Annotated in this window: 210 protein-coding genes, 3 tRNA genes, 3 rRNA genes and 1 pseudogene (2 of these 217 running past the window's edge); 125 read left to right on the top strand and 92 right to left on the bottom strand. The window is 59.7% G+C overall.

What is annotated here, in order from left to right:
• The 4 genes from HF955_RS12985 to HF955_RS12970 form a co-directional block, all read right to left on the bottom strand.
• A protein-coding gene (locus tag HF955_RS12985; protein WP_291075571.1) for a LacI family DNA-binding transcriptional regulator crosses the window boundary here: on the bottom strand, positions 1-274 show its beginning. Its footprint begins 743 nt before the window's first position; only the first 274 of its 1,017 coding nucleotides appear in the window; its start codon is at positions 272-274; the stop codon falls past the left edge of the window.
• A gap of 168 nt (positions 275-442) precedes the next feature.
• Entirely contained in the window at positions 443-2,785 is a 2,343-nt protein-coding gene (locus HF955_RS12980; protein WP_291075569.1) for a TonB-dependent receptor, read from the bottom strand.
• Between the two features lie 368 nt (positions 2,786-3,153).
• Positions 3,154-4,095, bottom strand: coding sequence for a nucleotidyl transferase AbiEii/AbiGii toxin family protein (locus HF955_RS12975; RefSeq protein ID WP_013301472.1), 942 nt, complete (start codon positions 4,093-4,095; stop codon positions 3,154-3,156).
• Positions 4,092-4,685 (bottom strand): hypothetical protein, encoded by a 594-nt coding sequence (locus HF955_RS12970; protein ID WP_291075567.1) that lies wholly within the window; start codon positions 4,683-4,685, stop codon positions 4,092-4,094. Before HF955_RS12970 ends, HF955_RS12975 begins: the two co-directional genes overlap by 4 nt.
• Before the next feature lie 617 nt (positions 4,686-5,302).
• Between HF955_RS12970 and HF955_RS12965 the strand changes: the two genes are divergently transcribed.
• From HF955_RS12965 to HF955_RS12875, 19 genes are all read left to right on the top strand, one after another.
• Positions 5,303-5,689 carry a hypothetical protein gene (locus HF955_RS12965; RefSeq protein ID WP_034813575.1) on the top strand — a complete coding sequence of 129 codons (387 nt, stop codon included), beginning with the start codon at positions 5,303-5,305 and terminating at the stop codon, positions 5,687-5,689.
• Positions 5,690-5,747: 58 nt separating this feature from the next.
• Positions 5,748-7,589: a copper resistance system multicopper oxidase gene (locus tag HF955_RS12960; RefSeq protein ID WP_272987647.1), complete on the top strand. Its 1,842-nt coding sequence runs from the start codon at positions 5,748-5,750 to the stop codon at positions 7,587-7,589.
• Positions 7,586-8,389, top strand: a complete 804-nt coding sequence (locus HF955_RS12955; protein ID WP_034813580.1) for a copper resistance protein B — start codon at positions 7,586-7,588, stop codon at positions 8,387-8,389. The genes HF955_RS12960 and HF955_RS12955 overlap by 4 nt, the downstream gene beginning before the upstream one ends.
• A gap of 9 nt (positions 8,390-8,398) precedes the next feature.
• Positions 8,399-9,493 (top strand): DUF2231 domain-containing protein, encoded by a 1,095-nt coding sequence (locus HF955_RS12950; protein ID WP_291075565.1) that lies wholly within the window; start codon positions 8,399-8,401, stop codon positions 9,491-9,493.
• 135 nt (positions 9,494-9,628) lie between these two features.
• On the top strand, positions 9,629-9,883 hold the full coding sequence (locus HF955_RS12945) for a hypothetical protein (protein WP_034798659.1): 255 nt from the start codon (positions 9,629-9,631) through the stop codon (positions 9,881-9,883).
• A 53-nt stretch (positions 9,884-9,936) separates the two neighbouring features.
• Positions 9,937-12,162 (top strand): copper-translocating P-type ATPase, encoded by a 2,226-nt coding sequence (locus HF955_RS12940; RefSeq protein WP_084419937.1) that lies wholly within the window; start codon positions 9,937-9,939, stop codon positions 12,160-12,162.
• Positions 12,163-12,179: 17 nt separating this feature from the next.
• Complete coding sequence (locus HF955_RS12935) at positions 12,180-12,680, top strand: DUF411 domain-containing protein (RefSeq protein ID WP_034827461.1); 501 nt, start codon at positions 12,180-12,182, stop codon at positions 12,678-12,680.
• The gene (locus HF955_RS12930; RefSeq protein WP_291075563.1) at positions 12,677-14,020 is read left to right on the top strand and encodes an APC family permease; all 1,344 of its coding nucleotides are present in this window, start codon (positions 12,677-12,679) and stop codon (positions 14,018-14,020) included. The genes HF955_RS12935 and HF955_RS12930 overlap by 4 nt, the downstream gene beginning before the upstream one ends.
• Positions 14,017-14,466 carry an ion channel gene (locus HF955_RS12925; protein WP_034827464.1) on the top strand — a complete coding sequence of 150 codons (450 nt, stop codon included), beginning with the start codon at positions 14,017-14,019 and terminating at the stop codon, positions 14,464-14,466. The genes HF955_RS12930 and HF955_RS12925 overlap by 4 nt, the downstream gene beginning before the upstream one ends.
• Positions 14,467-14,529: 63 nt before the next feature.
• Complete coding sequence (locus tag HF955_RS12920; RefSeq protein WP_081815021.1) at positions 14,530-15,099, top strand: DUF305 domain-containing protein; 570 nt, start codon at positions 14,530-14,532, stop codon at positions 15,097-15,099.
• Between the two features lie 54 nt (positions 15,100-15,153).
• A complete protein-coding gene (locus tag HF955_RS12915; RefSeq protein WP_034827466.1) occupies positions 15,154-16,509 on the top strand; it encodes a rhodanese-like domain-containing protein in 1,356 nt (451 codons plus the stop codon).
• Between the two features lie 106 nt (positions 16,510-16,615).
• A complete protein-coding gene (locus tag HF955_RS12910) occupies positions 16,616-16,891 on the top strand; it encodes a metal-sensitive transcriptional regulator (protein ID WP_034798806.1) in 276 nt (91 codons plus the stop codon).
• A gap of 53 nt (positions 16,892-16,944) precedes the next feature.
• Complete coding sequence (locus HF955_RS12905) at positions 16,945-17,364, top strand: hypothetical protein (RefSeq protein WP_291075560.1); 420 nt, start codon at positions 16,945-16,947, stop codon at positions 17,362-17,364.
• Positions 17,365-17,454: 90 nt separating this feature from the next.
• Positions 17,455-18,651, top strand: a complete 1,197-nt coding sequence (locus tag HF955_RS12900) for a TolC family protein (protein WP_081815022.1) — start codon at positions 17,455-17,457, stop codon at positions 18,649-18,651.
• Positions 18,648-20,510 carry an efflux RND transporter periplasmic adaptor subunit gene (locus tag HF955_RS12895; protein ID WP_034827472.1) on the top strand — a complete coding sequence of 621 codons (1,863 nt, stop codon included), beginning with the start codon at positions 18,648-18,650 and terminating at the stop codon, positions 20,508-20,510. Before HF955_RS12900 ends, HF955_RS12895 begins: the two co-directional genes overlap by 4 nt.
• On the top strand, positions 20,503-23,718 hold the full coding sequence (locus HF955_RS12890) for an efflux RND transporter permease subunit (RefSeq protein WP_367279737.1): 3,216 nt from the start codon (positions 20,503-20,505) through the stop codon (positions 23,716-23,718). Before HF955_RS12895 ends, HF955_RS12890 begins: the two co-directional genes overlap by 8 nt.
• The gene (locus HF955_RS12885) at positions 23,715-23,930 is read left to right on the top strand and encodes a hypothetical protein (protein WP_013301490.1); all 216 of its coding nucleotides are present in this window, start codon (positions 23,715-23,717) and stop codon (positions 23,928-23,930) included. Before HF955_RS12890 ends, HF955_RS12885 begins: the two co-directional genes overlap by 4 nt.
• Before the next feature lie 94 nt (positions 23,931-24,024).
• Positions 24,025-24,525 (top strand): copper-binding protein, encoded by a 501-nt coding sequence (locus HF955_RS12880; RefSeq protein ID WP_013301491.1) that lies wholly within the window; start codon positions 24,025-24,027, stop codon positions 24,523-24,525.
• Complete coding sequence (locus tag HF955_RS12875) at positions 24,506-25,069, top strand: copper-binding protein (protein WP_112063341.1); 564 nt, start codon at positions 24,506-24,508, stop codon at positions 25,067-25,069. The genes HF955_RS12880 and HF955_RS12875 overlap by 20 nt, the downstream gene beginning before the upstream one ends.
• A gap of 70 nt (positions 25,070-25,139) precedes the next feature.
• Here HF955_RS12875 and HF955_RS12870 read toward each other — a convergent pair whose 3' ends face one another.
• The 5 genes from HF955_RS12870 to HF955_RS12850 form a co-directional block, all read right to left on the bottom strand.
• Positions 25,140-25,460, bottom strand: a complete 321-nt coding sequence (locus HF955_RS12870; RefSeq protein WP_291075554.1) for a YnfA family protein — start codon at positions 25,458-25,460, stop codon at positions 25,140-25,142.
• A 78-nt stretch (positions 25,461-25,538) separates the two neighbouring features.
• Positions 25,539-26,990: a mercury(II) reductase gene (merA, locus tag HF955_RS12865; RefSeq protein ID WP_084391407.1), complete on the bottom strand. Its 1,452-nt coding sequence runs from the start codon at positions 26,988-26,990 to the stop codon at positions 25,539-25,541.
• Positions 26,947-27,249: an FAD-dependent oxidoreductase gene (locus HF955_RS12860; protein ID WP_291079308.1), complete on the bottom strand. Its 303-nt coding sequence runs from the start codon at positions 27,247-27,249 to the stop codon at positions 26,947-26,949. Before HF955_RS12860 ends, merA begins: the two co-directional genes overlap by 44 nt.
• A 175-nt stretch (positions 27,250-27,424) precedes the next feature.
• Positions 27,425-27,748, bottom strand: coding sequence for a heavy-metal-associated domain-containing protein (locus HF955_RS12855; protein WP_034798642.1), 324 nt, complete (start codon positions 27,746-27,748; stop codon positions 27,425-27,427).
• Positions 27,749-27,762: 14 nt separating this feature from the next.
• Positions 27,763-28,137 carry a mercuric transporter MerT family protein gene (locus HF955_RS12850; RefSeq protein WP_034813607.1) on the bottom strand — a complete coding sequence of 125 codons (375 nt, stop codon included), beginning with the start codon at positions 28,135-28,137 and terminating at the stop codon, positions 27,763-27,765.
• 80 nt (positions 28,138-28,217) lie between these two features.
• Between HF955_RS12850 and HF955_RS12845 the strand changes: the two genes are divergently transcribed.
• The gene (locus HF955_RS12845; RefSeq protein WP_034798637.1) at positions 28,218-28,634 is read left to right on the top strand and encodes a helix-turn-helix domain-containing protein; all 417 of its coding nucleotides are present in this window, start codon (positions 28,218-28,220) and stop codon (positions 28,632-28,634) included.
• A gap of 9 nt (positions 28,635-28,643) precedes the next feature.
• Here the strand turns inward: HF955_RS12845 and HF955_RS18465 are convergent.
• The 7 genes and pseudogenes from HF955_RS18465 to HF955_RS12815 form a co-directional block, all read right to left on the bottom strand.
• A pseudogene (locus HF955_RS18465) lies at positions 28,644-29,050 on the bottom strand (cation transporter); the annotation flags it as partial.
• A 72-nt stretch (positions 29,051-29,122) separates the two neighbouring features.
• Positions 29,123-29,371 carry a hypothetical protein gene (locus HF955_RS12840; protein WP_034813609.1) on the bottom strand — a complete coding sequence of 83 codons (249 nt, stop codon included), beginning with the start codon at positions 29,369-29,371 and terminating at the stop codon, positions 29,123-29,125.
• Entirely contained in the window at positions 29,355-32,468 is a 3,114-nt protein-coding gene (locus HF955_RS12835) for a CusA/CzcA family heavy metal efflux RND transporter (RefSeq protein WP_119405127.1), read from the bottom strand. Before HF955_RS12835 ends, HF955_RS12840 begins: the two co-directional genes overlap by 17 nt.
• Before the next feature lie 12 nt (positions 32,469-32,480).
• Positions 32,481-33,785, bottom strand: a complete 1,305-nt coding sequence (locus HF955_RS12830) for an efflux RND transporter periplasmic adaptor subunit (RefSeq protein ID WP_291075552.1) — start codon at positions 33,783-33,785, stop codon at positions 32,481-32,483.
• On the bottom strand, positions 33,782-35,077 hold the full coding sequence (locus HF955_RS12825) for a TolC family protein (RefSeq protein WP_291075550.1): 1,296 nt from the start codon (positions 35,075-35,077) through the stop codon (positions 33,782-33,784). Before HF955_RS12825 ends, HF955_RS12830 begins: the two co-directional genes overlap by 4 nt.
• Before the next feature lie 73 nt (positions 35,078-35,150).
• Positions 35,151-35,459, bottom strand: a complete 309-nt coding sequence (locus HF955_RS12820) for a hypothetical protein (protein WP_034798616.1) — start codon at positions 35,457-35,459, stop codon at positions 35,151-35,153.
• Between the two features lie 124 nt (positions 35,460-35,583).
• Positions 35,584-36,048, bottom strand: a complete 465-nt coding sequence (locus tag HF955_RS12815; RefSeq protein ID WP_367279736.1) for a helix-turn-helix domain-containing protein — start codon at positions 36,046-36,048, stop codon at positions 35,584-35,586.
• Between the two features lie 81 nt (positions 36,049-36,129).
• On the opposite strand from HF955_RS12815, the gene HF955_RS12810 reads away from it, so the two are divergent.
• From HF955_RS12810 to HF955_RS12795, 4 genes are all read left to right on the top strand, one after another.
• Complete coding sequence (locus HF955_RS12810; protein WP_084419949.1) at positions 36,130-36,591, top strand: hypothetical protein; 462 nt, start codon at positions 36,130-36,132, stop codon at positions 36,589-36,591.
• A gap of 1 nt (position 36,592) precedes the next feature.
• Positions 36,593-37,192, top strand: coding sequence for a cation transporter (locus HF955_RS12805; protein ID WP_013301506.1), 600 nt, complete (start codon positions 36,593-36,595; stop codon positions 37,190-37,192).
• 185 nt (positions 37,193-37,377) lie between these two features.
• Positions 37,378-38,205 carry a DUF2285 domain-containing protein gene (locus HF955_RS12800; protein ID WP_084419950.1) on the top strand — a complete coding sequence of 276 codons (828 nt, stop codon included), beginning with the start codon at positions 37,378-37,380 and terminating at the stop codon, positions 38,203-38,205.
• 52 nt (positions 38,206-38,257) lie between these two features.
• Positions 38,258-39,082 carry a DUF2285 domain-containing protein gene (locus HF955_RS12795; protein ID WP_013301508.1) on the top strand — a complete coding sequence of 275 codons (825 nt, stop codon included), beginning with the start codon at positions 38,258-38,260 and terminating at the stop codon, positions 39,080-39,082.
• Between the two features lie 36 nt (positions 39,083-39,118).
• Here HF955_RS12795 and HF955_RS12790 read toward each other — a convergent pair whose 3' ends face one another.
• Complete coding sequence (locus tag HF955_RS12790; protein ID WP_291075546.1) at positions 39,119-39,391, bottom strand: hypothetical protein; 273 nt, start codon at positions 39,389-39,391, stop codon at positions 39,119-39,121.
• A 217-nt stretch (positions 39,392-39,608) separates the two neighbouring features.
• Here HF955_RS12790 and HF955_RS12785 point away from each other — a divergent pair, with 217 nt between their 5' ends.
• The 8 genes from HF955_RS12785 to HF955_RS12750 all read left to right on the top strand — a co-directional run bounded on the left by HF955_RS12785 (position 39,609) and on the right by HF955_RS12750 (position 46,475).
• Positions 39,609-40,172 carry an antirestriction protein ArdA gene (locus HF955_RS12785; RefSeq protein ID WP_291075544.1) on the top strand — a complete coding sequence of 188 codons (564 nt, stop codon included), beginning with the start codon at positions 39,609-39,611 and terminating at the stop codon, positions 40,170-40,172.
• A gap of 5 nt (positions 40,173-40,177) precedes the next feature.
• Positions 40,178-40,372 carry a hypothetical protein gene (locus tag HF955_RS12780; protein ID WP_273012815.1) on the top strand — a complete coding sequence of 65 codons (195 nt, stop codon included), beginning with the start codon at positions 40,178-40,180 and terminating at the stop codon, positions 40,370-40,372.
• Positions 40,369-40,842, top strand: a complete 474-nt coding sequence (locus HF955_RS12775) for a hypothetical protein (RefSeq protein ID WP_273012817.1) — start codon at positions 40,369-40,371, stop codon at positions 40,840-40,842. Before HF955_RS12780 ends, HF955_RS12775 begins: the two co-directional genes overlap by 4 nt.
• Entirely contained in the window at positions 40,839-42,860 is a 2,022-nt protein-coding gene (locus HF955_RS12770; RefSeq protein ID WP_291075542.1) for a ParB/RepB/Spo0J family partition protein, read from the top strand. The genes HF955_RS12775 and HF955_RS12770 overlap by 4 nt, the downstream gene beginning before the upstream one ends.
• Before the next feature lie 456 nt (positions 42,861-43,316).
• Entirely contained in the window at positions 43,317-43,640 is a 324-nt protein-coding gene (locus HF955_RS12765) for a DUF736 domain-containing protein (RefSeq protein WP_013301513.1), read from the top strand.
• Between the two features lie 240 nt (positions 43,641-43,880).
• A complete protein-coding gene (locus tag HF955_RS12760) occupies positions 43,881-44,135 on the top strand; it encodes a helix-turn-helix domain-containing protein (protein WP_013301514.1) in 255 nt (84 codons plus the stop codon).
• Positions 44,125-44,820: a S26 family signal peptidase gene (locus HF955_RS12755; RefSeq protein ID WP_291075540.1), complete on the top strand. Its 696-nt coding sequence runs from the start codon at positions 44,125-44,127 to the stop codon at positions 44,818-44,820. The genes HF955_RS12760 and HF955_RS12755 overlap by 11 nt, the downstream gene beginning before the upstream one ends.
• On the top strand, positions 44,817-46,475 hold the full coding sequence (locus HF955_RS12750; protein ID WP_291075539.1) for a DUF3363 domain-containing protein: 1,659 nt from the start codon (positions 44,817-44,819) through the stop codon (positions 46,473-46,475). Before HF955_RS12755 ends, HF955_RS12750 begins: the two co-directional genes overlap by 4 nt.
• A 31-nt stretch (positions 46,476-46,506) precedes the next feature.
• Here the strand turns inward: HF955_RS12750 and HF955_RS12745 are convergent.
• A protein-coding gene (locus HF955_RS12745) for an IS3 family transposase (protein ID WP_095380815.1) occupies positions 46,507-47,855 on the bottom strand; the annotation gives its coding sequence in 2 pieces (ribosomal slippage) (positions 46,507-47,522 and positions 47,522-47,855; 1,350 coding nt in all).
• A 66-nt stretch (positions 47,856-47,921) separates the two neighbouring features.
• Here HF955_RS12745 and HF955_RS18460 point away from each other — a divergent pair.
• Positions 47,922-48,239, top strand: coding sequence for a DUF3363 domain-containing protein (locus HF955_RS18460; protein WP_367279735.1), 318 nt, complete (start codon positions 47,922-47,924; stop codon positions 48,237-48,239).
• 187 nt (positions 48,240-48,426) lie between these two features.
• Here the strand turns inward: HF955_RS18460 and HF955_RS12740 are convergent, their stop codons facing one another.
• Positions 48,427-50,934, bottom strand: coding sequence for a DEAD/DEAH box helicase (locus HF955_RS12740; RefSeq protein WP_291075535.1), 2,508 nt, complete (start codon positions 50,932-50,934; stop codon positions 48,427-48,429).
• 1 nt (position 50,935) lies between these two features.
• Positions 50,936-51,928, bottom strand: a complete 993-nt coding sequence (locus HF955_RS12735; protein WP_291075534.1) for a DUF1837 domain-containing protein — start codon at positions 51,926-51,928, stop codon at positions 50,936-50,938.
• 158 nt (positions 51,929-52,086) lie between these two features.
• Here HF955_RS12735 and HF955_RS12730 point away from each other — a divergent pair, with 158 nt between their 5' ends.
• The 3 genes from HF955_RS12730 (at position 52,087) to HF955_RS12720 (ending at position 54,959) form a co-directional block, all read left to right on the top strand.
• Positions 52,087-52,533 carry a hypothetical protein gene (locus HF955_RS12730; protein WP_291075532.1) on the top strand — a complete coding sequence of 149 codons (447 nt, stop codon included), beginning with the start codon at positions 52,087-52,089 and terminating at the stop codon, positions 52,531-52,533.
• A 122-nt stretch (positions 52,534-52,655) separates the two neighbouring features.
• The gene (gene traG / locus HF955_RS12725; protein ID WP_291075530.1) at positions 52,656-54,578 is read left to right on the top strand and encodes an IncP-type conjugal transfer protein TraG; all 1,923 of its coding nucleotides are present in this window, start codon (positions 52,656-52,658) and stop codon (positions 54,576-54,578) included.
• Positions 54,579-54,581: 3 nt separating this feature from the next.
• Positions 54,582-54,959 (top strand): hypothetical protein, encoded by a 378-nt coding sequence (locus HF955_RS12720; RefSeq protein WP_291075528.1) that lies wholly within the window; start codon positions 54,582-54,584, stop codon positions 54,957-54,959.
• 43 nt (positions 54,960-55,002) lie between these two features.
• On the opposite strand, the gene HF955_RS12715 is transcribed toward HF955_RS12720, so the two are convergent.
• Positions 55,003-56,559: a vWA domain-containing protein gene (locus HF955_RS12715; protein WP_291075526.1), complete on the bottom strand. Its 1,557-nt coding sequence runs from the start codon at positions 56,557-56,559 to the stop codon at positions 55,003-55,005.
• Positions 56,560-56,715: 156 nt separating this feature from the next.
• Positions 56,716-56,982 (bottom strand): hypothetical protein, encoded by a 267-nt coding sequence (locus HF955_RS12710; protein WP_291075524.1) that lies wholly within the window; start codon positions 56,980-56,982, stop codon positions 56,716-56,718.
• A 201-nt stretch (positions 56,983-57,183) separates the two neighbouring features.
• Between HF955_RS12710 and trbB (HF955_RS12705) the strand changes: the two genes are divergently transcribed.
• The 13 genes from trbB (HF955_RS12705) (at position 57,184) to HF955_RS12645 (ending at position 69,987) form a co-directional block, all read left to right on the top strand.
• Positions 57,184-58,164, top strand: coding sequence for a P-type conjugative transfer ATPase TrbB (trbB, locus tag HF955_RS12705; protein WP_291075523.1), 981 nt, complete (start codon positions 57,184-57,186; stop codon positions 58,162-58,164).
• A 12-nt stretch (positions 58,165-58,176) separates the two neighbouring features.
• Positions 58,177-58,509 carry a TrbC/VirB2 family protein gene (locus HF955_RS12700; RefSeq protein ID WP_291075521.1) on the top strand — a complete coding sequence of 111 codons (333 nt, stop codon included), beginning with the start codon at positions 58,177-58,179 and terminating at the stop codon, positions 58,507-58,509.
• A complete protein-coding gene (locus HF955_RS12695; protein ID WP_291075519.1) occupies positions 58,509-58,763 on the top strand; it encodes a VirB3 family type IV secretion system protein in 255 nt (84 codons plus the stop codon). Before HF955_RS12700 ends, HF955_RS12695 begins: the two co-directional genes overlap by 1 nt.
• Positions 58,757-61,195: a conjugal transfer protein TrbE gene (gene trbE / locus HF955_RS12690; RefSeq protein WP_291075517.1), complete on the top strand. Its 2,439-nt coding sequence runs from the start codon at positions 58,757-58,759 to the stop codon at positions 61,193-61,195. The genes HF955_RS12695 and trbE (HF955_RS12690) overlap by 7 nt, the downstream gene beginning before the upstream one ends.
• Positions 61,196-61,206: 11 nt before the next feature.
• Positions 61,207-61,920: a P-type conjugative transfer protein TrbJ gene (gene trbJ, locus HF955_RS12685; RefSeq protein WP_291075515.1), complete on the top strand. Its 714-nt coding sequence runs from the start codon at positions 61,207-61,209 to the stop codon at positions 61,918-61,920.
• A 5-nt stretch (positions 61,921-61,925) separates the two neighbouring features.
• Positions 61,926-63,245, top strand: a complete 1,320-nt coding sequence (gene trbL, locus HF955_RS12680; protein WP_084397277.1) for a P-type conjugative transfer protein TrbL — start codon at positions 61,926-61,928, stop codon at positions 63,243-63,245.
• Between the two features lie 5 nt (positions 63,246-63,250).
• The gene (trbF, locus tag HF955_RS12675) at positions 63,251-63,949 is read left to right on the top strand and encodes a conjugal transfer protein TrbF (RefSeq protein ID WP_291079306.1); all 699 of its coding nucleotides are present in this window, start codon (positions 63,251-63,253) and stop codon (positions 63,947-63,949) included.
• Complete coding sequence (gene trbG / locus HF955_RS12670; protein WP_291075513.1) at positions 63,946-64,953, top strand: P-type conjugative transfer protein TrbG; 1,008 nt, start codon at positions 63,946-63,948, stop codon at positions 64,951-64,953. Before trbF (HF955_RS12675) ends, trbG (HF955_RS12670) begins: the two co-directional genes overlap by 4 nt.
• Complete coding sequence (locus tag HF955_RS12665) at positions 64,950-66,206, top strand: TrbI/VirB10 family protein (RefSeq protein WP_291075511.1); 1,257 nt, start codon at positions 64,950-64,952, stop codon at positions 66,204-66,206. The genes trbG (HF955_RS12670) and HF955_RS12665 overlap by 4 nt, the downstream gene beginning before the upstream one ends.
• Entirely contained in the window at positions 66,206-66,442 is a 237-nt protein-coding gene (locus tag HF955_RS12660; RefSeq protein WP_034768653.1) for a DUF2274 domain-containing protein, read from the top strand. The genes HF955_RS12665 and HF955_RS12660 overlap by 1 nt, the downstream gene beginning before the upstream one ends.
• Positions 66,443-66,444: 2 nt before the next feature.
• Positions 66,445-66,756 carry a DUF736 domain-containing protein gene (locus tag HF955_RS12655; RefSeq protein WP_084397285.1) on the top strand — a complete coding sequence of 104 codons (312 nt, stop codon included), beginning with the start codon at positions 66,445-66,447 and terminating at the stop codon, positions 66,754-66,756.
• Between the two features lie 195 nt (positions 66,757-66,951).
• Entirely contained in the window at positions 66,952-68,538 is a 1,587-nt protein-coding gene (locus HF955_RS12650; protein ID WP_291075509.1) for a recombinase family protein, read from the top strand.
• Positions 68,539-68,829: 291 nt separating this feature from the next.
• The gene (locus tag HF955_RS12645; RefSeq protein ID WP_291075507.1) at positions 68,830-69,987 is read left to right on the top strand and encodes a site-specific integrase; all 1,158 of its coding nucleotides are present in this window, start codon (positions 68,830-68,832) and stop codon (positions 69,985-69,987) included.
• 288 nt (positions 69,988-70,275) lie between these two features.
• Here HF955_RS12645 and HF955_RS12640 read toward each other — a convergent pair whose 3' ends face one another.
• The 9 genes from HF955_RS12640 to styA all read right to left on the bottom strand — a co-directional run bounded on the left by HF955_RS12640 (position 70,276) and on the right by styA (position 81,713).
• Complete coding sequence (locus tag HF955_RS12640; protein WP_291075505.1) at positions 70,276-71,703, bottom strand: aldehyde dehydrogenase family protein; 1,428 nt, start codon at positions 71,701-71,703, stop codon at positions 70,276-70,278.
• A gap of 32 nt (positions 71,704-71,735) precedes the next feature.
• Positions 71,736-72,053: a hypothetical protein gene (locus HF955_RS12635; protein WP_291075503.1), complete on the bottom strand. Its 318-nt coding sequence runs from the start codon at positions 72,051-72,053 to the stop codon at positions 71,736-71,738.
• Positions 72,054-72,154: 101 nt separating this feature from the next.
• The gene (locus HF955_RS12630) at positions 72,155-73,558 is read right to left on the bottom strand and encodes a DUF1329 domain-containing protein (protein WP_291075501.1); all 1,404 of its coding nucleotides are present in this window, start codon (positions 73,556-73,558) and stop codon (positions 72,155-72,157) included.
• Between the two features lie 46 nt (positions 73,559-73,604).
• Entirely contained in the window at positions 73,605-75,524 is a 1,920-nt protein-coding gene (locus tag HF955_RS12625; protein ID WP_291075499.1) for a hypothetical protein, read from the bottom strand.
• The gene (locus tag HF955_RS12620; RefSeq protein ID WP_291075497.1) at positions 75,497-77,926 is read right to left on the bottom strand and encodes an efflux RND transporter permease subunit; all 2,430 of its coding nucleotides are present in this window, start codon (positions 77,924-77,926) and stop codon (positions 75,497-75,499) included. Before HF955_RS12620 ends, HF955_RS12625 begins: the two co-directional genes overlap by 28 nt.
• A 48-nt stretch (positions 77,927-77,974) precedes the next feature.
• Positions 77,975-79,123, bottom strand: coding sequence for a YCF48-related protein (locus HF955_RS12615; RefSeq protein ID WP_291075495.1), 1,149 nt, complete (start codon positions 79,121-79,123; stop codon positions 77,975-77,977).
• A 114-nt stretch (positions 79,124-79,237) separates the two neighbouring features.
• Positions 79,238-79,792, bottom strand: a complete 555-nt coding sequence (styC, locus tag HF955_RS12610; RefSeq protein ID WP_291075493.1) for a styrene-oxide isomerase StyC — start codon at positions 79,790-79,792, stop codon at positions 79,238-79,240.
• A gap of 59 nt (positions 79,793-79,851) precedes the next feature.
• Entirely contained in the window at positions 79,852-80,394 is a 543-nt protein-coding gene (locus HF955_RS12605; RefSeq protein WP_291075491.1) for a flavin reductase family protein, read from the bottom strand.
• A 50-nt stretch (positions 80,395-80,444) separates the two neighbouring features.
• Positions 80,445-81,713 (bottom strand): styrene monooxygenase subunit StyA, encoded by a 1,269-nt coding sequence (gene styA / locus HF955_RS12600; RefSeq protein ID WP_291075490.1) that lies wholly within the window; start codon positions 81,711-81,713, stop codon positions 80,445-80,447.
• A 121-nt stretch (positions 81,714-81,834) separates the two neighbouring features.
• Here styA and HF955_RS12595 point away from each other — a divergent pair, with 121 nt between their 5' ends.
• Together HF955_RS12595 and HF955_RS12590 are read left to right on the top strand one after the other, a co-directional pair.
• Positions 81,835-82,719 (top strand): LysR family transcriptional regulator, encoded by an 885-nt coding sequence (locus HF955_RS12595; RefSeq protein ID WP_291075488.1) that lies wholly within the window; start codon positions 81,835-81,837, stop codon positions 82,717-82,719.
• A gap of 207 nt (positions 82,720-82,926) precedes the next feature.
• Entirely contained in the window at positions 82,927-83,529 is a 603-nt protein-coding gene (locus HF955_RS12590; protein ID WP_291075486.1) for a TetR/AcrR family transcriptional regulator, read from the top strand.
• 21 nt (positions 83,530-83,550) lie between these two features.
• On the opposite strand, the gene HF955_RS12585 is transcribed toward HF955_RS12590, so the two are convergent.
• From HF955_RS12585 to paaI, 9 genes are all read right to left on the bottom strand, one after another.
• Positions 83,551-84,624, bottom strand: coding sequence for a 2Fe-2S iron-sulfur cluster-binding protein (locus tag HF955_RS12585; protein WP_291075484.1), 1,074 nt, complete (start codon positions 84,622-84,624; stop codon positions 83,551-83,553).
• Between the two features lie 9 nt (positions 84,625-84,633).
• Positions 84,634-85,146: a 1,2-phenylacetyl-CoA epoxidase subunit PaaD gene (gene paaD / locus HF955_RS12580; RefSeq protein WP_291075482.1), complete on the bottom strand. Its 513-nt coding sequence runs from the start codon at positions 85,144-85,146 to the stop codon at positions 84,634-84,636.
• The gene (gene paaC / locus HF955_RS12575) at positions 85,140-85,892 is read right to left on the bottom strand and encodes a 1,2-phenylacetyl-CoA epoxidase subunit PaaC (protein ID WP_291075480.1); all 753 of its coding nucleotides are present in this window, start codon (positions 85,890-85,892) and stop codon (positions 85,140-85,142) included. The genes paaD and paaC overlap by 7 nt, the downstream gene beginning before the upstream one ends.
• Positions 85,892-86,173, bottom strand: a complete 282-nt coding sequence (gene paaB, locus HF955_RS12570) for a 1,2-phenylacetyl-CoA epoxidase subunit PaaB (RefSeq protein WP_291075478.1) — start codon at positions 86,171-86,173, stop codon at positions 85,892-85,894. Before paaB ends, paaC begins: the two co-directional genes overlap by 1 nt.
• Before the next feature lie 9 nt (positions 86,174-86,182).
• The gene (paaA, locus tag HF955_RS12565) at positions 86,183-87,175 is read right to left on the bottom strand and encodes a 1,2-phenylacetyl-CoA epoxidase subunit PaaA (protein WP_367279796.1); all 993 of its coding nucleotides are present in this window, start codon (positions 87,173-87,175) and stop codon (positions 86,183-86,185) included.
• Positions 87,176-87,251: 76 nt separating this feature from the next.
• Positions 87,252-88,037, bottom strand: a complete 786-nt coding sequence (locus HF955_RS12560) for an enoyl-CoA hydratase-related protein (RefSeq protein WP_291075474.1) — start codon at positions 88,035-88,037, stop codon at positions 87,252-87,254.
• Entirely contained in the window at positions 88,034-89,479 is a 1,446-nt protein-coding gene (locus tag HF955_RS12555; protein WP_291075472.1) for a 3-hydroxyacyl-CoA dehydrogenase NAD-binding domain-containing protein, read from the bottom strand. The genes HF955_RS12560 and HF955_RS12555 overlap by 4 nt, the downstream gene beginning before the upstream one ends.
• Positions 89,476-90,681, bottom strand: a complete 1,206-nt coding sequence (pcaF, locus tag HF955_RS12550) for a 3-oxoadipyl-CoA thiolase (RefSeq protein WP_291075470.1) — start codon at positions 90,679-90,681, stop codon at positions 89,476-89,478. The genes HF955_RS12555 and pcaF overlap by 4 nt, the downstream gene beginning before the upstream one ends.
• A gap of 5 nt (positions 90,682-90,686) precedes the next feature.
• The gene (gene paaI, locus HF955_RS12545; RefSeq protein ID WP_291075469.1) at positions 90,687-91,118 is read right to left on the bottom strand and encodes a hydroxyphenylacetyl-CoA thioesterase PaaI; all 432 of its coding nucleotides are present in this window, start codon (positions 91,116-91,118) and stop codon (positions 90,687-90,689) included.
• Between the two features lie 117 nt (positions 91,119-91,235).
• On the opposite strand from paaI, the gene paaG reads away from it, so the two are divergent.
• The 30 genes from paaG to HF955_RS12395 all read left to right on the top strand — a co-directional run bounded on the left by paaG (position 91,236) and on the right by HF955_RS12395 (position 128,663).
• Positions 91,236-92,027, top strand: coding sequence for a 2-(1,2-epoxy-1,2-dihydrophenyl)acetyl-CoA isomerase PaaG (gene paaG, locus HF955_RS12540; protein WP_291075467.1), 792 nt, complete (start codon positions 91,236-91,238; stop codon positions 92,025-92,027).
• Between the two features lie 19 nt (positions 92,028-92,046).
• Entirely contained in the window at positions 92,047-94,077 is a 2,031-nt protein-coding gene (paaZ, locus tag HF955_RS12535; RefSeq protein WP_367279734.1) for a phenylacetic acid degradation bifunctional protein PaaZ, read from the top strand.
• A 9-nt stretch (positions 94,078-94,086) separates the two neighbouring features.
• Positions 94,087-95,394, top strand: a complete 1,308-nt coding sequence (gene paaK / locus HF955_RS12530) for a phenylacetate--CoA ligase PaaK (protein WP_291075464.1) — start codon at positions 94,087-94,089, stop codon at positions 95,392-95,394.
• Positions 95,395-95,697, top strand: a complete 303-nt coding sequence (locus HF955_RS12525) for an EthD family reductase (RefSeq protein ID WP_291075462.1) — start codon at positions 95,395-95,397, stop codon at positions 95,695-95,697. It abuts the gene before it with no gap.
• 399 nt (positions 95,698-96,096) lie between these two features.
• Positions 96,097-96,555: an isochorismatase family protein gene (locus tag HF955_RS12520; protein WP_291075460.1), complete on the top strand. Its 459-nt coding sequence runs from the start codon at positions 96,097-96,099 to the stop codon at positions 96,553-96,555.
• 344 nt (positions 96,556-96,899) lie between these two features.
• The gene (locus HF955_RS12515) at positions 96,900-97,841 is read left to right on the top strand and encodes a zincin-like metallopeptidase domain-containing protein (RefSeq protein WP_291075458.1); all 942 of its coding nucleotides are present in this window, start codon (positions 96,900-96,902) and stop codon (positions 97,839-97,841) included.
• Positions 97,838-98,014: a hypothetical protein gene (locus tag HF955_RS12510; RefSeq protein ID WP_291075456.1), complete on the top strand. Its 177-nt coding sequence runs from the start codon at positions 97,838-97,840 to the stop codon at positions 98,012-98,014. The genes HF955_RS12515 and HF955_RS12510 overlap by 4 nt, the downstream gene beginning before the upstream one ends.
• Positions 98,015-98,059: 45 nt before the next feature.
• Positions 98,060-99,835: a ParB/RepB/Spo0J family partition protein gene (locus tag HF955_RS12505; protein WP_291075454.1), complete on the top strand. Its 1,776-nt coding sequence runs from the start codon at positions 98,060-98,062 to the stop codon at positions 99,833-99,835.
• Between the two features lie 435 nt (positions 99,836-100,270).
• Positions 100,271-100,594 carry a DUF736 domain-containing protein gene (locus HF955_RS12500; protein WP_291075452.1) on the top strand — a complete coding sequence of 108 codons (324 nt, stop codon included), beginning with the start codon at positions 100,271-100,273 and terminating at the stop codon, positions 100,592-100,594.
• A gap of 179 nt (positions 100,595-100,773) precedes the next feature.
• Entirely contained in the window at positions 100,774-101,583 is an 810-nt protein-coding gene (locus HF955_RS12495) for a DUF2285 domain-containing protein (protein WP_291075450.1), read from the top strand.
• A gap of 103 nt (positions 101,584-101,686) precedes the next feature.
• The gene (locus HF955_RS12490) at positions 101,687-101,926 is read left to right on the top strand and encodes a helix-turn-helix domain-containing protein (RefSeq protein WP_291075448.1); all 240 of its coding nucleotides are present in this window, start codon (positions 101,687-101,689) and stop codon (positions 101,924-101,926) included.
• Positions 101,926-102,426 carry a S26 family signal peptidase gene (locus HF955_RS12485; protein ID WP_291075446.1) on the top strand — a complete coding sequence of 167 codons (501 nt, stop codon included), beginning with the start codon at positions 101,926-101,928 and terminating at the stop codon, positions 102,424-102,426. Before HF955_RS12490 ends, HF955_RS12485 begins: the two co-directional genes overlap by 1 nt.
• Before the next feature lie 238 nt (positions 102,427-102,664).
• Positions 102,665-104,605 (top strand): DUF3363 domain-containing protein, encoded by a 1,941-nt coding sequence (locus HF955_RS12480; protein WP_291075445.1) that lies wholly within the window; start codon positions 102,665-102,667, stop codon positions 104,603-104,605.
• 96 nt (positions 104,606-104,701) lie between these two features.
• The gene (locus HF955_RS12475) at positions 104,702-106,699 is read left to right on the top strand and encodes a conjugal transfer protein TraG (RefSeq protein WP_291075443.1); all 1,998 of its coding nucleotides are present in this window, start codon (positions 104,702-104,704) and stop codon (positions 106,697-106,699) included.
• Between the two features lie 5 nt (positions 106,700-106,704).
• Positions 106,705-107,076, top strand: a complete 372-nt coding sequence (locus HF955_RS12470; RefSeq protein ID WP_291075441.1) for a toxin-antitoxin system HicB family antitoxin — start codon at positions 106,705-106,707, stop codon at positions 107,074-107,076.
• A gap of 116 nt (positions 107,077-107,192) precedes the next feature.
• Positions 107,193-112,340, top strand: a complete 5,148-nt coding sequence (locus tag HF955_RS12465; protein ID WP_291075439.1) for a hypothetical protein — start codon at positions 107,193-107,195, stop codon at positions 112,338-112,340.
• 127 nt (positions 112,341-112,467) lie between these two features.
• Positions 112,468-116,199, top strand: coding sequence for a hypothetical protein (locus HF955_RS12460; protein ID WP_291075437.1), 3,732 nt, complete (start codon positions 112,468-112,470; stop codon positions 116,197-116,199).
• Between the two features lie 195 nt (positions 116,200-116,394).
• Positions 116,395-117,393 carry a P-type conjugative transfer ATPase TrbB gene (trbB, locus tag HF955_RS12455; protein WP_291075436.1) on the top strand — a complete coding sequence of 333 codons (999 nt, stop codon included), beginning with the start codon at positions 116,395-116,397 and terminating at the stop codon, positions 117,391-117,393.
• On the top strand, positions 117,390-117,725 hold the full coding sequence (locus HF955_RS12450; RefSeq protein WP_291075434.1) for a TrbC/VirB2 family protein: 336 nt from the start codon (positions 117,390-117,392) through the stop codon (positions 117,723-117,725). The genes trbB (HF955_RS12455) and HF955_RS12450 overlap by 4 nt, the downstream gene beginning before the upstream one ends.
• On the top strand, positions 117,725-117,979 hold the full coding sequence (locus HF955_RS12445) for a VirB3 family type IV secretion system protein (RefSeq protein ID WP_291075432.1): 255 nt from the start codon (positions 117,725-117,727) through the stop codon (positions 117,977-117,979). Before HF955_RS12450 ends, HF955_RS12445 begins: the two co-directional genes overlap by 1 nt.
• Entirely contained in the window at positions 117,973-120,438 is a 2,466-nt protein-coding gene (gene trbE / locus HF955_RS12440) for a conjugal transfer protein TrbE (protein ID WP_291075430.1), read from the top strand. The genes HF955_RS12445 and trbE (HF955_RS12440) overlap by 7 nt, the downstream gene beginning before the upstream one ends.
• Before the next feature lie 9 nt (positions 120,439-120,447).
• Positions 120,448-121,149, top strand: a complete 702-nt coding sequence (gene trbJ / locus HF955_RS12435) for a P-type conjugative transfer protein TrbJ (RefSeq protein ID WP_291075429.1) — start codon at positions 120,448-120,450, stop codon at positions 121,147-121,149.
• Positions 121,150-121,157: 8 nt separating this feature from the next.
• Complete coding sequence (trbL, locus tag HF955_RS12430) at positions 121,158-122,450, top strand: P-type conjugative transfer protein TrbL (RefSeq protein ID WP_291075428.1); 1,293 nt, start codon at positions 121,158-121,160, stop codon at positions 122,448-122,450.
• Positions 122,451-123,143, top strand: coding sequence for a conjugal transfer protein TrbF (gene trbF / locus HF955_RS12425; RefSeq protein WP_291075427.1), 693 nt, complete (start codon positions 122,451-122,453; stop codon positions 123,141-123,143). It begins immediately after the preceding gene.
• Positions 123,143-124,135, top strand: coding sequence for a P-type conjugative transfer protein TrbG (gene trbG / locus HF955_RS12420; RefSeq protein ID WP_291075426.1), 993 nt, complete (start codon positions 123,143-123,145; stop codon positions 124,133-124,135). The genes trbF (HF955_RS12425) and trbG (HF955_RS12420) overlap by 1 nt, the downstream gene beginning before the upstream one ends.
• Positions 124,136-124,137: 2 nt before the next feature.
• Entirely contained in the window at positions 124,138-125,406 is a 1,269-nt protein-coding gene (locus HF955_RS12415; protein WP_291075425.1) for a TrbI/VirB10 family protein, read from the top strand.
• The gene (locus tag HF955_RS12410) at positions 125,406-125,642 is read left to right on the top strand and encodes a DUF2274 domain-containing protein (RefSeq protein WP_291075424.1); all 237 of its coding nucleotides are present in this window, start codon (positions 125,406-125,408) and stop codon (positions 125,640-125,642) included. The genes HF955_RS12415 and HF955_RS12410 overlap by 1 nt, the downstream gene beginning before the upstream one ends.
• Entirely contained in the window at positions 125,643-125,948 is a 306-nt protein-coding gene (locus HF955_RS12405) for a DUF736 domain-containing protein (protein ID WP_291075423.1), read from the top strand. It abuts the gene before it with no gap.
• Positions 125,949-126,030: 82 nt separating this feature from the next.
• A complete protein-coding gene (locus tag HF955_RS12400; RefSeq protein WP_291075422.1) occupies positions 126,031-127,206 on the top strand; it encodes an AAA family ATPase in 1,176 nt (391 codons plus the stop codon).
• Positions 127,185-128,663: an ATP-binding protein gene (locus tag HF955_RS12395; protein WP_291075421.1), complete on the top strand. Its 1,479-nt coding sequence runs from the start codon at positions 127,185-127,187 to the stop codon at positions 128,661-128,663. Before HF955_RS12400 ends, HF955_RS12395 begins: the two co-directional genes overlap by 22 nt.
• Before the next feature lie 152 nt (positions 128,664-128,815).
• On the opposite strand, the gene HF955_RS12390 is transcribed toward HF955_RS12395, so the two are convergent.
• From HF955_RS12390 to HF955_RS12355, 8 genes are all read right to left on the bottom strand, one after another.
• A tRNA-Met gene (locus HF955_RS12390) sits at positions 128,816-128,892 on the bottom strand.
• A gap of 162 nt (positions 128,893-129,054) precedes the next feature.
• Positions 129,055-129,169, bottom strand: a 5S ribosomal RNA gene (rrf, locus tag HF955_RS12385).
• 93 nt (positions 129,170-129,262) lie between these two features.
• Positions 129,263-132,034: ribosomal RNA gene (locus HF955_RS12380) — 23S ribosomal RNA — on the bottom strand.
• Between the two features lie 274 nt (positions 132,035-132,308).
• Positions 132,309-132,384 (bottom strand) — tRNA-Ala (locus tag HF955_RS12375).
• 56 nt (positions 132,385-132,440) lie between these two features.
• A tRNA-Ile gene (locus HF955_RS12370) sits at positions 132,441-132,517 on the bottom strand.
• A 226-nt stretch (positions 132,518-132,743) separates the two neighbouring features.
• A 16S ribosomal RNA gene (locus HF955_RS12365) occupies positions 132,744-134,198 on the bottom strand.
• The 16S, 23S and 5S rRNA genes sit together here with 3 tRNA genes alongside, the layout of an rRNA operon.
• A gap of 1,174 nt (positions 134,199-135,372) precedes the next feature.
• Complete coding sequence (locus HF955_RS12360; protein ID WP_291075420.1) at positions 135,373-135,807, bottom strand: CBS domain-containing protein; 435 nt, start codon at positions 135,805-135,807, stop codon at positions 135,373-135,375.
• A 78-nt stretch (positions 135,808-135,885) separates the two neighbouring features.
• Positions 135,886-136,596, bottom strand: coding sequence for a rhomboid family intramembrane serine protease (locus tag HF955_RS12355; RefSeq protein WP_291075419.1), 711 nt, complete (start codon positions 136,594-136,596; stop codon positions 135,886-135,888).
• 143 nt (positions 136,597-136,739) lie between these two features.
• Between HF955_RS12355 and HF955_RS12350 the strand changes: the two genes are divergently transcribed.
• Positions 136,740-137,120: a DUF4345 family protein gene (locus HF955_RS12350; RefSeq protein ID WP_291075418.1), complete on the top strand. Its 381-nt coding sequence runs from the start codon at positions 136,740-136,742 to the stop codon at positions 137,118-137,120.
• Between the two features lie 69 nt (positions 137,121-137,189).
• On the opposite strand, the gene HF955_RS12345 is transcribed toward HF955_RS12350, so the two are convergent.
• The gene (locus HF955_RS12345) at positions 137,190-139,730 is read right to left on the bottom strand and encodes a TonB-dependent receptor (protein WP_291075417.1); all 2,541 of its coding nucleotides are present in this window, start codon (positions 139,728-139,730) and stop codon (positions 137,190-137,192) included.
• A gap of 465 nt (positions 139,731-140,195) precedes the next feature.
• Here HF955_RS12345 and HF955_RS12340 point away from each other — a divergent pair, with 465 nt between their 5' ends.
• On the top strand, positions 140,196-140,768 hold the full coding sequence (locus HF955_RS12340) for a PAS domain-containing protein (RefSeq protein ID WP_291075416.1): 573 nt from the start codon (positions 140,196-140,198) through the stop codon (positions 140,766-140,768).
• Positions 140,769-140,777: 9 nt separating this feature from the next.
• Here HF955_RS12340 and HF955_RS12335 read toward each other — a convergent pair whose 3' ends face one another.
• The gene (locus HF955_RS12335; protein ID WP_291075415.1) at positions 140,778-142,418 is read right to left on the bottom strand and encodes a choline dehydrogenase; all 1,641 of its coding nucleotides are present in this window, start codon (positions 142,416-142,418) and stop codon (positions 140,778-140,780) included.
• 145 nt (positions 142,419-142,563) lie between these two features.
• Here HF955_RS12335 and HF955_RS12330 point away from each other — a divergent pair, with 145 nt between their 5' ends.
• The gene (locus tag HF955_RS12330) at positions 142,564-143,172 is read left to right on the top strand and encodes a PilZ domain-containing protein (RefSeq protein ID WP_291075414.1); all 609 of its coding nucleotides are present in this window, start codon (positions 142,564-142,566) and stop codon (positions 143,170-143,172) included.
• Here HF955_RS12330 and HF955_RS12325 read toward each other — a convergent pair.
• The gene (locus tag HF955_RS12325; protein ID WP_027838432.1) at positions 143,169-143,699 is read right to left on the bottom strand and encodes a gamma carbonic anhydrase family protein; all 531 of its coding nucleotides are present in this window, start codon (positions 143,697-143,699) and stop codon (positions 143,169-143,171) included. The two genes, HF955_RS12330 and HF955_RS12325, sit on opposite strands and share 4 nt — an antisense overlap.
• Positions 143,700-143,962: 263 nt before the next feature.
• Here HF955_RS12325 and HF955_RS12320 point away from each other — a divergent pair, with 263 nt between their 5' ends.
• Positions 143,963-144,772 carry a PhoH family protein gene (locus tag HF955_RS12320; protein ID WP_027838433.1) on the top strand — a complete coding sequence of 270 codons (810 nt, stop codon included), beginning with the start codon at positions 143,963-143,965 and terminating at the stop codon, positions 144,770-144,772.
• A 75-nt stretch (positions 144,773-144,847) separates the two neighbouring features.
• Here HF955_RS12320 and HF955_RS12315 read toward each other — a convergent pair whose 3' ends face one another.
• Entirely contained in the window at positions 144,848-145,600 is a 753-nt protein-coding gene (locus HF955_RS12315) for a hypothetical protein (protein WP_291075413.1), read from the bottom strand.
• 179 nt (positions 145,601-145,779) lie between these two features.
• On the opposite strand from HF955_RS12315, the gene HF955_RS12310 reads away from it, so the two are divergent.
• On the top strand, positions 145,780-146,235 hold the full coding sequence (locus HF955_RS12310; protein ID WP_291075412.1) for a DUF3429 domain-containing protein: 456 nt from the start codon (positions 145,780-145,782) through the stop codon (positions 146,233-146,235).
• 807 nt (positions 146,236-147,042) lie between these two features.
• On the opposite strand, the gene prfB is transcribed toward HF955_RS12310, so the two are convergent.
• The 4 genes from prfB to HF955_RS12290 all read right to left on the bottom strand — a co-directional run bounded on the left by prfB (position 147,043) and on the right by HF955_RS12290 (position 154,783).
• Positions 147,043-148,156 (bottom strand): peptide chain release factor 2 gene (gene prfB / locus HF955_RS12305; RefSeq protein WP_291075411.1). Its coding sequence is split into 2 segments (ribosomal slippage): positions 147,043-148,086 and positions 148,088-148,156, totalling 1,113 coding nucleotides; the frame shifts between segments, so codons are not numbered across the junction.
• Positions 148,157-148,242: 86 nt separating this feature from the next.
• Positions 148,243-150,930: a penicillin-binding protein 1A gene (locus HF955_RS12300; RefSeq protein WP_291075410.1), complete on the bottom strand. Its 2,688-nt coding sequence runs from the start codon at positions 150,928-150,930 to the stop codon at positions 148,243-148,245.
• A gap of 101 nt (positions 150,931-151,031) precedes the next feature.
• The gene (locus tag HF955_RS12295) at positions 151,032-152,963 is read right to left on the bottom strand and encodes a tetratricopeptide repeat protein (protein ID WP_291075409.1); all 1,932 of its coding nucleotides are present in this window, start codon (positions 152,961-152,963) and stop codon (positions 151,032-151,034) included.
• Positions 152,964-153,100: 137 nt separating this feature from the next.
• On the bottom strand, positions 153,101-154,783 hold the full coding sequence (locus HF955_RS12290) for an electron transfer flavoprotein-ubiquinone oxidoreductase (RefSeq protein ID WP_291075408.1): 1,683 nt from the start codon (positions 154,781-154,783) through the stop codon (positions 153,101-153,103).
• Between the two features lie 94 nt (positions 154,784-154,877).
• On the opposite strand from HF955_RS12290, the gene HF955_RS12285 reads away from it, so the two are divergent.
• Positions 154,878-155,666 carry a uracil-DNA glycosylase gene (locus tag HF955_RS12285; protein ID WP_291075407.1) on the top strand — a complete coding sequence of 263 codons (789 nt, stop codon included), beginning with the start codon at positions 154,878-154,880 and terminating at the stop codon, positions 155,664-155,666.
• Here HF955_RS12285 and HF955_RS12280 read toward each other — a convergent pair whose 3' ends face one another.
• Positions 155,667-156,143: a hemerythrin domain-containing protein gene (locus HF955_RS12280; RefSeq protein WP_291075406.1), complete on the bottom strand. Its 477-nt coding sequence runs from the start codon at positions 156,141-156,143 to the stop codon at positions 155,667-155,669. It abuts the gene before it with no gap.
• Positions 156,144-156,232: 89 nt separating this feature from the next.
• Between HF955_RS12280 and HF955_RS12275 the strand changes: the two genes are divergently transcribed.
• Positions 156,233-156,916, top strand: coding sequence for a TIGR04283 family arsenosugar biosynthesis glycosyltransferase (locus HF955_RS12275; protein WP_291075405.1), 684 nt, complete (start codon positions 156,233-156,235; stop codon positions 156,914-156,916).
• On the opposite strand, the gene HF955_RS12270 is transcribed toward HF955_RS12275, so the two are convergent.
• Positions 156,913-157,461, bottom strand: a complete 549-nt coding sequence (locus tag HF955_RS12270; RefSeq protein ID WP_291075404.1) for a hypothetical protein — start codon at positions 157,459-157,461, stop codon at positions 156,913-156,915. The two genes, HF955_RS12275 and HF955_RS12270, sit on opposite strands and share 4 nt — an antisense overlap.
• A 68-nt stretch (positions 157,462-157,529) precedes the next feature.
• Between HF955_RS12270 and HF955_RS12265 the strand changes: the two genes are divergently transcribed.
• The 4 genes from HF955_RS12265 to HF955_RS12250 all read left to right on the top strand — a co-directional run bounded on the left by HF955_RS12265 (position 157,530) and on the right by HF955_RS12250 (position 161,115).
• Positions 157,530-158,135, top strand: coding sequence for a DUF2064 domain-containing protein (locus HF955_RS12265; RefSeq protein WP_291075403.1), 606 nt, complete (start codon positions 157,530-157,532; stop codon positions 158,133-158,135).
• A 74-nt stretch (positions 158,136-158,209) separates the two neighbouring features.
• Positions 158,210-158,620 carry a BLUF domain-containing protein gene (locus tag HF955_RS12260; RefSeq protein ID WP_291075402.1) on the top strand — a complete coding sequence of 137 codons (411 nt, stop codon included), beginning with the start codon at positions 158,210-158,212 and terminating at the stop codon, positions 158,618-158,620.
• Between the two features lie 72 nt (positions 158,621-158,692).
• Positions 158,693-159,826, top strand: coding sequence for a PA0069 family radical SAM protein (locus HF955_RS12255; protein ID WP_291075401.1), 1,134 nt, complete (start codon positions 158,693-158,695; stop codon positions 159,824-159,826).
• Between the two features lie 206 nt (positions 159,827-160,032).
• The gene (locus tag HF955_RS12250; RefSeq protein ID WP_027838446.1) at positions 160,033-161,115 is read left to right on the top strand and encodes a DNA methyltransferase; all 1,083 of its coding nucleotides are present in this window, start codon (positions 160,033-160,035) and stop codon (positions 161,113-161,115) included.
• Between the two features lie 40 nt (positions 161,116-161,155).
• Here HF955_RS12250 and HF955_RS12245 read toward each other — a convergent pair whose 3' ends face one another.
• Positions 161,156-161,995, bottom strand: coding sequence for a hypothetical protein (locus HF955_RS12245; protein ID WP_291075400.1), 840 nt, complete (start codon positions 161,993-161,995; stop codon positions 161,156-161,158).
• A 50-nt stretch (positions 161,996-162,045) separates the two neighbouring features.
• On the opposite strand from HF955_RS12245, the gene HF955_RS12240 reads away from it, so the two are divergent.
• Positions 162,046-162,963 (top strand): fatty acid desaturase family protein, encoded by a 918-nt coding sequence (locus tag HF955_RS12240; RefSeq protein ID WP_291075399.1) that lies wholly within the window; start codon positions 162,046-162,048, stop codon positions 162,961-162,963.
• Between the two features lie 9 nt (positions 162,964-162,972).
• Here HF955_RS12240 and HF955_RS12235 read toward each other — a convergent pair whose 3' ends face one another.
• Complete coding sequence (locus HF955_RS12235) at positions 162,973-164,916, bottom strand: sialate O-acetylesterase (protein ID WP_291075398.1); 1,944 nt, start codon at positions 164,914-164,916, stop codon at positions 162,973-162,975.
• Positions 164,917-164,997: 81 nt separating this feature from the next.
• Entirely contained in the window at positions 164,998-166,047 is a 1,050-nt protein-coding gene (locus HF955_RS12230) for an A/G-specific adenine glycosylase (RefSeq protein WP_291075397.1), read from the bottom strand.
• A gap of 38 nt (positions 166,048-166,085) precedes the next feature.
• Here HF955_RS12230 and HF955_RS12225 point away from each other — a divergent pair, with 38 nt between their 5' ends.
• From HF955_RS12225 to HF955_RS12180, 10 genes are all read left to right on the top strand, one after another.
• Positions 166,086-166,667: a DUF721 domain-containing protein gene (locus tag HF955_RS12225; RefSeq protein WP_291075396.1), complete on the top strand. Its 582-nt coding sequence runs from the start codon at positions 166,086-166,088 to the stop codon at positions 166,665-166,667.
• A 29-nt stretch (positions 166,668-166,696) separates the two neighbouring features.
• On the top strand, positions 166,697-167,332 hold the full coding sequence (locus tag HF955_RS12220; protein ID WP_291075395.1) for a thioredoxin domain-containing protein: 636 nt from the start codon (positions 166,697-166,699) through the stop codon (positions 167,330-167,332).
• Between the two features lie 74 nt (positions 167,333-167,406).
• Positions 167,407-168,078 carry a thioredoxin domain-containing protein gene (locus HF955_RS12215; protein ID WP_291075394.1) on the top strand — a complete coding sequence of 224 codons (672 nt, stop codon included), beginning with the start codon at positions 167,407-167,409 and terminating at the stop codon, positions 168,076-168,078.
• A gap of 18 nt (positions 168,079-168,096) precedes the next feature.
• The gene (gene smc, locus HF955_RS12210; protein WP_291075393.1) at positions 168,097-171,558 is read left to right on the top strand and encodes a chromosome segregation protein SMC; all 3,462 of its coding nucleotides are present in this window, start codon (positions 168,097-168,099) and stop codon (positions 171,556-171,558) included.
• A gap of 149 nt (positions 171,559-171,707) precedes the next feature.
• The gene (locus HF955_RS12205; protein ID WP_291075392.1) at positions 171,708-172,064 is read left to right on the top strand and encodes an AtpZ/AtpI family protein; all 357 of its coding nucleotides are present in this window, start codon (positions 171,708-171,710) and stop codon (positions 172,062-172,064) included.
• The gene (locus tag HF955_RS12200) at positions 172,061-172,843 is read left to right on the top strand and encodes a F0F1 ATP synthase subunit A (RefSeq protein WP_291075391.1); all 783 of its coding nucleotides are present in this window, start codon (positions 172,061-172,063) and stop codon (positions 172,841-172,843) included. The genes HF955_RS12205 and HF955_RS12200 overlap by 4 nt, the downstream gene beginning before the upstream one ends.
• A 118-nt stretch (positions 172,844-172,961) precedes the next feature.
• Positions 172,962-173,198, top strand: coding sequence for a F0F1 ATP synthase subunit C (locus HF955_RS12195; protein WP_027838455.1), 237 nt, complete (start codon positions 172,962-172,964; stop codon positions 173,196-173,198).
• Positions 173,199-173,281: 83 nt separating this feature from the next.
• On the top strand, positions 173,282-173,821 hold the full coding sequence (locus tag HF955_RS12190) for an ATP synthase F0 subunit B (protein WP_027838456.1): 540 nt from the start codon (positions 173,282-173,284) through the stop codon (positions 173,819-173,821).
• A gap of 11 nt (positions 173,822-173,832) precedes the next feature.
• Positions 173,833-174,417 carry an ATP F0F1 synthase subunit B gene (locus tag HF955_RS12185; protein WP_291075390.1) on the top strand — a complete coding sequence of 195 codons (585 nt, stop codon included), beginning with the start codon at positions 173,833-173,835 and terminating at the stop codon, positions 174,415-174,417.
• A 126-nt stretch (positions 174,418-174,543) separates the two neighbouring features.
• The gene (locus HF955_RS12180) at positions 174,544-174,918 is read left to right on the top strand and encodes a hypothetical protein (protein WP_291075389.1); all 375 of its coding nucleotides are present in this window, start codon (positions 174,544-174,546) and stop codon (positions 174,916-174,918) included.
• A 159-nt stretch (positions 174,919-175,077) separates the two neighbouring features.
• On the opposite strand, the gene HF955_RS12175 is transcribed toward HF955_RS12180, so the two are convergent.
• The 7 genes from HF955_RS12175 to HF955_RS12145 form a co-directional block, all read right to left on the bottom strand.
• A complete protein-coding gene (locus HF955_RS12175; protein WP_291075388.1) occupies positions 175,078-176,904 on the bottom strand; it encodes an ABC transporter ATP-binding protein in 1,827 nt (608 codons plus the stop codon).
• Positions 176,855-177,979, bottom strand: coding sequence for an inositol monophosphatase family protein (locus HF955_RS12170; protein WP_291075387.1), 1,125 nt, complete (start codon positions 177,977-177,979; stop codon positions 176,855-176,857). Before HF955_RS12170 ends, HF955_RS12175 begins: the two co-directional genes overlap by 50 nt.
• On the bottom strand, positions 177,966-179,312 hold the full coding sequence (locus HF955_RS12165) for a TldD/PmbA family protein (protein ID WP_027838461.1): 1,347 nt from the start codon (positions 179,310-179,312) through the stop codon (positions 177,966-177,968). Before HF955_RS12165 ends, HF955_RS12170 begins: the two co-directional genes overlap by 14 nt.
• Positions 179,313-179,356: 44 nt before the next feature.
• Positions 179,357-179,743 (bottom strand): MAPEG family protein, encoded by a 387-nt coding sequence (locus HF955_RS12160; protein ID WP_291075386.1) that lies wholly within the window; start codon positions 179,741-179,743, stop codon positions 179,357-179,359.
• 84 nt (positions 179,744-179,827) lie between these two features.
• Positions 179,828-180,103 carry a hypothetical protein gene (locus tag HF955_RS12155; protein ID WP_027838463.1) on the bottom strand — a complete coding sequence of 92 codons (276 nt, stop codon included), beginning with the start codon at positions 180,101-180,103 and terminating at the stop codon, positions 179,828-179,830.
• A 120-nt stretch (positions 180,104-180,223) separates the two neighbouring features.
• On the bottom strand, positions 180,224-180,535 hold the full coding sequence (locus HF955_RS12150) for a hypothetical protein (protein ID WP_291075385.1): 312 nt from the start codon (positions 180,533-180,535) through the stop codon (positions 180,224-180,226).
• A gap of 62 nt (positions 180,536-180,597) precedes the next feature.
• Complete coding sequence (locus HF955_RS12145) at positions 180,598-181,311, bottom strand: tyrosine-protein phosphatase (RefSeq protein WP_291075384.1); 714 nt, start codon at positions 181,309-181,311, stop codon at positions 180,598-180,600.
• A 152-nt stretch (positions 181,312-181,463) separates the two neighbouring features.
• Between HF955_RS12145 and HF955_RS12140 the strand changes: the two genes are divergently transcribed.
• The 3 genes from HF955_RS12140 to HF955_RS12130 are packed head-to-tail and all read left to right on the top strand — an operon-like array spanning position 181,464 to position 182,757.
• Positions 181,464-181,838: a DUF6249 domain-containing protein gene (locus tag HF955_RS12140; protein WP_291075383.1), complete on the top strand. Its 375-nt coding sequence runs from the start codon at positions 181,464-181,466 to the stop codon at positions 181,836-181,838.
• Positions 181,822-182,397 (top strand): RNA polymerase sigma factor, encoded by a 576-nt coding sequence (locus HF955_RS12135; protein WP_291075382.1) that lies wholly within the window; start codon positions 181,822-181,824, stop codon positions 182,395-182,397. Before HF955_RS12140 ends, HF955_RS12135 begins: the two co-directional genes overlap by 17 nt.
• Before the next feature lie 12 nt (positions 182,398-182,409).
• Positions 182,410-182,757 (top strand): hypothetical protein, encoded by a 348-nt coding sequence (locus tag HF955_RS12130; protein WP_291075381.1) that lies wholly within the window; start codon positions 182,410-182,412, stop codon positions 182,755-182,757.
• Between the two features lie 12 nt (positions 182,758-182,769).
• Here HF955_RS12130 and HF955_RS12125 read toward each other — a convergent pair whose 3' ends face one another.
• Entirely contained in the window at positions 182,770-183,351 is a 582-nt protein-coding gene (locus tag HF955_RS12125; RefSeq protein WP_291075380.1) for a nucleoside triphosphate pyrophosphatase, read from the bottom strand.
• A 5-nt stretch (positions 183,352-183,356) separates the two neighbouring features.
• Positions 183,357-183,575 carry a translation initiation factor IF-1 gene (infA, locus tag HF955_RS12120; RefSeq protein WP_011646371.1) on the bottom strand — a complete coding sequence of 73 codons (219 nt, stop codon included), beginning with the start codon at positions 183,573-183,575 and terminating at the stop codon, positions 183,357-183,359.
• Between the two features lie 235 nt (positions 183,576-183,810).
• Between infA and HF955_RS12115 the strand changes: the two genes are divergently transcribed.
• From HF955_RS12115 to HF955_RS12095, 5 genes are all read left to right on the top strand, one after another.
• Complete coding sequence (locus HF955_RS12115) at positions 183,811-184,131, top strand: helix-turn-helix transcriptional regulator (RefSeq protein WP_291075379.1); 321 nt, start codon at positions 183,811-183,813, stop codon at positions 184,129-184,131.
• Positions 184,132-184,214: 83 nt separating this feature from the next.
• Positions 184,215-185,273, top strand: a complete 1,059-nt coding sequence (locus tag HF955_RS12110) for an AraC family transcriptional regulator (RefSeq protein WP_291075378.1) — start codon at positions 184,215-184,217, stop codon at positions 185,271-185,273.
• A gap of 107 nt (positions 185,274-185,380) precedes the next feature.
• Positions 185,381-187,675, top strand: a complete 2,295-nt coding sequence (locus tag HF955_RS12105) for a TonB-dependent receptor (RefSeq protein WP_291075377.1) — start codon at positions 185,381-185,383, stop codon at positions 187,673-187,675.
• Positions 187,676-187,781: 106 nt separating this feature from the next.
• Entirely contained in the window at positions 187,782-189,077 is a 1,296-nt protein-coding gene (locus HF955_RS12100; protein ID WP_291075376.1) for an MFS transporter, read from the top strand.
• Positions 189,078-189,085: 8 nt separating this feature from the next.
• Complete coding sequence (locus tag HF955_RS12095; protein WP_291075375.1) at positions 189,086-189,952, top strand: alpha/beta hydrolase; 867 nt, start codon at positions 189,086-189,088, stop codon at positions 189,950-189,952.
• Here the strand turns inward: HF955_RS12095 and mmsB are convergent.
• Genes mmsB through HF955_RS12075 form a run of 4 tightly spaced genes read right to left on the bottom strand, consistent with a single transcriptional unit; the run spans position 189,944 to position 193,642 of the window.
• Positions 189,944-190,879: a 3-hydroxyisobutyrate dehydrogenase gene (mmsB, locus tag HF955_RS12090; protein ID WP_367279795.1), complete on the bottom strand. Its 936-nt coding sequence runs from the start codon at positions 190,877-190,879 to the stop codon at positions 189,944-189,946. The genes HF955_RS12095 and mmsB overlap by 9 nt on opposite strands.
• Positions 190,880-190,897: 18 nt before the next feature.
• Positions 190,898-191,671 (bottom strand): enoyl-CoA hydratase-related protein, encoded by a 774-nt coding sequence (locus HF955_RS12085; protein WP_291075373.1) that lies wholly within the window; start codon positions 191,669-191,671, stop codon positions 190,898-190,900.
• Positions 191,672-191,692: 21 nt separating this feature from the next.
• On the bottom strand, positions 191,693-192,142 hold the full coding sequence (locus tag HF955_RS12080) for a hypothetical protein (RefSeq protein ID WP_291075372.1): 450 nt from the start codon (positions 192,140-192,142) through the stop codon (positions 191,693-191,695).
• A gap of 3 nt (positions 192,143-192,145) precedes the next feature.
• Positions 192,146-193,642 (bottom strand): CoA-acylating methylmalonate-semialdehyde dehydrogenase, encoded by a 1,497-nt coding sequence (locus HF955_RS12075; protein ID WP_291075371.1) that lies wholly within the window; start codon positions 193,640-193,642, stop codon positions 192,146-192,148.
• A gap of 101 nt (positions 193,643-193,743) precedes the next feature.
• Here HF955_RS12075 and HF955_RS12070 point away from each other — a divergent pair, with 101 nt between their 5' ends.
• A complete protein-coding gene (locus HF955_RS12070; RefSeq protein ID WP_291075370.1) occupies positions 193,744-194,637 on the top strand; it encodes a LysR family transcriptional regulator in 894 nt (297 codons plus the stop codon).
• Between the two features lies 1 nt (position 194,638).
• On the opposite strand, the gene HF955_RS12065 is transcribed toward HF955_RS12070, so the two are convergent.
• The 4 genes from HF955_RS12065 to proC form a co-directional block, all read right to left on the bottom strand.
• Positions 194,639-196,759 carry an alpha-glucuronidase family glycosyl hydrolase gene (locus tag HF955_RS12065; protein ID WP_367279794.1) on the bottom strand — a complete coding sequence of 707 codons (2,121 nt, stop codon included), beginning with the start codon at positions 196,757-196,759 and terminating at the stop codon, positions 194,639-194,641.
• Positions 196,760-196,932: 173 nt separating this feature from the next.
• Complete coding sequence (putP, locus tag HF955_RS12060) at positions 196,933-198,495, bottom strand: sodium/proline symporter PutP (protein ID WP_291075368.1); 1,563 nt, start codon at positions 198,493-198,495, stop codon at positions 196,933-196,935.
• A 71-nt stretch (positions 198,496-198,566) separates the two neighbouring features.
• Positions 198,567-199,820 (bottom strand): glutamate-5-semialdehyde dehydrogenase, encoded by a 1,254-nt coding sequence (locus tag HF955_RS12055; RefSeq protein WP_367279793.1) that lies wholly within the window; start codon positions 199,818-199,820, stop codon positions 198,567-198,569.
• Positions 199,821-199,859: 39 nt separating this feature from the next.
• Positions 199,860-200,639 carry a pyrroline-5-carboxylate reductase gene (proC, locus tag HF955_RS12050; RefSeq protein WP_291075366.1) on the bottom strand — a complete coding sequence of 260 codons (780 nt, stop codon included), beginning with the start codon at positions 200,637-200,639 and terminating at the stop codon, positions 199,860-199,862.
• Between the two features lie 245 nt (positions 200,640-200,884).
• Between proC and proB the strand changes: the two genes are divergently transcribed.
• Positions 200,885-202,048: a glutamate 5-kinase gene (gene proB / locus HF955_RS12045; RefSeq protein ID WP_027838483.1), complete on the top strand. Its 1,164-nt coding sequence runs from the start codon at positions 200,885-200,887 to the stop codon at positions 202,046-202,048.
• Here the strand turns inward: proB and HF955_RS12040 are convergent, their stop codons facing one another.
• The gene (locus tag HF955_RS12040; RefSeq protein ID WP_291075365.1) at positions 202,049-202,525 is read right to left on the bottom strand and encodes a MarR family winged helix-turn-helix transcriptional regulator; all 477 of its coding nucleotides are present in this window, start codon (positions 202,523-202,525) and stop codon (positions 202,049-202,051) included. It lies immediately after the preceding gene.
• Positions 202,526-202,593: 68 nt separating this feature from the next.
• A complete protein-coding gene (locus HF955_RS12035) occupies positions 202,594-204,141 on the bottom strand; it encodes an MFS transporter (RefSeq protein WP_291075364.1) in 1,548 nt (515 codons plus the stop codon).
• A gap of 185 nt (positions 204,142-204,326) precedes the next feature.
• On the opposite strand from HF955_RS12035, the gene HF955_RS12030 reads away from it, so the two are divergent.
• Positions 204,327-204,833, top strand: coding sequence for a DUF3598 domain-containing protein (locus HF955_RS12030; protein WP_291075363.1), 507 nt, complete (start codon positions 204,327-204,329; stop codon positions 204,831-204,833).
• On the opposite strand, the gene HF955_RS12025 is transcribed toward HF955_RS12030, so the two are convergent.
• The gene (locus HF955_RS12025) at positions 204,830-206,269 is read right to left on the bottom strand and encodes a sodium/proline symporter (RefSeq protein WP_291075362.1); all 1,440 of its coding nucleotides are present in this window, start codon (positions 206,267-206,269) and stop codon (positions 204,830-204,832) included. The two genes, HF955_RS12030 and HF955_RS12025, sit on opposite strands and share 4 nt — an antisense overlap.
• 17 nt (positions 206,270-206,286) lie before the next feature.
• Entirely contained in the window at positions 206,287-207,234 is a 948-nt protein-coding gene (locus HF955_RS12020; protein ID WP_291075361.1) for a hydroxymethylglutaryl-CoA lyase, read from the bottom strand.
• A gap of 110 nt (positions 207,235-207,344) precedes the next feature.
• Here HF955_RS12020 and HF955_RS12015 point away from each other — a divergent pair, with 110 nt between their 5' ends.
• Entirely contained in the window at positions 207,345-208,532 is a 1,188-nt protein-coding gene (locus HF955_RS12015) for a CaiB/BaiF CoA-transferase family protein (RefSeq protein WP_291075360.1), read from the top strand.
• 61 nt (positions 208,533-208,593) lie between these two features.
• Here HF955_RS12015 and leuD read toward each other — a convergent pair whose 3' ends face one another.
• From leuD to HF955_RS12000, 3 genes are all read right to left on the bottom strand, one after another.
• Positions 208,594-209,205 carry a 3-isopropylmalate dehydratase small subunit gene (gene leuD, locus HF955_RS12010; RefSeq protein ID WP_291075359.1) on the bottom strand — a complete coding sequence of 204 codons (612 nt, stop codon included), beginning with the start codon at positions 209,203-209,205 and terminating at the stop codon, positions 208,594-208,596.
• The gene (locus HF955_RS12005) at positions 209,202-210,599 is read right to left on the bottom strand and encodes a 3-isopropylmalate dehydratase large subunit (protein WP_291075358.1); all 1,398 of its coding nucleotides are present in this window, start codon (positions 210,597-210,599) and stop codon (positions 209,202-209,204) included. Before HF955_RS12005 ends, leuD begins: the two co-directional genes overlap by 4 nt.
• Positions 210,600-210,706: 107 nt before the next feature.
• Entirely contained in the window at positions 210,707-212,872 is a 2,166-nt protein-coding gene (locus HF955_RS12000) for a TonB-dependent receptor (protein WP_291075357.1), read from the bottom strand.
• A 398-nt stretch (positions 212,873-213,270) separates the two neighbouring features.
• Between HF955_RS12000 and HF955_RS11995 the strand changes: the two genes are divergently transcribed.
• The 5 genes from HF955_RS11995 to HF955_RS11975 are packed head-to-tail and all read left to right on the top strand — an operon-like array spanning position 213,271 to position 216,921.
• A complete protein-coding gene (locus HF955_RS11995) occupies positions 213,271-213,942 on the top strand; it encodes an isochorismatase family protein (RefSeq protein WP_027838493.1) in 672 nt (223 codons plus the stop codon).
• Positions 213,942-214,886, top strand: a complete 945-nt coding sequence (locus tag HF955_RS11990; RefSeq protein WP_291075355.1) for a polysaccharide deacetylase family protein — start codon at positions 213,942-213,944, stop codon at positions 214,884-214,886. Before HF955_RS11995 ends, HF955_RS11990 begins: the two co-directional genes overlap by 1 nt.
• Complete coding sequence (locus tag HF955_RS11985) at positions 214,870-215,781, top strand: polysaccharide deacetylase family protein (RefSeq protein ID WP_291075354.1); 912 nt, start codon at positions 214,870-214,872, stop codon at positions 215,779-215,781. Before HF955_RS11990 ends, HF955_RS11985 begins: the two co-directional genes overlap by 17 nt.
• Positions 215,778-216,179: a YciI family protein gene (locus HF955_RS11980; protein WP_291075353.1), complete on the top strand. Its 402-nt coding sequence runs from the start codon at positions 215,778-215,780 to the stop codon at positions 216,177-216,179. Before HF955_RS11985 ends, HF955_RS11980 begins: the two co-directional genes overlap by 4 nt.
• Before the next feature lie 4 nt (positions 216,180-216,183).
• Positions 216,184-216,921 (top strand): hypothetical protein, encoded by a 738-nt coding sequence (locus HF955_RS11975; protein ID WP_291075352.1) that lies wholly within the window; start codon positions 216,184-216,186, stop codon positions 216,919-216,921.
• A gap of 8 nt (positions 216,922-216,929) precedes the next feature.
• On the opposite strand, the gene HF955_RS11970 is transcribed toward HF955_RS11975, so the two are convergent.
• Positions 216,930-217,880: a nitrilase-related carbon-nitrogen hydrolase gene (locus HF955_RS11970; protein WP_291075351.1), complete on the bottom strand. Its 951-nt coding sequence runs from the start codon at positions 217,878-217,880 to the stop codon at positions 216,930-216,932.
• Positions 217,881-218,048: 168 nt separating this feature from the next.
• Between HF955_RS11970 and HF955_RS11965 the strand changes: the two genes are divergently transcribed.
• The 4 genes from HF955_RS11965 to HF955_RS11950 all read left to right on the top strand — a co-directional run bounded on the left by HF955_RS11965 (position 218,049) and on the right by HF955_RS11950 (position 222,849).
• On the top strand, positions 218,049-218,837 hold the full coding sequence (locus tag HF955_RS11965) for a GntR family transcriptional regulator (RefSeq protein ID WP_027838498.1): 789 nt from the start codon (positions 218,049-218,051) through the stop codon (positions 218,835-218,837).
• 207 nt (positions 218,838-219,044) lie between these two features.
• Positions 219,045-220,637 carry an FAD-binding oxidoreductase gene (locus tag HF955_RS11960; protein ID WP_291075350.1) on the top strand — a complete coding sequence of 531 codons (1,593 nt, stop codon included), beginning with the start codon at positions 219,045-219,047 and terminating at the stop codon, positions 220,635-220,637.
• Between the two features lie 5 nt (positions 220,638-220,642).
• Positions 220,643-222,067 carry an aldehyde dehydrogenase family protein gene (locus HF955_RS11955; protein ID WP_291075349.1) on the top strand — a complete coding sequence of 475 codons (1,425 nt, stop codon included), beginning with the start codon at positions 220,643-220,645 and terminating at the stop codon, positions 222,065-222,067.
• Positions 222,064-222,849 (top strand): enoyl-CoA hydratase-related protein, encoded by a 786-nt coding sequence (locus tag HF955_RS11950; protein ID WP_027838501.1) that lies wholly within the window; start codon positions 222,064-222,066, stop codon positions 222,847-222,849. Before HF955_RS11955 ends, HF955_RS11950 begins: the two co-directional genes overlap by 4 nt.
• 3 nt (positions 222,850-222,852) lie before the next feature.
• On the opposite strand, the gene HF955_RS11945 is transcribed toward HF955_RS11950, so the two are convergent.
• Genes HF955_RS11945 through HF955_RS11930 form a run of 4 tightly spaced genes read right to left on the bottom strand, consistent with a single transcriptional unit; the run spans position 222,853 to position 228,150 of the window.
• A complete protein-coding gene (locus HF955_RS11945; RefSeq protein ID WP_291075348.1) occupies positions 222,853-224,082 on the bottom strand; it encodes an amidase in 1,230 nt (409 codons plus the stop codon).
• Complete coding sequence (locus HF955_RS11940) at positions 224,079-225,467, bottom strand: phenylacetate--CoA ligase family protein (protein WP_291075347.1); 1,389 nt, start codon at positions 225,465-225,467, stop codon at positions 224,079-224,081. Before HF955_RS11940 ends, HF955_RS11945 begins: the two co-directional genes overlap by 4 nt.
• Positions 225,464-226,840, bottom strand: a complete 1,377-nt coding sequence (locus HF955_RS11935) for an MmgE/PrpD family protein (protein ID WP_291075346.1) — start codon at positions 226,838-226,840, stop codon at positions 225,464-225,466. The genes HF955_RS11940 and HF955_RS11935 overlap by 4 nt, the downstream gene beginning before the upstream one ends.
• The gene (locus HF955_RS11930) at positions 226,837-228,150 is read right to left on the bottom strand and encodes an MmgE/PrpD family protein (protein ID WP_291075345.1); all 1,314 of its coding nucleotides are present in this window, start codon (positions 228,148-228,150) and stop codon (positions 226,837-226,839) included. The genes HF955_RS11935 and HF955_RS11930 overlap by 4 nt, the downstream gene beginning before the upstream one ends.
• 177 nt (positions 228,151-228,327) lie before the next feature.
• On the opposite strand from HF955_RS11930, the gene HF955_RS11925 reads away from it, so the two are divergent.
• Positions 228,328-229,053, top strand: coding sequence for a GntR family transcriptional regulator (locus HF955_RS11925; protein ID WP_291075344.1), 726 nt, complete (start codon positions 228,328-228,330; stop codon positions 229,051-229,053).
• 4 nt (positions 229,054-229,057) lie between these two features.
• On the opposite strand, the gene HF955_RS11920 is transcribed toward HF955_RS11925, so the two are convergent.
• Positions 229,058-230,224: a CaiB/BaiF CoA-transferase family protein gene (locus HF955_RS11920; protein ID WP_291075343.1), complete on the bottom strand. Its 1,167-nt coding sequence runs from the start codon at positions 230,222-230,224 to the stop codon at positions 229,058-229,060.
• Positions 230,221-230,686: the 3' end of a CaiB/BaiF CoA-transferase family protein gene (locus HF955_RS11915; RefSeq protein ID WP_291075342.1), read on the bottom strand. It continues 674 nt past the right edge of the window; the window shows 466 of its 1,140 coding nt (coding positions 675-1,140); the start codon falls outside the window, past its right edge — the gene reads right to left on this strand; it ends in the stop codon at positions 230,221-230,223. The genes HF955_RS11920 and HF955_RS11915 overlap by 4 nt, the downstream gene beginning before the upstream one ends.

The following is a 230,686-nucleotide window of genomic DNA, read 5'->3' as shown; positions in this document are numbered from 1 at the left end:
CGGCACCGACCATTTCCAGATAGAAGGGATCGGAGATGGTCTGGCCGGATTCCGGACGCACCGGAACCACCATACCGATCACCTCCGTGGATTGCCGGCGGAGATTGCGGGCCGAGGCGTTGACGGCATAGCCGGTTTCTTCGGCAATCCTGAGGATTTCGGCCTTGGTGTTCTCCTTGACGAGCGGACTGTTGTTCAGGGCACGCGATACGGTCGACACGTCAACATTTGCCAGCCGCGCCAATTCGGCCATGGTGATTTTCCGGGGCTTCATAATTCTCTGTTTCCTGCGCTCATGCGGCCTTTGTGGACATGTTAAACATGAACCGGCGCGATCCTACCCCATATTTGCAATTCGATTGCAAAATGACTTACGGGATTCCCTGAAACGAAAACAGCCCGCCAACGGGCGGGCTGTCAGCTTGTGGCAGGGAGGCGGCACTCAGAATGCGTAGCGCACTGTGGCCGAGATCGTCCGGCCGTTGATCGGACGGTAGCGGACGAAATCACCAATCGCCGGATTGCCCTCCTCGCCTTCGGTAAACCCGACCTCGTCCAGAAGGTTGTTGGCTGCGAGGCTGAGGGTGAGATTGTCCCGAAGCGCATAGTTGAGATACCCGCCCACGGTCGTATAGCCCGGCAGGTCGAACTGGTTGCTGTCCTGGACCGGGGCATCCCCGGTGCTGAAGATGTTCAGGCCGACATCGAACCGGTCACCCTCGAAATGGGGATTGATGTTGAACGTGTAGGGCGCCTGCCGCCGCGGACGATTGCCGAGATTGGCATTGGTGGACGGCCCGGCAATCTCGGAATCCGTCAGCGTGGCGTTGCCGGAAATGCCGAACCCGTTGCCGAAGTCGAAATCCCCCTCGATTTCGAGGCCGTTCGTGTCGAACTCGGTCTGGATCACGCTCTGGGTGGAGGCTTCGAACTGGGCGGCTTCGGCAACCTGCGCATCGAAATAGACAATGCTGACATCCCCGGCATCGAACCGGAAGCGCATGCCGATTTCGACCTGTTCCACGAAGTTCAGGAACAGATCGTCATTCGGCGAGGTCCCGATGCCGTTCACGACGACCAGATTGCCCGTCGACCGGTCCGGCGCCGTCAGCGAGGCCCCTTCGGAATAGTTGGCAAAGATCGCGAGATCGTCATTCACCCGGTAGTTCGCCCCGAGCGAATAAGAATCGAAGTCTGCGTCATAATTGGTACGGACGGTGGCGGAAGGGTCGAAGCGCTGCGCACCCTGTTCATTGGTATCAATCGTGCCGTCGCCGTCCACATCGAAAGGACCGGTGATGGCCGTTCCGAACCCGATATATTGACCGGAGACGGAATTGTCAGTCCGGCGATAGGAGGCTTCGATGGTGAGATCGTCGAGATCGAAGTTCGCTGAAATGTACGGCGCGACCTGCTCGATGTCGAAATCCCAGTACACGGTACAGCAATTGCCGAAATTGGGGTTACCGAAACTCTGGCCATTGATGAAGGATCCATCCAGCGGATTGAGGAAGGCGCTGTTCGGATCATCGGTGATGAAGCGCCCGCCCCGCAGGACAGCGCGCGCATCATTGAAGCTCCATTGCTGCTCGCTGGCCTGGTCAGCGTAGAAGATGCCGGCCTTCAGGGTCACGAAATCGAATGCACCCGTGATCGCCACATCGCCGAACAAGTTGCCGACATCTGGCACGGAAGTGTTGAACAGGACGAAATTGATGTTGGACGAGCCGTCGGCATTGGTGCTGTCGAGGCTGGCCGGGAATGGCGAGTAGAAATTGCCGGAAATATCGGCCCAGCGTCCTTTTGCGTCGAGGGTGAACAGGTCTGTCAGATCATAGGAGCCCTCAAAGCCGAGCGACGTCATTTCGGCCTTGAAGCCCTCTTCCACCCGGTCGCGGGAATCCCCGAGGCGCAGGGCAATGTCGTTGATGCCCAGCGACGTGGTACCGGAACCGAGGTCCAGGCCGTTCAGCGCGCCGATGGAACCATCATTCTGTACAATGCCCGGAAGCGGCAGGAAGGTCGGCACCCGGTCATCCAGATGCTTGAAGCGGACAACGAAATCCCCCTTCTCGAAATCCTTCCCGACGGATGCCTTGATCTGGAAACCTTCTTCCTGATCGCTTGCCGTTTCGCGCACGCCTTCGCCGGTCCGGGCGAAACCGCCAATATGGTAGTAGATGCCATTGTCCAGCACGTCGCCAAATTCGGCGTCGAGGCGCAGGGCATCATAGTCAATGCCGCTCGTGAGCGCCACGGAGCCGGCCCGTTCGGTCGGTTTGCGGGACATAAGATTGATGATGCCGCCGGCCGCATTGGGCGCCTGAGTCGACGCGGAGCCGCCCCGAATGGACTGAACCGAACCAATGGTTGTGTCGACGCGCAGATAGCTGTCGGCCGTGCTGAACGCGACATCGCCAACAAGCAGGGTCGGGAATCCGTCTTCCTGCAGAGAAAGATACCGGGATCCGCCCGACGCGATCGGCATGCCGCGCACCTTGATGTTCGCATTCGCGTCACCGCCAGTGTCCTCCGACTTGACGCCAGGCAGCGCGCGGAACAATTCATTCACGGAACGGGGCGCCAGATCACGAATGGCCTGCTCCGGCAGCGCCGAGACAGACGCAGAGGAATCAAAGATCGTGGTATCCTTGGCAACGCCGGTCACGATGACGGTCTGCTGGCGGGCTTCGGCCTCTTCGGGAACTTCCTGCGCCGCCGCGCCGAATGACCAAAGGGCGAGCGCGCTAACGCCCAAAAACAGTCCCTGCGTGGTAACAGACATTCGTTCTTCCTCCCTGTCGAATGCTCCAGCCGGTTGACCCGGCTTGTCGAGCATCAGCTGGCCACAAAATACAATCGATTGCAATAACAAATTACAATCGATTGTATTTTATCCGAGCACGCCAGTCATCGTCCCGATCCGCTTGCGTGTGTCTTGTTGTTGTCTCCATGGGCGACCTCGGCCGGCTTCATGCAGGAGAAGTCTAGCGGATTCTCGCGCTGGTTTCGCCCCGGCAAACACGAGAAACCCCTGGAACCATGAAGATTCCAGGGGCTTTTTGGGTGCGGGAGGGCGCACCCAACAAAAGAGTAAGCTAGTAATTCCTTTTATTTCAGAGGGTTAGAGGTTTCCCTGCGAGCAACGATCATTCAAAGTTCCGGCAGGCGCCGGCTGATGCGTGCCAGAATATCGTCAAAGAGTGCAGGCTCCCTGTAGTAAAGCGCTCGTGACTTCGCATAAGCGTCCGCGTACGCCTTTCGCGTTTCTGCGTCGCTCAACAGAAAGGCTTCGTTCCTGGTGAGGTCCGGTTCATCTGCCTTGCGGAACCTTTTGGCCTTGTGGTCCTTGTACGCGTCTGTTCCGATGAACTCTTTCACTGAGGCGTCAGCGAGCAGGCAGTACACGTCATAATAGTGGCGCATGAAATTGACAGGCATGTCGCCGTCCGCCTGCTGCTTTCGGAATTTCGTTGAGATGGTCTGGAGCTTTTCGACAAAAGTATAGCCCGGCTCATAGCAAGGCACATCGACCGCGCGGGTGTCGGTCAGGTCTGCAATCCCACTCTCGACTGCAAGTTCGTAAGCCCAGGACGAAATCGTACATGGCCGGTTCGGCGCCACCTGGTCGAACCCGACTTCGAGCAGGATGCCTGCCTTCAGCCCTTCTGGCAGTGGATTCACCGACTCATACTTCAATCGAATGCCTGCGCCGCGATAGTGGCGTGTGTCGTCGAACTCTTCGTCGCGGACCACTTCGATAATGCCAGGAATTTTGATGGCTTCGGCCAGACCGTTGAAGAATTCGAGACGCGCCTTTACCTGCGCAGGCTTGTTGTGGTTTGGGCCATACTGGAGGTCGGTCTCTGGGTGGATCAGGATGTCGATGTCTTCCGAAAAACGGTCGATGAGGCCGTATCCCTTTGACAGCGAAGTTCCGCCTTTCAGCTCAAACTTATAGTCAAGCTGCTGCAGTCCCCAGAGGCAGTGCATCAACCAGTAGTCTTTTTCGATGAGGCCCGGATCGATAGTGTTGTTTCGCGCAGCAACAGCGATGAGGTCGGCAAAATCAGGCAGTGCGTGCAGGAGGGTCACGCGGCGGTTGCCTGATCAGGGTTCAATACAGGCTTTAGGAGCCTTGCAGCCCGCGCCGATCCGAAATCCTTCACCGCACGTGACAGTCGCGCGCGGTCCATACGTCGCGCACGCCTAAGTGCCTTGGGAAGCACTGCTGCCTTTTCCTCGGGAAGCCGATCGAGGTTGTGCAACAGATCCACCAGGAGGAATTCTTCGCTGAGGTTTGAAGGAACAGAGGTCCGCATGCGGAAGTCATAGCGTCGGCCATCCAGCTCGAAATGGCCGTGCCGTTTGCGATTATAAACTACCGGCTCATTGTAGAGCTGCGTCATTCCCAATTCGAGGCTGTTATAGGCGTTTGGCGAAACCATAAGAAACCGGTCATCCCCTAGGAATGACTCAACCAGCTTCTCCGGCTTGGCGGGTGCCTGCCCGAACCGAGTTTTCTTCGGAGCCATATAGAGCCCTGCCCCAACCTTTTCGAGGCGTCCTTCGTCAAGCAGCTGTCCAACATGTCGATCGACAGCGTTTGACCAGGTCGCAAGCTCCTTGCGCCGGTACACCTGTCCGGGGCGCAATTTCCTTTTTAGTTTTGCAAGCGCGGTCATGTTCTGTCTCCATCACCCACAATATAGGGGTCATGCTCCATATTATGCAACATTTCTTATTAAAAAGTCATGCACAACAAAGACAATAAATACTCTCGACACAGGTGCAAGATATTGATTTTACGATGTTTTATAGAATGAGGAAGCAGGTCTCTTAATCACCGGAATGGCACAATCTGTACTAAACAAAAGGGTCTGGGGTCCAATTTATTTATGAATTGAAGCTCGTACGCAGCGAAACCAGGTTGCCCTTTCGCCAAGAGCCGACAATGGATTCCGAACCGCGAGTGACGCGCCCGGTAATCGTGCTTGAAATTAAATTAATTCAACGCACTATGGCGCTCGAAACTTCGCTTGTTGTGCAGATTGTTTGCAATTTGTAGTGCAAACTGTGGTGCAGCCCTTTCGTGTTGTCAAAGTTCGACGCTGCCTATCAGCGACATTCGCATCGCTAACATGATTTGCTGGCCGTTCAAATTCGCGCTGGAGCGTAGCCATGCAACTTTTCGCTCGGGACTGACCCGCGGGTCTGGGTTGATCCTGCTCCGTTACGACAAACCTTGAGTGCTCAGAGGTTCTTTCTTGATTTAAACCCCTATGGGGTATAAGTGGTAGTCATGAACTTTGTTGTCGCAACTCTCGTGACGGTATTTTTCAGCCTGTCGCAGGTGCTCTGCGCGTGTCCCGTCGATATGTCGGCGACGAACAGCATGGCAACCGAGTTCACCGCTCATTCTCACCAGGCGCCCGCCGATGGGCCTGAGGCGCCCTGCGATGATGAGACTGATCACTGCAAGCTTCAGACAGCAACGGTCGCCCAAGCCGACAAGACGGCGAACCCGGTCCAGCACGTATTAGGCGATACGACGCCCATCGGGCTTGCTACACCCTCATGGCAACACGCATGGAAGCGCGTCGTCAATGTCCGCACGCCCTGGCCTGAGGTCCGAAGTTACCTGCTGCAACAAACGCCAGTCACATTAAAGGTGCGTTCCCTGAGCTGATTTCGTGCGTCGCTGCATTAGCAGCCCGATTGCATAAATTCACCTCACGGAGACGATTATGTTGAACAGACGACATATGCTGCAGACGGTGCTCGGCACCGGCGCAGCCTGGGGGGCAAGCAGCCTCCTGCCCGCTTGGGCAAAATCTTCCAGCAACGGAAACCTTGGTGTGCCCTCACTTTCGGGCACGCGCTTCGACCTCGAAATCGGGCAGTTCCCGGTCAGGCTCAACGGCAAAGTCGGTATGGCAACCGGAATCAATGGCACACTTCCCGGTCCGCTCTTGCGGTTGCGCGAGGGCGATGACGTTACAATGAACGTCACCAACCGGCTTGCCGAAGACACTTCGATCCATTGGCACGGACTGCTTGTCCCCTTCCATATGGACGGCGTGCCGGGCGTCAGCTTCCCGGGCATCAAACCGGGCGAAACGTTCAAATATCAGTTCAAGGTGCCGCAAAATGGCACTTACTGGTATCACTCCCATTCTGGTCTGCAGGAACAACTCGGCCATTACGGTCCGATCGTCATAGATCCGGCAGGTACAGACCCAGTGGCTTATGACCGGGAATATGTTCTCGTCCTCAGCGACTGGAGTTTCACGCATCCGCACCGGATCTTCGACAAGCTCAAGAAGAATGCCGAGAGCCTGAATTTCAACCGCCCGACCCTGTCGAACCCAACCGGACTTGGCGGCATGTGGGGGCAGATGCGAATGAGCCCGCGCGATCTCGCAGACGTGACCGGCGAAACCTACACCTACCTGATCAATGGCCATTCGACGGCCGATAATTTCAATATGGTCTTCCAGCCGGGCGAGCGGGTTCGCCTGCGCATTATCAACGCCTCCGCCATGACCCTCTTCAATGTCCGCCTCCCGGGCTTGCCGATGACGGTGGTCCAGGCCGACGGTCTGAATGTCCAGCCGGTTGAGACCGACGAGTTCCAGATGGGCGTGGCCGAGACGTATGATGTCATCATCGCGCCGACCGAAGCGCGCGCCTACGCCTTTGTTGCCGAATCGATCGACCGCTCCGGCCAGGCCGTCGCCACGCTCGGCCCGCGTGCCGGTATGCGGGTCGATGCGCCTGCGCTTCGAGCTGTGCCGATGCTGACCATGCGGGACATGGGAATGGCCCATGGAGACATGGCGGGCATGTCAGGCATGGGGAGAATGGATCATGGTCCGGACACCGCGACGGCCGGGGACGACATGAAAGGCCACGACATGGGTGCCATGTCGATGATGCCCGATCCTCATGGTCCGGCGGTCCAGCCCGTCAAGATTGAAGCAGATATAGAGCGCGGCCCCGGTGTCGCAAAAGTATCAGGCATGACGATGAGCCGCTTGGGCGAACCCGGTCTCGGGCTTGATGATGTCCCCCACCGCACGCTCACCTATAACCAGCTTCGCGCGCTCGACATGAATGAGGACCATCGCCCGCCTGGCCGCGAAATTGTCATTCATCTGACGTCGAACATGGAACGCTACATGTGGTCGTTCGACGGTGTAAAATTCTCCGAGGTAACCGAGTCAATCAAGTTCTACGAGGGTGAACGTGTTCGCCTGACGCTCGTAAACGATACAATGATGCCACACCCGATCCATTTGCACGGCATGTTTTTCGATCTCGTGAATGGCGGTGGTCATCACATGCCTCGAAAGCACACAGTAACGGTCAAGCCTGCAGACAGGGTCAGCGTCGACATCACCGCAGAACATGTCGGTGACTGGGCGTTCCACTGCCATCTGCTTTACCACATGCACGCTGGCATGATGCAGGTCGTCAGCGTCATTCCGCCAGCAGACGATACGACACCAGCTGAAAAAATGCCGGCAGGTCAGATGAATATGCCGATGGACCATCACGGCATGAACCATGGGGAGGGAAAATCATGATGAAACCGAATTTGGCAGCCCCTCTCCTCCTCGGCTTCGCGCTCTACGCGACCGGCAGCGCGTTCGCGGAAGACACAAATCAAACCCCGCCCTGGGATCAGGCCGACGCCATCTACGGCGAGGATGCAATGGCGGACGCTCGCCGGGACGTTCTTGCGGAAGGCGGAGACCAGAAGAGCTTCTACATCCTCTTCAACCAGCTCGAGGCTCAGATGTCTGACGAGGGCGACAGTTTGTACTGGAACGGACAGGCTTGGTATGGGGGCGATATCAACAAGCTCTGGTTCAAGAGCGAGGGCCGCGCCTCTCTGAATGGAGAGGGCGTGGATGATGCCGAGATCCAGGCGCTCTATTCCCGCGCGGTTGCGCCTTTCTGGAATGTTCAGGCGGGCGTTCGCTACGACATCGAACCGGATAGTCTCGCGCATGGGGTCGTCGCACTGAATGGTCTGGCGCCCTACTGGTTCGAAGTCGACGCTTCCGCCTTTCTCAGTGAAAAAGGCGATGTAACGGCCCGCATCGAGGCTGAATATGAGTTGCTCCTGACCCAGCGGTTGATCTTGCAGCCTCGGATCGAAGCAAATCTTTCCGCGCAGGACATACCGGAAAGGGAAACGGGCGCGGGACTTAGCACACTCGATGCCGGCTTGCGGCTTCGTTATGAAATCAGGAGGGAGTTTGCGCCTTATGTCGGCGTCGAATGGCAAAGCGCCTTCGGTGAGACACGCGACATGATCAAAGCCGCAGGCGGTGAAGGCGACGATATCGTCTTTCTCGTGGGCCTGCGGACCTGGTATTAGGAGAACAAAATGGGCGGTTTCATAGAACCCAATATTCACCCCGTGCTGGTGCATTTTACCTATGCCCTCGGCACATCTGCAGCCTTGGCATATGTGGCTGGCCTCCTCGTACCTGCAGGCCGCTGGCGCGACAGCCTTCGACCGGCCGCCGACTGGATGCTGGCATTGGCTGCCTTGGCGGTTCTGGCCACCATCGCGGCCGGGTTTCAGGCCTATTACAGCGTTGCTCACGATGCGCCGTCCCATGAAGCGATGACAACCCATCGCAACTGGGCTGTTCCCACGGGCCTCGCATTACTGGCCCTCGCCGGTTGGCGCTGGCTGAGAAGGGCCTCGTCGCCCGACCCGGTATTTGCGATCAGTGCCCTGGCGGTGGCAGGTCTTTTGACGGTTACAGCGTGGTGGGGAGGCACAATTGTCTACAAGTACGGACTTGGCGTGCAGACCCTTCCTGAAGCCAGCGGGCCAGGCCACGATCATGATCATGGCGGCGGAGCCGGTCATGGCGACCAAGGCACCGTAAATTCAACAGACGATCATCAAGACGCTCACGGAGCGCCTCCATCCGACACGATGGATGGATCATCGGCGAGCGGCGATGGACATGATCACGACCATACCGACGGCGCAGCTGATCGAGAAATGTCAGGCACGGTCCCCGCCGGACACGACAACTCCGACGGCCATCACGACACCAAACCGGTCTCGACTGATGAACAGGCGATCCTGGATATCATGGCCGCGATCGAAACCGGTTGGGAGACCGGCGATGGCGAACTGTTCCGACAGAACTTTCTCGACTGGTCAGGCGCCCGGTACTTTGAGTCAGGCGGCGAGAATACTGGCCTGCTCGACCTTGTCGAAAATCATGTCGAGCCCGAAAAAGATACCATTCCGGATCTCGAACTCGACTTCTCGAATATAGACGTGCAATTCGAGGGAAGTGACTTTGCATGGGCTGTCGCGGACACAGCGATCAGTGGAACGTTCAGCTCCAATGGCGAACGCCTGGAGCGTATCGGGAAACAAACGGTGCTGTTCCGCAAGGTCGCCGGCACCTGGCAGGTCATTCACACGCACTCGTCCTCCCGTGCGCCTCGATAAGGAGGAAATCCAAACTGCCGCTTGCCGGCCAAGTTGAAAAGCAACCGGCAAGCGGCGATGATATTGAATATACCCCCTAGGGGTATTATACTATGACTGTCCTACTTGCTCTTGCCTGGACCGCTGGAGGTCAGAATGAAAATTATCCCCGTCGGACACTCGCTGTCTCTGTTCCTGCTCGTCAGTTATTTGCTGTGCGTCGGCTGGGGGAGTGTGACGCCGTCCAGCCTTCACATGCATCCAGCATGGCAGGATCTACTGCCCGGATTTGAGTTTGGAACGCTGACTGGTTTCCTGATCGGCCTTGTCGAGAGCTATCTCTATGGCTGGTACATCGCCCTTCTGTTCGTTCCCTTGTTCAACTTCTTCAACCGAAACAGCAGCGCATAAAAGTGATGCATACCCTCATCCTGTGAAGCACTCCTGCTGAAAGAGTCAGAGCCATGACCAACGACACTTCTCACGCCCATTCCGGACATGCGTGCCATCACAACGATCAGGCCGCTCCAGAGAAGCCCGATGATGCCTATGACAAGGTTCCGATCGGCTATGCCGGCACCGTCTGGACCTGTCCCATGCATCCGCAGGTACGCGAAACTGCCAATACAGGCTGCCCGATCTGCGGCATGGCGCTCGAACCGGAAACGGTGACGGCCGAGCAGGATACCAGCGAACTGGATGACATGACGCGGCGCTTCTGGGTCGCCCTTGTCTTCTCGGCGCCACTGCTCGCCTTTGTCATGGGCGAAATGATTCCCGGCAGCCCGCTCAGGCACTGGATTGATCCGACATGGAGTGTCTGGCTTCAGGCCCTGATCGCGACTCCCGTTGTCGTTTGGGCCGGCTGGCCTTTCTTCGTGCGCGGCTGGCAATCCGTGAAGCGACGCAACCTCAACATGTTCACCCTGATCGCGATGGGCGTCGGCGTGGCCTATATTTATTCCCTGGTCGCAACATTCGCGCCCGGCATATTTCCCGATTCATTCCGTGGGCATGGCGGCGCGGTAGCAGTCTACTACGAGGCGGCCGCCGTCATCGTTACGCTGGTTTTACTTGGCCAGGTGCTCGAACTGCGCGCGCGCAACGCCACCTCAGGAGCCATTCGTGCACTGCTGGAGCTTGCCCCTGCTACTGCGCGCAGGATTGCTGACGATGGCAGCGAACAGGATGTCGATCTCGCGGATGTAAAGTCTGGCGACAAGCTGCGGGTCCGGCCAGGTGAGAAGATCCCGGTCGATGGCGAGGTCGTCGACGGCCATGGGTCGGTTGACGAGTCCATGGTCACCGGCGAACCCCTGCCCGTCGAAAAAGCCGCTGGCGCCCGTGTGACCGGCGGCACGGTCAACGGAACCGGGTCGCTCGTTATGAAGGCGACACATGTGGGCGAAGACACGCTCTTGTCCCAGATTGTCCGAATGGTTGCCGCCGCTCAGCGGTCCCGAGCTCCAATCCAGCGGCTCGCTGATCTCGTCGCTGCCTGGTTCGTTCCGGCTGTTATTGGAATTGCAATCCTGACCTTTGTCGTGTGGGCCGTGTTCGGACCCGACCCGGCGATGGCTTTTGCGATCGTGAATGCCGTTGCCGTCCTGATCATCGCATGTCCCTGTGCGCTAGGTCTGGCAACCCCGATGTCGATCATGGTCGGCACGGGCAAGGGCGCGTCCAACGGCATCCTGATCAAGAATGCTGAAGCGTTGGAGACGCTTGAGAAGGTCGATACGATCGTGGTCGACAAGACCGGGACGTTGACGCTCGGACGCCCCGAACTGGTACGCGTCCAGCCAGGCGAAGGCTTCGACGAAGCCTCGTTGCTTAGTCTCGTAGCCGCGGTGGAACGTTTGAGCGAGCACCCACTTGCCGACGCGATCGTGCGTGGCGCAAAAGGCAAGGGCGCGCCTCACAAGGATGCGCACGGATTTGAATCCGTCACTGGCGAAGGTGCGCAGGCAAGCGTCGACGGCCAAACCGTCGCCATCGGCAACAGAAAGATGATGCAGCGGATCGGGGGCTGGTCTGACGACCTCGGGACACGCGCTGACCAGTACCGCACCGAAGGCCAGACGGTTATGTTCGCCGCCGTCGACGGAAAACCGGCAGGCCTTGTCTCTGTGGCGGACCCGATCAAGGAGACGACACCGGAAGCCATCAGACGTCTTCATGCCGAAGGGTTGAAGATTGTGATGTTGACAGGTGACAATGAGACGACAGCACGCGCGGTCGCCGACAAGGTCGGCATCGATGAGGTTCACGCCGACGTCTCGCCTGAAGACAAGCATCGGATCGTGTCCGAACTCCAGAAGAACGGTGCCCGCGTGGCCATGTGCGGTGACGGCATAAATGATGCGCCCGCGCTCGCTCAGGCGGATGTCGGAATCGCCATGGGAACCGGAACCGATGTGGCCATGGAGAGTGCCGGTGTAACGCTTGTGAAAGGCGATCTGATCGGGGTCGCAAAGGCCCGGGAGCTCAGCCACGCCACGATGCGCAACATCCGCCAGAACCTGTTCTTCGCGTTCTTCTACAATACGCTTGGCGTGCCGGTTGCCGCTGGCATTCTGTATCCCTTCTTCGGCTTGTTACTGAGCCCGATGATCGCGGCGGCCGCCATGAGTTTCAGCTCCGTATCTGTTATCGGCAACGCCTTGCGGCTGAGAACCCTTAAACTCTAATTTTCCGGAGCACAGACATGTCCAGACCACTTGCTATGAGCGCGCTCGGTGCGCTGATGATTGCAGCCCTGATAGCGGGCGTGATGCTCTTCTCCGCGTCACCCGCAGCCAACGCGCAAACAGTCACTGTACACAAGACGCCATGGTGCGGTTGCTGCGCCGCCTGGGTGGACCACCTGCATGACGAGGGTTTCTACGTCATCGTGAAAGAGGAAGAGGACCTGACACCCATTCGGTCACGGCTTGGTGTTCGGGATGAACTGATGAGTTGCCATACCGCAGAAGTCGACGGATATGTCGTTGAAGGTCACGTTCCCGCTCGGGAAATACGACGCTTGCTCGAAGAAAAGCCTGACGTCAACGGCGTCTCGGTGCCCGGCATGCCGCAAGGCTCTCCCGGCATGGAAACACCGAACGCGCCAGATCGGTATGATGTCATCATCTTCTCTGGAGAGGATGCCAGGACATATGCCTCCTATCGGGGAACGCAATTGGTCTCCGAACAGGCAAGACCATGAGTGAGGATGACTACAAGCAAGGGTCACTGACGCTGGCGGGCACCGTCGCCATGGGGACGGGCGTGATGATCGGTGCCGGCATCTTTGCCCTGACCGGTCAGGTCGCTGAATTTGCCGGCGACCTGTTTCCGCTCGCCTTCCTCACGGCAGCCATCATCAGCGGCTTCAGCGCCTATTCCTATATCAAGGTCTCCAACAAGTATCCTAGCGCCGGCGGCATCGCGATGATACTCCGCCGCGCTTACGGCCCGTCTACCGTGACCGGAAGCGCCGCCCTGCTGATGGCGTTCTCGATGATCATCAATGAAAGCCTGGTCGCCCGCACGTTCGGTACGTACACGCTGCAGCTGTTTGGCGTCGAGGGCGGCATATTCGTCCCCTTGCTGGCAATCGGACTGATTATCCTGGCTTTCGTGATAAATATTGCCGGTAATCAGGTGATCGGCGGCGTATCGAAGGTCACGGCTATTCTCAAGATTGGTGGCATACTGATTTTCGCGCTTATTGCGATCTGGGCTGCCGGATTCAGCTTCCAGCCAGCAGCAGATGGTTTCGCTGACAGCACATCTGCCGGTGGATTCCTGGCCGGCGTCGCGCTCGCCATCCTGGCCTATAAGGGATTCACCACCATCACGAACAGTGGCGACGAGGTGAAGCAACCGACCCGCAATGTCGGGCGGGCCATCATGATCTCACTTGCGATCTGCACTTTCATCTATCTCCTTGTCTGTTTCGCTGTCGGATCAACCCTCACTGTCTCGGAGATTGTTGCGGCGAAGGACTATGCCCTCGCCGAAGCGGCCCGGCCAGCACTTGGAAACTATGGATTGTGGTTCACAGTAACGATTGCGATCATCGCGACAGCTTCAGGCCTGCTTGCCAGCTTGTTTGCCGTCTCCCGCATGCTCGCCATGCTGACCGACATGAACCTGATTCCGCATAGACATTTCGGCATGCCCGGAACGGTACAGCGTCATACGCTCGTCTATACGGTTGTGGCTGCCGGATTGCTCGCGGCTTTCTTCGATCTCAGTCGCATCGCTTCGCTTGGCGCAATCTTCTATCTGGTCATGGATATCATCATCCATTGGGGCGTCTTCCGGCATTTGAGAAAGGATGTCGGCGCCGCACCTGCAATCCTTATCTGTGCGATAGCGCTCGATGCCGTCGTCCTGATCGCCTTCCTCCTCCTGAAGTGGCAAGCCGATCCAGTCATCATCCTGATCGCGGCTTTCGGCATGGTTGTAGTCTTTTCATTCGAGCATTTCTTTCTGAAACGTCTCCGCGACAATCCTCCCGGAGAGGAGTCCGGAAACAACCAGCACAAAGCCCATTCATGATCATTGCAACCTTGATCGGACTGCTCACTTTTGTGCTGGCAAGCACGGTGCATTATCTCGCACTGGCGCATCTGCACCGACGCCTGAACCATGAAGCGCGTTCAGGTCTCCCGATCGTTGTTTCGGGTATCGTAGGTGCAGGCCTGGCGCACCTCGCTGAGGCAGCGCTCTATGCAACCAGCTTTACGCTACTGGATGCCTTTGACTTGGGTGGTTTCAAGGGCGGCGAAGCGGACGGGTTCATGGACATATTCTATTTCTCCCTCGTCAACTACACATCGCTTGGGCTGGGCGATATCTATCCAACCGGACATTCGCGGTTCCTGGCGGGACTGGAATCACTCAATGGTTTCCTGCTGATTTCGTGCTCGGCATCCTTCATTTTCCTCCTGATGCGAAACCAAATGGATGGTCCAACTTCAGGCGGAATTCAAGCATCGGATTAACTCGGAACCTGTTCACACACTTCTCCGTTAGTCGTGGAAATACCCCACCACTGTATAAGGAGGATGTTGAAAGTGGATATGAAGAACAGTTATTGGCGGTTTGGCGCAATGATCATCACATCGATGATCGTGATGTTTGGGCTGATGTACCTCAACACCTATGCGTGGGAGCATGTTCGCTGGAGCGAAACGCGCTTCTACATGGCCTTCATCATGGGCGCCGCGATGGCCGTCGTGATGCTGAGCTTCATGCTCAACATGTACAAGGACAGCCGGATCAATTTCGGCATTTTCATTGGCGCTGCGGTCGTGTTCGTCCTGGCCCTCTGGCTGGTGCGCAGCCAGAGCACTGTCGACGACCGGTCCTACATGAAAGCGATGATCCCCCACCACTCCATTGCCATCATGACAAGTGAACGCGCCGGCATCGAGGATGTCCGTGTGCGCGAGCTTGCCGACGAGATCATCACGGCGCAGCGCCGCGAGATCAAGGAAATGGAATGGCTGATTTCCGACATCGCGGAGAATGGCCCGGCATCGACGGAAAGGGAGGCGGCGAGCCGCCCCGTTCCCCCCTTTGAAGGCACGCTCAATCCAGACGACGCTGCCGGGGCAGCCATCGCGGAGGACTAACGCGCCTTCCACGTCCAGTCAGACCCATTCGATCCCGAAAAGGAGCGAAACAGAATGAGACTTGAAAAGATCAAGACACAGGGCCTTGCCCACCTTTCCTACTTCCTGAGCGCCGATGGCGAAGCTGCGGTCATCGATCCGCGGCGTGACATCGACATCTATCTGGACCTCGCCCGTGAGGAAGGCTCTGTCATCAAGCACGTCTTCGAAACCCACCGGAACGAGGACCTGCTCTCAGGCGCCCCTGTCCTGAAGGAAGAGACTGGCGCAAAGGTCTGGCACGGGCCGAACCCTGAAAAGCCGATCCAGTATGCAGCCGAGACGCGGGAAGGCGACACGTTCGAGATTGGCGGCGCGCTCCTGAAGGTGCTTGAAACGCCCGGGCACACCGACGACAGCCTGTCCTACGTGCTTTATGACAAGAGCTTTGAGGAAGGCCCGGTTGGCGTGTTCACGGGCGATGCCCTGTTCATTGGCGATGTCGGGCGCACGGACTTCTATCCCGACCGCAAACGCGAAGTCGCCGGCCTGCTCTATGACAGCCTGGAGAAACTGATGAGGCTCGGCGACCAGTGCCTCGTCTATCCCGCGCATGGCGCCGGTTCGGTTTGTGGCTCGGGCATGGCCGACCGGGAGTTTTCCTCCATCGGCCATGAAAAGCTCAACAATCCGAGCCTGCAGATCGATGACCGGGAGGCTTTCATCGACGCCAAGGTAGCCGAGAACCACTACATCCCGCCATACTTCCGGCGCATGGAAGAGGGCAATATGGAAGGCACCGAAGCTGCGCCGCCGGCGCCCCTGCCCGCTTCCCCGGCCAGGTTGCTCGATCCGGGCGATGCGGTCTGCCTCGATGTCCGTGGCATATTCGACTTTGCCGGCGGACACCGCACGGGCTCGCTCTGCATCCCGGATGACATGCTTGCCGCCTTCGCGGGCTGGTTGCTGCCAGGCGACAAACCGGTGCTGCTGGTAGCGCGCGATGACGACCAGGCGGTCGATGCGGCCACCACGCTTCAGCGGATCGGCTTCGACAATGTGAGCGGATTTGTCAGCGGCGCCATGCCCGTGGCGGTCCAGAACGGCCCGCTCGACACACTCGACTTCGTCGATACCGAAACCGTCGCCGCGCGCGTAGACAACCCGCCGGCTGGCTGGACCCTGCTCGATGTCCGGGCCATCGACGAATATGAGAGCGGCCATATCAAGGACAGCAAGCACGCTTATGTCGGCAAGCTGCCTGATGCGGCCAGTGACCTCGACCCGGACAAGCCCGTCACCGTCATGTGCGGAAGCGGCGCCCGGGCCACCATTGCCGCCTCGCAGCTCATGCGGAAGGGGTTCTCCGAGGTCGATGTCTATATCGGCTCGATGAAGGCGTGGACCGCAGCTGGAAATGCCATTGAGTGATGACTGTCAGTCCATCTTGGGCTGAACCTTTCGTTTCTGACGCATGAAGAGACTGGAAATTGCTTCACGAGGTCCCCATATGGATACCCTGTATGGGGTATTTGCCATGAAGACTGAAACCAAAGAGGCCGCGACCCGAAGGCTTGCCCGCATCGAGGGACAAGTGCGCGGCATCACGAAGATGGTGTCCGACGATCGGTATTGTATTGATGTCATTCGTCAGGTGCAGGCTGTGAAGGCCGCGCTTGTCGGCCTCGAGGCCGTTATCCTGGATGACCATATCGCAACGTGTGTGGATCATGCCCTGACCGGAAGCAATGTCGATGACCGGCGTGAAAAGGTCGAGGAACTTGTTGCTGTGCTTGGTGGCCGCAAGAAGTAGCGGCCTCACAGTTTGTTGAAATGAAAGTTTTAATCTTTTCACGTATTTGAACAATGATGCAGTTTGTGACCCGCCTCCTGACACTGTTTGCCGCTGCCTTCATGGCGGCTCAGCCGGTCATGGCGTGTCCATTGATGGTCGGGACCTCCGAAACCGCGCCGACTGAAATGAGCAGCAATCACCCCTGTAATGACATGGCGATGGAAGCCATGGCCGACACCGGGCATACAGATCAGGCATCATCGTCTGATTGCCCCGCGGGATACGACTGTGCACCCATGCTTATCCAGGCGCACAGTGACGCCAATCCAGTTGCACCTGTTGCGAATGTAGACGCAGAATTTGCTGCGGTTCTCGCTAACCCACCAAAGGCATTCCTGCCAGAGCGCGAAACGCTAAAGACCGGGCCTCCACCTCGGCTGGATATCGTCCAGCACACGCCAATATCGCTAAAGCAGCGCTTCCTGAATTGAGAGCGATGACCTGCGGCCGCCACAGCAGCCCGTCGTCATCGCTTCTCACAATTCAGAAGAGCCCGTTTTATCATGCCCCACATTTCAAGAATGCTGCTGGTCGCAGCGTTTGCCGCTGTGCCCCTGGCGGCGGTTGCCAACGCTCAGAGCTTTGCCGAGCTTGAAGCCCGTCTCGAGGCCCATCCAAGCCTCTCCGCTCTCGGTTACGATGCCGAGGCCGACCGGGAGCGTGCTGTCGCCTCAACCGCACTCCCGGACCCCGTCGTATCCCTCGGGATCAACAACTTTCCGATTTTCGATCCCTCATTCGACAGTTACTTGCCGACCAATAAAGCCGTTGGTATCCGGCAACAATTTCCGAGCTTCGCGGGCCGTGAAGCCCGCGCCGGTGAAGCCCGGGCGATGTCAGCACAGACCGAGGCGGTTCGCGATGCCCGTTATGCGGCCTTGCGCGCCGAACTCATCGCTCTTCTCGCTGACAAGACTAGACTGACCAGGCAGAGATCCCTCGCCGAAGCGCGAAACGCCAAATACGACGAGCTTGTCGACATTGTCGAGGCCGAGATCGATGCGGGCCGCCCGGCCGTCTATCGCCTTGCCGAAATTGAAAGCGAACGGGCAGAAGTTTCCCGGACGCTTGTTGATCTTGACCGGCAGGAAGCCGAGACCGATGCGCGCCTGATCGAACTCGTCGGACTGGTCCCTTCGACCGGCCTCCCTCCCCTGACTGAAAGAGACTGGTCCGGCGCAGCGCTTGAGTTCCACACCGTACGCATTGCCGACGCGGCCGTCCGCGTTACCGATTACGGTATCGACGAGGCCCGCGCGGCCTGGAAGCCAGAATGGGGGGCCCAGCTCACCTATCAACAGCGCGATGAAGGCGCGATGTTCGCGGGGGATGACTGGGTCTCCGGTATGGTGACTTTTACGGTTCCGCTCTGGGCCGAAAGGAAGCAGGCACCGAACTTGCGCGCCGCAAAGGCTGAGCGGGCCGGCGCCGAGCAACGCTACCAGGCTGCCGCGCGGAATGCGGCGGCCCAGTATGCGTCCCGGGACGCCATTATACGCGCGGCCGATGCCAGTATCGACGTGCTGCAGGTCAAGATTGCTGCCGTCGAAGACGAAGTCGAGGCCCAGCTGATTGCTTATGAATCCGGTGTTGGCGGTTATGCGCCGATCATCGACGGCGAGATCGCCATTCTCAAACTCCGGGCGGAAATCGAAGCTGAAACGGCCCGCAAGGCCGCTGCGATCGCACGCCTGAATGCCCTCCTGGTGACACAATGAAAAAGACATTCCTGATAATGGGCACCGCATCTGCCGCCCTCTTGCTCGCCGCATGCGGCGCACCGGGCGGATCACCGGGCGGCCAGGGTGAAAAACCGAACGCCTCGAGCGAGACGCAACGATACACCTGCCCCATGCACCCGCACTATATTTCGACCGATCCGGACGGCACCTGCCCGATCTGTGGCATGGACCTGGTGCCTGCCGACAAGACCCAGGAACCGACGAGCTCAACAGGGGAAATCCTGTACTACAAGCATCCCATGGGTAAGCCGGACACCTCGCCTGTTCCGAAAAAGGATTCCATGGGCATGGATTACATCCCGGTTTATGCCGATGACACCGGATCGGGTGTGGCCGTCTCACCGGAAATGATCCAGACCATGGGGATCCGGACATCACCTGCCGAGACCAGGGATTTCAGCCGTGTACTGAGAGCCTTCGGCACGGTCGAGACCAATGAACGGCTCGAAAATGTTACCGTCTCGCGGCTAGAAGGCTGGATTGAGAATCTGGCGGTCAATGCCGAGGGCGACACCGTCCGCCCCGGCAGTCTCCTCTACCGGATCTACAGTCCGGACCTGATCGCCGCGCAGAAAGATTATCTGAACTCGTTCAGGATCGGTAACGAAGCGCGCATCGCGTCGGTTCGCCAGCGCCTGCGCTCCCTTGGCATGCAGAATGCGGCCATCGACCGGCTGACCGAAACCCGCCAGGTCATTGAACGTGTTCCGGTTTACGCAGAAGCCGGCGGCACGGTTGCCGAGCTCCAGGTCCGCAATGGCGACTATGTCAAACCCGGCACGCCTATATTACGCCTGCAATCCTATGCCGATGTCTGGGTCATTGCCTCGGTGCCGGAGAGCGATTTGCCTCTGGTGGAAACAGGCATGCAGGCCGAACTCGATTTTCCGAGCGCGCCCGATGCCCCCGGTAAAGGCCAGGTCGACTATATCTATCCGACAATCGACCCGAAAACCCGTACAGCCGACGTCCGGATCGAAGTGGACAATGTGTCGGGCTATCTTCGCCCGGGCGCCTATGCGGACATAAGGCTGAATATCGGCGGCCGACCGCGTCTTTCGGTTCCAAGTGAAGCCATTCTGCTTGGTAGCGAGGGCGCCCGTGTCGTCATCGCCGAAGGCAATGGCCGCTTCTCCGGACGCGCCGTGCAAACCGGGATTTCGGCCAATGGCCGGACCGAAATCCTGTCGGGTCTGGAAAGTGGCGACATGGTCGTCGCCAGCGGGCAGTTCCTGCTCGATAGCGAAGCCAACCTGAAAGAAGGTCTTGCCAAGCTGGAAGCTCCGGATGCGAGCGCGGCCAGTCCGGAAACACCGCTCTCCGATATTCCGGTGGACAGTAAAGCCCTCGCCGAAATCGATCACTTCACTGACATGGCGCTCTACTTCCACGAGGCCCTGAGAGACGGGTATGACATCGATCCGCTATTCGTGGACCCGGCGCTCGCCCTGGTGCCAGTGCTGCGGGACCGTTACGCGAACACGAAACTGGCACCGGTCATGGATGCTACGCAAACCGCTCTCGCCGCCGCGCAGGACGCCACGGACCGCGAAGACCTTGCCACACAACTCTCAGACCTGGTCGAGGCCTTGAAACCCTGGCTGCTGGAAGGCGCACCTCAGCATTACAGCGAGGCTGGTCTGGTGCTCTACCGGGACACCGCAACGGGCCGGTACTGGCTGCAGGAAGAAGCGAAACCAGCCAATCCGTACAGCGCAGATGGAGCCGAACGGATTGACTGGCCCAACCCGATGGCCGGCATGTCGATGACGACCAATGACGGCGAGACTGGCGCTGACCAGGCCCCTGGGCATTCGGGGGACAGTCATGACTGAACGAAACGACAGAAACCTCGCGGGGCAAGACCCCTCCAAATCATGGGTGGCAAAGCTGATCTCCTGGTCGGTTTCCAACCAGCTCATCGTCCTCATGCTCGCCGCTGCACTGGCTGTGACCGGGTGGATGGCGATCCAGCGCACGCCGCTCGATGCAGTGCCGGACCTGACAGATACCCAGGTCATCATTCGCACCGATTTTCCGGGCCAGAGCCCGCAGATTGTCGAGGACCTCGTCACCTATCCACTATCGACGAACCTTCTCGGTCTGCCGAAGACCAAGGACGTGCGCGGCTCCTCAATGTTCGGCACCAGTTTTGTGTATGTCATATTTGACGATGATGTTGACCTCTACTGGGCCCGCTCGCGCGTGCTCGAAGCCTTGTCCCGGCTGGGGTCTGAACTCCCGGAAGGCGCCGTACCGCAGATAGGACCGGATGCGACCGGCGTTGGCTGGGTCTATCAGTATGCCTTGGTCGACAAAACCGGCAAGACCGATCTCGCCGAGCTGCGTTCACTCCAGGACTGGTTCCTGAAACTCGAACTGGCCGGTGTGGAGGGGGTCTCTGAAGTCGCCTCGGTCGGCGGTTTTGTCAGGGAATACCAGGTTCTCCTCGATCCCAATCGCCTGAGAAGTTACGACCTGTCGATCACCCGTATCCGTGACGCGGTCCGCGCAGCCTCAAGCGAAGTCGGTGGCCGCGTGCTCGAACAGGGCGAAACGGAATATGTCATCCGCTCATCAGGCTATGTCGATGAGAAGCTTGATCTCGAACAGGTCGTGGTCAAGGCAGAGGATGGCACCCCCGTCCAGCTGAGCCATGTCGCCCGGATTGTCGAAGGCCCGGCCCTCCGGCGCGGCATTGTCGAACTCAATGGCGAAGGCGAAACGGTGTCCGGCATCGTGGTGATGCGCGATGGCGAGAATGCGCTGTCGGTGATCGAACGTGTGAAGGAGAAACTTGATAGTCTCCAGCGCGGCCTGCCGGAAGGTGTCGAGATTGTCACTGTGTATGACCGCGCGCCACTCATCGAGGGTTCGGTCGATTATCTGAAAGACAAGCTGATCGAGGAAGGCATCGCGGTTGCGCTCGTCATCCTGATCTTCCTCCTCCATGTAAGGTCGTCTCTGGTTGCCATCATCACCTTGCCGCTCGGAGTGCTCGGCGCGTTCCTGATCATGTCCTGGCAAGGTGTCACAGCGAACATCATGTCACTTGGCGGGATCGCCATCGCGATCGGCGCCATGGTCGACGCCTCGATTGTGCTTGTCGAGAATGCCAGCCGGAAACTGGCGGATCTGGGACCGAAACCCGATCCGAGCGTGCGCCGCCAGGCGCTGGTCGAGTCGGCTCAGGAAGTCGGCCCCGGCATATTCTTTTCACTCCTCATCATCACGGTCTCCTTCCTGCCCGTCTTTGCCCTGACCGGTCAGAGCTTCAGGCTCTTCAGTCCTCTTGCCTATACCAAGACCTATGCGATGGCCTTCGCGGCCATTCTGTCGGTGACACTTGTCCCGGTTCTGATGCTGTACCTGATGCGGGGTCGGTTCCGGCGCGAGGAAGCCAATCCCCTGAACGCCTTCTTCGTCTGGGCCTACAAACCGCTGCTCCATCTAGCCCTGAGGTTCAAATGGATCACGGTCGCCCTAGCGCTCGCGCTGACGGCCACCGTCATCGTGCCGGTCCAGAGGATCGGCTCGGAATTCATGCCGGCCCTTTATGAAGGCGAGCTCCTCTACATGCCGACCACCCTGCCCGGCGTGTCATCCACCAAGATGCGGGAGATTCTTGGCCAGACAAACCGCGTCATCAAGACCGTGCCAGAAGTCGATCGTGTCTTCGGCAAGGCCGGGCGCGCCGATACCGCAACCGATCCAGCACCACTCACCATGATCGAGACCTGGATCAAGCTGAAACCGAAGGAGGATTGGCGGCCAGGTGTGACGGTCGAGGACATCACCGATGAGCTCGATGCCAAGCTGCAAATGCCCGGCCTCGTGAATTCATGGGGCTATCCAATCAAGATTCGCATGGACATGGTTTCAACAGGAGTGCGCACGCCCATTGGCATCAAGGTTACGGGCGATGATCTGACAGAGATTGAGACCATTGCCCGGGACATAGAAGCGGCCATTTCGGACGTACCCGGAACGCGCTCGGCCTTCGCCGACAGGGTCATGGGCGGCAAATATCTCGAGATCACGCCGGACAGGGGCGAACTCGCCCGGCGGAATATCGACATGGCAGCCTTCCAGTCCGTGATCCGAACCGCCCTGGGCGGCATGACACTCTCCCAGTCTGTCGAGGGCCGGGAGCGCTATGACATCATCCTGCGCTATGATCGGCCATTTCGTGAGAGCGCCACAGACCTGGAAGAGATACTCGTGCCCGCCCCGTCCGGCGCCCATATCCCTCTCAGCGAACTGGCGGACATTTCCTATACGGAAGGCCCGCCAATGATCCGATCGGAAAATGCCAGGCTGACTGGCTGGGTTTTCGTCGATATCGCGGACCGGGACATGGGCAGCTATGTTGCAGACGCCGGACAGGTGATAGCCAACGCCGTCGACCTGCCTGCGGGATATGCGGTGGAGTTCTCCGGACAGTATGAACAGATGCAGGAAGCGAATGCGCGGCTGAAGATCGCCATTCCAGCTGCGATTGCACTGATCTTCCTGCTGCTGATGCTACATTTCGGTCGGCTCGACCGGACCCTGATCATCATGGCCAGCCTGCCATTCGGCCTGGTCGGCGGAATGTGGGCCGTCTGGTTGGCAGGCTACAATCTGTCAGTAGCCGTCGCGGTCGGTTTCATCGCCCTGGGCGGCATCGCGGTCGAGACAGCCGTCGTGATGCTGCTCTATATCGACGCGGAAGTCCGCAAGGCGAACCCGTCTGACAGGAGCCAGCTTTTCGCAGCTGTCAGCAAGGGCGCGGCCATGCGCGTCAGGCCGAAGTTGATGACGGTCACGACCATTTTTGCAGGTCTTGCCCCGATCTTCCTGACCGACGGCCTCGGATCGGACGTCATGCGCCGGATTGCCCTGCCCATGCTTGGCGGCATGGCCTCAACCCTCATCCTCTCCCTGATCGTGATCCCGGCCATCTACTACATCCGGGTCGGGCTGCAGATTCCATCAGATTTACCCCGGGCCGAACCGGATAACCGGGCCGGCTCATTCACCCCCGAAGGAGAAAAACCATGACGAGACACCTGTTGAAAATTCCGCTTTTGTTTCCACTGCTTCTGAGTAGCGCCATGCTGCCGGCGGCCGCGCAGGATCGCTCATCAGGCAGAATGATGATCGACGGCGGCATGATGGGTGGCGGCCTGTTCGGCACGGTGTTCATGCTGCTTGCTGTGCTCCTCCTCCTGCTCGGGATCGCTGCCCTCATCAAATATCTGAGGTCGAAATAATAGTCCCGTGTCCATCCACCCTATTCCCCCGTCCCGGCGCGCATCGGGGGCCTCTGTTGAAAGCCGCGCCTGACAATCAAAAAGGAAGAAAACGATGAAAACCCTCGTCAGAAAGACAGCAGTCACAGGCGCAATCCTCGGACTGGCCCTGATTGGTCCGGCGCTCGCCCAGGAGGCCGGCATGAAAATGGACAGCATGAAAGACATGGACATGTCCGGCATGAGCTGCTGCGGCGACATGGCGCCCGGCTTTGGCGTCATTAACGGCGTCGATCTGGATGCCCGAACCGTCAATATTTCACACGATCCGATCAAGAAGATCGGCTGGGGTGAAATGACAATGGACTTCGAGGTCGGCGGAATGGTTGCGCTCGACAAATTCGAGAATGGCGACAACGTCCATTTCATGCTCAAGCAGGACGACAGCGACAATTATGATATCGCCATGATGATGCCGATCGGCGGCGATCCGGATGCTTTCAAACTATCCATGATGTCGATGATGAAAGGCAAAGGCATGATGGACTGCAACATGGGCGGACACGGATCCATGTCCGGCATGTCAGGCAAGGATCATGACGACACCGATCACTAGCCGGTCCTCTGTTTCAAGCAAAAAATTCGTAAATCAGGTTCCGGCCGCGTTCCGCGGCCGGAATGCCTGCGTCTCCCGATTAGTTCACCAGGAAATCCCAATGACTCAAAGAATTCTGATTACCGCCTTCTTGTTAGGTTCCGCTTCCCTGACAGCCTGCAGTGACCCCGAAAGCCGAACGCCGCCAGCATCCGGCCCTGCGGACCAGACCAGGCCTGAACCGTTCGAACAGGCAGATGAAGCTATGCCCGGCGATACTGGACGGGCCACGGGCAGGATCACATCCCTTGATCGCGACGACGGCCGGGTCACCATCGACCATGGCCCTTTCGAAGGCATCGCCATGGGCGCGATGACCATGAGTTTCGCTTTAATGGGCGATCTTGAGCTGACTGACCTCTCTGAAGGCGATGACGTGATCTTCCAGGTCAAACGGGGCCGGGACGGTTCTCATCGCATCATGGAAATTTGCAGCATTCCCGCGAATGGCCGCGACTGCCCGGACCAAGAAACAGTCTATCCGCACAACCCTCCAGATCAGTAAGGCGGCATACTCCGGCACTGTCCCCGATCGAGCTAAAGGGAAGACGATAAAGACCCGTTTCGCCATAGTGTCAAACTGGCATGCGCGGACCAAAAAGAATAACCGCAGCCCCGATCAGACAGGTTACAACCCCTATCAGATCCCAGCGGTCGGGACGAATCCCCTCAATGGTCCATAGCCAGATGAGCGAGGAAGTTATGTAAACCCCACCATAGGCGGCATAGGCGCGCCCGGCTGCAGACGCTTCCACCAGTGTCAGCAGCCAAGCGAATACAACAAGGGATATCATCCCCGGAACCAGCCAGAAAGCGGACTTTCCAAGCCGCAGCCAGGCCCAGAATGCAAAACAACCGGCAATTTCGGCGGTTGCCGCGCCAGCATAGATCAACAACGTCGCGCGAATATCCGTGGCTGGGACGTTTCCTGATCTGGCTGGACTGGCGAGGCCCCGTTGCGGTTAAAATTGGTTTCAGCCTGCGCAGCATGAAAGCTTCGCCACGTCCTTGTCGAACGTCTGTGCCGCCAATTTTAACCCTTCAACAGTTGTCAGGTATGGAAAAATTGTCTCGCCAAGCGCCTTGCTCGTCATGCCGAACTTCAACGCCATAGCCAGCGTCTGAATCGCATCAGACCCTTCGGGCGCCGCGATCTGTCCGCCCAGGAGGCGGTCGGTCTTCGCATCCGCGACCAGCTTGATGACGCCGCGGGTATCGCGGGCGGCGGCGGCGCGTGCCACGTGGTCCAGCGTCAGCACGCTGGCCTTGACGTCATGACCGGCTGCCTTCGCCTGCACCTCGGAAAGGCCGACGCCGGCGACCTGCGGATCGGTGAACACGACCCAGGGCATGGCCCCATTGTCATAGCGCAAATCCTGAAGCCCGAGCGCATTGTTGGCCGCCACCTTGGCCCCATAAGCGGCCATGTAGACGAACTGGTCGCGATCGGTGACATCACCCGCTGCCCAGACGCCAGGCCGCGTTGTGGCCATGTCGGCTCCGACCTTGATCGATCCACGCGCATCGGTCTCGATGCCGAACTCGCGCAAGCCGAGGTCTTCGGAATTGGCCACCCGGCCTGTGGTGGCCACAAGCCGCTGAGCGGAGAGGGTCACAGGCTTTCCACCCCGTTCGATTGTCAGCGTGACGCCGCCGTCACTCCGTCTCACCGATCGGTAGGACAGGCCGGTCTCGACCGCGACCCCCTCAGCCTTCAACGCGTCGGTCAACGCCTTGGCCACTTCCGGTTCCACGCCGGGCAGAAGGCGCGAACGCGTGACCAGTGTAACCTTGACGCCCAGCCGCGACGCCATCTGCGCCAGTTCACAGCCAATATAGCCGCCGCCCAGTACCAGGATGCTTTCGGGCTGATCGGGCAGGCTGAGAAGGTCCCAGGAATCCAGCGCCTCCACGGTCTCGATCCCGTCAATTTCCGGCAAGAAAGGGCGCGAGCCGGTGGCGATCAGAACCTTCGGTGCAGCGATGATCCGCCCGCCGACCTCAATCCCACCTTCGATCAGGCGTGCGGCACCTTCCTCGATATAGGTGACATTCTCATAGGAAGGCAGCAGGTCGATGTATTTTTTCTGGCGCATCTCGTCGACCAGATCGGCCGTGCCCTTGACGACCGCCGACCAGTCCACGCTCTGCGCACAGGGCTCAATGCCCGGAAACCGTGCCGCCGCTGTACCAGCATGCACCGCTTCACCGGCCCGTATCATCGCCTTGGACGGCACGCAGCCGACATTGACGCAGGTGCCGCCGATGGTGCCATGCCCAACCATGGCCACGCGCCTGCCGGCCTCGGCCGCGCTAATCGAAGCCGAAAACCCGGCCGAGCCAGCACCTATGACGATGAGGTCATAGCTGTCGTCGCCGTTTTTATTGACGGAGCAGCAATCGCCTGTCTTTACGGTTTGATTCATTATTTCTTCCTTGGCTTGTGACCAGGCATGGCGACGCGGCCTCGATCAAGTATTCAAAATCACACCATCGACCCGATGTCGGAGGCGTGGCCGGGATCAGGTTGAGGCCGCTGTCGCCGCATTCGCCTGCGGCGAAGACCGCGGGATCGCTCGTACGCATCGATGTGTTCACCTGGATGCCCCGCCGAGTGCACTCGGCGCAGGCAACTTCAAGGTTCAGCCTGTCCATTTTTGGTACCCGGCCGGGGCTGAGGCACATGCTCATTGATGCAAAACAAGAAGGTGTCGCAATGACGGTACCGGCCAGACCCGTTATCAGCAGTTTTCGGTCAGTCCATTTTGACATCAAAGTGAAAGCCTTGTGTGAAAATCTGACGATGTATGCGAACATCGACTGGCAGGTGCCTCATCAGGATATTCCAGATGCTGCGTGTTCAACCGTCCGTAACGCTTGCCGGGTATCCTACATCGGTTGAAGCCGCAGCGATCAGCTCAGGCGTTGTCGCCGCCGTATCGTAAACCACTTCTGCGGTCCTGGCCGCATAATCGATATCGACAGATTTAACGCCCTCGACACGCATCATCGCTTTCCTGACAGCAATCGGACATGTCGCGCAGGTCATGTTTCCGATCGTAAAACGGGCTGTCGCCTGTTCGACCTCCACCGAGGCATCCGGAGCATTCTGCGCGCCGGCGACTGCGAGCCCCCCCGCGAGTGCCAGACCTGCCAGTCCGGCGATCATCCATGTGCGTTTCATACTTGTCTCCCTGGCTAGTAAAATAACGGTGCCCATACATCGATGGTCAAGGCCGCCAGCACGACAAGCGCGCCGCTCCACAGGGCGACCTGCTTGACGACGGACGACTGTAAACGGGCGCAATAGCTACCATCCTCGCAGACACTGGTTTTTCGAAAATAGACATCCCAGAACCCAGCCGCGAGAAATCCGATCGCGACCAGAAGAAAAAGGGGCTTGTAGGGTTCCAGCGCCGTCAACTGGCCAATCCACGCTCCGGAAACACCGAGACTGATCAGCACAAGCGGCACGATGCAGCAGGATGATGCAAGGAATGCCCCCAGCATGCCACCGGCAACAAGCCACCTTGAGCGACGCTCATTTGCTGGGCTGTTTTCCGTACCTGCCATGACCAGCTGTTCCCATTGCTTTATTGATCATGATCACGTTACGCTCTGTAGTTGGTACAGACACAAGCGGGTATTTCATCATGGCCATCACATCGCCGCGAGCAGCACTCAAACGGGCTGAACTGGCCGGGCGGCTCGGCTGCAATCTTGAAACGATCCGCTATTATGAAAAGATCGAATTGCTGCCCGAACCAGCCCGCACGGCAAGTGGCCACCGGCTGTATTCGAATGAAGATCAGGTACGACTGCGTTTCATATTGCGAGCCCGCAGCCTCGGCTTCTCCGTGGAAGATGTACGCTCGCTACTTGGCATCAATGATGGCAGGCCGAGCTGCGCGGAGGTCAGGGCGCTGGCAGAAGCACATCGGGGCGATATCCGTAAACGCATCGCCGATCTGAAGCAGATGGATCGACGGCTCGGCGAGATCATGGCTGGTTGCACCGGCGCTGAAACACCCGATTGCGCACTCACCGACAAACTGTTCGAAGATAGCTGACAAAAGGGGCTCCTGCATCTGCCGGAGATGCAAATGATGGACATCCACGACACCATCACCGCTCCGCATCGCCTCAATGACGGTACCGATGTCAATGTCCGGCGGACTGCCTAGCCACAACATGTGGATCGGCCCGCCGATTTCGCGGAACGACAGGCAGAGAATGTTACCGCGATACCGATCGTCACGAACGGATCGAACAGTATTCAGTCATAGATGAGGATGAGCGCGTCGCCCGCAACCACGGCTACAGATGCGAGTGCGTCGGACAGATTGTGAAGGAGGAGCGCCCGGATATTCACGCTCCCATTCTGCACCGAATAGATCAGGAGGGCTGTAAGCTCTGCAATGACCAGCGCAACACCGCCAAGAATAACGATCGTCCAGCCACCAACGGCGGGCGGATCAGTGATCCGTATGACAGTCTTATTGACCAGATGGCAATGGAGACCCGACGATCATCGCTCGCGGGATCAAGATCGTCATGATCATGTGCGTGGCTCAGGATCGGCCTCCTCTTCCAGCACCTTGCGCTTGCACTCGAGATACGCGCGTCGCCGCGCGTGTACCGCGTTTTTTACGCGGCTCTTTGGTGGTATCAGGCCGCATTCCTCCTGCACCTTGGCCGCCTGCTCACTTGAAAGGGCCCCCATCACGTTGTCGAGACTCTCGCAGCCGGCCAGGGCTGCGAGAGAAACGGACATGACCGCGAAGCGAAGTTCACGATGGATGAACATGCTCGGCCTCCAACAAGGAATGGTGCGCGTCGGGCTTTGGTGCGAACCAGCGGTGAAGGGCGGGTAGCACCAGCAAAGTTAGCACGGTCGAGGAGACCAGCCCGCCCATGACCACCGTGGCCAGTGGCCGCTGCACTTCAGCACCGACACCACTTGCGAAGAGCAGCGGCGCAAGGCCGAGCGCCGTCGTAAGGGCGGTCATCAGCACAGGACGTGCCCGCAAGCCTGCCGCCTCGACGGCAAGTTCATCGCGACCACGGCCCTCCCTGGCAAAATCATCCATGAAACTGACCAGCACCATGCCATTGCCGAGCGCGATACCGAACAGGGCAATAAAGCCGACCGTCGCAGGCACCGAGATCGGCAGGCCTGCAATCCAGAGCGCCATCGCCCCGCCGGTCAGCGCCAGCGGAATGTTGAGCAGGATCAGGATGGCCGATTTCATGCGCCCGAACGTCAATAGCAGGATCAGGAATACGATACCGAGCGTGATCGGGATCACGACCGCGAACCGCGCATTCGCTTCCTGCTGGAGTTCGAACTGTCCGCCCCATTCGACGCGATAACCAGCCGGCAGGTCGAGCTGGCTGGCGACCGATTGCTGCGCATCAGCGACATAGCTGCCAATATCGCGTCCTCTCACATTGAGCTGAACGGTGATGAATCGCTCACCATTCTCGCGCGTGATCTGACGTGGACCGACAATCTCCCTGATGTTTGCCACGCTTTCGAGTGGAACCCGTGCGCCGCTGGACGATTCCAGAATAATCCGTCCGATGGCCGCGGGCGTGTTGCGGTCCTCTTCGGCATAGCGCACGATGACGGGAAACTGGCGCACTCCCTCAAAAACGGCACCAGCCTCTGCCCCGCCGACGCCGGAACGCAAGGCATCGAGCGCCTCCTCCACGCTCAGTCCATACCGGCCGAGCGCAGGACGGTTGAGCGAGACCACAAGCTGCGGCGCGCCGGTGATCTGATCGGCCTGGACGTCGGTCGCCCCAGGAATTTCCTGAAGAATGGACTGCAAGTCCTGCGAGCCTTCGAGCAGGACCTCCGTATCCGGACCGAAGATCTTGACCGCCAGCTGCGCCTTTGTGCCGGTCAGGAGCTCATCAACCGACATGGCGATTGGCTGGCCGACATTAACCCTGACGCCTGGAAAGCCGCCGAGATTCTCGGAGATCGACGCCCGGAGTTCATCCGGGCTGATGCCATTGCGCCATTCGCTTCGGGGTTTGAGCGCCACGAAGGCCTCGATACTGTTCACCGGGTCGGCATGCGCGCCGACTTCCCCACGGCCGATCCGGCTGACAATGGAACTGATCTCGGGGAAGGCTTCAAGCAGTCTTGTCTCGATGCGGGTCGACGTTTCCTTTGCTTCGGTTAGCGAGATGGACGGCGCCATCGTCACACGCAACAGGACATCGCCTTCCTCCAGCGCAGGCGTGAACTCCGAGCCAAGGCGTGTCGCTGAGAGGCCCCCAACCAGAAGCAGGACGCCTGCTAGCCCGACCGCCGCGAGACGTCGCCGGACGAAGAAGGCCGCAAGCGGCTTGATCAGCGAAACAAGCCGGCTGTCGCTCTCCTGGCTATTGCTCTTGGGCGGACGCATGAGGCCGAGCGCCATCGCCGGAGCGATGAGCGCGGCATAGATCAGCGACCCTGTCATGGCGAGCGCGGCAGAAGCGGCGAGCGGCCGAAACGTCTTGCCTTCAGTGCCCTGTAGCGAAAAGAGCGGCAGGAAGACAATGATCACCACGAGGACGGCAGCAATCAGCGGCGCGATCACTTCGGCGCTCGCTCGCGCGACCGTCGTGCGGCTATCTTCACCCTCGCGTCGTTCGCGCAAGCCGCGATCCACGTTCTCGGCGATGACGATGGCGCCGTCGACCATCATCCCGATGGCGATCGCCACCCCGCCCAGCGTCATCAGATTGGCCCCGATGCCGAGGAATTTCATCGCGATGAAGGCAAAGCCGACCGAGAAGGGTATGGCCATGACAACCACGAGGCTTGGACGCCAGCCGCCGAGGAACAGGAAGACGATGACGGCGACCAGGAGCGCGCCCTGCCAGAGCGCGGTCGTCACGGTCGCAGCCGCCTTTTTCACCAGCGTGCCCTGATCATAATACGGAACGGCTTTGACGCCATCCGGAAGCGACTGGTTGATCTCGTCGAAGCGCGCTTGCGCGTTCTCGATCACCTCAGACGTGTTTGTGCCATAAAGTTTCAGGACGAGACCGGCGACGGTCTCCCCTTCGCCATTGGCAGTTGCGAGCCCCTGCCGGACGCCGCCGCCGATGGCGACTTCACCGAGGTCGTTGACGCGGACGGTTCGTCCATCCACGGTCTTGACCGGCGTTTCACGCAGATCATCGAGAGATCGAGCGAGCCCGACCCCGCGCACCGTGTACTGTTCGGCGCCAATTTCGATGAATTGCGCGCCGGCCGTCCGATTGGCGCTCTCCAGGGCGGCAATCACCTCGCCGACGCTGAGGTCATAGGATGTCAGCTGATCGGGATCGAGGCGGACCTGGTACTGCTTCTCGAAACCCCCTAGTGACAGAACCTCCGTCACCCCTTCAACCGACTGGAGCGGATACTTGATCATCCAGTCGGCAATCTCGCGCAGCTCAACCAGCGACCGCTCGCCGGTCTCATCGACGAGCCGATAGTACATGATGATACCAAGGCCGGTCGAAATCGGCCCCATCTTGGGTGTGCCGAAACCGTCGGGAATGGCGTCGGCGGCCTCGCCGAGGCGCTCACCGACGACCTGGCGGGCAAAATAGACGTCCGTGCCGTCCTCGAAATAGATATTGATGACAGACAGGCCAAAATTGGATGTCGAGCGGATCTCGTCGACCTTGGGGAGGCCGGACATGGCCGTCTCGATCGGATAGGTGACATAGCGTTCGACCTCTTCGGGCGACAGGCCTTCAGTTTCGGTGAAGACTTGGACCAGAGAAGGTGAGGGATCGGGAAAAGCGTCGACAGGCAGGCTGCGAAAGGCAAACAGCCCCCCGATCGACAGGGCGAGTGCGGCAATGGCGGCAAGCAGCCGTCCACCCGCAAGGCGGTGCATCAGATTGATCATTTTGCGGGTCTCCTAGTGTGCGTGGCCGTCGCCGAATGCGTCTTTTTCAAGCTGCGCTTTCAGGGTGAAGGCGCCTTCGGCAACGAATGCTTCGTCGGCCTCGAGCCCGGAAATGATCTCGGTATAGCCCCTCGCGCTGTCCCCTGTGCGGACCTCGCGCGGTTCGAACCCGTCATCGGTCGGGACGAAGACCGAAATCCTGTCCTCGACGCTGACGATCGCATCGGAGGGAACGCGCACGACGGGGCGCCCCTCTCCCGTGTCGATCCGCGCCGTTACGAACTGACCGGGCTTCAGCCTGTGTTCGGCATTGTCGACAATGACCCGCGCGGTCGCAGTGCGGGATGCCTCATTGATGACAGGCAGGACATTTGAAATTGTCCCCTCGGCCAGGACGCGGCCACCCTCCTGCTGGAATGTCACGGTCTGGCCTTCGCTGACCTTGCCGAGATCTTCCTTGTAGACGGCGATGTCGGCCCAGACGACGCTATCATCGATGATGACAAAGATGGGCGCGCCGCCAGCCGATACGGTTTCTCCAAGAGAAACGCTCCGCTGAATCACCTCTCCGGCAAGGGGAGCCGTCACATAGGCTTGTGCAAGTGACCCATCCGCAGCTTCATTAAGCTTGTCCAGTGTGCCATGACCAATGCCGATCGCATGAAGCCTGTTTTCAGCAGCTTCCCGGCCGGCATTAGCTGCAGCGAATGCCGCACGCGCCGACTGCAGATCAGCCTCGGCGGTGATTTTCTGCTCCCAGAGGTTTTCCTCACGCTCAAGCTCGGCTTGCGCGAGGCGCTCGGCGCTCAGGGCATTCAGATAATCGGCCTTTAGGCCGGCGAGTTCACGACTGGTCAGCCGGGCAAGCGTGGCGCCGGCTTTCACGATATCGCCTTCGCCTGCATAAAGTTGGGCAACGGTGCCCTCGACCTGTGGCGAGACCCTTGCGACACGGTCCGCATCGAAACGGATCTCGGCCGGCAGTTCCAGCTGGCCCGAAACCGCTCCGGTCTGGGCTCGCCCGGTCCGGATACCGGCAGCTTCCGCCTCCTCGGCGGTCAGCTCGACATGATCGCCGCCTTCACCTTCGTGTTCGGTATGACCGCCTCCTTCTTCATGTCCCTCATGATCGTCGCCATCGGCCTCATCATGGCTTTCATGCTCCTCATCACTACCGTCTTCGTGGTCGTCATGGCCATCTTCGGCTTGTGGGGGCGTCCGGTTTGCACCAGACGAATCGGAGGCGTCACTGCCGCAAGCACCAAGATACAAAAGCGCTGGCGAAAGCAGCGCCGCATAGAATAAATTCAGTTTCATTGGATCTCTCCTTCGAACGGCGCGGCGCCAATCAGCGCACGCAACCGCAGCGTGTATGTCTGGAGCGCCAGCCGGGCTTCGATTACGGCGGCGCGGGTTTTAATCAGACTGCGCCGCGCATCGAGCGTGGCGGTCAGGTCGAACTTGCCAACCCGGTAGCCCTCTGCCGCAGCTGTATAGGCTTCTTCTGCGAGCGGCAGCGCTTCGCCCTCGAGACGCTGCAAGCGAGACTTCGCAGCCCGCACCTGCGCGGCGAGGCTCGCTTGCTCGGCCCGCAACCTTGCCTCAACAGTCTGTGCTGATAGCTCGGCACTCTGGGTACGTAATCCCGCCGCCCGCGTTGCGTCCTGATTGCGGTCAAAGACCGGCAAAGGAACACTGACACCCGCCAGAAACGCGCTATCGCCCGTGTCCTCAAATCTTCGGACACCAGCCGATACGGTTATATCAGGCCATGCGCCGGCGCGGGCCCGGTCCGTCGCCGCGCTACGAGCCGTCGCTCCGGCCTTAGCCGCCGCAAGTGACGGATGAACGCCAGAATCTGGTTGAGCCGACCCACCCGCCGGATCTGTTACGATTTCCGCAGTGCCAGACAAGACAAAGTCGATCTCTGAACTACCCCAAACGGACGCAAGCGCTAGCCCTTTGGCTTCGACCTGGCCCCGCGCACCATCCGCAACCGCCTGAAGCGCTGCTGCTTCAGCCCGCGCGCGCAGCAACTCAGGCGGAGCCGACGCTCCAGCGTCCACGCGGCGCTGGACGACGCCGGAGAACTCGGATGCGAGATCGGCTGAGGCCTGAGCGACCTCGGCCATGTCGTAAGCGGCACGAAGTTCCAGATAGAGTTCCCCTGCGAGTTTCTGAGCTTCTAGGCTTCGTACAGAACATTCGGCACTCGCCAATGCGGCTTCAGCTCTGGCGGCCCGCTCGGAAAGTCTTCGTTTATCGCCAAGCTGTAAGGTCTGCGCCACTACCAGGGTCGTCTCGTAGGCATTGAAGCCTTCAAGCGATCCGCTGCCGGCAAAGTTCTCGGTTTCGACAGACAGAGATGGATTAAGCCAACGGCTCGCCTGCTCGGCGTCGGCCGATGAAGCTTTCGCCTCGAGAGCCGCCGTCAGAACTTCAGGCGAAGCATTGGCGGCGCGAGCAATAGCCGCGTCGAGCGTCAGTGGTCGGGATTGATCATAGTCAGTCGCGCCGACATAGACAGAACTACACCCTTGCGCATTGGCCGTACCGGCCATGACCGGCAGGGCGAGCGCGGTGATCGCGCTGCATATAAGAATTTTCATTTTTGCTGGTTTCCTCGTCCAGATTCAACGACAGCGAGGCCGTAGCCACGCAAAATATTCCTGTGTCGTTGGTCTAGGCGCGAGGAGGACGGTAAAGACCGTCTGGGCGGAGGTTCTCGAGAAAAGAACCGCCAGGCAACAAATGTTTTGTCTGCACGACAGACTTCGGAGCGCCGCTTAGATCGCCGCCGCCTATCAGATGGAAATGACAGCTTCCGCACTGATGCGCGGTATGGTCATGACCTTCATGCGATGGCTCCTTATCAGGGGCATCTTGGGCCAGCTCACTCGTAGAACATTCCTCTGCGGCCTGATTGCCCGGATGCATGATATCCGCCGCAGCCGTCATCGGCGCAATAACAAAAGCTATCGCCATCACCATGACGAGCAACCTTCGTAAACACGTTATGACTTGGAACGAAAACATGATTGCTGGGCTAGCTACTTTCTTTTACGATCGGGTAAACAGGCTCACTCTCTTTTTAGCACCTCCAGTCACTGGAGGGTCAAGCGCCTCTTGACGGAAGCGCTGCAAGCACCTCGGCGCCATCATGCTGTTCGTGCAAGCAATTCTCGTGCTGGCCAAGGGCAGCGAGCACAGAGCAGGATCCGATCTTGCCGCCTTCGCAAGCGCGGATCATGCGCTTGAGCTCGGCCTCGAGCGCCTCCAATTGGGTCAGCCTGCGGCGAACCTCGTCAAGCTGGCGACGTGCAATCTGGTCAACCAGGACGCACTCCCTGCCTGGCTCTACCTGCAGCGAAATCAGTTCCCTTACCGCTGAGACGGGAAACCCCAGATCCCTTGCATGACGTATAAAACGGAGACGCTCTACAGAGTCCCCTGCGTACAACCGCTGTCCGCTTGCGCTGCGTTGCGGCTCGTCGAGCAGGCCAATGGATTCATAATAGCGGATTGTCGTGACTTTTACGGACGTCGCCCCTGACAGTTTTCCGATCGTCATCAAGGCCATGATAGCGCCCCTTGCCCCTCTAGTTACTGTAGACTGCAGGAAATAACCCTGACGGCTGAAAACACAAGCGCAGGAGGCAACATGAGTGGCGATACGACAATCCAGATACTCGGCATTGCCACAGGTGGCGCAGTTGCTGTGATTCCTATTTGGTCTGCAGCCTTCCCCGCGCAGAGAATTTGGCTCCCGCAGCGTTATTCGCGTTTTGTGGCACCAATCATCTGGATGGGTACGATCACGAGTTTCGGAGCGGCGCTGTCGATTGGGGCTTCAGGTAGGGGAACCGCTCCCGTACCCTGCTGGGCGATATTCGGCCTCGGGTTTGCCCCTCTCATCATCGCGAATATGGTGGTTTGGCGCGCAGATTTCCGGTTCGGTTTCGACGAGACACCAGGAGCCAAGGGCACACTTGCCACCTCAGGGCCCTACCGCTACTCCAGCTATCCTCAATACGCTCGCAATACCAAGCTTTCTAACGGAGACGCTTCGATAAAATTCTTACGGTGCATCTCCCCTCACAGACAACGCATGGTAAAATCATAGGATGGGTAGCGAAGACTTGAAAATCGAGACGTCAGACGAGCGCCGAACTCTTCAAATCGTACTATGGCTAAACATACTCATAGCCATTGGCTTTTTTGTCACAGGCTGGTTCGGCGACTCCAATGCCCTCCTGGCGAACGGGCTGGATAATTCCTCGGACGCGATTGTGTATGGCTTGAGCCTGCTTGCACTTACACGTTCGCAGATCTGGAAACGCAACGCCGCTCGACTGTCAGGTGGAATGCTTCTTGTATTTGCCGTCGGCGTCGCCGGCGACGCAATCCGTCGATACTTTGAAGGATCTGAACCCCTCGGTCTCATCATGCTGGCAATGGCCGCGATTGCAGGTGTTGTAAATCTGATCTGTCTCTGGCTTTTGAAAAAAATAGAAAAGAAGGATGTAAACCTGCGAGCCGCTACAACATTTAGTTTCAATGACTTCATCTCGAATGGGGGGATCATTCTCGCGGGCGTAATCGTACTGTGGACTGGGTCCAACTGGCCAGATCTGCTTGTCGGATTGGGAGTCGCGGCGATTGCGGTATATGGTGGAATCGATATTCTGCGCGATGCGCATGCTGATAAGCATCAGTCAGGATGATGCCCCAAACCCGGAATGAAACAAGTGCGTAAAATTCTCAAAATGGTGCGCGCGCAGCGTCACTGGGCCTCGCATGATGGGTTCCCAAGCGTTACCGTAACAAATATTTACTCGATCAACTTTCTATTCCGGCATTGAATTTGCTTTCCCTGTTGAGTTGAATATCTCTTGGGAAACGAGGACAAATGTCCCGGCTGGCAGATCATATAAGTGCTTATGACTACACATGGTTGTTGTCAGACAGCAGATGGGCCTGGGAGTTCCTGCGCCGAAACCGCCGGTTTCTTGAGGACTCGTCGCTTCCTTCCGCGAGTGAGCTTAGTTTCGCTCCCGCCTGCCATCAGATCACCCTCGTGCGCCCTAGAGCCCCTCAGGCGCTTGCTGAGCGATGGGGGCTCGCCTTCTTCCCGGATCCAGAGGATAGCGGCCTTGAAGCCGACGCGTTCTGGTCGGGAGGTCTCTATCCGAGGCGGGTTCACATGCAAGTTTCTCCGAGTGGTCCTAATGAATCCTGTGAATTCTATGATCGCACTGTTGGCATCTGCAGGATAACGCACTTCACCGACCTCGCCGGCCGCGAACAATTTCTTCTCAAGGGAAATGGCTGCGTCATTCAGGTATTCTGCACGGGCATGTCACTTCTGGCCCGCGAACCTGTCAAGCTCAGCTTCATCATCGACAGTCTCGACGAATTCCAGGCCAAGCTGAAAACGCTCCAGCGCGCCCAGCGTGTCTATGACCCGCAAGCAGAGGCGGATATCCCGGAATGGACTCGCCATTCCTTGGCCCTTCGCAATGCACTGGTCGCACTCGATTGTCATGATGCCAAACTCTCATATTTTGAGACGGCGGGGTTCATATATGGCGAAGAACGGGCCCGCGAAGCCTGGGACAGCCCAAGCCGAGCGATGAAAGACGAGATGAGACGTGCCCTTGCCCGCGGCCGGGACCTGCGGGACGGCGGTTATGCAACGCTTCTCGGACCCGTCGAAAACGCGCTTCTTTTAGCCTGAAGTAGAATTTTGGCACCTCTTTTGCAGCACCCGCTTGTGAAGGAGGCACCTGATGAGTCCCGCCGACACACCCTCGGTCCGTATTGATCTGGATGACTACGCCTATACTTGCCGACTCTCCAGAAGTCGCTGGGCTTGGGAATTTCTTCGGCGAAATAGCGAATTCAGGCAAGCCGCCCTGCGGGCTGGCGACTCACAGATATCTGAAAAGCCAGCCTGTCATGGCATCCGGCTGCTCCGGCCGCTATGCGACCAGATCGACGCTGAGAAATTCGGCTTGGTTTTCTTTCCCGACATAGACGCGAATGGCTACGAGGCCGACGTCTTCTGGATCCCTGCCCTCTATGCTCGCGCCCTGACCATGCAGGTCGTACCGCGTCATCCGAGCGAGCGCGACGATATTTTCGATCAGACGATCAATGTGTGTGAAGTCACCCACCTCACAGATCGCGTCGGCCGGGAATACCTGATGATCCGTGGGCACGGCCACAGCATCCAGGTCGCTTGTTCTGGTCTGTCACTACTCAGCGTCGAACCCGTCCGCATGAAACTGATCATCGATAATGTGTCGAGCATGGACGAAACACTTAAAGTCATCGGCAAGGCTCAGCGTATTCTTGGCAAGGACGATTCGAGTTTCAACGACACCTGGACACGCTCATCGCTTGCGTTTCGCAATGCGCTCATTGCGCTCGATGCGTATGAGACCGGTCTAACTTATTTTGAAACCGCTGCCATCATCTATGGCGAGGATCGCGCCACCGAAGCCTGGCAGAGCCCCAGCCGGGCCATGAAAGACGAAATGCGCCGCGCCCTCGTGCGAGGACGTGAACTCCGGGATGGCGGATACAGGGACCTCCTGACTGCACAGACCTGAGCAGATCCAATTTGGCATCAGACCTTGATCCGGCGATCACCCCTCGCTGACGCGAGGGGGCTGTTTCGCGGGCGGCACGCCGCCAGCGGCCCGGCTCGTCTCCGGACCTCTGGCCTGCCCTTCCGGGCAGCCCAGCGGCATGCGGGTGTCTCGCCGGTGATCGCGCCAGCCTGCGCTTCCCACTGCAAGCAGAGGGGTCACAGGCTGCGTGGCCTTTGAAAGCGGACCTATGACGTTTTCGATGATCGTCTGACGGTGAAAGCTGAAGCGCATTGCAGCCTGGTCCGCATCGGTCTTCCTGGCGTCCATGACAATCTCCCTCTCAGACGGAGGTGGGCGAACGACCGGTCTGCCCGGACCCGCCGCTTGCGCAAGGCGCCGGGACTGAAGGTGTCTGGAAGCGGTCGCAGCGTCCTACCTTTCCGCCTTGCCCAACCGGCTAATGGGTCCGGCCTGCCGGCCTTCTCGCCGCCCACCCCCGCCTGATGCGGGAGGGACATTTGGGCGGGGAGACGAGACTGACGCCATGACCACACCGCAACCTTCAGCCCCCCTTGCGGCAGACGCTGCACCCACACCTGAAACCCGCCCCCGTATCTATGTGGCCTGTCTTGCCGCCTACAATAATGGCTGCCTGCACGGGCGCTGGATCGACGCGACGACGCCTGATGAGGTGATGGCCGAGGTCTGCGCTATGTTGGCGGCGTCGCCGCTGCCCGATGCCGAAGAATGGGCAATCCATGATTATGAAGGCTTCGAAGGCGCGCAGCTTTCCGAATATGCGAGCTTCGAAACGGTCTGCAATCTCGCCGAGTTCATTGCCGAACATGGCAGGCTCGGCGCGCTGGTCCATCGCCATTTTGGCGATGACCTTGAGCAGGCCGAAGCCGCTTTCGACGATTATGCGGGCACTTACACCAGCCGGGCAGACTTCGCCGAGGAACTGCACCGGGACACCGGCACCGAAATCCCCGCGGCTCTCGAATACTATATCGACTGGTCCTCGTTCGCCCGCGACATGGAGTTGAACGGCGACATCATGGTGTTCGAGACAGGGTTCGAAGACGTTCACGTCTTCTGGACGCGGTGAGCGCCATGGCGAGATTTCAGGCAAGACCGCGCGAAGATGGCCGTGGCCCCTATCGCTGGGCGCATGTCGTCAAGACCCCGCAAGGGTTCGCACAAGGCACGATCTATCACCAGTCCGGTGACGAGTTCGACGAGGCAGAGGCGCGCGAGCTGCGCGCACTCTGCGACCGGATGGGATTCGAGCTTCGGAGGGCGTCATGAGCTTTACCGAGCACTTCGATGCCTACGCCTGCGAAGGCGATGCGATCAGTTGCGAGGCAAAGGGCTTCATTGTCACGGCCCGGATTGTTGCCGATAACTGCCTCGATGCGCCGGACCAGCGGCAGGATGGGTTCTGGCCGTCGCTCTACAAGGATGCGCCCGGCTTCATCGGGCCGGGCAACAGCTTCCGCCAGCGCTTCGCCGAGGCGCAGGCCAAGGCGGAAGCCGTCATGGAAGCATGGCGCAAGAGCGAGTGGTTCTATTGCGGGATCGTGCTTTCGGTCGAGCGCGACGGCATTGAACTGGACCGTCATGCCGCCAGCCTCTGGGGCGTCGAATGCAACTATCCCGGCACGGATAACAGCTATCTCACCACGGTTGCGAACGAGCTGCTGCCGGAGGCGCTGGACGCAGGGCGTGCCGCAGCCTCGCGGCTTGCGGCGACCGTGACAGGCTGGGCCGCGACATGAGCGCGGCCCGCACCCTCACTGAATTGCTCGGCCCACGGCCCCGTATGACGCTTGTCGTTGCCGAGGCCCAGGTCGCCGAAATCTGGGTCGAGGGCCGCGCGCCGCTGATCACGATCCGCGATTATGACTGGGGCGAGACCGACCCCCAACCAAGCCGGGACGCGGACGGCTTTCCCTTCACCAAGATCAACTGGAGAGGCCCCGCGTGGGCGCTGGGTCTCTCGCTTTACCCGCCAGAAAAGGAGACCTCCATGGCACAGCCCGACCTCAAACACATCCCGCTCGACGAGCTTCGGATTTCCAAACTCAATATGCGGCATGGGCGCAAGAAGCCGGACGTATCTGACATTCTGCCGTCCATCCGGGAGAGCGGATTGCGTCAGACTTTGCTCGTTCGCCGCGAAGGCAAATATTATGGCGTCATCGCCGGACGCCGCCGTTTTTTTGCGCTCAAAGAAATCGCCAAGGAAACGGGTGAGACACCGCTGGTGCCGTGCGCGATCATGACTGAAAAGGATGCGGCCTCCGCGATTGCGGCATCTGTCATCGAAAATGTCGGACGCCTGCCTGCGACAGAAATGGAGCAATATGAGGCGTTCAAGCGCCTCAACGATGAAGGCAAGGCGCTGGAGGATATCGCCAGCTTCTTCGGCGTGACTGAGCTTCTGGTGCGCCGTGTGCTCGCGCTTGCTTCGCTCGACGAACCGATACGGAAGCTCTACGCCGAAGACGAACTGGACCGCGAAACGATCCGCGCGCTTACGCTTGCGACGCCAGAACAGCAGGCCGAATGGTTCCGCCTCTTCCAGAGCGAAACCGAACGCGCCCCGATGGGGCGGTCGTGCAAGGCTTGGATCACGGGCGGAACGACGATCACGACCGACAAGGCCTTGTTCGATCTTGATGCCTATGAGGGACAGGTCACTGCCGACCTCTTTGGCGAGCATGGCGTCTTTGCGGATGCGGATCAGTTCTGGAAGGCACAATCCGCCGCGATTGCCGAGCGGGTCGAGGCCCACAGGGCCGACGGCTGGAGCGATGTTATCTGCCTTGAGCGCGGGGCGTATTTCCACCGCTGGGAGTATGTCCAGTGCGCCAAGGAAGATGGCGGGAAGGTCTTCATCGAAATCCGCCATGACGGGACGGTCCAGTTCCACGAGGGACAAGTAACCTCGGCCGAGGCCCGCAAGCGGCAACAGGGTTCGAAGGGTGAAGGCGATAAGGTTCCGGCAGCAATCCGGCCTGAAATGTCCGGCCCGCTCGCGGAATATATGCTGCTCCACCGACATGCCGCTGCGCAGGCCAGCATTGCTGCCTCTCCCGCAATTGCCCTCCGCCTGATGGTCGCGCATGCGATGGCGGGGAGCGCGCTCTGGGACGTACGCGCGCACGAGCTTCGCGCCCGGAAAGATGAGACTCAGGCGAGCGTGGAAGGCTCGGCATCTGTGGCCGCACTTGGCGAGGCGACAGCGCAGACTGACGCCCTTTTCATGGCGCTGAACGTCAATCCGGCCCTTCGCCGGAATGGGGACGACTACGGCTTGTGCGAAGTCTTCTCCGCGCTGCTCGCCATGTCGGATGACGAAGTCCTGACGGTTCTGGCGAGTGTCATGGCCCGCACACTCGAGGCCGGGAATGGCATTGTCGAAGCCGTCCTGCATGTCTGCGGCACCGACCTTTCGGCGGCTTGGAAGCCGGACGAGGTGTTCTTCGACCTCACCAAGGACAAGCGCGCCATCAATGCGATGATTGCTGACATCGCGACGGCTTCGCTTGCCAATGCCTGCCGCTCCGACACCGGCAAGGCGCAGAAGCAGGTGCTTGCGAACCGGATCAGCGGGGAGGGTTGCGAGGCTAATCCTGACTGGCGACCGGGCTGGATGCAGGTGCCACCGACCCGCCTTGTCGACGAGGCCGGATCACCGCCCGCCGATGCGTGGACACGGATTGCGAGCCTGTTCGAAGCGGGAGCGGAAAACGCGTCCGATGAGACGCCTGAGCATCAGGACGCTGCCTGAATAATCGTCTCCTGTTCAGCCAGCGTGAGGGACCGTCCGGTGGGTATCGCCGGGCGGCCTTTCGCTTTCTGGGGCTGGGGATTGTGGCTCCAAAACCTGGGCGACCCATGAAATGCCTTCACAAAAATCGCGCGTCTTGAGGTCTCGATGGACAATCGAGATGCGCATGAGGAGGGGCCTGAATTCTTCCCGCAAAGCATTTCACGGACCCCTTGCTCCCGTCTTTGCCTTGAAGACCTGGACGTGGACTGAGCGGCCATGAAACCACCCGAGGCAAAGAAATTTCCCCGCCGCTGCGCGGCTCCTCGCGCGGCAAATTTCATCGCCTCAGGCGGTGCTCCGCATACGCTTCGCCCCTATCGGGTTCTGGCCGCTCAGCCCCCGTCCGGGCGGTCCGGCGTCGACGGGGACAAGGGGTTCCCGGAGACTTAGCCAAGGAAAGAAAAGGAGACCCCCATGGCAAACGCACTCGGATATGTCAGCGAGACCAAGTCCGGCTTTGAAGGCACCCTCGCAATGATGAACCTCTCTGCCGCAATCCGCATCGAGAAGAATGCGGAAAAGACCGAAGAAGGACATCCGGACTACCGCATCTATGCCGGTGAAACCTCGACCGAAATCGGCGGCGGCTGGATGCGCAAGTCGAAGGCATCGGGACGCGATTATGTCTCGCTGACGCTGGCAGACCCGCAGATCGGACCGCGCCGGATCTTCGCGAACCTTGCCCCGGTCAAGGGCAAGAAAGGCCGGCACGTCATCCTCTGGAACGCGCGTGACTAGGGTAGATCACAGCCTTGCCAAGCCGCTCCGGAGACATCTCCGGAGCGGTCTTCTTTCATGCCGAAAGGGTCTGAGACGAAGGTGCTGATACGCCTATCAGCGCTGCATTCTAACGTGAGGTTTCTCTGGGAATTCAAGGGTGTCGCGAGCGTGTGGTGCAAGTTCGACACTCTTAATCTGAGGATGAGTTGGCAGTCTGTCAGGGCTTCGAGTTGCGTAGAAGAAAGGAGAAGCAACGCTATGACAGAGACAAATAGAAGTGGAGAGGAGCTTCGACCCAAATCAAACCTCCCAACCCCGACCGAATGGATGAACACGGATGAAACCGCTGACCATCTCGGCCTCAAACCGAAGACCCTGGTCAATATGCGTTCGCTGGGAACAGGCCCGGTTTATCACAAGATCGGCGCCAAGGTCTGGTATCGCGGCAAGGACATCATCGCTTACACTAATGGACGTAGGTTCATGGGGACAGGCCTTCGCGATGAGTCGTAGAACCGCGTTGTTAGGCATGGGATACGGGCTAGGCCTCATGGTCTCCGCCAGCATTATCAACCGGTCCGACTTCATCTGGAACCGGACGGAAAGCGTGCCCAAGGGTCTTTACTTTGTTGACCGGTCGGCGCGAATTTCGACAGGCGATCTGGTAGCGTTTGCGCCCTCGGATGAGGTTCGACATTGGCTGAACGATGAGGGAATTGTTGGCGCCGACTGGCCCTTGTTGAAGCATGTTGCGGGCCTGTCCGGTGACGAGATTTGCAGATGCGATACGCAGGTCTCCATCAACGGGATCACATCTGTTGATGCGCTCAAAGTAACCGAGTCCGGCAGCGCCCTTCCCGCCTGGCAGGGCTGTCAGACCCTCAAAGCCGGCGAAGTTTTCCTGCTCAACTCTCATCCCCTGTCAGTCGATGGACGATACTTCGGCGTTCAGGACGGCGCGCGCATCATTGGCGTCGCCAGGTCCATATGGACTTATGGCGACCGGTCGGCTGAGGTTCAGGCGACCGTCAAAGCGATAGATAGCGGGACGGGAATGGATTCTGTGTCCCGGAGGGCAAGATTAAGGGAGTGTCACCCAGCGACACTTAACCCATTGTCTGCACATCCTTTTTTATGTGACCCGGCGCCGGAAGGCGGGTGCACGGATTTGCAATCCGCTGCGCGCTTGGAGCCGTGAGCGACGATTTCGACTTCGTTCCGCGCCTCGGAAAGATCAGGTCGCAGGGCAAGGCAAAGACCCAGCTGAAGCGGCTGAAACGAGTCGTCGCGAAGGGGCGGCTTGGCGCGCGAGGCCGCAAGTGTCTGGCACCGGGCGCTGTGCGTCATGCAGGGCGTGGAAAAGTACAGGCCGCCCTTGCCCGGCACTGGTCGAACCAGCGGGCCAGGCGCGTCATCGTGAAGGTGCGTATTGCGCGGGCGGGTCCAAGCGGCGCAGCGAGCTTTGCAAAGCATGTCGCCTACATCCGCCGGGAAGGTGCCGGGCGTGAGGGCGAGCGCGGAAAGCTGTATGACCGGAGCGCCGATGAAGCGGATGCAAAGGCGTTCAATGAACGGGCTGACGAGGACAGGCGGCAGTTCAGGCTGATCGTCTCTCCAGAAGATGCCGAGCAGATGAAAGATCTGACGCAGTTCACGCGGGAGTTCATGAGCCAGGTCGAGAGGGATCTCGGCCGGCGGCTCGACTGGGTTGCCGCGAATCATCACGATACCGCGCAGCCGCATGTGCATATTGTGATCCGGGGTGGGACTACGCGGAATGGTGAGCTGCTGATTGATCGCAAATACATCACGCAGGGATTTCGCGCGCGGGCACAGGAGCTGGCGACGCTCGAGCTAGGTCAGAGGCGGCTACGGGAAATGGCTGCGGCGAGGTCGAACGAGGCCGAGCGCGAGGCGCTGACGGCTATCGATCATGACATTGCACGTAGACTGAGTGATGGACGTTTCACACCAGAAAGTGAACGCGGCGGATTGTCGAGGTTTGACAGCGCGGTCGCTAAACGGCGCTTGCGGTTCCTCGAGACGCTCGGTCTTGCGAAGCGACTGGAGGACGGTCGCTGGGCGATGCAGGAAGGTTGGCAGGATACGCTACGGGCGCTGGGCAGACGTGGGGACATTATTCGTTCGCTCGCCAACCTCGAGGGCCGGAAAATCGATGCGTCGCGTCTCCATACCCTGCCCCGTGATTTCAACTCGGATGGCGAAATCCTAGGAAGGCTTGCCGCTACTCTACCGGGTGATGAATTGCGGAATGGAACGACGGCACTGATCGAAGGGCTCGATGGGGGCGTCTGGTCGATCGAGATGACGGAGCAAGAGGCGGTTCAATTGCCGACGCCGGGTGGGATTGTTTCGGTTGGGCGAAAGGCTGTCGAGCCGAAGCCTGCTGACCGGACGATTGCTGCGATCGCCGAACGAAATGGAGGCGTGTATTCGGAGGAGCTGCATGAGGCGGCTGAGCCATTGAGTTCGCCAGCGTTCCGGCTGGCGCACAAGCGTCGCCTGGAGGCGTTGAGAAGGCTCGGTGTTGTCCAACGAAACGCTGATGGGAGTTGGGTGGTCCCAACTAACTTCGAGAAGCGCGCACTGCAAGCTGATGCGAGAGGGCAGACCCTCGGAATCAATGTTCACTCCTGGCTGCCGATTGGAGCGCTAGCTGAACGACAAGCAGAGACATGGCTGGATCGGATGGACACTGAGCTGATGCAGGGCTCAGCGGGACCGTTAGCGGACGAACTCCGGAAATCGCTCAAGATCCGTAGGGCTTGGTTGCAGAGCAAAGGGTATGCGCTGGTGTCCGTCGTCAGGTATTTGAGACTTCAGGCTGCCTGACTTAAGGAGGGTCTGGCGCATCTGGGTTGAGTTAAGCAGCGGATTGGGCGTGCTGCAAGCGCCGTAGTTTCATGGTCCTCCTTTTGATTTTCTCACGTTCCAGCAGAATGGTCTGGCCGCGGCCCGTATAGACATCTGCCGGAGTGAGATTGTTCAGGCTCTCGTGATAGCGCTGGTGGTTGTAGTAGCCAACGAACGCGTCGATCTGCGCTTCGAGGTCTCCCGGCAGGAAGTAGTTTTCCAGCAGGATGCGGTTTTTCAGGGTCTGATGCCAGCGCTCGATCTTGCCCTGGGTCTGGGGATGATACGGCGCGCCGCGCGTATGCTTCATTCCCTTGTCGGCAAGATACTCAGCCAGATCGCCAGAGATGTAGGAAGGTCCGTTGTCTGAGAGTAGTCTTGGGCGATGGATCACGTTTACTTCATCGAGTCCGGAAGCCTCAAGCGCCAGGTTCAGCGTATCCTGCACATCGCTCGTCGCCATGCCGGTACAGAGCTTCCAGGCAATGATGTAGCGGGAGAAGTCGTCAAGCACGGTGGAGAGATAGAACCATCCCCAGCCGATCACTTTCAGATAGGTGAAGTCGGTCTGCCAGAGCTGGTTCGGCCCGGTGGTCTTCTCCCTGAACTCATCAGCCGCTTTCATCACGATGAAAGCCGGGCTCGTGATCAGGTTGTGCGCCCTCAAAAGCCTGTAAACACTGGCCTCGGAGACGAAGTAGTGCTTCTCATCGGTGAACGTCACCGCCAATTCCCGGGGAGATAGTTCCGGTTGATCCAGGGCCATTTCCAGTACCTGCTGACGCACCTCGTTCGGGATGCGGTTCCAGACCCGGCCGGAGCCGCTGCGCCGATCCTCAAGCCCGGCTTCACCGAACCGCCGGTAAAGGTCATACCAGCGATAGAAGGTCGGACGTGACACGCCGATCTGTTCCAGTGTCTTCTTCACCGGCTGGTGTGATTGTTCGACCAGCCGGATGATCTCCAGCTTCTCAGAGGCAGGGTATCTCATTCGGTATCCTCCCCATCCCCGATCACGCTTTTTTTCAGAATGCGGTTTTCCAGCGTCAGGTCGGCCACGACTTCCTTCAGATCCCGCATCTCGCGCTTCAAGCCGCTCACCTCACCGGACGTCGCCTGGCGCTCGGTATCGCCGGAGAGCCGCCTCTTTCCCGCTTCGAGGAATTCCTTCGACCAGGTGTAATAAAGGCCCTGGGCGATCCCCTCACGCCGACACAGTTCGGCAATCGAATATTCTCCGCGCAGGCCTTCCAGAACAATGCGGATCTTCTCTTCGGCAGAGAATTTGCGCCGGGTCTTACGGCGTATCTCTTTCACATGTTTTTCGGCCGATCCTTCCGGCCCGGATTTCTGTCTCATCTTCGCTCCCTTGGCGGGCTACGATGTGCCAGAAATCCTCCTTAAGCAATTTGGCCGATCTGTCTCATGGTCGCTGACGGGGAACATGCGCTGGATCAAAATGGACAACTAGCACGCGAAGACGCTAAGCGTCTAAGGAGAGAAGAATTTCAAACTGCGGTAGCGAGCGAAGTTAAGCGATTAAAATTACCGTACGTCGATATCAAGATTGGCGAGAGTGTCCAAGGGAGGTACGCGCGCAACATCGAACTCGCTCAAGGGCGCTTCGCTATCGTCAAAAATGGCAAAGCGTTCACGCTGGTAAGTTTTTCGAGTCACGAGGCAAGCAGACAACGCGTGGGCGAAAACATCAAGAGATACGTTCGGTCAGTTTCTCTCAAGTAATTTGGAGAACGATTTAATAAGGCACTGACTAGCACAAAGCCGGACGACATTGCCCGATACAAAAGCACTATGCAGTAGCGCTGCGAACATCTCTGCGAGCAAGCATCGTCCTAATCTCTCGCTTTACTACATTGGGCAGGTCGAGGCTTTCCCAGCTTCTATCGGATAGTACATCCAGAACTTCAACTTATGTTAGCTCGGACCGTCCGAGGTACTCGTTCATTTCAATTGCGCTTGTACGCGACAAACCAAGCCCGATGAGCGATAGGAGCGTCTGTGTGCTAACACCAAACTCCAAATAGAGCTCGAACGACAAGTGGTCCGGAAAAGCTTCAGATTCCCCGCGCATTTCGAAGTACAAACGAAGAACATCTAGATATGCAGAGAGATACTTTGGCGCCTTAAAACGGGCAATCTCTTCCACCAGTCGCATCGTATCACGAATTATTCGAGCATATCGGATGTTCTCAGTCTTTGTGCCCTTTCGACGCTCGCGCGCTACGGCGGCACTAATCATCTCACCCAAACGCTTGCCTCGCATCCAATCCACGGCTGTAAACGCAAATGACCAGTTCGCAGCGTCGACACCTTTTCCGAATGTTGGATATACGTAGTCGTCAATCCGCTCAAAAACGCGCTTCATTTCGATAACAGCGTCTTCACTTTCCGGCGGTGGCGGCAATAGATTTTCTATTGCTCCATCGAACGCTTCGAAGGCATTCAAAAGTGACTGAAGCGCAACTGCACTTATTCCAGGGTGAGCGGTGATAATGTGATCTGGAATTTCAACCTGTTTTAACGCAGTCGAGATGGCTTCGTCGAGTTGGGTGACGATCTCATATGGAAGTCTCTTCACAGACGGAGAACCCGCCACGCTGCCTGTACGCGCATACCACGCCATTAGGTAGGCCGCGACTGGTTCCATTTTGTCGCTGCCGTCCAGCAACGGTCCATCCGCTCGTTGACCTATATAGGACAGCACTTCATCCGATTTACTTAGGACGTTATCGGTTTCGCGCTGTATCGGATAGGCCGATTTTGCCGGAATACCATGAGGCCATTGTTTGGTGTCGTGCGCATCGATACAAACAATATTGCCGTGAAAGTCAGCGCCCCATCGTCCTGCTCTGCCTGCTAAGTTCCAAAAATCCTGGGGCGTCATCGGGTTGCCCTTGCCTTTGCGCGGCCCCCTTACGACGATTGTGCGGCAGGCTAAGTTAACTCCCTCTATCAATGTCGAGGTGCAAACCAAAAAGCGAATCTTTCCTGCTGTAAAAAGGCGCTCTATTTCCGACCTCAGAATTGAAGGCATATTGCCATAGTGAAAAGCAACACCGCGGCTTAGCAAATGCACCAATTGAAACTTGTTATGAATGGAAGTCCGACAAAAATCGGACAACTCAATTAGCTCTTCGTCCACTGGCCCTTCAATTGTCCCTGCGAGCCCATCATAGATTTGGCTCGCAATCTTCTCCGCGTCCGCAGCTTGATTTGCGTAGACTAGCGTGCCGTTAGTATTCTTGCCGAGTGCCAAAGCAACGAAAGAGAGCGTTTTCAGTGCTCCCTTTCCTACCGGTCTTGCATGTAGATCAAATTCACCGAGAGCGTCGGCTCCTTCCGTTAAAGGATCAACAAGCGAAAGTGACCACTTATCAGGCTTTCTTGGCACTTGCCTTGCTAGGATCAAATTCTGCGTCACGGTAGGGGGGCCGCCGGGAACTGTCGCGACAGCAGCATCGGGCGGCGCATCTGCGAGCAAACTCTCTGGATTATCCGCATGCGGACTCAAGAAGACGAAGCGACAGTCTGCATTGGTTCGAGCCACTCTCTCGATCGCATCTTGAAGGATAACTCCTCTCAACCCATCGCTCAGCTTCTGAACCTCATCAACTATCGCTACATCGACCTTTGTTTGTTCGCTGACGGCGTTCATAAAGAGGTGCAGCCGCTCCTGGGTGAATACCAGCAGAGTCGGTGCCTGCCCGTCTGCGAATTCTCCAATTGGCAATGATGCAACACGTAGCCCAGGAATGTGGAACCGAGTTCGAAGATTCAGAATCTGCTGCTCAATTTCGCTCACCAGCGCACGTGTTGGGGCTAAAAATATTCCTAGCTTGCATCGCTTAGCCTCAGCTTCACGCAATAACCAATTCAAGATTAGGTATGTTTTTCCTGCGGCAGTTGGCGCTGTAGCGGACGTCCAGCGTGCACGCTTCAGCTCTGACCACAGTTGAACTTGGAATGGATTACCGGCGATGGCATTGTCGTTGTTGAGTATAATCGACGACTCTATTAGTCGCCGCGTAGCCAACACTCTCTCGGTCAATCCGAGCCTTTCAGGCAAATGACCTTCAACCAATTTTCGACTCTCGGCGAGGTCCACTGCCCGGCTATTCGACAATTGCGAGAGAACGATTGAACCGGCATCCCTTATGAGGGCCGACTGACCGTAAACCATCGCAGCCTGACCGATCATTAAGGCTGCCTCGCTTTCAGCGATCAAATTGCTTTCAGCAAGTAAACTGCCGGCCAATATCAATTTCTGCCAATTGATATTCTTGTCGGAAATATCGTCAGACGGCATCAAAACCGACTCACCTATGCTCTTGGAAGCGCTCCAACGTCGCAAATGTTGAATGTCAGCAGCTAGGCCGCTTTCGGATATCAGCCAAGAGTTTAGCTCGTCTCTATCCATTTCAGGCTTCCAGTAACTTCAAAAACGCTTTCCTAAATTCGTCTGCAGAACGCATCGGCACGCAAATGAAATGGATATCAAAAGTCTCTAATTTCTCCGTCGTCACACGTTTCCCAACATGTCCATTCCAGCTCGGGAATTGAGCCTTCAGATTGCTCTCGATCTGCGCCCACTCACCACTTTCGCCGTCCGCTGGAAAGCCATCACAATCAAAACCGACTAGTGCAATTCCACACAATCTGAGCTTTTGAGACATTGGGTCATCTGGGTCAAAAAAGCGCTTGAACGCCGCCAACAAGTTGGGGTCGGTAAAGTCTGCGTACTCATTCGCAAGAAATAGATCCTGTGCTGAAGCGGAATTTGCTCCCAGTTCGTCACGCAGGTATGGAGCTAACGAGCCCAAGCAATCGGTAATTGCGTTGGTGACATTCCCGTAAAGCTTGGATTCTCCCCAATAGAGATTCAAAACGCCGCCGTCGTCGCACGACGCATACACACCATCCGCTCCGTGATAATGCATTGAGGTTGATGTCTTCAGGCTCATTTTGCATATGACCTGTGCGAGTTCGAAAACAGCTTCAGCCAACGCAAACAGAAGCAATTCTCCGCCCTCTCCTGTGTTCTTCAGGTCAGTGAATAAGCCCTTGGCGTGCTCATGCAGCTTCACGATTTCGGCAAACGATCCAGTTTCTTCCAAATTTTTTTGCGCTTGCTCCAAGCGTTTACGTGGAATCGCATATTCAATAACGCGATTGCGTAGGAACTCTGCAAGAAGCTGAGTTCTTAGTCTTCCGTTTCCGTCGAGCGTTGGAGCGTAGCAATGAATCCGGGTTTTCGTGCTGCCGACAACAACGTCCTTTTCAACGACCATAAGGTGCGCATCGGTTATCTTCGAACCACCTCGCACCGCCTGCAGAAGCATAGCCTGAAGGTCCTGATCGAATTTAACCGCATCGCCCTCATCGAGCAGAGCATCTGAACTGCTGTCGGCCATGATTTCCCTAGTTAGAATCAATCCGTAGGATACATGACTGACCTTAATAATCAGACATCTACTCCTAGTTTATTTGGCCCCCACGCAATAAACGGAACATTGCAAGAACAACAAGTTATACCTAATTATCCGGATAATGTAATCTGGAGTTCGTTTGCATGTCGCTTCAAGTTATTGGTCTCGGTTTCGATCTAGTTGGCGTAATGCTGCTTGGCGCGGATCTCATTCGCATCCAATTCGAACTTCGACGAAGCGCGGAAGTCAGAATTTCAAATCTTCAAGAGCTGACGGACAAATACGAAGGACTGGAGGGCTGGGCGCAGGAGATTGGAAAGAAGGCGAATTGGGCAGAGCACGCTGACATAGGCGAAGGACTGTATGAGCGAATTCCTGGAGCATTTAATCCAGATGCTGCAGAACAAAGCTTCAGCGACGCAATGCAAACTGTAGGCGACTTAGCCTCCAAAACCGCAGGCATCACTAATTTGGTGCTGTTATCAGTCCAAGAAGATAAGAAAACCGCAAGCTCTTCTCTCGTGTTCAGTTATGCTGGACTAGCCCTAATTCTGACTGGTTTCGTTTTGCAGATAGCGGCTAACGTCTAGAACAACGTTGGTTCCGTGAGCACGTAACAACTTAGTACTCATCCCTCAAAATCACTCTTCATCCTATTACAATATACCATTGTTCAGGACTACATTTTGCGTTCGCAACAGCAGGCCTGAACGTGACTCCTACCAAATTTCTTCTCGGTCAGTTCCTGCTGACGCTTTTTCTGATCACCTGTTCGGTGTGGATCGCGACACAGTGGGTGGCGGGCGTTCTGGACCATCAGCCTCGATTGGGCGGCCCTTGGTTCGAGCTTGCGGGTCAGCCTGTCTACAAGCCGTGGCGGCTGTTCCAGTGGTGGTATGCCTATGATGCTTACGCTCCGAGCGTGTTTGCGCGGGCGGGCGTAATTGCCTCACTCGGTGGGATCGCCGGGATTGTGATGGCGATCATCGCGTCGCTCTGGCGGGCAAGACGTGAGAAGAATGCGACGACCTATGGCTCTGCGCGCTGGTCTTCGGTGCGGGACGTTCGGCGATCTGGTCTGCTTGGTACGTCTGGCGCAGTGCTCGGACGCTTCAAAGGTCACTACCTCCGGCACGCAGGAGCCGAGCATGTCATGGCCTTTGCGCCGACACGGTCCGGTAAGGGTGTCGGGTTGGTGATCCCGACTCTTCTATCCTGGACAGGCAATGCGATCATTCATGACATCAAGGGAGAGAACTGGGCGCTCACGTCGAAATGGCGGTCGAGCTTCTCTCGCTGTGTCCGTTTCGATCCGACGGATTTGTCGAGTTCTCGGTTCAACCCCTTGCTGGAAGTGCGGCTCGGCGCGCACGAGGTCCGGGATGCACAGAATGTGGCGGACATACTCGTCGATCCGGAGGGCTCCCTGGAGCGGAGGAGTCACTGGGACAAGACGGCGCATTCACTGCTCGTTGGTGCCATACTGCATGTCCTTTACGCCGAAGATGACAAATCGCTCGCGGGTGTGGCGACGCTGCTGTCTGATCCAGCCCGGCCGATCGATGACACGCTGGAGCGCATGCTTGAGGCCAACCATTTGGGAAGCCGCGACCGGCCATTGACACATCCGGTTGTGGCGGAAGCGGCGCGTGAACTCCTGAACAAGTCAGAGAACGAGAAGTCGTCGGTCGTCTCGACGGCGATTTCGTTTTTGGGGCTCTATCGCGACCCGGTTGTCCAGCGGGCGACCTCCGGTTCGGATTGGAGGATCGAAGATCTGTTTGGGGGAGAGATGCCAGCAACCCTCTATCTGGTTGTTCCGCCGTCCGATTTGTCACGGACGAAACCCTTGATGCGATTGATCCTCAACCAGATTGCACGGCGGCTTTGCGAAGAGCTGCCCGATGGGCACGACCGCCGGCAGACCCTGTTGATGCTAGACGAATTCCCTGCGCTTGGACGTCTGGACTTCTTCGAGAGTTCACTCGCTTTCATGGCCGGTTATGGGATCCGTGCCTTCCTCATTGCTCAGTCTCTGAACCAGGTCGAGAAGGCCTATGGGCAGAACAATTCCATCCTCGACAATTGCCATGTCCGGATCGCTTTCGCGACGAATGACGAGCGCACGGCCAAGCGTATTTCCGACATGCTCGGCACCACGACGGAGCAGCGAAACCAGAAGAATTATACCGGGCACCGGCTCGCGCCGTGGCTTAGCCATGTCATGGTCTCGCAACAGGAAACACAGCGTCCGCTCCTGACACCCGGCGAGGTGATGCAGATGCCGGCCGATGACGCACTGATCTTTCTGGCCAGCCATCCGCCGATACGGGCGAAGAAGCTCCGTTACTACGAAGATCGAAACTTTACCGAGCGAGTTGGCGCGCTGCCGATTGCCGCTACCTGCGCGGACGCATCGCGATTTGGCGGTTATCATCGATCTGGACCATCCCCCTCGGACGGGAATGCAGGCGGGCTGGCGCGAGCCGTGGGTCCAGACATCGGCGATGAGGATGAGATCTCGCAGGATATTGCGACGGAGGAAGAGCGCGCGCCGCAACAGCGTGGCGGCATCCAGGACCAGATCGCGCGCTACTACCTTCAAGTTCAGGAAAATGGCGGACGGGAGCTCTAGGACATGGCGCGCAATCCAAGGCTTCATATCCGCGTCTCCGAGACAAACCATCGTAAGGTGAAGCAGTTCTCTGCCGAACATGGTGTCCACGTCGGCACGCTGGTTGACGAAGCTCTGACCCTGTTGTTCACACCGCCTGAAGACCGGCCCGATGCCGCGATCATCCAGCGGCTGGAACGGGTCGAAGACCAGATCGAGAAGCTGGAGACCGGAACAGCGTTCCAGACGGACCTCTTGCTCGAATTCATCTTCGAATGGCTGAGGCAGCGGCCGGGCAAGAACCCGCTTGAAACGCCGGCGGATGCGGCGCGCGCCCGTGAGGACCTAGAAGCGTTGACCCGGCGAGTGGTTGACCGTTCGAACCCGCATATCTGGAACTAGCCACAAACGGAGGTCCACTACTCGCGTGTGAACTGTGCGGACTTCATCCGTTTTCAGCGCTTTGAGGGTCGTTTGTCAGCCCCGCAACAAGTTCAAGAGCAATTTTATCTGCCTCGACTTGTTCATCCTTTTTGGCGAGTTCGACCATTCTCTCGACTGATTTGGCCTGCAGCTGATCGAGGTCACCCACTTCAGAAAGTAGCTTCGCGAACGTCACGACATCTCGAATTTTGAGAAACCGATCGATGTTTTTCTGCTTTTTGAGGGACGCCTCCTCAAATGGGGGCGCCGCCAAGTTTCGTAGAGTTCTCTGTAGAACGTCAAACTCAGCGATCTCGATTTCAATATCTCCTATCCAGGGAGACCAACTTGTTCGCAACTTGGGCAATGAAAACTGTTCGCTCAGGATGTTGGCTCTGATGGTCTCATACTTTCGACGAGCTGCTTCCCTTCGTTCATTCTTGATTGTTCCAGAATTGATCAGAAGTTCCTTCTTTGCCTCGAATGTCTGCCACCATTGAAACGCTGAAAATCCAGCCAACGCCAAAACAGTCCCTGCGAATGATACGGCGCCAATGTTCGAATTCAGAAACGACCAACAATCAGTCCGCACATCTTTCGCAAACGCCCCCGCCCCTGCCGCCTCACCCACTTCCGGGAAAGCGAGAAAGAGAAGGCCCACAGCGGCGAATACAGAAACAAATGCTCCCCAAAAGCCATAGCAGCTGAGCCACTTTTCGTTCCTGTTCTTCAACCAGAATATCTTGAACCGCTTATTGTCTGGAATGCGCTTGAGTTTGCCCCCCACATTCTCATGAGACGTGTAGATAATTGCGAGGTCCGATGGGGTTTTCTCATCAAGCGTGACCAACTGGTCGCGAAGGTCTTTGCTCCGTTCACCGGACTGTAGGCAGAACAACGTCGCCGCTCCGGCAGCCAAGGTCAGAATGAGAATCCAGCTTAATCGCGCGACCCAATTTGCTTCCGGATTTGGGTCACCAGGCAAAATTGAGACTGGCAAAGGAAGCTGATCCGCCAGAACAGCCTGCGTTATCGCTTCCGATTCTGGACGTACCTCCAGGAGACGAAGCGCAGCATTTGGATTCGCCCCCACCTGATAAACTTCGATGCGGGCTTTCGGATATTCGCGCCTTATCGCCAAGAAATCTGAATTGCATTCTTCTGAGCCATCAGTGATCAGAACGACAATTCCGTTCGGTCCGGCAAGTTCAAGCACGGCGGCCAATCCTTGCCCAATCGAGGTTTTGTCGTCGCTTCCGCCCAACGCCGGAAACTGTGGCGTGGTTTCCGTAGAAGGAAAAGGTCCTTGGACCTCGACTGGGTCATCACACCGAACCGCCCGATCTAGTTCATCTGGTTTGCCGCCAAAAAACGTGATCGATTTTTGGCTTCGCGCATCTAACAGTGCCGATCGGGCGTTGAGTATTCTGACAGCGTCGGGAATTTCGTCTTTCATCGACCCCGAGGCATCGACGAGAAAATAAACGACAGGCTGGGAATCTTTTAGCTCCGCGTAAACGTGGCCACCGAAGGTTACGGCTGAGATGAAGCCAACAGTTAAGAGAATGAAGGAGCGCATTTCTGCCGCCTAGTTCGATTCTATGTTCTTTTTGTGTTCTCCCTCTTCTAAGGTAACTTGTTCGGATCGTCATCCACGAGCGTCCGCTTTTCGGCCACTCGTCCACAAGTCGATTCAAGAGCGTAGAAGTCTGGTGCGAGCCGTAGATTGTAGGGACTACGATTGTGCTAGCTCCCGGTCATTGTTGAGCGCAGATCGGAACCGCTCAGCATCCTGCTCTGATCTGAACATGTAGCGCGCCGCATGTTCACCCTTCTCCAAGTGGCTGTGTGAGCGCCATTCGGGGCAGATATTGGTGTTGAGCCAGGCGGCGATGATGTCCAGGCGCTTGCCGAGACCGAAGTGTGGGATGGGCAATTCGACATGATGCGGGAAGTCCCGCGCATCCTTTTCGGCCATGAGAACGGATTTGTAGCGACCCATAGGCTTCTCCTTTTAGTTCGCTTTTTGTTCTTTTCTCGCTTTCCGGTCTGATATCAATCTGTGCTGCGCGATTTCCTGTGAATTGCCCCTCTGCGTCCTCGGAGGTCCCGCAGGCGCCTTTCGTGTCCCCCGGCCCCAACTGTGCGGCGGCATTTGATGCCCTGATGCTGGTCCCATCACTGATGAGGACCACGACCTGCCATGTCTGCCCTGCCCCAGCCCAGCGAGACCGAGACCCGCCGCACGGCGATGCTCCGCACGGCGTTCGACGGCCCGGTTGGCGCAGCGCTAGCGGCGCCCGACACGATCGAGATACTCGCTAATCCCGACGGATCGGTCTGGGTCGAGAAAGCTGGCTTTGGTTTGCGCCGTGCATCCGAGACGCTCGGCCGCGCCGAGCGCGAGCGGATCATCCGGCTGGTGGCGTCCTCTGTCGGGGAAGCGTGTGACCGCGCGTCTCCCATTGTCTCCGCTGAACTGCCGGGCTCTGGCGAACGGTTCGAAGGCATCCTGCCGCCGGTTTCCGAAGCGCCCTGCTTTGCGATCCGCAAACCGGCTGGCCAACCCATTGCGCTCGATACCTATGTTGAGACAGGCGCGCTGACGCCGGCGCTGTGTGTCGGCCTGCGGCAGGCGTTGGAAGACCGGCTCAATATTGTGGTCGCGGGCGGGACATCGTCGGGCAAGACGACCTTTGCAAATGCCTTGCTGTCCGAACCGGCTCTTGCTGAGGACCGGATCGTCATCCTGGAAGACACAAGGGAGCTGCGCTGCACCGCCGAGGATGTGACGCAGCTCAGGACGCACCGGTGCGGCATCACACTCCGTGATCTCGTGCGCTCGACCATGCGGCTCCGGCCTGACCGGATCATTGTCGGCGAAGTCCGCGGCGGCGAAGCGCTCGACCTACTCAAGGCCTGGAATACAGGCCATCCGGGCGGGATCACAACGCTACATGCGAATTCAGCCTCAGGCGCACTTACCCGGCTTGAACAGCTGGTTGAGGAAGCGACGACCGCCCTTCCCCACGCTCTGATCGGCGAAGCGGTTGACGTGATCGTCTTCATGTCCCGCGCGAGCGGCGCGCGCCGCGTCGAGCAGGCGCTCCGGATCACCGGCTTTGACGGCACCGAATACCGGACCGAACCGCTCGCTGCCCCTTTTCTCAACATCGTCAACTAAGGAGACCGACAGATGTTCTATGACCAGATCAAGGCCCTCAACCGATCGATTCAGACCGGCGTGCTGCTGGCCTCGGTAAGTGTGCTGACACTGCCGGCTCATGCCGCCGGCACGGGCATGCCCTGGGAAGGCCCGCTCGACCAGATCCTGCAATCGATCGAGGGCCCGGTCGCCCGGATCGTCGCGGTGATCATCATCACACTGACCGGCCTGACGCTCGCTTTCGGGGAGACATCCGGCGGGTTCCGGAAGCTGATCCAGATCGTGTTCGGCCTGTCTATCGCGTTCGCAGCGACCAGCTTCTTCCTCACCTTCTTCTCCTTCGGCGGCGGCGCGGTGCTCTGATGCTCGACGGCTACGAGATTCCCCTCCACCGCTCGCTCGCCGAACCAATCCTGATGGCAGGCGCGCCGCGCTCGGCAGCCATTGCCATCGGGACGATCGCGGCGGCTTTGGCCCTCGGCCTCCGGCTCTGGTTACCGGGGCTCGTGGTCTGGGTGGCGGGACACTCGCTCGCCGTCCTCATGGCCCGGTCTGATCCCGACTTCCTCGCGGTCGCGATCCGGTCTGCCCGCTACAAGGAACATCTCTCATGCTGAACCTTTCCGAATACGCGGCGAAACCGGCTGGGCTCTCAGACTACCTCCCCTGGGCGTGCCTCGTCGCGCCGGGCGTCGTCCTCAACAAGGACGGCGCCTTCCAGACAAGCTTCCGCTATCGCGGCCCCGACCTTGAAAGCTCGACGGAAGCCGAACTCGTTGCGGTGACCGCACGGGTCAACAATGTGCTCCGCCGGTTCGGGTCCGGCTGGGCGCTGTTCTTCGAAGCGGTGCGGGCGGAAGCCGTTGCCCTTGAAGAGAGCTCATTTGAGTGTGCGGCGGCCTGGCTGATCGAGCAGGAGCGGCGCGCCGCCGCCGAAGAGACCGGCGCCCGGTTCGAGAGTGCCTATTACCTGACGCTGCTCTGGCTGCCGCCCGCAGATGCGACGGGCCGGGCCGAGAAGGCGCTGATCGAGCGGCCGGAGAAGCGCGATGGTCAGGACTGGCGCCAGCGGCTGGAACATTTCCAGACGCGCGCGGCGCAGACGCTGGACCTGCTCTCTACGGCCCTGGATGAAATAAATCCGCTGTCGGATGAAGAGACACTCACCTACCTTCATGCCTGCATCTCGTCGAAACGGCATGCCGTGTCGGTTCCGGAACTTCCGGTCTTTCTCGATGCAGTGCTCGCGGATGAGAGTTTCGCAGGTGGGCTGGAGCCGCGCATCGGGGAGGCACATCTTGCAACGCTGACTCTGCTTGGCTTTCCGGCCTCGACCCTGCCCGGCATGCTGGATGAACTCAACCGGCTTGGCTTCTCCTATCGCTGGACGACGCGTTACATCGCGATGGACAAGGCCGAGGCCGAAAAGCTCCTTGCGAAGAAGCGCCGGCACTGGTTTGCGAAGCGAAAATCCGTCGGCGCGGTCCTCCGCGAGACGCTTTTCAATGAGCAGGCCGCGCTTCTTGATAATGATGCCGACAACAAGGCCGCCGATGCCGATGCGGCACTGCAGGAGCTGGGCTCTGATCTTGTCTCGTATGGCTATGTCACGACGACGCTGACACTGATGGGTGCCTCCCGCGAGGAGGTTGAGGAGCGCATGCGCGCCGTTGAGCGGGTGATCAATGGGCGTGGCTTCACCACGATCCGCGAAACCCTCAACGCGGTTGAAGCCTGGCTCGGCTCCCTGCCGGGACATGTCTATGCCAATGTCCGCCAGCCAATCCTGCATACGCTGAACCTTGCCCATCTGGTCCCGATCTCTTCGGTCTGGGCAGGCGATTCCTGGAACAACCATCTGTCCGATCGTGCGCTGATCGAGGCACAGACAGAAGGCACGACGCCGTTCCGGCTGAACCTGCATGTCGGCGATGTCGGCCACACGTTGATCATCGGGCCGACAGGGTCCGGCAAGTCGGTGCTCCTGTCGCTACTCGCCGTGCAATGGCAGCGCTATGAGGACGCGCAGGTATTCCTCTTCGACAAGGGACGGTCGGCGCGGGCGGTGACGCTCTCCATGGACGGCACCTGGCTGCCGCTGGCCGGCGATGAACGTCCGGCGCTGCAGCCGCTTCGGGACATCGATACAGACCGCGGCGCGAGCTTTGCGGCCGACTGGCTACTCGGCCTGATCGAAGCCGAGGGCGTGACAGTTACGCCGGACCTGAAGTCCGTCCTGTGGGACGCGGTGCGGTCTCTGGCTTCGGCGCCTGAAGCGGAACGCACGCTCACGGGTCTCAGCCTCATCCTGCAATCCGATACGCTCAAGGCGGCACTGCACCCCTACACGCTGGAAGGCGCTTACGGGCATCTGCTCGACAGCGATGCCGAAGCGCTCGACCTCTCGTCGATTGCCTGTTTCGAAATGGACGAGCTGATGCAGACGCCGTCTGCGGTCGGGCCCGTCATCACTTATCTCTTCCACCGGCTGGAGGACCGGTTCGATGGCCGTCCGACCCTGCTCATCCTCGATGAGGCCTGGCTGTTCCTGGACCATCCCGTCTTTGCCGCGCGCCTCCGCGACTGGCTGAAGACGCTCCGCAAGAAGAATGTGGCGGTCGTGTTTGCGACCCAGTCGCTTGCTGACATTGAAGGGGCGTCGATTGCGCCGGCCCTGATCGAATCCTGCCCGACGCGGATCTTCCTGCCGAATGAGCGGGCGCTCGAACCGACTGCTCAGGCCATCTATCGGCGGTTCGGACTTAATGACCGACAGATCGACATCCTCGCCAAGGCCATTCCGAAGCGGGACTATTACTATACCTCGCCCCTTGGCTGCCGGCTCTTCGAACTCGGCCTTGGCGAGGTCGCGCTCGCCTTCTGTGGCGCCGCCTCCCCTGCCGACCAGAAGCGGATGGATGGGCTTCTGGAAGCCGATGCGGAAGCGGGCTTCGCCCGAGGCTGGCTGGAGCTGAAACAGCTCGGCTGGGCGGCGGACCTGCTGGCCGGGCAACCCGATGCAACCCTCCCCCAAATCGCCGCTGAATAGGAGCCCCACACATGAAAGCCTTTCTCTCTTCCGTTGCCCTTGCCGCCATTCCGCTATCCGGACTGATGGCGCCGCCGGCTTCAGCGCAGCTGTTCGGTGGCGGCATTGTTTACGACCCAACCAATCATGCCGAGAACATCCTCCAGGCGGTGCGCGCGCTCCAGCAGATCGACAACCAGATCCGTCAGCTCACGCATGAAATCGACATGATCGAGAAGATGGCGCGGGATCTCGAGACGCTCCCCGTCGAGGTCGCCCGCGCCATCATTGCCGACCGCATCCGCCGGATCGGCGAACTGATGGAGGAAGCCGACGGCATCGGCTACGGCGTCGAGGAGGTCGAGCGAGAATATGAAGACCTCTATCCTGAAACCTATGGCGAGACGCCGCCTGCCAATGCGGTCCTCGTCGAGGATGCGCGTATCCGCTGGCAGCAATCGCGCTCTGCCCACAAGCATACGCTACTGATGGTTGCCGAGACCGTGCGCGACAATGAACGCGACGCCGAGGCGCTGACAGGCCTTGTCGAGGAGAGCCAGACCGCGGTCGGCAATCTCCAGGTCCTGCAGGCCGGTAACCAGATCGAGGCCATGTCGGCCCAGCAGCTCATGCAGATGGAAGCCATGATGGCGGCGCATTACCGCGCCGAAGCCCTCGACCGGGCGCGCGAGCTCGAAGAAGCCGAACGCGGCCGCGCGCGGCTCCAGTCGTTCTTCGGGAACTGACCACCATGGAAGAAATGGGCGTCATCGACCGGTTCCTCGAAACCTTCATTGCCTATATCGATTCAGGCTTCGGCCTGCTCGCGGGCGATGTCGCTTATCTGACGACCACGCTGATCGTGATTGACATCACGCTGGCCGGGCTGTTCTGGGCGCTGTCGCAGAATGCCGATGTCATCTCGGGGCTGCTCAAGAAGGTGCTCTATGTCGGCTTCTTCGCCTTCATCCTCGGCAATTTCTCCATCCTGGCGAACATCCTCTTTGCGAGTTTCGCCGATCTTGGCGTGAAGGCGGGATCCTCGACGCTGACGGCCGAGGATCTCATGCGGCCCGGCTATATCGCGGGGGTCGGCTTCGAGGCGGCGCAGCCGCTTCTCGAAGAGATCGGCGACATGCTGGGGCCGATCCGCTTCTTCCATAATTTTATCCTGATCGCGGTCATGCTGATTGCCTGGGCGATCATTCTCGTCGCCTTTTTCGTGCTGGCGGTTCAGCTCTTCGTTGCCATCCTTGAGTTCAAGCTGACGACGCTGGCAGGTTTCGTGCTCGTGCCCTTCGCGCTCTGGAACAAGACCTCGTTCCTGGCTGAACGCGTACTCGGCAATGTCGTCACTTCTGGCATCAAGCTGATGGTGCTCGCCATCGTGATCGGCATCGGCTCGACGCTCTTCACGTCGATCACCGAGGCCTTTGGCGGGCCGGGCGATGTGACACTCGCTGAAGTGATGGGCACGGTGCTCGCCTCGATTGTCTTTCTCTGGATGGGCGTGTTCGCGCCCGGCATTGCCTCCGGCCTCGTGACCGGTGCGCCGCAGCTTGGCGCAGGCTCCGTGGTCGGCACGACAGCGGCAGTCGGTGCAGGCGCTGTGCTGGCGACGACAGGCACGGTTGCGGCAGGACGCGCAGCGCTTGGCGGTGTGTCCGGCGCGGTGAAGGCTGGGGCATCCATGACCGGCGGCGCCCGCACATCCTATGACCTTGGCCGCCTGGCGTCCGGTCATTCTGGATGGCGCGGGGCAGCAGCAGGTATGGCAGGCGTTGCACAGGCTGGCGGCGATACGCTCCGGCGGATGGCAGGACGGCCTTTCGCCTCTGTTGGAAATGCTTATCGGCGCGGCAGCGAAGCCGCTTTTGCCGCGACGGGCGGCACGATGTCGGCCGCGTCCGGCGACGCGCCGTCTACCGGCTCGGCAAGTCCCGCCTGGGCGCGGCGCCTTCGCACAGAACAACGCCTGCAGCATGCCGGCGCGATCACGGTTCATGCCCTCAAGGACGGTGATCGCGGCATGGCGGGCGACAATCCGAAACTACGAAACGAAGAGGACTGATGAGCATGGCCTTCCGGCGCACATCCACCCATTACGGGCAAAGCCCGCATCCCGAAACGCCCTACCAGAAGGCGGGCCAGGTCTGGGACGAGCGGATCGGTTCGGCCCGTGTCCAGGCGAAGAACTGGCGGCTCATGGCGCTGGGCCTGCTGGGGCTCCTCGCGGCGGCGTCTGCAGCCCTTGTCTGGCGCAGCCTGCAATCGACGGTCACCCCCTATGTGGTCGAGGTTGACGATACGGGTGCGGTCAAAGCGGTCGGGCCAGCGCTTGCGCGCTATGAGCCGACCGACGCTCAGATCGCGCATCACCTTGCGAACTTCATTTCCGATGTCCGCAGCCTGTCGATCGATCCGGTGATCGTCCGGCAGAACTGGCTCGCCGCCTATGACTATGTGACGGACAAGGCGGCGATCACACTGAGTGACTATGCGCGCGACAATGATCCCTTCGCCGAGATCGGGCGGCGCTCGCGCAGTGTCGATGTGGTGAGCGTTGTGCGGGTGTCGGACGAGTCCTTCCAGGCCCGCTGGCTCGAGAAGACTTATGAGAATGGCGCGCTGACCGGCGTCAAACGCTTCACGGGTCTCTTCACCATTGTGAACTCCCCGCCGCGCGATGCCGAAACGCTCCGCGCTAATCCTCTCGGCCTCTACATCCACAGCCTCAACTGGGGCGAAGACCTTGTCACAGGAGACAACAAATGATCCGTACAATGAGCCTTGTATCCGTTCTTGCCTTGGCTACGGCCTGCGCGAGCGTTCCGCCGGAACCTGTCCTCGAAGATACCGCCTTTGTCGAAGCGGCGTTCGTCGAAGACGTGCCAGAGCGGCCTGTCGAGATTGTCGAGACGCCGACCGTACTGCCGCTTCCCGGCCAGATGAAACCCATAGATGGCACGAAGCGGACAGTGACACGGGTCTACACCTCGCCGACCGAGACAATCCGCAAGGGCACAACCGAGGCCAGGATCGAACCTTCCGTCGATGGCTATGTGAACGCGATCCAAGTCTATCCTTATACTGAAGGGGCCCTCTACCGGCTTTATGCCGCCCCGGGCCAGGTCTCCGACATTGCGCTCCAACCCGGCGAAACACTGGTCTCGGTGTCGGCGGGCGATACGGTCCGCTGGATTGTCGGGGATACATCTTCCGGCTCCGGCGGCGCGGCCCGCGCGCATGTGCTGGTCAAACCGATCGCCGCGGGCCTCTCGACCAATCTCATGATCGCGACCGATCGGCGGACCTATCATCTCGAACTCGAAAGCGTCGATGGCACCTATATGGCGGCCCTCTCCTGGCGCTATCCCGCGGATGAGCTGGCAGAGCTGGTGTCGCGCAACAAGCTGGCTGCCGTGCGTGAGGATGCGTCCATTGCACCCGGCATTGCGGTTGACCGGCTCGACTTCGATTATGTCATCGAGGGCGACAAGCCGGCCTGGCGGCCTGTGCGTGTGTTCGATGATGGCCGGCAGGTCTTCATCCAGATGCCGGCGGGTCTTGCGACAATGGACGCCCCGCCGCTCTTCATCCTTGGGGCATCGGGCGACGCAGAACTCGTCAACTACCGGCTCCGCGGCAATTACTACATCGTCGATCATCTCTTCCGGGCCGCAGAACTCCGGATCGGCGAAAGGGACCAGACCGTGGTCCGGATACGGAAGCGGGTGCAACGCTCCGGTCTTGCGAGCCTGTTCGGAGGCGAGGGATGAGCGAGCCGGCCCCCTTCCCGAAACAGGCCGACGAGCTGAAGCTGCGCGCGCGGCCCCGGCCTGTCACGCGGATCAACCGGAAGGTCCTTATGGCAGGTGCCTGTCTCGGCATACTGGGCTTGTTCGCTGCCGCATCCATTGCGCTCGATCCTCCAAAGGCCGTCGATCCGGCAGACAGCCAGGAGCTCTACAATACGTCGACCAAGCGCGCGCCGGATGGTCTCGCAGACCTGCCAAACTCCTACCTCAATTGGCAACCGGCTGGTGACACGCCAAGACTCGGCGCGCCCATGGCGGGCGACCTTGGCGGCACTGTCGTGGCGGAAGAGGAAGAATGGGGCCTCGAGCCCGACTGGAATGTCGCCCCCTCAGACGACTTCCGGCCATCGGCCGAAGATGAAGCGATCCGTGCGCAGAGACTGGCGGATGCAAAACTGGCCGATGCAGCCGGCAAGGCGAGCGTCTTCTTCGACGTCGGCAACCGGCAGTCACTGGCTGGATCAATCTCTTCACAGGGCGGACTTCCGAACAGCCTGGGCTCGGAATTGCTGGCACTTGCAGCCCAAGGCGCAGGCGCGCCGGGTTTTGCAGGCCCTCCCGGCCAGAACCTTCAGGCAGAGAAGATCGCTTTTGCAGCGGAGAAGCGGGACGGCGACATCTATAACCCGCATGATGTCGAGACCCCGGTCTCGCCCTATCAGGTGATGGCGGGCACGCTGATACCGGCTTCGCTGGTCACGGGGCTGAATTCTGACTTACCGGGCAATGTCATCGCGCAGGTGACCCAGCCGGTCTACGACACGGTGAGCGGTGTACATCTACTGATCCCGCAGGGCGCGCGGCTGATCGGGCGCTACCAGTCGGAAGTCTCGTTCGGTCAGGAGCGCGCGCTCCTGATCTGGGACCGGATCATCCTGCCGGATGGCAGCTCGCTGCAGATATCTGAACCTGCATCGGATTCGCAGGGCTATGCAGGTGTTTCCGACCGAACCGATCATCACTGGGATCGCGTCTTTGCCGCCGCAGGACTCGCGACGCTGCTTGGCATCGGCTCCGAACTTGGCTCTGACGAGGATGATGTTGAGCGCGCAATCCGGCGGGGCTTCGGAGACAGTGTCTCCGAAGCCGGTCAGCGCGTCGTTGACCGCAATCTTGGCATCCAGCCGACGATCCGTATTCGGCCGGGCTGGCCAGTCCGGGTGATCGTGACACGCGATCTTGTGCTGCGGCCCTATTCTGAGGGAGGCCGGTGATGAGCCTCCGCATCGGACAACTCCCGGACCGGACACCAGTGAAGCTCACCGTGTCGGTCGATCCTGATCTTGCTTCCGCGCTTGCCGACTATGCGGCGATCTATGCCGAAACCTATGGCGCGGAAGAGAAACCCGAAACCCTGGTGCCTGCCATGCTGGACATGTTCCTCAGCTCGGATGCCGGGTTCAAGCGGGCCCGCAAGGCCCTTCACGCCAGAGCCAGCAAAGGAGAATAGCAATGGCAACAATCGGCACCTTCAGCCAGAAGGATGGCAAATGGACCGGCACGATCCGGACCATGACAATCAATGTGAAAGCCCAGATGGTCTCGGTGACCGAGAAGGCCGAGGGCGGCCCCGACTACCGGATCTTTGCCGGCGGCGCAGAACTTGGCGCAGCCTGGCGCGAAGAAAGCAAGGATGGCGAGACGCCATACCTGGCAGTGAAGCTCGATGATCCGGGGTTCGAGAAACCGCTACGGGCTGCTTTCTTCGAGAAGGAAGAGGATGGCAGCGGCGTGCTAGTCTGGAACCGGCAGAAGCTGAACTAGATCAGCTTCTGCCTATCGGACCGTGAACCGCAAATACCCCAAACTCGTGCCTCGCGGTCGCCTTCCAAAGGCGATCGCGACACAAACTGAGCCTCCCGAGGACGAATTTTCTGGGGAAATAGCCCCATCCTGGGCGATTGAGCTCGCCGAAGCGCTTGCGCGATATCATGCGAGGTTGGCATATCGGAAAGGGTCATGACCCTAAAAGCCGCCATCTACGCCCGCTACTCGTCGGACCTTCAGTCTATTCGTTCAATCGAAGACCAGATTGCTCTTTGCCGACAACACCTTGAGCAGAAATCCTGGACCGAAACTATTGTCTATTCAGACCGCGCAATTTCGGGCGGCGCGATGGTTACGCGCCCCGGCATACAGGAACTGATAAGGGGCGCTGCGAACGGTCAATTCAATGTGGTTGTCGCCGAGGCCCTCGACCGCATCTCCCGCGACCAGGCTGACACAGCAACAATCTACAAGATCCTCGCCTTTCACGGCGTGTCGATCGTCACGCTTTCCGAAGGCGAAGTCGACTCCATGCACGTCGGCTTCAAGGGCGTGATGAATGAGATGTTCCTGCGCGATCTCGCGAAGAAGACGCGCCGAGGTCAGACGGGAGTTGTGAATTCAGGCAGATCGGCCGGAGGACATTGCTACGGTTACGACATCGTACCGGGTGAGCAGAATGGCATCCTGACCATCAACGAAGATGAAGCTGAGACCGTCAGACGGATCATGCGGCTGTTCGTCGAAGGAAAGTCTCCGAGAAGCATCGCGGCCATGTTGAACCAGGAAGGTGTCGCAGCGCCGCGCGGTTCCGACTGGCGCGCCTCAACGATCAATGGACAGGTCCATGCCGGCAATGGCATCCTGAACAACGAACTCTATATCGGCCGACGCATATGGAACCGCAGGCACAAGGTCACGGATCCCTTCTCCGGCAAGAAGCGCATGCGGGCAAACCCCGAAAGCGAATGGGTTATCAATGAGGTTCCGGACCTTCGGATTGTTGATGATGAACTTTGGCAGGCTGTAAAGCTTCGCCAGCAAAGGCACTCCCGTAAACGTGGTGGAGCAAAGCGACCCACGCGGCTCCTGTCAGGGCTCCTGGAATGCAGTGTCTGCGGCGGTCCGATGTCGATTGTTTCCCAGAACCGGTACGGGTGCTCGACAAGACGCGAGAAGGGCACCTGTTCGAACAATCGAACCATAGCGGCCAAAGAGCTCGAAGAGCGCGTCCTCGCAGGACTGAACAATGCCTTGCTTCATCCTGATGCGCAGAAAGCGGCCGCACGCGAGTTTCATGCAGAACTCGTTCGCCAACAGAAGGCTACTTGTAGCGAACGGTTTCAGCTTGAGAAGGCTATCGCTGAAGCCGGCAGGCGCATAGACCGGATTGTTGATGCAATTGCTGAAGGGATCGCGACCACTGCTCTCAAGCAAAAGCTGGTCGCCCTGGAAGCAGAAAAAACTGAGAACGAGGCCAAACTTGCGGCAATGGGCAGCGAGCCCGTTGTGAGCGTTCATCCGAACGCGGGCGAGCTGTATGCCGAACTAATTGGCTCACTTGTGGAAGTGGTTTCGGACCCGTCTCCTGATGCTGACGAGGTCCGATCAATCTTGAGGAAGACAATCCAACGGATTTGCCTTGAGCCGCGCAAAAATGAGAGCGGATACAACCTTGTTATAAAAGGCGATTTGGCCGCCCTGATTTCTCAGGACGGCCAAACTACTCTTATGATGGGTGCGGGAGTAGGATTTGAACCTACGACCTTCAGGTTATGAGGGCGCGCATTTTGATTTCCCACCCGCTCCCCACAATTCCCAGAGTCTCTCGCAGCGATTTGTTATCATTGACTTTTTTGCCTGCTGATAACGAATGCTCTCTGAGCAGTTCTCGGCGAGGTGTAACCCATGTGTAACCCAGAGCGACCTTCAGGTTGTGACATGGCTTTTGTAACCCTGGACCTTCAGGTTATCGCTTCCCCGCCCCCGGAACTGCAGCATTCATTGACCCGCCGACCTTCAGGTTTGCCTGAAGGCCGGCTCAAATCTGCATAACGCGGGAGCCCAGCCATGAAACTTACCAAACGCTCCGTGGACATCCTGTATCCGGAAGATCGTGATCGTGACTACTATGATGACGCGCTGAAAAGCTTTGGCGTGCGCGTGCGAAAGTCAGGCCGGAAAACCTATTTTGTCATGTCACGGGAGCGTGGTCGCATGCGCCGGATCACCATCGGCAAGCATGGCGTTCTCACGACCGAAGAAGCCCGCAAGCAGGCGATGAAAATTCTGCACGACCTGTCCGTCGGGATCGATCCGACCGCGGAGAAAAAGAAGGTGAAGGAAACCGGCACAGTCAAATCCCTGTCGACGCGCTTCCTGAAAGAATATGTCCCCACCCATTTGAAGCCAAGCACGCAGCGTGAATACCGGCGCTCGATTGAACTCTTCATCAATCCGAAGCTGGGCTCCTATCTGATCTCAGACATAACCCGAACAGACGTTGCGTCTCTCCATCATGGTCTTCGGAAGAAGCCCTATCAGGCCAATCGCACGCTCGGAGTGCTCTCTGTTATGTTCAACCAGGCAGAACTTTGGGGCATGCGCGCAGAACTCTCGAATCCGTGCCGGGGTGTGAAGAAATACAAGGAGACCAAGCGCGAGCGGTTTCTCTCGGTCGAGGAACTCGGCCGGCTCGGCGAGGCCCTGAAGGATGAGGAGAGTTTCGCGCCATCTGCTGTCGCATGTGTGAGGCTTCTTGTCCTCACCGGCTGCCGTCTGAGTGAGATTCAGAAGCTTAAGTGGGAGCATGTAGACTTCACACGAAATATGTTGCGGCTTCCCGACTCCAAGACCGGCCGAAAGACCGTCTATCTTGGCGATGCTGCAATTACGGTTCTCAAGGCTATCCCTCGCCTTGCCAGAAACCCCTATGTGATCACGGGGCAGATCGAAGGACAGTATCTCACCGACATGCAGAAGCCCTGGCGACGCATCAGGGTAGCCGCCAAACTGGACGATGTACGCCTGCATGATCTCAGACACACATTCGCATCAAGCGCGGTCTCACTCGGAGAGAACCTTCCAATGGTCGGAAAACTGCTTGGCCATTCTCAACCGCAAACGACAGCACGCTACGCACATCTTGCTGATTTCCAAGCTATAAGCGCCGCCGACAAAATTGCGTCGGAATTGGCCCATGCGATAGGTGTCACAAATCCCGAGTGACGCGCGTGGGACGTTATAAAATGTGGCGGCTCCAACGCCCTCCGCGCTCGCCAACGCTAAAGCAATGAACTATCAATCCTAAGGCCTCACATAATGGGTGCGGGCGCTTCGAGCCGCAAACCCATAAACCTCTTCTAAAAAAAGCGGGGAAGGCTCAGCCTTCCCCGGCAAGTTATGTTGGACTCACCTGAGCGGACACAGGCAGTCCTGGGAGGAAACGAGAGGGCGCTTAACAGCCTTCAACTGGCTGAACCGAACAGCAGGTCAACCAGCTTCAGGTTTTGTGAATTATGCCGCGCAGTTGATTACCTTGATGTTTGTATATGCTTTCAGGCCGTCTATCCCGAACTCCACACCCAAGCCCGAAGACTTCACGCCCCCGAAGGGAACATGAGGTGCGATATCGGCATGCTTGTTCACATAGACCGTGCCTGCAACGAGTTTGTCAGCCACGGCAGCAAGAGCGTCCTTATCAGATCCCCATACGGACGCACACAAGCCGAAGGGCAGATGATTTGCGCTCTCAATTGCTTCTGAAATTTCATCGTAGCAAATGATGGGAAGCACCGGCCCAAATTGTTCCTGATCAACAACCCGCATTCCGTCCTTGGCATCTGCCAACAAGGTCACAGGGTAGAAGTAGCCGCTTCCTAGGGGAGACCCGCCTGTAAGGACGCGCGCGCCGCTACGTTTGGCGTCCTCCACAAGGTCTTTCACTTTTTCAAATTGATTTTGGTTCTGCAAAGGACCGAGAGCGTTAGTCTCAATCAAGCCGTTCCCCATGGGGACCTGACTTGCATAAGCAACTAGCGCATCACAGACGTCGTCGTAGATTGAGCTATGGACATAAAGACGCTTCAGTGCGGCGCATGTTTGCCCAGCATTGATGAAGGCACCCCAAAATATCCCCTCCGCAACAACGCTTGGATCTGCATCCGGAAGGACGATCCCGGCATCATTGCCTCCAAGTTCCAGGGTTAGTCGCTTCATCCCCGGTGCTGCAGCCTGCATGATCTTCTCGCCTGTCGCTGTAGATCCGGTGAAGACAATCTTGTCGATATCTGAATGCGATGAAATCAGGGCACCGAGCTCGTTGCCTCCACTGACCACATTTACGACTCCGGCCGGCAGGACCTCATTCATTAACTCGACAAGCCGAAGGGTACCTAATGGGGAATAGGGAGATGGTTTAATAACGACCGTGTTTCCGGTTCGTATCGCCGGCAGGATATGCCAGACGGCGATAAGAAGCGGCCAGTTCCATGGCGTGATCGAGCCAACCACACCGACGGGTACATGCCGCAGTTCAATGCGTGCATTTTCGTCGTCCTGCAGGATTGTCGGCGGTAGCGAAAACTCAGCTGTGGCCTGTGACCACCCTATGCACCCACCAATCTCAAACTCAGCTCCCAGACCCTTGAGTGGTTTGCCAGTCTCCAGTGTCACAAGTCTCGCGAGTTCAGCCTGGTTTTCAGCGATGATATTGGCAATCGCCCGACAGGCTTCCTGCCGTTCGGCCTCAGGACGACCCGACCAGTCCGCAAACGCCGCGCGAGCAGCGGCTACCGCCTCATCAAGCGCCTCGGCATCTCCGCGTGGCGCGAAACCGATCGTGGAAAGATCTGCGGGGTTGCGCACACTATCGTAGTGCCCGGCCTTCTTTTGCTTTCCATTGATCATCATTTCGAAGACTTCAGCGTCAGCTACGGTATCCATTTCATCCTCCTATTCGGCTGCAGTCAGCCTATCTATTCCTCGATTTTCAGCGCCGCTTCCGGGAAGCATTTCTGCGCGATGGCAGCAAGATCAGGCGTGGCCTTGGCAAGCCGCTCGGCCATAGGCAGCGGGGACAACTCAATGATCTCTGATTGCAACGCGTCGTTGTCTTCGGTTTCCTTAGCCAAGCATTCGCACGCTCCGGCGAGTTCATCCGCGGAGACACCCTCGAATGACTCGGTGGCCACGCCCGCTTTGCACGTTTCCGCTGGATCTGCAGAGGCCGTCTCAGCCGCGCACAAAGCAAGACTCAAACTGGCGAATACTCCAATTACGTGGTGTTTTGTCATTTTATCCTCCTCCATTTTTTGCAAGATTGTCCGACCGCGTTCGCCTGCCATCGGCTAGAAAGCGGAGGGGCGAGCGGTTTGTCTCACCCCTCCGGCCTGGTTCACCTACGGTCGCGCAGTTGGTCGACATCAAACAGGGAGTTATTCATCCCCTGGGCGCCGGCCCAGTCCGGCGACATGCTAAGATAGGTATGCCGTTTGGAAACGAGATTCGGGATGATGACGGAGCGCCACATCGCACGACCTGTCTCCGGCTGCCACCATCTGGAATCATCCCAAATCCGCCAGAGATTATCGCGGCGATCATACATTTCCATCCACTGCGTATAGTAGAGTTCTTTATCTACAAAGACGCGCTTTCTGGAATACTGGTAGCTGTTGGTTTTATCCACGATATCGTAGACCCAAACCGGACGAAGCTCGAGATCCACTGTGCCCGACAGCGAGCAAAGATCTTCATTGGGACGGTAAGGATCGTAAGCTGCCCCGACCTCGGGCGCAGCCAGTACGAAGCGTTCGCCGACCATTTCATAGCTGAACTTGCGCCTGTCGGTTTTGGTCCACTGACTACGCCACTCGTCCCAAGTGAGCTCAAGGGATGGCGCGATGGGATCCTGTCCGTTTGTCCCGGTCAAAGTTCGTGTGCGCCGTAATGTCGGGATATAGAGCTTGAAATTATCATCCCTGTCGGCATCACCGTAGCGGATGCGAACACCAGCAAGTCCACGAACGTCACGTGGAGAGGTGATCAACAGAGCGCCGGCCTCTTTCACACCCTCAAATCCAGGAACGTTGCCAAGCGGCGGGGCAGCAACCCGTCCGGCCATCTTTCGCCACCAGATATTGCCTGAATAAGACCGTTCGACTCTGTTGCTTGAACTACACCCTGTCATCTGCACGGGATTGAACCAAAGGTCTTCCGTCCCGACACCATGTGCATTGAAAAGCCAGTTGAGCTCGTCACCGTTCGCTGGATTGATGAACGGAAGTCCGGCTTGCGTGAGACTGCCATTATTGCCGTCCCTGTCGACCAATTCCCCCTTTTCATTGATCGTAAACGGATCTTCACCAAGAGCCATTGTGGCATCCAGCATCGCTTCCTGCATATAATAATGCGTTGTCGGAACGATTCGAATCTGCTGGATTCCCATCCATTCGCTATTCAGTCGGTCCATCCAGAATTGAGGCAAATATTCCTCAAGCCACGGCATGGAACCCATATTGTCCTTGGTTATGATCAAGCCAGGCTTGAGCGCCTCGGGAATGTCAGCTTCTTCGATCAGGCTCGAGGCGGTGTAGCCGCGAAAGTCCGCCCACTTCTGTTCGAGGGCACGCGTTTCATCGGTGTCCAGCATATCTGCCCATGCTTTGTGCTCAGGCAGGCCTGTTTCTTCCGCGAACGCTTTCCAGGTCGCGATATAATCCTCTTCGGCGAGCGCTGGTGACGACAGTACCAGTGCGCTTACGGCTCCCAGAAGGGCTCGTATGAGTCTCGATCGTTTCATGTATTCCTCCTAATGTTATGTGTTGACTGCCTTCTTGCCCAGTTTCTTAGAATTGGTAGGTCAGCGAGAATTCGACATAATCGGACGCCCGATAGAGACCGAGCAGACCTTGTTCGTCTTTTCCGTTAAACAGGCCGAATTCGATGCGGGGCTTCAGCTTTCCGGCAGCTGCCGTGAAGTCAATCCGCTGGCGGTAAGCTACGCCTCCTTTGTCCATGTCCCAGATAGCAAGGCCATCAAGAAGGACTTGATCGTTGAACAGGCCCACCGAATAGGTCTGGGTCATGAATTCTTGCGTATCTTCGACATTCGTCAGCGCATAAGGCGCCTGGTAGAGCAACCCGTCGGCATCCTCTGTATGGATTGCGAAAAACTGCGTCGTCGTGAAGATGGAGCTGCGCTGCGTGTCCCAGCCGGGTACCCAGACATTGAAGTCAAATCCGGCCATCACCGATATCTGGTCACGATACGCCACGGAATCGGCACGTGTCGAAATCAAGGCTGGCGTTCCGACCGCCTGTTGGCCGGGTATGAACGGGTCGTCTATAACGCCGCGATTGAATGGCTTGTCGACCTCATAGGATGCCTCAAGCCGTAAAACCGGCGAGACATCCTTAGGACCGAGTCGCAGCTCGGTCATATCGCGGGTAAACGAAAAGCCGAAAGTCTTCTGACGGAATGTATAGTCGAGATCGAAATCAGTCGTCGCCGAACACGGCACCCCGCCGCCGGCCGGGTTCAGGATGTCGAGGCATCCAAATGGGATCAGCGGAAAATCTCCAGGCGCTGCAGTGCCAGCTGCAAGAGATTGTATGAAATCCACATACTGCCCAGGCGCATGGATCGCTCCGATCGTAGACGGCAGGTCCAGCGGCACATTGACAACGCCGGCTGCAGTTGTGTCACCGAGAAAGGTTCCGATGTGAAGTGTGCCGCCCGTGTTCACGATGATCGGCAGGTCTTGGAAGCCGTAGAAGGCATTCAGTGTCGCCTGGCCGCCAAGCGCGTTAAATTTCAAGCGTGCGGCAATCTCATTATCTTCCCATTCTTCCGGTTCGACCTCGTTGAGACGGGCAAGCAGGAGCGGCATCCCAAAGCCAGACTGACCTTCGATGAGTGCGGGAAAGGGAAATCCGAACGGGCCGCCTGAAGACGCCGAACTCGGCGTCGGATTATTGATCACAAACTCGGAATGACGCACCACTGGTGTAAAGAACAGCTCAAGGCTCGCATCGTCCATGCCGATCGCCTGGAAAGGTGCGCTCACACCGAGCGGCTCCATGTCGAGTGTGAGTGAAGCGCTCCATTGGGATATTCTGAGTTCTTCGGTATCGGTGAACACACCGCGAAGCCGTAGATCCTGCGGATTAAGAATATCGAGAAGGCGCAGGCCGTCAGCCTGCCCCCAACCGCGCTGGAACTTGCCGAGCTTCAACGACGCACGACCCTCGGTGTCAGTGAGGAGAATAGACAATTCCCGAATGACGTCTTCCTCGAAATCATCGAGGAACTCGCTCTCAGATCCATCATCTCCGTAGGGCTCTGGAAGCGCCAAGGAACCGTTCTCAGTGAGAAGGAAATCAAACTGATCCCGAAACGGCGGCGCCTTGGTAAAGTCCTGGATGCCCGATCCCATGTCGCTGTCATCGAGCTGGTAGTACCAGTCACCGCGTAGCCAGAAATCAGAAATCACCGTGACATTCTGGTTCGGTGTCCACTCCGCCTGCAATTCGGCCGTGAACTGTGCGGGGCCCCAGACCGTATCGTCACCGTCCCGATCGAGATAGACCCCGACGCCCTGCTTTAACCGCCCGCCGATCCAGAGTTCATCCGGCAGGTCCAGTGCTTCAGCCAGCCCCTGAGCTCCAGCCGGCTGGATGAAGGCCACTGTGGAAAGCATTGATGTGCTGACAAAGGCTGACTTCCAGCCCCAGGTACCTAACTTGCTGATTTTTCTGTTGTCCATAATTTATACTCCTCCCTGTATTCTTGTTTTTCCGCCGCAAGCGGCTCTGCGTTAACCGCACCTTGCGGCTCCGTTTCAGTTGCAGGATTGGCGTTGGCCATCCCCCGCCTCTCGAAGGCAAACCCTCGGGGTTTCAGCCAGCCGATCGCGGCCGGCACGATCGTCAGTGCCCCAATCATGTTGAACAGTAGGATGATCGCAAGCAGCACACCCATTTCCGCCTGGAACCGGATCGGAGACAGAAAATACCAGGGGAGAAGTGGAATGATCATCGTCAGCGCTGTGACAATGACCGCCGTTCCTGACGTATTGAACGAGCGTTTCGCTGCAGCCTCAAAGCCAAGACCGTTTCGCATCTCGTCCCGGATCCGGTCGGCCATGTAGATGCTGTAATCGACACCCCGCCCCAGACCCAGTGCGGCAAGCGGAAGTGTGTTCAAGTTCATCCCGACATCCATGCCAGCCATCACGCTCATCGTGATGTAATGCGATGTCGTCAGGACTGCGATTACCACCATTGCAAGAACAGGCGAGCGGTAGAGCCAGAGCAAATTTATTAAGATGACAACAATAATAGCAACGAGCAGCACATTTTCCTTGTGTTCGATCTCATCATTCGTGGCCTTGATCAGACCAATTTGTCCGCCCGCAAATTGTGCATGAGGCTCGTCAGGTTCAAATGGGTAACTATCGAGAAACTGATTGCCGGCGGACATGAGTGCATTAACGGTCTCTGCGCTGTGCTCACTTGCAAAGATTGAGAGCTTGCCGATGCTCCACTCCGGGTTGGTATAGGCAGCAAAATCGCCCGGCTCACCGCCCGAGCGGAACATGTAGATATTCAGTCCGATTTCTTCTTCCGTACCCGGAATGAATTGGTATGACGGGTCGCCCTCCCAGAGAACCATGTTGATATTCTTTACGATCGGCACCAAGCTCTGGGCGCGCGTGGCAACTGGAACGCGGCTGTAAATATAACGGTCGAATGCTTCGATCTGCTCATAAGTGCGTGGATCGAGCATGATCTCTCCCTCACCGGAGAAATATGCCTGCATGACATCGGTGCCGACGCGGCTGAAACTCGAATTTATCGATTCAACATCTTCGTTGTAACGTGAATCCTGCCACAGGATGGGACTCCCGACAGCGTCACCGATCTTGAGATGTTGCGAGGTAAAGAAGCCGAAGACGAGCGCAAGCGCGAAAGCTGGGACGAAGAGGTAGCGCGAAGCATTCAGCCCAAACACGGAACCAAGCAAGTTCTGTCCCGGCAAGGAGGTCCGAAAGCGTGAAGGTTTCGGAAGCAACGCCATAACGGCGGCCGCCACGATAATTCCCGGTGTTAGCGACAACAGCCAGAGCGTGCAAATGAGAGCCAGCGACTGAATGCTTGGAATGGTGACAAGGGCCAGCACCGTAAATCCGGCAGCATCCGTGATCACCGCAGCGGTACTTGGAAAGAGCAGACGTTCCAGTCCGACCCGCACGGCTTCCTTCAGCGTACCGCCTTCGGCAAGTTCATCGAAGACCCGAGACACGAATTGAACCGAGTGCGAGAGCACTGTTGCGAATACAAAGAATGGCAACAGGAGCAAGAGCGGATCCAGATTGTAACCGACAAGCCCTATGACGCCGAACCCCCAGATCGTAACCGTTGACGCAACGACCATCGGGATGGCAACGCCAATCCAGTTTCTGAAGAAACCATAGAGGACAGCAGCGCTTACAAGCACAGACGCTGCAAAGATCAGCAACATGTGGGGCAGGTATTTCTTAACCGTTCCCAAGAGAACCGGGCGACCAACAACGGACAGCTCGACCCCCTGAGACGCGTATTTCGCGCGAACCTCATCGACAAAGCGGAGCGCGCCCAATGTGTCGGTGTCCGACGCAAACTCTGCCGAAATCAGCATTGAATGCTCATCCAGAGACACGAGGGATCCAAGGAACTGGCTACGCACCAACGTCCTGAATTTTTCCATTTCCTCATTGGTTTGGGGCACTTCTGGCCACATCAGCGGACTGACGACAATTTGCCCCTCCGTACCAGAAACGGCTCTGGTTTTTCTAAGATTGGCCGCTTCGAACAAAGGCCGAATGCTAGAAGGGTGGAAGAAAAACTCGTCTGAAATGGATTGATAGGTCTTCAGGAAGTCCGGGTCGTATATGTCACCCTCGAGATTCTCGACTTTTACGAGGACTGTATTCACGCCTCCAAACTGGTCGCTGAATTCTTTGTAGAGAGCAACATTCGGATGGTCGGCCGGCAACATCTCTTCCAGGCTGACCCGGAGTGTAAGCCCGGTCGTAGCGAAGTAACCGAGCGCCGCTGTCGCGGTCATGGCAAGAGCCACGACCAGACGCGGAAACCTCGTGACGAAATTTGCGATAAAGCGGATCATCGAGTTCGGCCCTGCGTGTGTGATGAGGTGTCTGCTAGAGTCATCGCGTCACCAGCGAACCAGGCGAGCACAGGTACCCGCTGGGCTTTCGAAATCGATGACAGCGCCGGCACCGCCAACAGCCACGAAGCTGCTGGTTTCCGGACGCCTTGCAATTCCGCCATACCAAGTATTGGGGCCCTCACTCTCGGCGCATTCCAGAGGTTTAATGTCCCCGCTCCAGTCGATCTGAAAAATATCGCCAACACCTGCGACCAGAGCATCATCGTGAGTTACGGCCTCGACAGAAAAAAGGTGGCCTGCCTGTTCAAGCTTAACGACCTCGACTTCGACCAATGGGCCGGAAGCATGTGCATCGTTCGCTGGATCGACATCTGCCGCAGGAGCGGAGAACTCTATGCGGGCAATGATACCACCGAGCGCGGTCGCAATAGCGCGATCGTCGTCAATAAACGCTATATCGGTGAATGTAGCTGTCAGATTCTCAGGGGAAACGATCTGCCAAAGCTCCCCCGCATCTTTCGAAATAGCGATCGTTCCAAACTCGCCAACAAGAACCAGAGCTCCGGAACGAGATCCCGCAATACCGCTGAGGCGCGGTAGATCACGCCCCTGATAATTCTCTAGCTCTTGCTCTGCCCAGGTTAGGCCACCATCGGTTGTATGCAGGATCGTGGCCTCGTGCCCCACAACCCACCCCTCCTGCACATTGATAAAGAAAATGTCCCGGAGATTGATACCGGGCATTTCGAACTGAATTTCCCAAGTGCCGCCCCCATCAGTCGATTTCAAAATCTTACCTGAATGCGTGATCGCCCAGCCGGTTGCGTAGTCCACAAATTCCACCCGGCGGACCAACTCATTGTAAGGCAGCGGCAAATAAGACCAGGTTAGTCCTGCATCTTCTGTTTTGAGCAAGGTTCCATAATAGCCTGCAACCCACCCAAGCTGCGCTGTCACGAAATCTACGGCGAACAGATTGTCCGGAACGAACCGCACAATATCATCAGGACTGTTTGTGATGTTGCTCCCCAGCGGAGCCTCCACACCCACCCCGTCCGAGTCGCCATAAGCCTTGACCTGCGAACCGGCGAAAATCGCTAGCACTGTAAGGCATCCTGCCGCAGGAAGCAGAATCTTCGGATTAAATTTCTGACCTTTGGTGGCCTGTGTCATGAAGGCAATTCCGTTTGTCATGCTCTCCAGCCGGACAAACCGGCCTGATGGACCCACTTTAGTAGACCGACTGATCGGTCTTTTAATGTGTCCAAATTGGATACTGTGGATGGGAACTATCTCTTTAGTTTAACTTTATTCGGCCGAGACCAAAGACGAGCCGGATTCATCAGACAACTGTCCGGGAAAAATCGCCTTCCAGCCAAGTATGGCGAGCGCAATCATCAGCAACACACCGAAGAGATAGGCGGGCCCCAGGGCTAGAATGCTGAATATGTTGGAGGGACCGATATCGGAATTCCCGAAAGCCAAGCCTCGATTGGGCGAGAAGTTGCTAAAAAAGTAAAATCCGACATTTGCCCAACCGTCCAGCATCACGATCCATCCAATGCGCCTGGCAAGCTTGAAGGACATTTGAACCATCGGCAATGCGAATGCGACAGCCATGACCATGACACCATTCATCGCCGGCCCGGTATGAGCCCGCTGCCAGCCTCCTTCCGTTCCTGGCAATTGGAAATGCACCATGTATCCGGGGACGATCTCGAAGCCGCCCAGGATGTACATCCACAACCCGACGCCCCCCACAGCCGTCATGAATATCATCAAGACGCCGTTGCCAATCATTATCCGACGCAGACTGGTGAGATCACCCGAACCGCTGGCGGCGCTTATTGTTGAACTTTCCATTTATTCCTCCCTATTTTTGTCGCAGCTATGTTTGCTGCTGATTTTCTTGGCTGGCCAGGTCAGCCAGACATGGTTCGCACCCCAACGGTTTCTCTATTTTTGTCGACAAATGGTGCGTGAGGCAGGTAGTTGCCGCCATGATAGATCAGCGGTTCGCCAGGACTGACTTTTACAGACCGTACATGACCAAAATAAACGTCATGCGTACCTGATTTGACCATTTTCTCGACTTCACATTCCAGTTGCGCGAGCGCGCCGGTCAACAACGGGAGTCGGTTGGGTCCTGACGTTTCCCAATCACCAAAGCCAAAACGGTCGTCGCCCTGGAGTCCACCCATGCCAGCAAACACATCCGATACAGATCGTTGACCCGCGGCAAGGAAATTAACGGCAAACCAACCCGCATCGGCAATCATTTTCGAAGTGCCTGTAGAAGAATTCGTACAGACGAGAACAGTTGGCGGGTCTGCCGTTACTGAATTCACAGCAGTCGCAGTGATACCGCGCATCTGACCGTGAAGTGCTGTCGTAATAATGCTCACACCGGAAGCCAGTTGCGCCAGTGCACTACAGAACTCTGGTTTAGTAACTTCGTTTTGCATCCAACAACCTCCGCAGACCTCTCACTTACGATGGCCCGTCTACAACAGCCTCAAGCAACGACCTTTTCTCGGACGCCGGTATGCTTCTCCATTCTTGAGGCAATCCATGCACTCGTGCGATTTGGACTTGCAAAACAGTCCCACTGCCGTTCGGGGAAATTGAAATTCTCAGTAAAATCGTCGGCACAAGCCTTGCTCGCCGAGATCGCTTCAACGAACTGCATCAGGCTAGGAGACGCCTCTTCCAAATTCTTGAGCATGAAATTGGTCCACCTCGATGCGCAAAGCACACGATCCATTCGCCGCGCGTCAACAGCCTCCATAAAGCGCGCATCAAGCGCGTCATGACGGAGGATCTCTTCACCGAGAATGATCGCAGCATAAGAAGCCATATTGGCGCCCTGGCCCAGGACCGGATCGACGACGCCATGCACATCGCCAAGCGCAACGGCCAGCTTGCCACTTTCCAGCACTTTGTGAGAATCCCTTACGGTTGGCGTAACACCGCCCTGCAGCAAGTCTCTTTCATTGTTGGCAAGATCGAACTCGGAACTATTGATACGTTCTGCGCACTTTGGATAATACTTTTTAAGCCGGTCAGTCAGAAGCGAGAGGAAAGCCTCCGGATCTTCCTCATACTTTGTTTTGGCCAAAATTTCCATGTCGCCACCAATGTGGTTCTCAATGACCAAAGCTGTCGACATGCCGCTATAGGTCAACGTCGGGATCTCAATCATTTCACCCACATTCGGCGAAAAGTGCATGTTTACGGCGCGGATCGGGCGCTCCTCTATGCCCTTGAACAAGCCGACGCACAGCATGCGCTGAGGGCGGTCGAAAGGGGAATGTTCCGGCTGGTGGCCGAAAATTCGCCCAAAAGGGCCCTTGCCTGTGCAAACAATGACGAGGTCGAATTCTGCCTCAATCTCGGCCACATCTTCAGGCTCGACACGCTGAAACCGCACATCACCGCCTCTTTCAATAAAATCGTCCTGGAGCTGAGGCAAATAGATCCGGTAATCAACCGCGCGGCTCGGCGCGGTGTAAGAGCCGTAGAAATCAAGTGTTTCTTGTCCGTATACTGAGTAATAGTGTCCGAAGTAACCATACTTGTCGGCGGGCCAGTGATTGCATCCCAACATGTCTTCGCGAGAAATTGTCACATGATGATGAGCGACCGTGTTGAGGAGCCGGCAGGACTTGTATTCTTCGGATTTTCGGTCGGTGAAGATTGTCGCCGTTACCCCATGCTTTTGAAGATACAGCGCCAGATGCAATCCTGCACAGCCAGCCCCAATGATTGCGATCTTCTTTGACATGAATTAATCCTCCGTCCGTTCGTTCGGCTAATTTCGCCTTTATCGTTGAGTAACGTTTGCACAGCTTTACATATTCATAAAGCGCCTTTATGGATTAACTCCTATTCTTTGCGGGAATATAATGGATAATATCGCGGTTTATCAGACATTTGCACGATTACTTGAACGGCAAAGCTTCTCTGCAGTTGCTGCGGAATTGGGAGTAACCCAATCCACTATCAGTAAACAGATATCGGCATTGGAAGATCATCTCGGCGTGCAACTGTTTGTGCGAACAACACGATCGATCACCCCGACAATGGAGGCTCAGGAGCTTGCCGGTCTTGTCCAAGAGCTGTTGGAAAAGCACGCGGAAGTCCGATCTTTCGCCAGAGGAGGTCAACCGGAACCTGCGGGCCTACTGCGGATAAGCGCGCCCGTGTCGTATGGCCATATGGTTCTGTATCCGCAACTATCGGATTTCAGAAAGAAATTCCACTCGGTCGAGATAGACCTGCTGTTGAGCGACACGCCGGAGAGCGCGCTGCCAGAACATGTAGAAATTGCAGTATTGATGGGCCAACCTAGCGCACTGTCAATTCGAATTAGAGCTATCGGGACATATGAGCGCGTGGTCGTATGCAGCAATGAGTACGCTAATAGCTTTGGGACTCCAACCGAACCCATTGATCTTGAGAATCATACAATAATACTTGCAAAGGGCGCATCGGAAGAACGCTTCGATTTTGAGTCCGAAACCGGCAGACAGTCAGTAACCCTCAAGCCTGTCTTCGCAACAAACGATGAATTGCTTGCCTACAAAGCAGCCAGGGCGGGCGAAGGCATTACGATTGTTCCCAGTTGGATAGTCAAAGAAGACATCGATCGAGGAAAAATCGTTCACCTTCTTTCAAATTTCTATCTTCCGGAAATATCGATGTATCTAGCTTATCCACAGGCCAAATACATCTCTCTCAGAGCGCGGGCTCTGATTGACTATCTAACCTCCAATCTCAGGAAATCGTGAGGCAGTAAGCATCTGAGTTTCATATGTTTCGCATCCATGGAATGGCTGCACAGGTATTGTCCCGCGCTCATTCGCCGGGATCCGTCCATTGCTTTGCGAAAGAGGTCTGAACCCGGATTTGTCTTTGCGCGCCTGACATTTGGCGAAACTTATTCTATCAAGAACGGGTAATCGGGCCCAGTGAAAATTGATTGTCAGGGAATAAAAATGGCTAGAACTCAAGCTCTTGACTATGCGGACAAGCGTAGCGCGATCAAGGAAACGTCCGCCGCGCTATTTGCGAAAAATGGATTCCATTCCGCGTCCATCCTCGACCTCGCAAAAGCCTGCAATATGTCGAAGTCGAGCCTGTATCACTACTTTGCGTCCAAGGACCAGGTTCTCTACGAACTTCTCCATGATCATGCGCAAACCCTGATTGAAGTCGCTGAGGGCATTGCCAACAATGATGCCCTGCCGGCCCGGGAAAAACTTCTAGAATTCGCGTCACAGCTTCTGGAGATCAACGTCAAGGAACGCGACAAACACACACTTATCCTCAACGAACTGGAAGCATTGCCGGCAGTGCAGCGGCGGAAAATTTCAAAAATGCTGAGGAAGCCAATCGAAGTCTGGTTCGATGTCCTCACAGAAATTAATCCCAGCCTCGGGCACAATGTCGACATGCAGTTTCCATCAGCGATGATGTTCATCGGGATGATAAACTGGACACATACTTGGTTTTCAGACCGCGGACCCGTCTCAACGAAACAGTTCGCTCACATCATGTGCGAGACGTTTCTGAATGGCTTCCCGGCAGTGAAATTGTAGCGACAGCGCAGCAGGGCGCTGTCAATGATCATAGTCGATAACAACTCTGTCGCTTACAGCATAGGACTGACAAGAAAGGACGAAGCCCCGCTCCACTTCATAGTCTTCCAGTCCGTGATTGGCGATCATTTCAACCTCACCTTCAAGCACCTTGCATCTGCAAGTCGAGCAGACCCCAGCCTTGCAGGAATACGGCGCATCCAGTGCGTTCTCCAGCAAACCGTCCAAAATGGACAGCCCCTTTGAAGATGTGGTTGTTCTTGTCGTTCCGTCCAGCGTCACAATGACTTCGATGTCCTTCTCTAGCTGGGCCTGCGGGGATGCAACCGCATCCGGATCGAACGACGCTCGTGGACTGGACAGGAAGAATTCATATTTGATCTGATCCGGCGAAAGGCCACGCCCTGCCAGTAGTTCCTTCGCCATGGCAGTCATGCTCTGCGGGCCGCAAATGAACACATAGTCCATGAGGCTGACATCCACCCACCGGTCAAAGAGCGCCTCACATTTTTCCCGATCGAGGCGCCCATTGAATAGTTCGATATCCCCGCCATCATTTTTCAGGACATGAACCAGTCTTAGCCGGTGCATGTATCGGTTTTTGAGATCCTCGAGCTCTTCCCTGAACATAATCGAATTGATCGACCGATTCCCATATATCAGGGTGAAGCGGGAAGAGGGTTCCTGGGCCAGAATCGTAGATACAAGACTGAGAATGGGCGTAATGCCGCTGCCCACAGCTAGGCCCAGATAGTGCCGGCTCGCTTGTGAATCCAGCGGCACGGTAAACCGGCCGGCGGGGGGCATGGCTTCGATAGTGTCTCCTAGCTTGATACTCTCGTTTGCCCAGGTGGAAAACCAACCGTCATCAACCCTTTTGATGCCGATACGCAGTAATCCTTCACCGGCACGGGAACATATCGAGTAGGAGCGCCGGAGTTCTTCGCCATTTATTTCACGCCGAAAAGTCAGATGCTGACCTGCTAGAAATTTGAAAGCCTCGCCGCAATCGGGATTCGGTTTCAGGCTGACGACAACCGCGTCACGTGTCGTATGCTCCACACCAACAACGGTGAGATTATAGAATTTGGACATGCGATAACCTTAAAACGGTTTGAAGTAGTCGAAAGGCTCCAGACAGGACAAGCAACGATAGCTCGCTTTGCACGGCGTTGAGCCAAATTCACTGACTATTTCTGTCTGCAATGAGCCGCATTGCGGGCACCTGATTTCCGCCTGCGCGAGCATCCCGGCGCATTTGGCTGTCTGCGCCGGAGGGGCAATTCCGTAGGCGCGCAGTTTTTCTTTGCCTTCAGGCGTGATCCAGTCCGTCGTCCATGCGGGAGCCCGGCAAATTTCAATGGCCACATCGTCTAGGCCGCGGGCTTCGAGGGCTCGCCTGATGTCAAGGGTAATGACACTCGTTGCAGGGCACCCCGAATATGTCGGCGTAACGGCGACACGAAGGCGATCTCCGTCCCAGACGACATCCCTAATCATTCCGAGGTCCACAACCGACACTACCGGAATTTCCGGGTCCGGAACCTCTTTCAGCCACGCCCAGATCAGGTCTGGATCAGGCCTGGTCCGGCTACCGTCAGTGAAGCGGATCACCATTTCGCCCCCGGCATTGAACGCGCCAGACACTGCATCTCGGCAAGGACATAACCGAGACCTTCGCTGTGGAGTCCCGATTTGCCACCTACACGCATATGGACATCGTCCGGAACGATGAGCCCTGCCTGCAGAAGCGTCTTGCTCCAATTCCCGCACGCCTCTTCAGCAGTCGTCACAGTGTCAGCGCCATAACCTTCGGCTTGCGCGATACCATCGACGTCATCGGCCTCAATCAGCTCTCCTGTAAAAGGCCACAAAGCCAAAAGAGCTTCCTGCATACGCTGATGACTATCATCCGTGCCGAGACCTAATCTTTCGACCAGGCTGGCACTTCGCCGCAAATGATAGCGAGCCTCTTTTTCAGCCTTTCCGGCAATAGCGGAAATCTCAGGATCGGTTGACGACAGCAGTTGTTCCAGAAGAGGCAGATGCCAAGCATCAAACAGAAATTGCCGCATCAGTGTCGCGCCAAAATCTCCATTTGGCTGCTCTACAAGCAAAACATTTCGAAAGGCTCGGCTGTCGCGGAAATATGCGAGGTCGTCTGCCGTGCGCCCTTTGCCCTCAACCCTTCCGGCATAGTCCAGCCACATTGTTGCCTGGCCGATGAGATCAAGCGCCGTATTTGCCACAGCTATGTCCTCCTCAAGGATCGGCGCGTGACCACACCATTTTCCAAGCTGCTGACCTATGATGAGCGTGCTGTCCCCCAACCTGCAAAGATATTCGAACTTCTCGGCCGACATTACATTTTTCCGATCTCGTCGGGGATCTCGAAGAAAGTCGGATGGCGGTATGTCTTGCTCTGCGCAGGATCAAAAAGAGGTCCTTTTTGGTCCGGTGAACTGGCAACGATATCCGACGACTTCATAACCCAGATGCTGACGCCTTCATTGCGGCGCGTATAGACGTCGCGCGCATTGTTGATTGCTATCTCCGCATCGGGGGCGTGGAGGCTACCGACGTGCCGGTGACTCATGCCATGCTGACCGCGGATGAAAATTTCCCACAATGGCCACTCTGTCATTGGACTTTCCTATTCGGCCGCAATCGCCTGGACGGCCTGGCGCTCGGAAAAGGCTTGCAGCCCATCTCGAAACCATGCTCCGTCGTCCCAGGCCTTCGTCCTTGCCGCCATGCGCTCCTTGTTGCAGGGACCGTTCCCCGAAATGACCTGGAAAAACTCATCCCAGTCAATTTCACCGAAATTGTAACTTCCCCGAGATTCATCCCATTCCAGATCGCCATCTGGGATAGTTAGCCCCAAGTACTCAGCCTGCGGAACAGTCTGGTCGACGAACTTTTGCCGCAGCTCATCATTCGATGAAAGTTTGATACCCCACGCCATCGATTGCGCTGAATGCACAGACTGTTCATCGCTGGGCCCGAACATCATAATTGAAGGCCACCACCAGCGATTCAACGCATCCTGAGCCATACTTTTCTGCTCCGGCGCCCCCTCACAAAGCACACGCATGATATCGAAGCCTTGGCGCTGATGAAAACTTTCTTCCTTGCAAACCCGCACCATGGCGCGACCATAAGGCCCGTATGAGCAACGCTGCAAAGGAACCTGATTCATGATTGCCGCACCGTCGACAAGCCAACCAATAGCCCCGACATCGGCCCAGGTGAGTGTTGGGTAATTGAAAATGGAACTGTACTTCGCTTTTCCGGAAAGCAATTGAGCTGTCATTTCATCGCGGCTGACCCCCAATGTTTCCGCAGCGCAGTACAGGTAAAGGCCATGCCCGGCTTCATCCTGAACCTTTGCAAGCAGAATTGCCTTTCGCTGCAAAGTCGGCGCACGTGAAATCCAGTTGGCTTCAGGCAGCTGACCGACAATTTCGGAATGTGCATGTTGCGAGATTTGACGAATGAGGGTCTTCCGATAGCCTTCAGGCATCCAGTCCTTCGGCTCAATTCTTACACCAGTATTGATCTTTTCCTGAAACGCACGCTCCTGCCCGTCCATGTCTTCGAGCGAGCGGACGCCCTTCCCTGTCGATTCGACCATTTGAGCGTACATTTCCAAACCTCCGATCAAGTTGGGATTACGGTATAATAGAACGGTCGGTCGGTCAATCAATTTCTCAGGTTTAACTTCATTTGCCATTCCAGACGGGGGCTCTCTTCTCAAGAAATGCGGAAATCCCCTCAACCTTGTCTTCTGTGTTGAGCAGGTTGCAAAACGCCTGACGCTCGAAATCCATACTTTGCTCTACAGGCATAACCGAAGCAGATAGAATCGCCGCCTTGGCCTGTCTGATCGCCAAAGGGGCCCGGGACGCAAGGATTGCCGCGAGGTCCACGGCATGTTGTCCGGCTTCGCCTTTCTCGACGACCTGCGAGATCAATCCAAGCCGGAGGGCTTCTTCCGCATCGATCACCCGCCCCGTCAGCACGAGCTGCATGGCTGCCATTCGACCAATTCGGCGCGCGAGTTCGACACATCCCCCGGCTCCTGGCATGATGCCGAGATTGGTCTCAGGCTGACCGAACTTTGCGCCTTTTCCGGCAACCGCGATGTCCATACAGAGCAGCAATTCGTTCCCTGCACCAAGGCACCAGCCCTCCACGGCGCCAATCACTGGTTTCGAAACATGCCGTATATCTCTCCAGACGGCTGGACGTTCTTCCAGAAGTGCATCCGCCGCCGACTTTTCTAGAAGCTCATTCAAATCTGCCCCGGCGGCAAAGATATCCGCACCACCCGTTACGACAATCGCTCCGATATCGGGGTCAGAATCTGCGTCACGGATTAGGTCTCTCAGTCGGCGAAGTACCGGTGTCGCCAATGCGTTCCGCCGTTCCGGACGGTTCAATTGCAAGAGGCGCACACCCTCCACCGGCTCACTATCACGGACATATTCCAAACCTTGATCCGTCATACCTTTTGCTCCCGCGCCAGTTTCCGTAACACTTCGCTCGGCCGATATAGGCCCTCTCCTGTTTCGTCGGCGATCGCATCTAAAGCTGTGCACACTCGACCGAACCCTGCCTGCCTTGCCCACGATATCGGTCCGACAGGATAATTCACACCGAGCAACATTGCCTCGTCGATCTCATCGGCGCTCGCCACAAAGTCCCGAATGGCATCTGCTGCACTATTGGCGAGTTGACACTGCGTTCTGAAGACCAGCCCGCCGGCCCTGTCTGCTAAATGCACGATCGGTCGGTCTGCCAGTGCCTCAATCTTTTTACGCGCCGCAGCATCGCTGCTCATTGCCGCCAGGCATCCCGCACCGGCTGAATTGCCACTATGGTCAAGCAGGACAACTGGAGACTTCTGTCGTTCGGCAAGGGCTGAGGCAGAAGGACCAAATGACCAACCCACAGCCACTCCGTCATAAGAAACGAGCTTTCCCGGTGGGCTCTCCAGTATCTTTGCAAGTTGTTCGGGGGCCTGGTTTGCACCGTTCCGAAAAGAAGGCTGAGCCTGCGTCTCCCCTTTACCATACCGATAGACGCCAGCGCCGGACTTCTGGCCCAGCATGCCGGCCCCGACTAGGAGAGCCTGGGACACCGACGGATGAAAACGGGTTCGGCCAAAATAGGCATTGTAGATTTTCTCGGCAGACGAGAAATTTATGTCGTGACCAATCAGGTCACCAAGCTCCAGCGGACCCATGCGGTAGTGGCCGATCGCCCTGAACGCATGGTCGATCTCCGCAGCGGTTGCCACACCCTCCTCATATGCCCGCCAACCTTCGGCATAAAATGGCCTTGCGACACGGTTGACGATGAAGCCGGGAACATCTTTTGCCGGTACCGGCGACTTACCCCATTGCCTCATCATGTCTGAGGCTCCTTGGGACAGCGCAGGATCTGTCAACAGGCCGCAAACCACTTCAACCAACTTCATCCTTGTCGCAGGATTAAAAAAATGCAGCCCCATGAACCGACCGGGGTGGATCAGCTTGGCCGCCAAAGCAGATACAGACAGCGACGATGTATTGGTCGCCAGGATCGCGCTCTCAGACACAATGCTTTCCAGCGACTGGAACAGCTCGGTTTTCACATCTTCCCGTTCGATAATAGCTTCGATCACGAGTTCGACTTCAGCCAGATCTTTCAGTCTGTTTGTCCAGCTCACCAGCGAAAGCACAGAATCTGCCTGTTCAGGTGACATCCTGCCTGCAGCGACCTGCTGTTCGAGGGATCCTGAAAGTCGTTCTGCCGCCTGCGCTGTGGCAGCAGGAGAGTTATCATAAACAATAGTGGAAGCGCCTGCTTTCGCGGCCACCTGAGCAATGCCCAGCCCCATATTTCCTGCCCCGCAAATGCCAATGACAACCCGATCCGTTGTGTGTTTCGAAATGGGGGCAATCAAGAGACGCGCTCCAGTACACAAGCGATGCCTTGCCCCACGCCAATGCACATCGCGCACAGCGCGAGCTTCGCATCGCGAATGGCAAGCTCTTCAACCGCCGTCATTACGAGACGCGTTCCCGACATCCCGAGCGGATGGCCAAGCGCTATGGCTCCACCATTCGGATTGATATGATCTGCGCAGTCTGGAAGGCCTAACTGACGCAGCGAGGCAAGCGACTGCGAGGCAAAGGCCTCATTCAACTCCACGACGTCGATGGAGCTTATCTTCAGCTCAAGTCGTTCAAGCACTGCTTTCGATGCGGGTGCTGGTCCTATTCCCATAATGCGTGGCGGCACCCCCTTTGTTGCGCCGGCCAGTAGCCGCGCCCGTGGCGACAAACCAAACCGGTTGACCGCCGCTTCAGAGGCGACAATGATTGCGGCCGCTCCATCGTTCACTCCGGAAGAATTGCCGGCGGTGACTGTGCCATCTTTCTTCACAATTGGCCGCAGAGACGCGAGTTTCTCAAGCGTCGTTTGCCTGGGATGCTCATCGGCCTCCACGAGGAGCGGATCACCCCGCCTCTGCGGCACGGATACCGGAACAATCTCGCGCGAGAAACGGCCGTTCACGATTGCTGCAGCAGCCCGCCTTTGACTCTCGAGAGCAAATGCATCCTGGTCTTCGCGGCTGATGGCGAAGTCCTCAGCTACGTTCTCGGCAGTTTCCGGCATGGAGTCGATGCCGTACTCGCTCTTGAGGCGCGTGTTGACAAATCGCCAGCCGATCGTCGTATCGTACATTTCCGCATTGCGGGAAAATGCCGCATCCGGCTTTGCAACTACAAATGGCGCGCGGGACATGGACTCTGCGCCGGCCGCGATAATCACCTCGGCCTCACCCGCCTTGATCGCTCGGGCAGCCATCACCACCGCATCCATGCCAGACCCACACAGACGATTTACTGTCACACCTGGAACAGTCATCGGCAGCCCAGCCAGCAATGCAGCCATCCGAGCGACGTTACGATTATCTTCTCCTGCCTGATTGGCTCCGCCCATGATCACATCATCGACGCGCTCCCAGTCCACAGACGGGTTCCTTTGCATCAGTGATTTCAACGGCAGTGCTGCGAGATCATCGGCTCGAATGGCAGACAAGCCCCCGCCATATCGGCCAATCGGTGTACGAACAGCATCGCATATAAATGCTTCTGGCATGATAATCAGTCCTCGTTGTTGAATTTGATAACGGGTTCACCGCGGGTTCGCGAAATGCCCTGAAATGCGGCAACAGCTTCCCCGCGCTGGTTTATGACCGTGACTGCATAGACACTGCTTCGTCCCTGCCCGGCGGTTTCTTCCGCATGCGCTTCAAGCACATCCCCCTCCATTACCGGCGCCAGGAAAACGACCGACGCCTGGAAAGCGACAGAGGCGAGATTTCGTGAATTGCATGCATAGGCAAAAGCGGTATCGGCAACCGCAAAAATAAGCGCCCCGTGCAGCATTCCGTGACCATTAAGCATGTCGTGCTTGGCTGGCATACGAACGGTCGCCCAGCCAGGTCCGGCATCGACGAGTTTCAGATCCCAAACCCTGGACGTCGTCTCCCTTTCGTTAAGATATCGTGCAATTTCGAGCGGGGAGGCGTCCATGATATCCAAATCCAGAAGATAATAGTTGACCGACTGGTCGTTCTTTTATATTGCCACAAGAAGAAATCAACTGCGCTCTGATCGCGGTGAATTGATGGCTACGGGAGAAGCCGACCGATGACCTACACCACAATTTTGTTCGACAGGGAAAATGGCGTCGGGCGGATTACGCTTAATCGGCCAGATCGTCTGAACAGCTTTACAGCTGAAATGCATGAAGAGGTCGCCGATGCTCTGACGATCGTGGAAGCCGATGATGAAATCAGGTGCCTGCTGCTGACCGGAGCGGGGCGTGGATTTTGTGCAGGTCAGGACCTGTCCGACCGTGCTGTTGCGCCAGGCTCAGAATCTGTCGATCTCGGCGAATCTGTGGAGAAGCGTTACAATCCACTCGTGCGCAGGCTTTCCGGTTTGCAACAACCGGTCGTCTGTGCAGTGAACGGCGTTGCCGCAGGGGCCGGGGCGAATATTGCGCTGGCCTGCGACATCGTGCTGGCGGCAAGAGGCGCCAAATTCATCGAGTCCTTTTCGAACATTGGCCTGATTCCTGATAGCGGCGGTAGCTGGATTTTGCCTCGCCTAATCGGCCAGGCCCGCGCTCTCGGATTGGCTCTGACAGGTGACCCAATTAATAGCGAGACGGCGGAACAATGGGGTCTGATTTGGCGCGCCGTCGATGATGCAGAACTGATGCCGGCAGCAATAGCGCTGGCGGAAAGGTTTGCCACAGGTCCGACACGCGGACTTGCGCGCACTAAGCAAGCTATTCGTCAGGCGTTAAATAACTCGCTCGACGTACAGCTCGATCTCGAACGCGACTTCATGCGTGAGCTTGGCTCATCGGCCGACTATAGCGAGGGCGTAAAGGCCTTCATGGAGAAGCGCAAGCCTGCCTTCACCGGAAAATAATCATTATACGGATCTAACTATGCCCCCCAGGACGTTGAGCAACTATTATAAGGATGACTGGAAAAGCGGCGAAGCGGACTTCGTCGACATCATCTCCGCCGTGAATGGCAAGCCTGTCGCAAGGACCTCGTCTGCCGGAATCGATTTTGCCGACATGGTACGCCATGGGCGTAATGTCGGCGGCCCGGCCCTGCGCGCAATGACCTTCCATGAACGCGCGGCAATGCTGAAAGGCTTGGCCCAGGCACTGATGGACAGGAAGGACGACCTCTACGCTGTATCGCGCGATACGGGTGCCACTGATCGGGACGCCTGGCCCGATATCGAAGGCGGTGCGGGGACACTGTTTTCGCTGGCCTCAAAAGCGAAACGGGAACTTCCAAACAGCACAATCATCCTCGACGGGCCGATTGAGGGTCTCTCCAAAGGTGGGACCTTTGTCGGACAGCATATCCACACCTCCAAGCTGGGGGTAGCCGTCCAGATCAATGCTTACAACTTTCCCATCTGGGGCATGCTCGAAAAGCTTGGTCCGGCCCTGATGGCGGGAATGCCAGTCATTATCAAGCCGGCAACACCTACGGCTCAACTGGCCGAATCTGCCGTTCAGATCATGGTTGCAACGGGCTTGCTCCCTAAAGGCGCGGTTCAACTCGTCGTAGGATCGGCGGGCGATCTCCTCTCGCACCTCACTGGCCAGGACGTTGTTTCCTTCACCGGCTCGGCTGCGACTGCCGCAAAACTCAAGACGCATCCTACAATTATTGAACACAGCGTGCCGTTTATTGCTGAACAGGACTCGCTGAATGCAAGCATGCTTGGTCCGGAAGTCGCACCTGATGACGAAGAGTTTCAGCTCTTCGTGAAAGAGGTTTCACGGGAGATGACCGTAAAGGCTGGGCAAAAATGTACCGCTATCCGGCGTATACTCGTCCCTTCTTCCCTGGTGGATGCTGTTCAGGACGCTCTCGTACAGCAACTTTCCGGTATCTCCATCGGCGACCCGGCCGACAAGGCGACAAAAATGGGCGCTCTGGTCAGCGCCGCGCAGCGCGCTGATGTTGTGTCCAGGGTTGGCGAACTCGAAGACGAGGCGGAAATTGTGCATGGCTCTCTCGACGAACCCACACTGGTGGGGGACGGTGCGCAAACGGGCGCATTCATGTCTCCAGTCCTCCTGCGTTGCTCATCTCCACTCTCGGCAGAGAAAGTCCACTCCGTGGAAGCTTTCGGTCCAGTGGCAACCCTGATGCCCTATGATTCAGTTGCCGACGCCATCGAACTCTGCAGACTAGGCGGCGGATCGCTGGTGATGTCCCTCTTCACCCATAACAAGAGTGTCGCCCGCGAAGTCGTCCTCGGTACGGCGCCCTTCCACGGACGGATCGCGATTATCAACCGCGACTGCGCGAGGGAGTCGACCGGGCATGGCTCACCGCTTCCGGTTCTTGTTCATGGCGGTCCTGGGCGCGCCGGCGGTGGCGAAGAGATGGGCGGGGTGCGTGGTATCAAGCACTATATGCAACGCACCGCTATCCAAGGCTCCCCCGATATACTGACCGCCATCACGGAGTCGTGGGTGACCGGCGCGAAAACCGATACATCCACCCCCCATCCCTTCCGGTACAAGTTTGGCGATCTGGAGATCGGTAAGACAATTGAAACCGGGTCACGAACGGTATCACTTGAAGACATCGAACATTTCGCCGAGTTCACCGGTGATAATTTCTACGCCCACATGGATGAGGAAGCGGCGGCCGCCAACCCCTTCTTCCCGGGCCGGGTCGCACACGGTTATCTCATTCTTTCATTCGCTGCCGGATTGTTCGTTGATCCGGAGCCAGGCCCTGTGTTGGCAAACTATGGACTCGACGATCTGCGCTTCCTGGCACCCGTAACGCCCGGCGAGACTCTGACTGTTAGGTTGACCGCGAAGTCCAAGAAGAAACGAAATGATGAGTATGGTGAGGTGAATTGGGATGTCGAAGTCACACGTGCCGACGGGAAAGCCGTGGCAACTTATACACTCCTCACGATGAACGCGATCTAGGTTAAGTAGATGACGAAGACCCTCACTTATAAGCCTGTGCTCGACAGTGGCGAAGTCCTGAGCATTCCCGATCTCCGAGCGCTTCAGTTTGAACGGCTTAAATCATCCATTACTCACGCCTTCCAGAATTGTCTGCCTTACCGAGCGAAATGCGAGGCGGCTAAAGTCGGCCCGTCCGACCTGAGAGCTCTTGAGGATCTTGCCAGATTTCCGTTCACGGCAAAGGCCGACTTGAGGGCGAGTTATCCCTTCGGGATGTTTGCTGTGCCGCAGGACAAGATTGTTCGGGTCCATGCATCGTCGGGAACGACTGGCCAGCCAACTGTCGTGGGTTATACGAAGGAAGACATAAGAATGTGGGCGGGCGTCGTCGCCCGTTCGATCCGGGCCGCGGGGGGACGCTCCGGGATGAAGGTCCACATCGCCTATGGCTATGGCTTGTTCACCGGTGGGCTTGGCGCCCACTATGGCGCGGAGGAATTGGGCTGTACTGTTATACCCATGTCAGGGGGACAAACGGAAAAGCAGGTCCAGCTGATCTGCGATTTCAAGCCTGACATCATAATGGTCACCCCCAGCTACATGCTGGCAATCCTCGACGAATTCCATAGGCAGGGCATCGATCCTAGGTCCTCCTCATTGAAGATCGGCATATTCGGCGCAGAGCCCTGGACAGACGCTATGCGCCGGGAAATCGAAGAGGCATTTGCGATCGATGCCGTCGACATTTACGGATTGTCTGAAGTTATCGGACCGGGTGTGGCAAATGAATGCGTTGAAACCAAGGACGGCCCCACGATCTGGGAGGATCACTTCTACCCGGAGATAATCGATCCAAATACGGGGGAAGTTCTGCCAGACGGGGAAACTGGCGAACTCGTATTCACTTCGTTGACCAAACAAGCCCTCCCGATAATCCGTTACCGCACCCGCGATCTGACCACCTTACTTCCTGGAACCGCTCGCAATATGCGCAGAATGGCGCGAATAACGGGGCGCAGTGATGACATGATGATTATCCGAGGCGTAAATGTGTTCCCAAGCCAGATCGAGGAACTCATTCTTGGCACTGACGGACTCGCTCCACACTATCGCATCGAAATTACTCGTCCTGACCGCCTGGATCAGGTCAACATCAAAGTTGAAGCAAAGCCGGATACACATTCAGATGTTTACACCCCGGCAGGCATTGCTCTGGCTTCGGCCATCAAGACCAGCATCGGCGTGACGACTAAGGTCACCGTAACGCCGCCCGGACAGCTTGAACGTTCCACAGGCAAGGCAGTACGGGTCATTGACCACCGTGAGGAGAAATAGATGTATAAGCTCATAGTGCTTTACAAGAAACCGCAAGACACTGAAGCATTCTTCAAATACTACCACGATGTGCACCTGCCACTCGTCAGAAAGATTCCTGGCCTCGAGAGGATTGATGTCAATCAGGTGACCGGATCGCCCATGGGAGGGGATCCCGAGTATTTTCTGATTGTGGAGATGTGCTACCCTGATAAGGACACCTTCGTTCAGGCAATGAAGTCTCCAGAAAACTTGGAAACCGGCAAAGATGTAGCAAATTTCGCTGCCGGTCTCGTTACTGTTGTGACCGCTGTTCAGCAATAAGATCGCCCCCAACAGACCGCTACCAGACAGACAAGAGAAGCGCTTACACCGTTGCCAGGAATCTAAGAGGTTAGATTACAGCAGAACACTGCAGCGCGCTAGAAAACGAACTGCCTTCCCGCTCGCATACGATTGATCCCACATACGGGCGAGTTGTGCCATGTCTCCGGAGCACCAGAATGTGATGCACAGGATCACCAAACAGGGTTTAGCAGGCTGCCAGCGATTGAATGTTTAACTACTCCGGATTCCCTCATATCAGAGCGGTCACATATCCAGTCCGTGCCTCTCACCTTATCGTCGGCCTTCTCCTGTGCGGTGGTAGACGCTGGGACTGTCTGCATCGCTATTCGGACAATATGGGCTGGCGGCATCCTCGCAGATTAGCGGTGTAGTCCCTTGGCCAATTCGCTTCTCATCCAGGCTGATGATATCTGTCTCATCCGGCTCTCTACCGGGAATGAAGTCCGACCCTTGCCTTGTCCTGAGATCCAGGAGCTCTCGCGTATAACATCTTCCCCGCTTATCAGATTTGAAGAGACCATCGGCGACTTCCAATCCTCCGCTGCGCGGCTTGCATCCGAGGTCACACAGACGCAGCGCCAGACTGTTCTATTGACCGGGGATGTGCTTGAGGGAGGCATCACCCGCGCCGCCTTCTGTCTGCTCGTTGACGGGTTCAGGGTCTTCATTGTTTCGGACTGGTGCTCAACGGCAGAACCGCAATTTCGGGCTGACTTTGAAACACGGTTGCGTAATTGCGGCGCGATCATTGTCTCAAGTCGGCAGGTCATCAATGAAATGGCGGCTCAATGCCAGGATTCAGACCTTCGTTTCTCGCTCAGCCAACTGATTTGAGCGCCTCCGGCTGACGCCGGACCGGGCTGTCGTGAACCGAACCCGTCCTGCGTCCGGTTTCGGCCATGCGGCCTCCATCCCTGGCGCGGCAAGTAAACCCTCTCATGGGAGATTCGGTCGGCGCTGAAGCGCCGGCTTTTTTGTTTCTTTTTTCCCTGCGAGACGGGGGCGGAGGCGCGCATGCCAGATGGCGGCGCTCCCGGAAGGGGGGCGGCTCCATAAGATCGATCTCATGTTCTGGGCCTCATACCTGACCCCTTCCGCTCGCACCTGACGCCATCTGGCCAGCGGCCTCTCACCGCCCCCGCCTCTGCGGGAAGAAACGCGGGGATGAGGAGGCAAGGATGGCGCAGCGCCACAAACAGGAGAGCCAGCGGAGAGACCTTTATCAGGAGGTCACAAGCCGTATCATTGACGAACTGGAGCAAGGGCGCGCGCCGTGGGTGCAGCCTTGGGGCGGCGCCGACACGTCGACGCCGCTTGGCCTACCGGAGAACGGGGCGACCGGGCGGCGCTATTCCGGCATCAATATCCTGCTCTTATGGGGCGCGGCGATTGAGCATCAGCGCACCTGCCAGACCTGGCTCACCTTCAAACAGGCGCTGACGCTCGGCGGATGCGTGCGCAAAGGCGAGCGCGGAACGATGGTGGTCTATGCCAACCGCTTCACGCCCAAGAACGAGCGCGAGCGCGAGAGAGAGGCCGGAGAAGACGCCCGGCAGATCGCTTTCCTCAAACGCTATACCGTGTTCAACGCCGATCAGTGCGATGGCTTGCCGGACGGTTTCACCGCGGACGCGCCGGACCTGCCCGAACGCGACATCATCCCCTGCGCCGAAGCGTTGATCGCGGCGACCGGCGCTGATTTTCGCATCGGCGGCGACCGCGCCTATTACGTCCCCTCGCAGGACTTCATACAGGTGCCGCCGCAGCCCGCTTTCTTCGACCAGATCAATTATTACCGCACCTGCTTTCACGAGCTTGGCCACTGGACGGGACACAAGACCCGGCTTGCACGCGACCTGAAAGGCGCCTTCGGAACCAAGGATTACGCTCGCGAGGAACTGGTCGCGGAAATGACCAGCGCCTTTGTCTGCGCCGATCAGGCCATCGCCCCGACCGTGCGGCATACGGACTATATCGGCTCATGGCTGGACGTGCTGCGCGAAGACAAGCGGGCGATCTTCCGCGCCGCCTCGCTCGCCTCCAAGGCCGCTGATTTTATCCTCGCCTGCGCCGCGCCGGAACCGGACGGCGCCGCCGACGCAATAGAGGCGGCGGCGTGAAGATTTATCCCCCCTTCCGCATCAGCCAACTGGACGCCGCGCTCGCCGCACTTGACCCCGCCGACATCGGCGCGTGGGCGATCCTTGTCTGCGGCTGTTTCCACATTTTCGAGAGCGAGGGGGCGGCGCAGCGCGCCTACCGTCTCTGGCTCGAAAACCGCCCCGTGCGCTGAGACGCGCACGGAAAACCCCACTGCACATTCATAGGAGGCCATGCCATGCAGTTGAAACATATCCCCATCACCGAGCTTAAAGTGTCCCGGCTCAATATGCGCCACGGACGCAAGACGCCGGACATTTCCGACATCTATCCCTCGATCAGGACGCGAGGCGTCTTGCAGACCATGCTAGTCCGCAAGGAAGGCGATGCTTTCGGCGTCGTCGCCGGACGGCGGCGCTTTTTCGCCCTCAAACGCCTCGCCAAGGAGACAGGCAAACCGCAAAAAGCGCCTTGCCTCGTCATGCAATCTGGCGACGATATCGCCGCGCTGGAAGCGACCCTTGTTGAGAATACCACCCATCTGCCTGCCGATGAGTTTGAACAATACGAAGTGTTCGCCAAGCTCGCCGCCAAAGGCGAAACGACCTCCGCCATCGCCGAGCGGTTCGGCGTGACCGAACTCATGGTGCGCCGGGTGCTGGCGCTGACCGCCCTGACGGATGAGGTAAAGAAGTTGTATCAAGCCGAAGCCATCGACAAGCGGACGCTTTATGCCCTGACCCTCGCCACCAAGGGCCAGCAGACCGACTGGCTGACGCTCTACCATTCCGAAGACGCTTACGCCCCACGCGGCGAGCGTTTGAAAGACTGGCTGACAGGCGGCGGACGCATCACCACCGACAAGGCGCTGTTCGACATGGAGGCGTATGATGGCGTTGTTCTGACCGATCTCTTCGGTGAGAACGCCATTTTCGCGGACACGGATTTGTTCTGGGCCCGCCAGAATGACGCCATCGCGGATATGGCGGCGAGCTACCGCAGCGAGGGTTGGAATGATGTGGTTGTTCTGGATCGCGGCCAGCATTTTCCCACTTGGGAGCATGGCAAACGCAGCCGGAAACAGGGCGGCAGAGTCTATGTCGAGACCCGCCATGACGGGACCGTCACCGCCCATGAAGGCTATCTGCCGCACAAGGATATCCAGAAGATCGAACGCATCCTGAAAGGCGAAACGGCCAAGACACCGGGCGGCGCGACGAAATCCGACAGGCCGGAAATGTCCGGCCCGATGGCGGAGTATATCGCGCTCCACCGTCACGCCGCCGTGCGCGCGACGCTGTGCGATCATCCGGGCGTCGCGCTGCGCCTCGCCGTGGCGCATCTGGTGACGCGCTCCGGCCATTGGCGGGTCGATGTCGAGGAACAGAACACCCGCAAGGAGGCCACGGCGGAAAGCCTTGCGAACTCAGAAAGTGAAAAACAGTTCTTCGCCCATCGCGCTCATGCGCTCGCCGCGCTCGGGCACGATGATGAAACCACACTGGTTGCGACCATACAATTCGGCGGCGATCCCTGCGAGGTTTTCGCGCGGCTGCTCAGTCTGAGCGATGCGGATGTCCTGCACATCCTTGCCGTGGCGATGGGTGAAACCCTGATGTCAGGTTCGCCCGCCGTGGAAGCCGCCGCCCATGTCACCGGGACGGACTTCGCCGCGCTCTGGTCGCCGGACGATGCGTTCTTCGATCTGCTGCGCGACAAGCGCGTCATCAATCAGATGGTCGCAGACATCGCCTCGCCATCGACGGCCCGCGCGGTTTTCACAGACACGGCCAAGGCGCAGAAAACGGTTGTCCGCAACCGGATCGCAGGCAATGGCTGTGAGCGTCACCCCGACTGGCGGCCTCGCTGGATGACAGTCGCGCCGACCCGCTATGTCGTTGGCGCTGCCTGTCCACCCGCCGATGCGTGGGGCAATATCAAGAACCTGTTCGAGACTGAGCAGGACAGAACCGATACGCCCGAAGCGCTGAGCGAAGCGGAGATTGCCGCCTGATCCGCCTCCTGATCAGCCCGGCGATGCGGGGGCCGTCCGGCATGAGCCGGGCGGCCTTTTTCTCTGGCTGGAAGGCAGGATACAGGCGAGGCTCAACAGGGAAGGATCGTTTTTGCCCGGTCTTTCCGGCGCGGTCGCACATCGCTGCGATTGCCCCTCAATCTCCCGGCGAGCGGCGTTGAACCCCGCCCCCGATGCGCTTCGTTTCCTGCCCCTGACCTGGACGACAGACGGCGGGCCTGAAACCGGCGCGGTGAAGAATTTTCCTCTGCGCGTCCCACGCATTCACCGCCAGACAAAATTCTCCGCCGCGCCGGTGCTCCGCTGCGCTGCGCCCCATTCCGGGTTCAGACCCGCCGCCCGCCGTCCCCCCGGTCGGGCGTCAACGGAGCCCATCGGGGGCTCGCAGTGACAAACGCCAAAGGAGATTTGAAAATGGCAAACGCACTTGGATATGTGTCCGAAACCGAAACCGGCTTTGAAGGCGCCCTCGCCATGATGAGCCTCAACGCGCCCATCCGCATCATCCGCAACAACGAAAAGACCTCCGATACCCAGCCGGATTTTCGCGTCCTCGCCGGACAAAAAGGCTCCGATATCGGCGGCGGCTGGTATCGCACCGCGAAGTCTTCAGGCCGCGAATATGTCTCGCTCACCCTTGCAGACCCAATGATCGGCCCGCGCAAGATCTATGCGAACCTTGCGCCCGTCAAAGGCCAGGATGGCCGCCATGTCATCCTCTGGAATCCGCAAGGTTAATCGGCACCAGATGCCAAGCCGACACGCCCGGATCAGTCCCGATCCGGGCGCTTTTCTTCTATCTGAGTGAGCATTGGCCCACGATTTGCATCTTATGGTTGATTGTATGTTCGGGCGCATCCGGTGGAGCGCCTGCTTCGGTCTTCCGCCGGTTTGCCGCCCTCTCAGGTGGGACGGCAATGACGCACAGGGGACAGTGGCGTTATCATACCGGGCTATATGACCGGCTCCTGACCCTGCCCTATTCGGGCTGGGCCTGGGAATTCAAACGCCGTGACCCCGCCCTTCTCAAAGCATACAGATCTCTTACGGCATTTGCGCCAGCCGTCCTTCAACGCAGCGACGGCAGCACACTCATTCGTCAGCCCATCCGTTGTCCGGTAGCCGAACATTTCGGACTTCACTTTCTGCCGGACCCGAGGAAGTCCGCCTATGAGACGACGCCTTTCTGGCTGCCTGACATCATGTCGGCGAATATGGATGCGGCTGCGGCCATCGCTGAAAAACTGCGTGAAGGCGACAGGCCGCTCAATTGGCGCAACATTCCCGGCAGAAAGACGTTTCTCATGGTTCCGGGGCGGCGCACCAAGCTGAATATCGCTTCCGACACCTATACCGCGCAGCTCGCGATTGATCCGTCGGAGGCACCCGTCCCACTTGCGATCTATCTGACTTTGCAGATCGGCGCACGGCACCTGATCCGTGACAATCTCCGCCTGCTACAGGACTTCGCCGACCATTGTTGCGGGCTCAAATTCGATTGCCGCCCACGCCGGGGCTATGCGCCTGACAAGCTCAAACGGACGCTCATCGCCCTTGACGGCTCCCTTGCAGGCGCCTCGCAGCGCGAGATCGGCGCGGCGATATTCGGTGAGGATCAGATCAAATCGGACTGGGACACGGGCGTTCATGCCTTCAAATCGCGCACGCGTCGCCTGATCAGAAAAGGCCGTGATTTGATGGAAAAGGACTATCGGGACCTGCTCTGACCCAGCCGGTTCGAGGGAGTCGTTTTCATCCTCGGTGAAAACGACTCTCCAGGGCCCAGACAGTATCCCGTAAGATTTCAGTCCATCAGAAAGGAGACAAAAGATGGACGCACAAACACAGGACAAAGACTATACCAGTCCGTTTCTGAGTGTTGTTCAGGCAGCGGATTACCTCGGCCTGAAACGCCAGACACTCGACAATTTCCGCTGGGCGGGTGGCGGCCCGCGCTACCGGAAACATGGCGGGCGTGTCCTCTATGCCCGCGAAGAACTAGACCGCTGGTCGTCGGAACGCGAATGGAAGAACACAGGCGAACCCCACCGGCCGGAGCGCCGGAACTGATGGTCAGTTTTCGGTATCTCGCGTTCGCAGGTACAGGCATAGGGCTCATCCTTCTTGCCTGTCTGCCCCTTCAGGCCAGGTTGATCTGGAACCGGACGCCGAGCGCGCCAACAGGGCTCTACTGGCTGAGCGAGCGCCCTCCCCGCATCGGCGATTGGGCACTCGTGTCAGCCGGAGCGCCAGAAGCGGTCTGGGCACATGATCGAGGTTATACCGGACCGTACTGGCCTCTTATCAAGCATGTTGCAGCCAGTGAAGGCGATGAAATTTGCCGATATGAGGGATCGATTTCGATCAATGGGAATGTGGCCGCAATCGCCCTGGAACATGACTCTACAGGCATGGAATTGCCCGTATGGGAAGGATGTTTCAAGCTCGGCCAAGGGCAAATTTTCCTCCTGAATGACCATCCAAGGTCTCTTGATGGACGTTATTTCGGCGTGACTGATACGAGCGACATCGCTGGTACAGTCAGTGAAGTTTGGACAGATCAGCGATGATCATTCATCCGGCGTCTGAGGAAGTGTCAGGAAGGCGGGAGAGAAGCAGGGAAAGGACTCTTCAGCGTACCGTCAGGGCAAGATTGAGAGGCAGGCGCCTCCGGCTCCTCAAAGCCTTGTCTGCACATCTTATTTTTGGCGCCTGTGATGCAAATGAACGCCAGCCCCTGGCGCCTCTTCCGATGGTATTGCCTGTAAATGCCTGGGCAAAGGCAGGCGCCTGCAGGAATTCGCGCCAATGAGCGGCGACACGCCTTTCGAGCCAAGGCTTGGCCGGATTCGGGATCGTGGTCAGCGTGGTGCGGGACGGTTCGGAAAAGCCATCCGCAAACGCGTGGCCCGGCTGTCACGAAAAGCAAGCAACCGACGGATCAGAAAGTCACGCAGTGTGAGGGGCGCGCAGGCAGCCTCCGTCTCGCGCATGCGAGGCACGCCCTATCCGGCGTTCCGAATGCGGCGCGTCGTTGTGAAGGTGCACATCGCCCGAGCTGGACGTTTGGGCGGAGCCAAAGCCTTCGCCGAACATGTCGGCTATATTGAGCGGGATGGGGCCGGTCGGGACGGCGAGCGCGGACAGGCCTATGACCGCGACGCGGAAGACCTGGACACACGGGCGTTCCGTGAGCGCAGCGCCGGGGATGAACGCCAGTTCCGCCTCATCGTATCGGCCGAGGATGCGGACCGGCTCGAAGACCTCAAGCCTGAGATCCGCGCCTTCATGGCCGGTGTGGAAGAAGACCTTGGTACAAAGCTGGACTGGATTGCCGTCGATCACCACGATACCGGCCAGCCACATACGCATATTGTTATTCGCGGGCGGGATGCCACCGGCGACCATCTTGTCATCGACCGCAATTATCTGATGCGTGGGTTGCGCGAGCGCGCCTCACGCCAGCTGACAGAGCGCCTCGGACCCCGGCGCGATCTTGAAATCCTGAGACAGGATGCGCGGGACGTCACAGCCGACCGGATGACCGGTCTCGACCGCGCCATCGAAAAGGACATGCAGAATGATAGGATTTCTCTTGGAGAGCCTGCCTCGGAACGTGGCCACTTCGATCACTCGCTCCGCATCAAGCGGCTTCGCCATCTGGAACGGCTCGGTCTGGCGACCCGTGATGGGAACAGCTGGCACTTGAAACCCGGTTGGACCGAAACGCTTAAGCAGCTTGGCCGCAAAGGTGACATCATCCGGTCGATGACGGCCCGATATCGGAGCCTCGACGTCGCCAATCGACTTGAAATGCTGGATGAAACCAGACTGGCTGGAACAACATTGACCGGTCGTATCGCCGGCACTGTTATACTCGATGAAATGGAAGACCGTCATGCCCTCATCCTTGAGCGGACGGATGGAAAGGTTTCGCTCGTCCCGCTTGCATCTGGCCAGAGCCCGGCTGACATCCCCGAGGGTGCGATTGCCGACATCCGGTTCACACAGGCGAAAGCCCGACGCTCAGACCACACGATTGCTCGTATCGCTTCCTTGTCTGACGGCATCTGGACGGAAGATCGCCATGCCAGCCTAGAACCGGAATCTTCCCCTGCCTACCGGCTGGCGCACAAGCGACGACTCGAAGCCTTACGCCGTGCCGGCATTGTCCAACGTCTTGCCAGCGGGGATTGGACGATCGGGGAGGACTATCTCGCCCGTGCAGCCGTCTACGAACAGACGCGCGGCGGCGCGAGAGATAATCTTCTGAGAAGCCGTGCAGGTCCGGGCGCTCTGGTTGAGGCCGACGCGCTGACATGGCTCGACGAGGTCGATCCTGAACGTCTGGCAGAGACAGGCTTTGGTGGAGAAGTACGCCGCGCGCGCCTTGAACGTATGACCGTGCTGCGCAGCCGTGGACTTCTCGCAGAACAGGAAACAACACTCTCTGGGCAGGCACGCGAGCAGCTGAAGGCCAACGAACTCGCCCGCTTCGCGGCCGCGGAGGCGCGTGCCTCAGGGCGGACATTCCAGGCACTGGAGCATGGCGGAACTTTCTCCGGCCGGTTCGAGAAGATCATCGATATGCATCAGGGTCGCATGGCGATGGTTGGCCAGGAAGGGGTTTTTACGCTCGTCCGGATGCGTGCCGGCATGGGTGCCGGGCTCGGCCGCGATATCTCCCTGACGCGGAAGACCACCGGTATAGACTGGATGATGGGGCGCGAACGCGGTCCGTCGCGCTAATGGCGCGTCTACCGCCTTCTCCCGGTTTTCCGACTACCGGATCGGCAGTGCAATCAGGACAATGGCGCGCCTTCTGCCGCATTCGAGACCGCGCACATGACCCATACCAAGATCCTCTTTGGCCAGATCCTGATCTGCTTTCTGATCGTGCTTGCAGCTGTCTGGGGCGCAACCCAGTGGATTGCAGGGGAACTCGGGTATCAGGCCGCTCTCGGACACGCATGGTTCCGGTTTGGCGATCAGCCAGTCTACAAGCCCTGGCGACTTTTCCAGTGGTGGTATGCCTATGAGGCCTATGCACCCGGCCTCTTCATGAAAGCCGGCTTTATCGCGGCATCCGGCGGCCTGCTCGCCGCCATGGCCGCCGTCGCCGGCTCCGTCCTGAGAGCCCGCCACCAGAAACATGTCACAACCTATGGCTCGGCCCGATGGGCGGAAGGCCGGGACGTCCGGCGTGCGGGTCTCCTTGCAAAATCCGGCGTTTTCCTCGGCACATGGAACAATCGCTACATCCGGCACGACGGGCCGGAGCATGTACTCACCTTTGCCCCGACACGTTCCGGCAAAGGCATCGGTCTCGTCGTGCCGACGCTACTCTCCTGGACCTCCAGCGCCGTCATCCATGACATCAAGGGCGAGAACTGGACCCTGACCTCGAAATGGCGGTCGGGGTTTTCACGCTGCCTGCGCTTAGATCCCACAAACCCGGCATCCGTCCGATTTAACCCCCTGCTCGAAGTCCGGCGTGGTGACCAAGAAGTGCGTGATGTCCAGAACATCGCCGACATTCTGGTCGACCCGGAAGGTTCGCTCGAACGGCGCAACCATTGGGAGCGCACCGCACATGCCTTTCTGACAGGCGCCCTGCTTCACGTGCTCTACGCCGAAAAGGACAAGACGCTCGCAGGCGCCGCGCAGTTCCTCTCCGATCCCTCGCGCACGATCATCCGGACCTTGCGAATCATGATGACAACCAATCACCTCGGGACCGATGCCGCCCCGCGCGTGCATCCAGTCGTCGCCCAAGCGGCCAGGGAGTTGCTCAACAAATCGGAGAATGAACGATCAGGTGTTGTCTCAACCGCCATTACCTGCCTGACGCTCTATCGCGATCCCGTGGTTTCCAAGGTGACATCCGGGAGCGATTTCCGGATCGCGGATCTGGTGGACGGAGACTATCCCGCCTCACTCTACCTCGTCGTCCCACCGTCAGACATCTCGCGAACGCGCCCGCTGATCCGCCTGTTGCTGAACCAGATCGGCAGGCGCCTCACTGAAGTCCACCCGGAACAGGGCAGCCGGCGACGAGAGCTTCTGATGATGCTGGATGAATTTCCGGCACTCGGACGGCTCGACTTCTTCGAAACGACTCTCGCCTTTTTCGCCGGCTACCGCATTCGCGCCTTCCTGATCGCTCAATCCCTGAACCAGATCGAAAAAGCCTATGGCCCGATGAACTCCATCCTCGACAACTGTCATGTGAAGGTGGCTTTCGCGACCAATGACGAACGCACAGCAAAGCGGGTCTCCGACGCTCTCGGAACAGCGACGGAGCAACGCGCCCAGCGCAACTACACTGGCCACCGCCTCGCGCCCTGGCTCGCGCATGTCATGGTGTCACGACAGGAAACCTCACGCCCGCTCCTCACACCCGGCGAAGTCATGCAACTGCCGGCCCATGAGGAGCTGGTGCTCGTCTCCGGCAGCCCACCGGTGCGTGCCCATAAACTCCGCTACTTCGAGGACGGAAACTTTACGGGACGTGTTGGGGAGGCAGACATTGTTGCGCTGGAGCCGAACACAGCTGGCAATGATGACTGGTGCACACACATACGGACTTCCCATCCTTTGCTTGAGGACGCAGTGAATGGTGAGCCTCAACCAGGTGCTTTATCGCAGGGCGATGGTGGCCTCGCACTGGAGATCCCCCTAACTGACGACACACTGGAACCAGAGACTGAAGCGCCAGAGCCGGACCACACTCTGTCGGATGACAGTGATTCCCAGGAGATCTCTGCGCAGAAAATGCAGGAGACAATTCGCAAGGCACACGGGCTCGACAAGGGCGATGACGATCTGCTTCCGGATTTTTGACCGCCATGCCAAAGCCACGCATCAATCTCCGTCTCACACCCGACATGCACCGCCGCCTCAAGGAAGTTGCCGCTCCTACGGGCGTGACGATCAATCAGGTCGTCGAACAGGCGCTGGAAGGTTTTTTTGATCCGCTCGGAGCTTCCGCTCATGCCGCCGGAGTAACAGCCAGACTTGTCCGCCTGGAGTCGCAGCTGTCGTCACTGGAGCGGGACTTGGTTCAAGCGAATGAAACCCTCGCACTTTTTGTCCAGTACTGGCTGACGGCGACGCCGCCCCTTCCCGACATCGACCGCAACACGGCGCATGCCTTGGGTCAGAAGCGGTTTAACCGGTTCATGGATCAGGTGGCGGACGCGATTGCGACAACAGGGTAATCATCGCTACCGCATGGATTCAACTTGTTGTTCTGGGAGAGGACTCTGCCCATCTTCGTTTACTCGGTAGACTTCTAACTACCGAAGACTCGGATAGTGTTCTGGAGAAAATATGAGTGCGATCAGGTAAAGATAAACAGTCAAAGGTTCTAGTTGGGGCCAGTCCACGCGCGACAGGACCGGCAGGTCCTCAATTTGAGGTCAAAGTCGCAACCCACTATGCGTTGTCTATTCTCGCCGAGACTGAAGCGTTTGGCCTTCCGGGTGCCATCATTCGACGTCTTGAGTTTCAGCGTGCTGATCAAGGCAATCCACTGGACGACATCATCCTCCACGGGGAGTGCCCAGACGGCTCGCAGCGATGCCTTGAAGTTCAAGCCAAAAGACAAATGTCCTTCACTGATAGCGACGTGAATTTCGACGCTGTCGCAAGAATGCTAGCTGACGCTTGGCGGATCGATCCCCAGCGCCGCTTCGCAGTTGCGATCGAACGAACTAGCTCTTCGATTGATCGCGGTGTCCAGGAAGTGCTTGAGCTCTCACGTCACACGATTGATGACCAGTCCTTCGAGGCCCAGCTCGCCGCACCGGGCCGCAATCGGCAGATGCGCGATTTCTACGCGGCCTTCAAAGCCAAATTGGGCGCTAATGGCATTACCGACACTGCTGATGTCTTCGCTGTTCTCAGAAACTTCTCCGTTCTGGTGTTCGACTATGCACGCCCCAATTCCATTGCCGAGCACACTGATCGAATGCGCGCATCCAGAATCGCTGGAGGTGATGAGGGCCTTTACGATGCGCTAGTCTCGGAGCTTCTCGCCGCAGACGCCATCGGAGGAGAAGGAGATCGCAGGCATTGGGCCGAAAAGCTTAGGGAGCGAGGAATTCTGCTAAGCGAAGTGAGTACTCTTGCGCCGGCGCGTAAGCGTATAGCAGAGATGGCATCCTTCGCTCTGCAAGATATCGATATCCGGATTGCGGGCGTTCAGATCGCGCGAAGCGAGATGAGGTTTCAACTGGAAGGCCTCATCGACGATGCAATGCTAAGCTCCGGCATAGTCGAAATTGTTGGCGAGGGCGGAACCGGCAAGTCCGCACTTCTAAGAGCGGCCGCTGATGCCCGAAGCACTCTGGTTCGCACAATTGTTCTTTCGCCGGACCGCACTCCACCTGGAGGCTGGGCCGCACTTCGAGCGCAGTATGATATCGATGTGTCCGCAGAAGATTTTCTTCTGGATCTCGCTTGCGATGGGGGCGGGGTCATTTTTATCGACGGCCTTGATAAATTCCGTGATCAGGGCGAACGAAACACCATCATGGATCTTGTGATCGCCGCCTCAAGTGTTAGCGGCGTTTGTGTGGTCTTTACGGCCCGTACCGGGTGGGCAGATGCAAACGCATTCAATTTCAGCGATACTTTCACGGACGCGTTGGGTGAACGTAAAACGCTTACCATTGAGACTCTGAACGACCAGGAGGCTGAGGCACTTGCTGAAGCCTGCCCGGCACTTTCAGAACTTCTGAAGCCAGACCACCCAGCCAAGCATCTTGCGCGAAATCCGTTTATCCTGCGTAGGATCGCCGAGGCTCGACTGCAGGCTGAAGCGATTATCAGCGAAGCTTCTTTAGCCGCTAATTGGTGGGAAACCGGGGGACATGGATTTTCGCAGTCACAGGGACAACAGCGCGCACGCAAACGCACAATCATCGCTACAGTAGAAGCTCAGTTGTCGGGACTATCTCTTGCCGATGTGAAGAAAGAAGATCACGACGCGGTATCCTCGCTCATTGAGGATGGCGTCTTGGTGGAAATCGCAGCCGACCGGGTGAAGTTCAGGCACGATATCTTCACCGACTGGGCTATTGGCATGTACCTGTCTGAGTTGTCGGAGCATTGGGGCCGCCTAAACCTATCTGCTGCGCCGGCATACTGGCTTGGCCGCGGCGTCGAGCTCTGTTTCCGCCGCTTGGCCGAAAACCCGCAATCTGGATGGCATGATGCTATTACCCGCCTCGAGCGAGGCGGCGCGCATGAGGGTTGGGTGGGCTTAGGTCTTCTTGCGCTTGTGCGCAGCGAACTGGCCAGTGAGCTGCTCCAAAGTCACAGCGACTACCTTATCGACGGCGATGGAGTTCTCGCCGAACGCTTGTTACGCAGGGTAATTGCTACGCATAGTCAGCCTGCTGATAAAGTGTTGGCAGAGCTTACACCGCAAGCCGTTTCGGTGCCCGTTGGCCTGATTATACCGAAGGGACCGGTCTGGATCCCGGTTATAGTCTGGACGGCCCAGACATTCGGGCGCCTTCCGGCGCGCGCGCTCGCCGCGGCAGTCGATGTTTTTGAAGCTTGGCTTATTTTGGCTGCCTTTGGCGAAAGGGCTTTTTCTCCGGCCCTGATCGACAGGCTAACCGATCTACTAGTGGCGGATATCGAACAAGCCGACATACCAATGCCGAGACCTGGGGACACACGGCCCGAAATTCTCTACCCTGCGAACCGTGATACGCGGGAAAGTGCACGACTGTCGGTCGCACTACATGCAGATAAGAATGCCGCTGCTGCTGCGCGATATCTCGACGCCGTTGCAAACTCAAATCGCAGTTCCAATTATTTTTCGGAGATCCTGCGCTTCCCCGGCACCTTGCCCTCGGCGGCGCCAAATGAATTCTGTCATGCATTCCGGCGCGCCGTCGACAACGAAATGCAATCTCAGTCGCGCTCTGGCTCACGGAGGGATTATCCACCATCCCTCATGCAAATTGAGCACCCGTTTTCTTTAGGCAAGACTGGCATTGGTCTCTTTCAAAGCCTGTTCAAAGCGAACCCGGACGAAGCTCTCTCTCTCCTTCGCCACCTCATACGATCGCTCGAACAACCCGGCCCGCAGTCTTATTCAATAGACCTTATGCTTGCCGGCGCGGCCAGAGAGATATCGCCAGTTTCCAGTTACGCCTGGTCCAGGGGTCATGGACCGTCTCTGCTTGTCTCGAAGGCGCTATGCGCGCTGGAAGATTGGGCTCATGGTCTGCTAGACAAAGGTGGGAACCTTGGTGAACTGATCGAAAAAATTGCCGATGATCAACCGATAAATGGGGCGTTCCTTCTCCCTATTGTAGATCTCGTACTCTGCCACGCAAAACTTGACGCACCGCTGCTACACGACCTTCTCGCATCTCCGGAGCTACTTGCGCTCGATAGCCAGCGTTTGCAGCACGACCAACTCGACCAAATGCAGGGAGGCGGAAACTTCCGATGGGATCGCGGTCCCGCCACTGACCGCCTCGTCACGGAATCTCTCGCTGGCAAACCGTCCCGCTCGATCAGTCTGCACAACGTGATCCCGCAGATTGTTGTTCGCCAACCCGAATTTGCAATCGAGGGTCTTCGGCGGCGTATCGAAGAGGCGGTCGACAGACTCGGTACATGGACTAAGCCAGAAGTCGATTGGGCTGCCCCAGAATACATGGCGTCGCACGCTCTGAGAATGACGCATCGAGAAAATTATCGAAAAGTATCCGAGGCTGGCGACGATGGAGAGCTTGTCGAGGGCTACATCTATGAGTTCCCGCCAGAGCAGCAGTCCTGGTTGGATCAACAATCAGAGGCGACATCCGCACAACACAAGGCATTTACAGCGTCACTCGCAATGCGAATGAGCATGGACAAAGAGGATACCGATCTCCGTGTGCCGGTGGGAGATGCCTTACAACTCCTGTTGGATGGCGGCGACACAACCGCTCCCAAAGAAGCCGTTGACTTCGAACCAGATGATCCATGGATTGCCAGGGTCGGCGCGGCAGCCTTTCTTGCGCGTTACCTGTCCGATGGTCAACTGCCGCAGCACGCTCCCATTCTATCCAGAGTATTTGATCAAGCGCTGGCGGCGGCGGCGAAGTCACGGACCAATCTGCGGTTTGACATTATGTATGATCCCACAGCCTTGGCGCTGTGCGGTCGGCTCTACTTGGTTAATCGTGGCGCGCCAGGAGAGAATGTGTCCGAGCTTCTGAAGTTGACGGCGCGACATCCCTCCGCAGCAGCAAGCGTATTTTCTCGACATCCAGAAGCAACCAAAGCTTTGGGAGTGAATACAGTGTGCGCCCTCGCGAGGGTCGGCATCGATGCGTGCATCTTCGCCCGTAAAGCCAACTTGGATGAACAGGCTGGCGCATACGAGGCGCGGTGTTCCGCTCGCAAACAAGCGATCGCGGCTCGTCTGGACTCAGAAAATGGCTGGTTGGGCGGCGAAGGCGATTTGCCAGCCTGGCCGAGCCCGCCTGTGGAAGCACCGCGACCCAAGCGGCAGGGAATCGTGATTGGCGCCAAGAATCAGACGCGAGAGCCCCACCGGGTGACGCCGTCATGGCCAGACTTCTATTTCGATCATCATACCGCCGAAGTCTGGTTGCGCGTCTTTGCCACCGTCGCAACCATGGATACGACCGCTGACTTTTTGACCTCTAATCTGGCTTGGATGACCCAAAGTCTTGCCGGGGCCGGTGCCGATGACGAGACCGAGCTTCGTGATACGGCAAACGCTTGGGCGAAGGCCTTGTTTGAATCTGCAGCGCCCGTGGCGAAGGGCTGGTCGGAACAGGACCTTGAGAGACTGGTTTTTGCCCCGCTCAGCAGCCTACCGGACGAAACTTTCCTGTGTACCGCTGCGGCTTTCCTTGCCGCGAGCGATTTGAGACTTGTAGAGGGTGGCGCCTCTGATACGGCCTACCTCGCGAACATTCGCAAGCGCTTGTGGCAAAGACTGCAGACCACCCGTCACTGGAAGCAGCATCAATGGTCTAGCCGCGGCGGCCTTGAGATTCACCTCAATGATCTGATCTCGCCATTCTTTTTGAAAGCCGTCCAGGGTTTCGGCGACCGAGTGTCATATACAAAAGGCCTGTCTGAAGATCAGGTCCTGCCTTTCTTGCCTGTGCTTTCCGACATTTCTGTTTCAGCAGGTGCGTGTCCGATCATCGCCAGCATGCTGCTAGACCTTTTGGAGCTGGTGCAGCCGGGCAACGCCGCTCCGCATTTGTATGCGGCATCAATGCGTTGGCGCGAGAGCGGCCGCGAAGAGTTTTGGCGCACAGCGAATATCGGTCACAGAACTAGCGAGATAGCCATGAAGTCTGATACCGCGTGCCTGGCAACCAAGGGATGGAGCGATATCGCCGATTCGATTGTCGCGGCCGGTGTTCCGGCAGGCGAAGAGCTCAAGCAGGCAGTGGTCGAGATTGAGAAGCGCGCTGCATCAGGTGGTTAAGTTGCGAGAAACAGAAACTGACCTTGCCGCCTCGTGGAGATCGTCGCGCGCCGGAGCGCGAGCGGGACACGGATTTCGATTTCAGGACAGTGTTGGCGCTCTCCTGGCACTCCGGTGTTGGGATGGAATGATTGCGGCTGGCTCGGTTACCCCGGAATCGCTTGATGATTTCGCGCTGGAAGGTGGATCGCCGACGACATGGGTCCAAGTGAAGTCGAAGATTGGCCCTTATGCCAGCTTTCGACCGAAAGAGATTGCCGATGTCATTGTTGGAGGCCCCGGTGCCGACTCCGATTCTCGGTGGATTGTTCTGGATCGTCCTTTTTCAGGACATGACAGCAGTTCAACCCAACCTAGGGCACTTAGCACGAAATTGCAGCAAGAACTCGCCGAGACCGCCAGCACCGAAATGCGGCCCGCACTTGTCGAACGGCTCGGTCGGACGCGCCTGTTGATACTTCCGAACCCGATTGATGTCGCGATTGACGAGCTTTGCGCTGCGAAGGACATCAATAGACTATCTGCCTCAGTCTGCATAACCGAGTTGGTCAGCCGAGTCGGGCAAGCAGCGTCAGCAAACGCGAGATTGGCGTTTGAGACAAGATCGTCTCTAACATTGGCGAGTGTACAAAACTGCTTGGACGCCCTCCTTGCGATCATGGGTGCGGATACGGTTGATGCGGCCGTACTATCTGGCGTGGTCAGTTTCATAGATTTCGGCGTCGCTGATCCCGATCCTGAATTTTATCTCGGCACGTCCGCAAAGCCAGGACACGTTTCCGCTGGCCTTGCACTGCCGCGAGAGGATGATGTTGACGCCGTAGTCGTCGCATTGCTGAGACATGACAACGCGATGATTTGCGGTCCCTCAGGTTCCGGCAAAAGCGCACTAGCATATCTCGCCGCGTTCGAGTTGCGTCATGCAGCGCGTCTCGTCGAGATCTCAAACATTGAGGGAATCGAGCAATCAAGCTTGACGACCTTCTTCCTGAAACTGGCCCCTAGTCCAGAAAGACCGGTGATTGTCTACATTGACGATGTTGGAAAGCGCGGAAGCAAGACTTGGGATTGGTTACGTGAGCAAGCACGCCTGACGCCCGGCGTCAAATGTCTTGGCACGGTTCGAGAAGAGGACCTTTATCTCATTGATGACCGGCATCAGCTGTTCGTATTCCGGCCGGTGCTGACGGAGGGTCTTGCAAAGGCTCTTTGGCAAAAACTGCATGAACAAGGCCATTCCAAGACTGCGCACTGGCGCGAAGCATTTGAGAAGTCTGGAGGTCTTCTTCTCGAATATGTGCACATTGTTACGCAAGGCCAGCACCTTAAGGAAATGATCACTGATCAGATTGATCGCCGCCTCAAAGAGCATCGCGACGACGAATTGCAGCTATTGTCGCTGATATCAGCGGCTGGACGGTGTGGCGCTGGCATGTCCATCGACCGATTGCTTCTCGAATTGAAGATGGACCGCTTTTCGTTTGCGCGGGCGAACCAGAGACTCAGAAATGAACACCTTGTCGGACCAAGCAGTGATCAGATCATCCGTGGACTTCATGAATTGCGCTCAGAGGCAATTCTTGAAATTTGCCTAGATCGCCTCTCACTCGCCCAAGATCAGTTAGTCTTCCGCGCATCAGGAACGATTGTACCAGAAGATATCAGACGCTACCTGACCGTGATGGGGCGAGCGGGCGTTCTTTCTGACGAGGCGGCTCTGCAAGCCGTTGTTCAAAGGGTGTCTGACGAGCCGAGACTGGATATCATCATTGAAGGCCTCGAAGCTTTACGACTGCGCACCATTCTTAAAGACGCAGACACATTCCATGAGGTTGCAGAAGATCTGAACTTCAGCCACCGCGAATTTATCCTCTGCCTTCTTGTTATGAAAGACAACCTCGCGGAGGCGCTCGGGACCTCTGCGGTCTTCAAGCCATTACGGAATTTCCATGCCCGCTTCAAAAAGCGGCGTGAGGAAGACCACAGACTTAAGCTGTTTGATGCCCTGGCGGCGGATACCGCTGAGAATATTTTCTGCAAATGCGCGAGCGCTGGAGACGCAATACGTCTAGCTACTGCTTTGCATGGAGCCCCTCTGAAGCGCCTTTCAGAACCCGCACTTGACGCACTGATTGAGGCGATGCGAGACGCGCCCATCAAGGAAATCGCGGAACTGATAGCCATTTTGAGCGAAGCGGAAATGTCCTTGGGAGAACGCGCCGCCGATCAGTTGGGAGGTTCCGACGGACTTCTGATCAGGCTTGCCTGTGAAACGCCTTGGGCGCTTCTCCCGGTACTAGAGATGACGGACGCTGGCGCAATAGAAGTTACTGCAAACATGCTTTCGGTAGAGACATATGCCGATGAAAACTTGGAAGAACGTGTCAGCGCCTATGCGAGCATCGCTTTGCAACTTTGTCCAAAAGCAGAGCGGGTAAACGCTGTCGCCGTGCAGGCCTCAGGCGAAGGCCTGACGATCAACAACTATACGCCAACTGAAAAGGCGCTACCTAGGTCGGCTGTTCATAGTAGAGCCGAGACCGCTTGGAACCGCATGATGATCCATGCTGTAGGACAAGGCCGTGGCGCTAAAACGTATACGGAAGTTCTTGAACGTTACGCCTTCTCCATTGAAAAGGCCGCTGGAATGCTTGCCAATGCCGTCGACCATGTTTGTCGGCGGCGAACATTCAAGCAGGAACAATTGCGGGAAGTTCGGGCCTTGTCGATGTTGGATCGTCTTCTCCCATCACTTCCTCTCGCTGCACCGGAAGATCAGCTTGGAGATCCTATCGGCGCGGACATTTCCGATGCGATAGGCACTTATGTTTCAAGTCTTTCTCAGTTCATTACCGAACTGATGGAGGGAAATAAGACGGGGTTCCAACTTGCGCTTCTGGCCGCCGACATTCTCAAGGCCGGTGAAACTGTGAAGGCCGATCCAAAATGGCGCTTCCTAAACAGCGCACCAGTTGCAATTGAGCAAATCGCGTCAACGATCGAAGCCTTTCGCCCCGCCCTTCTTGCAGCCGGACGACATACGCTTGCGGAAACAAGCGGCATTATCGAACCAAGGGTCTCGCTCACAAAAGGTGTTGGGTTGAAACGCCTTGAACATCGGCTGCGCAAGAAGGAGGCGCTTGATATTGCGAACCTGAAACGCAAGGCGAAAGAGACTTTAGACGCAGAGCTGTTTTACAAACCTGCTGCCAATTCAGACTTACTATTATGGCCGCTCGGCGATGTGTGCATCGTTCGTCCTTTGGACTCTCTGATTGACTTCTTCCATTGGATTGACCGGTCATTGGAGACAATCGAGGAATTCGCCGATAGTGTCTGCGTCGTAGCGCCCTCAATCAATGGGCGCATTCTTCCTCAGTTGGCGATACGTATTGTTCGAAACTTCCCTCCTCTTCCCGATGAGGAATTCCAGACGACTTGGCATCCTTACATTACAGACGAGACATTCGCTCGATCACAATCCCTGGATGATTTCAGATTGGCGAACCATGCCATGGTTCAGCTGTACGCGACTCAGAATCTACTTGATGGGAAGAACCTCCTTGAGATCGAGCTAAATCAATTAAATTCTTGGCTCAACGAGGCCCAATCAGCCCTTACCCGCTTAGAAGATCGAGCCGATAAAGGAAGCGAAGGAGCTGAACTTGCTTACGCTGAGTTGGTGAAACTTCACAAGAAGCTGACGGACGAAGACGGAAATGCGGTTTCGCACGCGCGTGAGCTACTTGGCGGACTGACGGGCGACCTTACTGATGCCGCGGAGCACAACCTAGTCATAACGCTGACTCTTCTAGCCGATGACCTCCACGTAGGCATAGATGCCAATGATACGATCTGAACGAATTCTTATGTTGCACTCGAAGCTTTGCTGACACCGTCGGCACCGAATCGATCCCATCGCAAACATGAATGAACGAAACCAATTTCCCAACTAACTCTTTCCATCTCTGAAGTTCTCTCCGCTTTCTGACTCCCAAATTCAACATGGAAATCTGAGACTTGCCCCTGTTCCGCAAGGCAGTTGGGGTAGGGCATGGCTCTCAAAACAAATCAGTACACTGAATCTGAAGAACGTCGCAACGCCATGCTGCGCACAGCCTTTTGTCCAGTTGTCCGCGAGGCACTCGAAGCGCCCGGCACGATCGAAATCATGGCCAATCCCGACGGGTCGGTCTGGATCGAGACCGCCGGCATCGGACTGAGTGTTTCCGACCATCGTCTTGAAGTTTCCGATCGCGAACGGGTCATAAGACTCGTCGCCTCCAGTGCGGGAGAAGCTCTCAGCCGCACCTCCCCCATCGTCTCCGCCGAACTGCCAGGCGGCGGCGAGCGGTTCGAGGGACTTCTCCCGCCTGTTTCAACCGCGCCCTGTTTCTCTATCCGGAAACCCACCTCAACGCCTTTCAGTCTCGGCGATTATGTCACGCAGCAGGCGCTCGCGCCTACCCTTTGCGCCGCCTTGCGTGAGGCGATTGGCGCACACGCCAACATCCTAATCGCCGGCGGCACTTCCTCCGGCAAAACCACATTCACCAACGCCCTGCTCGCTGAGCCGGCATTCGAAGCCGACCGCATCCTCATTCTGGAAGATACGCGCGAACTCCGCTGCGCAGCCCCCAACGTTGTTCAATTGCGAACGCATCGGGACAGTGTGTCACTTCAACAACTTGTCCGATCAACACTCCGCCTGCGCCCTGACCGCATCATTGTCGGCGAAGTCCGCGGGGCCGAAGCGCTGGATCTCCTCAAGGCCTGGAACACGGGCCATCCGGGCGGGATCACGACCCTGCATGCCAATTCCGCGCGCGGCGCGCTCAAACGCCTGGAACAGCTTACGCTTGAAGCCACAAACCGCGCGCCGTTCGATCTGATCGCCGAAGCCATTGATGTCGTCATCTATATGAGCCGATCCGGCGGCCAGCGCCGCGTCGAGGAAGCCCTCCGCGTCACCGGCTTCGATGGCGAAGCTTACATGACCGACCCCCTTACCTGCCCCCAGCTTTCCCTCATCGCGCAAGGAGACACGCAATGACACTCTATACAAATATCAAGGCCGCAAACCGGACGGTTCAGGCCGCAGCAATCATCGGACTCGGCCTGCTGATCGCCGGCCCCGCCCATGCTGCAGGCTCAGGCATGCCCTGGGAGGGGCCACTCGACCAGATCCTGCAATCGATCGAAGGACCGGTCGCCCGCATCGTCGCGGTGATCATCATTACCCTGACAGGCCTGACACTCGCTTTTGGTGAAACCAGCGGCGGCATGCGCAAGCTGATCCAGATCGTGTTCGGCCTCTCCATCGCTTTCGCGGCCACCAGCTTCTTTCTCACCTTCTTCAGCTTCGGCGGCGGTGCGCTGGTCTGATGGCCGACGGCTATGAAATTCCCCTGCACCGGTCACTGACCGAGCCGATCCTGATGGCAGGCGCGCCGCGCTCGGCCGCCATCGCCATCGGAACGCTGGCGGCGGCCCTGGCCCTCGGGCTTCGCCTCTGGATCCCCGGCCTGCTGCTCTGGTTGCTCGGCCATTCGGCGGCGGTGTTCATGGCCAGAAGCGATCCTGATTTCATGGCCGTCGCCAGCCGCTCGACCCGTCACAAGGAACACCTGCAATGCTGAACCTGAAAGAGTATTCCGAGACACCGCGCCTGTTGGCGGACTATCTCCCCTGGGCCTGTCTTGTGGCGCCGGGCGTCGTCCTCAACAAGGATGGCAGCTTCCAGACGACGTTCAAATACCGTGGTCCCGATCTCGAAAGCTCGACGGAAGAAGAACTCGTCTCCGTCATGGCGCGGGTCAATAATGTGCTGCGCCGGTTCGGCTCAGGCTGGGCGCTCTTCTTTGAGGCGCAGCGGGATGAAGTGCATGACTATCCCGATTGTGCATTCCCGGACGCGGCCTCCTGGCTTGTGGATCAGGAGCGTGGTCTGCAGGCGGAGGAGTCAGGCGCGCGCTATGAGAGCAGCTATTTCCTGACCCTCTTATGGCTGCCGCCGGCGGACGCCACAGGCCGCGCGGAAAAAGCCCTGATCGAGCGGGCGGAGACCGAGGAAGCGGCAAACTGGCGTCATCGGCTGGAAACGTTCGAGCAGCATGCCGCACGTGTCTTCGACCTGCTGGCGACCTGTCTCGCAGAAATCCACCGCCTCAGTGATGACGAGACGCTGACCTATCTCCACTCGACCATCTCGACCAAGCGCCACGCTGTGGCGACACCGGAACTGCCGGTCTTCCTCGATGCTGTACTGGCCGACGAGCCCTTCGCAGGCGGCCTCGAACCCATGATCGGCGACGCGCATCTCCGGACACTGACGATCCTCGGATTTCCGGCGTCCACTCTGCCGGGAATTCTCGACGAGCTGAACCGGCAGGGATTTTCCTATCGCTGGGCCACACGCTTCATCGCCATGGACAAGGCCGAAGCCGAAAAAGTGCTCGGCAAGAAACGCCGCCACTGGTTCGCCAAGCGCAAATCCATCGGTGCCGTCCTGCGCGAGACCATGTTCAACGAGCAGGCTGCCCTGCTGGATACGGATGCCGACAATAAGGCAGGCGATGCCGATGCCGCCCTGCAGGAGCTCGGCAGCGACCTTGTCTCCTATGGCTATGTCACGACCACCATCACCGTTGCGCATGAAGACCGGCGCACCGTCGATGAACACATCCGTGTTGCCGAGCGCATCATCAATGGCCGCGGCTTCACGGCGATCCGCGAGACGCTCAACGCCGTCGAAGCCTGGCTTGGCTCGTTGCCCGGTCATACTTATGCCAATGTCCGCCAGCCTATCCTGCACACGCTGAACCTGGCGCATATGGTGCCACTGTCAGCGGTGTGGGCAGGGGAGTATGGCAACCGCCATCTCGGCGCTCCGGCGCTGGTCCAGGCGCAGACCGATGGCACAACGCCCTTCCGGCTCAACCTTCATGTCGGCGATGTTGGCCACACGCTGGTCGTTGGCCCGACCGGCGCGGGCAAATCGGTCCTGCTCTCGCTTCTGGCGCTGCAGTGGAAACGCTATCCTGGCGCGCAGGTTTTCATTTTCGACAAGGGGCGGTCCGCCCGCGCGGCAACGCTTTGCATGGGCGGCGCGCATGTCGATCTTGGCGGCGGGGATGCGCCAAGTCTCCAGCCGCTGCGCGACATTGAGACCGAGACCGGAGCGAGCTTCGCCGCCGACTGGCTGGCCGGCCTTTGCGCCGGTGAAGGCGTCGCCATGACGCCCGATCTCAAAACCGCGCTCTGGGAGGCCATACAGGCGCTGAGCTCGGCCCCGGAGGCCGAACGCACCCTAACCGGTCTCAGCCTTATGCTGCAGGAGGAGACGCTGAAATCCACCCTGCACCCCTTCACGCTGGAAGGCCCGCATGGCCGGCTGCTGGATGGCGATCATGAAACACTGACTCTCGCCGATACGGTCTGCTTTGAAATGGAAGATCTGATGCACATAAAAGGTGCAGCCCTCCCCGTGCTGACCTATCTCTTCCACCGGCTCGAAGCCCGGTTCGATGGACGTCCCACACTGCTCATCCTCGATGAAGCCTGGCTGTTCCTTGATGATCCTCTGTTCGCGGCGCGCATCCGCGAGTGGCTGAAGACGCTCCGCAAGAAGAACGTCGCCGTTGTGTTCGCGACCCAATCGCTCGCCGACATTGCGAACAGCTCCATAGCGCCCGCCCTGATCGAATCCTGCCCGACACGGATCTTCCTGCCGAATGAGCGAGCACAGGAGCCACAATCGCGAGAGACATATCAACGCTTCGGCCTCAATGCCCGGCAGGTGGAGCTGATCAGCCAGGCGACGCCGAAGCGGGATTATTACTATCAGTCGCCGCTTGGCTGCCGCGTGTTCGAACTGGGGCTCGGGCCGATCGCGCTCGCCCTCTGCGGCGCGTCCAGCCCGGTCGACCAGGAACGGATCAACCGGACACTCGCGGAAGCCGAACCAGAAGACTTCGCCGAAACCTTCCTCCACGCCAAGGGCCTAGACTGGGCCGCGGATCTGCTGGCGCGCTGGCCGGGTCACGCGCCGGATACCGAGCCAGCACTCCCGCCCACCGACATGATCGCCGCTGAATAGGAGCCTTCCATGAAACGCCTTTTGCCCTGCGTCCTGCTTTGCGCGCTGCCGCTGAACACGATGGTGGCGCCGCCGGCTTCAGCCCAATGGACGGTCTATGACCCGGCCAATCATGTTCAGAATATTCTGCAGGCCATTCAGGCGGTGGAGGAAGTCACAAACCAGATCGAACAGCTCACCCATGAGATCGAGATGCTGGAGAACATGGCCCGCAATCTCGAAACCCTGCCTGTCAATGTCGCCGAAGCGATCATTCTCGACCGGATCAAACGGATCGAGGAGCTGATGCGGGAGGCCGAAGGCATTGGTTATGGCGTGGAAGAGGTCGAACGCGAATATGAAGAAGCCTACCCGGAAGACTATGGTGAAACCCCGCCCCGGCAGGCCGAACTGGTCGAGGACGCCCGTGCGCGCTGGCGTCAGTCCCGCACCGCCTATCGTGATACGCTGGTCACGGTCTCAGCGGCCCTCGAAGACAATGAAACCGATGCCGAGGCCATAGCGGGCCTGATCGAAACCAGCCAGGCGGCTGTCGGCAATCTGCAGGCCGTCCAGGCCGGCAATCAGATCGAAGCCATGCAGACCCAGCAGCTCATCCAGATGGAGAGCATGATGGCGGCTTACTACCGGGCCGAAGCGCTGGAACGCGCACGTGAGCTCGCCGAAGCCGAGCGCGGCCGGGCACGCACCAAATCCTTCCTGGAGAACTAGGCAAGCCGATGGACGTGATCGACACCTTCCTTGCGACCTTTATTCGCTACATCGACAGCGGGTTCGGCCTACTGGCAGGTGATGTCGCGTACCTGTCGACCACGCTGATCGCCATCGATATCACGCTGGCGGGCCTCTTCTGGGCGCTGGCGCAGAACACCGACGTCATCGCCGGACTCCTGAAGAGAGTCCTCTATGTCGGCGTCTTCGCCTTCATCATTGGCAATTTCTCCGTCCTTGCGAACATCATATTCGAGAGTTTCGCCGAACTGGGCGTGACCGCCGGCGGCGGCGCCATGACGCCCGGCGACCTCCTGCGGCCCGGCTTCATCGCCAGTGTCGGCTTCGATGCCTCCAAACCCCTGCTCGAAGAAGTCTCCGACATGCTGGGGCCGATCTCCTTCTTCCATAACTTCATCATGATTGCGGTGATGCTGATCGCCTGGGCCGTCATCATGGTGGCCTTCTTTGTCCTCGCCGTGCAGCTCTTCATCACCATACTGGAGTTCAAGCTGACAACGCTGGCCGGCTTCGTGCTCGTCCCCTTCGCGCTCTGGAACAAGACCTCATTCCTGGCTGAACGTGTGCTCGGTAATGTCATCACTTCGGGCGTCAAGCTGATGGTGCTCGCCGTCATTATCGGCATCGGCTCGACCCTCTTTGCCTCCGTCACCGACGCCTTCCGCACCGGCGATGATGTGACGCTGGCCCAGGTCATGGGCACGGTGCTCGCCTCCATCGTCTTCTTCTGGATGGGGATATTCGCTCCGGGCGTCGCCAGCGGGCTCATCACCGGCGCCCCGCAGCTTGGCGCAGGCTCTGCAGCCGGCGCTGCTATGGGCGTTGTCGCCGGCACCTATGTCGCCGGCATGGGCGGACGCGCGGCGATTGGCGGGGCCTCATCCGCTGTCAAGGCGGGCGCCTCGATGGCCGGGGCAGCGCGCACCTCCTATACGCTCGGCTCGGTCGCCTCCAGCGCGTCCGGCGCTGGCGCCGTGGCCGCCGGTCTTGCCGGTGTCGCACGCGCGGGCGGCGACGCCATAAGGCGGACCGCCAGCCGTCCGGCGGGGTCTCTCCGCGAGGCATACCGGCGCGGCAGCCAGGGCGCCTGGACGGCCACTGGCGGCTCACCCGTCGGCGGCGGCAGTGAAACCTCTTCAACTGGCGAGCCCGGCTGGGCGCGGCGGATGCAAACCCAGCAGCGCATGAGCCATGCCGGCCAGGCCGCTGTTCACTCCCTGCGCGACGGTGATCGCGGTTCATCCGGCGCAGCCCCAAGCCTTCAGGACAAGGACGAATAGATGTTCAAACGATCTTCCACTTCCTATGGGCATAGCCCTTTCCCTGAAACGCCCTACCAGAAGGCGGGGCAAATCTGGGACGACCGCATCGGTTCCGCCCGCGTCCAGGCGAAGAATTGGCGCTTGATGGCGCTCGGCTGTCTCGGGCTTTGCTTCCTCTCCTCCGCCGCTTTAGTCTGGCGTTCCACCATTTCCACGGTCACGCCCTATGTGGTTGAGGTGGATGAGACCGGCGCAGCCCGCGCTGTTGCTCCGGCCACGGAGCGCTATGTCGCGAGCGATGCTCAGATCGCCCATCACCTGGCCAATTTCATTTCCCATGTGCGCGGGCTGAGCGTCGATCCGGTGGTCGTGCGCGAGAATTGGCTCCGCGCCTATGATTTCGTGACCGACAGGGCCGCGACCACGCTCAGCGAATACGCCCAGATCAATGATCCCTTCGCCGACGTCGGGCGCAAATCGCGCACCGTGGATGTCGTCAGCGTGGTGCGTGTTTCCGATGACAGCTTCCAGGCTCGCTGGATCGAGAAGACCTATGAAAATGGCGCCCTGATGAAGGCCCAGCGCTTTACCGGGCTCTTCTCCATCGTGACGCAACCGCCGCGTGATGCCGCGACGCTGCGCGCCAATCCCCTCGGCCTTTACATCCACTCACTCAATTGGGGCGAAGACCTCGTGACAGGAGACGAATAATGATCCGCTTTATCCTTGCAGGCTCCGCCCTGGCGCTCACCACGGCCTGCGCCACCACCACAGAGTTTCAGCCTTTCGATGAGGCCGCCTTCGTCGCCGCTGTCCCCCTGGCGGACGAAGCAGAACGGCCGGTCGAGATCGTCGAAACCGCCATAGCGCTGCCGCTCCCCGGTCAGATGAAACCGATCGAAACCAGCGCCGACGCGCCCAGCGTCTCGCCAAGGCAAGCCATCCGCGAGGGCCGCGAACATGCCCTGATCGAGCCCTCCGTCGATGGCTATGTGAACGCGATCCAGATCTATCCCTATACGGAGGGTGCGCTCTACCGGCTCTATGCCAGCCCCGGTCAGGTCAGCGATATCGCGCTTCAACCCGGCGAAGAGCTGGTCTCAGTCTCGGCCGGTGACACGGTGCGCTGGGTGGTCGGTGATACTGTCTCCGGCTCCGGGTCGACCGCCCGCGCGCATGTGCTGGTCAAGCCAATCAGCGGCGGCATCCGCACCAATCTCATGATCGCCACCAACCGGCGCACCTATCATCTGGAACTGGAAAGCGTGGATGGCGGCTATATGGCCGCGCTCTCCTGGCGCTATCCCGCCGATGAGCTGGCTGAACTGACCGCGCGCAATGGCCGGGCCATCGCAAGGGAAGCAGGCTCAATCGAACGCGGACTGGTGCTGGAAGGGCTCAATTTCGACTACCGCCTGACCGGCGATGATCCCGACTGGAAACCGATCCGCGTCTTCGATGATGGACGGCAAGTCTATATCCAGATGCCGGCCAATATCGCCACCACCGATATGCCGCCATTGTTTGTCTTGGGCGAGGATGGTGACGCCGAACTCGTCAATTACCGCGTCCGCGGCAGCTATTATGTGGTCGACCGGCTCTTCCGCGCGGCTGAACTGCGCCTCGGCGAGAGGAACCAGACCGTTGTGCGCATTGCCCGCACGCAGCGCCGGACCGGGCTCGCGGCGCTTTTCGGGGGCTGAGCATGAGCGAGCCCATTCCCTTCGACGAACATGCCGAACGGCTGAAGATCCGGTCTTCCCCGAAACCCGTCACACGGATCAACCGCAAGGTATTGATGGTCGGCGCCGGGCTTGGCGTGCTGGCGCTGTTTGCCGCCGCCAGCATCGCCCTGAAGCCGCCGACCGCCGCCGCCCCGCCCGGACAGGAACTCTACAACACGACCAATACAAGAAAGCCCGATGGGCTCTCCACTCTGCCAGCCAGCTATGGCGAACTGGCGCCGGTCGAGGACCGAATTGCCCGGCTCGGCCCGCCGCTTTCGGGCGATCTCGGCTCGACCATGCTGGCCGCTGAGCGCGAGCTTGGCATCGAGCCGGAATATGTCACGCGTTTTGAAGACGACTTCCGGCCCAACCCGGCCGATGAGGCGGCACGGGCAAGGCGCATGCGAGAAGCAGCAATGGCCGAAGAAGCCGCCCGCGCGCCGGTCTTCTTCCGTCTGCAATCGGAAACTGGCAGCGCAGCACTTGCGGAAAACGCAGGCCGAACCCGCCCATCCAGCGCCGATCTCACCTCCGAACTGCTGGCCCTCGCCGCGATGCCCCAGGGGGCGCCATCAGCCTTCGCCGCAGCCGATCCCAATCTTCAGGACCGCAAGCTCGCCTTTGCAGGCGAGGAAGCTTCGGCGGATGTCTATAATGAATATGGCGTGCAGGATGCCGTCTCGCCCTATCAGGTCATGGCGGGCACGCTGATCCCGGCCTCGCTGGTCACCGGCATCAATAGTGACCTGCCCGGTACCATCGTCGCCCAGGTCACTCAGCCCGTCTATGACACTGTGACGGGCGCCTATCTTCTCATCCCGCAAGGCTCGCGTCTGATCGGACGCTACCAGTCTGAAGTCTCGTTCGGGCAGGACCGCGCGCTTGTGACTTGGGACCGGATCATTTTTCCGGACGGGTCTTCGATTGTCATCTCAGCGCCTGGCGCCGATGCGCAGGGTTACTCTGGGCTCTCTGACCGTACCGACCATCATTGGGACCGCGTGTTCGCCGCGGCTGGGCTTGCGACCATTCTTGGGATCGGTGCGGAGCTTGGATCTGATGGCGACGGCGACATTGAGCGCGCTATCCGGCGCGGTGCCACTGACACCATCAACGAAGCTGGCCAGCGCGTCGTCGACCGCAATCTCGGTATCCAGCCCACCATCCGTGTCCGTCCCGGCTGGCCCGTGCGCGTGGTGGTCACACGCGATCTCATTCTCCGCGCCCATCCACAAGGAGCACAGTGATGACACTTCGTCTCGACAAGCTTCCGGACCGCACACCCGTACGCATGACCGTCTCTGTCGATCCGGATCTCGCTTCGGCGCTCACCGACTATGCGACGCTGTACAAGCAGACCTATGGCCAGGAGGAAAAGCCCGAAACGCTGATCCCCGCCATGCTTGAGATGTTCCTCGGGTCCGACCCCGGGTTCAAACGGGCGCGCAAAGCCCTACACGCCAATGCCAGCGCGAAAGGATAGATGATGGCACAGATTGGATCATTCACACTGAAGGATGGGAAGTATACCGGAACCATCCGGACCATGACGATCAATGTCAAAGCCCAGCTTGTTCCGAACAAGACCAAGGCCAATGACGAGGCACCGGATTACCGACTCTATGCCGGCGGTGCGGAACTCGGCGCGGCCTGGCAGCAGGAAAGCAAGGATGGCGAGACGCCCTACCTTGCCGTGAAGCTGGACGATCCGAGCTTTGCCGGGCCAGTGCGGGCCGCCTTTTTCGAGAATGCAGAAGACGGCACCGGCGTCATGGTGTGGAAACGCTAGTACCTGCGCGTTTCGGTATATACCGATTTCGAGATGAAATGATTGAGAGTTTATGCACGGCACGGTATATACTGAAGAACGCATGAACCAGAAACTCGAACCTCACTATGGCGCTGGCGTCGATGGAGCCAAATTCTGGCCCCGGCCCAAACTGACCAAGAAGACGCTACGAACGCTGAGAAGCGGCGGCAGCATTGCCCTGTTTGGTCCGCGTCGAACTGGCAAATCCTCGGTGATGAAGGAGACCAAGCGTCTTCTCTCCGAAGACAACAAATTTCACGTGATTGAACTCAACCTGGAAGGTCGCGTGAGCATGACGGCCTTCGTCACACGCCTTCTAAAGCAACTTCCTGAACAGACGGGCAAATCACTCCTCCAGCGATGGACCCAACTTCCCTTCTTACCAGAAGCTCTCACAGAAGCGATAAAGCGCTTCAGCGACGGCAAAGCCGGCGGCGATAAAGCGGATGATTCGCTGTTTATGGAATTCTGGGCTCAACTGGCTGAGGCGGTCGAGAAACAAGTTCTTGAGTCCGACAAGACGATTGTCTTCTTCTTCGATGAACTACCCTATTTTTGCGATAATCAAATTGAGGCCGGCGTAACGCCGGACACAATAGATACATTCCTGGCGACACTTCGCCGGTGGCGGCAAGCTGGCATCCCCATGGCTATTGCTGGCTCGATCGGGATCCGAGAAATTGCACGCCAGCATGAGCTGGAAATGGATCACCTCAATGATCTCGTCAGCGTGACGATCCCACCTTTGGAAGACGACGACGCAAAGGACATGCTCCGGGCGCTTGCAGCAGGTTTTGAACTGGACTGGTGGAGCGACGAATTGGCTGATGCGGTAATCGCCACAACAGCCGATACGTTTCCGAGCTTTCTGCAACGCGCAATGATCGAGATTGAAAGCGAGGACGCACGAACGCCTGAAGCCGTCGCGGTCGCGCTAAAGGGCACATACCGACGCGAGTTCGAGATCAGTTTCTTTGAGCAATTCTCGAAACGACTGAAACACTACGGTGATGAAGAGCCCACTGCTCGCAAAATCCTCTCAACACTGGCCGCTCGAAACCCGTGCGATGTCGGCGCTCTGGCAGAAGCGGCAAAGGAAACAGGCATGGATGACGACGCAATTCAGAATCTTCTGATCGCGCTCGAACAGGACGCCTTTATCGCAACCGATCCAGAAACACGCGAGGCTGTATTCGCATACAAAGTAGTGGAGACATGGTGGCGTTCCAGACCATGAGCCTCGTCCCGCCCGCTGAAGGCGCCCGCAACCGACTGGCCCGGCTTGTGGACCGAGCCTTGGCATATGTCCGCAGCAACATCACTGCAGAGCGCCCGCCACTACAACATGTGCTCATCACAGGCGTCCCAGGCAGTGGGAAGACCGTTGCGCTCCAACTCATTGCAGAAAGAGCAAACCGGCTGCGAACCGGACATGTCGTTGTTACGACGATCTCAGAAATCGAAAGCCAAACAATAGCCCCGGAAACGCTTATCGAGAAGATCCGCGCAAGCCTCGAAACACCGCGGGATCAAGACAGAGATCTGCCGCTAGCCGTCGATTGGGGAGGCGGTACCGACAAGCGATGGGTCGCTGAAAAAGACCTGCTGGACCGCGCGCTACAGGCAGTTCCGGAGAAAACACTTTGTCTGGTTCTGATCGATGGTCTCGATCTGCTTATGAGTGCAGGACTCTCTAGTGCTGCAGCGCAATCCCGGCTCCGTGACCTCATGCAAGAGCACGCTCAGATCATGATCGTGGCGACCGCGCGATCGCAGGAAACCCAGTCACGACCCGAACGGCGGATATTTCAAGCTTTCGCGCCATTGCGGCTACCGGTCATTGATGCGTCCGCAATGATGCTGGAACTTGAACGTGCGACCGAAAACGTCAGATTGAATGCAGCTGCTGCGGCACATGCCTTCGAAGACCGGCCTGAACACACCTGGACTTTTGCCAAACTCGCAAATCTTTCTCCAGATGCCAGCGCATCCGACGTCTACGAATTACTCATCGACATCGAACTCGAACGGCTATTGGCCAATTTAAGAGAGCTGCCAATCCGGGCACGCCGCCTGTTCCACGCAATCGCTCTTTCCGATAGACCGTCGCGTCCAACGGATTTGGCGACCATCCTGGAGACAGAAAGCTCTGATTTGGGGCAGCCTACGAAGATCCTTCGTGAACGCTTTCTGATTGATGTGCACGCGAAGAGCTCTACTCGAAAGCGTTACTATCTCATCGTCGACCGGCTCTTGGCGAACCTCTATCGGCGGTCGGCTGGACGAGAAAGATACTGTTTGGGTGATCTCATACAACTTCGGCGAACCGGCCTGGGACTCGAGTTCACCGAAGCTGGCCGTATGGAAAAAGCGGCAATCACGACACTTTTGGACCAATGGGCGAGCGAGACCCGACCTAAGCGCTTCCAATCAATTGCAACCCATATCGCAGCAGAAACACGCCGAGACCCGAATGCTCTGGTTGCGGTAATGCTCTGCGATCATGAACGCTACCATGAACTCGTGAAAGACTTTGCTGAACTCATACCATCTGAGTTTCCGACGCTCCGGTCTCTGCTCCGCGATTTGGATGCAGTCAGAGACGAGAACGACAATGCCCCCATGATGGCCTATGATCACGAGCGTTGCCTGAGTTTTTTCTCCATGATTGGCTCTACCAACACCCTGAACTGAACCCCAAAAAAGTTATCCACAGGAATTTGGTGCCTCCCCGAAGCTCCCGATTCTTCCGTTTTTCGTGTAACCCATGTGTAACCCAGCCGAGTCTTTGGAGCAAAGCGCAAAAGAAAAGCCCTCAAAATCCGCAAGGATTTCAAGGGCTTATTTGGGTGCGGGAGCAGGATTTGAACCTGCGACCTTCAGGTTATGAGCCTGACGAGCTACCGGACTGCTCCATCCCGCGTCAGCGTGTTGTTACATTTAGGAGGCTGGCCCCTGAAATGCAAATCCGGCCGCGAGGGCCGGACAAGTCCGCCTGGAAGATCCGGGCGGCAGGCCGCTTGCGCGACCAAAATCGTCGTAAGTAGAAAGATATGTCTGCAAGGCAGATGACTGGGCTCTGCGGACCCGGCAGCGACCTACTCTCCCACGCCTTAAGACGTAGTACCATCGGCGCAAGGGGGCTTAACGACCGAGTTCGGAATGGGATCGGGTGGGGACCCCCTGCCATAGCCACCGGGTCGGCGGAAACCAGTCAGGGGTAATGCAACCAACATGTTCTTTATCGAGACTGTGCAGCAAGCAAATGCGCTTTCAACTACACATGAATTTCAACAATCAAGCCTATCGAGCAATTAGTACCGGTTAGCTCCACGCCTCGCAGCGCTTCCACACCCGGCCTATCGACGTGCTGGTCTTGCACGGCTCTCAGGGATACCTGGTTTTGAGGTTAGTTTCCCGCTTAGATGCTTTCAGCGGTTATCTAGTCCACACATAGCTACCCTGCAATGCGGCTGGCGCCACAACAGGTCCACCAGAGGTGTGTTCATCCCGGTCCTCTCGTACTAGGGACAAATCCTCTCAAGTATCCAACACCCACGGCAGATAGGGACCAAACTGTCTCGCGACGTTCTGAACCCAGCTCACGTACCACTTTAATCGGCGAACAGCCGAACCCTTGGGACCTGCTCCAGCCCCAGGATGTGATGAGCCGACATCGAGGTGCCAAACGATGCCGTCGATATGGACTCTTGGGCATCATCAGCCTGTTATCCCCGGAGTACCTTTTATCCGTTGAGCGATGGCCCTTCCACTCGGGACCACCGGATCACTATGACCGACTTTCGTCTCTGTTCGATCTGTCGATCTCACAGTCAGGCAGGCTTATGCCATTGCACTCAACGAGCGATGTCCGACCGCTCTGAGCCTACCATCGCGCGCCTCCGTTACTCTTTAGGAGGCGACCGCCCCAGTCAAACTACCCGCCACACAGGGTCCCGGCCCCATCCAGGGGCGCGGTTAGACATCAAAGAAATTAAGGGTGGTATTTCAAGGTTGGCTCCACTGCATCTGGCGACACAGCTTCAAAGCCTCCCACCTATCCTACACATAAGTTCTTTAATGCCACTGTGAAGCTGTAGTAAAGGTTCACGGGGTCTTTCCGTCTGACCGCGGGTACCCCGCATCTTCACGGGGAATTCAATTTCGCTGAGTCTATGTTGGAGACAGTGGGGAAGTCGTTACGCCATTCGTGCAGGTCGGAACTTACCCGACAAGGAATTTCGCTACCTTAGGACCGTTATAGTTACGGCCGCCGTTCACCGGGGCTTCAATTCAAGGCTCTCACCTCTCCTTTTAACCTTCCGGCACCGGGCAGGCGTCAGACCCTATACGTCGCCTTGCGGCTTCGCAGAGCCCTGTGTTTTTGATAAACAGTCGCAACCCCCAGTTTTGTGCCCCTCAGCACTGGTTGCCCAATGTGAGGCCTCCTTCTCCCGAAGTTACGGAGGTAATTTGCCGAGTTCCTTCAACATAGTTCTCTCAAGCGCCTTGGTATGCTCTACCTGACCACCTGTGTCGGTTTCGGGTACGGTCTTAATGGGAGGCTATTTCCAGGAACTTCCAGGCTGCAGACCCAATCCAATAAGGGGCTACAACTTTCGAAATCCGTCACTCATCCCTTGGCCCACGAATATTAACGTGGTTCCCATCGGCTACGCCTTTCGGCCTTACCTTAGGGGCCGGCTAACCCTGCGCAGATTAGCTTTACGCAGGAACCCTTGGTCTTTCGGCGACAGGGTCTCTCACCCTGTTTGTCGCTACTCATGTCAGCATTCTCACTTCCGATACCTCCAGCAACCCTCGCAGGTCACCTTCGCAGGCTTACGGAACGCTCCGCTACCACTCTTTCGAGTCCGCAATTTCGGCGAATAACTTTAGTCCCGATACATTTTCCGCGCAGAGGCGCTTGATCAGTGAGCTGTTACGCTTTCTTTAAAGGATGGCTGCTTCTAAGCCAACCTCCTGATTGTCTCAGCACCTCCACATCGTTTCGCACTTAGCTATTACTTGGGGGCCTTAATTGGCGGTCTGGGTTGTTTCCCTTTTCACGACGGACGTTAGCACCCGCCGTGTGTCTGCCACGCATAACTTCTGGGTATTCGGAGTTTGAGAAGGTTTGGTAATCCGGTGAGGACCCCTAGCCCATTCAGTGCTCTACCCCCCAGAGTCTAATCGTGACGCTCTACCTAAATAGATTTCGCGGAGAACCAGCTATCAGCAGATTTGATTGGCCTTTCACCCCTAGACACAGGTCATCCGAGAACTTTTCAACGTTCAACGGTTCGGCCCTCCAGTGCGTGTTACCGCACCTTCAGCCTGCCCATATCTAGATCATCTGCCTTCGGGTCTAATGCTACGTACTCGGTCGCCCTATTCAGACTCGCTTTCGCTGTGCCTACACCTAACGGCTTAAGCTTGCACGCAACACTAAGTCGCTGACCCATTATACAAAAGGTACGATGTCACTCCGAAGAGCTCCATCAGCTTGTAGGCATCCGGTTTCAGGATCTGTTTCACTCCCCTCATCGGGGTTCTTTTCATCATTCCCTCACGGTACTTGTTCACTATCGGTCGGTAAGGAGTACTTAGGCTTGGAGGGTGGTCCCCCCATGTTCAGACAGGATTTCACGTGTCCCGCCCTACTCTAAAAGGTCTTCATGTTACGGATACGGGGCTATCACCCACTATGGCGTACCTTCCCAGATACTTCTCCTTGTTTCAGACCAGGCCTGGTCCGCGTTCGCTCGCCACTACTAACGGAGTCTCAATTGATGTCCTTTCCTCCGGGTACTTAGATGTTTCAATTCCCCGGGTTCGCTTTTTAACCCTATGTATTCAGGTTAAAATACCTCACTATTGAAATGTTAGACACGTCGAGCGCCAAAGCGCTCGAATTATCCAACATCTCGGAGGTGGGTTTCCCCATTCAGAAATCACCGGATCAAAGGATGCTCTCGCCTCCCCGGTGCTTATCGCAGAGTGCCACGTCTTTCATCGCCTCTTACCGCCAAGACATCCCCCGGATGCCCTTTTGACGCTTGATCGTTATTTGAAATCCATGTGCAGTGGAAAACGCATTTGCGTCCCACACACCTGGATCTCGATCAGACATGTTGGTTTCTTGCAGACTGACCCTTTGATGCTGACCACGTTACCGCGGCCGCACTGTTCGGCTGAAGCTGGAATACCAAGAGCACGAGGCCCTGAGCGGCAAACCAGCCGGATCAATCTTTCCCTTACGATGACAAATATCCCGAAACCCAAGGGCTCCGGAAAACGGACTAAACTTCTTTCGTTCGTGTATGCGCCGGCAGGCGATGGTGGAGCCAGACGGAGTCGAACCGACGACCTCCTGAATGCAAATCAGGCGCTCTCCCAACTGAGCTATGGCCCCGTAGTCTGGCGTCCCGCCAGGTCGCATGCCCTGCCCTGCGTTGCCGCAGGCTTCGATGGTGGGCCGAGGAAGAGTTGAACTTCCGACCTCACGCTTATCAGGCGTGCGCTCTAACCACCTGAGCTACCGGCCCATGACCAGGTCAGGGCAAGGCCCGTCGCGGTCAAAGTCGAAGACAGGCGATAAAGCGCCCGCGGGGCTCGCTTAGTATTCAGGCCACCCAAAGGCAAGCCCGAACAACGAACGAAGGAAGAGAAACGGAGACGGCGCGACAGCCGCATAGTTTTTGTCCATCAATGTGGACTGTCTATAGAGCCACAGAGCCTCGCGTGAGCAAAGCAATCCGTGAGCATCCTTAGAAAGGAGGTGATCCAGCCGCAGGTTCCCCTACGGCTACCTTGTTACGACTTCATCCCAGTCACTGATCCTACCGTGGCCGCCTGCCTCCGAAGTTAGCACAGCGTCTTCGGGTAGAACCAATTCCCATGATGTGACGGGCGGTGTGTACAAGGCCCGGGAACGTATTCACCGTGGCATGCTGATCCACGATTACTAGCGATTCCACCTTCATGCCGTCGAGTTGCAGACGACAATCCGAACTGAGACAGTTTTTGGGGATTATCCCATTGTCACTGCCATTGTAGCACGTGTGTAGCCCTACCCGTAAGGGCCATGAGGACTTGACGTCATCCCCACCTTCCTCCGGCTTACCACCGGCAGTTTCCTTAGAGTGCCCACCCAAACGTGATGGCAACTAAGGATGAGGGTTGCGCTCGTTGCGGGACTTAACCCAACATCTCACGACACGAGCTGACGACAGCCATGCAGCACCTGTCACCGATCCAGCCTAACTGAAGGGATCCATCTCTGGAAACCGCGATCGGGATGTCAAGGGTAGGTAAGGTTCTGCGCGTTGCTTCGAATTAAACCACATGCTCCACCGCTTGTGCGGGCCCCCGTCAATTTCTTTGAGTTTTAACCTTGCGGCCGTACTCCCCAGGCGGAGAGCTTAATGCGTTAGCTGCGTCACCGACAGGCATGCCTGCCAACAACTAGCTCTCATCGTTTACGGTGTGGACTACCAGGGTATCTAATCCTGTTTGCTCCCCACACTTTCGCACCTCAGCGTCAGTACCAGTCCAGTTAGCCGCCTTCGCCACTGGTGTTCCACCGAATATCTACGAATTTCACCTCTACACTCGGTATTCCGCTAACCTCTCCTGGTCTCTAGACTTCCAGTTTCAAATGCAGTTCCGAGGTTGAGCCCCGGGATTTCACATCTGACTTAAAAGTCCGCCTACGTGCGCTTTACGCCCAGTAATTCCGAACAACGCTAGCCCCCTTCGTATTACCGCGGCTGCTGGCACGAAGTTAGCCGGGGCTTCTTTACCAGGTACTGTCATTATCATCCCTGGCGAAAGAATTTTACAACCCTAAGGCCTTCATCATTCACGCGGCATGGCTGCATCAGGCTTTCGCCCATTGTGCAAGATTCCCCACTGCTGCCTCCCGTAGGAGTCTGGGCCGTGTCTCAGTCCCAGTGTGGCTGATCATCCTCTCAGACCAGCTATAGATCGTCGCCTTGGTAGGCCGTTACCCTACCAACTAGCTAATCTAACGCGGGCCGATCTTTCACCGATAAATCTTTCCCCCGGAGGGCGTATACGGTATTACCACTCGTTTCCAAGAGCTATTCCGTAGTGAAAGGTACGTTCCCACGCGTTACTCACCCGTCTGCCACTATGTCGTTCGACTTGCATGTGTTAAGCCTGCCGCCAGCGTTCGTTCTGAGCCAGAATCAAACTCTCAAGTTGAGTGTTGATCTGACGAAACCATCCATTGGAATATGGACGGCTACTCAAGCTGTTAAGCATTTAAGTATTGCGTTCTTTTGACGAGAAACCCTTAGTCACAAAGACCAGTATGACCTGGTCGATGGAAAAAGAATTTTCTCTCAAGAAACGCATCCGTCGTGATCGTCTGGAAAGGCCGAAGCCTTATCCGCAAGCCATCACGCCGCCTGCGTTTCTCTTCCTAATCTCTTACGATGTCAAACAGCTGGAACCGAGGCTCCGAAGGTCTCCATCAGAAGCCCGTGGGCCCGTCCGGAAGTGGCGGCTTATATGGGCCGCCGATCATCCCGTCAACACTCTTTTTCGCGCCTTCTGCAGTTGAGCGTTTAACCACCGTTCCTGCTTCAATTTTGGCGCAAATGAATTGCTTGCCGAAAAGATCCGGCCCGCAAATTCGAGCGTTTCGAGGAACCGCATATATAGCCCCTGTTCGACGAAAAGTTCAAGAACTTTTTCACCAGTCAGGTGAGCTTTTCAGCGGGCCCGCTTCAGATGCCCGAAGGCGTCGTCTGCGGAAGTGGCGGCTTATATGGACCGCCCTTCTTCCCGTCAACTCTCTTTTCCGCCTCTTCTGCAGTTCGGTGCCAGGCACCAGGACCGCTTCAATTTTGGCGCAAATGAACCCGCCTGCCGAAAACATCCGGCCCGCAAATTCGAGCGTTTCAGGGAACCGACTTCAAGGTTCTGGCCGAGGAAGATTGAAACTTCCGAACCGGTCAAAACCCGCCGCCGGGTTGCCTCTGAACTCCGAGGAGTTCGTCAGCGAAGTGGCGGCTTATATGGACCGCCTTTCTCGCCGTCAACACCCTTTCTTGCGCCGTCTGCAGTTGAATGGTGAACCATCCGGTCTGCAATGTTTACAGCGCAAAAGATCCCGTTTGCCGAACATGTCCGGCTCGCAAATCCGAGCGATCTGGAGAACCGATCTCAGGGGCCCGAAAGCGCCCTTCCTACCGGGTCCCGCGTCTGAAACCCGAAGGCCTCGTCAGCGGAGGTGGCGATGTACTCCCGCCCCCCGAATGCGGCAACCCCCAATATCAGCTTTTCATCACAAAACTGCAGAGAAAAGCCAGGAGGCCGTCAGGCCATGGCGGCGCCAAATCGAAACAGGCCAATGGATATGGGGGTTTTCGCCTCAGTACTGGGCAGACAGGTAGGATTTCATCGCCTCTGCCTCAGCCTCTGTTTCGGCGATCTTCCACTTCACCAGATCGCCGATCGAGACCACGCCGACCAGTTCATCGCCACTGATTACGGGCAAATGGCGAATCCGCCGGTCTGTCATGAGCTGCAGCGCATCATCCACCTTGGTGGTCGAGTCGACCTTGATGACGTCCCGCGTCATGGCATCGCCGACATTCAGGTTGAGCGCGGCAGCGCCCTGTCGCGCGACATGGCGAACGATATCCCGTTCTGAAAGCACGCCGACAATGCCGCCCGCATCATCCAGCGCGACGACGGCGCCGATTCGCTTGCCGTCCAGCGTGCGTGCAGCTGCGGCCAGCGTCTCGCCGGCCCGCACCGATATGATGGCGAATCCCTTGTCCTTCAGAATCTGGTCTATGGTCATCCACGTCCTCCCTGTGTTCCGGCCCCTTTTGGGTCCCTTGTTTTCAGGAAGCCTACCATAATTCCCCGGGCGAGGCGATCAGGTGCCGAATCGCGCCCGGCCGAGCCCCCGGGCCAGATAGCGGAACAGCAGCGCGCCGGCGACATAGCCACCAATATGGGCCTGCCAGGCGATCTCCGAACCGAACATGGACGGGCCGAGAAAGGCGAGCACGAGGTTGCCGACGAAGAAGACCGCGCTTGTGGTCAGAAATTTGCGGTCCAGCAGGCGAATCGGAACGCCGTTCTGAAGCATCAGCGCGCCGGCGATCAGGCCGGACACGCCGCCTGATGCGCCGATCGCCGGCGGACCATCTGGAAAGTGCGAGGCCAGATGGGCCAACGACCCGCCAATCACGGCGACCACGAAGACGCCGAGAAAGGCGAGATTCGCGGTGGCGCGGGTTCGGGCCAGATGAGCCAGCGCGCCATAGACCGGCTTGCCGACCGCGACCAGCATGATCGTGTTCATGAGGAGATGCGACCAGCTGCCATGGACGAGCGCCGTGCCGGCCAGCGGGGCAAGGGCTTCCAGCGCCGAATCATAGGGCGGATAACCGCCAATGACGCCCTGACCGGTTGCCCAGCCCCAGAAACGGTCCGGAAACACCGCGCCGATCTCCACGAACACGGCATCGAGCCGGCCGCCCGCCAGCAACCTCACTGCATGCGCGGCAATAATGGCCAGCGCCACAGCCGTGACGAAGGGCGGCGCATTGATGATGGGGGGCGCTCGCCGGGACTGGCGCATGGGCAGGCTCCTGAAGTGACGTACCCAACAGAGATGGGACCGGAAATCCGGATTCCATCCCGATTCGCGCAGAAATTCAGGTTGGCGGCCCGCGCGCAGGCGCGAAACTTTACGGATCGGCGCCCTGCCCTATGTCCCCTTGCATGTTCATCCGCATCTTTCTTGCCGTCATCGCCCTCACCTTCGCAGCCTTCGGGATCTGGTCGCTGATCGACCCGGTGGCCATGACCGCCTCCATGGGCGTGGAGCCCGGCGGACCGAACGGCGTGTATGAGGTCCGGGGCATTTATGGCGGGGTCAGCCTGGGCGCGGGCCTGCTGGCGGCGGCCGGCGCGATTCGCGCCCGCATGGTGCGCCCGGCGCTGTGGTTCATCACTGCCTATATGGGCGGCTATGTGTTCGCGCGGATTGCGGGCCTCATCGCAGGAGACACGCCGACCTCCGGCTTCCTGATGTTTACCGGGTTCGAAACCGGCTGCCTTGTGCTCGCCGTGGTCTCGCTGGCGGCGTACCGGCCGGACTAGCCGGTCCCGGGAATCAAGAAGGCCCCGCCGCGCGCGACAGGGCCTTCCGAAAACAGGGACCGCTGACGCCTAGAACGTCTTGCGGACGGTCAGGCCGTAGGTTGCCGGTTGGTTCGGATATCCGGAGATCGAGCCGGTCTGCGCCACGGCCGGGAAGGCCACGGTGATGTACTCGTCATCAAAGATGTTCCGCCCCCAGAGCGTGAAGCTCAGGCCGTTCTCGGTGGTCAGACCAGCCGACGCGTTGAACGTGCTGATTTCCTTCTGATCGTCGATCAGGGCCTGGTTCGCCGGATCGTCGAAATAATCCGTCGGGCTCTCATACTGCCAGTCTGCCCGCACGAATGCGTCATAGGACTTCACATTGAACGTGTAGGTCGCTGCCGTGGACGTCGACACTTCCGGTATGCCATAGGGCTTCTGCCCGGAGATGTCGCCGCTCGCCGATTCTTCGAAGCTGTCATAGACCGGATCCAGGAAGGTGCCGGCGAAGCTGAGCAGCAGGTTTTCGGTGGCGTTCCATTGGGCGTCGAGTTCAAGCCCCTGGGTGGACTGCTCGCCCGCATTGGCCAGGGCGAAGCCGGTGCCCGTGAACACGTTGGACTGGAAGCCCTCGATCGTCTGGTCGAAGATCGCCACGTTGAAGGCAAAGTCCGCATACGCCCCTTTCACGCCAATCTCGTAGACCTTGGATTCCTCCGGCCCGGCAAAGCGGGTGCCCGTGGTCAGGTTCGGGACAAGCAGCCCGCCCTGCGCCAGCAAGGCATAGTCTGCCGGAGTCGGACGGCTGTCGCGCGACAGGTTCCAGGATGATGCCTTGAAGCCGGTTGCGTAGGACGCGTAGACATTCACCGCATCGGTTACGTCATATGCAAGACGGAAGGTCACCGACGTATCCTCATCATCCGTGGAGCCGGTTTCCACCGCATTCGGGAAGTTGAGGAAAGGCGGCAGGAACTGAACCTGCTGCAGGCTGGTCGGCGCGGCCGCAGCCGTCGCCTGGATGGTGGCGAACTCTGTGGGGAAGGCCGCTGCAAAGGCGGCCACCGCGGCCGGGTCTGTCGGGTTCACGCCTGCCTGCAGCAGCAGGCCGCCAGCGGTGGCCTGGCTGATGAACGGCGCCGCCGCGTTGAGGTCAATTGCCGCAAATGCGTCCGTGGAGACAGCATTGGAGAAGGCGTTCTTGTTGACCTGCGTATAGTTGAGGCCGAACGTGGCCGTCAGGCGGTCGGTCACTTCATAGTCCACGGTCCCGAACAGCGAGGCCGAAGTGTCATCCTGACCATAGAATTCGGTGAAGCCCGCCCCCGGCGCAAAGAAGGTGCCGACCGGAACGCCGAACACGGTCGGCTCCAGCCCTGTGATCAGGTTGGAGGTCAGGATGTCGATATAACCCCGTGTGTCCTGTCCGTAGAGCAGCTGGTTCTCGATATCCACGGTTTCGTCGAAATAGAAACCGCCAACCATCCAGCTGAGCGGGCCATCACCGTTCGAGGTCAGGCGCACTTCCTGGGTGAAGGTTTCAATCTCCACATCGTCGGACTTGCGGCCGAGAATGTCGGCGCTGGTGAAGTCAGAATCCTGATTGGTGCTCAAATCCGACGTACGATAGGCCGTGATGCTGGTCAGCGTGAACGCACCGAGATCGAAATCCCCCTGCAGTGACAGGCCGCCATTCTTGATCTGGTTCTCGGACCCGAAATTGTAGGCCACCTGATAGGAGAACGGATCCTCTGCCACCAGATTGCCACCAAGCGCCAGGACAGCAGCGCCGGTCGGACCGTTCACCACATTTGCGGCCGCACAGCAGATTTCGTCGATCTCGTCATAGTCCGCGATAAGGCGGAACGACATGTCGTCCGTCGGTTCGAACAGAAGGTCGCCGCGCAGGCCCCAACGGTTGCGCTCATTCGTGTCCGGACCATCGCCGAGGTCCTCGACATAGCCGTCGCGCTTGTTGAAATTGCCGCCGAGGCTGAACGCCAGCTTGTCGGAGATCGGCCCCGTAACGTACCCGCCGAGGCGATAGCCATTATAGTTGCTGACGGTGCCCTCGACATTGCCGCCCCATTCGAATTGCGGCTTCTGCGTCACGATGGAAATGACACCAGCCGATGCGTTCTTGCCGAACAGGGTCGATTGCGGCCCGCGCAGGACCTCGACACGCTGCAGGTTCGGCAGGTCGGAAATCTGGGAATTGGACCGCGAACGATAGACGCCATCCACGAACACGCCGACGGACGGCTCGATGCCGGCATTGTTGGCGCCATTGCCGAAGCCGCGGATGATGAAATTGGTGTTTGCGGAGGATTGCTGCTGGCTGACGCGCAGCGACGGCACGATGGATTGCAGGTCTCCCAGATCCACAATCTCCGCCTTTTCGATGACCGCCTCGTCGACCACGGAGACCGCGACTGGCACATCCTGGAGCGTCTGCTCGCGCTTGGTCGCGGTAATGGTGACGGTTTGGAGCGTGCGGCTCTCATCCTCTTCCGCAGCGTCCTGCGCGTGGGCAGGCATGGAGAGGACGGCAATTGCGGCAAAGCTTGCGCTGAAGGTCAGCGCCGATTTGAACTTCGGCGCACCCGAAACAAATTTTCTGGATTTCACGTGAGGGGTCCCTTTGAGCAAATTTCTGATTGTGGAGATTGGGAGGAATTGACTGAGCAAAAACTGCACTCCTGAAGGACTAGACAAAAGGTGAGTGATGACAAGGCTTCACCATGAGTAAGGCCGAGTTTTTCTCATATTCTGTGGCAGCATGGCTGCATTACGCGCCCTGCCCGGAAATCTGAGGCAGGATTTTCCGGACACACAGCACTCTCAAGCCGCGCCCGACCTGATTCGCGATCAGGCCTCTCGAGCGGGCTGTACCGAGTTGAGACTCGCGCGCCGGTGCGGACACGTTCACTGCGCCGCCAAATACCGGTTTTGGTGCCGAACAACTCCTTTCGGGGGAAAATCCAGCCCGGAGTCCGCCGGTTATTCCCCCCCGGCGGGAATGCCGCGCTGGAATAAATATTGCGGAACAGCTCTCCCACATGCCCCTCGAGGGCCAAAAGACAAAAAGACAATATGGAGCGCACGCCCGTCATGCACGACCGGTCAATTCATCCCAACACGCGCATCATGCTGGAGGCATGGAAGCGCATGAACGCCAACCCGGCGCAGAACGAGGATTCCACCCCGCGGGCGAACGATCATCCCGACCTCATCGCGAATATCTTCATGATCCAGGCAACCGATGATGGCGCCTGGGTATTCCGCTCCGCCGGCGATGGCGTCAGCGCCCTGCTCGGCCGGCCACTCGCGGACCACGACTTTCTCGGCCTGTGGACCGGGCCCGACCGCTCCATGCTGACCGGCTTCCTTGACGCCGTGCGCGCTGACGGAGCGCCGGGTGTGATCCGGGGACGCGGCGAAACCCTGACAGGACAGCGGGTCGAAGTGGAAATCACCTTGATGCCGCTGCCACACGCCTCCATCCATGGCGCCTCATCCCGCTTTCTCGGCCTCTACCAGACGCTGGGGGGCGTGCCCCTTCTGAAGGGACGGCCGATCTGGCGTCATCGCGTGGCCATGCTGGTGCCACCGGATACGCGCCGCGCCGAGCCAGCCCTCAAGCTGGTGGCCAACAACGTTCGCTGATCGCCGTGATCAGGCCGCCACAATTTCCGGGCTTTCGGCCGCCAGCGGCGCCTTGCCCAGGATCATGTCGGCCGCCTTCTCGGCGATCATGATGGTCGGGGCGTTCGTGTTGCCCCCGATCAGGGTCGGGATCACCGAAGCGTCCACGACCCGCAAACCTGCCACACCCCGCACGCGCAATTCGCCATCGACCGGACTGTCATCGGTCGCCCCCATGGCGACCGTGCCAATGGGATGATAGATCGTTTCCCCGCACCGTCGGATAAAGGCGTCGATTTCGTCGTCGGTCTTCACGCTCTCGCCCGGCATCATCTCCGCGCCGGTGAAGGGCCGCAACGCATCCTGCCCGCAGATATCGCGGATCATCTTCACCGATTCCCGCATCGCCCGGCGGTCTTCCTCGGCTTCCAGATAGTTCGGATCAATGGCCGGATGCGCAAACGGATCGGCTGATGCGAGGCAAACCGTTCCCCGGCTTTCCGGCCGCAGCTGGCAGGAATGGACCGTATAGCCATCCTTGTTGGCCTGATGCTTGGCGTGATCCATCATGATGGCATTGACGAAGTGGAGCTGCAGGTCGGGCATTTCCAGCCCTTCGCGAGACTTCAGGAACGCTCCGGCCTGCAAGTGGTTGTCGGCGCCTGCACCGGTCTGGTTCACCAGATACTGAATGCCGACGCCCAGCTTCTTCAGACCCTTCTGCATGGAGTAGGCAGAAATCGGCTGGGTCATCTCGTGGATCACGGTGACGTCGAGATGGTCCTGCAGGTTCTGACCGACATTCGGCAGAGCCACCACGGGCTTGATATCGAAACGGCTGAGATGGTCGGGATTGCCGATGCCGGACAGCTGAAGCAGCTGCGGGGACTGGACGGCGCCGGCGCAGACGATGACCTCGCCCGACGCGTGGATTTCCTGGGCCAGCTTGCCCTTGCCTTCGACCACTTCAACGCCGGTGGCGCGGCCGTTCTCGATCAGGACCCGCGTGACCTGGCCGGTCGAGATGACGGTGAGATTGTCCCGCACTCCCACGATCGGACGGAGATAGCCATAGGATGCGCTCCAGCGCTCGCCCTTGTGGATGGTGCGTTGATAGCGGCCGAACCCTTCCTGGTCGGCGCCGTTGAAATCGCTGGTGCTCTTGTAGCCGGCCTGCTCACCGGCCTGAAGGAAGGCGCGGTAGACCGGGGAGGACAGCGGACTTTCGGACACTTTGAGCGGGCCGGTGCCGCCATGGAAATCGGACTCGCCCCCTTCATAGCCTTCGGAGCGCTTGAAATAGGGCAGCACGTCCGCAAAGCTCCAGCCGCGCAGGCCCATCTGGGCCCACTGGTCATAGTCGCGGGCATGGCCACGAATATAGATCATGCCATTGATCGAGGAGGAGCCGCCCCAGCCCTTGCCGCGCGGCCACCAGAGCTTGCGGCCATTCATGTGCTTCTGCGGCTCGGTCCAGAACCCCCAATTGTAGGGCCCCTCGGCCTTGATCAGGTTTCCAACCCCAGCGGGCATGCGCACCATCAGATTGTTATCCTTCTTGCCTGCCTCGATCAGGCAGACCTTCACGTCCGGATTTTCGCTCAACCTGTTGGCCAGAGTACAGCCGGCGCTGCCTGCGCCGACAATAATATAGTCATAAGTCTCCCGCACAGGAGGCCCTCCCAATAAACCTTATGGTGAAGAATTGCCCGCAATCCTTCCGTTCTCGTCAACAGTTTGTGAACGAAACTGGTGTAAGTAAAGGGGTGATGGAGAAGAACAGACAGGTTGCCGCAAGGGACCTCAGGAGATTTACATGTCCGCGCTAGATTTGTCTGTGCCGCAGTTCAATGCTGTCATCAATACCGAACAGGATCGTCGCAAATACAAGCGCGTCGATCTTGAACTCGAAGGCTGTTTCCTCGACGAGGCCAGCGAAGACCATCAACTCGTGACAGAAAACCTGTCCTGTTCCGGCGCCTATCTGCGCGCCGCCACAGTGCCGGAAGAAGGCGCCAATGTGATCTGCTATTTCGACGATCTGGGCCGCGTTGCCGGACGGGTCGTGCGCAGGTCGAAGGACGGGTTCGCGGTCGAGTTCGACGTCGTGCCGCACAAGCGCAAGAAGCTGGCCGACCGGCTGAGCTGGCTGATCAACAAGGATCTGATGGAAACCCCGGAGCAGCGGGCTGCGTCGCGCTTCCCGACCGGCGGCCCGGCCTTTATCGGCCGCAAGGACGGCCTGCAGATCCCCTGCACCGTGATCGACATTTCGCTGACCGGTGCCAGCTTCAAGACGAATGGCCAGTTCCAGTGCCCGCCGATTGGCGAAGTGGTAACGGCTGGCAATCTGCGCGGACGTGTTGTGCGGTCCGGCGACCAGGAATTCGCGGTGAACTTCCTGCGCCCGGACGAAGAGGCCTAGTCGATCCGCTTCAGGCCGGCGCGATGGCGCTTCCAGTTCTCGACATAATGGACCGCCGACATGCGGATCACCTGGACCTGGTGATCTGAAATCTCGCGCACGACCTTTCCGGGCGCGCCCATGACCAGCGAATTGTCCGGGATCACCTTGCCTTCGGGGATCAGCGCATGCGCGCCGATGATGCAGTTCTTCCCGATGGTTGCATTGTTGAGAATGGTCGATCCGATGCCGATCAGCGTCTCGTCGCCAATCGTGCAGCCGTGCAGCATGACCATGTGGCCCACGGTGACATCCTTGCCGATGGTCAGCGGGCAACCGACATCGGTGTGCAGCACGCTGCCATCCTGGATGTTCGAATTCTCGCCAATCGTGATCGGGTCATTGTCGCCGCGCAGCACAGCGCCATACCAGACCGAGGCGTTCTCCTTCAGGATCACGTTTCCCATGACCTGTGCGTTCTCGGCGACCCAATAGTCTCCGCTGTCCGGCAGGGTGGGACGGGTTCCGTCGATCTCGTAAATGGCCATGGGGTCTGCGTCTCCTCGTTATTTCGCGCGCGGAATTATCATTTAATCTTCTGATAACCTTGCTACACTCTAATCATCAACAGATTCGGAGTTGGAGACGGTCATCACCAGACCCTGTCACACCCCGCCGCCCGGAGACCGCTCCCGGGACCTGGCCACACCGCCCACGGGGCGGACGGCCCTTTCTTCCTCCCAGTTTCCGCCAAGCCATCGCGCGAGTTCGCCGGTGGCTTTTTTCTTGCCCGTAACCAAGGAGATCTTCCATGGGTAAACGCAATGCAGCAAAACGGATGAAGCAGGGTTCCGAAGTGAACCTGAACACCTGGTTCGAGGAGGGCGCCCGCGGCAAGGGCCCGAAGCTGCAGGCCATAGAGGGCGGCCGGGGCTGGCACCCGGACGATGCGGACAGCCGGCAGGATCATCAGAGGGCGGAGAATGGGCGCACGCAGCGCTATCAGAAAACGGTCAAGCCGCGTACGGAGAACCAGGCCGAACTGATGAAGGCGATGGACGAGCAGGCCCTGGTCGCCGCGCTCGGCCCGGCCGGCACCGGCAAGACCTACCTGGCCGTCTGCAAGGCGGTCGAGGCCCTGCAAAAGGGCAAGGTGGCGCGCATCATCCTGTCCCGTCCGGCGGTCGAGGCGGGCGAGCAGATCGGTTTCCTGCCGGGCGCGATGGAAGACAAGCTGGCCCCCTATCTGCGGCCGCTTTATGATGCGCTGTCTGACCGACTGTCGCCCGGACAGCTGAAGCACATGCTGGCAGAGGGCGTGATCGAAATTGCCCCCATCGGCTTCATGCGGGGCCGGACCCTGAACAATGCCTTCATCGTCATCGATGAGGCGCAGAACTGCACCTATACCCAGCTGAAGATGCTGCTGACGCGGCTTGGCTGGCACTCGACCATGGTGATCACGGGCGACCCGGCCCAGTCGGACCTGCTGCCGGAATTCTCCGGCCTCGCCACGGCCGCCGAACGGCTGGAGAAGCTGGGCGGTGCGTCCGTCGTCCGCCTTGAAGGCAAGGATGTGGTCCGCCACCCGCTGGTCCAGGAGATGCTGGACGTTCTGTAGCCACCCCCGTTCTGCCCATAGCTTCGCCCGCCCCTGCCAGAGACAGAGGGCGGGCGATGTTCATTTCAGTACGTATCAGGACGAGTTGATGGATTCCCGGCGCGCATAGGTGTCGAGATCATCCAGCCATTGGCGATAGTCCGCCGGCAAGGTGGTACGGGAGGCGAGCCGGCGGGCCCGCCCCAGCGGAGAAGCCCGGCCGAAGGGCACACCCGGCTCTGCCTCGCCATTCTCGTATCGCGCGCGCCACAGCGTTCTCAGTCCGGCCTGCCGGGCGCGCCACCGGGCGAGGCGCTGTGCCGCCGCATCGGGATCCCGGAAGGCCAGTTCCAGCCGTTTCAGGCGCAGCTGCAGGGGCTGTAGCGACAGGGTCCGGGGGAGGTCACCCGTGTTCAGGGCACGCTGTTCCGACGGCAACAAATGCCACTCCATGCCGGGTGTCCAGATGCGCGGCGGTTCGGCGAAGCGCTCGCCTTGCGCGCGGGAGGCGGCATGAGCCTCCCAGAGCAGAAACGGCGTCGGCGTGCGGGGGCCAAAGGGTTCGGGGCGCGATGTCGTGTTGCTCGACGGGGCCTGGGTCCTGCCAGGGGCCGCCTGCGACGGCTCTCGCGGCAGGATCGGCTCGATTTCGAGCGTCAGGGCCAGCATCAGGATCATCCGGCGCAGCATCGCCTCGCCGGCCCTCAGCCGCCGCAGGATAAAATTGTAATAGCGCCGCGGCACCGTCTCCCCTCGCCCGGTCAGCTCCAACAGAGACGCAAAGATGTTGCCCAGCACCCTCCAGCTGTCTTCAAGGAAAATCTGTGCGTCGGGCGAGAGCTGTTTCATGGCGCCCATCATGCCCCCGCCGCGCGGGAGGGGGATGAAAATATTTTCTGTCCCCACCCTCGCACCAGCCATGCCCGCAGGATGCCACCCACCTGTCCCCTGACGTTTCGGGGATTGGACACGTGTCTGCGGCCCCTGCCCGCCTCGCCGTTGGAGAGAAATGTCCTATCTTCCGGACCATGACTGAAAGAACCATCCCTGCCGCGCCGCTGGCGCTGGGCCTTGCTGGTCTCATTCCCTTTCTCTGGGGCACGATGACCCTGTATGTGCCCGGTCTGCACGCCTTTGGCAGCGCCACATTCGGGCCGCGCTTTGTCGGACCATATGTGCAGGTCTTTTATGGCGCGATCATTCTCGCCTTCATGTCCGGCGTCCTATGGGGCTTTGCCACCAGATCCGGAGGGCGCGAGGCAGGCATCGGCTATGGGCTCAGCGTGCTGCCCGCACTCTGGGCCTTCTTCGCCACGGGCGGCGGCCCCCTGTCCGCCGCATGGGGACTGGCCCTTGGCTATGCCGGCCTGCTCGGCATCGAGACCTGGTTCGTCCGGCGCAAGCTGGCCCCCGCCTGGTGGATGCGCCTGCGCCTGATCCTGTCGGCCGTCGTGATCAGCTGCCTGATCGCAACGGCGCCATGAAATTCATATCATTGCAGCCCAGATATGTGTCCGTCCTTGAGACCTCACACGGTCGATCTGAAGAAAGGCAATAAGATTCCGAAAACTCAACAATGCCCATTCTCTCATTCACGACGTACAGAAATTTGCTGCGTCCATATTTGGCCTCACTTGGAAAAGCGACGATCTGGTATGATTTTGAATTCTCGACGCCTGGACAAATGCTGGATGAATACTTTGTTGGGTTCATGTTGAATGTAACTCCGTCTACCTCCCAGTTATAGACGTCCTGCTTCCAGTTCTTTGGATAAGAGAATATTATTGCGCTCGAAAAGCAGTGGTGCAGCTCATCTGAGCAATCGATATAGGCGTTACTCACGTCACCCACCGTCAAAATCTGAGAGTCACGCTTCAAATGATAACCTGCGAAAGCGCAATTTGATTCACACAACAAAAGGCCATCTCCCGAATCCGAGCTGTCCGGGTTCCTTACACAACCGCTTGAGATCAATATTGCAGCAACCAATCCCAATTCGACTTTTGAGAATATTAAACTCATTCCAACCGTTCCTATTCGCATCCGACGAACTGACTAATTGGATCACACCAACCAAGCCCCGAAGTCACTGTAAACGCTCGCGCGTAATCGTCTAAACGCAAATGTTGATTAGGTGTCGAGCCTGGCCTGCCTGACCTGAGGCTGACAACCCCATAACGAAATGGTCGAGAATGAGAAAAATAGACGCCTCGTCAAACCATACTATCAAGGGAAACGGAATTCTCCCATGTGACGTTGTACTTTCGGCTCAGTCAAAAAATCTAGGGCCTCTAGGATTCCTCGTCCTCATTCTTTGCGACCGATGCCGCCAGGGCGGCGGAGAGGAAGAGGTCGATGTCGCCATCGAGGACGCCCGACGTGTCGGAGGTTTCGACTTCGGTCCGCAGGTCCTTCACCATCTGATAGGGCTGGAGCACATAGGAGCGGATCTGGTGGCCGAAGCCGATATCGGTCTTGCCGGCATAGCTGGCATCGGCGACTTCGCGGCGCTTCTGCAATTCCAGCTCGTAGAGTTTCGAGCGGAGCATCTGCCAGGCCTGGTCGCGGTTGCGGTGCTGTGACCGGTCATTCTGGCACTGCACGACAATGCCGGTCGGCTCGTGCGTCAGGCGGACGGCGGAATCGGTCCGGTTGACGTGCTGGCCGCCCGCGCCGGAGGCCCGATAGGTGTCGGTACGCACATCCGACGGATTGATCTCGATCTCGATATTGTCGTCGATCACGGGCGTGACGGCGACCGAGGCAAAGCTGGTATGGCGGCGTGCAGAGGAATCGAATGGCGAAATCCGGACAAGCCGGTGCACGCCGGTTTCCGATTTGAGCCAGCCATAGGCGTTCTCGCCCTTGAACTGGAGCGTGGCAGACTTGATGCCTGCCTCCTCGCCCTCGCGTTCGTCGAGTTCCTCGACCTTCATGTTGTGCGCCTCGGCCCAGCGCACATACATGCGGCGCAGGATGTTCGCCCAATCCTGGCTTTCGGTGCCGCCTTCGCCGGCATTGATCTGGATGAAACAGTCATTGCCGTCGGCCTCGCCGGAGAGCAATGCCGCCAGTTCGGCCTTTTCGGCGCGTTCGGCCGCCTTCTTCAGATTGGCCTCGATGTCGGCAATCATGCCCTCATCGCCCTCGGCGAGTTCGAGCAATTCCTCGGCGTCATCGGCTTCGCGCTGCAGGGCCTCGACCGTCTCGATGCCGTCTGCCAGGCGCTGGCGCTCGCGCATCATGGCCTGGGCTTCCTGCGGGTCGTCCCAGAAATCCGGACGTTCGGAGAGCGCGGTCAGCTCATCCAGGCGTTTTGTGGCTGTATCCCAGTCAAAGACGCCTCCGTAGCAAATCGGCGGACTGGCGGATCTGGTCGGTGAGGGATTTGATTTCTGCGGACATGGGATCAGCCTCTTCTGGTCTTGTTCACTAAAAACTGGAAAGGCGGGGCATAGCGCGCCCGCCTTTCGGGGTCAAAAGTCCGGATGTCAGTAAATGTCGCCGAGCGTGTCGTCCACCGGCGCTTCGGGCACGGGGCGCGGCGCCTGGCCGGGCTGTTGGGACGGCAAGGCTTCGGGATCATCCTCGACAATGCCGGCATCGCGTTCCGGATCGAAGCTGCCGAACGTGCCGGAGCTGCCACCGGTACCGCAATCGCCGGAGATCGACAGGCAGTCGCTGGTGTCATGGAAGGCGCTCATGCCGGGTTCTGTGCCGGGGCGGAATGCCTCGTCAATGATCACGGCCGTGTCCGGTCCGGGAAGCTCGCCATTGCGTGCATCGATTTTCACGAGGCGCACGCCCGGCGGGATGCGGAACGGCGTTGCCGGATCGTCTGCCAGGGCCTTCTCCATGAACTCGGTGAAGATCGGCGCGGCGACAGAGCCACCGGCCTCGCCTTCGCCGAGGGACCGGTTGTCATCAAAGCCGACCCGCACACCGACCACGAGGTCCGGCGAAAAGCCCATGAAGACGGCATCGCGATATTCGTCCGTGGTCCCCGTCTTGCCGGCCAGCGGCTTGCCTACGCGGCGGGCCCGGCGGCCTGTGCCACGCTCGACCACGCCTTCCAGCATGTGGGTGACCTGATAGGCGACAATCGGATCGATGACCTGTTCGCCGACCTCTGCCAGCTGCGGCGGTTCCTGCCCGTCCCAGCCTTCGGCATGGCAGCCTTCGCAGGCGCGTTCGTCATGCCGGAACAGGGTACGGCCATGACGGTCCTGCACCCGGTCCAGCAGCGTCGGATTGATGATCCGGCCGCCATTGACGAAACCGGCATAGCCGCGCGCCATGTCGATCAGATAGGCATCGCCCGCGCCCAGCGACATCGCCGGATAAGGCGGCAATTCCTCATATACGCCCATGCGCACGGCAAGATCGGACACGGCCTCCATGCCGATATCCTGCGCGACACGGGCGGTGACCAGGTTCAGCGACTTCTCCAACGCAATACGCAGGGTGACCATGCCGTAGGTGCGCCCTTCGGTATAGTTGGAAGGACGCCAGTAATCATCCGTAGACACATCGAACGCCACGAAGGGGGCATCGAGCATGCGGGTGGCCGGCGTATAGCCCCGCTCCAGCGCGGCAGCGTACACGAACGGCTTGAAGCTGGAGCCCGGCTGGCGCTTGGCCTGGGTGACGCGATTATAGGCGGATTTGAAGAAGGAGTACCCGCCCTGCATGGCCAGGATCCGGCCGGTATGCGGGTCCAGCGCGATCAGGGCGCCGTCCACTTCCGGTACCTGGCGCAGGATGGCATTGCCAACCGGCACCAGCATGGGCTCGGGCTCCGGCCGGTCGATCTCGTCACCATCGGGATCCAGTTCGAGTTCGGCAGGCGCGGCGGTTTCCTGCGCGTTCAGCACCTTGCGTTGAAGCTCGGCCAATACGACGTCGCCAACCTTCAGGCCGCCCTTGCCGCTGTCCGGCGTGTAGGTGGCCGCCCATTCCACTTCCTCTGCCGGCAGCGGGATGGTTGCGCCATCCGTCAGCAGGAGTTCGGCGCCGCGGGAGCCGATCTTCGTGACCAGCGCCGCTTCCCAGGTGCCGTAGCCGCCCGGCAGGGTAACATTGTCGAGCTGTTCGAGCACATCCTCGGCCTTCGGATCCAGCGTCGCGACGGGCCCGCGCCAGCCATGCCTGCGGTCATAGGCGATCAGGCCATCCTGCAGGGCTTCCTGCGCGGCCAGCTGCAGCTTGGTGTCGATGGTCGACCGAATCGACAGGCCGCCCTGCTGCAGCGTGTCCTCGCCATAATTCTTGATCAGGTCCCGGCGCAGTTCCTGCACGAAATAGGTGGCAGCGGCATATTCCGGCCCCTTCAGGCGGCGCGTCGTGGTCAGCGGCTGGGCCATTGCCTCCTCGGCCTCTTCGCGGGTGATGTAGCCATCCTCTGTCATCCGGCGCAGCACATAATTGCGCCGCTGCAACAGGCGTTTGGGACGGCTGTAGGGGTTCACCGAGGACGGCGCCTTGGCCAGCGAGGCCAGAATGGCCGCTTCCGACAAATCCAGTTCCGGCAGGGACTTGTCGAAATAGTTCAGCGCGGCCGACCCGACCCCGTAGGAACGGTATCCGAGATAGATTTCATTGAGATAGAGTTCGAGGATTTCTTCCTTGGTGAACTCCTTCTCCATGCGCTGCGCGATGATGGCTTCCTTGGCCTTGCGGGTCAGGTTCTGGTCGCGGGTCAGCAGCATGTTCTTGGCGACCTGCTGGGTGATGGTCGAGCCCCCTTCCAGCCCGCCGGAGCCGGTGATCTTGTTCTTGGCCGAGTTCACCCCGCCGCGCACGATGCCCTTGTAGTCGAGGCCCTTGTGCGTGAAGAAGCTCTTGTCCTCGGCGGCCACGAAGGCATGAACGACATGGTTGGGGATCGACTCATACGGCACGAAGACGCGGTGCTGGTCAGCGAATTCCGCAATCAGCGTCCCGTCGCCGGCATGGACGCGCGAGGTGATCGGCGGCTCGTACTGTTTCAGCTTCTCGATGGACGGTACCTGACGGCCGAGCGCCGCGAAATACATCCACAGCGCCACAAAGCCGAGCGCAGCCAGGACAAAGCCGAGAATGACCAGGCGGCGCGCCCAGGTCCAGACCCAGGGCGGACCGGGCAGGAAGCTGCGCTTCGGCTCGGGTTCCTGCATGTGCGGATTCATTTGGTTCGACATAGTTTTCCCGTCAGCGTTCGCATCGCGGAATCGCATTTGTTTCCGGCGATAGTAAGGCGCGTCGGGGGCGCGCAAAAGGTCTCAACTGCCTGACAATCCGGTCAGATATCCTGGCGGTCGATCTCGTCCTCGCTGATCGAGACATTCGGCAGGGCCTGACGCTTGGGCTTCGGCGTGGTCATGCCATTGGCCAGCTTGCCCTCCAACTCGGCGCGGACCTTGGCCGGCGGGCGATTGTCGAGCGAATTCTGCCAGGCTTCGCGCGCGGCGGCCTTGTCCCCCTGATGCCAGTAGATGTCGCCGAGATGGGATTCGATTTCCCAATGCCTGTGCGGCTTCAGGTCGGCGCGCGACTGTTCGATCAGGCGCTGGGCATCCTTGAGATGGCCGAGGCGGTAATAGGCCCAGCCGAGCGAGTCCGCGATATAGGGGTCGCGCTCGGCCAGCGCCCGCGCCCGGTACAGGACCCGAAAGCCTTCCTCATACTTGTCGGTGTGTTCAATCAGGAAATAGCCGAGCGAGTTCAGCGTGTAGGGATCGTTCGGCCGGCCCAGCCGCTCGGTCCGCAACAGGGCCAGGGCCGGATTGACCTTGCCGACCTTGCCCAGCGCATTGGCCAGCGCCATGCGGCGGTCATGCGTGTCATCCAGCTCGCGGGCCTTCGCCGCATGCTCGGCAGCCGACTCCAGGTCGCCGAACTGGTCATTGATCTCTGCGGCCAGGCCATGCGCCGAGGCCAGCTCCGCCGTATTGGTCGCCAGCGCGATGACTTCCTCGACCATGGCATCGGTGCCGGTCTCGTCATTCATCAGCGTCTGCAATTGCAACGCCCCGTACAGGGTCTGCAGCCGGTCATCCTCGTCGGTGATTTCCAGCGCGCGCGCCACCGCCTGGCGGGCCCTTGCCTCCTCACCCAGCATGATCAGCGCCTGTCCGGCAGCAATCTGCAGCGAGGCCGTCTCCTTCGGGGCGCTCAGCGCAACATGTGCCACGCCTTCGAACAGTGCGCTTTCATACAGCTGGTCAATGACCGCGGCGCGCAGCCCCTCGTCTTCGGGATTGATCAGCAGCGCGACCTGGTCGAAGGCCGAGCGCTGGTCGTCAAATCCCTCGATCCGCCCGCCCATCATGATGGTGCGGATGATGCGCTGTTCCTGAAGGGCGCGGGACACGTCCGCCAGCGACTGGGTGAAGGCGGCCGGGACGTCCAGCGCCTCATTGTCGAGATTCTTGCCGGTCTCCAGGCTTTCCAGCGCGGCGGCATAGCTGATCGCCTCTTCCGGCTCGGCATCCGCGAGCTTCTGGTAGACGGCCTTGGCTTCCTCGATCCGGCCGAGGCGCTGCAGCAGCAATGCATGGCGCGAGATCACGGTGCGGATATGGCTGTAGAGCAGGCCTTTCGGATCGAACTGGTGTTCGGGGGCCTCGATCTCTGCCGGGGTCATGAATTCATAGACGGCCAGAGCCTGTTCCGGCCGCCCGAGCGCTTCCAGCATGGCGGCAAGGGACAGATCCCCGGTCAGGCCGGGCATGGCCCCGGCGGCGCCGCGATGGCGCTCGATGGCCTCGTCCGGCTTGCCCTCCAGCGCCAGCAGCCAGGCATCGAGAAAGGCGTAGAAGCCGGTCTCGCCGGATTCGCCCTCGCCGCTGCCGGAGGTCCTGAGAATGTCGCGGGCGGCTTCGGTATCGCCGTCGGCGGCGCGATCAAGCGCCAGGAAGGCGTCGAACAGGGGGCTGACATCCCGGTCTTCCTGCGACAGGCCGGAGGTCATCTCCAGGAAGGCTGCCATGTCGCCGGCCTTCACCGCATCCAGCGGGGCCGGATAAGCGGAGATCCCGACAGGTCGCCCATTGGACCCGAGAACCGCCGTCGCGCGGGCTGCCGGCGACAGGGCGACAGACGGCTCCGCCTCGGCGGGGGCCGGTTCCGGCGGGGCCGCCAGTTCGGCCGCAGGCGTGGCCGGGGTCGCACAGGCACCGAGCGTCATGGACAGGGTCAGGGCGGAGGCGGCGAGGATCAGTCTGGCACGCATATGGGCAGGTCACTCCGGGTTCGCTTGGAAGGGGAGTGAAGCAGCCTGATGCGGCGAGAGCAAGGCGCGAAATGGAGAAAGCGCGGCAGGGTTAATCCCGCCGCGCTTTCCGGAAACCATGACCAGTCAGGCCGGGTTTACATGTTCGGATAGGCCGGACCGCCGCCGCCTTCCGGCACAGTCCAGTTGATGTTGAGGTTCGGATCCTTGATGTCGCATGTCTTGCAGTGAATGCAGTTCTGCGAGTTGATCTGGAATTTCAGCTCGCCGCCTTCCTCGATCCACTCATACACCCCCGCCGGGCAGTAACGCGCCGACGGACCGGCATAGACGTCATGCTCGGACGCCTTCTGAAGCGCCATGTCCTTCACGACAAGGTGAACGGGCTGGTCTTCGCCATGATAGGTGTTGGTGAAGGAGACATTGGTCAGCTTGTCGAAGCTGATCACGCCGTCGGGCTTTGGATACTCGATCGGCTTGAACTTCTTGGCCGGCTTCAGCGCCGCCGCATCGGTCTTGCCGTGGCTGAGCGTGCCGAAGAAGGAGAAACCGCCGAACAGGCTGGAAATCCACATTTCGAGACCGCCGAGCGGGATGCCGATCGCCGTGCCGAGTTTGGACCAGAGCGGCTTCACGTTCCGCACCTGCTTCAGCTCCTTGTAGACGGAAGACGACTTGTAGGCCTCTTCATAATCCGCCAGCACATCGCCCTGACGGCCATCCTTGATGGCAGCATAGGCGGCTTCGGCGCCCATCATGCCGGTGAGGATGGCATTGTGGCTGCCCTTGATGCGCGGCACGTTGACGAAGCCTGCGCCGCAGCCGATCAGAGCGCCGCCCGGGAAGGCCAGTTTCGGCACGGACTGGAAGCCGCCCTCGGTGATCGCTCGCGCGCCATAGGCGACGCGCTTGCCGCCCTGAAGATGCGGCAGCACGGAAGGATGGTGCTTGAAGCGCTGGAATTCCTGATACGGCGAGATGTACGGATTCTCATAGTTCAGGTGAACCACGAAGCCGACCGAGACGAAGGGCTCGCCATTGTCGCGGAAGTGATAGAGGAAGCTGCCGCCGCCGGTCTTGTTGTCGAGCGGCCAGCCCATTGTGTGCTGGACATAGCCCTCGTTGAACTGCTCTTCCGGAATGGACCACAGCTCTTTCAGGCCGATGCCGAATTTCTGCGGGTCGCGGCCCTCATCCAGATTGTACTTGGCGATTAGCTGCTTGGTCAGCGAGCCGCGCGCACCTTCGGCGAACAGGACGTATTTGCCGAGCAATTCCATGCCCGGCTCGTAATCCGGCTTGTGCGAGCCATCGGCGGCGATTCCCATGACGCCGGCCACGATGCCTTTCACTTCGCCATTCTCGCCCATGACGAGGTCTGACGCGGCAAAGCCCGGGAAGATCTCGACGCCGAGATTCTCGGCTTCCTGACCCAGCCAGCGGGTGACATTGGCCAGCGAGCCGGTGAAATTTCCATGGTTCTTCATGAAGCCCGGCATGGGCAGCCAGGAAATGTCGGCTTCGCCGTTCGGCCCGAGGAATTTGAACTTGTCGCCGGTCACTTCGGTTTTCAGCGGACGGTCATCGCGCTCGCGCCAGCCGGGGATCAGCTTGTCGAGGCCGATCGGGTCCATGACCACGCCGGACAGGATGTGGGCGCCGATCTCGCCGCCCTTCTCGATCACGACAACTTCAATGTCTTCGCCAGCTTCCTGTGCCAGCTGTTTTGCCCGGATTGCCGCGGACAGACCCGCAGGGCCGCCGCCGACGATGACCAGGTCATATTCCATCGACTCGCGCTGGATAGCGTCATCAGCCATTGGTTTCTCCTCCTTGCGGGTGATAGGTTGCCCGCTCATAAGCCCATTTGGTAAAGCAATTACAGCGTCTATCAGGAAGGTCCAGAGCGTCCAGATGCCCGCCCCTGCGTCAATTGATGCCATTTCTGCCCTCACCGAATGGTGGGGCGACATGGGCGTGGAGGTCGATGATGCGACGGTGCAGGCCTATCTGAAGGTTGCCGAGCGCACTGGCCCTGCCGCCGAATCGGCTCCGGCCCAGCCGGCCCGGCGCCCGCGCCGCAAGAAGGTGGACTGGGTCGAGGAGGCCCGGAAGATCGCAGCATCCTGCCAGACGCTGGATGCGCTGAAGGCGGCCATCGAGGCGTTTGAAGGCAGCCCGCTGAAGGGCGCTGCGGAAAACACGGTTGTGTGTGATGGCACACCAGGCGCGAGCCTGATGGTGATCGGCGAAGGGCCCGGCGCGGAAGAGGACCGGCGCGGCCTGCCCTTTGTCGGCAAGGCCGGTCAGTTGCTGGACCGGATGCTGGCCGCCATCCAGAGGGACCGGACCGAGAATGCCTTCATCACGAATGTGAACTATTGGCGCCCGCCCGGAAACCGCAATCCGGAAGCCGAGGAGCTGGCCGTGTGCCGTCCCTTCGTGGACCGGATGATCGAGCTGAGCCAGCCGAAAGTGATCGTCGCGGCCGGCGGTGTTCCGGCGAAATCCCTGCTGGCAAGCTCCGACGGCATCATGCGCCTGCGCGGCACCGAGCACGTCTTCAAAACGGCGGGCGGGTTCACCGCGCCGCTGATCCCGATCCTGCACCCGGCCTATCTTTTGCGCCGCCCACAAGACAAGTCCCGCGCATGGCGGGACCTGTTGCTGGTCGAACAGCGGCTCGGGGAACTGGGCGGATAGTTATTCCTCCAGCGCGGCTTCGGCCTTTTCATCGACGATCTTGCGTTCGCGTTCCTTGCGCTTCAGGAAGGACTGGCTGATCGCGCCGTCTTCATCCTTGCCGATGACCTTCTTCGCCACCGGGAAGATGTCTTCTTCTTCCTCGTCGATGTGATGCTCATAGTCATGGCGCAGCGTCTTGAAGCGGGTCATCCAGCCGGGGGAGCTCATGTCCATCTCGTCCAGTTCCTGGATGATGTCGTCGAGTTCCTTGTGCTCGGCAACTGAATGGCGCCCCTTGGGCTGGCCGTCTTCCTTCTCCATCAGCGGGCTGTAGAAGGTTTCTTCCTCAGCGGCGGCGTGGCCCCCGACATCATAGTAGAATTCCTTCCAGAGTTCGCGGCGGCGGGTTGAATCACCGCTCGTCTCAGCCAGTTGGGCGAGCAGCTCGCGGTGCTTGTCATGGTCTTTCTGCAGGGTTTCGTAAATCGACGGCATGTGAGGGATCCTTGTTCAATTCTGTCCCTGTCAAACGTGTTAACCCCTCTCCGGTTCCGCAGCGCACCATTGCCTGCTAGGGAAAATTCATGGCTGCACCGCTTTCGATCATCATTCCCACACTGAACGCCGCCCGCGGTCTGCCTGACTGTCTGCAGGCCTTGATGCCGGGGCTGGAGCTGGGCCTGATCCGTGAGGTGATTGTCTCTGACGGCGGCTCGGATGATGCAACGCCGCGCATCGCCGGGGACACGGGTGCAACGCTGGTGACCGGGGCGCGAGGGCGCGGGGCGCAGCTCGCCGCCGGCGCCGGGGCCGCGCGGGGCGATTGGCTGCTGTTCCTGCATGCCGACACGTATCTGTCCCCCGACTGGGCCGAGCGCGCTGCGCACCACATGGACACCCGCCCCGGCAAGGCGGCGGCGTTTACCCTGAAATACCGATCCGATGATCGCGCGGCCCGATGGCTGGAGGCGCGCGCCAATCGCCGTGCCCGCTGGCTGGGCCTGCCCTATGGCGATCAGGGCCTGCTGATCTCGCGCAAGCTGTATGACGAGATTGGTGGTTATGCGGATGTGCCGCTGATGGAAGACGTGATGATCGTGCGCACGCTGGGCAAGGCGCGGCTTTGCTTTCTCAGCGCCGAGGCGCGCACGTCTGCAGAGAAGTATGAGCGCGATGGATGGCGCAAGCGGGCCTGGAGCAATGCGGCCCTGCTGACGCGCTTCCTGCTCGGCGCAAGCCCGGAGACGCTGGCCCGGACCTATCGCTAGTCCGGATCACGCCACCAGTCGGGATCATTGAAATCCTCGCCATGGGCCTCGACCAGATAGGCGGCCAGAGAGGCAATATCGCTGATCGAACAGGTGTGGGAGTCGAGCGGCTCGATTCCGTACCGCGCGGCCTGTCTCAGCGTGGCGTCCATACAGTCGGGCTGCACCATTTCGAACCGCGTCACGCCGCCGGTGTTTTCCGGCATCGGATGGGCCACGCCATAATACCAGATGCTCTCATCATCATCCGGGGCCCGCAATTCGACCTCGCCCAGCCAGACCTGTCCAAGGTCTGAGTCGGCAAGGTCCAGAAACCGCAGGCGCAGCGGCGCCTCATCCTCGGCGTCCGGCGGCGGGTAGACGATATAGGTGTCGTCGTCGAACGCCGCCGCATGGCAGTCTTCGCCGCCTTCGCCGCAGATTTCGACGGGCCCGTCCGCGATGCGCGCGCCCTGGCCGGACGGCAGGAGCGGCTCCGTGCTGACGAAACAGGCATGCAGGGCCAGAAAGGCCAGGCCGATGGCGGTGTTCCGGAAACTGATCACGGCATTGTTCCTCCGCTGTCTTCCGATGGCATCTTTCGCCTGCCGCCGGACAAAAGTAAGGCAGGACCATGTCACGACCGCGCCTTCTGATCTATGCCAAGCCGCCCCGCATGGGGCTGGCCAAGACCCGGCTTGCCGCCGGAGCGGGACGCACAGAAGCCCGCCGCATTGCCCATTTCACGCTGGCGCGAACGTTGCGCGCCGTCCGGGCGAGCGGACTCGATGCCGCGCTGTATCTGGCGCCGGACCGCGCCCTGGGAGAGACGCTGGGCGGCCTGTTGCCCGCGCACCTGCCCCGGTTCAGCCAGGGCCCCGGCACGCTGACCCACCGGCTGGCCAGGGGCCTGGCCGACTCTCCGGCCGGCCCGATCCTGTTCATCGGCACTGACGCACCGGACCTGACCGCCGGGCACCTGATCCGCGCCGCACGCCGGCTGCAGCGGCATGATGCCGTGTTCGGCCCGGCCAGCGATGGCGGCTTCTGGCTGTTCGGCGTGAACAAGCGCCCGGGCCTGCCGGCAATCTTTGAAGATATACGCTGGTCCGGGCCGCATGCCATGGCGGACCTGCGTGCAAACCTTCCGGGCAAATTCCGGGTTTCACTGCTTGAAACGCTGCAGGATGTGGATGAAATCTCCGATTGGAAATCGTGGAACCGGGACAAGAACCGTTAACTTGATGCATGTTATCGAGCGGCCCCTCGAAACAGTGTCCACATCGCGTGCAACTCTCAAACGGCAGACTTCCCATGCACAGACTGATCTATGTCAGCACCGCTTCTGACGGGCTGGTTCCCGAGGATATTGACGCGATCGTCGCCAGTTCGATCCGCAATAACGAGACCCGGAACATCACCGGCGTCCTCATCTATAACGGGCTGAACTTCCTTCAGGTGCTGGAAGGCCCGCGGGCCAATGTCGAGAACATCTACAGCCGCATCATGATGGACACACGCCATGTCTCGGTCACCACGGTCCTGTCCGAACCCGCGGAACTTCGCATGTTTTCCAGCTGGCACATGGCTGGCCGCAAAACTCCGGAACTGGCCGGGGACCCGGCTTATGACCGGTTCAGCGGCACGCGGGATGTGATGGACCGGCAGATGCCGACGACCGTGCGCAAGGTGCTGGAGAATTTCACGGCGCTGAAGGGGCTTTGATTCCACAGGAAACCGACGCGCTCCCGCGCAAATGTTCTTGATTTGTTCTGATACCTGTGGCCATGTCACGGCATGAGAACCGGACAGAAACTACCCCCTACAGGCCGGGTCACCCTGGTCGAAACCCGCAAGGCCGGAGAACGCTTCGAACAGCGCGGCCGCGGCGCGATCTCCAATCAGAGCGGCCGCTACGAGGCCGAAACCCGCCAGGCCTTCGATGATGGCTGGGGCACGATCGAGGATGATGCCGGACGTCTGGAAACCGTCCTGATGAAGGATTCCGCCCGCAAGATCATCACCTTCAACAAATCGCCTGACATCTCGTTTGACCGCACGGTCAACCCGTATCGGGGCTGCGAGCATGGCTGCATCTATTGCTTCGCCCGTCCGAGCCATGCCTGGGGCGGACTTTCGGCGGGGCTCGATTTCGAAAGCAAGCTTTTCTACAAGGACAATGCCGTCGAACTGTTGAAGCGCGAGCTGGCAAAGCCCGGCTATGTGCCCCGGGTGATCGCGCTGGGCATGAACACCGATGCCTATCAACCGGTCGAGCGCGAGCAGCGCCTGACCCGCAGCCTGCTGGAAGTGCTGGCGGCGCATCGTCACCCGGTCAGCCTGCTGACCAAGTCTGCCCTGATCCTGCGCGACCTCGACCTGATCGCGCCGCTGGCCGAGGCCGGCCTTGCCCGGGTCGGCATCTCGATCACCACGCTCGACCGGTCGCTGGCCCGCAAGATGGAGCCGCGCGCGGCAACGCCGACCCGCCGGCTGGAAACCATTCGCGCCCTCAGCGAGGCCGGCATCGAAGTCACCGTGATGACGGCGCCGATCATTCCGGGCCTCAATGATCATGAGATCGAACACTTGCTGGAAGCCGCAGCCGATCATGGCGCCACGCGCGCCGGCTATGTGCTGTTGCGCCTGCCCTATGACATCAAGGACCTGTTCCATGAATGGCTGGTCCAGCACGTGCCGGACCGGGCCGCCCGCGTCATCAATCTCATCCGCGAGATGCGGGGCGGCCGGGACTATGATGCCAACTGGCATGAGCGCATGCGCGGTGGCGGGCCGGTGGCCGACCTGATCTCGAAACGTTTCGGGCGCGCTGCCGCCCGTCTGGACATGAACGCCCCACGCGGCCCGCTGCGGACCGACCTGTTCCGCGTGGCCGAGGACAAGGGCGGCCAGTTCCGGCTCGACGTCTAGGCGAGACGCGGAAGCAGTTCACACAAATTCCACAGGCTTTCCCCGAATCGAATCACAGCCCTATCCACAACAAGACTCCGCTGTTAGTTTCGGTTCCGCAACGATTCGGGGCTGATTCGGCAGCGCAATGATTAGGGATTCAGAAACCGGCGTCCGGCACTGATTCGCGCTTCGATACGACAATTAGCGCAAGCGGGGCTGAACCTATGGACCTACAGAAAAACGTGATCATGCAGGGCGATTGCATCGACATCCTGTCCCGCCTGCCGGATCGGTCGGTGGATCTCGTCTTTGCCGACCCGCCCTACAATTTGCAGCTGGGCGGCGGCCTGACCCGTCCGGACCAGTCCGTGGTCGATGGCGTCGATGATGACTGGGACAAGTTCGACAGTTTCGACGCCTATGACCTGTTCACGCACCAATGGCTGGAGGAATGCCGTCGCGTGCTGAAGGATGATGGCGCGATCTGGGTGATCGGCTCCTATCACAACATCTTCCGCGTCGGCGCGATCCTGCAGGATCAGGGTTTCTGGATCCAGAATGACGTCATCTGGCTGAAATCGAATCCGATGCCGAACTTCAAGGGTACCCGCTTCCAGAACGCCCACGAGACGCTGATCTGGGCCGGCAAGTCCGAAGCCTCGAAATGCACCTTCAATTATGACGCGCTGAAAGTCTTCAATGACGACAAGCAGATGCGCTCCGACTGGATGATCCCGCTGTGCACCGGCGGCGAGCGCCTGAAGGATGATGACGGCAAGAAGGCGCATCCGACCCAGAAGCCGGAAAGCCTGTTGCAGCGCGTGCTGCTCGCCACGACGCATCCGGGCGACACGGTGCTCGATCCGTTCTCCGGCACGGGCACCACGGCGGCTGCCGCCAAGCGCCTCGGCCGCAACTATGTCGGCATCGAGCGGGACGAGACCTATGTCCGCCTGTCGCGCGCGCGCCTCAAGGCCATCGAGCCGATCGAGGGCGCCGTGCTGGAAACCGAGAAGAGCAAGAAATCGCTGCCGCGCGTGCCGTTCGGCGCCCTGCTGGAAAGCGGCTGGCTGAAGCCCGGCGACCGCCTGTTCAGTCCGCAGCGCCGGTACCAGGCCCGCATCCGCGTCGACGGCTCCCTGACCACCGGCAGCGTCTCCGGCTCGATCCACCGTCTCGGTGCACATGTGCAGCAGGCCCCGGCCTGCAATGGCTGGACCTATTGGCACTATGAGGACCCGAAGCGGAACCTCGCGCCGATCGATCTGCTGCGCCGCCGCTATCGCGAGGAAATGGGGCTGAACTAGTCCGGCCCGGCCTCATGCAGGACCAGGAAGCGGCGCGGGATCAGTCCTGCGCCGCTTTTTCAATGGACGCATAATAGCGCTGCCAGCAGGCCTGCCCGACCTTGTTGTAGGCGCGCATCTTGTCCGCCATGCGCAACAGGCCGGCCTGATCGCCGAGTTCCGGCGGCAGCAACGGATCGAAATTGATCGCCCGGATCACCGGCTGGCCGATCAGCAGTGTTTCACGCGCCGCCTCGTCCAGCGTGCGCCCGTCCAGCCCCGCAAGGCTCTGCTCCATCGTTTCGATGGCGTGGGCATAGGAGCGCGACAGCGCGTCCGGCGACCACAGGCTCGCCCAGTCCTGCGGCCCGGCCATGGCCAGTTCGCAGGCGCGCATCAGGATGATGTCTTCATCGGCGCCGATCCCGGTCAGGTCGGCCCGGTGGGTTTCGAGATCGCCGGCAAGATTGGCCGGGCGCACCCAGAACCCCTCTTCCGTCTGCTGGTAGCCAAACAGGGCCAGCGCCCGTTCGCGTGCGCGCAGCTGTTTCCGGTCGCTGCGCCCGAGATGCCGGGTCAGCGCGACCAGCCAGTCGCCATTCCAGGCCACCATGCGGCGTTCGACATTCTCCCATTGCTGGACACGCCGCATCAGGGCCTGTGCCTTCGGGCCCGGCGCATAGATGCCCCGGTCGGGGCTTTCCAGCAGGCCATCCTTCATCAGGCGGGTGACCGCCACGCGCAGGGTCGCGGCCTCGATGCCGAACAGGGCCGCGGCATGAATCAGCCGTCCGATGGCCTGGGGCGAGGCATCGGTACTGCTCATCAGGGACAGGACCAGGGCCCGGGCCGACACATCCTCGGGGGTCAGAGGCTCATAATAATACACGAATTGACTCATACCGTTGTTTTGTGTAATATTCCTTAAATGCACAGGATGGGAGCCCTGCCATGGCCAATACGATGAAACTGTCTGACGCGGTTACCAAAGAGGAACTGCGCGCGCTGCGCAAGAAGTCGGACCTGCGCGCCCTGGCCACGCTGATCTGGAACTGGGGCCTGATCATCGCCGCCTTCGCGGTCGCCATTGTGTGGCCGAACCCGCTGACCATCCTGGCCGGCATCCTCATTCTGGGCGGTCGCCAGCTGGGCCTCGGCATCATCAATCATGACTGCGCCCACCACGCCTTCTTCAAGAACCCGAAAGTGGACGAGTTCGTCGGACACTGGATCGTCGGCGCCCCGATGAACATCTCCCTGCCCGCCTATCGCGCCTACCATCTGAAGCATCACAAGCATGCCGGCACACCGCAGGATCCGGACATCATCTTCGTGAAAAACTACCCCGTGCCGAAAGAAAGCCTGCGTCGCAAATTCATCCGTGACCTGACGGGGCAAACTGGTTTCCGCGACACGCTGCGCAAGATCCGGGGGTTCAGGCTGTCACGCAACTGGCAATGGCTGGCCTTCCATGTCGGCCTGCTTGCGGTGCTGACCTCAGTCGGCGCCCCTTGGGCGTATCTGATGTGGTGGGCGGCGGAATTGTTCGTCTACCCGGCGATTGTCCGCCTGCGCCAGATTGGCGAGCATGGCACAGCGAAGGACCGCACCAGCCTCGACCCGCGCCTGAACACCGGCACAACCGTGGCCCCGTTCTGGCAGCGGCTGCTGATCGCCCCGAATGATGTGAACTACCATCTGGAGCATCACATGTTCGCCTCGATCCCGCCCTACCGGCTGAAACGGCTGCACACGCTGCTGTCATCACGCGGTTATTATGACGGATTCGACTGCATCTCCCGCGGCTATGGCGACGTCATCCGCCGCGCCGTACGCCCCGACACGCCGGACATGGTGCCGGCCGAATAGGCGCGTGGCCTAGTCGACCGGAATCCAGAACGGGCCTGCCGGCAGGCCATTGCCGTCAAACAGGTTGCAGAGGGGTGCATCGCCCTGGCAGTAGCGGATCTGGTCGACCGGCGCCGGGCCCGTTTCGGCAATGACGGCATCTGCGTCCAGCCGTCCCGGCACGAACCGGCAGATCTCGCCCGTGCACGCTTCCAGCCCCATGACCATGGCCGCGCTGACCGTTTCGAGGCCCTCTTCAAGACCGTCAAACTGGATGCGCACAGCATCGCCATTCTGCACGGCCTGCCGGGCAACCGGCCCGGAGGCGGCCGCGTCTGGCGCGTCATAGGCCAGTACCCGCATGACCCGGATGACCCGTTCGGCTACGGCCTTCTTGTTGGGCGGATGGATGTCTGCCGGATCGCCCCGGTCGATCGTCACTGCCAGGCCGATTTGTGGATCGCCGGCAGCCACGCGCCGCATGGATTCCCGGATCACGCCCCAGCCCGGCTCGCCCGCCGCCACGGGCAGCGCGCCATAGCGCGGCAGCTGCACCACCGCCACCGGAAGGCCGTCTCCGAACTTGGCGCGCCAGTCTTCCACCAGCAGCCGCAACAGGGATTCATATGCCACGCCGTCTCCGGCATTCGACTCGCCCTGATACCAGACCGCCCCTTTCAGGCGCAGGCCGTCCAGCGGTGCGATCATGGCATTGTGCAGCATCGTATAGCCCTTGATGGTGAACCAGGGCGCAGGCTTGGGCGATGACATGGCGGCAGGCACCTTGCGATACATCCAGCCTTCGGCCAGCGAGACCTGTCCGCCATCGGCCAGCTCCAGCCGCAGCTCCGTGTCAGGACCCTTCATGCCGCCCTCGCCATAATCATTGTGCGCATTGACCAACACGCTGTTGCGGCCGGGCCGCAACAGGCCGGCCGGCACGTCATAGACGCGCAGCCCGCCCCAGTCGAAGGTCGTGCCGATGGCGGTGCCATTCAGCCAGGTCATGTCTGTATCGTCGACCGCGCCGATGTGCAGCCGCGCGCCCTGCCGGGCCTGTGTCTCGGTCAGGTCGAACCCGATCTTGTGCCACACCATGCCCAGATGATCGGTCAGTGCCGGATCACCCCATTGCCGCCAGTCGCGCAACGGTCCCGGCACCGGTGTCCAGTCGCCTGCCTCGGGCGCCTCCCAGACCGCTGCGCCCGCCCCGGCCGGGTCGGCGCGCCAGCTTGCCTGCCAGCCTTCGGCATAGGCATCTGCCGCCGCCGCCGGGTCATTGCGGTAAAGGTCCAGCAGGGCGATCTGGCCCGCATGATCGCCTGCGCCCCCGGTCACCTTCCCGTCAATCCACGACTCGATCCGCGACCCGCCCCAACTGGACGCAATCAGCCCGACCGGCACATCATGTGTCTCGGCGAGGGCCCGGCCGGTATAATAGCAGACGGCGGAGAACCCGGCGGCCGTATCCGGCGTGGCCACCGCCCAGGCACTGCCTTCCGGCAGGCGCGACTCGGGCGTCAGCGACAGGGACCGGTTGACATGCAGCAGCCGCAGATGCGGATGGCCGGCGCCCGCCACTTCGCGCTCGGCATAGGTGACGCGCGCCATCGGGTATTCCATATTGGACTGTCCCGAGCACAGAAAGACATCGCCCGCCAGGACATCCTCGACGGACTGGACAATCTCTCCGTCCACGGACAGGGAAATCTCGTGCGCCTCGCCCATGGCCAGCGCCGGGAATTCCACCCACCAGCGTCCGTCATGCCCGGCCCGGACCGGGCTGTCCGCGCCGTCCAGCGACACGATGAAGGCTGCGCCCGGGTCTGCCGTGCCAAACAGGCGCGCCGGCACATCCCGCTGCAGCACCATATGGTCACCAAACACATCTGCCAGTCTGGGCGTGTCGGCCTGCGCGCCCGCGACGGCAAGCCCCAGCGCCGCGCCAGCAATCAGAATACATTTCGGCTTCATGTCCGGCTCCGCCCCTTTTGTCTGTTTGAGCCAAAGCTTTCCCGATGGCCGACGGCTTGTCCAGTGTTAGCGGTAACTATTTTATGCTGTGGCGAGCCGGAAGGCTTTTGCGAACACGCTGGGCAGACCGTCGACATCTGCCGTTCTGGTCCAGATGCCGCCAGGCAGTCGCGGTTTGCGGGCGGCCGTGGCACGCATCACGCGAAAGCGCAGGGCAAAATGCGTGAACACATGACGCACTTCGCCAATCTCCTCCCAGTCTGCGGCGGCTGGCGGCGGTGTGTCGGCGAAGCCGCCCTCGACCCAGTCGCCGGTAGGCAGGGCCAGCATGCCGCCGAGCAGGCCCCTGTCCGGGCGGCGGACCAGCAGGACTTCATCCCGCACCTGCAGCAGGTAGGCCGTGCCGTAGCGCACCGGCTTTGCCGCCTTGGCCGGCTTGATCGGATAGCGCTCCGGCGCGCCCTCGGCGCGGGCGGCGCAGAGATCGGCCAGCGGACAGATCAGGCAATTGGGGCGGGTTGGCGTGCACACCGTCGCGCCAAGGTCCATCAGCGCTTCGGCGAACTCGCCCGGCCGGTCCTCCGGCACGAGCGTCCGGACGGTCTCGGCAATCACTTTCTTCTCCGCCGCCCAGTCTCCCTTGAGCGCCATGAGGCGGGCAAACACACGGTCGACATTGCCGTCTACGGCTGCGGCCTGCCGGTCGAAGGCGATCGCCGCAATGGCCCCAGCCGTATAGGGGCCGATGCCGGGCAGCTTGCGCAATTCAGCCTCCGTGTCGGGAAAGCCGCCGCGGGCCGCCACCTCACGCGCACATTTCAGCAGATTGCGGGCCCGCGCATAGTATCCGAGCCCGGCCCAGGCGCTCATCACCTCCTCATCCCGCGCCCCTGCGAGCGATTCGACCGTCGGCCAGCGCTGCGTGAAGGCATGGAAGTAAGGCGTGCCATGCGGGATGGTCGTCTGTTGCATCATGATCTCACACAGCCAGACGCGATAGGGATCCGGCCGCCGTCCGGCCGCCCGGTCAGATGGCAGCGTCCGCCAAGGCAGGTCACGGGCATGCCGTCCGAACCAGGGCAGCAACTTGCCCGGCAGGCTCATCAAATCTCTGTGCTTTGCCGGCGCCATGCCTTTTCCTCGCCCGAAAGCCGTGCAATCTCGTGCGAATGGTCACGAGATCAAGTCTTGATCCCATCGAGGAAGCCCGCGCGCGGATTCGCCTGCGCTATCAGCGGGCGACGCGCGCCCATCCCGGCATGCGCCAGATCGGCCTGTCCGCCGAACGGGTCGGTCGCAAATCCGGCGCGAAGAAACTGCCGCCCATTCAGGTGCTGCGCCAGCGCTGGCGGGAAATTGCCGGCGAGCAACTCTACAAATACTGCCGCCCGGAACGCCTCAGCGGCGGCAAGGATGGCCGGGTGCTGACCCTTCTGGTCGTGCCGCAGGCGGCCCCGATGGTCCAGCACCAGTCCGAAACCCTGCGCCAGCGCGTATCGGTCTCTGCCGGGGGTGACATCACGGCGATCAGGATCAAGCAGGGCGCGCTGGGCGCGGAGCCCGCCAAACCGATGCGCCGCAAGGCCCGGCCGCTGACCCCGGCCGAGCGCCGGGAGCTGGAGGCCTCCGCCGCAAACATCGCAGACGACAAGCTGCGGGCTGCAATTGTTGCGCTGGGAGAGGCCATGCTAACCGCGGATGATGCGCCGCCCGCCGCCAAATCCGGAACCGACGGCGATTTGCCGTTCTAGATCCCGCGCTGCCTGCAAGGAGCCCCGACATGCTGAAATCCCTTCTCACCGCCCTTGTCCCGGCCGCAATACTCGCCCTGCCTGCCCTGGCAGACGATCTGTCTATCGGGCATTCGAAGGGATCCGAGGATGCCCCGATCACCCTGATCGAATACGGATCGGTCACCTGCGGCGGATGCAAATACTTCCATGACAAGATCATGCCGCGCGTCGAGCAGGACTATATCGAGACCGGCAAGGTGCGCTTCATCTTCCGCGAAGCACTGCGCAATGACGTCGATACGGCCCTCATCTCGATGGCCCGGTGCAAGGGGGAAGACAAGTTCTTCGCGATCACGGATGCGATTTTCGAACGGCAACCGGAGATCATCAAAACCGCGCAGGCCGGCACCGTGCTCGACACCTTCCTGGATATCGGTGCGGAATTCGGCATCCGAACGCCTGCCCAGTTCGATGCCTGCTATGAGAACATGAATATCCGGCTGGACATGATCGAAGTGCAGGAAACCGCCGACCTCTACGAATTGCGCGGCACGCCGACCCTGATCGTCAATGGCGAGGAGAAATATGTCGATAAGGACTTCGAGTCCGCCGATGCGTTCGCCGCCTATCTCGACGCGCAGCTGGCGGCGCTTTCCGAAATGCCTGCTGATCCGGCAGAATAGTTAACAGAACCCATGGTTGCAGTTAACCAATTGGCAACCTAACCGACTCAATCCTTAACGCGAAGGTTATGACCATGAATTTCTTCTCACGACGCACCGCGCTTGCCGCAATCTCGGCCCTTGCCCTGGCAGCCTGCGGCGAGTCCGGAACCGACACCGCTGCGGCCAGCGATGTCACGGTGGCGGCCAGCAGCGAGCTGGGCCATGTGAAGGGAAATGCCGACGCGCCGGTCACGCTGATCGAATATGCCTCGCCCACCTGCCCGGCCTGCAAATACTGGCATGACGAGATCAGCCCGGTGGTCCAGTCCGACTATATCGACACCGGCAAGGTGAAGCTGATCTTCCGCGAATATCCGCTGCACGGACCGGACGTGCCGGCCTATCTGGTCGCCATGTGCGCCGGAGAAGACAAGTATTTCGACGTGCTCGACGAGCTGTTCGAATACCAGTCCGGCATCATCGAATCCGCCCAGAACGGCGTGCTCAAGGCCATGCTGCAGACCATCGGCCAGCGTCACGGCATCGAGACCGAGGAACAGTTCGATGCCTGCATGAACAATCGCGGCCTGCGCGAACAGATGGCCGACATCTACCAGACCGCCGAGGCCTATGGCGTCACCGGCACGCCGACCTTCGTGATCAATGGCGAGACTCAGCAATTCGCCAACATGAATTCTGCCGAAAAGGTCAAGGCCGCGCTGGACGCTGCCCTTGAAGCGGCGGGCGCAACTGCCGACGAGTAGGAGGATGGGGACGCCAGTATGCAGATAACCGAACTCCGTATCGCTGGCTTCAAGTCCTTCGTGGACCCTCAGGATGTGCCGATCCAGCCAGGGCTGACAGGGATTGTCGGCCCGAATGGCTGCGGCAAGTCCAACCTGCTCGAAGCCCTGCGCTGGGCCATGGGCGCCAGCTCCGCCCGGGCCATGCGCGGCGGCGAGATGGATGACCTGATCTTCTCCGGCGCCGATGGCCGCCCGGCGCGCGAGACGGCGGAAGTCACCCTGGTGCTGGACAATTCCAAACGCACCGCGCCGCCGGAATTCAACGCCTCCGACACGCTGGAAATCATCCGCCGCCTGAAGCGCGGCGCGGGCTCCACCTACAAGCTGAACGGGCGCACCGTGCGCGGCAAGGACATCCAGCTCCTGTTCGCGGATGCCTCCACCGGGGCGAACTCTCCGGCGCTGGTGCGTCAGGGCCAGATCTCCGAACTGATCGGCTCCAAGCCCCAGAACCGCCGCCGCATCCTCGAAGAGGCCGCCGGCATTGCCGGCCTGAACTCCCGCCGTCATGAGGCCGAACTGAAGCTGAACGGGGCCGAGACCAATCTGGAGCGCCTGTCGGAAGTTTCCGCCGAGGTCGAGCGCCAGCTCGCCAGCCTCAAGCGCCAGGCCGCCAAGGCCCGCCGCTACAAGCGCCTGTCGGAAGAGATCCACGCCCTCGACGCCCTGATCGCGCATCTGCGCTGGCATGAGGCCAAACTCGCCTGCGACACGGCCCGCACCCAGCTGGACGAGGCCCGTCGCGCCGTCGAGGAGAAAACCCGCGAGGACGCTGTCCGCGAGCGCGAACGCATCGAGGCCAGCGACGGCCTGAACCCGCTGCGCGAAGCCGAAAGCGTCGCCGCCGCCAAGCTGGGCCAGGCCCGCATCGCGCTGGCGCAGATGGAGACCGAACGCAAGGTGGCCGCCGACACGCACCAGCGGCTCGACGCGGAAGCCACCCGCCTGATGGAAGACATCGAGCGCGAGCAGGCCCAGAAACTGGAAGCCGAGGACGCGCTGGCGCACGCCAAATTCGAACTCTCCTCGCTGCCGGTCCTGGACGAGGCCCGCAATGAAGAGATCGAGGCCGAAACCCGCAAGGCGCTGGAAGATGCCCGCACGCGGCTGGCCGCCGCCGAAAAGGCCGCCGACGAGGCACAGGAGCGCCTGTCCCAGGTGCGTGCCCAGCGCCGGGCATCGGAAGAGAATGCTGCCGCCCAGCGCCGCCGCCAGGCCCAGCTGACCGCCGAGATCGACCGGCTCAGGGGCGAGATGTCCCGGATCGAGGATGTCGTGACGCTGGTGACCCGGCTGAAGGACGCCAAGACCGCCGAGGAACAGGCTGAAACCGCTCTGCACCAGGCTGAACAGGCCGTCGAGGCCGCTGAAGCGAACCTGGCCGAAACACGCAACGCTGAAACCGCTGCGCAGGCCCCGCGCGACGCTGCCCAGCAGGATGTCCGCGCGCTCGAGGCCGAGATTGCCGGCCTGCACAAACTGCTCCGCAAGGCGGAAGGCCCGAAGGCCCCGCCTGTGGTCGAACGCATCCGCACGCAGGACGGCTATGAGAAAGCCATTGCCGCGGCCCTCGGCGACGATATCGAGGCGCCGACGGACCGCTCTGCCGCCATGTTCTGGGGTGGCGCCGCGCTGGCGGCCCAGAGCCTGCCGGACGGGGCCCGCCCGCTGACCGATTTCACCGAGGCTCCCGGCGAACTGGCCGCTCGCCTTGCCCAGTGCGGCGTGGTTGCGCCGGCCGATGGCGAACGCCTGATGGCCGCCCTGAAACCCGGCCAGCGCCTGGTCTCCGTCGAGGGGCATCTCTGGCGCTGGGATGGCTATATCCGCACGCCGGACGCGCCCGTCAGCGCCGCCGCACGGCTCGAACAGCAGGCCCGCCTGGAAGCCGCCGAGGCCGAACTTGGCCCGCTCAGCCAGGCCTTCGAGGCCCGCGAGGCAGACCTGATCGCCGCCCGCGAGGCGCGTCAGGCCGCAGAGATCCGCCTGCGCGACCTGCGTCAGGCCATTGCCCCGGCCCAGCGGGCGCTGAGCGAGTCCCGCAACCGCGTGTCGCAGGAATCGCAGGCCTCCGAACGCGCCGCGATGAAACGGGACACGAGCGGCGAAGCGCTGACCCGCGCCGAAGCCGACCTGGCCATTGTCAACGAGACCCTCGCCATGATCGCGCCGGATGGCCCGGCCGAGGATGAGAGCGCGCTGGAGACCCGCCTGGCCGAAGCGCGCACCATGGTGGCCGAAGCCCGCACCGAAGAGATCGAGGCCCGTGGCCGCCTGACCGACATCACCCGTGGCCGCGAACAGGCTGCGGCCCGCCGCGACGGGCTGGAACGGGACATCAAGACCTGGACCGGCCGGATTGCCGCCACCGAGGAGCGCGTGGCGCGCCTGATCGAGCGCCGCAAGTCGGCGGCCGCCGAGGCCCTTGCCGCCCGGGCCCGCCCGGAAGAACTTGCCACCCAGATCGAAGCCCGCCGCAACGAGGTCGAAGCCCTCGAGGCCGAACGCCAGCGCGTTGCCGACCAGCTGGCCGAGAAGGAAGCCGCCATCCGCGCCGCCGAACAGGCCGCCCGGGCCGCCGCCAATGCTGCCGCCGAAGCGCGCGAAAACCTGGCCGGCTGGAAAGTGAAGCTCGAAAACGCCGAAGGCCGCCTCGAAGAATCGGTCGAGATCGCCCGCAACAATTTCCAGCGCACGCCGGAAGGCCTGCTCGCGATTGCCGAAGCCGGCCTCGAAGACGCGGAAATGGGGGAGTTCACGCCCCGCGACGCCGAACGCAAGGCCGACGAGTTGCGCCGCACCCGGGACCAGTTGGGCGGCGTGAACATGAATGCCGAGGAAGAAGCGGCAGAACTGGAAGAACGCCTCGGCGCCCAGGTCACCGAGAAGGAAGACCTCGTCGCCGCCATTGCCAAGCTGCGCCAGGGCGTGGATGCGCTGAATGCCGAAGGACGCGAGCGCCTGCTGGCTGCCTTCGAAACCGTGAACGAGCATTTCAAGGCGCTGTTCACGGCCCTGTTCCGCGGCGGACAGGCCGAACTGCGCCTGGTCGATGCGGATGATCCGTTGCAGGCGGGCCTCGAAATCATGGCCCAGCCCCCGGGCAAGAAGCTCGGCACGCTGAACCTGATGTCCGGCGGTGAGCAGGCCCTTACGGCAGCCGCGCTGATCTTCGCGGTCTTCCTGTCCCGCCCGGCGCCGATCTGTGTGCTGGACGAGGTGGATGCCCCGCTGGACGACGCCAATGTGGACCGCTTCTGCAACATGCTGAACGAGATGCGCCAGCGCACAGATACGCGCTTCGTCGTGATCACGCACAATCCGGTCACGATGAGCCGGATGGACCGCCTTTTCGGCGTCACGATGCGCGAAAAGGGCGTTTCCAAGCTGGTTTCGGTGGACCTGCAGGCGGCCGAAGAGCTCGTTGCGGCGGAGTAGCGCACACCTCCGCAATAGAAACCCAATAAAATCAGGCGTCTAGCTTTCTGCAATCGCGGTTGACTTGCCTGCGCCCAATACATAGTTTGCGCCGAAATCCGGGGGGCACCCCATCAGAAGGGATTCGCACGCGCGAAGCTTGTCACATCATGTCCAGTGAAGGCCCGAACGACCTCGGTGAACGCATCGCCCAGGCTCAGGCGGCCCGAGCGGCCAAAGAGGCAGCCAAACGCAAGCTCGAACCCGATGATGGAAGCCTTTCGGCCGGGGCCTACGCCCTGCGATATGGCGCGGAATTCGTCGCCTGTGTCTTTGTCGGCGGCCTGATCGGCTACTGGATTGACGCCTTCGCAGGAACAAAGCCCTGGGGCCTGCTGATTGTCGGGACACTCGGCTTTGCGGCAGGTATTCGAGCGATGATGCGCGCCTATCGGGAACTGAACGCCCGGGCGCAAGGACACTTACAGGAGCCGGAGGCTCCAACAGACGGGACCGGGAACGAATGAACTTCGCTCTGCAAAACACCGCGATTGATCCGATCCACCAGTTCCAGGTCAGCAAATGGCTGGACCTGAGCATTGGCGGCGTGGACATTTCCTTCACGAACGCTTCGGGCTTCATGCTGCTGGGTGTCGTGCTGTGCATCGCCTTCTTCGGTTATGCCGCCTCGAAAAAGGCGCTGGTGCCGGGCCGCGTCCAGTCCATGGCCGAGATCGGTTATGGTTTCGTGGCCGACATGGTCCGCTCGACAGCCGGTGAGGAAGGCTTGCGCTTCTTCCCCTTTGTCTTCACGCTCTTCTTCTTCGTGTTCTTTGCGAACATGATCGGCATGGTGCCCTACGCCTTCACCACGACCAGCCATCTGGTCGTCACCGGCGCCTTGGCCCTGCTCGTCATTTCCATCGTCATCGGCTTCGGCATCTGGAAAAACGGCCTCAGCTTCTTCAAGCTGTTCGCCCCGTCCGGCGCCCCCTTCCTGATCTATCTCATCCTCGTGCCGATCGAGGTCATTTCCTTCCTGGCCCGTCCGGTCACGCTGGCGCTGCGTCTGTTCGCCAACATGCTGGCCGGCCACATCATGCTGAAACTGTTTGCAACCTTTGCAGCCCAGCTGATCGGCGCGGCCCTGTCCGGCGCGGTCTTCATGGGTGTTGTCGGCCTTCTGGCCTTCGGCATGGGCGTCGCGCTGAACGCCCTGGAATTGCTGGTTGCCGGCCTGCAGGCCTATGTGTTCGCAATCCTGACCTGTGTTTACCTGAACGACGCGCTTCACCCGTCACACTAAGGACCCCATTCGCCAGTGCGTGCTGCGGCACGGACTAAAAAACTTGACGCAGCCTAACGAACACGCTTCACGGGCCGCAAAATACTGAAACCCTTGCATTCCAAACAGGAGATTACCCATGGAAGGCGATATCGCTCTCGGTCTGAAATATGTAGGCGCTGGCCTCGCAACCCTCGGCATGATCGGTGCCGCAATCGGTGTGGGCAACATCTTCAGCTCGTTCCTCGACGCTGCCATGCGCAACCCGTCCGCTGCTCCGCAGCAGACCGGCAACCTCTTCATCGGTATGGCCCTCGCAGAAGCCCTCGGCATTCTGTCCTTCCTGGTGGCCGTCCTGATCCTGTTCGTGGTCTAAGACCCGACACTACCCCAAGACCGGGCCGGGGGTTTTCATGCCGCCGGCCCGTTCCTGCCTGATGTTGCACCTGAGGTACTGACATGCTGCTCGCGCTGCTCGCGGAAACCGCCCATCACCTGCCGGATGACGCGCCGCCGCCTTTCCCGCCTTTCGAGGCATGGCACATGCCGGGCCAGCTGTTCTGGCTCGCGATCCTGTTCGGGACGCTGTACTTCTCCCTGTCGCGCTTCATCCTGCCGAAAATGTCGGACACGATCGAAAAGCGGTCTGACCGCATCGCATCGGATCTCGACCAGGCAGCCAAGCTGAACGAGCAGGCCACCGAGGCCCAGCAGGCGCTGGAATTGCGCATTGCCCAGGCCAAGGCGAAAGCCCGTGAAACGGCGGCCAAGGCCAGCGCGAAGGTCGAAGCAGAGATGACGGCCGAAACGGCCCGCGTCGATGCCGAGATCGAAAAGAAGCTGGACGCAGCCGAGGAGCGGATTTCCGCCCTGCGCGCCACGGCCATGCAGAATGTCGAACAGATTGCGGTCGATACGGCCGAAGCCATGACCGCCCGGTTTGGCCTCAAGCCGTCTGCGGCAGCCCTGAAGAAAGCCGTTTCGGCGGCCCTCAACTAAGAGACATGCAGATGACCCTTCGTCTTGCCCCTGCCCTCACCTTCGCTGCGCTGACCGCATCGCCTGCCATGGCGGCGTCCGACTCGCATGGCGGCGGCTTCATCGGCGGCCTGATGTACTCGCTGACCGATCCGGTCACGCACACCGCCTTCCTGGCGCTTGCCGTCTTCCTGCTGATCGCCTGGCGCATGGGCGCCTTCAAGGCCATCACCAGCGGCCTCGACAAGCGCGCTGACGACATCCGCAACGAACTGGACGAAGCCCAGAACCTTCGCGAGCAGGCGGCTGAAGCCCTCGCTCTGGCTGAGCGCCGCCAGCAGGATGCCGACAAGGAAGCCGAAGCGATGATCGCCCAGGCCAAGGAAGACGCCAAACGCATCATGGAAGAGGCCCGCAAGGATATTGCCGAACGCCTCGCCCGCCGCGAAGCACAGGCCGAAGCCCGCATCGCGCGCGCCGAAGCCGAGGCAACCGATGAGGTCCGCCGTGCCGCTGCCGACGCCGCCACTGCCGCCGCCAAGCGGCTGCTGGCAGAAGACACCGCTGTCGACCAGTTCGAAGCCGCGGCCCGCGAAATCGAGAAGTCGCTGAGCTGATCTGCGGGACATCTTCCGGCCTTTCCCCGGCCCTGAACACCGAAAACCCCTGATCTGCCTCGCAGGTCAGGGGTTTTTCCTTGGCCGCTATCCGGCAGGGCCCTGACGTGTGGCAGGCTGTCACGCATGGACACGCTGTTTGCCCCTGTTGCCCTGGCGCACCGGGATCTGGAGCCCTACCGGTTCTGGATCTGGCTGCAGGTCGTGGCACTGCGCCTCTATGTGCGCGCAGTCCGGGGCAAGGGCGTCATCTTCAGCGTCCTCATTGACCGGCATGGCAATGTCGAACTGAACTGGATCGAGAAGCCGCCCGAAGCCCTGACGCCAGACCCGCTCAGCTTCACCCCCTCCAAAGCCTACCAGGCCGCCCTCACCGGCCCCGAGCCCCCACATCCCGGCGAAAGCCGGGACCTCCTGCAAATTGCCGCGCTGCCTCAGCACTGCAGCGCGAGCGCCCCGCACATCATCACGCGGCGCCCGCTGCCCCCGCCGGACACCTGACCGCGCAGTTCACTGTTGAAAACTCAGCCCCCACCCCAAGCGCCCTCACAGGCGTCGCATGTGCTGGAAGGGCCGGGATTTACCCCGTGCTCCGCGTCGCACCCCCTCTCCCTCTGGGAGCGGGGGGACCCATTGCGTCAGCAATGGGAGGTGAGGGTCTCAGCTCAGCTGAAGCTCGACGAGGCGCTTGTAGGCGCCGCTGGAGGCCATCAGCGCGTCATGCGTGCCTTCTTCCACCGCGCGGCCGTCTTCCATCACGATGATGCGGTCTGCGGCCCGGACGGTGGACAGGCGGTGTGCGATGATGAGCGTGGTGCGCCCGCGCGAGAACTCTGCCAGCGCCGCCTGCACCTTGGCCTCGCTCTCCGCGTCCAGCGCGGAGGTCGCTTCGTCCAGCAGGAGGATCGGCGCGCCACGCAGGATCGCCCTGGCCAGGGCCACGCGCTGGCGCTGGCCGCCGGACAGATTGCGGCCCATCTCGCCGGCCGGCGACTGATAGCCTTCCGGCATGGCGGTGATGAAGTCATGCGCATTGGCCGCCTTGGCCGCTGCCTCGATCTCGGCATTGGTCGCGCCCAGCCGGCCGAGGGCGATATTGTTGTGGATCGTGTCATCAAACAGGGCCGAATCCTGCGCCACCAGGCCGATATTCGCCCGCAGCGTGTCCCCGATCACCCGGCGCACATCATGCCCGTCAATACGCACACTGCCGGTCTCGGCATCATAGAGGCGCATCAGCAGATTGAAGACGGTCGACTTGCCCGCGCCCGACGGGCCGACAATCGCCACGGTCTCGCCCGGCGCGGCCTTGAAGGACAGGCCACTGAGCGCGCGCGTGCCGTCCGGATAGGCAAAGGTGACGGAATCGAATTCCACCTGCCCGCTGACCCGGCCCAGCCGCTCGGCATCCGGCGCGTCGGCGATATGCGTCGTCGCATCGACAATCTCGAACACACGGTCGGCGGCGGCCCCGCCTTCCTGCGCCACGGCGTTCAGCGTGCCCAGCGCGCGCAGCTCCGGCGAGACGATTCCCAGCGCCGCGATGAAGCCGAGCAGATCCCCCAGCGTCATCGCGCCCTGCGACATGCGCCAGGCGGCAAAGCCGAGAATGCCCGCCAGCGCCGCGCCGCCGGCAACCTCCAGGATCGGGTCCACGGCGGCCCGGTCGGTCAGCACTTTCAGGAACAGTTTCGACCGTTCGACAAAGCCCTGCCGGGCGCGGGATTTCTGATACGGCTCCAGGCCATAGGCCTTCACCACACGGGCCGACTGAAAGCCTTCCGACAGAAGCGAGGTCACCTGCCCGACCTGTTTCTGGGCCTGCTTTGAGCGTTTGCGGATCCGGTTGCCCAGCCCGATGACCGGCCCGAAAGCGACGGGATAGGCGACAAGCAGCAACAGGGTCAGCTGCCAGTCGATCATGATCATCACGCAGAACATGCCGATCACGGTGATCGTGCTCTTGGTGAAATTGTTGGCAAAGCGCAGCGCCGCATCGCGGATCGCGTTCACATCATTGATGAAGCGCGAGACGAAATCGCCCGAGGCATCCGCCGCCACGCGGGCATAGTCGCCATCGGTGAGGGAGTCGAACTGGCTGGACTGGACCGAGACAAGGCCGCGCTGGACGCCGGTATTGTTGAACACCGTCATCAGGTAGAGCGTCAGCGCCCGCGCACAGGACAGGGCAATGATGGCCCCGCCGACCCACCAGATCCAGTCATGTCCGGAAACCGGCGCAACGGCCTCGTCCCCGAAGGTCGCCTGCAGCCGGTCGCCCAGTTCTTTCAGCACGAGCGAATAGCCCATGGCGCTGAGCGAGGTCAGCAGGGCCATGAGCGTGCCGACCGCGAACCAGCCGAGGTGCGGTCGGAAATAGGCTGCAAACAGGCGCCTCAGGCTCCCCTTTCGCCCGGGGGCCTCAGCTGTCACCACCTCAGACGTGATGGTGGTCTCCCGTTTCCGGGTCCAGCAGCTTGTGGGCATGCAGGATGAAATAGCGCGTCTCGGCACTGTCCACCGTGCGCTGCGCGGCATTCTTCCACGCGTCATAGGCGGCCTTGTAGTTCGGGAAGGCGCCGACGAAATCGACCTTGGACAGGTCTTCGAATTCCACCTCGGTCACATCCTTCAGCTCGCCGCCGAACACGATGTGAAGAAGCTGTTTGGTCTGAACGTTCGTATCGCCCATTTTGGCTGGCTCCGTAGTCTCTGCAGGCGCCGGATCGGGCGCCCTTTCCTGTGGGTCAGGTATAGTCACAAATTCTGACCTGCGCACTAACAGAGGATGCAGGGCGTTTCCAGAAGCAATGACGCTTCTTTGTGCAGGTACTGCCCGGTTGAATATGAGTTTTTCGCCGCGATGTGTCGTGGCAACACCACCGGCTTCCTCGATCAGGACCGTGCCTGCGGCGAGGTCCCAGTCGGACTTCTCGCCCAGCACCAGCGTCGCGTCCCATTTCCCCGAGGCAACAAACGCCATGCGCAGCAGGGTGGAGTTCGGCTTCGGCTGCGCCAGCGTCAGGGGCGGCCACGGTTCCGGCCAGCCGGGATGCTCCAGCATCTGCTCGGCCGCGATCAGGCGGCAGCCCGTCTCGCTCCGGCACTCGCTGACCCGGATGGCCGTTCCGTTCAGAAACGCCCCCTGCCCGCGATGTGCCTCATAGAATTCGTCCAGCTCCGGCGCATACAGCACGCCGCCCACCGCCGCGCCTTCCTCGACGATGGCCAGCCCGATGCACCAATGCGGGTCGCCGCGGATATAGGCGCGCGTGCCGTCGATCGGATCGACCACCCAGCAGCGGTCCCTGCGGCGAGCCTCGGGATTGTCCAGCGTTTCTTCCGACAGCCAGCCATAGTCCGGCCGGAACCGCGTCAGGCGCTCGGCACACAGCCGGTTCACGGCCATGTCGGCCTCGGTCACGGGGCTGCCGCCCGTCTTGTGCCAGGTCTCGGCGGACTGGCCGCCCAGCTTGAAGGACAGGGCCAGCTTGCCCGCTTCCTGCGCAAGCGCGCGCAGGAGGTTCATGTCTTCAGACAGGGTGCGGTCAGCTGCCCGCAAGGCTCATATCCTCGATCAGGATGCTGGGTGCATCCCGCGTGCCCCGGAATTCGAGGTCAGAGGCCGGGATCAACCGTGCGAACATGGAGGGCAGATCGCCGGCAATGGTCACTTCCGACACCGGATAGGCAATCTCGCCATCCTCGAACCAGAAACCGGACACGCCAACGGAATAGTCGCCCGTATTGGGATTGATCGACGGGCCGAACATGTCGGTCACCAAAAGCCCCTTGCCTGCATCCCGCACCAGTTCGGCCGGGGTTTTCGCGCCAGCCTTCAGATAGAGGTTCGACGTGGTGACGCCCGGCGGGTCTCCGAAACCCAGCGCCGAGAAACCGTTCGGCTCGAGCCCCAGCTGGCGGGCCGAGGACGAGTTCAGCAACCAGCTGGTCAGCCGGCCATCCTCGATCAGATGCGTTTCACGCACCGGCAGGCCCTCGCCATCATGGCTGCGCGACCCCATGCCCATCGGGCGGAACGGATCATCGATGATGTGAATGCCGTCCGCGAACACCTGCTCGCCCATCCGGTCCTTCAGGAAACTCACGCCCCGCGCCACCGACGGACCGGAAATCGCGCTCAGAAAGGCGCCGAGCAGGCCGGAGGAGACGCGGCGGTCATACAGGACAGCCGCCTTCTGGGTCTTCAGCTTGCGGGCCCCGAGACGGGACACGGTCCGCTCCCCGGCGGTGATGCCGATCTCGGCCGCGCTTGGCCGGTCTTTCGTGAAGCGGACAGACCAGCTGTCATAGTCGCGCTCCATATGGCCATCCTTTTCGGCCACGGCGGCCAGGCCGAGGCTGGTGGATGTGCCGGTCTTGAAGGCGGAAAAGCCATTGCTGGCCGCAACCCATCGCGTGGAGCGGTTCCAGGATGCCCCGCATCCGGCCACCGTCTTGATGCCGGGAATGCCGAGCGCGGCGGCCTCGGCGGCCAGCGCCTCCGATTCCAGGGTCTCGGCCGGGATTTCCGGCTCGCCCGTCAGGTCCATGTCGAGATCGCCCGTGGCCAGCGCGCTGGCATCCGGCAGGCCGCAATACTTGTCTTCCGGCACCGCCTTGGCCATCGCCACACAGCGTTCGGCCAGCGCCTTCAGCCCGTCCGGAGACAGGTCCGCGCCGGAGACATGGGCCTGGCGCTTGCCATACAGGCAGCGCAGCGCCACCGAGCGGCCCTCCTCGCGTTCAATGCTTTCCAGCGCGCCGTCGCGAACGGCCACGCTGACGCCTTCACTGACGCCGATCCGGGCGTCTGCAGCATCGGCCCCTGCCTTGCGGCAATGGTCCAGCAATCCGGCGAGCAAATCGGCCGGCGGTGTCGTAAAATCAGCCATTCCGGCTAGATGGCCTCTGCGCTCGCCGGGCGCAACAATTCAGTTCAGGCAAAGGCGTGGAACAGGATCGCCCCGGCCACCAGGATCATGGAAATCCAGCTCAGCAGGATCCCGCCCGCGCGCAGCGGCAGGATGTTGCCGCTCATGCCGACCATGTGCATCACCCGGCCCAGCGTGAACGCGCCGCCCCCGACATGAATGGCCCAGCCCGGCAGGCCCATGAGCGCCAGCACGACCAGCCCGACCAGCATGGCCGGAATGTACTCGGCCGCATTGCCATGGACCCGGGTGCGCACTTCCAGCTGCTCATTGCCGCCGGTCCCGATCGATATCCGCGCGCTCTGGCGTACGGACACAACCCGAAACGCCAGATAGATCAGCAACAGCATGTTCACGGCCACATAGACGCCGGCCACTTCAAGAGATGTCATGATGAACTCCTCCCCCTCTCAGAAAAAAGGGCCGCCGAACGATTCGGCAGCCCCCGGAAACCTGTCTTTCCCCCGTCAGACCGCTCAGTCGTCGCGGCGCGCGTCCGGCAGGCGGTCATTGATGTCGTCGCGAATGTCCAGCAGCGTCACGATCAGGCCGCAGACAAGGCTGGCCGCGATCCAGCCGCCCACCGTAAAGACGACGAAGTCGGCCACCTGGGCCATGGTTCCGCTGAGATTGGCAAGTTCGCCCGTGAACTCACCCCGATTGTACAGGCCCAGCGCGATGCCGGCCACAATGATCGCGATATAGGCCACGTAGACCATCGTGCGGAAGCTGTTGATGATAAAGAACTTCATGGGATCCCCTTCCTAAACTCAAAGCCATTTCTATGCGGATTGCCGCCGTCCGTCACCCGATTACACGTGAGAAACGAAATTCGCGTGACCGGGCAAAGTCTGTTTTGCGACAGCGCCGGGTCATTGGTCGACCTGTTCTGTCAGATCGCACGACACCATTGCCGTCAGTGCCGAAGCGAACTCCAGCTTCTCCCCCATGCTGAGCGATTCCACGAAATCCTCGACATCGCGCTGCTCGCGCCCGACGGCGGCGGCGGTGCGCTGGAACAGGCGCGGACTGAGGGAGTCTTCCATCGCCTGCGTGATGCAGGCACAGGTCTGCGGGCCTTCGCCCTCGGCGATACAGGCCTCCGTCAGCACGTCACGGTCGGATTTCTGGCCACAGGCAGACAGCAGCGCCATCGACAGGCCGGACAGGATCAGGACGCGCATTCTGGCAGCTCCGGTATCTTCTGGCGGCCAGCCAAGCATGAAATTAACCAACAGGGAAGCGCCTATTCCCGTTGCAGGATCTTGTCGACCTGGATGCCTTTTCCGAAATCGCGCAGGAAATCTTCCTTCACCTGCAGCCGGTCATAATCCTCGTCCACCCAGTCCAGGAAGGGTTTCCAATCCGACGGGGCGCGGCCTGAATTATAGTCGGCATAGGCCTGGAAAAAGGCGTCCAGCATACCGGTCTTGCCATGTTTCACATGCAGGTATTTCAACGACAATTGCTCGATGGCCTCTTCATAAGGCACCTTCTCGCGCAGCAATTTGTAGAGGACAGACATCAGCCCTGCGCGGTCCGCACCGGATTTGCAGTGCATCAGCGCCGGATACTCAATCGTGTCGAACAATTCCTTGGCGGCAAACAGCGCCTCTTTCGTCGGCGTGTCGCGGGAAAACACCTGGAAGTCCACCAGCGTGATTCCGGCCTTCTCGCAGGCTTCCTTTTCCAGAAGGTAATAGCCCTTGGTGCTGGTGCCGCGCAGGTTGAGGATCGTGCGGATGCCGAGCGTTTCGGCATATTCGACCACTTTCTTCGGGGATGGCTGATTGGCACGCCACATTTCCGGGGAAATCTGATGCAGGTTCGAGAACATCTTGCGCAGGAACCCGTGATCGCCCCAGACCAGCTCACGGCGCGCACGGGAACGGCCCTGCGGGGTCGACAGGTCCGGCGCGACATGTAGCTTGCGGTTCTTCTTCGATCTCAGCTTTACCATGGCTCCGCGCTTAGCCGCCGGGCCTGCCCGGGGCAAGCAGAGGCGGCAGAAAGAAAAATGCCATCCCCCTGCATCCAAACGCGCTTCTTCCCGCATCTACCCATCAAAGGCGCAGAAAACCGCCGCCTCATCTAGCTTGAAGGAGCCCTCTCATGAGTGAAGACATCATCGTCCCGATCGCGTTTTTCGGATCCATTGCCGGCATCGTCTGGCTGGTCAGCCACTATAATTTCAAGAAACGCCTGACCCTGCATGAAACTGTGCGCCACGCCGTCGACAAGGGTCAGGACCTGACCGGTGAAGCGATGGAGAAGCTCGCCCTGATCACGGACCCGATTCGCGCAGACCTGCGCCGCGGCGTGCTGTTCCTGGCCGTAGGGGTCGCCTTCGGCTTTCTTGGCCTCATGGTCGGCATGGAAGAAGGCGAAGCGGTGAAACCGATGATCGGTGTCGCCTCCTTCCCTGTGTTCATCGGTCTGGCCTATCTTGGCCTGTGGGCAGCGGGTCGCCGTGAGCAGAAGGGCTGAGCTGAGACTGGTTGCCGAGGGAGGGCGCGACATGCGCAGCGATCCGGACCTGGCCGCACGTGCTGCACGAGGTCATGAGGCAGACTTTGCCGAACTCGTGCGGCGCCATCAGGCCCGCGTGCGCGGCATGGCCCGCCGCCTGACCGGCTCGGCCAGTGACGGAGACGACATTGCCCAGGCCACCTTCCTGAAGGCCTGGCAAAAGATCGGCTCCTATGCCGGCGGCACCTTCTCGGCCTGGATCTGCACGATCTGCTGGCGGGAATACCTGCAAGCCCGCCGCAAGCAGAAGATCGAGATCGAGTTCGATGAAACGGCCGAGATCATCCCGTTTGAACGCAGCCAGTCGGATGATGTAGGCGACCAGATGGATCTGAGCCGCGCGCTGGACAAGCTGTCAGAGGCCCAGCGGGTCTGCGTCGTGCTCTGTGTGGCGTCCGGCCTGTCCCACCGCGAAGCGGCCGAGGCAACCGGCTGGCCGCTTGGCACAATCAAATCCCATGTGACGCGGGGCGTGGCGGCGCTTCGCAAACACCTTGAAAGCAGCCATGTGGCGTGATGGAGTGAAATGATGCGAGACCAGGAGACATATACTGACCTGACCGATCTCTTCGCAGCGGAAGACCGCAAGATGGATCCCGCACCCTTTGTGAAGGACGTGATGACCGGCATCCGCCGAAAAAGCCTGTTCCGCCGCCTCTTGCTCGGCGCGGTCGGCGTGGCGGGCGCAGGCCTGGCCGCCGTGCAGTTGCCGGGCCTGTTGTCCAACTGGACCGGGCTTGACCAGTTGGTCACCCGCACCGTCTCGGATGCACGCCAGGACGCCAGCCTCGTGACAAGTGCGGACCCGATCTGGCTGATGGTGGGCGGCGTCGTCGCGCTCAGCCTGCTGGCCATCACCAGTTGGGAACGGGCCTGACCGGCGCAGGCGTCAGGACGCCCGCCAGCCCAGGCCTTCAAGCAGGGATTTGGTCTCATACAGCGGCAGGCCGACAATGGTGGTGTAGCTGCCGCTGATATGAGTGATGAAGGCCCCGGCCATGCCCTGGATGCCATAGCCGCCCGCCTTGCCGCGCCATTCCCCGCTGGCAATGTAGGCGGCGATTTCCTGATCGGTCAGGCGTTTCATCTTCACACGCGCCATCACGGTGCGGCTGTTCACCCGGCCATCGGGCGCCTTTACGGCGATGCCGGTGATGCACTGATGGGCCCGGCCAGAGAGAAGCCGCAGGAAGGCCTCGGCCTCTTCGGCATCGGCCGCCTTTTCCAGATTGCGCTGGCCCAGCGCCACCACCGTGTCGGCGGCCAGCACAAAGCCTGCTTCCGGACACGCCGCCGCCTTCTCCCGCGCCAGCCGTTCGGCCAGCGCACGGGGCGACTCGTCCCGGTGACGGGTTTCGTCGATGTCGGTGGGGCAGATCGCGTCCGGCACTATCCCGATCTGGGCGAGCAGGTCTCGCCGCCGGGGACTCGCACTGGCGAGGATCAGGGGGACAGGCCCTGAGGACGCCATATCTGTTACTTGAAGCGGTACGTGATACGACCCTTGGTCAGGTCATAGGGGGTCATCTCGACCATCACCTTGTCTCCGGTCAGCACGCGGATGCGGTTCTTGCGCATCTTGCCAGCCGTATGGGCAATGATCTCGTGGTCGTTCTCGAGTTTGACGCGGAACGTCGCGTTCGGCAGCAGTTCGACAACTGTGCCTTCGAATTCGATCAGTTCTTCCTTCGACATGCGGTCTCCAAATCAGGGCGGTCCGTTGCGCCGCCGAAACGCATATAGGGGGCGCATAAAGCCTTGCACAGATTCCGGCAAGATTTGAAGTTCAGCGAAACCCCTGAATCTCCGGCAGTTCTTGCCGATTCAGGCTGACGAGATACAGGTGAAACCCTGTTTCGTAACCTTTTAATGCTTATATACGCAGATACGCCGTCGCCCGGCGCCCATGAAGCAAAACGAGTAAACAGACATGACTGCCCAGCCCAAGCCCCGCACCAAGGATGCCTTCGACCTGATGTCGGCGCGCATTCACGAGGCCTCGGAAGTGCTGAAAGCCATGTCCAGCGAGACCCGGCTGAAGATCATGTGTGCCCTCAGCGATGGGGAATATCCTGTGCATCAGCTGGCCGAGATGACCGGCCAGTCCCATTCGGCCGTGTCCCAGCATTTGGCCAAGCTGCGCGCCGCCGGTCTGGTGGAAAGCCGCCGGGACGCGCAGACGATCTTTTATCGCTGCGCCGGCGGAATCGGCCGGGAGCTGGTCGACACATTGTGCGGCTATTACCGCTAGACCTGTTGCCGTCAGGCCATATCCGAAAACATCCTTGGAAATCAGGATACGTTTTCAATACTGATGTCTGCTATAAGGTCGGCATGTCGCACTCTCCGGACCGGGCCAGTTTTGAACTCCAGCAGATCGAACCGATCCTGTCATGGGCCGGCACATCCGGCGTGGATGTCGACGGGCTGCTGCACCGGCTCGGCATAGATCCGGCTCGCCGCAGCGATGCGCCGGACACGGAAATCGACCTCGTCGACTATTATCGCATCCAGCGGGAAATTGCCCGCTCCTTCGACGATCTCACCGCCCAGCTCTCCGAGCGCAAGCTGCTCTACCAGACCGGCACTTTCGTCGTTACGCAGATCCAGGCGGCCGCCACACTTCAGGATGCCATCCGCAGCCTGGCCTCGCATTTCAACATGATGCATGGCGGGCGCTACAATTATGTCCGCCAGACCGACAGTTCGCTGGCCCTGGTCGTGGACGATTCCACCTTCCCCTACCGGTTTCGCGACGACCGCGCCCTGACGCATTTTGTCGGCGACGCCTTGCTGATCAAGACCCACGCCCTGCTCGACAGCCTGACAGGCGGGGCGGCCGGGCGGGCCCTGAAGCGGGTCAGCCTGTTGCGTCAGCGGCATGATTCCGGCACGGGACAACTCCGGTTCTGGCGGGTGCCCATCGGCTATGGCCATGCCGCCTATGAGCTCATCTATGACATCGACATCGCCTGCGAGACGATCGCTGCGGCCCCGGATGTGGACCTCACCGCCGACGGCATCTTTGCTCGGGTCATCCGCCACCTGGATTCGGTCATCCCCTCCCCGGACGCCCGCCCCTATGCCGTGCGCACGGCGGACCTGATTTCGGACGGGCTGGAAACCCAGCAGGCCGTCGCAGACCGGATGGGGATAAGTGTCGCCACGCTGCGCCGCCGCCTGAGCGAGGAAGGTACAAGCTTCCGCGACATCCTGCAGGAGAGCCGCGCGGAACGCGCCGGCCTGATGCTGGCCCAGGGCACCAGCGTGTCCCAGGTTTCGGAATCCCTGGGCTATTCCGACGTCCGGGCCTTCAATCGGGCGTTCAAGAAAATGCGCGGCGTCTCGCCCGCGGCCTATGCAAAATCCTCTCTCGAAACCGCACAAGCCTGACCGAATTGAGCGAAAATGTTCACTCCGGCTGAGCCGACATGTCATCGCCGTCATGTGCGGTTTCTGGAAAACTCCCGTCAAATACAGAGAATCCTCGGGAGGAAAAATTGGGATACCAGAAAATCAATACGCTGAGATTCGGTCTTGTGTCGGCGCTTGCGCTGACCGCAGGCCAGTATGCCGTGCACGCACAGGAAGCGGCTGATGACGAGGAAGAAGCCCGGACGCTCGGTCGCGTCACCGTCACGGCGCAGCGCCGCGAGGAAGACCTGATCGATGTGCCGCTTTCCGTCTCGGCCTTCTCAGGCGAGCAACTGGAAGCCACCGGCGCGGTCGACATCACCTCCATCCAGCGCTCGACGCCGAATGCGACGATCGAAGTTGCCCGCGGTTCCAATTCCACCCTGATCGCCTTCATCCGCGGCGTCGGCCAGCAGGACCCACTCTGGGGCTTCGAGCCCGGTGTCGGCCTGTATGTCGACGATGTCTATATCGCCCGTCCACAAGGCGCGATCCTCGACATCTTCGATATCGACCGGATCGAAGTCCTGCGCGGACCGCAAGGCACGCTCTATGGCCGCAACACGATTGGCGGCGCCATCAAATACGTCACCGCCAAGATGGATGACGAGCCGGATCTGAAAGCCAAGGTCAATTTCGGGTCCTACGGCCAGTTCGACACGATCGTGTCCGGCTCGGTGCCGCTGAGCGACACGTTCAAGGTTGGCGGTGCCATCGCCAGCTATCAGCGTGACGGCTATGGCGAGAACCTGTTCACCGGGGCCGACCATTACGACAAGGACGTCCTGGCCTATCGCGCGAGCGCCGAATGGTCGCCGACGGACTCGCTCTTCTTCCGCTTCTCCTATGACAAGTCGGAAGACGATTCCAATGCCAAGCACGGCCATCGCCTGATCCCGAGCGGTGACGGAACCTTGCCGGTGACGGACAATGTCTACGACACGCGCGCCGGCCTCGGCGACAACAATTCCGTCGAGACCGAAGGCTACTCCCTGACCGGCGAATGGGACGTCAACAACGACATCACGCTGAAATCGATCACCGCCTATCGCGAAGGTGCCACGGTCACGCCGATCGATTTCGACGCCCTGCCCAATCCGGACTTTGATGTCCCCGCCTATTACAATGATGACCAGTTCAGCCAGGAATTCCAGCTGCTCTACAATGGGGATCGCCTGTCGGGTGTGGCCGGCATCTACTATCTGGACGGCAGCGCAGACGGCGCATTCGACCTGTTGCTCAGCGCGCTGGGCCTGACGGTCTACCAGGCCGGCAAGCAGGACAAGGAAAACTTCTCCGTCTATGGCGACTTCACCTATGACGTCACCGATCAGTGGAGCGTGTCCCTCGGCGGCCGCTTCACCAAGGACGAGACAACTGCAGACGTGACACGGGAATTGTGGCTGGGACTGGGCTCTGGCTCATTCGATCCAACCAATACGACGTCCATCTTCTTCACGACACAGACCGGCTATGTCGGCCTGAACCGCGAGGATGAGGAATTCACGCCGCGCGTATCGGTGTCCTACAAGCCGACCGACGACCTGAACCTCTACGCAACCTATGCGCAGGGCTTCAAGGCAGGCGGCTTCGATCCGCGCGCCCGGGCAGACCTCGATCCGCTTGGACTGTCCGAGGAAGGCTTCGGACCGGAAAAGGTCGACAGCTACGAAATCGGCGTGAAAGGCAGCTTCTTCGAAGACCATCTTCTACTGAACACCGCTGTCTTCTTCGCCGAATACACAGACCAGCAGATCACCGTGCAGAGCGGGGCAGACTCTGACAATGACGGCGTCAATGACACCTTCGTCTCCTCGGTCTTCAATGCCGGTTCATCGGAATATACCGGCCTCGAACTTGAAGGCACCTGGTTCATCAATGACGAATTCACCCTGATGGGCAATCTCGGCTACATTGATGCCGAAATTCAGGAAATCCTCTCGGCCGGCACCAACATCGCCGACCAGTTCGTAACGCAGAACACGCCAGAGTGGCAGGGTCAGGTGTCCCTCAACTATACGCGGGACTTCGGTCCGGAATTCGGTGAGATTTCGATCACCGGCTCTGCCTCATACCGGGACGAATACTATCTGTTCAACATTCCGAACGAAGGCTTTGCGCCGGGGACGAATGTCCTGTTCCCGAATGGCGGACCCGCGCTGGACCCGGACTCCTACACGCTGCTGGATTTGAGCCTTGTGTGGACCTCCCCGTCCGAACACCTGCGCTTCGGTATCCACGGCCGCAATCTGACGGACGAGGAATATCGCGTCGCAGCCTATAATTTCGTCACGCCGAGCCAGCTTGGTTTCGACAGTGCGTATTCGGCCTTCTACGGCCCGCCGCGCACGCTCACGGCCTCAATCTCGGTTGACTTCTGATCAATCGAGCGGGCCGGCGACCTGTTCCTCCGTGGATCGCCGGCCCGTCCCTCCCGAGGACATTGCAAACTGTTGCGTGCGTTTCGCCGCGCCCTGAAGGATGCTCATGACACAGACTGCGGCCGCCCCCTCCCAGACCTCTCGCAATGCATCACGCGCCTATGTGCTGGCACTGCTGACGCTGGTCTATACCTTCAACCATATCGACCGGCAGGTCCTCGTCATCCTGCTGGAGCCGATCAAGGCAGACCTCGGACTGGACGACGCCCAACTTGGTCTGTTGACCGGTCTTGCATTCGCGGCCTTCTACGCAACACTCGGCATTCCCATGGCCATGTGGGCAGATCGCGGCAATCGCAGGACGATCATCTCCCTGTCGCTTGCGGTCTGGTCCGGCATGACGGCGATTTCCGGCCTGGCACAGAATTTCTGGCACCTGCTGATCGCCCGCATGGGGGTTGGCGTTGGCGAGGCCGGGGGCACGCCGCCGGCCACGTCGATCATTTCCGACCTCTACGCCCCGCATGAGCGCGCCACGGCGCTTGGCATCTACACGACCGGAATTGGCTTCGGCATTCTCGGCGGGTTCATGCTGGGCGGACTGGTGTACGAAGCGCTGGGCTGGCGGGCGGCATTTTTCGTGGCAGGCATTCCCGGCCTCCTTCTGGCTCTTCTGGTGCGGTTTACCCTGAAGGAACCGAAGCGCGGTGCCATCGAGCAACGGGTGGATGATGGTGAGGCCCCCTCGATTGGCGAAACGCTGAAATTCATCTCGGGGCAGACTTCCTTCCTGCTCCTGCTCGCCGGATGCTGCCTGATCTGCATTTCCGCCAACGCCTTCCTCGTCTTCACCTCCAGCCACCTGCAGCGCACCTTCGATGTCGGGCCCGGCGATGTTTCCATTCCGCTCGGCCTGTTGATCGGCGGCGTGGGCGGTATTGGCGCGGTAGTGGTCGGCAGGATCTGCGACCGGCTTTCATCGCGGAATCTGGCCTGGCGTCCCTGGACCATCGCCGCATGTGGCGCGCTGGCCCTGCCTTTCGCCTGGCTGTTCCTGCAGGCGGACAGCATCCTGCTGGCCTATGCCTGGAATATCGTTCCGAGTTTCGTCGGCCTGATCTATGCCAGCGTTGCGTACACTGCGTCGCAGGAACTGGTCGGACTGCGCATGCGCTCCTTTGCGTCGGCCTTCATGCTGCTTTGCCTGACCCTGATCGGCATCGGCGGCGGGCCGACCTTTGCGGGCTGGCTGAGCGTGCAATTCTCTGATGCCGGTTCGGCCACGCCGCTAAAATCAGCGCTGGAAATCATCCTGCTGCTGAACGCCGCCAGCATCCTGTTCCTCGTCCTGTCGGGACGCTATTACAGCCGCGACGCCGAACGCGCCGCCAAACTGGTCTAGGCGGCAAAATGGAAAAGCGCGATGTCTTCTACACCGCCCATGACGGGCTGACGCTCTACGCCGCCGACTATGGCCCGAAAGACAGTGACACGGTTATTCTGTGCATGCACGGGCTGACCCGGAACCACAAGGATTTCGAGCCGATGATGGAAGGGCTCCACCTTGAAGCGCGCTTCATTTCCGTGGATGTGCGGGGGCGCGGGAAATCGGACCGCGACCCGGGCGGCGCCACATACCAGCCTCCGCTCTACGCGCAGGACATGGCTGCGCTCATGGCCCACCTGAAACTGGACAAGGTGATCCTGATCGGTACGTCCATGGGCGGACTGATGGCGATGCTGATGGCCAAGGCCTTTCCCGAAAAGATACGCGGCATCGTGATGAATGATGTCGGGCCGGAAGTGAATCCGGCTGGCCTGAAACGCATCGCCGGCTATGCCGGGGGCAACGAAATTTTCGACAGCTGGGGGGACGCCGCGGCGGCGATCGGACAGACACAGGCAAGTGTCTATCCGGAATATGGGGAGGAGGACTGGATGGCCTTTGCACGGCGCACCTGCGTCGAGCGGGCCGATGGAAAGATCGTGTTCGATTATGATCCCGTCATTGTGCAGGGCATGGGCAGCACAACACCCGGATGGCGTGTGAATTTCGCGATGTGGCGCGTATTCGCCGCGATGAAATCCATACCGCTCCTGATCATCCGGGGCGAGACGTCAGACATCCTGACCGACAAGACCGCACGGCGCATGCAACGCCGGCACAAGGGCAGCGCATTGCTCACCGTCCCGGGACGGGGCCACACGCCTTTCCTGGACGAACCGCAATCGCTGGACGCGATCCGTGATTTCATCCGGTCGCTTGGCTCAGCCTAGCTCCTGCTTCAGGTCTTTCATGACGCCGGAGAAATCGAGCCCGCCATGACCCCGGGCATCGAGGTCGGCATAGATCTTCTCTGCCATCTCGCCCAGCGTGACCTGCGCGCCGGCGGTCTTTGCGGCGCCGGCGGCCAGGTGCAGATCCTTCAGCATCATCGCCACCGCGAACCCGGGCTGGTAGTCCCTGTTTGACGGAGCGGTCGGAACCGGGCCCGGCGCGGGGCAATAGCTCGTCATGCTCCAGCACTGGCCGGAGGCGGTGGAGGAAATATCATAAAAAGTCTGCGCGTCGAGACCCAGCTTTTCCGCCAGATTGAATGCCTCGCACGTGCCGATCATGGAAATGCCGAGCAGCATGTTGTTGGCGATCTTGGCAACCTGCCCGTTCCCGCTGGCGCCGGCATGAAAGATGTTCTTGCCCATCGCATCCAGGATCGGCTTTGCCTTCGCAAAGGCCTCATTCGGCCCGCCGACCATGAAGGTCAATGTGCCGGCATCTGCCGCCGCTGTCCCACCTGAGACGGGCGCATCCGCCATCAGAAAACCTGCCGTCTCGGCCTTTGACGCGGCTTCGCGCGCGTCTTCCACCGCAATGGTAGAGCAGTCGAGGAACAGCGCGCCGGGCGCGGCATGCGCAGCGACGCCATCCTCTCCGAAATAGACCGACAGGACATGCTTGCCCGCTGGCAACATCGACACGATCACGTCGGCATCACTGACAGCCTCTGCAATCGTCGCCGCGGCTTGTGCGCCATTGGATTCAGCGACCTTCACAGCGTCCGCATTCAGGTCAAAAGCCCGAACATCGTGCCCCGCCTTGCAGAGATTGGCGCACATACCCGAGCCCATATTGCCCAGGCCAATGAATGCGATCTTCGTCATGTTGTACTCCCTTGTCCCCGTGCTCTTGCGGCACGGTGTGATGTGCGCTCCGGTGCGGGCCTATTTGTCCTTGAACTCAGCCGCGCGCTTTTCGACGAAGGCGCTCATGCCTTCCTTCTGGTCGGCGGTGCCGAACAGGCCCTGGAACAGGCGCCGCTCGAATTTCACGCCTTCCGCGGTGGAGACCTCCAGAGCGCGCCCAACCATCTCCTTGGCCGCCATGATGGACGGAATGGAGAAGCCTGCGATTTCCTTCGCAGCCCCCATCGCCGTGTCCATCAACGCGTCATGCTCGACGACGCGGGAAACAAGCCCGATCCGGTCGGCCTCTGCGGCGTCGATCATGCGGCCGGTCAGGACCATGTCCATGGCCTTTGCCTTGCCGACGGCTTTGGTCAGGCGGATCGAGCCGCCCATGCCCGGCGTCACGCCCAGCTTGATTTCCGGCTGGCCAAACTTGGCCTTGTCGGACGCGATGATCATGTCGCACATCATGGCGAGCTCACAGCCGCCGCCGAGGGCAAAGCCGTTCACCGCCGCGATCACCGGCTTGCGGCAGGCCGCGAACCGGTCCCACAGGCCGAAGAAATCGTCGACATACATGTCGGAAAAGCTCTGCGGCTGCATCTCCTTGATGTCGGCCCCGGCGGCGAAGGCCCGGCCCTCGCCGGTCAGCACGCTGACGGCAATGTCCTTGTTGCGGTCGATCTCTGAAAAGACATGCGCAACCTCGCCCATGACTTTCTGATTCAGTGCATTCAGGCTGTCCGGCCGGTTGATCGTGACCAGCGCAATGCGGTCGGAATGTTCGAAAGTGATGGTGTTGTAGGTCATATCAGATTGTCCAGATAGAATTCATTTCCGGGTTTCGCGACTCTTTCGCCAGCTCTTAAAGCGCTTCTCCAACACTTTGCTGACTTCATCAAAGGTGCTCCATGAATCAGGGAGATGATAGATACTTGCGATGCTTCGTGGCGCCAGATTCTCAAGGTCAGTGAAGTACTTGTGGCGATAGCCTATTGACTCATGATCGTAGTAGTCGCGAGCGAAGGCATTACCTTCGTCATTCAGATCATCCTCAATGAACTTCCCATCGCACAATTCGAGAAACAGCGTACCGGGCCCGGCAGTTCGTAATGCGGCACGGTGCTTGATATCAGGGGTATCTTCCAGAATTCCGGCTCCGGCCATTCCGTTCAGCCAGCACCAAACCACAAACATTCCGATGTGAGTTGCCGCAGCCTCCGGTGGTAGGTCTTTCGGAAAGTCTCCACCATAGTGCCAGGCGGCATCGTCGTATTTCATATCCTACCCCATCGTTGGAATGATAAAGGCCTGATCGCCGATGTCGCCTTCCGGCCAGCGCTGAGTGATCGTCTTGATTTTCGTCCAGAACCGCACGCCTTCCGGGCCATGCTGGTTCGTATCGCCGAAGGCCGAGCGCTTCCAGCCGCCGAAGGTGTGATAGGAGACCGGCACCGGGATCGGCACGTTGACGCCGACCATGCCGACATTCACCTGCGCCGCAAACTCACGCGCCGCGCGGCCATTTGAGGTAAAGATCGCAACGCCGTTTCCGTATTGGTGATTGCTCGGCAGGGCGACCGCCTCTTCAAGACTTTCCGCACGCACAACCTGCAGCACCGGTCCGAAGATCTCTTCCTTGTAGGACTGCATCGTCGGCTTCACATTGTCGAACAGGTTCGGCCCGATGAAATAGCCATTCTCGTTGCCCTGCAGCTTCAGGCCACGGCCGTCCAGGACGAGATCGGCACCTTCGTCGACGCCCATCTGGATGTAGCTCTCCACTTTCGCCTTGTGCGCCGCAGAGACCACCGGGCCGTAATGCGCATCCGGGTCAGTCGAGACGCCGACCTTCAGGCTGCGCGCTGCATCCATCATGCGCTCGACAAATTCGTCGCCTGTCTTCTTGCCGACCGTCACGGCCACCGGCAGCGCCATGCAGCGCTCGCCCGCCGAGCCATAGGCCGCGCCGACGATATCTTTGACCGCCTGCTCCATGTTCGCATCCGGCAGGATGATGCCATGGTTCTTCGCCCCGCCCATGGCCTGAACGCGCTTCCCGTGCGCCGTGCCGGTGGCATAGACATATTGTGCGATATCGGACGACCCGACAAAGCTGACCGCCTTGATCTCCGGATGGGTGAGAATGGCGTCGACAGCCACCTTGTCGCCATTGACCACATTCAGAACGCCCTCGGGCGCGCCGGCCTCAAGGAACAGCTCCCCGAGGCGCATCGGCACGGACGGGTCCTTTTCGGACGGTTTCAGGATGAAGGTATTGCCGCAGGCAATCGCCACAGCGGCCATCCAGCAGGGGATCATGGCTGGGAAGTTGAACGGTGTGATGCCAGCGACGACACCGAGCGGCTGGCGCATGGAATAGACATCAATGCCGGGGCCTGCGCCCTCTGTATATTCGCCCTTCTGAAGATGCGGGATGCCGCAGGCGAACTCGACCACATCGATGCCGCGCTGCACGTCGCCGCGCGAGTCGGCGACGACCTTGCCATGCTCTGACGAAAGCAGCTCGGCCAGCTCGTCCATGTTCGCTTCCAGCAGACGCTTGAATTCGAACATGACCCGCGCACGGCGCTGGGGGTTGGTCGCGGCCCAGGCCGGGAACGCCTCTGACGCGTTTGCCACAGCGGCGGCGAGCTCGGCTTCGGTGGCGAGGGCAACGCGCGCCTGCACCTCGCCCGTATTCGGATTGTAGATGTCGCCAAACCGGCCGGATGTGCCCGTGACGGTTTTGCCGCCAATGAAGTGATGCACTTCGCGCATGTGGAACTCCCTTTGATTTTGACGCGACCCTATCTTGCGTATAATTCCCGGTAAATGGACAATATCGCAGCCAATGACTGCATTTTCGCAGGTGGAAATTCATGAACTGGGACGATCTCCGGCTGTTGCTTGACGTCAGCCGTCACCCGCGCCTGGCGGATGTCTCCACGCGAACCGGCTTGGACCCCACAACGATCAGCCGACGACTGCGGCGGCTGGAAACGGACCTTGGGCTGGAACTGTTCGAACGCACGCCGAAAGGCCATGTGCTGACGCCGTTGGGCCAGAGCGTCGCCGACAAGGTGGAGGGGCTGGAACATACAGCGTCCGAGATTGCCGCTCTGTCAGACCGGGATGGGCCGCTTGCCGCCGGACGGGTACGCCTCGGCGTCACCGAAGGGCTGGGCAGCCTGTTGATCGCGCCCGCGATGGCAGACTTCGCGGCGCGCCACCCGCATATCGGGCTCGACATCATTGCGGTCTCCGGTTTTGTCAGCGTGCCGAAGCGCGAAGCCGACATGTCCATCATGCTGACCCGCCCGAAAGCGGGGCGCGTGAAAGTGCGCAAACTGTCGGACTATGTCCTGCAGATGTACGCGCATCCGGATTACCTTGCGCGCACCCGTCCGGTCAGACAGGTCGGCGACCTCGCCGAGCACGACCTGATCGGCTATGTCGACGATCTCATCTATTCCAGCCAGCTCCGCTATCACGAAGACATCGCCCCGGGCCTGACGCCGCGCTTCTGCAGCCCGTCCATCGTGGCCCAATGGCAGATGGCGCGTGAGGGCGCGGGGCTTGCGGTGCTGCCGCATTTCATCGCGGCGGGCGATCCGAACCTTGTGCATGTTCTGCCGGATCAGGTGCGCATTGAACGCGCCTTCTGGCTGGCCGTCCACGAAGATGTGCACGGCACCACCCGTGTTCGAGCGGTCCGCGAATTCCTGGACGACCTGTTTGCAGCGTCTGCAAACAGGCTCACCGGCGCTACCTGACCTATTCTCCCTGCCCCGGCGCATTGGGAAAGCTGAGCGCCTTGTAGTAAGCAAGATCATGCGCGGGCGGGGCAGCCCCCTCCGGCAGAGGCATGCCGTTCACGCTCTGCCAATAGGCAATGGAGGCATCGCGCCACCAGACCGCTTCCCGGGACTGGATGGCGAGAAAGGCTGAAACTTCTTCGAAGCGGTCTGCATCGATCTCGTCCTCCAGGGATGCCCATACTGCCTGCATCGCCGCGACCTGAGACACGCCGAGATCATAGCGGCGCACGAGTTCCTGCCAGAGCGTGTTGCCGTTGTCCAACTCATGATCCCAGCCGACACGGTGGAACCAGAGCAGCAATTCGTCCGGTACCGTGTCGAGGCTCGCCCATTCCTGAGCAACCGGGCCAGCATACTGATCCACTGCGCCCGAGCCGGTCTCCGTACGGTCAAAACCGACCGCTTCCTGCGTGGCCTTGTGATAGTAGTAAGGGGTCCAGTCCGCACGTCCGAGATCGTCTACCCAAGGCGCCGGACCGTAATGATGCCCAGTGCCCATCAGGTGGGTCAGCCCGAGCGGTGTCATGTAATTCACCACCGCTTCGCGCGACCCCATCATCATCTGGGTGATCGCGTCCGCAACTTCCGGGGCCCGGCTGAACGTCAATTCCGTCCAGTCGCGGGCAATCGCTTCTGCGGAAGCATCCGGATCCCAGGCCAACCGTCCGAAGGCGTACCAGTTTGCCTGGTCGAAGATCGACCCCGACCAGTTGCGGTCGCTGCCTATATTGGCAACGCCCGCCATGCCGGTGATCTCGTAACCATGCGCTGTGCCATCAATGATAGAGGCCACCGACGCGCGTTCGTCGACTGCATGGGTTTCCGCCGACAGGACTTCTTCCCAAAGCGTGCCCAGATAGGCCAGATGGGTCGAAAAGCCCAGATATTCCTTGGTGATCTGGAGTTCCATCATCAGCGGCGTTTCCGGCATCGCACCAAACAAGGGATGAAAGGGTTCACGCGGCTGAAAATCCAGCGGGCCGTTCTTGACCTGGACGAGAACATTGTCGGCAAACTGTCCATCAAGCGGCACAAACTCGGTATAGGCCTGCTTGACTCGGTCCTCCGGTTCCTCTGCGGAGTAGACAAAGGCTCGCCACATTACCTTCCCGTCATGGGGCGCAAGCGCCCGCGCCAGCATGTTCGCGCCCTCCGCATGACTGCGGCGATAATCCTGTGGGCCTGGCTGACCTTCGGAATTCGCCTTTACAAGGAAACCGCCAAAATCCGGCACATACGTGTAGATCTCGTCCACCTTGGCCTGCCACCAGGCTCGAACGGCAGGATCCCGCGGGTCCGCCGTCGGCAATCCGTCCAGTTCCATCGGCGCGGAGAAGCGCGCTGTGAGGTAGACCTTGATACCATACGGCCGGAAGACGTCGGCCAACGCCGCCACCTTTTCCAGATAGTGCGGCGTCAGCACGGTCGCGTCTGCATTCACATTGGTCAGGGAGACGCCATTGATACCAATGGAAGCATTCGCGCGGGCATAATCCGTATACCTTGGATCGAGATATCCCGGCAGCCTGTGCCAGTCCCAGATCGATTGCCCCGAATAGCCGCGCTCGACATGCCGGTCGAGATTGTCCCAATGGTTCAAGAGACGCAGTTTGGTTTTCGGACGCGACAGGATGTTCACGCCGGTGAGTTCCTCGCCGCGCGCCATGCGGAGAAGATAGTCGAATGTGCCATAGAGGACGCCGATGTCCGACTGGGCGGAGATCAGTGTGACCTGACGTCCGGAATGCTGGACCTCCCTGATGGCGAAACCTTCCGTTCCGACTTTCGCCGCAGGCGGCAGCGGCAGACCGGTCAACGCATCGGAACAGTCAGGACTGGCCAGAACCAGCGTGCCGCCCTCGAGCGTGTCCGTGCGTGGCAAACCGGCGCCAAGCATGGCTTCCGTCGCCCGGTCTATCTCGTCCAGCGCGGCTCGCAATGTGTCGGACGGATTCGAACAGGCCGCCATGACATGCCGAGGCGCGGATCTGGGCGGTTCACTTAGGGGCGCGTAGCGCAGCCACAGCTCATACCCGTCTTCCGCGAAGGCTGCCGGCACGCTGCCAGCTGCCACCATGGCGGTGATGAGGATGGCGAAGCGCCTGAAAAACTGTCTCACGATCATGCCCCGTTTCCTTCCACGAAGCTGTCTGCCTTTCGGTCACCGCTTCGATAATGTTTGCGTTATCATTTCATAACGCCGAAGGTAGGGCGTGTCACCGCCCCTCCGAACGGAGGGGCGGTGATGGGTCAGGACCCGTTGTTCATCGTGTCCGCCATGTCGTCGAAGCCGGCCGCCACTTTCGGCTTCACCGAACGGCCTATCGTGCTCACCAGCCAGGCCGCAGCGCCCGACAGGAAGAAGCCGGGGATCATTGCGTACAGCAGGGATTCCAGCGGAACGGGGCCGTCCTCGGTCGGCAATAGCGGGACGTAAAGCCAGACCAGAACGGTGATCGCACCGACAATCATGCCCGCGAGAGCTCCATCCCGGGTCAGACCACGCCAGAACAGGCTGAGCAGGATGATCGGGCCAAAGGCCGAACCAAATCCGGCCCAGGCATTCGACACGAGATCCAGGATGTTGCTGTTCGGATTGAAGGCCAGCGCAATGGCGACAAGACAGACCGCCACGGTTGCGATCCGCCCGATCAGCACCAGTTCCGACTGCGTCGCTTCCCGGCGGAAGAAGGTCTTGTAGACATCTTCCGTGATGGAACTGGACGAGACCAGAAGCTGGGAAGAAATCGTGCTCATGATGGCGGCCAGAATGGCCGCGAGCAGGAATCCGGCCACCAGCGGATGGAAGATGATTTGCGAGAGCAAAATGAAGATGGCCTCTGCGTCGGTCAGCTGTCCCCCGAGTTCATTCTGCTGAACATAGGCGACACCGACGGCCCCGACGAAGACGGCTCCGATGACCGTTACGATCATCCAGCTCATGCCGATCGCCCGGGCGGTCTTGATGTCCTTCAGCGACCGGATCGCCATGAAGCGCACAATGATGTGAGGCTGGCCGAAATAGCCGAGCCCCCATGCGAGCAGAGAGATCAGACCCAGCACGGTCATGCCTTCCGGCCACATGTCGAAGAATTGCTCCCGCGATGGGCCCACTGCCCCCGAATTCGGGTTCACATGTGCGGGTGCCTGCGCGATGGCGGCTTCCATGCCGCTCCAGCCGCCCACCACAAAGAAGGCAATCACGGGGACGAGGATCAGCGCGATGAACATGATGCAGCCCTGGACAAAATCCGTCAGGCTGACCGCGAGAAAGCCGCCGATCACGGTATAGGCAAGCACCACCCCTGCCGTGACGAACAGGCCAAGCTGGTAGTTCATGCCGAAGGCGGATTCGAACAGTTTCCCGCCCGCCACGATGCCGGACGATGTATAGACGGTGAAGAATACGATGATCACCAGGGCGGAAATGGTGCGCAGGGCATGACTGGTGTCGTGAAAGCGGTTTTCGAAGAAGTCCGGAATGGTGATCGAATCATCCGCCATCTCTGTGTAGATCCGCAGGCGGGGTGCAACGAACCGATAGTTGAGGTACGCCCCGATGGTCAGGCCAACGGCAATCCAGGCCTCCGAAAACCCGCTGACATAAATGGCCCCTGGCAAGCCCATCAGCATCCAGCCGCTCATGTCGGATGCGCCGGCAGACAGGGCGCCGACGGCGGGATGAAGGTTGCGGCCGCCCAGCATGTACTCGGAAACGTCGCTCGTGGACTCCCGGTAGGCATACAGTCCAATGGCCATCATCAGGACGAAATAGGCCCCGAGTGAAATCATTTCGGGAACGCTGATTGTCATATTGGTCTCGCTGTTCTCGTGAATTACGGAAAAGCGCGCCCCCCATGGTCGCGCTCAGGATATCTGCGTCTCTAGGGCCGGGTCTGGCCGTTTCCATGTACCAGATATTTGAAACTGGTCAGCTGCTCCAGCCCCACCGGGCCACGCGCATGCATCTTGCCGGTCGCGATGCCGATTTCCGCGCCCATACCGAATTCCCCGCCGTCGGAAAACTGTGTCGACGCATTGTGCATGACGACGGCGCTGTCGATGGAGGTCATGAACCGGCGGGCTGCATCCCTGTTCTCGGTCAGAATGGCATCCGTGTGACCGGACGAATGGCGGCTGACGAAGCCGATGGCTTCCTCGAGCCCGTCGACCACTTTCACCGATGCGATCGTGTCGAGATATTCGGTCGACCAGTCGTCATCGCTGGCCGGCGCCAGACCCGGTGCAATCTTGCAGGCCTCAGCGTCACCTCGAAGCTCGCATCCTTGCATGACGTCCACAAGCCGCGGAATGACGGTTTCGGCGATGGCGCGATCGACGACAATGCTCTCCGTTGCACCGCACACACCAGTGCGCCGAAGCTTGGCATTGCGTACCACTTCCAACGATTTCTCAATGTCCGCATCTGCATGGATATAGCTGTGGCAATTGCCATCCAGATGGAGAAGCGTCGGGACCTTTGCCTCATCCCGGACAAGCTCCACAAGGCCCCGTCCTCCCCGCGGGATGACCAGGTCCACATAGTCGACCGCGTGCAAGAGCGCGGTCACGGCGTTCCGGTCCGTGGTCTCGACTGTCTGGACGGCCGCCTCGGGCAGCCCGGCCGCCGAAAGCCCCTTCTGCATGCAGGCCACGATCTCCTGTGTGGAATGGCGGCTTTCGGACCCGCCACGCAGAATGACGGCATTGCCGGACTTCAGGCAGAGCGCGCTTGCATCTGCGCCAACATTCGGCCGGGACTCGTAGATCATGCCGATCACGCCGATCGGAACGGCGACGCGCTCAATGGTCAGGCCGTTCGGGCGTTGGGTCGTCGATAGAAGCCGCCCGACAGGGTCGGGAAGCTCCGCGATCTGCTCGAGCGCCGCGGCCATGGCCTCCACGCGCTCATCATTCAGACGCAGGCGATCAATGAAAGAGTCCGGACGACTGTCCGCGACGCTGTCGACATCCGCCTTGTTGGCGGACAGCAGCGCAGCCTTCGACTCGCGGAGCGCCGCGGCTGACGCGCGCAATGCTGCATTCTTCTGCTCCGTCGTCGCGGTCAGCAGGGCCTTTGCCGCGTCTCGGGCATTCTGGCCAAGTCCGGAAATGTAGGCGTTCAGTTTTGAATCCAATGTGGTCAAGTCTAGTCCTCTGGGTTCGTGTTCAGGTGCCTAGCGCAGCTCGATGGCGCGCTTGTAGGCAGCCTCGGTCGTGGCTTTCAGCAAGTCTGACAACTTGCCCTCTCCGTTCAGGGCTTTCAGTCCGGCTTCGGTTGTACCGTTTTTGCTGGTCACGGAGTTTCGCAGGGTTTCAGGTGGTTCCCCGGTTTCAAGGATCATGCGCACAGTACCGTCCAGCGTTCCCAGAACAAGATCCCGGGCCTGGTCTTCACTGAAACCGAGGTCTTTCGCCGCCTCGATATATGCCCGCGCAATCTCGAAGACGTATCCCGGACCGCTGCCTGCGACTGCGGTCACTCGGTCGATCTGGTCCTCATCGTCCACCCATACCGCCGTACCGGCGGCCTGCATGAGGTCTTCGACCGTGTCTTTGTGGTGATCGGTCGCGTCCGCGCTCGCATACAGGCCGGCAACTCCGGCACCGATGGCGGACGGCAGGTTCGGCATGATCCGGACGACCGGGAATCCGGGCAGCGCCAATTGGAGCCGCTTTACCGAACACCCCGCTGCGATGGAGGCGACAGCACCGGTCTCTGACAGGACGCTCTGATACGCAGGCAAAATCTCGTCGATCATTTGCGGTTTGATCGCGACGATCAGCAAATCGAACTTTTCGTCTCCAAGCGCGTTGATGTCCTTGAAAAGCCGTGCCCCCTCTACGGGGGCCTCAAGGAACGGGTCGATGATGGTGTAGGTGTGCGATGTTGCGCGCATCCACTGGGTCAGCAGCGCGCCACCCATTTTACCACATCCGACGAGAAGTATTTTCATGCCCATTCGTTCCTTTGTCCGTTCGGTCCGCGAGATAATAGGATTTATTTAGAATTCAAATAATTCATTACAGATGCACAAGGTTCCCACCCTCGCCATATTGCCGCCCATTTTGTTCCATCATGGGCTTTTGAGAAAAGGAAATGAGTCGCTGCAGTTTGTCTCATGGTATTTTGTAAGCGAAATATTTGCATCCCTTCCCAAACCTAACTATGTCCGCCCCTAAGCAACCACCGGAGCCCAATTTGCCTTCCAAGAAACGCATCGTCGTGAAAATCGGATCGAGCCTGCTCGCCAACCCGGACCTTCTCACACCGCGCTGGGCATTCATGCAACGGCTGTTAGAAGACATCACCAAATTGCGGAATGATGGATACGAGGTCGTCCTGTGTTCGTCCGGCGCCGTGGCGCTGGGCCTGAACATGTTGAACGAGACCCCGGAAACCGCTGGCCTGCGGGACAAGCAGGCCGCTGCCGCATGCGGCATGCCTCTATTGCTGAATGCCTACAAGCAGGTCGCGCACGAATTCGGATTCGATATCGCACAAGTGCTCGTCACCCTCCAGGACATGGAGGAACGCAAGCGCTTCCTGAACACCAAGAACACGGTACACCGCCTGCTGCAGGGCGGTATCCTGCCGATCGTGAACGAGAACGATTCGATCACGACCGAAGAAATCCGTGTCGGTGACAATGACCGTCTGGCCGCCAAGGTCGCCCAGATGATCCAGGCGGATCATCTTGTGATCCTGACCTGTATTGACGGACTTTATGACCGGAACCCTGAAGAGCCGGGCGCAAAACTGGTCGAGGAAGTGCATGATGTCAGCGAGTATATCGCGGTGACCGAGGGCACGAGCAGTCTCGGCAGCGGCGGAATGCTCACCAAGATGCAGGCTGCCAACATGGCCCAGAATGCCGGCTGCACAACGCTGATCGCAAATGGGGAACATGAAGCGCCGGTGTCTTCCGTTCTTTATGATGAGCGCCCGCATACGAAATGCCTGGCTCACACCAAGCCCGCTTCAGCCTGGGCAACCTGGCTGACAGACCGCCTTCAGATCGCCGGCAGCATTGTCATCCGGGACGAACTGGCCAACAGCCTGTCTGACAGTCCGGAACACGTCCTGCACGAAGACATCAAGTCCATTCAGGGGCAGTATGTGAAAGGCGACGTGATCCACGTCTATGATGAACGTGGGGAGGAAATTGCCCGCGGCATGACCAATTTCTCGTCCGAAGAGACCATGGTCCTGGCACGCCATCCGGAAATCTCGCCAAAGGAGTTGCTGGGCTATCAGACGGGTGGAACGGTGATCAGCCGCGAGAACCTGATTGTTCTCGAAGACCGGCACCTGCTGTGGGACAAACCGGACGAAGAGACGATGGTGGAAGTTGCCGAAAGCTGATCAGCTCTCTTTCTGCAAATCCCCGACTTCCAGAATGGGTGCGGCATCGAGACTGCCAGCATTCATCATGGCGGCGAGCCGCTGCACTGACGAGATCAGCAGACTCTGCTCCCACAATTCAAGAGAATCGAAGCGTTTCAGGAATCCTTCCTGAAGCGCTTCCGGTGCCTCTGCCAGCCGCGTGAGTCCAGTCTGCGTGATCACGATGTCGATCGCGCGACGGTCCGTCTCGTTCTTCTGACGCTCGACCAGACTTGCAGCCTCAAGCCGGTCCACAATCGATGTAATGGTGGCCTGGGACAGATGCACCTGGCGGGCGATTTCAGACGGCTTGATCGGTCCTTCGCCGGCCAGTGTCTGGAGGACCAGCAATTGCGGCGCCGTCAGTCCTGTCATCTTGGCCAGGCGCTTCGAATTGAGATCGATGGCGCGCGTGATTTGCCGGATCGCGGTCAGAAGGTCTTTATGCTGGGGCATGCCCCATACCTAAAGAGCCCTCCGACGCGGCGTCAATCAGGACAACTGTCGATAAATCAGCACCTTGATCAGGCGTGAGCCGTTTCGACCGTCTCCTCGGCCTCCGCAATCGCCTCGGCATGATCCCCCTCTTCGGTGTATCGATATCGTCCGAGGAACAGGAGCGGCACCGTCGAGACAAAGAGGATTATGCCGGCAGTAGTCAGCGTGAATTGCCAGTCCTTGCCGAGCAGCAAGCCGGTTTCCCACTCGATCAGCTTGATGCCGCTGCCATTGGCAAGATTGGTCATGATGCCCGGCCCGAGACCTGCCCCCATCCCGAAGAAGGCATAGATCGAGCCATAGATCGCGGAATAGGCCCGCATGCCGAAATATTTTGAGACCATGTAGGCCATGAAGTCGTACTCGACGCCCGCGCCGAACCCGATCATCAAGATGGCAATCGTGGCGGTGTTGGCGTTGACATCGGGATGACCGAGCAGCCAGAGCGCAAAGGCCGGAGACGCCAGGAAGGTAAAGGCAACGGCCGGGGCCCAGAACCGGTCGATCAGGAAACCGCCGATCACACGTCCGCCCAGCACGGCTAGACCGGTCAGGGTTGCAAGGCCGACGGCCTCATCCATTCCCATGCCCGATTGGGTCAGGACCTGTTCGATGTTCGGAATGACCGCTCCGACCGCGTAGGAAATCGGCACGAAACAGATCGCCAGGAGCCAGAATCGCCAACTGCGCAGCGCTTCCCGAAGCGTCATGCCGGGGAGGATGACCGCCTCGCCATTGTCGTGCTTCTTCACTTCCGGCGGCTTTGTGCCGACCTTGAACAGCAACATGCAGACAACCGGAATGAACACGAGCGGCATGTAGGCGAACGGAAGTATATATTCGAACCGCACACCATTCTTGGCAATGGATTCAAGAACCTGGCTGATCACGATCCCACTGAAGCCCAGCGCACCGATGAAGCTGACCATGAGAATGGGGATCTTGAACCGGGTGAGAGCGGATTCAGATGCCGGGACATCATCCACATCGCGCAATGCAACCAGCGAGAGTGGGAGCGAAATCACGAGCGGGAGACACCCCACCGCAACATAGGCAAGGCGCCAGTCAGAATGCTGCACCATGAATTGCGCGAAGTATTTGGCCAGCGCCCCGAACACGCCCGTCGTGATCAGGGCGATGCCGAGGGCGATTCCGCGATTGGCCTTGAACCAGTTTGCCACCGGGCGCGTGAAAGTGATCGGCAGGGTTCCAACGCCTGACATGGCCAGCAGGAGCCAGAGCAGGATGTAGAGGGATTTGGATCCGGTATTGAGAGAGATTGCCATCAGAGACAGCGAGAAAGTGATGATGGACACCAGCGCCACGCGCCGCGCCCCGAACTTCTCGGCCAGGATACCGATGATCGGCGCGGCGGCCATGCTGCCAAATGTGTAGACCGCCAGGGCGTTGATGATGAACCCGACGTCCCATCCCTGCCCGCCGAACTCCGCCAGCAGGGGCGGGATGAAAACACCGATCGTGTAGAAAGGCAGCGGGGACATGCCCAGCCCGATGCCGACAGAAGCAGCCGCCAGAACGGGCCATCCTCGCCGAAATTCTCCGGATTTCTCCATTGGTGACGCTCCTCTCTTTCATCAGCCCGGGTATTGGTATACCAAATATGTGACAGGTCGAGGCCAAAACTTCACATCGTGTCGTCGCAGCCCTGTCTGACCTGGTTTTAATCACGATATCCAACCGGCGCTTTCTCACGCTGATGCGTGCGCCTGCGCAACAAGAACATACAGGACCCGATCCGATGCAGCCCACTGTCACCGCTTCCGAACTGAAGAAACTCCTCCCCCTGCTGGCCCGACATGAGGGCGTTTGGGAGGGCGTCTACCGGGTGTATGATGCAGACGGCAATAAGACGGACGAACACCAATCCCGCCTGATCTGCCGGTTCCCGGATGAGGGCACTCCCTATCACCAGACCAATCATTACCGCTGGGCTGATGGCCGGCGCGAGGTGCGGGACTTTCCGGCGAAGATCAAGGACGACCGGCTGTTCTGGGACAATGAATTCATCAATGGCTGGGCCTGCGATGTGAAACTGGACGATTACAACCGGACCACAATGCTCAACTGGACCCGCACGGGTGAACCGGATCTCTACCTGTATGAAATGATCCAGCTGTCGGATGACGGACAGGCGCGCTCGCGCGTTTGGCAATGGTTCAAGGCGGACCGTCTCTTCCAGCGCACCCTGATCGATGAAAAGCGCGTCTCGGACGATTGGAAAGCCTATGACGGGATCGAGTTCTAGGACTTCCCGGATAACCTTGCCGGCCCTGCGGATGACTGCAGGGCCGCAGACAGGACCAGCGGAAGAAACGCAAGCGCCCAGGGAACGGTCCGTGCCCAGACCGCTCCGGGACCGGATGGCAGGACGAACTCGAATGCCACAGACGCTGCAAAGCCGGTAAGCAGCGACAGCAGCACCGCTCCGCCTGCGGCTCTGTACCCTGCGGCACGCATGACAACTGTTGGGCCGAAACTGGCACCGAGCGCCGTCCATGCAAACAAGGTCCGCTCAAAGATGGTGGATGGCAGTTCGAGTGTCACGAATACTGCCGCCAGACAGACTCCCGCAACTGCCAGCCGCGAAACGAGCACTTCCCGGCCCCCGGACAATTTTCCGAGTCTAAGGTCATGGCTGATCGCCGCGCCGGCGACGAGCAGCTGACTGTCCACGGTCGACATGATGGCCGACAAGGTCGCCGCAACAATGACACCCGCCAGAACGGTAGGCAGCGCCAGATTCGCGATTTCGAAGAAAACGCCTTCCGCCGGGGCGTCTGCGCCGAAGATCACGCGTCCGGCGAGACCCAGCACGGCCATGCCCGTATAGACGAGCGCCGCCCAGACAATCGCGACCCCCGCACCACGCACGCGCGCTTTCCTGTCCCTTGCGGCCATGATCCAGGCAATGAGGTGCGGCTGGCCAAGCGCACCGAAACCGGTTGCCGACAAGCCGACCACGAAGCCGATCGCCGCCATGCCTTGCGCACCCCCGAAGGGCTGCGAATAGACTGGCGGCATGGTGGCCATCGCCTCGCTGACCCCGTCAATTCCGCCTGCATAGAACAGCCCGACCACCGGCAGAATGATGGCAACGGCACCGATCAGAAGCCCTTGCAGCGTATCGATCAGTGACACGGCCAGAAAGCCACCAAGAAATGTGTAGATGAGGATGATACCGGCGCCGAGCAGGACGCCGGTTGTCAGGCCGGTGTCGAATATGCCGTCAAAGGCAACCCCGGCGCCCTGGAATTGCGATGCGATATAGTACGAGAAGCAGAAGACGATCATGATCGACGCGGCGATCCGGATACATCCTGCCATGCGCGCCGATGTCCCGGCGGACAGGAAATCGGACAGGGTGACATGGCCTTCACTGCGGCTGGAGCGCTGAAGGATGGGCCCGGCATAGAGCCACACAACCGCGTAGCCGACGAGGATCCCCGGCACCATCCAAAGCGCGGACGGGCCGACGGAATATACAAAGCCGGAAAAGCCGAGCAGCACCCAGGCACTGGAACTGGACGCCGCATAGGCCAGCCCGGCGACCCAGGGGCCGAGATTGCGTTCACCGAGAAAGAAACTCTCTTCGGTCTTCGCCTTCCGCGTCGCCCAAACACTGATTGCAACGAGCCCGAGCGCATAGCCCACCAGCGTAACAAGAGCAGGTAGAGTGTTCATTCGGCCTCGCCAGATCTTCAGGCAGGCTCTGGCACAGGCGCGCCGGCAAAGCCAAGAGGCAGACCTGCATTCGGCGTGAATCCGTAAAGCTCTTCTTCCGGGAGCCCCTCAGCCAGAAGTGCCCGCGCCTCGAACAGTCCCTCAAGGCTGACGCCGGTGTTCACGCCCATGGATTCAAACATGAAGACGAGGTCTTCCGTCACGATGTTGCCGCTGGCCCCTGGCGCAGTCGGACATCCGCCCAGTCCGCCAAGCGAACTGTCGAAGGTGGTGATCCCCTCCTCATACGCCGCAAGCGCATTGGCGAGACCGAGCCCGCGCGTATTGTGGAGGTGAACGCCCGTGACATTCGCGGCACCAATCGCGCCCCGGACGGCGCGGATCAGGTGCCGCACGGATGTCGGATCCCCGTACCCGGTCGTGTCAGATATTCCCACTTCGCTGCAGCCGGCGTCCATCAGACGTTCAGCGCATTTCAGAATCACGCGTTCGTCAATCGGGCCTTCCAGCGTGCAACCAAACGCTGTCGAGAGAGAGCCCTCGAAATGCGGCCGCTTGTCTTCGGGAAGCGTCGAGATGAGATCCGAAATGCGGCGCGCCTCCTCGATGACCTGATCATGCGTTCGACGGATATTCCGGATCGAATGGGTTTCGCTGACCGACAGGGGCAGCGTGATCTTGTGCGCGCCGGACTTGATGGCCAGTTCCGCACCTTTCAGGTTCGGGACCAGAACGGCGACTTCGAGCCCCCTAATTTTCACTGCATGTTCAACGACCTGTGCGGTGTCCGCCATTTGCGGCAGAAGCTTCGGCGACACGAAGGAGCCGACCTCGATCTCGCGCAGGCCTGCCTTGGACAGCGCGTCGATCCAGCGATTCTTGGTAGCTGTCGGCATGATGGATTTGCAGTTCTGCAACCCGTCACGCGGCCCGACCTCGCTGATAAGCACCTCACTCGCCGTCATGCCATCCTACCTTTCTCCAACTTTCAACATTTCACCTCTGGATTTCCCAGAGAAGCGATTGCCATAAATGATATATCCTTTAAAACGGTTGGAAGCCAAGGGTATTGTTCATGACTGTTTCTTCGAGACCGCTAGACGGAATTCGCGTGGTGGAATTCACGCACATGGTGATGGGGCCGGCCGCAGGGTTGATCCTCGCGGATTTGGGCGCCGAAGTCATCAAGGTCGAACCGATTGGCGGCGACAAGACCCGTCGCCTGAAAGGGTCAGGTGCCGGCTATTTCTCGATGTACAATCGCAACAAGAAAAGCCTCTCGATCAACCTTAAATCAGAGGATGGCGCACGCGTCGCAAAAGAATTGATCGCCCAAAGCGATGTGTTCATCGAAAATTTCCGTCCGGGTGCGCTGGACAAGCTCGGGTTCGGCTATGACACCCTGCGACAGCTGAATCCCGGACTGATCTATTGCTCGGAAAAAGGCTTTCTTCCGGGCCCGTATGAACACCGCACCGCTCTGGACGAGGTGGCTCAGATGATGGGCGGGCTGGCCTATATGACCGGCCCTCCCGGGCGCCCCTTGCGGGCCGGGGCGTCGGTGATCGACGTTACGGGCGGCATGTTCGGCGCGATCGCAATTCTCGCCGCTCTCCAGCAACGCCAGCACACCGGATCGGGCCAGCAGGTTTCCGCATCGCTCTTTGAAACAACGGCCTTCCTGGTCGGACAACACATGGCCCAGTACGCCGTCACGGGGCAGCCCGCCGCGCCAATGCCGGCGCGTGTCTCGGCCTGGGCGGTCTATGACGTGTTCGATGTGAAAGACGACGAGAAGGTCTTTGTCGGCGTTGTTTCCGATGGCCAGTGGAAATCCTTCTGCGCGGCATTCGATCTGACCGATTGGGCAAATGATCCGGATCTCTCGGAGAACAACAACCGGGTTGCACGGCGGGATGAAATCATCCCGGTTCTGCGGGATCTCTTTGTGACCTACACCAAGGAGGCGTTGATGAACCGGCTGGAACAGACCGGCCTGCCCTTTGCCCCGATCACGCGTCCGGAAGACCTGTTCGAGGATCCGCATCTCAATGCCAAGGGCGGCCTACTGGATCTCGAACTGCCCGATGGCGGACGGGTGAAGCTGCCGGCCCTGCCAATCACGATGGACGATGAGCGGTGCGGACTGACCCTCAATCCGCCGAAAATCGGCGAGCACAGTGTCGAAATCCTCGCTTCCCTCGGATACGCGCCGGACGAGATCCAGAAATTCCTCGGAGAAAGCCTGGTCGATGCAGTCTAGTTTGCCGGACGCTCCACGAGAGCCAGCCCGGCGCGCCAAGATGGGCTGAACCGCCTGATACCTACCTGTAGATCCAGGGGCGCGCGACCCTGTCATCGGACTGGAACGCCTCGATCTTCGGCAGTTCGGTCTTGGTCAGGCTGATCGGATCCAGGCCTTCCATCAACAGACGTTTTGCATAGCCGCCAATCTCGAACGGAAATTCCCGGTTGCCCGAAAGCACGACCTGTCGTGGCAGATCCAAGGTCAGCGTTTTCGGCTCAGAATGCCCGGCAAGTTCATCGACCTGCTCCGGCTCGAGACGGATCGGCAAGATGCCGTTGCGCGTACAGTTGTTGTAGAAGATGTCGCCGAATGATTTCGCTATAATGGCGCGAATGCCAAATTCCGCCAGCGCCCAGACCGCGTGCTCGCGCGAGGAACCGCAGCCGAAATTCGCGCCACTCAACAGAATTCCGGCGTCAGTATATCCGGGCTTGTTCAATATGAAGTCCGGGTTCGGGTCGCGTCCACCCGCCTGCAGATACCGCCAACCGGCGAACAGGCCATCCCCCAGGCCGGAGCGATTGACGGTTTTCATCTCGCGGGACGGGATGATCTGATCAGTATCCACATTGTCCAGCATAAGCGGCGCTGCAATACCCGTCAGCACGTTTATGGGTTCGCGTGTCATGACAGCGTCTCCGCAAACAGGTCCGTTGCACTTGCGATCCGGCCAGCAATCGCCGTCGCGGCGACGGTGGCCGGACTTGCCAGATGCGTCCGCACGCCGGGGCCTTGCCGTCCCTCGAAATTCCGGTTGGTCGATGAGATGACACGTTCTCCCGGCGCGAAAGTCTGCCCGCCGGCATAGAAGCACATGGCACACCCCGGCGCGCCCCATTCGAAACCGGCTTCCTTGAAGATGATGTCGAGGCCCTCCGCTTCAGCCGCCGCGCGCACTTCATGGGAACCGGGCACACAAACTGCCCGGACACCCGCGGCGACACGCCTTCCCTTCAACACCTCCGCAGCAGACCGAAGGTCAGAGAGACGGCCATTCGTGCACGAACCGATAAACGCCCCTTGCACAGGCAGACCGGCCACGGCCTGACCGGGCTCAAGGCCGACATAGTGAAGCACATTCGCCTCTGCCGAGCTCGGTACACTCCCGTTGATCGGGATCGCATGTTCGGGACTGGTTCCCCATGACACCATGGGCAGGACTTCCGTGGCATCGACACTCAGTTCATGATCGAATGTTGCGCCCTGGTCCGTGACAAGTTCGGCCCAGCGCGTCCGGGCCAGTGCCTGCTCCTGTGCACGAGGCGCGAAGGGACGACCGGATACATAGTCGAGGACGGTCTGGTCCGGCGCAATCAACGCCGTGAAGGCCGAGAACTCCACTGCCATGTTGCAAAGGGTCAGACGCTCTTCGATCGAGAGGGCTGAAATGGCTTCGCCACAATACTCGATCGCCGACCGGCGCCCGCCAGCCACACCGTGTCGGGCAATGATATGAAGTGCCAGGTCCTTGGCGGTCACGCCTGCACGCAACCTGCCCGTGACCGTAATGCGCATCTGCGGAGGCTTGCTGACCCGCAGGCAGCCGGTGGCCATGGCATGTTCGGACTCGCTTGAGCCCACACCCCAAGCAAGCGCTCCAAGTGCGCCAAGACTGCAAGTATGACTGTCCGGGCAGACAAGCGACACGCCCGGCACGGCAATGCCCAGTTCGGGCGCGATGACATGCACAATCCCCTGGCGCGGGTCGTTCGTGTCGATGAGATTGATCCCCGCTTCCAGCGCCATCTTGCGGGTCTCGGTAATGAACACATCCCCCCCGGGAGAACGCGACTCGTCCGCACCCCGACCGGATCGGAATGAAACGATGTGATCCATGATCGAAAACACCCGTTCCGGACTCTGAACCTGATGGCCTGCGTCGCGCAGGCTCTTCAGGGCAACCGACCCTGTCCGCTCATGCAGGCATACGCGGTCAATTGCGATCAGATCTGCTCCATCCCCGCCGTCTCCGATGCGATGCCGGGCCCAAAGCTTGTCCAGTAGTGTTTGCGGATGGGTCATATATGGATCTTGAAAGTTCCTTGGCCTGATGGGTTAAGACGTCCCGATGCCAAAGAGGCACCGGGACGTCCGGATCGTAGCGTCAGGGGGAGGAGACGAAACTGACGCTAGAATTTGTAGCCGAGGTCGATGCCGTATGTGAGCGGCTCGGCGGCATACACGTTCGACGCTCCGGCCGTGCCGGCACGCCAGTAGTTCTGGTCTGCGAGGTTCTTGGCCCAGATTGCCGCCGACCAACCAGCATTGTCCTCGTACTTCGCCCGGATGTTCACGAGCGGAGACACGGTGGTCAGGACGTGTGCTGGCGCATTGGCGACCAGAGACCAGCTCTCATCTTCAAACCCGACATCGCCAGACAGGATGATTTCGCCGCGATCCACAGTCAGACTGTAGAGGGCGCCGATGGCTCCCTTGTATTCCGGCGCGTTCTTCAGGCTGAGGCCGTAGGCACATTCCAGAGATACCACACCGCCACAGGCAGGGGTCGATCCCTGATTGGTCAATGCAGCAGCCGTAGCCAGGTCAAGCTCGGTGTACTCGGCATCCAGAAGACCAAGGTTCGCATTGAACTGGAGATTGTCGGTTGCCTGCCAGACTGCCTCGAATTCAAGCCCTTGAATCTCGGCTTCCGGAACGTTGAAGCGCGTAAAGCCGACGCCCGGAATGGTGGCACCAATCTGAAGACCTTCATACTGGTTGAAGAAATAGGCGGCATTGAACCGAACCGTGTTGTCGAACAGATCGGTCTTCGCGCCGATTTCGAAGCTCTCGAGGGTTTCCTCGTCCACAGGCAGGAAGATGGCTGTCGGGCTGAATGCGTCAGGCGACCAGCCCCCGGACTTGAAGCCCGTCGAGAACTTGCCGTATGTCAGCACATTGTCATTGATGCGGTAGTCCGCACCAATCGTGTAGCTGACATTGTCAAAATCCGCATCGTCCTGACGGGCAAAGCCGAAGGCCAGGTTTTCACCGTCGAAATCCTTGCTTTCCTGAGTGTAGCGGACGCCGCCCGTCAGCGAGAGCTGGTCGGACATTTCATACGTGCCCTGCGCAAAGACAGCCACGGACTCCGTGCTGCCATCAATCGCGAACGGGAAGATGAAGACCGAATTCAGTTCAAGGTCTTCTTCGAAATAGTAAAGACCCACAAGATAGTTGAACGGTCCCTCATGGTTCGAGGAGAGCGTGAATTCCTGGCTGAACTGGGACTGATCGGTCTGCTGTTCGTACGCTGCGCCGATCCGGGTCACCAGATCATCCTCGAGCGTGCGGTATCCGGTCAGGGACATGAAGTCGAACGTCCCGATCTTGCCCGCAATCTCTGCCGAGATGCCAGTAGATTCAGAGCGTTGGTCATATGCCGTGAAGCAACCGGTCGAGGTTGACCCGATGGCACAGGTCGTGCCGGGTGCCGGTTCCACCGTGAACACGTCACCGTCAGCATCATCCCCCGGAGCAATCGAGTCGATGGTCGGATCGGAGCGGTCCAGCGTATTGTCCGCTGTGACGTAGAGGCTCCAGTCCTCATTGAACTCCGTCAGGAAGCTCGCGCGAACAGCAAACACGTCCATATTGCCGGCTTCGCGACCTTCACCGGCCAGGGCACCATTCGGCTTCACGGTGAAGAAGCCGTCCCGCTCGCGCTCGAGGGCCGAAATGCGGAATGCCGTATTGTCGGCAATCTGGATGTTCGCCATGCCGCGGAAATCAAGGCGTCCATTGTTGCCAATCGTCGTGCGAACTTCGCCGCTATTCTCCATCTGCGGACGCACCGATGCCAGCTTGATGGCGCCGCCAATCGTGTTGCGTCCGTACAGCGTGCCTTGCGGGCCCCGCAGGACTTCGATGGAGTCGAGGTCCACAAGATCGAAAAGCGACCCAACGGAGCGACCAACATAGATCCCGTCGACATAAATGCCGACAGCCTGGTCGACCATGCCACGGCTTTCATCCTCACCGACGCCGCGCAGGAAGATCCGCGCCGCGTTCGCCGTGCCCGTATTGGTGCCCATATTGATGTTCGGGACCTGGAACTGCAGGTCGAGCACATCACCGACCTGGCGATCTTCCAGCGCCGTACTGTCGAGCGCGGTTACGGCAATCGGGACATCCTGCATGCTTTCTTCGGCCCGCTGGGCGGTCACAACGATTGCGCCAAGGCGACGTGCATCCGCTTCGGCCTCATCAGTTTCAGCCTGGGCCAGAGCCGGCGCGGCCACCAGGACCGATGCCATGGCGCTGCAGGCAACGGAGGTAAGTAGTTTGCGATTCATGTGTATTCCCTCGTGTTTCAACGACTGCTGCTCTCCCCAAAGCACTTCGCCTCGTCACAAAAGATATACCTTTTGTAAAAATGCACAATCACTGTTTGAAGAAATGTCCGTACCTTTTTCTTCCGAGAAGATTTTGTGCATGGGCGCACAGTGTTTGAGCGCCACTTTTTCTCATTCAGTAACAAGGACCTATCAGACCGATGTGGTCAGCAAGCCACAGAGGCATACCAATAGCTGACTGGACGGACTTCATCCGCTCCGGCATCGGGCAGGCTGGAGGGAATTCTGGACTGGTCCGACAAGACTCAGCCTAGACATTTCCAAAAAGGTATATCATTTAAAGGGTCAGCCCCGCAGAAGAAGAGGCAATGATGAGCGACTCCGCACCCGAGCCCACAATGCAACTGTCCGACAAGACGGCGCGCCAGATATTTGAGGAGATCCGCGCGAATCCGAGCCGAAAGCGGTTCGGATTCGGGGAACGCGCGGCCATCGTCAATGTGGACCCGCAAAAGGCCTATACGCGTCCGGACCTGTTTCCGAAAACTGGCTACATCACCGATCCGCGGCAAGCCGAACACATCAACAACATTTCCAAACTCGCGCGCAGCAAGGGTCTGCCGGTTGTGTGGACCCGGGTCCATTACATGGAGAACGCTGCCGATGCCGGTGTCTGGGGCACGCGCACTGACACGCCGGACAGTCTGCAGAACATCAAGTATGGCAGTGTGCGCCATGAATTTGATGACCGCCTCGAGATCGATCCGGCCGTGGACGCCATCTATGAGAAGAAAATGCCAAGCGCGTTCTTTCAGACGCCGCTGACCAGTTTCCTGACCTGGCACAAGATCGATACCGTGATCATCACCGGCGGGTCGACCAGCGGATGCATCCGGGCAACTGCCGTCGATTCCCTGAGCCATGGCTACCGCACCATCGTCCCGATCGAATGCGTTGCCGACAAGCATGAAAGCTATCACTTCGCCAATCTGACAGACCTGCTGATCAAGTATGCCGATGTGGTGGATGTGAAGGAAGTCCAAGACTGGCTGGAGGCATTTGAATCCTGATGCATGCTGATCCGAACCTGTACGATTACTGGCCCTATGAAGGCCGGCCAAGGATCGAATGGCCGGACGGCAAGAAGCTGGCCTTCTGGATCGCTCCAAACATCGAATACTATGAGTTCGCGCCGCCTCCGAACCCGAAGCGCCAACCCTGGCCGCGTGGCAATCCCGACATCCAGGGCTATTCGCAGCGCGCCTGGGGCAACACGGTCGGTCACTGGCGGTTGATGGAACTGCTCGACAAATATGGCATGCGGGGATCGATTTCCCTGTCAGTGGGGCTGATCGATCATCACCCCGAGATCATCGAAGCCTGTGTGGAGCGCAATTGGGAATTCTTCTCCCATGGTATCTACAATACGCGCTTCTCATACGGCATGGATCCGGAACAGGAGCTGGCGGTCATTCGCGATTCCATCGAGACCGTGGAAAAGGCGACCGGGCAGCGCATTCGCGGTTATCTCGCGCCGGCCCTGACCCACACGGAATCAACCCTCGACCTGATTGCCGAGAATGATTTCTGGTATACTTGCGATCTCTTCCAGGACGACCAGCCCCAGCCGATCAAGACCCGGACCGGCAGACTGGTGTCCATGCCCTATTCACTGGAAGTGAATGACGTGATCACCTATTCCGTCATGGGGTACACACCTGAACAGTACACAGATATCCTGAAACGGCATTTCGACCAGTTGCTCAAGGAAGGCGCCGAAAGCGGCACCGTCATGTGCATCCCTCTGCATGCCTACCTGGTCAGCCAGCCGCACCGCCTCCGGATTTTCGAGGAAGCGCTGAAACATGTCGCAGAGCATTCAGACGATGTCTGGATCACGACCGGTCAGGAAATTGCCGAGCATTTCCGGACGCATTACTGGGATCAGACCATCGCGGACATCGCGGCGCGCGGAGTCATGACAGGAGGAACCGGCTTTGCCCCTGCCAAGTGAGTACCTGACCTACCCGTTCCGGAAACACGGATTCGACCATGAGCACTTCCCCTGGACGCCGGACACGCAGCGCCCGGCGCTCAAGCTGAAGTCCGGCGCGAAAGCAGCTGCTTTCATCATTGTGCCGTTGGAGTTCTTTCCCCTGAACCCGCCAGCGGCCCCCTTCAAACATCCCGGCGCGATGAAAACGCCCTATCCGGATCTTCGGCACTACACGACGCGGGATTATGGCAATCGCGTCGGCGTGTTCCGTATCCTCAAAGCCCTGGCGGCTCACGATGTGCAGGCCACCTTCGCCGTGAACGCCGAAGTCTCCGAACGCTACCCGCCCCTGATCCGGGCGATTGAAGACGCCGGTCACGAAATCGCGGCCCATGGTGTATCCACGGCGCACATCCATCATGACGGATTGTCCGTGGAAGACGAGCGGGCCCTGATCGCCCGTGCGCGGTCGGCCCTGCCCTCTGCAAAAGCCTGGCTGAGCCCGGCCCGAAACGAAAGCTATCGCACGCCCGAATTGCTGGCGGAGGCTGGATATGAAGTGCTGCTGGACTGGGAAGCTGACCAGCGCCCGCTCGCATTCCACACGCCTGCGGGCGCATTGACGGCCCTGCCATTGATGCATGAATTGTCCGACTTCAAATTGATGGTCGACAATCGGCAACAGGCCGACCACTGGGCAGACCAGATACTTGAGGCAGCCCGCTTTCATGTTTCAGATCATGATCGTGCCGGCGCGCAATGCTTCGGCTTCACCCTCACACCCTATGTGGTTGGCCAACCCTTCCGCATCCAATCGCTGGAACGCCTCATCGCAGGTCTCGCCGGAATGGACGGGCTCGAGCTTTCAACGGCATCCGCGCTGCCTTCGCGCTTTGAAAAGGAAACTTCATGACTCGCCCCAATACCGTCCCCCGCGTGGACCAGCCCTGCTTTCTGGTCATTTGCCGCGATGGCCCGAACTCCGCCGCACCGCGCCGCGACCACCTGAAAGGCCATCTCGACCATGTCGAAAAGCATTGGGAGCGCTACATCACGGCCGGGCCGATCCGCGAACCCGGCAAGGAAGAACTGGTGGGTTCGGTATTTCTCGTCCTGGCGGAATCCCTTGAGGACGCCCAAGCGCTGATGAATGGCGACCCCTACCTGACTTGCGGCATGTACGAGTCCATCGAGTACAAGGAATTCACCAACGCCATCGGCCGTTTCATCGGCGGAAAGACCTGGGAAAGCGCTGAAGCCGTAGCGCACGTGGCGGCTGGCGGGCCGACCAAACTGTCATCGGGGAGCTGAGCGCATGCCGTCAACTCCCGTGCACCGCCTGATCTCGGGGCGCATCGTCTACAGGACCCGGAACAATCCGGAATTCCCGGATGGCATCTGGGGCGGCGAGCATTGGCGCATGTCACATCATGCCAATGGCGACCGCGTCATGCGCGCCTTCTGCGAACTCAATGATGACGAACCGCTCATTCGCGATGTGGTCTCGGCCGTCGACGCCGACTTTCATCCGCTCGACACCTATGTCCGGCTCACGAAGAATGACCAGTTCTACGGCAGCACCTGGTACAACTGGTCAGACACCGAAGGGGAGTATGAGGGCAAGACGGCTGCGCAGGGCCGGATCCGCGACAAGGCCTCGATCACGCGGGCCATGCGCGGTTTCGGGACCCACAATCTGCATTCGGATTCCTGGCTGGCAGCACGGTATGATTTTTCGAAGGGCCCCGGAATTCAAACGTTCAAGGACAATTTGCTGACCTCGATTGACCACCGCGGCGCCACCGGACCTGCCTTTGAACGGACAACGACCAGCAGCCTGAAATATTCCGGTGTGGAAACAGTCACCGTGCCGGCCGGAACGTTCGAGTGCCATCATTTCGAAATCCTTGGCACCAGCAATGCCCATCCCCCGTATGATTTCTGGGTGACCACGGATGGTGATTTTCTCTATGTCAAAGGCATTGTCACAGAGCCCTACAATTGGGTACTCGAATTGACCGAATACACGATAGAACGCCGCGGGCAGTTCTGACCCGTCAGTTAGATCAGCCCTGCCTTGTCGAGCTTTTCCAGAACCCGCCTCTGGCGCGCGAGATAGTGATCGCGCGCTGGCGGGTTTGATCCGTCACCCAGGCCGTTCTGTTCCGCGACATCGAACCCGGCATAGGCCTGCGCCCACATCTGCATCGGATGGCGCGACAGGAGATTGCCCATGCCGGGACGCCGCCGGTACTCCCGAAGGGAGTCCAGAGATATTTCCGCATACGCAACACTGGTCTCGCCGGCGCCTGCCCGCGCCAACACCCTGCCCTTGTAGTCAATGATCTCTGATCCGCCGTCCGTGGAGTGCTCAGGAATGTCGATGCCGAATACGCCAGCGGAATTCGCAGAGACCACATAGGCCATGTTCTCCACGGCGCGCGCATGACGCGTGATCGATTTCGGCGTGGGTAATGGGCTGGAGACTTCGGAACTTGAATGCACCATGATTTCAGCCCCCTTGCTCGCAATGATGCGGGCGATTTCGGGATAGAGAATCTCCTCCGACGCAATCGCGCCGAGCCGCCCGATATCCGTGTCCGCCACCGGGAACAATGCTTCAGCGCCATAGACGTCCAGGTACTTGTCCCAGACGTCAAAGGGTGACGGAGAAAACATGGAGATCAGCCGGCGGTAACGCAGCACGGCCTGACCGGATGGTGAGAATACGCTGGAGCACTGGAAGTAGAGCTCCGGGAAGTTCGGATCCGTCTCGTAGTGATTGCCTGCCAGGTAGACTCCATTGTCCGCTGCCGCCTTGGCAAGCGCGTCATATTCCGGACCATCAGGCGACAGGGCCGCTTTCGCGATCCATTCCGGGGCAGTTTCGCCCCAGGGAAAACCGGTCAGACTGTATTCCGGCAGAACGACGAGTTTGGTGTCCGCTCCTAGAAATCTCTTTGAATTCGCAATCTTAGCGGAAATTTCATCGATCTTTCCGAGTATTGACACACGCGCATCACTTGCTGTCAGACTATTGACCGATTGGCACGCGATCTGAAGCGCTAGAGCGGAATAAGCCATCTTATTTGATATACCTTTTGGTTTCTCAAGATCGATGTCTGATATGAAGCAGGAGATGTCAATCTCCCCGCACCCGGGAAATGTGGACGGAAACGAATGATTGAAGATGCGCAACTGGTCCTGTCGGCGAAAGACCTGGACGAAAATTCGAGTGTGCCGCTGTACCAGCAGATCTATGCCAAAATCCGCCAGGCAATCGTCTCCGGCGATGTGCCGCCACAGTCTCGGCTGCCCGCGGAACAGGAATTGGTGCAGAGACTGGGCGTCTCCCGGATCACGGTCAAACGGGCATTCAACGAGTTGGCCATTGCAGGTCTGGTGCGCCGCTATCGCGGTCGCGGCACGGTTGTGACCTATGATTCCTCGACACCGACCGTCAAAGGCAGCTTCGAGAATCTGATCGACGGCTTGAAGCGCATGGGCCTGGAAACGGAAGTCCAGCTGCTGGATACCGAGATCGTTAGCCCCAGCCCGGCCATTGCCGAAGCGCTTCAACTGGGACGCGGGGCAAGTGTCCAGCGTATTGTGCGCCTGCGCCGGCTCGCCGATGAGCCGTTTTCCTATCTCGTCACCTACGTGCCGGAGGATATCGCCGAGACCTATACGGAAGACGACCTGGCCTCGGCGAGCCTGATCGCATTGCTCGAACAGGCAGGTCATCGTCCGTGCGAAGCGACCCAGACGATAACCGCAGTTCCGGCTGAGCCGGCGGTGGCTGCAGTGCTGGGCGTCACAACCGGCTCGCCATTGCTGCGGATCCACCGGATCATGCGGGATGAGGCGGGTCGGCCGGTACAGGACATTACCGCAACATACCGAGCAGACCGCTTCCAGTATGAAATGCGCCTGACCCGCGAAAAGAACGCGGACTGGACTGCCGAATAGGCAATCCCGGAAGCAATTTGGCCGCTGAGCGCATTTGTCCGGTCAAATGCCCTTGACCAAACGCCCGCCGTCGAAAATGATATATCTTTATGGCGTGCGACAGCCACTCCTGCCTGACCGGGATCGGAGGCTTCTGTCGTACAGCCTTTTCCATTCGCTGCAGTGTCTCATTACTGCGGTGTCGGCTCATCCAGGAGGCAGTGTCCCATGCTCGACCAGACCAAGACAGACAAACTCGGCGAACTCAAATCCGTTCTCGCGCAGGCGCTCGGCAATGATGCTGTCAGTGACGATCCGGCCGCGCGCGAATTGTTCAGCCAGGACATCTGGACGAAGGGAGAACTCGCAGAATTCGTCGTCGCCCCGAACAATCTGGAAGCACTGTCTGCTGCGGCGGCGGCGGCAAATGAGCGGGGAATCGCGTTCAATCCCCGCGGTGGCGGCATGTCCTACACGAAAGGATACACACCTGACCGCGAGGGTGTCGCGATCCTGGACATGAGCAGGATGAACCGCATCCTCGACCTGAATGTCGACGACATGTACGTGACCGTCGAAGCCGGTTGCACCTGGGTCGACCTGCACGAAGCCTTGTCTGCCAAGGGCGTTCGCACGCCCTTCTGGGGGCCGCTGTCCGGCCTCAGCTCCACCATTGGCGGCGGCCTGTCGCAAAACAACGCCTTCTTCGGCGCCGGCAAATATGGCACCACTGGCGACAGCGTCCTGAGCGTTACCGTGGTTCTGGCTGACGGCACGATTGTGCGTACAGGCAGCGCTGGCACGACCGGCGCGAAGCCTTTCTGGCGTCACTATGGCCCTGACCTGACCGGACTGTTCTGCGGCGATTGTGGCGTACTGGGCTACAAGGCCGAAATCACGCTGCGACTGATCAAGGCTCCGCGCGAAGAGACTTGGGCCAGCTATGAATTCGACAATGCCGGAGGCTATGCGGACGCGATGTCAGCCCTGATGAGGGAAGACATCGCGACAGAAATCTTTGGCTTCGATCCGAACCTTACGCGCGTACGTATGGCCCGGGCCTCAATGCTGTCCGATGCGAAAGCCCTGAAGAATGTCATGAAAAAGCAGGGCAACCTCCTGTCGGCACTGAAGGAAGGCGCAAAAGTCGCGATGGCAGGCCGGGGCTTCATGGCTGATGCGAAATACAATCTTCACTACACGGTAGAAGGCCACAGCAAGGCTGGCGTGAAGGAGGAAATCGCCATCCTGAACGCGATCTGTGAAGCGCATGGTGGCAAATCCATCGAGAATTCGATCCCAAAGATCATTCGGGCAAATCCGTTCGGACCGCTGAACAGCATTCTCGGACCGTCCGGCGAACGCTGGGTTCCGATCCATGGTCTTGTTCCGGTTTCCGAAACCCGCGACTGTCTGGCGAAGATCGATGCGGCTTTCGACGCAATGCGCAAGGAGTTCGACGATCATGGCATCGTTACCGGCTACCTGCTGACATCCATGAGCACGACGGGGGTCATCATCGAACCCGTCTTCCTCTGGCCCGAGGAACTGTTCGAGATTCACCGGCAAACGGTCGAGCCGGGCATGTTGTCGAAAGTCGGTACGCATGACGCCAACCCGGCGGCCACCGCTGTGGTCGCAAAAGGCCGTCAGGTTGTTCTGGACGCGTTCCGGCAACATGGCGCCGCACACTTCCAGATCGGGAGAACCTATCCCTATCTCGAGACGCGGGAGGACGCGACGCGCGCCCTGCTTGAAAAGATCAAGGATATTGTAGATCCGCAACGCATCATCAATCCCGGCGCCCTTGGCCTGGAGTAGTCCCCGTGACCAACACTCTCTCTGTCCGCAATCCCCGCACGGGAATTCATGATTTCGACCTCCCCGTTCTGGACCGCCAGACGGTGGTTGAGGCGGCCCGGAACCTGCGGCTGGGCCAGCCCGACTGGAACGCTCTGGGATTTTCTGAAAGAGCCCGGAAACTGCGGGACCTGGCGGACGCCCTTCTGCAACACATCGATCCGGTCGCCGGCGCACTGGAAATCGATACGGGCCGGCGTCGGATCGCCCGAATGGAAGTGCAATCGGTCGCTGCCGCGCTGCAAGCGTGGGCCGGTCAAATCCCTGCCTCCACCGGCAAGGTCTGGAGTGATGGCATCAGCAATCCAGACCTGAAACACACATCCCAGCTGGTTCCTTACGGGCTGGTCGGCGTGATCAGTCCCTGGAACTTCCCTTTGATCCTGTCGATGATCGACACGATCCCCGCCCTGCTTGCGGGATGTGCGGTGATGATCAAACCGAGTGAAGTCACGTCTCGCTTCGTGGCGCCGCTGGAAGCGGCCATCGAGTCGGCCGGCCTTTCCTCTGTCCTCGGGTTCGTGACGGGCGCTGGCGAGACCGGAGCCGCCCTGGTCGATCAGGTTGATGCCGTCTGCTTCACCGGATCCGTGCCGACCGGGCGCAAGGTGGCGGTCCAGGCTGCAGGCCGGCTGATCCCCGCCTTCCTGGAATTGGGTGGGAAGGACCCGCTCATAGTGCTCGCCTCGGCGGATATCGAAGCCGCGACCGACGCCGCCTTGCGCGGCAGCGTGCAATCCACGGGGCAAGCCTGCCAGTCGATCGAACGCATCTATGTCGACGAAAAGATTCACGACGCATTTCTGGCGCGTCTCGTCGAGAAGGCCGCGTCGGTGCGCCTGAACGCAGGTGACATCACGAAGGGCGATATCGGACCGATCATCTTCGAGAAACAGGCAGAGATCCTGTCTGCGCATATCGAGGATGCGCGCGCCAAGGGGGCACACGTCCTCACCGGCGGCGAAATCGAAACGCATATGGGCGGCCTCTGGCTGCGTCCGACTGTCTTGTCGGGTGTCACACACGAAATGCGGGTCATGACCGAAGAGACGTTCGGTCCCATCCTGCCGGTGATGCCATTCGGGTCGCTGGACGAGGCGGTCCGATTGGCGAATGATACCGAGTACGGCCTCTCGGGCGCGGTCTTTGCCGGCTCCCTGGAAGAGGCTGAAGCCGTGGCCGAACACATTGATGCCGGGGCGATTTCCCTGAACGATGCCGCGCTGACTGCGCTGTTCCATGAGGCCGAAAAGAACGCGTTCAAATCCTCAGGTCTCGGGGGTAGCCGTATGGGCGCAGCTGGCCTACAGCGTTTTCTCCGGCGCAAGGCGCTGATCGCCAACACGGCACGTCCCCTGCCGCTTGCGGCCCTATCGGAGGATACTGAATGAGCACAGACCGCATCCGCATCGAGACGTCCGATGGCCTGGGGGAACTGATCTTCAACAAGCCGGAACGCCGCAACGCCCTGTCCAGCGACATGTGGGAGGCGATCCCGGCCCTGATGCGCCAGCTGGAAGACAATCCCGATGTGACGGCCATCATCATCCATGGTGGCACAGCGGGCGCGTTTGCGGCCGGTGCAGACATCTCGGAATTCGAAACGATCTACGCCACGGCAGAAAGCGCCAAACGGTCGGCTGACCTGATTTCAGACGCGCTGGCCAGCATCGCCGCCTGCGGCAAGCCGGTCATCGCCGCCATTGACGGGGCCTGCGTTGGAGGCGGCGTCAGCGTCGCCCTGGCAGCGGACATCCGTGTGGCAGGCGAAGGCTCGAAATTTGCCGTGACGCCTGCGAAACTGGGCCTCGTCTATCCTGTGGACGACACACGGCGGTTGATCGAAACGGTCGGGGTTCCCGCCGCGAAGGACATTCTCCTGACCGGGCGCCTGTTCCTGGCTGATGAAGCCAGCCGGCTCGGTCTGGTGACGCGCCTGGTCGGGTCTGGCGAAGCGCTACAGGCGGCGCGGGCTCTTGCTGCGGAAATCGGCGGCAACTCTCTCTGGTCCCACCGCGCCACCAAACGCACCTTCGCGGCCGTGAAGGCGGGCTGGCATGACAACAGCCCGGAAGCCAAGGCCCTGTTCCTGGAGAGCTTCACGAATGAGGACTTCGCAGAGGGCTACAGCGCATTTCTGGCCAAGCGCCCGCCAAAGTTCACATTTCGATAGCGCCTAGTCGAATCCGGGCGGCATTGGTGGCTTTCCGAACACTGCCTCCAGGGCGGCTGCGACGGCGAGCACATCGCGGTCACGGCCTGTTGCACCGATGACCTGAACCGAATGCGGCAAGCCGGTGTCCGGATCGACCCCCGAAAAGACAGCGGTCGCCGGCAGGGCGGCAAAATTGGCCCACGCCGTGAAGTCAGCCTGGTTCGCCGGCACGGGCGCCTCGAACGGGAACGCCTGTTGCGGCGCGGTTGGCGCGATCACGACATCGCATGTCTCGAACAGGTCAGCGGCGCTGGCGCGGATTTTGGCGATGTGATCATAGGCGGCGGTGACCTCTTCGGCCGGGCGGCGGATGCCCCAGGCGAGGAGCTTGCGGAAGCCTTCTGAGAAGCCGTCAGGATCGGCATCCAGGCGGGCCTGGTGTACGCCATGGCCCTCGACTTCGGAGACGAGAAGGCCCGCGCGGCGGGACTTTCCATAGGCATAGTCAGGCGGCGCAACCTGTTGCAGCAACTGGGCGCCAGCCTGTTCGATGCGGTCGACAGCCTGCGCGAAGGCTGTCGCCACGGGCGCTTCGACATCGACCTCTCCGAGACCGGTCCAGACACCGATCCGGAGGCCTGCCAGGTCGGCCGGCACCAGTTTCGATGTGTCTCCCCAGTGTGCAAGACTGTTCATGGCGTTCCACAGCGTTTCAATATCGCGCGCCAGCGGACCAATATGGTCCAGCAGGTGTGACAAGGCGACCACGCCATCCGTCGGCACCGCTCCGGTGCTGGGCTTGTGTCCCTGCACACCGCAATAGGCCGCCGGAATACGCACGCTGCCCATCGTGTCGGAACCGAGCGCCACATCACACAGACCGGCCGCCACGGCAGCGCCCGACCCGCCGGACGATCCGCCGGGCGTATAATCATCGCGCCAGGGATTCTGCGTGCGCCCGTACGCGGCATTGTCGGTGGTGGCGCCGAGGGCCGCTTCATGCATGTTCACGGTGCCGAGGATCACCGCGCCGGATTTCCGCAGGCGCGCGACCGCCTCCGAATCCTCCGGGGCGATCTCTCCGCGATAGGCTTCGATGCCCGCCGTAAGCGGCAGGCCCTTCACCGCGATGTTGGACTTCACCCCGTAGCACAGGCCCTCGCCTTGCGGATTCTCCGCAAGATCGATGAAGGCATTCAGACGCGGATTGAACCGGGCGATGCGCTCACGATATTCGGCGACGCGGCTCACTTGAACCGCTCATCGATCAGGCGGATCGGCTTCTGCCGCACTTCCGTCTGTGTCAGCGGAGCAAGGTCACCCGGCGCCGCGAGTTCGACGCCGCAATCGATGCCAATGCTCTTCTTCAGGATCGCCTTGTACCGGTCCACCGTCGCTGCGTCCCGGGCGCCGTTCACTTCGGCGCAGACGACAAACTCGTCCCGCCCCTGATCGTCGCGCACGGCCTTGCAGATGAAGTCACCGGCAAAGCTGGAATCGGCTTCCAGAAGCGGTCCCATGGCCTGGGGGAAAATATTGATCCCGCGGATCTTCACCATATTGTCGGACCGCCCGAGGAAACCTTCGATCCGTTTGAAATTGATGCCGAGAGACGATGTCCCGGTCACCACTTTCGTCACATCATGCGTGTTGAAGCGAATGATCGGATACACATCATCCTTGTGAATGCAGGTGCAGATGATGTCGCCCGGCTGACCGTCGGGTACGGGCTTGCCGGTGTCGATGTCGCAGACTTCCACGATCTGGCCGTCTTCCATGACGTACAGGCCATCCCGGTCCGGGCCCTCGCCTGCAATGATGCCGGTGTCGCCGACACCGTACCAGTCGAAACATTCGACGCCGCCCCAGGCCTCGGAGAGCGAGGATTTGTCCTCCCGACCCAAATGTCCGGAAATCATGCGGATGTTCAGATCCTTGACCGGATCGATGCCCATCTCGACAGCAACACGCGCCAGCTTCTTGATATAGTCTGCAAAGCCGACGATCACCGTGGTTCCGAAATCGCGCATCAATTCGACCTGCTTGGCCGAGCGCGTCTCGATCCCCGTGCCGGCCGACATGAAGATGGCATTCGTCCAATGGGTCACGGCTTCGCGGACATAGTGACCGCCATTGATCATGCCATGGCCATAGACCGAATGAACGATGTCGTCAGGGCGCATGCCCTGGAACTGGTAGATGCGTCCCAGCATCAAGTCCTGAACTTCACGGGATTTGGCCCCGAACAGGAGCACTTGCGGGTTGCCCGTCGTGCCGGATGTGGTGTGCATGATCACCGGCGGCCGACCGTTCGCGCCGCCTTCGAGCCCGCCAAAGTCGCCAAAGGGCGGATTCTGGTCGATCGACGCCATGATGTCTGACTTGTCGAATACGGGCAAATCCGGAAGGGTCTCGAGCCCCTTGATGTCGCCTGGCTGAATGCCCGCATTGCCCCATAGCCGTTGATAGAACGGGATTTCCCAGGCGCGTGCCACGCAGCGAAGGAACAGCTTCTCCTGATGCGCACGAAGCTCATCCCGGCTTTGCTTGGCAAACTGGACGAAATCATCTCCGATCGGGTGTTCGCGGCGCAGCTGCTCCCAATTGATCGCATCGTGATAGAGATTGTGGGTCATGCGTGAAAATCCTTTCCAGCCGCGAGGCGAGAGAGTTGGGAGGAATCCTGGAGCGTCTCCAGATTGTCGATGAGGTCGATCAACGTATTCGCGACGTCGTCGATGGGACGGCCGAAACCGAAATGGAGGCAATCGCGGAACTTGGCGATCTGGGCATCCCGCCCCATCGGATCACCCGGTGAACCGTACAGGGATGTTATATCTGCCTCGATCACACGGCCGTCTGCCATTCGCGCCCGCGCAAACTGGGGCGCAAATGCCGCCGGGTCCAAAGATCCGTCGTCCACGACCGCGATCTTCTTCCCGAGCGCGTGTATCTGCGGGTCGGCCAGTGCAGTGCCGGTATAGTCCCCGAGCCCGATTGTTCCGTTCGACAGGGTGACGGCCCCGACATATTGAAAGCAAAGTCGCGCATAACTGACGCTCATATCCGGCGTGATCGGACGGCCAACCAGACGATGGATCAGGGGCGGCGCGGTCAGGGTCAGCGACTCCAGAACTGCGATGTCGAGCCCCTGCTTCAGCAATTTCTGCAACAGGACGATGCCACCATGCGCGGCGCGACCTGTCGGAAAGGGTTTGTGGCTGACTTCCGTGATCCGCCAGATGGTTCCAACCGTTGCCGCCACCGGCGTCAGATCAGCCTGTTCCTCGAACAGGCGCAGGTAGCCAAAGGGACCATCCAGACTGTCCTGAGGGCCCGGAATTCCTGCCGAGGTCAGGTCGGCCGCCATGATCGCGCTGCGCGCACCATTCGCCACCTGCAGCGCAAGAGTGGGCATTCCCTCGATGTGCGCCTGCATCGTACCTGAACAGAAGCCGAGCGCATGGCCGAGCGCACTCCGGGTCTGGTAAGCATCAAATCCACGTAACCGGGACACTGCCAGAACCGCGCCGAACATGCCCACATTGGCTGGCCGGAAAAACCGGATCGGACTGGTGGCGGCAATGCCGAGCCCTGCGGCCAGATCGACCGCGACCGCGATGGCTACCGCCAGCTCCCGGCCTGAAACGACGCGTGGGGAGGATTCCACCTCGGCCATCAAGGTGGCCAGGATGACTGCCATGGGATGGGCGACCGCCGGTTCGTGAACGCAATCGAATTCCTGGCAATGAATCTGGTAGGCATTGATGAAAGCGGCTGTTGCCGCGCTGGTTTCGAACGCCTCCTGTCCCCAGGCATGGGCACCGGTGCCAAGCCCCCAGCCCTGCGCGCTGGCTCGCACGGCAGAGGCCAGACTGGCTCCGGCCCCGGCAATCCCGACCCCGAGACTGTCCAACAGGAAGATCCCGGTTTTCTCGACCACCGCGTCCGGCAAATCTTCAAACCGCGTTGTCAGCGCGTGCTGCACATAGACATCGATATTGCTCATGAGAGAAGCGCCTCCCGGAGAGCAGGCAGAAAGTTTCCGGACAAGGCACCTGCATGATCCAGCAAGCCTTGCGCAGAAGACTCATCCATCCCGGCATGGCGCATCAGGACCATTGCCTTCTGACGCACCTCCTCAGCCGACAGCGGATTTTCGGGATCGCCCAAAGCATCCGGCGCCTGGGCCACGACCTGCTGCCCATCCGCAAGTGTCACAGTCACTGCAGCGCCGTATTGTGCCGGATAGGCGGCTTCGTAGGGGTCCGCGCTTGCGACGCTTACCTTGGCCCGCAAGCCGGCATTGTCGGATCGGACGATCGCGGCAGGGTCGAAGTCTGAAATCTCCGGCCGCCCCTTTCGCAGAACCACCGCCACGCTGTGCTGCAGCGAGAACTTTGCCTCGATTGTGGTTGACGGATCAGGCTTGTCGCAAAACTTCAGGGCATCCGCATATGTCTCGACACGGATTTTCTCAATCTGATCCGCATCCAGCCCGCGCTCATGCAGTTCAAGAGCGGCATCAATGGCAGCATGAGCATGGCGGCAGGCCGCCCAGGGTTTGAAGCTGACCTCATGGATCAGCCAGTCATGATCATAGGACTTCAGAATATCAGCCGAATTGGCCTGAGGGGCACATGCCGCAAAGAATCCCTGCTGCCCTTCGAGGATGGAAAGCGGACCCGCAAAGCCCGCCGATGCCAGTCTTGCCGCGTCCAGTCCGGCGCGGGCGGCGTGCGCAGTGTGAAGTTGCTTGCCCATGCTGCCGGGCTCGTGACGGGTCTGCCAAAGACCTGCCGCCTGGCTCATCGCGAGGGAAAGTGCGTGCGCTGTATGCAAATCATCGAGATTCAAAAGCCGCGCGCATGCCGCGGCGGCGCCGATGGCCCCACAGGTGCCGGTCGTGTGCCAGAGGCTGTAATGTCCCGGCCCGGTAGCCCGTCCGAGGCGAATGGTTGCCTCATAACCCGACACAATCGCATCGGGCAGATGCGGCAGCAGGTCCGGAGTGGACAGAACCATCGCCAGCGCGGCGGGAATGATGGAAGGGCCGGGATGGAGGATCGCTCGTTTGTCCACATCATCCATTTCCAGGATGTTTCCGAGAAGGCCGAGATAAAAGGCGTCGCCGGACATGCCTTCGGGCCGGACCATTGCCGCCGTCTCCGCAGCCGGTTGCATCCGCCCGGCAATGGCGCACCCCAACCAGTCGGCCAGATGCAGCCCGGCGCGCGCACGTGTGTCTGCGTCCACGGCCACCGTCAATCGGCGGGCCAGAGCTTCGGTCAAGGTTTCCTGATGGATTTGTCCGGACATATGATATATCTATCATCTCCACCGCGTATGAAAACCCAAAAAATCGTGGCGGACACAGTGACTTGCCGATTGCATTCGCAACAGCAGGTCTTGACTGTTTCCACGGCAGGGGGCCGATTACGTCCGTTCAATGCTCAGACGGTTCGACTCGTTCGAAACCGGGGAAACTCCGCGCTTATGACTTCAAAGACCCTGCCTCGCTACCGGGAACTGGCGAACCAGTTGAAACAGGATATCCTGTCCGGAAAGATGAAGCCCGGCGACCAGTTGAAGACCGAACTGGAACTGTGCGAAATCCACGACATTTCCCGACACACGGCCCGCGAAGCCCTGCGCATTCTTTCGGAAGAGGGATTGATCGCACGCCGCCGGGGCGCCGGCACCGTGGTGGCCGATCTCGCCGCGCCCGCTTTCGCCCAGCCCATCGGAGATTTTGACTCGATCCTGAAATATGCGCGCGACGCACATTTCGAACTGGGGTCAGAACGGCCGGCGACACCGGACGAGGTCTCGAAGAATGGGCTGAACGGAAACTATCACGTCTATACCGGCTTGCGCCGCCAGGATGATGCTCCACCACTGGCGCTGACAACGATTTACGCCCTGTCCGAACTTGCCCCGGATCAGGAGACGCTCGAGCAGCTCGACACCTCGATTTCGGAATGGATCGAAACAACGCATGCCGTTCCGGTAAACCGGGTTACCCAGCGCATGGAGGCCGTAGCCCTCAATCGTACGGAGGCAAAGGCGCTGAAGGTCGATGCCGGATCCCCGGCACTCATGACCATCCGGACCTATTACGATTCCACGGACAGGATCATCCTGTATTCCAAGAGCCTTCATCCGGCCGGCCGGTTCGCGTATGAGATGCAACTCGACCGGACACGCACCACCGGATCCTAGATCCCTAGATGCTGCCGGCCTTCTTCAAGGCGGACACATCTTCGGCTGACAGGTCGACCGATTTCGCAATTTCTTCCGAATGCTCCCCATAAGCGGGGACTGCAGCACCGGGCCGGGCCGGCTCGTTTGCAAACTTGATGGCCGGGCCGATATGGCGGTTGCCCTCCGCATCGGTGAACACCATGCCGCGTTCCGCGGTGAACGGATCGTCGAACGCTTCCTGCAGGCTGCGAACCCAGCTCCAGCAGCAATCGACCCCTGCGAGGAACTCCTTCCACTCGGCCAGCGTGCGCTCGGCAAAGCGGACCTTGAAGAATTCCCTCAGCGGTGCCTGCCCCGGTCCGGGCGGCACTTTGGCGTAGGGCGCAAGGTCTTCCCGCCCGAGGGCGGTCAACAAATTCTCCGCGAACTTCACTTCGCTGCCGCCAAGAATGATGAATTCATCATCCGAGGTCCGATAGAGATTGTACATTGCGCTGCCGCCAAAGCTGCGCATGTCCTTGGGCACCGGCGCCCGCCCCTCTGCGAAGGTTGGCCCCAGCACATTCGGCGTCCAGGCGATGGCCGCATCGAACATGGACAGGTCGATATAGTCGCCCTCACCGGTTTGCGTTCGCCGGTACAGTGCCATGAGAATTGCCGAAAGCGCCATCAGCGAGGCCGAGGCGTCCGCAAACGGAATGCTCGGCATGGCGGGAAGGTCGTCCTGCCCCCGGTTCAGATCGACCAGTCCGGCGAGGCCCTGAACGGTCAGATCGTGGGCCGGCTTCGTGGCCAGGGAGGAGTCCTGCCCGAATGCGGAGATCGAACAATAAACGAGGCTTGGGTTCAGCGCCTTGAGGGTTTCGTAGTCGACGCCCAGCCGCTTGACGACTCCGGGCCGGAACGCCTCCACCACGACATCGGCCTGAGCGGCCAGCCTGTGAAACAGGTCCAGCCCCGCTTCGGTCTTCAGGTTCAGCTTCAGGCTCCGCTTTCCCCGCGCCACGTTGCGGAACCAGACGGAGACGCCGTCGGCGGTCTTCTCGCCGATCTCGCGGACGGGCTCGCCGAGGCCATTGGCGGGCTCGATCATGATGACGTCGGCCCCATGGTCCGCCATCATCATCGTCATGTGCGGCCCGGGCAGGAAGGCCGACAAATCCAGAACTTTCAGACCGTCCAGTTTCACTTCAGCAACTCTTCATTGTGCTCACCCAAGGCTGGCGCCCGGCTTGACCGGACCCTGTCCCCGTTCACACGGAAAGGGGACGCGAGTGTCCGCAGGCCTTCGGGCGCTTCGGGATGTTCCACGGTTTCGATCATGCCGATCGACTCCAGATAAGGGCTGTCCAGGGCGCCCGCGATGTCGAGCACCGGGGCGAAGGGCACCTTGCCGCCGAGAATGTCCATCCATTCCTGTGTGGTCCGGTGGGAGAGGATCTCGTCAATCTTCTCCGTGAGGGCCGCAAGGTTTTCCCGACGCGCCGGGATGGTGGCGAACCGCTCATCCGCCTTCAGCGCATCCGCGCCGGTAATGGCACAGAACAGGTCCCAGAATTTGGGCGTCTGGCACATCAGCAGGCACCATCCATCCCGGGTGCGGAACAATTGCGAGGGCGCAATCGAGGGATGGGCGCCGCGCGGCAGCCGA

It is taken from the genome of Hyphomonas sp. (assembly GCF_017792385.1).
In the GTDB taxonomy this organism is placed as follows: Bacteria; Pseudomonadota; Alphaproteobacteria; order Caulobacterales; family Hyphomonadaceae; genus Hyphomonas.
Note: the sequence above shows the minus strand (reverse complement) of the source record. Positions and strands in the feature narration are given on the sequence as shown.

Coding starts and splice junctions, on each gene's coding strand:
- HF955_RS12980 (WP_291075569.1), bottom strand. CDS start 2,785: ATGTCTGTTACCACGCAGGGACTGTTTTTGGGCGTTAGCGCGCTCGCC.
- HF955_RS12970 (WP_291075567.1), bottom strand. CDS start 4,685: ATGACCGCGCTTGCAAAACTAAAAAGGAAATTGCGCCCCGGACAGGTG.
- HF955_RS12965 (WP_034813575.1), top strand. CDS start 5,303: ATGAACTTTGTTGTCGCAACTCTCGTGACGGTATTTTTCAGCCTGTCG.
- HF955_RS12960 (WP_272987647.1), top strand. CDS start 5,748: ATGTTGAACAGACGACATATGCTGCAGACGGTGCTCGGCACCGGCGCA.
- HF955_RS12955 (WP_034813580.1), top strand. CDS start 7,586: ATGATGAAACCGAATTTGGCAGCCCCTCTCCTCCTCGGCTTCGCGCTC.
- HF955_RS12950 (WP_291075565.1), top strand. CDS start 8,399: ATGGGCGGTTTCATAGAACCCAATATTCACCCCGTGCTGGTGCATTTT.
- HF955_RS12945 (WP_034798659.1), top strand. CDS start 9,629: ATGAAAATTATCCCCGTCGGACACTCGCTGTCTCTGTTCCTGCTCGTC.
- HF955_RS12940 (WP_084419937.1), top strand. CDS start 9,937: ATGACCAACGACACTTCTCACGCCCATTCCGGACATGCGTGCCATCAC.
- HF955_RS12935 (WP_034827461.1), top strand. CDS start 12,180: ATGTCCAGACCACTTGCTATGAGCGCGCTCGGTGCGCTGATGATTGCA.
- HF955_RS12930 (WP_291075563.1), top strand. CDS start 12,677: ATGAGTGAGGATGACTACAAGCAAGGGTCACTGACGCTGGCGGGCACC.
- HF955_RS12925 (WP_034827464.1), top strand. CDS start 14,017: ATGATCATTGCAACCTTGATCGGACTGCTCACTTTTGTGCTGGCAAGC.
- HF955_RS12920 (WP_081815021.1), top strand. CDS start 14,530: ATGTTGAAAGTGGATATGAAGAACAGTTATTGGCGGTTTGGCGCAATG.
- HF955_RS12915 (WP_034827466.1), top strand. CDS start 15,154: ATGAGACTTGAAAAGATCAAGACACAGGGCCTTGCCCACCTTTCCTAC.
- HF955_RS12910 (WP_034798806.1), top strand. CDS start 16,616: ATGAAGACTGAAACCAAAGAGGCCGCGACCCGAAGGCTTGCCCGCATC.
- HF955_RS12905 (WP_291075560.1), top strand. CDS start 16,945: ATGATGCAGTTTGTGACCCGCCTCCTGACACTGTTTGCCGCTGCCTTC.
- HF955_RS12900 (WP_081815022.1), top strand. CDS start 17,455: ATGCTGCTGGTCGCAGCGTTTGCCGCTGTGCCCCTGGCGGCGGTTGCC.
- HF955_RS12895 (WP_034827472.1), top strand. CDS start 18,648: ATGAAAAAGACATTCCTGATAATGGGCACCGCATCTGCCGCCCTCTTG.
- HF955_RS12890 (WP_367279737.1), top strand. CDS start 20,503: ATGACTGAACGAAACGACAGAAACCTCGCGGGGCAAGACCCCTCCAAA.
- HF955_RS12885 (WP_013301490.1), top strand. CDS start 23,715: ATGACGAGACACCTGTTGAAAATTCCGCTTTTGTTTCCACTGCTTCTG.
- HF955_RS12880 (WP_013301491.1), top strand. CDS start 24,025: ATGAAAACCCTCGTCAGAAAGACAGCAGTCACAGGCGCAATCCTCGGA.
- HF955_RS12875 (WP_112063341.1), top strand. CDS start 24,506: ATGACGACACCGATCACTAGCCGGTCCTCTGTTTCAAGCAAAAAATTC.
- merA (WP_084391407.1), bottom strand. CDS start 26,990: ATGAATCAAACCGTAAAGACAGGCGATTGCTGCTCCGTCAATAAAAAC.
- HF955_RS12860 (WP_291079308.1), bottom strand. CDS start 27,249: ATGTGCCTCAGCCCCGGCCGGGTACCAAAAATGGACAGGCTGAACCTT.
- HF955_RS12855 (WP_034798642.1), bottom strand. CDS start 27,748: ATGAAACGCACATGGATGATCGCCGGACTGGCAGGTCTGGCACTCGCG.
- HF955_RS12850 (WP_034813607.1), bottom strand. CDS start 28,137: ATGGCAGGTACGGAAAACAGCCCAGCAAATGAGCGTCGCTCAAGGTGG.
- HF955_RS12845 (WP_034798637.1), top strand. CDS start 28,218: ATGGCCATCACATCGCCGCGAGCAGCACTCAAACGGGCTGAACTGGCC.
- HF955_RS12840 (WP_034813609.1), bottom strand. CDS start 29,371: ATGTTCATCCATCGTGAACTTCGCTTCGCGGTCATGTCCGTTTCTCTC.
- HF955_RS12835 (WP_119405127.1), bottom strand. CDS start 32,468: ATGATCAATCTGATGCACCGCCTTGCGGGTGGACGGCTGCTTGCCGCC.
- HF955_RS12830 (WP_291075552.1), bottom strand. CDS start 33,785: ATGAAACTGAATTTATTCTATGCGGCGCTGCTTTCGCCAGCGCTTTTG.
- HF955_RS12825 (WP_291075550.1), bottom strand. CDS start 35,077: ATGAAAATTCTTATATGCAGCGCGATCACCGCGCTCGCCCTGCCGGTC.
- HF955_RS12820 (WP_034798616.1), bottom strand. CDS start 35,459: ATGGTGATGGCGATAGCTTTTGTTATTGCGCCGATGACGGCTGCGGCG.
- HF955_RS12815 (WP_367279736.1), bottom strand. CDS start 36,048: ATGGCCTTGATGACGATCGGAAAACTGTCAGGGGCGACGTCCGTAAAA.
- HF955_RS12810 (WP_084419949.1), top strand. CDS start 36,130: ATGAGTGGCGATACGACAATCCAGATACTCGGCATTGCCACAGGTGGC.
- HF955_RS12805 (WP_013301506.1), top strand. CDS start 36,593: ATGGGTAGCGAAGACTTGAAAATCGAGACGTCAGACGAGCGCCGAACT.
- HF955_RS12800 (WP_084419950.1), top strand. CDS start 37,378: ATGTCCCGGCTGGCAGATCATATAAGTGCTTATGACTACACATGGTTG.
- HF955_RS12795 (WP_013301508.1), top strand. CDS start 38,258: ATGAGTCCCGCCGACACACCCTCGGTCCGTATTGATCTGGATGACTAC.
- HF955_RS12790 (WP_291075546.1), bottom strand. CDS start 39,391: ATGGACGCCAGGAAGACCGATGCGGACCAGGCTGCAATGCGCTTCAGC.
- HF955_RS12785 (WP_291075544.1), top strand. CDS start 39,609: ATGACCACACCGCAACCTTCAGCCCCCCTTGCGGCAGACGCTGCACCC.
- HF955_RS12780 (WP_273012815.1), top strand. CDS start 40,178: ATGGCGAGATTTCAGGCAAGACCGCGCGAAGATGGCCGTGGCCCCTAT.
- HF955_RS12775 (WP_273012817.1), top strand. CDS start 40,369: ATGAGCTTTACCGAGCACTTCGATGCCTACGCCTGCGAAGGCGATGCG.
- HF955_RS12770 (WP_291075542.1), top strand. CDS start 40,839: ATGAGCGCGGCCCGCACCCTCACTGAATTGCTCGGCCCACGGCCCCGT.
- HF955_RS12765 (WP_013301513.1), top strand. CDS start 43,317: ATGGCAAACGCACTCGGATATGTCAGCGAGACCAAGTCCGGCTTTGAA.
- HF955_RS12760 (WP_013301514.1), top strand. CDS start 43,881: ATGACAGAGACAAATAGAAGTGGAGAGGAGCTTCGACCCAAATCAAAC.
- HF955_RS12755 (WP_291075540.1), top strand. CDS start 44,125: ATGAGTCGTAGAACCGCGTTGTTAGGCATGGGATACGGGCTAGGCCTC.
- HF955_RS18460 (WP_367279735.1), top strand. CDS start 47,922: ATGGTCGCTGACGGGGAACATGCGCTGGATCAAAATGGACAACTAGCA.
- HF955_RS12740 (WP_291075535.1), bottom strand. CDS start 50,934: ATGGATAGAGACGAGCTAAACTCTTGGCTGATATCCGAAAGCGGCCTA.
- HF955_RS12735 (WP_291075534.1), bottom strand. CDS start 51,928: ATGGCCGACAGCAGTTCAGATGCTCTGCTCGATGAGGGCGATGCGGTT.
- HF955_RS12730 (WP_291075532.1), top strand. CDS start 52,087: ATGTCGCTTCAAGTTATTGGTCTCGGTTTCGATCTAGTTGGCGTAATG.
- HF955_RS12720 (WP_291075528.1), top strand. CDS start 54,582: ATGGCGCGCAATCCAAGGCTTCATATCCGCGTCTCCGAGACAAACCAT.
- HF955_RS12715 (WP_291075526.1), bottom strand. CDS start 56,559: ATGCGCTCCTTCATTCTCTTAACTGTTGGCTTCATCTCAGCCGTAACC.
- HF955_RS12710 (WP_291075524.1), bottom strand. CDS start 56,982: ATGGGTCGCTACAAATCCGTTCTCATGGCCGAAAAGGATGCGCGGGAC.
- trbB (WP_291075523.1), top strand. CDS start 57,184: ATGTCTGCCCTGCCCCAGCCCAGCGAGACCGAGACCCGCCGCACGGCG.
- HF955_RS12700 (WP_291075521.1), top strand. CDS start 58,177: ATGTTCTATGACCAGATCAAGGCCCTCAACCGATCGATTCAGACCGGC.
- HF955_RS12695 (WP_291075519.1), top strand. CDS start 58,509: ATGCTCGACGGCTACGAGATTCCCCTCCACCGCTCGCTCGCCGAACCA.
- trbE (WP_291075517.1), top strand. CDS start 58,757: ATGCTGAACCTTTCCGAATACGCGGCGAAACCGGCTGGGCTCTCAGAC.
- trbJ (WP_291075515.1), top strand. CDS start 61,207: ATGAAAGCCTTTCTCTCTTCCGTTGCCCTTGCCGCCATTCCGCTATCC.
- trbL (WP_084397277.1), top strand. CDS start 61,926: ATGGAAGAAATGGGCGTCATCGACCGGTTCCTCGAAACCTTCATTGCC.
- trbF (WP_291079306.1), top strand. CDS start 63,251: ATGGCCTTCCGGCGCACATCCACCCATTACGGGCAAAGCCCGCATCCC.
- trbG (WP_291075513.1), top strand. CDS start 63,946: ATGATCCGTACAATGAGCCTTGTATCCGTTCTTGCCTTGGCTACGGCC.
- HF955_RS12665 (WP_291075511.1), top strand. CDS start 64,950: ATGAGCGAGCCGGCCCCCTTCCCGAAACAGGCCGACGAGCTGAAGCTG.
- HF955_RS12660 (WP_034768653.1), top strand. CDS start 66,206: ATGAGCCTCCGCATCGGACAACTCCCGGACCGGACACCAGTGAAGCTC.
- HF955_RS12655 (WP_084397285.1), top strand. CDS start 66,445: ATGGCAACAATCGGCACCTTCAGCCAGAAGGATGGCAAATGGACCGGC.
- HF955_RS12650 (WP_291075509.1), top strand. CDS start 66,952: ATGACCCTAAAAGCCGCCATCTACGCCCGCTACTCGTCGGACCTTCAG.
- HF955_RS12645 (WP_291075507.1), top strand. CDS start 68,830: ATGAAACTTACCAAACGCTCCGTGGACATCCTGTATCCGGAAGATCGT.
- HF955_RS12640 (WP_291075505.1), bottom strand. CDS start 71,703: ATGGATACCGTAGCTGACGCTGAAGTCTTCGAAATGATGATCAATGGA.
- HF955_RS12635 (WP_291075503.1), bottom strand. CDS start 72,053: ATGACAAAACACCACGTAATTGGAGTATTCGCCAGTTTGAGTCTTGCT.
- HF955_RS12630 (WP_291075501.1), bottom strand. CDS start 73,558: ATGAAACGATCGAGACTCATACGAGCCCTTCTGGGAGCCGTAAGCGCA.
- HF955_RS12625 (WP_291075499.1), bottom strand. CDS start 75,524: ATGGACAACAGAAAAATCAGCAAGTTAGGTACCTGGGGCTGGAAGTCA.
- HF955_RS12620 (WP_291075497.1), bottom strand. CDS start 77,926: ATGATCCGCTTTATCGCAAATTTCGTCACGAGGTTTCCGCGTCTGGTC.
- HF955_RS12615 (WP_291075495.1), bottom strand. CDS start 79,123: ATGACAAACGGAATTGCCTTCATGACACAGGCCACCAAAGGTCAGAAA.
- styC (WP_291075493.1), bottom strand. CDS start 79,792: ATGGAAAGTTCAACAATAAGCGCCGCCAGCGGTTCGGGTGATCTCACC.
- HF955_RS12605 (WP_291075491.1), bottom strand. CDS start 80,394: ATGCAAAACGAAGTTACTAAACCAGAGTTCTGTAGTGCACTGGCGCAA.
- styA (WP_291075490.1), bottom strand. CDS start 81,713: ATGTCAAAGAAGATCGCAATCATTGGGGCTGGCTGTGCAGGATTGCAT.
- HF955_RS12595 (WP_291075488.1), top strand. CDS start 81,835: ATGGATAATATCGCGGTTTATCAGACATTTGCACGATTACTTGAACGG.
- HF955_RS12590 (WP_291075486.1), top strand. CDS start 82,927: ATGGCTAGAACTCAAGCTCTTGACTATGCGGACAAGCGTAGCGCGATC.
- HF955_RS12585 (WP_291075484.1), bottom strand. CDS start 84,624: ATGTCCAAATTCTATAATCTCACCGTTGTTGGTGTGGAGCATACGACA.
- paaD (WP_291075482.1), bottom strand. CDS start 85,146: ATGGTGATCCGCTTCACTGACGGTAGCCGGACCAGGCCTGATCCAGAC.
- paaC (WP_291075480.1), bottom strand. CDS start 85,892: ATGTCGGCCGAGAAGTTCGAATATCTTTGCAGGTTGGGGGACAGCACG.
- paaB (WP_291075478.1), bottom strand. CDS start 86,173: ATGACAGAGTGGCCATTGTGGGAAATTTTCATCCGCGGTCAGCATGGC.
- paaA (WP_367279796.1), bottom strand. CDS start 87,175: ATGTACGCTCAAATGGTCGAATCGACAGGGAAGGGCGTCCGCTCGCTC.
- HF955_RS12560 (WP_291075474.1), bottom strand. CDS start 88,037: ATGACGGATCAAGGTTTGGAATATGTCCGTGATAGTGAGCCGGTGGAG.
- pcaF (WP_291075470.1), bottom strand. CDS start 90,681: ATGCCAGAAGCATTTATATGCGATGCTGTTCGTACACCGATTGGCCGA.
- paaI (WP_291075469.1), bottom strand. CDS start 91,118: ATGGACGCCTCCCCGCTCGAAATTGCACGATATCTTAACGAAAGGGAG.
- paaG (WP_291075467.1), top strand. CDS start 91,236: ATGACCTACACCACAATTTTGTTCGACAGGGAAAATGGCGTCGGGCGG.
- paaZ (WP_367279734.1), top strand. CDS start 92,047: ATGCCCCCCAGGACGTTGAGCAACTATTATAAGGATGACTGGAAAAGC.
- paaK (WP_291075464.1), top strand. CDS start 94,087: ATGACGAAGACCCTCACTTATAAGCCTGTGCTCGACAGTGGCGAAGTC.
- HF955_RS12525 (WP_291075462.1), top strand. CDS start 95,395: ATGTATAAGCTCATAGTGCTTTACAAGAAACCGCAAGACACTGAAGCA.
- HF955_RS12515 (WP_291075458.1), top strand. CDS start 96,900: ATGGCGCAGCGCCACAAACAGGAGAGCCAGCGGAGAGACCTTTATCAG.
- HF955_RS12505 (WP_291075454.1), top strand. CDS start 98,060: ATGCAGTTGAAACATATCCCCATCACCGAGCTTAAAGTGTCCCGGCTC.
- HF955_RS12500 (WP_291075452.1), top strand. CDS start 100,271: ATGGCAAACGCACTTGGATATGTGTCCGAAACCGAAACCGGCTTTGAA.
- HF955_RS12495 (WP_291075450.1), top strand. CDS start 100,774: ATGACGCACAGGGGACAGTGGCGTTATCATACCGGGCTATATGACCGG.
- HF955_RS12490 (WP_291075448.1), top strand. CDS start 101,687: ATGGACGCACAAACACAGGACAAAGACTATACCAGTCCGTTTCTGAGT.
- HF955_RS12485 (WP_291075446.1), top strand. CDS start 101,926: ATGGTCAGTTTTCGGTATCTCGCGTTCGCAGGTACAGGCATAGGGCTC.
- HF955_RS12480 (WP_291075445.1), top strand. CDS start 102,665: ATGAGCGGCGACACGCCTTTCGAGCCAAGGCTTGGCCGGATTCGGGAT.
- HF955_RS12475 (WP_291075443.1), top strand. CDS start 104,702: ATGACCCATACCAAGATCCTCTTTGGCCAGATCCTGATCTGCTTTCTG.
- HF955_RS12470 (WP_291075441.1), top strand. CDS start 106,705: ATGCCAAAGCCACGCATCAATCTCCGTCTCACACCCGACATGCACCGC.
- HF955_RS12460 (WP_291075437.1), top strand. CDS start 112,468: ATGATTGCGGCTGGCTCGGTTACCCCGGAATCGCTTGATGATTTCGCG.
- trbB (WP_291075436.1), top strand. CDS start 116,395: ATGGCTCTCAAAACAAATCAGTACACTGAATCTGAAGAACGTCGCAAC.
- HF955_RS12450 (WP_291075434.1), top strand. CDS start 117,390: ATGACACTCTATACAAATATCAAGGCCGCAAACCGGACGGTTCAGGCC.
- HF955_RS12445 (WP_291075432.1), top strand. CDS start 117,725: ATGGCCGACGGCTATGAAATTCCCCTGCACCGGTCACTGACCGAGCCG.
- trbE (WP_291075430.1), top strand. CDS start 117,973: ATGCTGAACCTGAAAGAGTATTCCGAGACACCGCGCCTGTTGGCGGAC.
- trbJ (WP_291075429.1), top strand. CDS start 120,448: ATGAAACGCCTTTTGCCCTGCGTCCTGCTTTGCGCGCTGCCGCTGAAC.
- trbL (WP_291075428.1), top strand. CDS start 121,158: ATGGACGTGATCGACACCTTCCTTGCGACCTTTATTCGCTACATCGAC.
- trbF (WP_291075427.1), top strand. CDS start 122,451: ATGTTCAAACGATCTTCCACTTCCTATGGGCATAGCCCTTTCCCTGAA.
- trbG (WP_291075426.1), top strand. CDS start 123,143: ATGATCCGCTTTATCCTTGCAGGCTCCGCCCTGGCGCTCACCACGGCC.
- HF955_RS12415 (WP_291075425.1), top strand. CDS start 124,138: ATGAGCGAGCCCATTCCCTTCGACGAACATGCCGAACGGCTGAAGATC.
- HF955_RS12410 (WP_291075424.1), top strand. CDS start 125,406: ATGACACTTCGTCTCGACAAGCTTCCGGACCGCACACCCGTACGCATG.
- HF955_RS12405 (WP_291075423.1), top strand. CDS start 125,643: ATGATGGCACAGATTGGATCATTCACACTGAAGGATGGGAAGTATACC.
- HF955_RS12400 (WP_291075422.1), top strand. CDS start 126,031: ATGAACCAGAAACTCGAACCTCACTATGGCGCTGGCGTCGATGGAGCC.
- HF955_RS12395 (WP_291075421.1), top strand. CDS start 127,185: ATGGTGGCGTTCCAGACCATGAGCCTCGTCCCGCCCGCTGAAGGCGCC.
- HF955_RS12360 (WP_291075420.1), bottom strand. CDS start 135,807: ATGACCATAGACCAGATTCTGAAGGACAAGGGATTCGCCATCATATCG.
- HF955_RS12355 (WP_291075419.1), bottom strand. CDS start 136,596: ATGCGCCAGTCCCGGCGAGCGCCCCCCATCATCAATGCGCCGCCCTTC.
- HF955_RS12350 (WP_291075418.1), top strand. CDS start 136,740: ATGTTCATCCGCATCTTTCTTGCCGTCATCGCCCTCACCTTCGCAGCC.
- HF955_RS12340 (WP_291075416.1), top strand. CDS start 140,196: ATGGAGCGCACGCCCGTCATGCACGACCGGTCAATTCATCCCAACACG.
- HF955_RS12330 (WP_291075414.1), top strand. CDS start 142,564: ATGTCCGCGCTAGATTTGTCTGTGCCGCAGTTCAATGCTGTCATCAAT.
- HF955_RS12325 (WP_027838432.1), bottom strand. CDS start 143,699: ATGGCCATTTACGAGATCGACGGAACCCGTCCCACCCTGCCGGACAGC.
- HF955_RS12320 (WP_027838433.1), top strand. CDS start 143,963: ATGGGTAAACGCAATGCAGCAAAACGGATGAAGCAGGGTTCCGAAGTG.
- HF955_RS12315 (WP_291075413.1), bottom strand. CDS start 145,600: ATGAAACAGCTCTCGCCCGACGCACAGATTTTCCTTGAAGACAGCTGG.
- HF955_RS12310 (WP_291075412.1), top strand. CDS start 145,780: ATGACTGAAAGAACCATCCCTGCCGCGCCGCTGGCGCTGGGCCTTGCT.
- HF955_RS12300 (WP_291075410.1), bottom strand. CDS start 150,930: ATGTCGAACCAAATGAATCCGCACATGCAGGAACCCGAGCCGAAGCGC.
- HF955_RS12295 (WP_291075409.1), bottom strand. CDS start 152,963: ATGCGTGCCAGACTGATCCTCGCCGCCTCCGCCCTGACCCTGTCCATG.
- HF955_RS12290 (WP_291075408.1), bottom strand. CDS start 154,783: ATGGCTGATGACGCTATCCAGCGCGAGTCGATGGAATATGACCTGGTC.
- HF955_RS12285 (WP_291075407.1), top strand. CDS start 154,878: ATGCCCGCCCCTGCGTCAATTGATGCCATTTCTGCCCTCACCGAATGG.
- HF955_RS12280 (WP_291075406.1), bottom strand. CDS start 156,143: ATGCCGTCGATTTACGAAACCCTGCAGAAAGACCATGACAAGCACCGC.
- HF955_RS12275 (WP_291075405.1), top strand. CDS start 156,233: ATGGCTGCACCGCTTTCGATCATCATTCCCACACTGAACGCCGCCCGC.
- HF955_RS12265 (WP_291075403.1), top strand. CDS start 157,530: ATGTCACGACCGCGCCTTCTGATCTATGCCAAGCCGCCCCGCATGGGG.
- HF955_RS12260 (WP_291075402.1), top strand. CDS start 158,210: ATGCACAGACTGATCTATGTCAGCACCGCTTCTGACGGGCTGGTTCCC.
- HF955_RS12255 (WP_291075401.1), top strand. CDS start 158,693: ATGAGAACCGGACAGAAACTACCCCCTACAGGCCGGGTCACCCTGGTC.
- HF955_RS12250 (WP_027838446.1), top strand. CDS start 160,033: ATGGACCTACAGAAAAACGTGATCATGCAGGGCGATTGCATCGACATC.
- HF955_RS12245 (WP_291075400.1), bottom strand. CDS start 161,995: ATGAGTCAATTCGTGTATTATTATGAGCCTCTGACCCCCGAGGATGTG.
- HF955_RS12240 (WP_291075399.1), top strand. CDS start 162,046: ATGGCCAATACGATGAAACTGTCTGACGCGGTTACCAAAGAGGAACTG.
- HF955_RS12235 (WP_291075398.1), bottom strand. CDS start 164,916: ATGAAGCCGAAATGTATTCTGATTGCTGGCGCGGCGCTGGGGCTTGCC.
- HF955_RS12230 (WP_291075397.1), bottom strand. CDS start 166,047: ATGGCGCCGGCAAAGCACAGAGATTTGATGAGCCTGCCGGGCAAGTTG.
- HF955_RS12225 (WP_291075396.1), top strand. CDS start 166,086: ATGGTCACGAGATCAAGTCTTGATCCCATCGAGGAAGCCCGCGCGCGG.
- HF955_RS12220 (WP_291075395.1), top strand. CDS start 166,697: ATGCTGAAATCCCTTCTCACCGCCCTTGTCCCGGCCGCAATACTCGCC.
- HF955_RS12215 (WP_291075394.1), top strand. CDS start 167,407: ATGAATTTCTTCTCACGACGCACCGCGCTTGCCGCAATCTCGGCCCTT.
- smc (WP_291075393.1), top strand. CDS start 168,097: ATGCAGATAACCGAACTCCGTATCGCTGGCTTCAAGTCCTTCGTGGAC.
- HF955_RS12205 (WP_291075392.1), top strand. CDS start 171,708: ATGTCCAGTGAAGGCCCGAACGACCTCGGTGAACGCATCGCCCAGGCT.
- HF955_RS12200 (WP_291075391.1), top strand. CDS start 172,061: ATGAACTTCGCTCTGCAAAACACCGCGATTGATCCGATCCACCAGTTC.
- HF955_RS12195 (WP_027838455.1), top strand. CDS start 172,962: ATGGAAGGCGATATCGCTCTCGGTCTGAAATATGTAGGCGCTGGCCTC.
- HF955_RS12190 (WP_027838456.1), top strand. CDS start 173,282: ATGCTGCTCGCGCTGCTCGCGGAAACCGCCCATCACCTGCCGGATGAC.
- HF955_RS12185 (WP_291075390.1), top strand. CDS start 173,833: ATGACCCTTCGTCTTGCCCCTGCCCTCACCTTCGCTGCGCTGACCGCA.
- HF955_RS12180 (WP_291075389.1), top strand. CDS start 174,544: ATGGACACGCTGTTTGCCCCTGTTGCCCTGGCGCACCGGGATCTGGAG.
- HF955_RS12175 (WP_291075388.1), bottom strand. CDS start 176,904: ATGCCCACAAGCTGCTGGACCCGGAAACGGGAGACCACCATCACGTCT.
- HF955_RS12165 (WP_027838461.1), bottom strand. CDS start 179,312: ATGGCTGATTTTACGACACCGCCGGCCGATTTGCTCGCCGGATTGCTG.
- HF955_RS12160 (WP_291075386.1), bottom strand. CDS start 179,743: ATGACATCTCTTGAAGTGGCCGGCGTCTATGTGGCCGTGAACATGCTG.
- HF955_RS12155 (WP_027838463.1), bottom strand. CDS start 180,103: ATGAAGTTCTTTATCATCAACAGCTTCCGCACGATGGTCTACGTGGCC.
- HF955_RS12150 (WP_291075385.1), bottom strand. CDS start 180,535: ATGCGCGTCCTGATCCTGTCCGGCCTGTCGATGGCGCTGCTGTCTGCC.
- HF955_RS12145 (WP_291075384.1), bottom strand. CDS start 181,311: ATGGTAAAGCTGAGATCGAAGAAGAACCGCAAGCTACATGTCGCGCCG.
- HF955_RS12140 (WP_291075383.1), top strand. CDS start 181,464: ATGAGTGAAGACATCATCGTCCCGATCGCGTTTTTCGGATCCATTGCC.
- HF955_RS12130 (WP_291075381.1), top strand. CDS start 182,410: ATGCGAGACCAGGAGACATATACTGACCTGACCGATCTCTTCGCAGCG.
- HF955_RS12125 (WP_291075380.1), bottom strand. CDS start 183,351: ATGGCGTCCTCAGGGCCTGTCCCCCTGATCCTCGCCAGTGCGAGTCCC.
- infA (WP_011646371.1), bottom strand. CDS start 183,575: ATGTCGAAGGAAGAACTGATCGAATTCGAAGGCACAGTTGTCGAACTG.
- HF955_RS12115 (WP_291075379.1), top strand. CDS start 183,811: ATGACTGCCCAGCCCAAGCCCCGCACCAAGGATGCCTTCGACCTGATG.
- HF955_RS12110 (WP_291075378.1), top strand. CDS start 184,215: ATGTCGCACTCTCCGGACCGGGCCAGTTTTGAACTCCAGCAGATCGAA.
- HF955_RS12100 (WP_291075376.1), top strand. CDS start 187,782: ATGACACAGACTGCGGCCGCCCCCTCCCAGACCTCTCGCAATGCATCA.
- HF955_RS12095 (WP_291075375.1), top strand. CDS start 189,086: ATGGAAAAGCGCGATGTCTTCTACACCGCCCATGACGGGCTGACGCTC.
- HF955_RS12085 (WP_291075373.1), bottom strand. CDS start 191,671: ATGACCTACAACACCATCACTTTCGAACATTCCGACCGCATTGCGCTG.
- HF955_RS12080 (WP_291075372.1), bottom strand. CDS start 192,142: ATGAAATACGACGATGCCGCCTGGCACTATGGTGGAGACTTTCCGAAA.
- HF955_RS12075 (WP_291075371.1), bottom strand. CDS start 193,642: ATGCGCGAAGTGCATCACTTCATTGGCGGCAAAACCGTCACGGGCACA.
- HF955_RS12070 (WP_291075370.1), top strand. CDS start 193,744: ATGAACTGGGACGATCTCCGGCTGTTGCTTGACGTCAGCCGTCACCCG.
- HF955_RS12065 (WP_367279794.1), bottom strand. CDS start 196,759: ATGGTGGCAGCTGGCAGCGTGCCGGCAGCCTTCGCGGAAGACGGGTAT.
- putP (WP_291075368.1), bottom strand. CDS start 198,495: ATGACAATCAGCGTTCCCGAAATGATTTCACTCGGGGCCTATTTCGTC.
- proC (WP_291075366.1), bottom strand. CDS start 200,639: ATGAAAATACTTCTCGTCGGATGTGGTAAAATGGGTGGCGCGCTGCTG.
- HF955_RS12040 (WP_291075365.1), bottom strand. CDS start 202,525: ATGCCCCAGCATAAAGACCTTCTGACCGCGATCCGGCAAATCACGCGC.
- HF955_RS12035 (WP_291075364.1), bottom strand. CDS start 204,141: ATGGAGAAATCCGGAGAATTTCGGCGAGGATGGCCCGTTCTGGCGGCT.
- HF955_RS12030 (WP_291075363.1), top strand. CDS start 204,327: ATGCAGCCCACTGTCACCGCTTCCGAACTGAAGAAACTCCTCCCCCTG.
- HF955_RS12025 (WP_291075362.1), bottom strand. CDS start 206,269: ATGAACACTCTACCTGCTCTTGTTACGCTGGTGGGCTATGCGCTCGGG.
- HF955_RS12020 (WP_291075361.1), bottom strand. CDS start 207,234: ATGACGGCGAGTGAGGTGCTTATCAGCGAGGTCGGGCCGCGTGACGGG.
- HF955_RS12015 (WP_291075360.1), top strand. CDS start 207,345: ATGACTGTTTCTTCGAGACCGCTAGACGGAATTCGCGTGGTGGAATTC.
- leuD (WP_291075359.1), bottom strand. CDS start 209,205: ATGACACGCGAACCCATAAACGTGCTGACGGGTATTGCAGCGCCGCTT.
- HF955_RS12005 (WP_291075358.1), bottom strand. CDS start 210,599: ATGACCCATCCGCAAACACTACTGGACAAGCTTTGGGCCCGGCATCGC.
- HF955_RS12000 (WP_291075357.1), bottom strand. CDS start 212,872: ATGAATCGCAAACTACTTACCTCCGTTGCCTGCAGCGCCATGGCATCG.
- HF955_RS11995 (WP_027838493.1), top strand. CDS start 213,271: ATGCAACTGTCCGACAAGACGGCGCGCCAGATATTTGAGGAGATCCGC.
- HF955_RS11990 (WP_291075355.1), top strand. CDS start 213,942: ATGCATGCTGATCCGAACCTGTACGATTACTGGCCCTATGAAGGCCGG.
- HF955_RS11980 (WP_291075353.1), top strand. CDS start 215,778: ATGACTCGCCCCAATACCGTCCCCCGCGTGGACCAGCCCTGCTTTCTG.
- HF955_RS11975 (WP_291075352.1), top strand. CDS start 216,184: ATGCCGTCAACTCCCGTGCACCGCCTGATCTCGGGGCGCATCGTCTAC.
- HF955_RS11965 (WP_027838498.1), top strand. CDS start 218,049: ATGATTGAAGATGCGCAACTGGTCCTGTCGGCGAAAGACCTGGACGAA.
- HF955_RS11960 (WP_291075350.1), top strand. CDS start 219,045: ATGCTCGACCAGACCAAGACAGACAAACTCGGCGAACTCAAATCCGTT.
- HF955_RS11950 (WP_027838501.1), top strand. CDS start 222,064: ATGAGCACAGACCGCATCCGCATCGAGACGTCCGATGGCCTGGGGGAA.
- HF955_RS11940 (WP_291075347.1), bottom strand. CDS start 225,467: ATGACCCACAATCTCTATCACGATGCGATCAATTGGGAGCAGCTGCGC.
- HF955_RS11935 (WP_291075346.1), bottom strand. CDS start 226,840: ATGAGCAATATCGATGTCTATGTGCAGCACGCGCTGACAACGCGGTTT.
- HF955_RS11930 (WP_291075345.1), bottom strand. CDS start 228,150: ATGTCCGGACAAATCCATCAGGAAACCTTGACCGAAGCTCTGGCCCGC.
- HF955_RS11925 (WP_291075344.1), top strand. CDS start 228,328: ATGACTTCAAAGACCCTGCCTCGCTACCGGGAACTGGCGAACCAGTTG.